The 230,686-nt window shown below is 57.6% G+C and carries 198 protein-coding genes and 6 tRNA genes (1 of these 204 running past the window's edge); 128 read left to right on the top strand and 76 right to left on the bottom strand.

Annotation, left to right across the window (positions count from 1 at the left end; translation table 11 throughout):
* Positions 1 to 489: the final stretch of a cyclic di-GMP phosphodiesterase gene (locus ACJO3M_RS07690; RefSeq protein ID WP_407000934.1), read on the top strand. It extends 828 nt beyond the left edge of the window; only the last 489 of its 1,317 coding nucleotides appear in the window; the start codon falls outside the window, past its left edge; its stop codon occupies positions 487 to 489.
* Positions 490 to 513: 24 nt separating this feature from the next.
* Here the strand turns inward: ACJO3M_RS07690 and ACJO3M_RS07685 are convergent, their stop codons facing one another.
* A complete protein-coding gene (locus ACJO3M_RS07685; protein WP_407000788.1) occupies positions 514 to 1,635 on the bottom strand; it encodes an organic solvent ABC transporter permease in 1,122 nt (373 codons plus the stop codon).
* 273 nt (positions 1,636 to 1,908) lie between these two features.
* Here ACJO3M_RS07685 and ACJO3M_RS07680 point away from each other — a divergent pair, with 273 nt between their 5' ends.
* Genes ACJO3M_RS07680 through queF form a run of 3 tightly spaced genes read left to right on the top strand, consistent with a single transcriptional unit; the run spans position 1,909 to position 4,468 of the window.
* A complete protein-coding gene (locus tag ACJO3M_RS07680; RefSeq protein WP_407000787.1) occupies positions 1,909 to 2,850 on the top strand; it encodes an ABC transporter ATP-binding protein in 942 nt (313 codons plus the stop codon).
* Positions 2,847 to 3,620: an ABC transporter permease gene (locus ACJO3M_RS07675; RefSeq protein ID WP_407000786.1), complete on the top strand. Its 774-nt coding sequence runs from the start codon at positions 2,847 to 2,849 to the stop codon at positions 3,618 to 3,620. The genes ACJO3M_RS07680 and ACJO3M_RS07675 overlap by 4 nt, the downstream gene beginning before the upstream one ends.
* A gap of 29 nt (positions 3,621 to 3,649) precedes the next feature.
* Entirely contained in the window at positions 3,650 to 4,468 is an 819-nt protein-coding gene (gene queF, locus ACJO3M_RS07670; protein ID WP_407000785.1) for an NADPH-dependent 7-cyano-7-deazaguanine reductase QueF, read from the top strand.
* A gap of 20 nt (positions 4,469 to 4,488) precedes the next feature.
* Here queF and ACJO3M_RS07665 read toward each other — a convergent pair whose 3' ends face one another.
* Together ACJO3M_RS07665 and ACJO3M_RS07660 are read right to left on the bottom strand one after the other, a co-directional pair.
* Complete coding sequence (locus tag ACJO3M_RS07665; protein ID WP_407000784.1) at positions 4,489 to 5,922, bottom strand: adenylate/guanylate cyclase domain-containing protein; 1,434 nt, start codon at positions 5,920 to 5,922, stop codon at positions 4,489 to 4,491.
* Position 5,923: 1 nt separating this feature from the next.
* Complete coding sequence (locus ACJO3M_RS07660; protein ID WP_407000783.1) at positions 5,924 to 6,235, bottom strand: Mpo1-like protein; 312 nt, start codon at positions 6,233 to 6,235, stop codon at positions 5,924 to 5,926.
* 295 nt (positions 6,236 to 6,530) lie between these two features.
* Between ACJO3M_RS07660 and flgB the strand changes: the two genes are divergently transcribed.
* The 17 genes from flgB (at position 6,531) to secF (ending at position 23,679) form a co-directional block, all read left to right on the top strand.
* The gene (gene flgB / locus ACJO3M_RS07655; RefSeq protein WP_407000782.1) at positions 6,531 to 6,929 is read left to right on the top strand and encodes a flagellar basal body rod protein FlgB; all 399 of its coding nucleotides are present in this window, start codon (positions 6,531 to 6,533) and stop codon (positions 6,927 to 6,929) included.
* Positions 6,930 to 6,961: 32 nt separating this feature from the next.
* A complete protein-coding gene (gene flgC, locus ACJO3M_RS07650) occupies positions 6,962 to 7,411 on the top strand; it encodes a flagellar basal body rod protein FlgC (RefSeq protein WP_407000781.1) in 450 nt (149 codons plus the stop codon).
* A gap of 18 nt (positions 7,412 to 7,429) precedes the next feature.
* Positions 7,430 to 8,107: a flagellar hook assembly protein FlgD gene (locus ACJO3M_RS07645; RefSeq protein WP_407000779.1), complete on the top strand. Its 678-nt coding sequence runs from the start codon at positions 7,430 to 7,432 to the stop codon at positions 8,105 to 8,107.
* Between the two features lie 27 nt (positions 8,108 to 8,134).
* Positions 8,135 to 10,045: a flagellar hook protein FlgE gene (locus tag ACJO3M_RS07640; RefSeq protein ID WP_407000777.1), complete on the top strand. Its 1,911-nt coding sequence runs from the start codon at positions 8,135 to 8,137 to the stop codon at positions 10,043 to 10,045.
* Between the two features lie 74 nt (positions 10,046 to 10,119).
* The gene (locus ACJO3M_RS07635) at positions 10,120 to 10,872 is read left to right on the top strand and encodes a flagellar basal body rod protein FlgF (RefSeq protein ID WP_407000776.1); all 753 of its coding nucleotides are present in this window, start codon (positions 10,120 to 10,122) and stop codon (positions 10,870 to 10,872) included.
* A gap of 84 nt (positions 10,873 to 10,956) precedes the next feature.
* Positions 10,957 to 11,745 (top strand): flagellar basal-body rod protein FlgG, encoded by a 789-nt coding sequence (flgG, locus tag ACJO3M_RS07630; RefSeq protein ID WP_407000775.1) that lies wholly within the window; start codon positions 10,957 to 10,959, stop codon positions 11,743 to 11,745.
* Between the two features lie 30 nt (positions 11,746 to 11,775).
* Positions 11,776 to 12,477: a flagellar basal body L-ring protein FlgH gene (gene flgH / locus ACJO3M_RS07625; RefSeq protein WP_407000774.1), complete on the top strand. Its 702-nt coding sequence runs from the start codon at positions 11,776 to 11,778 to the stop codon at positions 12,475 to 12,477.
* On the top strand, positions 12,474 to 13,571 hold the full coding sequence (locus tag ACJO3M_RS07620) for a flagellar basal body P-ring protein FlgI (protein ID WP_407000773.1): 1,098 nt from the start codon (positions 12,474 to 12,476) through the stop codon (positions 13,569 to 13,571). Before flgH ends, ACJO3M_RS07620 begins: the two co-directional genes overlap by 4 nt.
* Before the next feature lie 8 nt (positions 13,572 to 13,579).
* Positions 13,580 to 14,602: a flagellar assembly peptidoglycan hydrolase FlgJ gene (flgJ, locus tag ACJO3M_RS07615; protein ID WP_407000772.1), complete on the top strand. Its 1,023-nt coding sequence runs from the start codon at positions 13,580 to 13,582 to the stop codon at positions 14,600 to 14,602.
* 5 nt (positions 14,603 to 14,607) lie between these two features.
* Positions 14,608 to 16,638 (top strand): flagellar hook-associated protein FlgK, encoded by a 2,031-nt coding sequence (gene flgK, locus ACJO3M_RS07610; RefSeq protein WP_407000771.1) that lies wholly within the window; start codon positions 14,608 to 14,610, stop codon positions 16,636 to 16,638.
* A 15-nt stretch (positions 16,639 to 16,653) separates the two neighbouring features.
* The gene (gene flgL / locus ACJO3M_RS07605; protein ID WP_407000770.1) at positions 16,654 to 17,883 is read left to right on the top strand and encodes a flagellar hook-associated protein FlgL; all 1,230 of its coding nucleotides are present in this window, start codon (positions 16,654 to 16,656) and stop codon (positions 17,881 to 17,883) included.
* A 102-nt stretch (positions 17,884 to 17,985) separates the two neighbouring features.
* Positions 17,986 to 18,072: transfer RNA gene (locus ACJO3M_RS07600), tRNA-Leu, on the top strand.
* A gap of 41 nt (positions 18,073 to 18,113) precedes the next feature.
* Positions 18,114 to 19,205: a tRNA preQ1(34) S-adenosylmethionine ribosyltransferase-isomerase QueA gene (gene queA, locus ACJO3M_RS07595; protein ID WP_407000769.1), complete on the top strand. Its 1,092-nt coding sequence runs from the start codon at positions 18,114 to 18,116 to the stop codon at positions 19,203 to 19,205.
* Between the two features lie 14 nt (positions 19,206 to 19,219).
* On the top strand, positions 19,220 to 20,338 hold the full coding sequence (gene tgt / locus ACJO3M_RS07590) for a tRNA guanosine(34) transglycosylase Tgt (protein WP_407000933.1): 1,119 nt from the start codon (positions 19,220 to 19,222) through the stop codon (positions 20,336 to 20,338).
* A gap of 63 nt (positions 20,339 to 20,401) precedes the next feature.
* On the top strand, positions 20,402 to 20,764 hold the full coding sequence (yajC, locus tag ACJO3M_RS07585) for a preprotein translocase subunit YajC (RefSeq protein WP_407000768.1): 363 nt from the start codon (positions 20,402 to 20,404) through the stop codon (positions 20,762 to 20,764).
* A gap of 97 nt (positions 20,765 to 20,861) precedes the next feature.
* Positions 20,862 to 22,733 carry a protein translocase subunit SecD gene (gene secD / locus ACJO3M_RS07580; RefSeq protein WP_407000767.1) on the top strand — a complete coding sequence of 624 codons (1,872 nt, stop codon included), beginning with the start codon at positions 20,862 to 20,864 and terminating at the stop codon, positions 22,731 to 22,733.
* Entirely contained in the window at positions 22,726 to 23,679 is a 954-nt protein-coding gene (secF, locus tag ACJO3M_RS07575) for a protein translocase subunit SecF (RefSeq protein ID WP_407000766.1), read from the top strand. Before secD ends, secF begins: the two co-directional genes overlap by 8 nt.
* 191 nt (positions 23,680 to 23,870) lie before the next feature.
* Here secF and ACJO3M_RS07570 read toward each other — a convergent pair whose 3' ends face one another.
* Positions 23,871 to 24,671 carry an inositol monophosphatase family protein gene (locus ACJO3M_RS07570; protein WP_407000765.1) on the bottom strand — a complete coding sequence of 267 codons (801 nt, stop codon included), beginning with the start codon at positions 24,669 to 24,671 and terminating at the stop codon, positions 23,871 to 23,873.
* A 183-nt stretch (positions 24,672 to 24,854) separates the two neighbouring features.
* Here ACJO3M_RS07570 and trmJ point away from each other — a divergent pair, with 183 nt between their 5' ends.
* From trmJ to der, 13 genes are all read left to right on the top strand, one after another.
* On the top strand, positions 24,855 to 25,721 hold the full coding sequence (gene trmJ, locus ACJO3M_RS07565) for a tRNA (cytosine(32)/uridine(32)-2'-O)-methyltransferase TrmJ (protein ID WP_407000764.1): 867 nt from the start codon (positions 24,855 to 24,857) through the stop codon (positions 25,719 to 25,721).
* Entirely contained in the window at positions 25,714 to 26,496 is a 783-nt protein-coding gene (cysE, locus tag ACJO3M_RS07560) for a serine O-acetyltransferase (protein ID WP_407000763.1), read from the top strand. Before trmJ ends, cysE begins: the two co-directional genes overlap by 8 nt.
* A gap of 77 nt (positions 26,497 to 26,573) precedes the next feature.
* Entirely contained in the window at positions 26,574 to 27,071 is a 498-nt protein-coding gene (gene iscR, locus ACJO3M_RS07555) for a Fe-S cluster assembly transcriptional regulator IscR (RefSeq protein ID WP_407000762.1), read from the top strand.
* Positions 27,072 to 27,094: 23 nt separating this feature from the next.
* Positions 27,095 to 28,243 carry an IscS subfamily cysteine desulfurase gene (locus tag ACJO3M_RS07550; RefSeq protein ID WP_407000761.1) on the top strand — a complete coding sequence of 383 codons (1,149 nt, stop codon included), beginning with the start codon at positions 27,095 to 27,097 and terminating at the stop codon, positions 28,241 to 28,243.
* Between the two features lie 69 nt (positions 28,244 to 28,312).
* Entirely contained in the window at positions 28,313 to 28,741 is a 429-nt protein-coding gene (gene ndk, locus ACJO3M_RS07545; RefSeq protein WP_407000760.1) for a nucleoside-diphosphate kinase, read from the top strand.
* A gap of 63 nt (positions 28,742 to 28,804) precedes the next feature.
* On the top strand, positions 28,805 to 29,917 hold the full coding sequence (rlmN, locus tag ACJO3M_RS07540; protein ID WP_407000759.1) for a dual-specificity RNA methyltransferase RlmN: 1,113 nt from the start codon (positions 28,805 to 28,807) through the stop codon (positions 29,915 to 29,917).
* Positions 29,918 to 30,009: 92 nt separating this feature from the next.
* Positions 30,010 to 30,768, top strand: a complete 759-nt coding sequence (gene pilW, locus ACJO3M_RS07535) for a type IV pilus biogenesis/stability protein PilW (protein WP_407000932.1) — start codon at positions 30,010 to 30,012, stop codon at positions 30,766 to 30,768.
* Positions 30,761 to 31,717 (top strand): RodZ domain-containing protein, encoded by a 957-nt coding sequence (locus tag ACJO3M_RS07530; protein WP_407000758.1) that lies wholly within the window; start codon positions 30,761 to 30,763, stop codon positions 31,715 to 31,717. Before pilW ends, ACJO3M_RS07530 begins: the two co-directional genes overlap by 8 nt.
* A 34-nt stretch (positions 31,718 to 31,751) precedes the next feature.
* Entirely contained in the window at positions 31,752 to 32,870 is a 1,119-nt protein-coding gene (gene ispG, locus ACJO3M_RS07525; RefSeq protein WP_407000757.1) for a flavodoxin-dependent (E)-4-hydroxy-3-methylbut-2-enyl-diphosphate synthase, read from the top strand.
* Positions 32,871 to 32,940: 70 nt separating this feature from the next.
* Positions 32,941 to 34,194: a histidine--tRNA ligase gene (gene hisS / locus ACJO3M_RS07520; protein ID WP_407000931.1), complete on the top strand. Its 1,254-nt coding sequence runs from the start codon at positions 32,941 to 32,943 to the stop codon at positions 34,192 to 34,194.
* 47 nt (positions 34,195 to 34,241) lie between these two features.
* The gene (locus ACJO3M_RS07515) at positions 34,242 to 34,898 is read left to right on the top strand and encodes a YfgM family protein (RefSeq protein ID WP_407000756.1); all 657 of its coding nucleotides are present in this window, start codon (positions 34,242 to 34,244) and stop codon (positions 34,896 to 34,898) included.
* Positions 34,898 to 36,070: an outer membrane protein assembly factor BamB gene (bamB, locus tag ACJO3M_RS07510; protein WP_407000755.1), complete on the top strand. Its 1,173-nt coding sequence runs from the start codon at positions 34,898 to 34,900 to the stop codon at positions 36,068 to 36,070. The genes ACJO3M_RS07515 and bamB overlap by 1 nt, the downstream gene beginning before the upstream one ends.
* A gap of 55 nt (positions 36,071 to 36,125) precedes the next feature.
* Positions 36,126 to 37,547 (top strand): ribosome biogenesis GTPase Der, encoded by a 1,422-nt coding sequence (gene der / locus ACJO3M_RS07505; protein ID WP_407000753.1) that lies wholly within the window; start codon positions 36,126 to 36,128, stop codon positions 37,545 to 37,547.
* Between the two features lie 15 nt (positions 37,548 to 37,562).
* Here der and pta read toward each other — a convergent pair whose 3' ends face one another.
* From pta to ACJO3M_RS07490, 3 genes are read right to left on the bottom strand one after another with little or no spacing between them, the layout of a single operon-like run.
* Positions 37,563 to 39,716, bottom strand: a complete 2,154-nt coding sequence (gene pta / locus ACJO3M_RS07500; protein WP_407000752.1) for a phosphate acetyltransferase — start codon at positions 39,714 to 39,716, stop codon at positions 37,563 to 37,565.
* 39 nt (positions 39,717 to 39,755) lie between these two features.
* Entirely contained in the window at positions 39,756 to 40,940 is a 1,185-nt protein-coding gene (locus ACJO3M_RS07495) for an acetate/propionate family kinase (protein WP_407000750.1), read from the bottom strand.
* A 23-nt stretch (positions 40,941 to 40,963) separates the two neighbouring features.
* A complete protein-coding gene (locus ACJO3M_RS07490; RefSeq protein WP_407000749.1) occupies positions 40,964 to 43,381 on the bottom strand; it encodes a bifunctional diguanylate cyclase/phosphodiesterase in 2,418 nt (805 codons plus the stop codon).
* Between the two features lie 139 nt (positions 43,382 to 43,520).
* Between ACJO3M_RS07490 and ccoM the strand changes: the two genes are divergently transcribed.
* A complete protein-coding gene (gene ccoM / locus ACJO3M_RS07485) occupies positions 43,521 to 43,778 on the top strand; it encodes a cytochrome c oxidase subunit CcoM (protein WP_407000747.1) in 258 nt (85 codons plus the stop codon).
* A 12-nt stretch (positions 43,779 to 43,790) separates the two neighbouring features.
* On the opposite strand, the gene ACJO3M_RS07480 is transcribed toward ccoM, so the two are convergent.
* The 3 genes from ACJO3M_RS07480 to ACJO3M_RS07470 all read right to left on the bottom strand — a co-directional run bounded on the left by ACJO3M_RS07480 (position 43,791) and on the right by ACJO3M_RS07470 (position 45,273).
* A tRNA-Glu gene (locus ACJO3M_RS07480) sits at positions 43,791 to 43,866 on the bottom strand.
* A gap of 94 nt (positions 43,867 to 43,960) precedes the next feature.
* A complete protein-coding gene (locus tag ACJO3M_RS07475) occupies positions 43,961 to 44,863 on the bottom strand; it encodes a TIGR01777 family oxidoreductase (protein WP_407000746.1) in 903 nt (300 codons plus the stop codon).
* A 41-nt stretch (positions 44,864 to 44,904) separates the two neighbouring features.
* Positions 44,905 to 45,273 (bottom strand): sirohydrochlorin chelatase, encoded by a 369-nt coding sequence (locus ACJO3M_RS07470; protein WP_407000745.1) that lies wholly within the window; start codon positions 45,271 to 45,273, stop codon positions 44,905 to 44,907.
* 102 nt (positions 45,274 to 45,375) lie between these two features.
* Here ACJO3M_RS07470 and ACJO3M_RS07465 point away from each other — a divergent pair, with 102 nt between their 5' ends.
* The 7 genes from ACJO3M_RS07465 (at position 45,376) to ACJO3M_RS07435 (ending at position 51,443) form a co-directional block, all read left to right on the top strand.
* Positions 45,376 to 45,978, top strand: a complete 603-nt coding sequence (locus ACJO3M_RS07465; protein ID WP_407000744.1) for a DUF924 family protein — start codon at positions 45,376 to 45,378, stop codon at positions 45,976 to 45,978.
* Positions 45,979 to 46,148: 170 nt separating this feature from the next.
* Positions 46,149 to 46,877 carry a TetR/AcrR family transcriptional regulator gene (locus ACJO3M_RS07460; RefSeq protein WP_407000743.1) on the top strand — a complete coding sequence of 243 codons (729 nt, stop codon included), beginning with the start codon at positions 46,149 to 46,151 and terminating at the stop codon, positions 46,875 to 46,877.
* Between the two features lie 150 nt (positions 46,878 to 47,027).
* Complete coding sequence (locus ACJO3M_RS07455; protein WP_407000742.1) at positions 47,028 to 47,750, top strand: murein L,D-transpeptidase catalytic domain family protein; 723 nt, start codon at positions 47,028 to 47,030, stop codon at positions 47,748 to 47,750.
* 106 nt (positions 47,751 to 47,856) lie between these two features.
* A tRNA-Gly gene (locus tag ACJO3M_RS07450) sits at positions 47,857 to 47,932 on the top strand.
* A gap of 130 nt (positions 47,933 to 48,062) precedes the next feature.
* Complete coding sequence (locus ACJO3M_RS07445; RefSeq protein ID WP_407000741.1) at positions 48,063 to 48,857, top strand: MOSC domain-containing protein; 795 nt, start codon at positions 48,063 to 48,065, stop codon at positions 48,855 to 48,857.
* Positions 48,858 to 48,864: 7 nt separating this feature from the next.
* Positions 48,865 to 50,781, top strand: coding sequence for an ATP-binding cassette domain-containing protein (locus ACJO3M_RS07440; protein WP_407000740.1), 1,917 nt, complete (start codon positions 48,865 to 48,867; stop codon positions 50,779 to 50,781).
* Positions 50,778 to 51,443: a DUF6901 family protein gene (locus tag ACJO3M_RS07435; RefSeq protein ID WP_407000739.1), complete on the top strand. Its 666-nt coding sequence runs from the start codon at positions 50,778 to 50,780 to the stop codon at positions 51,441 to 51,443. Before ACJO3M_RS07440 ends, ACJO3M_RS07435 begins: the two co-directional genes overlap by 4 nt.
* Before the next feature lie 66 nt (positions 51,444 to 51,509).
* Here the strand turns inward: ACJO3M_RS07435 and ACJO3M_RS07430 are convergent, their stop codons facing one another.
* Together ACJO3M_RS07430 and ACJO3M_RS07425 are read right to left on the bottom strand one after the other, a co-directional pair.
* Positions 51,510 to 51,941 carry a universal stress protein gene (locus tag ACJO3M_RS07430; RefSeq protein ID WP_407000738.1) on the bottom strand — a complete coding sequence of 144 codons (432 nt, stop codon included), beginning with the start codon at positions 51,939 to 51,941 and terminating at the stop codon, positions 51,510 to 51,512.
* A 146-nt stretch (positions 51,942 to 52,087) separates the two neighbouring features.
* Positions 52,088 to 52,903 (bottom strand): hypothetical protein, encoded by an 816-nt coding sequence (locus ACJO3M_RS07425; protein WP_407000737.1) that lies wholly within the window; start codon positions 52,901 to 52,903, stop codon positions 52,088 to 52,090.
* A gap of 439 nt (positions 52,904 to 53,342) precedes the next feature.
* Here ACJO3M_RS07425 and fadB point away from each other — a divergent pair, with 439 nt between their 5' ends.
* The 3 genes from fadB to topA all read left to right on the top strand — a co-directional run bounded on the left by fadB (position 53,343) and on the right by topA (position 59,586).
* Positions 53,343 to 55,490: a fatty acid oxidation complex subunit alpha FadB gene (gene fadB / locus ACJO3M_RS07420; protein WP_407000736.1), complete on the top strand. Its 2,148-nt coding sequence runs from the start codon at positions 53,343 to 53,345 to the stop codon at positions 55,488 to 55,490.
* Positions 55,491 to 55,523: 33 nt separating this feature from the next.
* On the top strand, positions 55,524 to 56,699 hold the full coding sequence (fadA, locus tag ACJO3M_RS07415; protein ID WP_407000735.1) for an acetyl-CoA C-acyltransferase FadA: 1,176 nt from the start codon (positions 55,524 to 55,526) through the stop codon (positions 56,697 to 56,699).
* Between the two features lie 247 nt (positions 56,700 to 56,946).
* On the top strand, positions 56,947 to 59,586 hold the full coding sequence (gene topA, locus ACJO3M_RS07410) for a type I DNA topoisomerase (protein WP_407000734.1): 2,640 nt from the start codon (positions 56,947 to 56,949) through the stop codon (positions 59,584 to 59,586).
* 45 nt (positions 59,587 to 59,631) lie between these two features.
* Here topA and ACJO3M_RS07405 read toward each other — a convergent pair whose 3' ends face one another.
* A complete protein-coding gene (locus tag ACJO3M_RS07405) occupies positions 59,632 to 60,507 on the bottom strand; it encodes an NAD(P)-dependent oxidoreductase (protein WP_407000733.1) in 876 nt (291 codons plus the stop codon).
* 115 nt (positions 60,508 to 60,622) lie between these two features.
* A complete protein-coding gene (gene gltA, locus ACJO3M_RS07400) occupies positions 60,623 to 61,897 on the bottom strand; it encodes a citrate synthase (protein WP_407000732.1) in 1,275 nt (424 codons plus the stop codon).
* Between the two features lie 484 nt (positions 61,898 to 62,381).
* Here gltA and sdhC point away from each other — a divergent pair, with 484 nt between their 5' ends.
* The 13 genes from sdhC (at position 62,382) to rluB (ending at position 77,729) form a co-directional block, all read left to right on the top strand.
* The gene (gene sdhC, locus ACJO3M_RS07395; protein ID WP_407000731.1) at positions 62,382 to 62,762 is read left to right on the top strand and encodes a succinate dehydrogenase, cytochrome b556 subunit; all 381 of its coding nucleotides are present in this window, start codon (positions 62,382 to 62,384) and stop codon (positions 62,760 to 62,762) included.
* Positions 62,750 to 63,100, top strand: a complete 351-nt coding sequence (gene sdhD / locus ACJO3M_RS07390) for a succinate dehydrogenase, hydrophobic membrane anchor protein (protein ID WP_406984275.1) — start codon at positions 62,750 to 62,752, stop codon at positions 63,098 to 63,100. The genes sdhC and sdhD overlap by 13 nt, the downstream gene beginning before the upstream one ends.
* A gap of 3 nt (positions 63,101 to 63,103) precedes the next feature.
* Positions 63,104 to 64,876: a succinate dehydrogenase flavoprotein subunit gene (sdhA, locus tag ACJO3M_RS07385; protein ID WP_407000730.1), complete on the top strand. Its 1,773-nt coding sequence runs from the start codon at positions 63,104 to 63,106 to the stop codon at positions 64,874 to 64,876.
* A gap of 14 nt (positions 64,877 to 64,890) precedes the next feature.
* On the top strand, positions 64,891 to 65,595 hold the full coding sequence (locus ACJO3M_RS07380; protein WP_406984277.1) for a succinate dehydrogenase iron-sulfur subunit: 705 nt from the start codon (positions 64,891 to 64,893) through the stop codon (positions 65,593 to 65,595).
* A gap of 311 nt (positions 65,596 to 65,906) precedes the next feature.
* Positions 65,907 to 68,744 (top strand): 2-oxoglutarate dehydrogenase E1 component, encoded by a 2,838-nt coding sequence (locus ACJO3M_RS07375; RefSeq protein WP_407000729.1) that lies wholly within the window; start codon positions 65,907 to 65,909, stop codon positions 68,742 to 68,744.
* Between the two features lie 25 nt (positions 68,745 to 68,769).
* Positions 68,770 to 69,987: a 2-oxoglutarate dehydrogenase complex dihydrolipoyllysine-residue succinyltransferase gene (odhB, locus tag ACJO3M_RS07370; RefSeq protein ID WP_407000728.1), complete on the top strand. Its 1,218-nt coding sequence runs from the start codon at positions 68,770 to 68,772 to the stop codon at positions 69,985 to 69,987.
* A gap of 35 nt (positions 69,988 to 70,022) precedes the next feature.
* On the top strand, positions 70,023 to 71,465 hold the full coding sequence (gene lpdA / locus ACJO3M_RS07365) for a dihydrolipoyl dehydrogenase (RefSeq protein WP_407000727.1): 1,443 nt from the start codon (positions 70,023 to 70,025) through the stop codon (positions 71,463 to 71,465).
* 212 nt (positions 71,466 to 71,677) lie between these two features.
* Entirely contained in the window at positions 71,678 to 72,844 is a 1,167-nt protein-coding gene (sucC, locus tag ACJO3M_RS07360) for an ADP-forming succinate--CoA ligase subunit beta (RefSeq protein ID WP_407000726.1), read from the top strand.
* Positions 72,844 to 73,716, top strand: a complete 873-nt coding sequence (sucD, locus tag ACJO3M_RS07355) for a succinate--CoA ligase subunit alpha (protein ID WP_219478033.1) — start codon at positions 72,844 to 72,846, stop codon at positions 73,714 to 73,716. Before sucC ends, sucD begins: the two co-directional genes overlap by 1 nt.
* Positions 73,717 to 73,903: 187 nt before the next feature.
* Positions 73,904 to 75,118 carry a tryptophan--tRNA ligase gene (locus ACJO3M_RS07350; protein ID WP_407000725.1) on the top strand — a complete coding sequence of 405 codons (1,215 nt, stop codon included), beginning with the start codon at positions 73,904 to 73,906 and terminating at the stop codon, positions 75,116 to 75,118.
* Positions 75,119 to 75,160: 42 nt separating this feature from the next.
* Positions 75,161 to 76,006: a segregation and condensation protein A gene (locus ACJO3M_RS07345; RefSeq protein WP_407000724.1), complete on the top strand. Its 846-nt coding sequence runs from the start codon at positions 75,161 to 75,163 to the stop codon at positions 76,004 to 76,006.
* 17 nt (positions 76,007 to 76,023) lie between these two features.
* On the top strand, positions 76,024 to 76,686 hold the full coding sequence (gene scpB / locus ACJO3M_RS07340) for an SMC-Scp complex subunit ScpB (protein ID WP_407000723.1): 663 nt from the start codon (positions 76,024 to 76,026) through the stop codon (positions 76,684 to 76,686).
* Positions 76,687 to 76,733: 47 nt separating this feature from the next.
* Entirely contained in the window at positions 76,734 to 77,729 is a 996-nt protein-coding gene (rluB, locus tag ACJO3M_RS07335) for a 23S rRNA pseudouridine(2605) synthase RluB (protein ID WP_407000722.1), read from the top strand.
* On the opposite strand, the gene ACJO3M_RS07330 is transcribed toward rluB, so the two are convergent.
* Positions 77,726 to 78,652 carry a GGDEF domain-containing protein gene (locus ACJO3M_RS07330; RefSeq protein WP_407000721.1) on the bottom strand — a complete coding sequence of 309 codons (927 nt, stop codon included), beginning with the start codon at positions 78,650 to 78,652 and terminating at the stop codon, positions 77,726 to 77,728. The two genes, rluB and ACJO3M_RS07330, sit on opposite strands and share 4 nt — an antisense overlap.
* A gap of 272 nt (positions 78,653 to 78,924) precedes the next feature.
* On the opposite strand from ACJO3M_RS07330, the gene ACJO3M_RS07325 reads away from it, so the two are divergent.
* The 5 genes from ACJO3M_RS07325 (at position 78,925) to ACJO3M_RS07305 (ending at position 89,345) form a co-directional block, all read left to right on the top strand.
* Complete coding sequence (locus tag ACJO3M_RS07325) at positions 78,925 to 79,608, top strand: GntR family transcriptional regulator (RefSeq protein WP_407000720.1); 684 nt, start codon at positions 78,925 to 78,927, stop codon at positions 79,606 to 79,608.
* Between the two features lies 1 nt (position 79,609).
* Positions 79,610 to 83,104 (top strand): chromosome segregation protein SMC, encoded by a 3,495-nt coding sequence (gene smc, locus ACJO3M_RS07320; RefSeq protein WP_407000719.1) that lies wholly within the window; start codon positions 79,610 to 79,612, stop codon positions 83,102 to 83,104.
* Between the two features lie 135 nt (positions 83,105 to 83,239).
* Complete coding sequence (gene zipA / locus ACJO3M_RS07315) at positions 83,240 to 84,322, top strand: cell division protein ZipA (protein WP_407000718.1); 1,083 nt, start codon at positions 83,240 to 83,242, stop codon at positions 84,320 to 84,322.
* Between the two features lie 76 nt (positions 84,323 to 84,398).
* Positions 84,399 to 86,426, top strand: a complete 2,028-nt coding sequence (gene ligA, locus ACJO3M_RS07310) for an NAD-dependent DNA ligase LigA (RefSeq protein ID WP_407000717.1) — start codon at positions 84,399 to 84,401, stop codon at positions 86,424 to 86,426.
* Positions 86,427 to 86,597: 171 nt separating this feature from the next.
* Complete coding sequence (locus tag ACJO3M_RS07305) at positions 86,598 to 89,345, top strand: hypothetical protein (protein WP_407000716.1); 2,748 nt, start codon at positions 86,598 to 86,600, stop codon at positions 89,343 to 89,345.
* Here the strand turns inward: ACJO3M_RS07305 and ACJO3M_RS07300 are convergent.
* The 3 genes from ACJO3M_RS07300 to ACJO3M_RS07290 form a co-directional block, all read right to left on the bottom strand.
* Complete coding sequence (locus ACJO3M_RS07300; protein WP_407000715.1) at positions 89,342 to 89,977, bottom strand: CBS domain-containing protein; 636 nt, start codon at positions 89,975 to 89,977, stop codon at positions 89,342 to 89,344. The genes ACJO3M_RS07305 and ACJO3M_RS07300 overlap by 4 nt on opposite strands.
* Before the next feature lie 67 nt (positions 89,978 to 90,044).
* The gene (mnmC, locus tag ACJO3M_RS07295; RefSeq protein ID WP_407000930.1) at positions 90,045 to 91,958 is read right to left on the bottom strand and encodes a bifunctional tRNA (5-methylaminomethyl-2-thiouridine)(34)-methyltransferase MnmC2/FAD-dependent 5-carboxymethylaminomethyl-2-thiouridine(34) oxidoreductase MnmC1; all 1,914 of its coding nucleotides are present in this window, start codon (positions 91,956 to 91,958) and stop codon (positions 90,045 to 90,047) included.
* Entirely contained in the window at positions 91,955 to 92,560 is a 606-nt protein-coding gene (locus ACJO3M_RS07290) for a peptidylprolyl isomerase (RefSeq protein WP_407000928.1), read from the bottom strand. Before ACJO3M_RS07290 ends, mnmC begins: the two co-directional genes overlap by 4 nt.
* Before the next feature lie 241 nt (positions 92,561 to 92,801).
* Between ACJO3M_RS07290 and ACJO3M_RS07285 the strand changes: the two genes are divergently transcribed.
* On the top strand, positions 92,802 to 93,539 hold the full coding sequence (locus ACJO3M_RS07285) for a cyclic di-GMP-binding domain-containing protein, MshE-related (RefSeq protein WP_407000714.1): 738 nt from the start codon (positions 92,802 to 92,804) through the stop codon (positions 93,537 to 93,539).
* A gap of 47 nt (positions 93,540 to 93,586) precedes the next feature.
* Here the strand turns inward: ACJO3M_RS07285 and ACJO3M_RS07280 are convergent, their stop codons facing one another.
* The 3 genes from ACJO3M_RS07280 to flgA form a co-directional block, all read right to left on the bottom strand.
* Entirely contained in the window at positions 93,587 to 94,057 is a 471-nt protein-coding gene (locus tag ACJO3M_RS07280; protein WP_407000713.1) for a flagella synthesis protein FlgN, read from the bottom strand.
* Between the two features lie 7 nt (positions 94,058 to 94,064).
* Positions 94,065 to 94,385 (bottom strand): flagellar biosynthesis anti-sigma factor FlgM, encoded by a 321-nt coding sequence (flgM, locus tag ACJO3M_RS07275; RefSeq protein WP_407000712.1) that lies wholly within the window; start codon positions 94,383 to 94,385, stop codon positions 94,065 to 94,067.
* Positions 94,386 to 94,564: 179 nt separating this feature from the next.
* The gene (flgA, locus tag ACJO3M_RS07270; RefSeq protein ID WP_407000710.1) at positions 94,565 to 95,266 is read right to left on the bottom strand and encodes a flagellar basal body P-ring formation chaperone FlgA; all 702 of its coding nucleotides are present in this window, start codon (positions 95,264 to 95,266) and stop codon (positions 94,565 to 94,567) included.
* A gap of 190 nt (positions 95,267 to 95,456) precedes the next feature.
* Here flgA and ACJO3M_RS07265 point away from each other — a divergent pair, with 190 nt between their 5' ends.
* The 3 genes from ACJO3M_RS07265 to ACJO3M_RS07255 are packed head-to-tail and all read left to right on the top strand — an operon-like array spanning position 95,457 to position 98,458.
* A complete protein-coding gene (locus ACJO3M_RS07265; RefSeq protein ID WP_407000709.1) occupies positions 95,457 to 96,386 on the top strand; it encodes a chemotaxis protein CheV in 930 nt (309 codons plus the stop codon).
* Positions 96,387 to 96,426: 40 nt separating this feature from the next.
* Positions 96,427 to 97,254 carry a CheR family methyltransferase gene (locus ACJO3M_RS07260; RefSeq protein ID WP_407000708.1) on the top strand — a complete coding sequence of 276 codons (828 nt, stop codon included), beginning with the start codon at positions 96,427 to 96,429 and terminating at the stop codon, positions 97,252 to 97,254.
* Positions 97,255 to 97,261: 7 nt separating this feature from the next.
* Positions 97,262 to 98,458 (top strand): MFS transporter, encoded by a 1,197-nt coding sequence (locus tag ACJO3M_RS07255; protein ID WP_407000707.1) that lies wholly within the window; start codon positions 97,262 to 97,264, stop codon positions 98,456 to 98,458.
* Between the two features lie 20 nt (positions 98,459 to 98,478).
* Here ACJO3M_RS07255 and ACJO3M_RS07250 read toward each other — a convergent pair whose 3' ends face one another.
* The 3 genes from ACJO3M_RS07250 to ACJO3M_RS07240 form a co-directional block, all read right to left on the bottom strand.
* Complete coding sequence (locus ACJO3M_RS07250; RefSeq protein WP_407000706.1) at positions 98,479 to 99,324, bottom strand: alpha/beta fold hydrolase; 846 nt, start codon at positions 99,322 to 99,324, stop codon at positions 98,479 to 98,481.
* Complete coding sequence (locus tag ACJO3M_RS07245; RefSeq protein WP_407000705.1) at positions 99,317 to 100,453, bottom strand: helix-turn-helix transcriptional regulator; 1,137 nt, start codon at positions 100,451 to 100,453, stop codon at positions 99,317 to 99,319. The genes ACJO3M_RS07250 and ACJO3M_RS07245 overlap by 8 nt, the downstream gene beginning before the upstream one ends.
* A gap of 114 nt (positions 100,454 to 100,567) precedes the next feature.
* Complete coding sequence (locus tag ACJO3M_RS07240; protein WP_407000704.1) at positions 100,568 to 101,098, bottom strand: hydrolase; 531 nt, start codon at positions 101,096 to 101,098, stop codon at positions 100,568 to 100,570.
* 216 nt (positions 101,099 to 101,314) lie between these two features.
* On the opposite strand from ACJO3M_RS07240, the gene ACJO3M_RS07235 reads away from it, so the two are divergent.
* Positions 101,315 to 101,405 (top strand) — tRNA-Ser (locus ACJO3M_RS07235).
* 218 nt (positions 101,406 to 101,623) lie between these two features.
* Here ACJO3M_RS07235 and ACJO3M_RS07230 read toward each other — a convergent pair.
* Complete coding sequence (locus ACJO3M_RS07230) at positions 101,624 to 101,902, bottom strand: acylphosphatase (RefSeq protein WP_407000703.1); 279 nt, start codon at positions 101,900 to 101,902, stop codon at positions 101,624 to 101,626.
* Between the two features lie 86 nt (positions 101,903 to 101,988).
* Between ACJO3M_RS07230 and ACJO3M_RS07225 the strand changes: the two genes are divergently transcribed.
* Positions 101,989 to 102,750 (top strand): fructosamine kinase family protein, encoded by a 762-nt coding sequence (locus ACJO3M_RS07225; RefSeq protein ID WP_407000702.1) that lies wholly within the window; start codon positions 101,989 to 101,991, stop codon positions 102,748 to 102,750.
* Here ACJO3M_RS07225 and ACJO3M_RS07220 read toward each other — a convergent pair whose 3' ends face one another.
* Entirely contained in the window at positions 102,751 to 103,350 is a 600-nt protein-coding gene (locus tag ACJO3M_RS07220; protein ID WP_407000701.1) for a DUF938 domain-containing protein, read from the bottom strand. It abuts the gene before it with no gap.
* Between the two features lie 51 nt (positions 103,351 to 103,401).
* Positions 103,402 to 104,349, bottom strand: coding sequence for an AEC family transporter (locus tag ACJO3M_RS07215; RefSeq protein WP_407000700.1), 948 nt, complete (start codon positions 104,347 to 104,349; stop codon positions 103,402 to 103,404).
* Between the two features lie 322 nt (positions 104,350 to 104,671).
* On the opposite strand from ACJO3M_RS07215, the gene ACJO3M_RS07210 reads away from it, so the two are divergent.
* From ACJO3M_RS07210 to pgsA, 6 genes are all read left to right on the top strand, one after another.
* A complete protein-coding gene (locus ACJO3M_RS07210) occupies positions 104,672 to 105,079 on the top strand; it encodes a DUF1330 domain-containing protein (RefSeq protein ID WP_407000699.1) in 408 nt (135 codons plus the stop codon).
* A 31-nt stretch (positions 105,080 to 105,110) separates the two neighbouring features.
* Positions 105,111 to 106,055, top strand: coding sequence for a methyl-accepting chemotaxis protein (locus tag ACJO3M_RS07205; protein WP_407000698.1), 945 nt, complete (start codon positions 105,111 to 105,113; stop codon positions 106,053 to 106,055).
* A 63-nt stretch (positions 106,056 to 106,118) separates the two neighbouring features.
* Positions 106,119 to 106,370, top strand: coding sequence for a YheU family protein (locus ACJO3M_RS07200; protein ID WP_407000697.1), 252 nt, complete (start codon positions 106,119 to 106,121; stop codon positions 106,368 to 106,370).
* 103 nt (positions 106,371 to 106,473) lie between these two features.
* Entirely contained in the window at positions 106,474 to 107,136 is a 663-nt protein-coding gene (gene uvrY, locus ACJO3M_RS07195; RefSeq protein ID WP_407000696.1) for a UvrY/SirA/GacA family response regulator transcription factor, read from the top strand.
* Positions 107,120 to 108,958: an excinuclease ABC subunit UvrC gene (gene uvrC / locus ACJO3M_RS07190; protein WP_407000695.1), complete on the top strand. Its 1,839-nt coding sequence runs from the start codon at positions 107,120 to 107,122 to the stop codon at positions 108,956 to 108,958. The genes uvrY and uvrC overlap by 17 nt, the downstream gene beginning before the upstream one ends.
* 7 nt (positions 108,959 to 108,965) lie before the next feature.
* On the top strand, positions 108,966 to 109,520 hold the full coding sequence (gene pgsA, locus ACJO3M_RS07185) for a CDP-diacylglycerol--glycerol-3-phosphate 3-phosphatidyltransferase (RefSeq protein ID WP_407000694.1): 555 nt from the start codon (positions 108,966 to 108,968) through the stop codon (positions 109,518 to 109,520).
* Here the strand turns inward: pgsA and ACJO3M_RS07180 are convergent, their stop codons facing one another.
* From ACJO3M_RS07180 to ACJO3M_RS07165, 4 genes are read right to left on the bottom strand one after another with little or no spacing between them, the layout of a single operon-like run.
* On the bottom strand, positions 109,521 to 110,132 hold the full coding sequence (locus tag ACJO3M_RS07180; protein ID WP_407000693.1) for an ABC-type transport auxiliary lipoprotein family protein: 612 nt from the start codon (positions 110,130 to 110,132) through the stop codon (positions 109,521 to 109,523).
* The gene (locus ACJO3M_RS07175; protein ID WP_407000692.1) at positions 110,129 to 111,067 is read right to left on the bottom strand and encodes an MlaD family protein; all 939 of its coding nucleotides are present in this window, start codon (positions 111,065 to 111,067) and stop codon (positions 110,129 to 110,131) included. Before ACJO3M_RS07175 ends, ACJO3M_RS07180 begins: the two co-directional genes overlap by 4 nt.
* A gap of 3 nt (positions 111,068 to 111,070) precedes the next feature.
* Entirely contained in the window at positions 111,071 to 111,868 is a 798-nt protein-coding gene (locus ACJO3M_RS07170) for an ABC transporter ATP-binding protein (protein WP_407000691.1), read from the bottom strand.
* 23 nt (positions 111,869 to 111,891) lie between these two features.
* Positions 111,892 to 113,046 (bottom strand): MlaE family ABC transporter permease, encoded by a 1,155-nt coding sequence (locus ACJO3M_RS07165; protein ID WP_407000690.1) that lies wholly within the window; start codon positions 113,044 to 113,046, stop codon positions 111,892 to 111,894.
* A 113-nt stretch (positions 113,047 to 113,159) separates the two neighbouring features.
* Between ACJO3M_RS07165 and ACJO3M_RS07160 the strand changes: the two genes are divergently transcribed.
* From ACJO3M_RS07160 to betA, 4 genes are all read left to right on the top strand, one after another.
* Positions 113,160 to 113,235 (top strand) — tRNA-Gly (locus ACJO3M_RS07160).
* A 68-nt stretch (positions 113,236 to 113,303) separates the two neighbouring features.
* Positions 113,304 to 113,377: transfer RNA gene (locus ACJO3M_RS07155), tRNA-Cys, on the top strand.
* A 220-nt stretch (positions 113,378 to 113,597) separates the two neighbouring features.
* Positions 113,598 to 115,661, top strand: coding sequence for a choline BCCT transporter BetT (betT, locus tag ACJO3M_RS07150; protein WP_407000927.1), 2,064 nt, complete (start codon positions 113,598 to 113,600; stop codon positions 115,659 to 115,661).
* A gap of 18 nt (positions 115,662 to 115,679) precedes the next feature.
* Positions 115,680 to 117,380 carry a choline dehydrogenase gene (betA, locus tag ACJO3M_RS07145; RefSeq protein ID WP_407000688.1) on the top strand — a complete coding sequence of 567 codons (1,701 nt, stop codon included), beginning with the start codon at positions 115,680 to 115,682 and terminating at the stop codon, positions 117,378 to 117,380.
* 30 nt (positions 117,381 to 117,410) lie between these two features.
* Here the strand turns inward: betA and ACJO3M_RS07140 are convergent, their stop codons facing one another.
* From ACJO3M_RS07140 to ACJO3M_RS07100, 9 genes are all read right to left on the bottom strand, one after another.
* Complete coding sequence (locus ACJO3M_RS07140) at positions 117,411 to 119,393, bottom strand: PhoX family protein (protein WP_407000926.1); 1,983 nt, start codon at positions 119,391 to 119,393, stop codon at positions 117,411 to 117,413.
* A 2-nt stretch (positions 119,394 to 119,395) separates the two neighbouring features.
* Positions 119,396 to 120,637, bottom strand: a complete 1,242-nt coding sequence (locus tag ACJO3M_RS07135) for a tetratricopeptide repeat protein (protein WP_407000687.1) — start codon at positions 120,635 to 120,637, stop codon at positions 119,396 to 119,398.
* A 1-nt stretch (position 120,638) separates the two neighbouring features.
* The gene (locus ACJO3M_RS07130; RefSeq protein WP_407000686.1) at positions 120,639 to 121,310 is read right to left on the bottom strand and encodes an energy transducer TonB; all 672 of its coding nucleotides are present in this window, start codon (positions 121,308 to 121,310) and stop codon (positions 120,639 to 120,641) included.
* 8 nt (positions 121,311 to 121,318) lie between these two features.
* Positions 121,319 to 121,726, bottom strand: coding sequence for an ExbD/TolR family protein (locus tag ACJO3M_RS07125; protein ID WP_407000685.1), 408 nt, complete (start codon positions 121,724 to 121,726; stop codon positions 121,319 to 121,321).
* Positions 121,719 to 122,297, bottom strand: coding sequence for a MotA/TolQ/ExbB proton channel family protein (locus ACJO3M_RS07120; protein WP_407000684.1), 579 nt, complete (start codon positions 122,295 to 122,297; stop codon positions 121,719 to 121,721). The genes ACJO3M_RS07125 and ACJO3M_RS07120 overlap by 8 nt, the downstream gene beginning before the upstream one ends.
* A complete protein-coding gene (locus ACJO3M_RS07115) occupies positions 122,294 to 123,709 on the bottom strand; it encodes a MotA/TolQ/ExbB proton channel family protein (RefSeq protein WP_407000683.1) in 1,416 nt (471 codons plus the stop codon). The genes ACJO3M_RS07120 and ACJO3M_RS07115 overlap by 4 nt, the downstream gene beginning before the upstream one ends.
* The gene (locus ACJO3M_RS07110) at positions 123,706 to 124,521 is read right to left on the bottom strand and encodes a DUF3450 domain-containing protein (RefSeq protein ID WP_407000682.1); all 816 of its coding nucleotides are present in this window, start codon (positions 124,519 to 124,521) and stop codon (positions 123,706 to 123,708) included. The genes ACJO3M_RS07115 and ACJO3M_RS07110 overlap by 4 nt, the downstream gene beginning before the upstream one ends.
* Before the next feature lie 94 nt (positions 124,522 to 124,615).
* Positions 124,616 to 126,538: a phytase gene (locus ACJO3M_RS07105; protein WP_407000681.1), complete on the bottom strand. Its 1,923-nt coding sequence runs from the start codon at positions 126,536 to 126,538 to the stop codon at positions 124,616 to 124,618.
* Between the two features lie 74 nt (positions 126,539 to 126,612).
* Positions 126,613 to 129,162, bottom strand: a complete 2,550-nt coding sequence (locus tag ACJO3M_RS07100; RefSeq protein ID WP_407000680.1) for a TonB-dependent receptor — start codon at positions 129,160 to 129,162, stop codon at positions 126,613 to 126,615.
* 327 nt (positions 129,163 to 129,489) lie between these two features.
* Here ACJO3M_RS07100 and ACJO3M_RS07095 point away from each other — a divergent pair, with 327 nt between their 5' ends.
* On the top strand, positions 129,490 to 130,413 hold the full coding sequence (locus tag ACJO3M_RS07095) for a GGDEF domain-containing protein (RefSeq protein WP_407000678.1): 924 nt from the start codon (positions 129,490 to 129,492) through the stop codon (positions 130,411 to 130,413).
* Positions 130,410 to 131,456, top strand: coding sequence for an AraC family transcriptional regulator (locus tag ACJO3M_RS07090; protein WP_407000677.1), 1,047 nt, complete (start codon positions 130,410 to 130,412; stop codon positions 131,454 to 131,456). Before ACJO3M_RS07095 ends, ACJO3M_RS07090 begins: the two co-directional genes overlap by 4 nt.
* Positions 131,457 to 131,517: 61 nt before the next feature.
* Here the strand turns inward: ACJO3M_RS07090 and ACJO3M_RS07085 are convergent, their stop codons facing one another.
* The 5 genes from ACJO3M_RS07085 to ACJO3M_RS07065 form a co-directional block, all read right to left on the bottom strand.
* Entirely contained in the window at positions 131,518 to 132,372 is an 855-nt protein-coding gene (locus tag ACJO3M_RS07085; RefSeq protein WP_407000676.1) for a PA4780 family RIO1-like protein kinase, read from the bottom strand.
* 98 nt (positions 132,373 to 132,470) lie between these two features.
* Positions 132,471 to 133,265: an RES family NAD+ phosphorylase gene (locus tag ACJO3M_RS07080; RefSeq protein ID WP_407000675.1), complete on the bottom strand. Its 795-nt coding sequence runs from the start codon at positions 133,263 to 133,265 to the stop codon at positions 132,471 to 132,473.
* A complete protein-coding gene (locus ACJO3M_RS07075; protein ID WP_407000674.1) occupies positions 133,262 to 133,627 on the bottom strand; it encodes an antitoxin Xre/MbcA/ParS toxin-binding domain-containing protein in 366 nt (121 codons plus the stop codon). Before ACJO3M_RS07075 ends, ACJO3M_RS07080 begins: the two co-directional genes overlap by 4 nt.
* A gap of 73 nt (positions 133,628 to 133,700) precedes the next feature.
* Complete coding sequence (locus ACJO3M_RS07070) at positions 133,701 to 134,357, bottom strand: transglutaminase-like cysteine peptidase (RefSeq protein ID WP_407000672.1); 657 nt, start codon at positions 134,355 to 134,357, stop codon at positions 133,701 to 133,703.
* Positions 134,358 to 134,365: 8 nt separating this feature from the next.
* Positions 134,366 to 135,025 carry a type II secretion system protein N gene (locus ACJO3M_RS07065; RefSeq protein WP_407000671.1) on the bottom strand — a complete coding sequence of 220 codons (660 nt, stop codon included), beginning with the start codon at positions 135,023 to 135,025 and terminating at the stop codon, positions 134,366 to 134,368.
* Positions 135,026 to 135,215: 190 nt separating this feature from the next.
* Between ACJO3M_RS07065 and gspE the strand changes: the two genes are divergently transcribed.
* Genes gspE through gorA form a run of 11 tightly spaced genes read left to right on the top strand, consistent with a single transcriptional unit; the run spans position 135,216 to position 145,089 of the window.
* Positions 135,216 to 136,724 (top strand): type II secretion system ATPase GspE, encoded by a 1,509-nt coding sequence (gene gspE / locus ACJO3M_RS07060; RefSeq protein ID WP_407000670.1) that lies wholly within the window; start codon positions 135,216 to 135,218, stop codon positions 136,722 to 136,724.
* 4 nt (positions 136,725 to 136,728) lie between these two features.
* Entirely contained in the window at positions 136,729 to 137,943 is a 1,215-nt protein-coding gene (gspF, locus tag ACJO3M_RS07055) for a type II secretion system inner membrane protein GspF (RefSeq protein ID WP_407000668.1), read from the top strand.
* Positions 137,944 to 138,003: 60 nt separating this feature from the next.
* Positions 138,004 to 138,468 (top strand): type II secretion system major pseudopilin GspG, encoded by a 465-nt coding sequence (gspG, locus tag ACJO3M_RS07050; RefSeq protein WP_407000925.1) that lies wholly within the window; start codon positions 138,004 to 138,006, stop codon positions 138,466 to 138,468.
* Between the two features lie 6 nt (positions 138,469 to 138,474).
* A complete protein-coding gene (gene gspH / locus ACJO3M_RS07045) occupies positions 138,475 to 139,005 on the top strand; it encodes a type II secretion system minor pseudopilin GspH (RefSeq protein ID WP_407000666.1) in 531 nt (176 codons plus the stop codon).
* A complete protein-coding gene (gspI, locus tag ACJO3M_RS07040) occupies positions 139,002 to 139,376 on the top strand; it encodes a type II secretion system minor pseudopilin GspI (RefSeq protein ID WP_407000665.1) in 375 nt (124 codons plus the stop codon). The genes gspH and gspI overlap by 4 nt, the downstream gene beginning before the upstream one ends.
* The gene (gspJ, locus tag ACJO3M_RS07035) at positions 139,376 to 140,131 is read left to right on the top strand and encodes a type II secretion system minor pseudopilin GspJ (protein WP_407000663.1); all 756 of its coding nucleotides are present in this window, start codon (positions 139,376 to 139,378) and stop codon (positions 140,129 to 140,131) included. Before gspI ends, gspJ begins: the two co-directional genes overlap by 1 nt.
* Positions 140,128 to 141,135 (top strand): type II secretion system minor pseudopilin GspK, encoded by a 1,008-nt coding sequence (gene gspK, locus ACJO3M_RS07030; protein ID WP_407000662.1) that lies wholly within the window; start codon positions 140,128 to 140,130, stop codon positions 141,133 to 141,135. The genes gspJ and gspK overlap by 4 nt, the downstream gene beginning before the upstream one ends.
* 2 nt (positions 141,136 to 141,137) lie before the next feature.
* Entirely contained in the window at positions 141,138 to 142,442 is a 1,305-nt protein-coding gene (gspL, locus tag ACJO3M_RS07025) for a type II secretion system protein GspL (RefSeq protein WP_407000660.1), read from the top strand.
* A gap of 4 nt (positions 142,443 to 142,446) precedes the next feature.
* Positions 142,447 to 142,974 (top strand): type II secretion system protein M, encoded by a 528-nt coding sequence (locus ACJO3M_RS07020; protein ID WP_407000658.1) that lies wholly within the window; start codon positions 142,447 to 142,449, stop codon positions 142,972 to 142,974.
* Positions 142,975 to 143,029: 55 nt separating this feature from the next.
* Complete coding sequence (locus ACJO3M_RS07015) at positions 143,030 to 143,695, top strand: GNAT family N-acetyltransferase (RefSeq protein WP_407000657.1); 666 nt, start codon at positions 143,030 to 143,032, stop codon at positions 143,693 to 143,695.
* 32 nt (positions 143,696 to 143,727) lie between these two features.
* Positions 143,728 to 145,089: a glutathione-disulfide reductase gene (gorA, locus tag ACJO3M_RS07010; protein ID WP_407000656.1), complete on the top strand. Its 1,362-nt coding sequence runs from the start codon at positions 143,728 to 143,730 to the stop codon at positions 145,087 to 145,089.
* A 34-nt stretch (positions 145,090 to 145,123) separates the two neighbouring features.
* On the opposite strand, the gene ACJO3M_RS07005 is transcribed toward gorA, so the two are convergent.
* From ACJO3M_RS07005 to ACJO3M_RS06995, 3 genes are read right to left on the bottom strand one after another with little or no spacing between them, the layout of a single operon-like run.
* Complete coding sequence (locus tag ACJO3M_RS07005; protein WP_407000654.1) at positions 145,124 to 147,067, bottom strand: ATP-binding protein; 1,944 nt, start codon at positions 147,065 to 147,067, stop codon at positions 145,124 to 145,126.
* Entirely contained in the window at positions 147,060 to 148,055 is a 996-nt protein-coding gene (locus ACJO3M_RS07000; RefSeq protein WP_407000653.1) for an ABC transporter substrate-binding protein, read from the bottom strand. The genes ACJO3M_RS07005 and ACJO3M_RS07000 overlap by 8 nt, the downstream gene beginning before the upstream one ends.
* Positions 148,056 to 148,068: 13 nt before the next feature.
* A complete protein-coding gene (locus ACJO3M_RS06995; protein WP_407000651.1) occupies positions 148,069 to 150,177 on the bottom strand; it encodes a TonB-dependent receptor plug domain-containing protein in 2,109 nt (702 codons plus the stop codon).
* 209 nt (positions 150,178 to 150,386) lie between these two features.
* Here ACJO3M_RS06995 and ACJO3M_RS06990 point away from each other — a divergent pair, with 209 nt between their 5' ends.
* On the top strand, positions 150,387 to 151,043 hold the full coding sequence (locus ACJO3M_RS06990; RefSeq protein ID WP_407000650.1) for a J domain-containing protein: 657 nt from the start codon (positions 150,387 to 150,389) through the stop codon (positions 151,041 to 151,043).
* Here ACJO3M_RS06990 and ACJO3M_RS06985 read toward each other — a convergent pair.
* The 4 genes from ACJO3M_RS06985 to ACJO3M_RS06970 form a co-directional block, all read right to left on the bottom strand.
* Positions 150,996 to 152,018 carry a bile acid:sodium symporter family protein gene (locus tag ACJO3M_RS06985; RefSeq protein WP_407000649.1) on the bottom strand — a complete coding sequence of 341 codons (1,023 nt, stop codon included), beginning with the start codon at positions 152,016 to 152,018 and terminating at the stop codon, positions 150,996 to 150,998. The genes ACJO3M_RS06990 and ACJO3M_RS06985 overlap by 48 nt on opposite strands.
* Positions 152,015 to 152,695, bottom strand: coding sequence for a FadR/GntR family transcriptional regulator (locus ACJO3M_RS06980; RefSeq protein ID WP_407000648.1), 681 nt, complete (start codon positions 152,693 to 152,695; stop codon positions 152,015 to 152,017). Before ACJO3M_RS06980 ends, ACJO3M_RS06985 begins: the two co-directional genes overlap by 4 nt.
* A gap of 101 nt (positions 152,696 to 152,796) precedes the next feature.
* Positions 152,797 to 154,284 carry a flavin-containing monooxygenase gene (locus tag ACJO3M_RS06975; protein WP_407000647.1) on the bottom strand — a complete coding sequence of 496 codons (1,488 nt, stop codon included), beginning with the start codon at positions 154,282 to 154,284 and terminating at the stop codon, positions 152,797 to 152,799.
* Positions 154,285 to 154,390: 106 nt separating this feature from the next.
* A complete protein-coding gene (locus tag ACJO3M_RS06970) occupies positions 154,391 to 155,359 on the bottom strand; it encodes a beta-ketoacyl-ACP synthase III (RefSeq protein ID WP_407000646.1) in 969 nt (322 codons plus the stop codon).
* Between the two features lie 181 nt (positions 155,360 to 155,540).
* On the opposite strand from ACJO3M_RS06970, the gene ACJO3M_RS06965 reads away from it, so the two are divergent.
* The 3 genes from ACJO3M_RS06965 to ACJO3M_RS06955 all read left to right on the top strand — a co-directional run bounded on the left by ACJO3M_RS06965 (position 155,541) and on the right by ACJO3M_RS06955 (position 156,973).
* Positions 155,541 to 156,323 (top strand): hypothetical protein, encoded by a 783-nt coding sequence (locus ACJO3M_RS06965; RefSeq protein WP_407000645.1) that lies wholly within the window; start codon positions 155,541 to 155,543, stop codon positions 156,321 to 156,323.
* A 93-nt stretch (positions 156,324 to 156,416) separates the two neighbouring features.
* Entirely contained in the window at positions 156,417 to 156,671 is a 255-nt protein-coding gene (locus ACJO3M_RS06960; protein WP_406984407.1) for an HP1242/YdcH family protein, read from the top strand.
* 95 nt (positions 156,672 to 156,766) lie between these two features.
* Positions 156,767 to 156,973: a hypothetical protein gene (locus ACJO3M_RS06955; RefSeq protein WP_407000644.1), complete on the top strand. Its 207-nt coding sequence runs from the start codon at positions 156,767 to 156,769 to the stop codon at positions 156,971 to 156,973.
* A 46-nt stretch (positions 156,974 to 157,019) separates the two neighbouring features.
* Here ACJO3M_RS06955 and ACJO3M_RS06950 read toward each other — a convergent pair whose 3' ends face one another.
* From ACJO3M_RS06950 to ACJO3M_RS06935, 4 genes are all read right to left on the bottom strand, one after another.
* Complete coding sequence (locus ACJO3M_RS06950) at positions 157,020 to 158,234, bottom strand: MFS transporter (RefSeq protein ID WP_407000643.1); 1,215 nt, start codon at positions 158,232 to 158,234, stop codon at positions 157,020 to 157,022.
* Positions 158,235 to 158,420: 186 nt separating this feature from the next.
* The gene (locus ACJO3M_RS06945; protein ID WP_407000642.1) at positions 158,421 to 160,004 is read right to left on the bottom strand and encodes an aldehyde dehydrogenase family protein; all 1,584 of its coding nucleotides are present in this window, start codon (positions 160,002 to 160,004) and stop codon (positions 158,421 to 158,423) included.
* On the bottom strand, positions 159,991 to 161,607 hold the full coding sequence (gene choxAB, locus ACJO3M_RS06940; protein ID WP_407000641.1) for a cholesterol oxidase: 1,617 nt from the start codon (positions 161,605 to 161,607) through the stop codon (positions 159,991 to 159,993). Before choxAB ends, ACJO3M_RS06945 begins: the two co-directional genes overlap by 14 nt.
* Positions 161,608 to 161,884: 277 nt before the next feature.
* Positions 161,885 to 162,892 carry an AraC family transcriptional regulator gene (locus tag ACJO3M_RS06935; protein ID WP_407000640.1) on the bottom strand — a complete coding sequence of 336 codons (1,008 nt, stop codon included), beginning with the start codon at positions 162,890 to 162,892 and terminating at the stop codon, positions 161,885 to 161,887.
* A gap of 105 nt (positions 162,893 to 162,997) precedes the next feature.
* On the opposite strand from ACJO3M_RS06935, the gene ACJO3M_RS06930 reads away from it, so the two are divergent.
* Together ACJO3M_RS06930 and ACJO3M_RS06925 are read left to right on the top strand one after the other, a co-directional pair.
* Positions 162,998 to 164,056, top strand: coding sequence for a 2Fe-2S iron-sulfur cluster-binding protein (locus ACJO3M_RS06930; protein WP_407000639.1), 1,059 nt, complete (start codon positions 162,998 to 163,000; stop codon positions 164,054 to 164,056).
* A gap of 32 nt (positions 164,057 to 164,088) precedes the next feature.
* Entirely contained in the window at positions 164,089 to 165,258 is a 1,170-nt protein-coding gene (locus tag ACJO3M_RS06925; protein WP_407000638.1) for an alkane 1-monooxygenase, read from the top strand.
* A 29-nt stretch (positions 165,259 to 165,287) separates the two neighbouring features.
* Here the strand turns inward: ACJO3M_RS06925 and ACJO3M_RS06920 are convergent, their stop codons facing one another.
* A complete protein-coding gene (locus ACJO3M_RS06920; protein ID WP_407000637.1) occupies positions 165,288 to 166,181 on the bottom strand; it encodes a LysR family transcriptional regulator in 894 nt (297 codons plus the stop codon).
* 196 nt (positions 166,182 to 166,377) lie between these two features.
* Here ACJO3M_RS06920 and ACJO3M_RS06915 point away from each other — a divergent pair, with 196 nt between their 5' ends.
* On the top strand, positions 166,378 to 168,705 hold the full coding sequence (locus tag ACJO3M_RS06915) for an FdhF/YdeP family oxidoreductase (protein WP_407000636.1): 2,328 nt from the start codon (positions 166,378 to 166,380) through the stop codon (positions 168,703 to 168,705).
* Between the two features lie 41 nt (positions 168,706 to 168,746).
* On the opposite strand, the gene fdhD is transcribed toward ACJO3M_RS06915, so the two are convergent.
* On the bottom strand, positions 168,747 to 169,562 hold the full coding sequence (gene fdhD / locus ACJO3M_RS06910) for a formate dehydrogenase accessory sulfurtransferase FdhD (RefSeq protein ID WP_407000635.1): 816 nt from the start codon (positions 169,560 to 169,562) through the stop codon (positions 168,747 to 168,749).
* Positions 169,563 to 169,871: 309 nt separating this feature from the next.
* On the opposite strand from fdhD, the gene ACJO3M_RS06905 reads away from it, so the two are divergent.
* The 5 genes from ACJO3M_RS06905 (at position 169,872) to ACJO3M_RS06885 (ending at position 177,126) form a co-directional block, all read left to right on the top strand.
* Positions 169,872 to 171,083: a M48 family metalloprotease gene (locus tag ACJO3M_RS06905; RefSeq protein WP_407000634.1), complete on the top strand. Its 1,212-nt coding sequence runs from the start codon at positions 169,872 to 169,874 to the stop codon at positions 171,081 to 171,083.
* A 153-nt stretch (positions 171,084 to 171,236) separates the two neighbouring features.
* Entirely contained in the window at positions 171,237 to 171,707 is a 471-nt protein-coding gene (locus tag ACJO3M_RS06900; protein WP_407000633.1) for a MarR family winged helix-turn-helix transcriptional regulator, read from the top strand.
* Between the two features lie 157 nt (positions 171,708 to 171,864).
* Positions 171,865 to 172,701, top strand: a complete 837-nt coding sequence (locus ACJO3M_RS06895) for an alpha/beta fold hydrolase (protein ID WP_407000632.1) — start codon at positions 171,865 to 171,867, stop codon at positions 172,699 to 172,701.
* A gap of 23 nt (positions 172,702 to 172,724) precedes the next feature.
* Complete coding sequence (locus ACJO3M_RS06890; protein ID WP_407000631.1) at positions 172,725 to 175,871, top strand: outer membrane lipoprotein-sorting protein; 3,147 nt, start codon at positions 172,725 to 172,727, stop codon at positions 175,869 to 175,871.
* Position 175,872: 1 nt separating this feature from the next.
* Positions 175,873 to 177,126, top strand: coding sequence for a DUF1302 family protein (locus ACJO3M_RS06885; RefSeq protein WP_407000630.1), 1,254 nt, complete (start codon positions 175,873 to 175,875; stop codon positions 177,124 to 177,126).
* Between the two features lie 70 nt (positions 177,127 to 177,196).
* On the opposite strand, the gene ACJO3M_RS06880 is transcribed toward ACJO3M_RS06885, so the two are convergent.
* The gene (locus ACJO3M_RS06880) at positions 177,197 to 177,436 is read right to left on the bottom strand and encodes a hypothetical protein (RefSeq protein ID WP_407000629.1); all 240 of its coding nucleotides are present in this window, start codon (positions 177,434 to 177,436) and stop codon (positions 177,197 to 177,199) included.
* Positions 177,437 to 177,647: 211 nt separating this feature from the next.
* Between ACJO3M_RS06880 and ACJO3M_RS06875 the strand changes: the two genes are divergently transcribed.
* The 3 genes from ACJO3M_RS06875 (at position 177,648) to ACJO3M_RS06865 (ending at position 180,427) form a co-directional block, all read left to right on the top strand.
* Positions 177,648 to 178,691, top strand: a complete 1,044-nt coding sequence (locus ACJO3M_RS06875; protein ID WP_407000628.1) for an AraC family transcriptional regulator — start codon at positions 177,648 to 177,650, stop codon at positions 178,689 to 178,691.
* Between the two features lie 108 nt (positions 178,692 to 178,799).
* Positions 178,800 to 179,864 carry a class I SAM-dependent methyltransferase gene (locus ACJO3M_RS06870; RefSeq protein ID WP_407000924.1) on the top strand — a complete coding sequence of 355 codons (1,065 nt, stop codon included), beginning with the start codon at positions 178,800 to 178,802 and terminating at the stop codon, positions 179,862 to 179,864.
* Positions 179,865 to 180,094: 230 nt separating this feature from the next.
* The gene (locus tag ACJO3M_RS06865) at positions 180,095 to 180,427 is read left to right on the top strand and encodes a hypothetical protein (protein WP_407000627.1); all 333 of its coding nucleotides are present in this window, start codon (positions 180,095 to 180,097) and stop codon (positions 180,425 to 180,427) included.
* Between the two features lie 12 nt (positions 180,428 to 180,439).
* On the opposite strand, the gene ACJO3M_RS06860 is transcribed toward ACJO3M_RS06865, so the two are convergent.
* From ACJO3M_RS06860 to ACJO3M_RS06850, 3 genes are all read right to left on the bottom strand, one after another.
* The gene (locus tag ACJO3M_RS06860) at positions 180,440 to 181,624 is read right to left on the bottom strand and encodes a low temperature requirement protein A (protein ID WP_407000626.1); all 1,185 of its coding nucleotides are present in this window, start codon (positions 181,622 to 181,624) and stop codon (positions 180,440 to 180,442) included.
* 26 nt (positions 181,625 to 181,650) lie between these two features.
* Positions 181,651 to 181,902 (bottom strand): hypothetical protein, encoded by a 252-nt coding sequence (locus ACJO3M_RS06855; RefSeq protein ID WP_407000625.1) that lies wholly within the window; start codon positions 181,900 to 181,902, stop codon positions 181,651 to 181,653.
* Positions 181,903 to 181,969: 67 nt separating this feature from the next.
* Positions 181,970 to 182,743, bottom strand: a complete 774-nt coding sequence (locus tag ACJO3M_RS06850; RefSeq protein WP_407000624.1) for an SDR family oxidoreductase — start codon at positions 182,741 to 182,743, stop codon at positions 181,970 to 181,972.
* Positions 182,744 to 182,881: 138 nt separating this feature from the next.
* Here ACJO3M_RS06850 and ACJO3M_RS06845 point away from each other — a divergent pair, with 138 nt between their 5' ends.
* Complete coding sequence (locus ACJO3M_RS06845) at positions 182,882 to 183,805, top strand: LysR family transcriptional regulator (RefSeq protein ID WP_407000623.1); 924 nt, start codon at positions 182,882 to 182,884, stop codon at positions 183,803 to 183,805.
* A 43-nt stretch (positions 183,806 to 183,848) separates the two neighbouring features.
* On the opposite strand, the gene purU is transcribed toward ACJO3M_RS06845, so the two are convergent.
* From purU to ACJO3M_RS06800, 9 genes are all read right to left on the bottom strand, one after another.
* Complete coding sequence (gene purU, locus ACJO3M_RS06840; protein ID WP_407000622.1) at positions 183,849 to 184,715, bottom strand: formyltetrahydrofolate deformylase; 867 nt, start codon at positions 184,713 to 184,715, stop codon at positions 183,849 to 183,851.
* An 11-nt stretch (positions 184,716 to 184,726) separates the two neighbouring features.
* On the bottom strand, positions 184,727 to 185,446 hold the full coding sequence (locus ACJO3M_RS06835; RefSeq protein WP_407000621.1) for a sarcosine oxidase subunit gamma: 720 nt from the start codon (positions 185,444 to 185,446) through the stop codon (positions 184,727 to 184,729).
* Positions 185,439 to 188,459, bottom strand: coding sequence for a sarcosine oxidase subunit alpha (locus tag ACJO3M_RS06830; protein WP_407000620.1), 3,021 nt, complete (start codon positions 188,457 to 188,459; stop codon positions 185,439 to 185,441). The genes ACJO3M_RS06835 and ACJO3M_RS06830 overlap by 8 nt, the downstream gene beginning before the upstream one ends.
* An 11-nt stretch (positions 188,460 to 188,470) precedes the next feature.
* Positions 188,471 to 188,773, bottom strand: coding sequence for a sarcosine oxidase subunit delta (locus ACJO3M_RS06825; protein ID WP_407000619.1), 303 nt, complete (start codon positions 188,771 to 188,773; stop codon positions 188,471 to 188,473).
* Between the two features lie 14 nt (positions 188,774 to 188,787).
* Positions 188,788 to 190,041, bottom strand: a complete 1,254-nt coding sequence (locus ACJO3M_RS06820) for a sarcosine oxidase subunit beta family protein (RefSeq protein ID WP_407000618.1) — start codon at positions 190,039 to 190,041, stop codon at positions 188,788 to 188,790.
* Between the two features lie 202 nt (positions 190,042 to 190,243).
* Positions 190,244 to 191,626, bottom strand: a complete 1,383-nt coding sequence (locus ACJO3M_RS06815) for an L-serine ammonia-lyase (RefSeq protein ID WP_407000617.1) — start codon at positions 191,624 to 191,626, stop codon at positions 190,244 to 190,246.
* 14 nt (positions 191,627 to 191,640) lie between these two features.
* Positions 191,641 to 192,903 carry a serine hydroxymethyltransferase gene (glyA, locus tag ACJO3M_RS06810; protein WP_407000616.1) on the bottom strand — a complete coding sequence of 421 codons (1,263 nt, stop codon included), beginning with the start codon at positions 192,901 to 192,903 and terminating at the stop codon, positions 191,641 to 191,643.
* Between the two features lie 161 nt (positions 192,904 to 193,064).
* Positions 193,065 to 194,036, bottom strand: coding sequence for a GlxA family transcriptional regulator (locus ACJO3M_RS06805; RefSeq protein ID WP_407000615.1), 972 nt, complete (start codon positions 194,034 to 194,036; stop codon positions 193,065 to 193,067).
* Positions 194,037 to 194,044: 8 nt separating this feature from the next.
* Positions 194,045 to 194,806: a substrate-binding periplasmic protein gene (locus ACJO3M_RS06800; RefSeq protein ID WP_407000614.1), complete on the bottom strand. Its 762-nt coding sequence runs from the start codon at positions 194,804 to 194,806 to the stop codon at positions 194,045 to 194,047.
* A 426-nt stretch (positions 194,807 to 195,232) separates the two neighbouring features.
* Between ACJO3M_RS06800 and fdhA the strand changes: the two genes are divergently transcribed.
* Complete coding sequence (gene fdhA, locus ACJO3M_RS06795) at positions 195,233 to 196,432, top strand: formaldehyde dehydrogenase, glutathione-independent (RefSeq protein WP_407000613.1); 1,200 nt, start codon at positions 195,233 to 195,235, stop codon at positions 196,430 to 196,432.
* A gap of 89 nt (positions 196,433 to 196,521) precedes the next feature.
* On the opposite strand, the gene gbca is transcribed toward fdhA, so the two are convergent.
* Positions 196,522 to 197,793 (bottom strand): glycine betaine monooxygenase oxygenase subunit, encoded by a 1,272-nt coding sequence (gbca, locus tag ACJO3M_RS06790; RefSeq protein ID WP_504362678.1) that lies wholly within the window; start codon positions 197,791 to 197,793, stop codon positions 196,522 to 196,524.
* A 294-nt stretch (positions 197,794 to 198,087) separates the two neighbouring features.
* On the opposite strand from gbca, the gene gbcB reads away from it, so the two are divergent.
* The 15 genes from gbcB to ACJO3M_RS06715 all read left to right on the top strand — a co-directional run bounded on the left by gbcB (position 198,088) and on the right by ACJO3M_RS06715 (position 220,178).
* On the top strand, positions 198,088 to 199,215 hold the full coding sequence (gene gbcB / locus ACJO3M_RS06785; RefSeq protein WP_407000612.1) for a glycine betaine monooxygenase reductase subunit: 1,128 nt from the start codon (positions 198,088 to 198,090) through the stop codon (positions 199,213 to 199,215).
* Positions 199,216 to 199,513: 298 nt separating this feature from the next.
* Positions 199,514 to 200,659: a choline metabolism transcriptional regulator GbdR gene (gene gbdR / locus ACJO3M_RS06780; protein WP_407000611.1), complete on the top strand. Its 1,146-nt coding sequence runs from the start codon at positions 199,514 to 199,516 to the stop codon at positions 200,657 to 200,659.
* A 190-nt stretch (positions 200,660 to 200,849) separates the two neighbouring features.
* A complete protein-coding gene (locus tag ACJO3M_RS06775) occupies positions 200,850 to 201,827 on the top strand; it encodes a dipeptidase (protein ID WP_407000610.1) in 978 nt (325 codons plus the stop codon).
* A 2-nt stretch (positions 201,828 to 201,829) separates the two neighbouring features.
* Positions 201,830 to 202,381 (top strand): DUF5943 domain-containing protein, encoded by a 552-nt coding sequence (locus ACJO3M_RS06770; RefSeq protein ID WP_407000609.1) that lies wholly within the window; start codon positions 201,830 to 201,832, stop codon positions 202,379 to 202,381.
* Between the two features lie 92 nt (positions 202,382 to 202,473).
* Positions 202,474 to 204,537 (top strand): dimethylglycine demethylation protein DgcA, encoded by a 2,064-nt coding sequence (gene dgcA / locus ACJO3M_RS06765; protein ID WP_407000608.1) that lies wholly within the window; start codon positions 202,474 to 202,476, stop codon positions 204,535 to 204,537.
* Positions 204,538 to 204,564: 27 nt separating this feature from the next.
* Positions 204,565 to 206,505: a (Fe-S)-binding protein gene (locus ACJO3M_RS06760; protein WP_407000607.1), complete on the top strand. Its 1,941-nt coding sequence runs from the start codon at positions 204,565 to 204,567 to the stop codon at positions 206,503 to 206,505.
* Positions 206,505 to 207,797, top strand: coding sequence for an electron transfer flavoprotein subunit alpha (etfA, locus tag ACJO3M_RS06755; RefSeq protein WP_407000606.1), 1,293 nt, complete (start codon positions 206,505 to 206,507; stop codon positions 207,795 to 207,797). The genes ACJO3M_RS06760 and etfA overlap by 1 nt, the downstream gene beginning before the upstream one ends.
* Positions 207,787 to 208,581: an electron transfer flavoprotein subunit beta gene (gene etfB, locus ACJO3M_RS06750; protein ID WP_407000605.1), complete on the top strand. Its 795-nt coding sequence runs from the start codon at positions 207,787 to 207,789 to the stop codon at positions 208,579 to 208,581. The genes etfA and etfB overlap by 11 nt, the downstream gene beginning before the upstream one ends.
* A gap of 249 nt (positions 208,582 to 208,830) precedes the next feature.
* Positions 208,831 to 210,435: a BCCT family transporter gene (locus tag ACJO3M_RS06745; RefSeq protein WP_407000604.1), complete on the top strand. Its 1,605-nt coding sequence runs from the start codon at positions 208,831 to 208,833 to the stop codon at positions 210,433 to 210,435.
* 176 nt (positions 210,436 to 210,611) lie between these two features.
* Complete coding sequence (locus ACJO3M_RS06740; protein ID WP_407000603.1) at positions 210,612 to 211,151, top strand: formate dehydrogenase subunit gamma; 540 nt, start codon at positions 210,612 to 210,614, stop codon at positions 211,149 to 211,151.
* Positions 211,144 to 212,739, top strand: coding sequence for a formate dehydrogenase beta subunit (locus tag ACJO3M_RS06735; RefSeq protein ID WP_407000602.1), 1,596 nt, complete (start codon positions 211,144 to 211,146; stop codon positions 212,737 to 212,739). The genes ACJO3M_RS06740 and ACJO3M_RS06735 overlap by 8 nt, the downstream gene beginning before the upstream one ends.
* A gap of 2 nt (positions 212,740 to 212,741) precedes the next feature.
* Positions 212,742 to 215,594 (top strand): formate dehydrogenase subunit alpha, encoded by a 2,853-nt coding sequence (gene fdhF / locus ACJO3M_RS06730; RefSeq protein ID WP_407000601.1) that lies wholly within the window; start codon positions 212,742 to 212,744, stop codon positions 215,592 to 215,594.
* The gene (locus tag ACJO3M_RS06725) at positions 215,573 to 217,189 is read left to right on the top strand and encodes a Re/Si-specific NAD(P)(+) transhydrogenase subunit alpha (protein WP_504362677.1); all 1,617 of its coding nucleotides are present in this window, start codon (positions 215,573 to 215,575) and stop codon (positions 217,187 to 217,189) included. Before fdhF ends, ACJO3M_RS06725 begins: the two co-directional genes overlap by 22 nt.
* 10 nt (positions 217,190 to 217,199) lie before the next feature.
* Positions 217,200 to 218,600, top strand: a complete 1,401-nt coding sequence (locus tag ACJO3M_RS06720) for an NAD(P)(+) transhydrogenase (Re/Si-specific) subunit beta (RefSeq protein ID WP_407000922.1) — start codon at positions 217,200 to 217,202, stop codon at positions 218,598 to 218,600.
* A 90-nt stretch (positions 218,601 to 218,690) separates the two neighbouring features.
* The gene (locus ACJO3M_RS06715) at positions 218,691 to 220,178 is read left to right on the top strand and encodes an aldehyde dehydrogenase (protein WP_407000599.1); all 1,488 of its coding nucleotides are present in this window, start codon (positions 218,691 to 218,693) and stop codon (positions 220,176 to 220,178) included.
* On the opposite strand, the gene ACJO3M_RS06710 is transcribed toward ACJO3M_RS06715, so the two are convergent.
* Both ACJO3M_RS06710 and ACJO3M_RS06705 read right to left on the bottom strand, forming a co-directional pair.
* Entirely contained in the window at positions 220,179 to 220,994 is an 816-nt protein-coding gene (locus ACJO3M_RS06710) for a LuxR C-terminal-related transcriptional regulator (protein ID WP_407000598.1), read from the bottom strand.
* An 86-nt stretch (positions 220,995 to 221,080) separates the two neighbouring features.
* Positions 221,081 to 222,475 (bottom strand): aspartate aminotransferase family protein, encoded by a 1,395-nt coding sequence (locus ACJO3M_RS06705; RefSeq protein ID WP_407000597.1) that lies wholly within the window; start codon positions 222,473 to 222,475, stop codon positions 221,081 to 221,083.
* 161 nt (positions 222,476 to 222,636) lie between these two features.
* Between ACJO3M_RS06705 and ACJO3M_RS06700 the strand changes: the two genes are divergently transcribed.
* Positions 222,637 to 223,974, top strand: a complete 1,338-nt coding sequence (locus ACJO3M_RS06700; RefSeq protein WP_407000596.1) for a glutamine synthetase family protein — start codon at positions 222,637 to 222,639, stop codon at positions 223,972 to 223,974.
* 53 nt (positions 223,975 to 224,027) lie between these two features.
* Complete coding sequence (locus tag ACJO3M_RS06695) at positions 224,028 to 224,750, top strand: glutamine amidotransferase-related protein (RefSeq protein WP_407000595.1); 723 nt, start codon at positions 224,028 to 224,030, stop codon at positions 224,748 to 224,750.
* A gap of 118 nt (positions 224,751 to 224,868) precedes the next feature.
* Here ACJO3M_RS06695 and ACJO3M_RS06690 read toward each other — a convergent pair whose 3' ends face one another.
* On the bottom strand, positions 224,869 to 226,341 hold the full coding sequence (locus ACJO3M_RS06690) for a Na+/H+ antiporter NhaC family protein (RefSeq protein WP_407000594.1): 1,473 nt from the start codon (positions 226,339 to 226,341) through the stop codon (positions 224,869 to 224,871).
* A 168-nt stretch (positions 226,342 to 226,509) separates the two neighbouring features.
* Entirely contained in the window at positions 226,510 to 227,793 is a 1,284-nt protein-coding gene (locus tag ACJO3M_RS06685; protein WP_407000593.1) for an NAD(P)/FAD-dependent oxidoreductase, read from the bottom strand.
* 348 nt (positions 227,794 to 228,141) lie between these two features.
* Here ACJO3M_RS06685 and ACJO3M_RS06680 point away from each other — a divergent pair, with 348 nt between their 5' ends.
* Together ACJO3M_RS06680 and ACJO3M_RS06675 are read left to right on the top strand one after the other, a co-directional pair.
* A complete protein-coding gene (locus tag ACJO3M_RS06680) occupies positions 228,142 to 229,605 on the top strand; it encodes a malate:quinone oxidoreductase (protein ID WP_407000592.1) in 1,464 nt (487 codons plus the stop codon).
* Positions 229,606 to 229,729: 124 nt separating this feature from the next.
* The gene (locus ACJO3M_RS06675) at positions 229,730 to 230,665 is read left to right on the top strand and encodes a carbon-nitrogen hydrolase family protein (RefSeq protein ID WP_407000591.1); all 936 of its coding nucleotides are present in this window, start codon (positions 229,730 to 229,732) and stop codon (positions 230,663 to 230,665) included.
* The last annotated feature ends 21 nt before the right edge of the window (positions 230,666 to 230,686 follow it).

Genomic DNA, 230,686 nt, shown 5'->3' with positions numbered 1-230,686 from the left:
GAAGGTGTCCGCGGGGATCGCATCCCGTTACTGGCGAAGATCGGTGGCCTTGCCGAGTTTTTTGAAACCCTGATTGGCCCCCGGGAAACCTCCGAACCGATGACGCCGGCCAAGGCGGTGAACCTGCTGTATGACATGCGCAACATCGAGTTTCAGGAAGATCTGGTTGAGAAATTTATCCAGGCGGTCGGAATCTATCCCACCGGAAGCCTGGTTCAGCTTAATAATGGCCAGCGTGGGATTGTGGTGTCCCATTCCGCGGAACGTCGCCTGTGGCCTCGTGTCATGGTGATGACGGACCGGAACCAGCAACCGTTGCAGTCCGCGAAGATCATCGATCTGGCGAGTTTCAACGAGGACAAGGGCCCCGGCGAGACCCTTTCCATTGCCGAGTGCCTGCCCCATGGCACGGAAGGGCTCAATCCGGAGCACTTTGATGTCACCGGTACGGAATCCCGCTGGAACCTGTCGCGACTGGTCGGTTCCTGATCCGATCTGAAGCCCCCGGGTGAGTCAGTCGATGATCACCCTGAGGCTTTTCCTGATCCAGCGATAGCTGTTTGCGGGGCGGAAATTGATGATGATTTCCGATTCGCCTCCGCTGTCTCCCGCGATAAAGTAATCCACCGTTGCCGATTGCCAGCTGAATGAGTGAACCACCACATCCTGGTCACGGGTGCTCATGGCTTCGATGGCTGCCAGATCCGGTTCCCCGTTGATGCGGCGGATTCCCGCTTCCTTGATGTCGGTCTCACTGGCGGGGTGGTTGGCGGTTTCTCTGCCCAGGTAGTAGCGGTTACCGATGACGGTGGTGATGGCATCCAGTTCGCGGGTCAGGTAGTCCTGTGCGGCCTCGGCGTCAAAGTCCTCCAGGCTGCGGACGGATTCAAGAATGCGGTCACGCCTGCTTTTCAGGTCTTCCTGGTACTCCTGGTCGGGGTCCCGCAGGTCTTCATCCTCGGGGCGGGGCATGGCGTTATCAATGTCGGCCTGGGTGGGCGGGGTCTGACAGTGTTCGTCATCCGCCGGGTAGAAGCAGATGGCGGCCAGTAACTGGTTGGCTGGTGACGGGGTGGTGCCCCGTTCGGTGAACTCGCTTTCGCTGACGGTGAAATCAATGGGCGCGGTCAGGTCGGGCAGTGCCCGGTTCAGTTGCCTGACGACCCGGTCGCGTATTTCAATGCCTTCGCCTTCCCCAATGGTTTCATCCCAGTTCAGTGCCAGCAGGAAACGGGTGAGGTTGAGCAGTGTGGTGTCGGTCAGCAACTGTTGCTCGGTGATCTGGTGAGAGCGCAGGCCTTCATCGTCAATGCCCGGGCTGCTGAGTCTCTCGCGGATGTCAGCGAGGAATTCCAGCGGGGTCGTGAATTCGGCGGCGGGCACTTCTTTGGCCAGGGTGAGGTCGCCAACGGCAAAGGTCAGGCGTTCCCCGGGGTAGTAGCGGAACTGGCCGTTGTCATCGGTTGTCTCGCTGCGGCTGGCGCTGGTGTAGTGCAGGCCGCTGATGCCGTTGTAGGTGAGTGAGCCGGTCCGGGTGTCATCACCGCCGCCTCCGCTGTCGCCGCCGAGGCAGCCGGACAATGAGAGCACTGCCATCAGTGGCAGGGATAATCGAAGAAGCTGAACGGATCTCATGGTCTTGCGTACATTCCCTGGTCCTGGGGCCTGCGGTGCAAACGCGACGGGTTTTGCCGGGCCTTTTGTAAATTGTTGTAACCGGCATTATAGGGACGGGCGCGTGGGGATATCGGGAATCCTGTCGCAGTTTGGTGTTTTACCCGGGCGGTGGGTTTCCATGGCGGCGACTTGAAAATTCCGTTGGCGCCACAACTTAAAAGACTTCTGGTTTTACGCATCACACTCTTGGCCGGGCACGCTGACCCGACACGCCACTATTCTGGGTAGTTTATGACCAACGCACTGGAGATCGAGGGGCTGACCAAAACCTACGGTGATGGTTTTCATGCTCTCAAGGGGATCGACATGAACGTCAGGCAGGGGGATTTCTTCGCCCTGCTGGGCCCGAACGGGGCCGGGAAATCGACCACGCTGGGTATCGTGTGCTCCCTGGTGAACAAGACCGGGGGCAAGGTGAGGGTGTTTGGTTACGACATCGATACCCACCTGTCCGATGCCAAGCTGAACCTTGGGGTGGTGCCCCAGGAGTTCAACTTCAATCAGTTCGAAAAGGTGTTCGACATCGTCACTACCCAGGCGGGCTATTACGGCATCCCGCTGAAGCAGGCCAGGGTGTCGGCGGAGAAGTACCTGCGCCAACTGGGGCTCTGGGACAAGAAGGATACCCCGGCGCGGATGCTGTCCGGGGGCATGAAACGCCGGCTGATGATTGCCCGTGCGCTGGTGCACGAGCCCAAGTTACTGATTCTGGACGAGCCGACAGCGGGCGTTGATATCGAACTGCGCCGGTCCATGTGGACCTTCCTGGAGGAAATGAACCGCCAGGGCACCACGATTATCCTGACCACCCATTACCTGGAAGAGGCCGAGGCGCTGTGCCGCAACATTGCGATCATCGATCATGGGCGGATTCTGAAGCACACCAGCAAGCGTGAGCTGCTGCAGCAGTTGCATGTGGAAACCTTCGTGCTGGATACCGAAACCGCATTTGAGGGCGCGCCAGCGCTGGACGGCTTTCCGTGCCGCCTGAGTGATGAGGGCGCGCTGGAAGTGGAGGTCCAGAAGGGCCAGGGCCTGAACCAGGTCTTTGTGCAACTGGAGCAGCGGGGGATCAAGGTGGTCAGCATGCGGACCAAGGCCAACCGCCTGGAGGAGCTGTTCATCCGGATGGTGGAAGAGAACGCCCGGGAAGTCGAGGGAGGTGACGCATGAAAATCCAGGCAATGGTTACGGCATTCAACACCATCGTGATCCGGGAGATTCGCCGTTTCACCAGGATCTGGCCCCAGACCTTGCTGCCACCCGCAGTCACCATGACGCTGTACTTCATCATTTTCGGTAACCTGATTGGTTCCCGGATCGGTGATATGGGTGGCTTTGATTATATGTCCTTCATTGTGCCGGGGCTGATCATGATGGCGGTGATCACCAGTTCCTACGCCAATGTGGTGTCGTCGTTCTTTTCGATGAAGTTCCAGCGCAGCATCGAGGAACTGCTGGTTTCGCCGGTGCCCAACTGGATCATCCTCGCCGGCTATGTCTGCGGCGGCATGGCCCGGGGGCTGGGGATCGGGCTGATCGTGACGCTGCTGTCGCTGGCGTTCACGCGGCTGGAGATCCATAGCCTGCCGATGGTGGTGATTACGGTGTTCCTGACTTCGGCGCTGTTTGCCCTGGGTGGGTTTATCAATGCCATGCTGGCCACCAAGTTTGATGATATTTCCATCGTGCCCACGTTCGTGCTCACGCCGCTGACCTATCTGGGCGGGGTGTTCTATAGCATCAGTATGCTGCCGGATTTCTGGCAGGCTGTGTCCATGGTGAATCCGATTCTGTACATGGTGAATGCTTTCCGGTTTGGTATTCTGGGCGTATCGGATGTGAATCCCTTTGTGGCACTGGGTATGATTCTGGTGTTTATAGCACTGCTGACGGCTATCTCGCTGCGGATGCTCAAGCGTGGCAAAGGCATTCGCCACTAAGTTTCAGGACCGTTTTAACAGGACACACCATGGCCCTTAACGATGCCCCCCTGGGCAAATTCAGTGAATACCCGGACCGCTACAATCCGGATCTGCTTTTCCCTGTGCCGCGGGAGGAAAACCGTCGCCGCATTGGTCTGTCGGATGGCCGCTGGCCGTGGTTCGGGGAGGATCTCTGGCAGGCCTGGGAGGTGTCCTGGTTGCGTGCCGATGGTGTGCCGGCCGTGGCCTGGGCGGAAATCCGTTTTCCGGCTGCTTCGCCCAACATTATCGAATCCAAGTCTCTGAAGCTGTACCTGAACTCCCTGAACCAGGCGGTGTTTTCGTCGCCTGAGCAGGTCGCGGATGTGATCACCCGGGATCTGTCCAGCGGCAGTGGCGCGGCGGTGCAGGTGACCATACGCAGCGTGGATGAGGGCGCCATGGCGGAAGGCCGCCCGCAAGGCTATGAACTGATTGACGGCGGCACGGTTGACGATGTGACCTACGAATACGCGCCGGAATCCCTGTCGGCGTCTGGCGAGGTGGTATCGGAAAGCCTGTGCTCGCATCTGCTGAAAAGCAACTGCCCGGTGACTGGCCAGCCGGACTGGGGCACGGTGATGATCCGTTACACCGGGCCGAAACTGGATCGCAGGGGATTGCTTCGCTACATCGTCAGCTTTCGCCAGAAGCAGGATTTCCATGAGCACTGCGTGGAAACCCTGTTTACCGACATTATGGCGAGGTGCAAACCGGAAGCGTTGATGGTGTGTGCCCGTTATACCCGCAGGGGCGGGTTGGATATCAATCCCTGGCGCAGCACCGATCCGGACGACGGTCCCGGGGCCCGGCTGATTCGCCAGTAAAACTCAGAAGGGGGAGGGGGTCAGCGAATTTCCTCTTCCTGCCGCAAGCGGTCGGCGGCATCTTCCAGGGCGTTCAGAATGGCCTGACGTTCCCTTTCGGTGATCTTGTCGGAATCCAGGTACATGGCAAACCCGCTGTGTTCGTGTTCCAGGAAGCTGCGGTTCGGGCCCATGTCACGGCGGAAGTCCACCACTTCATAAATGGGTACCGGCTTGCCAAAGCCTTTCACCGTAATCTCACCCTTGTCCCGGCACATGATGCGGTCCTTGATCAGTGAGAAGGTTTCATAGGACACCAGTATTTCACCGGGATCGGCCAGGGATTCCAGCCGGCTGGCCAGGTTCACTTCCTTGCCGATGATGGTGTAATCCATGCGGTTTTCCGCGCCGAAGTTCCCGACCGTGGTATAGCCGGTGCTGATGCCCATGCGGATTTCCAGCGGAGTCTTGATACCCTGGCTACGCCACTTCTGGCGCATGATCTTCATGTGCTTGCGCATCTCGATTGCCATGGACACACAAGCAAAGGCGTCTTCCCTCTGACCCCGGCTGGTGGGGTCTCCGAAGAACACCATAATGGAGTCACCAACGAACTTGTCGATGGTGCCGCCGTATTTCAGCGCCACTTCGGACATGCCGTTGAAGTAGTGGTTGAGCAGTTCGGTCAGCGCTTCCGGTTCCATTTCCTCGGACAGCTCGGTAAAGCCCTTGATGTCAGAGAAGAACACGGCGAGTTTCTTGCGCTGGGTTTCCAGGCGCACGTCCCGCTCACCAGTGAAAATTGACTGCCAGACCTGGGGAGACAGGTACTTGGACAACTTGTGGGAGAGGGCGATGGACTGTTCCCGCTGGTTCTGGATCTGGCTCTTGGCCATCATCAGCGCCCGGGCCTGCTGGTGGGAATAGAAAGCCGTAACGCAGATATACAGGCCGGTTGCGAGCAGCGACAGAATGCTGGTCAGCAGGGGCGCCTGAAGACTCTTCGCCGGCCCGAAAATGGCGAGCCCCACCGACAGGGATGCCGCCATGAACACGGAGCCGAACACCCACTGGCGGAAGCCGCCGACAATCAGGCAGCTGAACATCAGCATCATCATGACCGACACGGATGGTATGGCCGTTGCTCCGATAGCACCCACAAAGCCGCCGCCAATCACGCAATCGACCATCAGCATTTTCTGGCGGATACGAGAGGAATGTCTGAGGAAGGTGCGGCGGGTCAGAAGGTGCGCCAGGTGAGGCCAGATCAGCGCCCCGGCGATCATCCAGAGCATCCAGTCGGGAAATGCGCCCTGGAAAACACCCGCGGCGATAATGGCGGCCGCGGCGGTGAACCCAAGGATGCGCCCGTTGTAATCCGGCATCGGCGGAATGGCGATGGGATCAATCTGCGCGTCCACGGCAGTGGACTTGCTGGCGCTGGCATTGCGCAGATCCACGGGGGCGCTCATCATATCAGAAGCGTATCCGTCCGATGAGGATGTCGCGGAACATCACCCAGTCCCCCATCAGGCTGTACAATGGGTATTTGAAGGTCGCCGGGCGGTTTTTCTCGAAGAAGAAATGTCCGACCCAGGCAAATCCGTAACCGATCACGGGCAGCAACAGCAGCCAGACCAGTTTGGCGGTTACAATGGCGTAAAGGGCAACGATGATAACAAGAAGGCTGCCGACAAAATGGAGCCGGCGACAGGTCAAGTCGCTGTGCTCTTCCAGATAGTACGGATAGAACTCAGAAAAATTGCGAAAAGCGCTTTGCTCACTCATGGTTTCGCTACCGGCTCATTTATAGTTTTTCGAAAGTCGGACTACGACGAAAGGTTAACAGTTATACAGAAAAGCCACAATTCAGTTCGGGCCTTTCCGAATCTGTCCACAGGGGAAAGTCATTGCCGCTTCTCCTGCCATCTCTTCCGGCAAGACCTCCGAATTTGCCGCCTGACCCTCTCCAGCCCGCTGTATTCATAGCCTCCCGAAAACTGGCATCGACGTTGCTTTGTCTACTGCAAAGAGGTGAACCGGCAAACCAATGCAGGGCCGGGCACAAGGTTCTGGAGGCAATATGGCAATTTCCTTTGATAAAGCACTGGGTATTCACCAGCACGCCCTGGAAGCCAGGGTTCAGCGTGGTGAGGTATTGGCGAACAACCTCGCGAATGCCGATACCCCAGGCTACAAAGCCAGGGACGTCGATTTCCGCGCGATGATGGAAAAGGCACAGCAGAGTGTCAGCGGATTCAACATGGAGCGGACTCACGACGCCCACATGGATACGACGCCCGGTGGCCAGGACAACGAGCTGCTCTACCGCGTGCCGCACCAGCCTTCCGTGGATGGCAACACGGTGGACACCCAGCAGGAGCAGAGCCGGTTCATGAGAAATGCCATGGACTACCAGGCGAGCTTCCAGTTTCTGGACGGCAAATTCTCGGGGCTGAAGAAAGCCCTTTCAGGTCAGTAATCGGGCGCAGCCACTAGCTGAGGAGCATCAACATGTCCCTGGGTAACATATTTGATATCGCCGGTTCCGGCATGACTGCGCAGTCACTGCGGTTGAACACCACGGCATCCAATATTGCCAACGCGGAAACCGCCAGTTCCAGCACCGAAGGCACGTATAGGGCACGCAAGCCCGTGTTTGCCGCGATCCAGCAGTCCATGCTGAACCCGGACCAGAAAGATCTGGCGTTCGGGAGCGACGAAGGCCCCGGCGCCGGGGTTCGTGTGGACGGCATTGTCGAGAGTGATGCGGAACTGCAGATGCGTTATGAACCAAACCATCCCGCTGCCAACGAAGACGGTTACGTGTTCTATCCCAACGTCAATGTGGTTGAGGAGATGGCCGACATGATGTCCTCATCCCGCAGCTTCCAGATGAACGTGGACATTATGAACACGGCCAAATCCATGATGCAGCGCATTCTTACACTTGGGCAGCAGTAACCGGGCGAGGACCGACCGATGAGCGCAATTAACCCGACGAATGTCTCTGATGTACTGGGCGATTTTCGTCATCAGCAGGGCGGTGCCGGCAACGGTACGAACGAACTCGGCAAGAACGAGTTCATGGAGCTGATGATTGCCCAGCTGAAGAACCAGAATCCGCTTGAACCCCAGGATAATGGCGAATTTATTTCCCAGCTTGCCCAGTTCAGTTCCCTTGAAGAAATGCAGGGCGTGTCCCGGAGTGTGGATGAACTGGGCAGCCAGTTCCGCTCCACCCAGGCGCTGCAGGCGTCGGCGATGGTGGGGCGGACCGTTCTGGCGCCATCGCAAATTGGCATACTTGGTAGCGAAGGCGAGATCACCGGCACCATTCAGGTTCCGGCATCCACCGGCGGGTTGCGTCTGTCCATTGAAAGTCAGAACGGTGAACGGGTACGGCAGATTGACCTGGGCGCCAGTGAGGCCGGCGTTGCTTCCTTCCAGTGGGATGGCACGGACGGCAACGGCAATGCCTTGCCACCCGGCCCCTACCGCATTGTGGCTGAGGGTTCCTACCCCAGCGGAACCGAGCAGCTGGCCACCATGGTCAGCGCCAATGTGGACAGCGTTTCTCTCGGTCAGGGCGGTAAAGTCACACTGAATCTGGCCGGCATGGGCTCCATTGCCCTGTCGGACGTAGAACAAATCAATTGATACCGGTGCGAAACCACGAGGTGAATTATGGCTTTTAATACAGGGCTTAGCGGTTTGAGGGCAGCGTCCGTTGATCTGGACGTCACCGGTAATAACATTGCCAATGCCAGTACCGTTGGCTTCAAAAGCAGCAGCGCACAGTTTGGCGACCTTTATGCCAGCGGTTTCCTGAGTTCCGGCAACAACCCGGTGGGCGATGGTGTGCGGGTGCAGGACGTGAAGCAGTCTTTCGGTCAGGGCAACATCAGCTTTACCGATAACGGACTGGATATGGCGATCAACGGTGATGGCTTCTTTGTCCTGAATAACGGTGGAGAAGTTCGCTATTCCCGTGCCGGTCAGTTTGGCATCGACAAAGACGGATTTATTACCAATAACCAGAACATGCGTGTGCAGGGCTTCACCGCTGATGACGACGGTAATCTGTCCGGCATTCGTGGGGATCTGCAGGTGGAGACCGACAACCTGGCGCCAAGGCGGACCACCAATCTGAGCACTGATCTCAATCTGGATTCCAGGGAAAGTGTGCTGGAAAACCGCATACGTGATCTGGGCGAAGATCTGAACGTGGCAGACCTGGACGGTGATGCTTTCCAGGTCGAGTATTCCGACGGTACCACGTCGCAGCTCATCTCCATTGGTACGGATCAGCCCGCAAATGAGGTGGCTGAACTTCTGGGTTCTCAGAAAGGCGTTAACGCTTCCGCCAGGACAAAGTTTGACCTGTCCGAACAGTTTGATATGACTCAGCTAGCCAGTGATTTGTCTGATCCGGACTTTGAGCTGACCATATCCCTGAACGGAAGCGACAACGTGACTTTCCGTGGCAGTGATGGCATTACCGATCTGGATTCGCTGGCTGCCGCCATCAATGACTCGGAGTTGAACACTCTGCAAGCGCAGGTTTCCGACAGCGGTGATGATATTTCCATTACCGACAGTCGCGGGTTCACTGTCGATATGTCCTACACGACCGGCGCAGCAGGCAATCAGTCATTTGCCGCTCCCGAGCGTGGCAATCTGTTTGTGACCACTGAACGCGAGGTGGCCGGCATACTGACTGATCCCGCCGGAACCGGCACGTTTGAGGCCGCGTATACAGCAGGCGAGACCCGGATCACCAATGAGTTCAATCCGCTGGACCAGCGCACATACAACCACGCTACATCCACCACGATCTACGACAGCCTGGGCAACTCCCACGAATTGACCCAGTTCTTCGTGAAGGAGCCTTCGCCGGGTGATGGAGTTGGTCAAAGTGAATGGTCGATCTACATGCAGATTGACGGTGAAATGGTTGCGGGTACCGATGAGACACCCTATACAGCCAGGTTCAACCAGGATGGTGATCTGCAATCGATCAATGGCGACCCGAATGGTGAAGTGGTTATTGATGACTGGGTGCCGAAAGACGCAAATGGCCTGCCCAATGGTGCGGATGGTCCTCCTGCTCCCGGGGAGGAAGTGGTCACACCGATTCCTGATCCGCCCACCACTTCTGCGTTTGTGGTGGACCTGAGCAATACCACCCAGTATGGCAGTGCCTTTGGGGTAAATGATCAGAATCAGAACGGTTATACCACGGGTCGTTTATCCGGTCTGGATGTGTCCGATCAGGGTGTGCTGTTTGCCCGATACACCAATGGCCAGTCTCAGGCGTTGGGGCAGGTAGCCCTGGCGGCGTTCAATAACACCGATGGACTCTCGCCGGTAGGGGAGACAACCTGGGTGGAAACCTTCGAGTCCGGTCAGCCGATCATCGGCGCCCCGGATACCGGAACCCTGGGCTCCATCAAGGCCAGTTCGGTAGAGGATTCCAACGTGGACCTGTCTGCGGAACTGGTGAACCTGATCATTGCCCAGCGCAATTACCAGGCGAACGCGAAGACCATTGAAACCTCCGATGCGGTCACCCAGACCATCATCAACCTGAGATAATCCGCAAAACGCAATTCTGGCATAACTCCTGCAGGAAGACTGGTGACAGTCAAAATTCCGGCAGGAGTTTTCCCATGGATAAAGCCCTCTATATCGGGATGTCTGGCGCCAAGCAGAACATGCTGGCCCAGCGTGCCCACGCCAATAACCTGGCTAACGTCAGTACCACAGGGTTCAAGAAAGACTTCGCCCAGGCTCGTAGCATGCCGGTGTTCGGTGAGCATCACCCGACCCGCGCCTACGCCATGACCGAGCGGCCGGGGACGGATCTGTCCGCCGGGGCGCTGATGGAAACCGGCCGCAAGCTGGATGTTGCCGTTGAAGGCGACGGCTGGCTAGCGGTTCAGAACCAGCGCGGTGAGGAAGTCTTTACCCGGTCCGGCAGTCTGCAGATTGATGTGAACGGACTGGTTCGCAATGCCAGCGGTGACATGGTTATGGGCAACGGTGGCCCTGTCGCTTTGCCGCCTTTCGATAACGTTCAGATTGGCGCCGACGGCACCGTTTCCATCGTTCCTGTCGGCGGTCCGCCGGATCAGCTGGTGGAAGTGGATCGCCTGAAGCTGGTAAACCCACCGCCCGGCGCGCTGGAGAAGGGTGATGACGGGTATATGCGTCGCAAGCCGGACCAGGCTTTGGATGGTCCTGAGCCGCCGGATGGAAATATGCGCGTGGCCTCCGGATTTCTGGAAAGCTCCAACGTGAATGCCGTTGAGGAAATGATTGCCAACCTGCAGCTGTCGCGGCAGTACGAGATGCAGGTGAAGGTTATGACCACCGCGAATGAAAATTCCGAGGCTTCGGCACGCCTGTTGCAGAACCTCTGATAAACCTTGGGCACAGTCGTCGGATGGACAGGAAAGCGGCAAAACATGGCCGCCTGACAGAGTCCACCGGCAAGGAGAATAAACATGCATCCAGCACTTTGGGTCAGTAAAACCGGGTTAAGCGCGATGGACACCAAGATGTCCACCATTTCCAACAACCTGGCTAACGTTAACACCACCGGTTTCAAGCGGGACCGCGCGGTGTTCCAGGACCTTCTGTATCAGGTGAACCGGCAGCCCGGCGGTATGAGTACCGAAAATTCCGAGCTTCCATCCGGCCTTCAGCTGGGCACCGGTGTGCGTGTTGTCGGCACGACCAAACAGTTTTCCCAGGGCAACCTTGAGGTGACCGAACAGCCGCTGGACATGGCGGTTAACGGTCGCGGTTTCATGCAGATTCTGCTCCCGGACGGGCAGCTCGCCTACACTCGGGACGGCCAGTTCCAGCTCAACTCGGACGGGGATATCGTGAATCCGGATGGCTATACGTTGGAGCCCAACATCAACGTGCCGGAGAACGCGACCAACATCACCATTGGCAAGGACGGCACCGTCACTGCCGTAGTGGATGACCAGGCAGCGCCGATCAACCTGGGGGAAATCACCCTGGTGGACTTCATTAACCCCCAGGGGTTGCAGGCTATTGGTAACAACCTCTACAAGGCCACCAACGCCAGCGGTGACCCCGCTGAAGGCGAGCCTGGCATTGGCGGGCTCGGTACGGTTGAGCAGGGCATGATTGAGTCCTCCAACGTCGAGGTGGTGGAAGAGCTGGTCAGCATGATCACCACTCAGCGTGCCTATGAAATGAATTCCAAGGTGGTGTCGGCCACCGACCAGATGCTGCAGTTTATTACGAACAACATCGGCTGATCCGATCGTGGTTCGTAGAGGGGACAGACAATGAAACGCATCGCGATAACAAGTAGCACAACCTCCATCAGCACTCTGGCGCTGGTGGGCGTGTTGATCGTGTTGCAGGGATGTACCGCCATGAGCCGGCCCAGGGCAGTTCCGGATGATCCGGCGTACGCGCCGGTGCGGGCCGAGGCAATGATGCAGCGCGATCCGGAATCCGGAGCCATTTTCCAGACCCAGCGTAACCACAACCTTTACGGTGATACGGTGGCGCTGAACGTGGGGGATGTCCTGACGGTGAAGCTTGAGGAGTCCACCCGCGCCAGCAAAAACGCGGAAACCAGCATTACCAAGGACCAGGATATTTCCTTGCCGGAACCTGGAATCCTGGGGCTGAACAACCTGAATGTGGCGACCAATATCAATCAGGAGCGGGACTTTGAAGGCCAGGCCGAAGCGGACCAGAGCAATAGCCTGGCGGGTAGTATCACCGTGACGGTCACGGAAGTGCTGCCCAACGGCGTGTTGCATATCCGTGGTGAGAAATGGCTGTCCCTGACCAATGGCGATGAGTACATCCGCCTTACCGGTCTGGTTCGCCCCCAGGATATCGCGCCGGACAACACCGTTGCCTCCAACCGTATTGCCGATGCCCGCTTTGCCTATGGTGGCACGGGGGATTTTGACCAGGCGAATCAAATGGGCTGGCTGTCCCGCTTCTTTAACAGTGAGTGGTGGCCATTATGAGGATGATCCGCTTCTGGATTGTTGTTCTGGCATTGTCTGTGGTGGCGTCACCTGTGCTGGCGGACCGCCTGAAGGATCTGGCCAGGATCAAGGGTGTACGTAACAACCAGCTGGTCGGGTACGGGCTGGTGGTTGGTCTGGATGGCACCGGTGACAAAGCGCCATTCACCAACCAGACGTTCCGCAACATGATGAACCAGTTTGGCATTACCTTGCCGGAAGGGGTTAACCCGAACCTGGCCAATGTGGCAGCGGTGACCGTCAGTGCCACTTTGCCGCCTTTCTCCAAGCCTGGGCAGGAGCTGGATATTACAGTTTCCTCTATCGGTAATGCGGACAGCCTCCGGGGCGGAACCCTGTTGATGGCGCCACTGAAAGGCGCGGATGGCCAGATCTACGCCATGGCCCAGGGCAGTCTCGTGGTAGGTGGTTTTGGCGCTCAGGGGCAGGATGGTTCCCGGATTACGGTGAACGTTCCGTCGGTTGGGCGGATTCCCAATGGCGCCACCATTGAGCGGGAAGTGCTTTCCCCCTTCAGCAAGGGTGACACGATTACTTTTAACCTGCTGCGCGCTGACTTCACAACAGCGCGCCGTGTGGTAGAGGCCATTAACAACACGCTCGGCCCGGACATGGCTTACGCCCACGACGCCACGTCAGTGTCAGTGAAGGCACCGAGGGATGCGGATCAGCGGGTGAGCTTCCTGTCGATTCTGGAGAACATCGAAGTGGATCCGGCTGAGGCTGCCGCCAAGGTGGTCATCAACAGCCGCACCGGCACCATCGTGGTGGGCCAGAACGTCAAGGTCAGTCCGGCAGCGGTCACCCATGGCAATCTCACGGTGACCATTGAAGAGAACCCAGAGGTGGTGCAGCCAAATCCCTTTGCCGGTGGCGAAACCGCCGTCGAGCCCAACACTCAGATTGCTGTCACCGAGGACCCGGCCCGGATGTTCCAGTTCGGCCCGGCGGTGACCCTGAACGAGATCGTCCAGGCGGTGAACCAGGTCGGTGCGGCGCCCGGTGATGTAATGGCGGTTCTTGAAGCACTCAAACAGGCTGGCGCGCTGCGCGCCGAGCTGATTGTGATTTAGGTGGCGTGATGCAGGACTCCAGCATTCAACAGGCCCGGATCTACACCGATTTCAGCGGCCTCAATGAATTGAAATCCCAGGCCAGGACGGACAAGAAAGCCGCCCTGGAAGAGGTTGCTCGTCAGTTCGAGAGCCTGTTTATTGGCGAGATGATGAAGTCCATGCGCAAGGCCGGGGACGTGTTCTCCGAAGGCAATTACCTGAACAGCAACGAGTCCGAGCATTATCGTGACATGTTTGATAACCAGCTCAGCCTGACCCTCGCGGGGCAGCGGGGCGGCACCGGCCTGGCCGAGGCGCTGGTTCGCCAGCTCAGTCGTCAGATTCCGGGCATGAGCGAGGAGGGGCAAAAGCTCTCCGGCCATAAGGCCACGCTTGCGGATTACGATCGCAGCGTTCCGGTTCCCTCCAGGGCATTGCCGGAGCAGGTGAGGGAAGTGAACCGGATCGCACCGGCGGAGCCAGCGGAACAAGCCGCCGCCCCGGCAACCGACGATCTGGCGCCCTTGCCACGGAACTTCGGCAGCCCGGAGGAGTTTGTCCGTGAGTTGCTGCCGCTTGCAGAGCGCGTTGCCAGGGAAAGCGGTATTGACCCGCGCGTCATGATTGCGCAGGCGGCGCTGGAAACCGGGTGGGGCAAACACATGATTGAAGGTGAGGGCGCATCGCCCAGTCACAACCTGTTTGGTATCAAGGCGGACCATCGCTGGCAGGGAGATTCCGTCAACATTGCCACCACGGAATTCCGTGAGGGCGTACCCATGAGCGAGCGGGCGTCGTTCCGTGCATATCCGGATTATGAAGCGAGCTTCCGGGACTATGTCGAGTTTCTGGAATCCAACCCCCGTTACCGGGATGTTCTTGCTTCCGCTGATCAGCCAGAGTTATTCGCCCAGAAGCTGCAGGATGCCGGTTACGCCACCGATCCGGAATACGGCGCCAAGATCCGCCGGATTATGAACGGTGATTCCCTGATGACACTGTCCATGGATAACGCGGATTCCATGGGCAACACAGAGGCTGAGGAGTAACGGTTATGGCGGGACTGATCAATATTGGTCTGACGGGCATCCTTGGCCATCAGGCGGCGCTGAACACCACGGGCAATAACATTACCAACGCCAACACGCCCGGTTACAGTCGCCAGGAAGTGCAGTTCGAGACCCAGCCGGGGCAGCGCACGGGCGCTGGAACCATTGGCAGTGGCGTCAGCATCTCGAATATCCGGCGGCTCGCCAATGAGTACCTGGTTCAGCAGGTTCGCGAAGACACCACCCTCAACGGTGAGCAGCAAGCGTTGAACGCCGAGTTGTCGCGTCTCGATAACCTCCTCGGCGGAGAGACAACCGGGCTCAGCGATACCCTGAACAACTTCTTCGCGAGCCTGCAAAATGCGGCGGAAGATCCCGCCTCACTGCCGCAACGCCAGCTGGTGCTGAGTGAGGCGCAACAGTTGGTTAACCGCTTCCAGGCCCTGAACCAGGAGTTCATCCAGCAGCGGGAGTCGGTAAAGACGCAGATGCAGCAAGGGGTGAAAGACGCCAACACCCTGTTGCAAAGCATTGCCGAGCTGAATCTGGCCATTTCTGAATCTCCCGGGCTGGCCGAGGGCAAGATGCCCAATGAACTCCTGGACAAGCGGGATGAAGCGCTCAGGGAATTATCGGATCTTGTGGGCATCAAGGTGACGCAGGCTGAGGGCAGTCAGGTGAACGTATCCCTGAACAACGGCCTCGCTCTGGTTGTGGGCAGCAACGCTGCCGAGTTCGGCACCCGTGAGAGTGTTGAGGATCCGACATCGCTGGAGTTTACCCTCAGGAACGGCGGAAGAACCCTGGCAGTGGATGAACAGATCAATGGCGGTAAGCTTGGTGGTTTACGACGGTTCGAAGCGGAGGCGCTGAAGCCTGCCTTCGACGAACTCGGGCGCGTTGCCATTGCGCTCTCCGATACCATGAATCATCAGCATGAAATCGGGCTGGATCTGGAAGGCGAGCTGGGAGGGCAGTTCTTTACCGACATTAACAACATTGCGGCCCAGCGCGGCCGGGTGGTTGCCAATGCCAACAACCAGGCCCCCAACGATGCCCAACTGGCGGTGGAGATTACTGATAGCTCAGTACTGGAATCGGGTAGCTGGTCTCTTCAGTTCAGTGGCGATGGCCGCAGCTATGAACTGATTGACAGTGCGACCGGTAAAACGGTGAACCAGGGCCGGTTGCCGGACCCGGCTAATTCCGAGATTTCCATGCCCGGATTCAATATCCGTATTGAGGGCGGCACCTTTAATGCCGGGGATAAGTACCTGATTCAGCCGACCCGGAACGCTGCAGCCAATATCGGCCTGGAAGTGGAGCGGGAAGAGGATCTGGCGTTTGCCAGCCCGGTCCGTGCAGAGTCGGACCTGGGCAACAGCGGGACTGCCCAGATCAACCAGGGCAAAATGCTGGATGTCCGCAACCCGTTTACCAATGCCCTGTTGCCGGGCTTCCGGACCGAGGGCGAGCTGACAAACGGCCCGTTGGAAGTCCAGTTTGATGACGATGGCGCCGGGAACCTGGTGTTCAGCGTGTTCGACAACAACGGCGATGCGATCATTGCCGATAAGCCCTATCAGGACGGGATTTCCAACAAGCTGTTCAGTGAAGACCCCAGTGACGGCGCGGAGTACCAGGGCTTTCAGTTTGAGATTTCAGGGAATCCGGAGGTGGGTGACGTTTTCACCATCGGTTTCAACGAGAACGGCGTGTCCGATAACCGCAATGCCGAGTTCCTGGCGGCACTGGGAACGGCCAATACCATGAACAATGGCACCCAGAACTTTACCGAAGGCTATGCCGGAGTAGTGGAGGCGGTTGGCGTAAAAACCCGTCAGAGCCAGTTGGACAAGGATGCCAGCCAGACTTTGCTGGAACAGTCCACCAATCAGCGGGAATCGGTATCGGGCGTCAACCTTGATGAGGAAGCCGGAAAGCTCATCCAGTATCAGGCAGCCTATAACGCCTCGGCCCAGGTCATGAGTGTGGCTCAGGATTTGTTTACGACACTGTTGCAGAGTTTCCGGTAACAGGGGGGAGGTGACATGATCAGAATTTCATCGCAACAGGTATTTTCGGGGGGCATCAATCGCCTCCAGGAGCTCAACGTTGGCCTGAACAAAACCTCTGAGCAGGTGTCCACCGGCAAGCGTGTTAACCGTCCTTCTGATGACCCCGTGGCCGCTGCGCGCATTCTCAAGCTCAATCAGGAGCTGGCTCGTGTGGAAACCTATCAGCGCAATGCCACGCTGGCGGACAATCGCCTTAAGCAGGAAGAAAACGCCCTCGAGAGCTCCATCGATGTCATCCAGCGAGTGAGGGAGCTGACGGTGCAGGCCGGTAACGGCTCGTTGAGCCAGAACGACCGTCAGTCCATAGCGTCGGAGTTGAAGGAGCGTCTGGGGCAGCTGGCCAACATCACAAACACCAAGGATGCCTCTGGCGAGTATATTTTCAGTGGCTTTCAGGGGGATCAGGAGGCGTTCACAAAGAACGTGTCCGGTGACTGGGTCTATCGTGGTGATGAAGGCCAGCGTGTGCTGGAAATTGATGACGGGGTGACCGTCCCGATCAGCGACCACGGCAAGGGGATCTTTGTCGATGTGGCGGCGGCAGAACCCACCTTCTTTGCTGAGGCTTCGTCCACCAACGAATCCGGGGCGCGGATCAGCTCCGGCATGGTGGCGGATCGCGATGCGTTTGACCTGGTGTATCCGGATGATATTTCCGTCTCGGTTGTTGATGACGGTGCGGGTGGACTGGAAGTACAAGCCTTCAACCGGCGTACCGACGCTCCACTGGCCGTTACGCCTCCGGCGTACGACAATGGCGGAAGCTTTGAGGTTGCCGGGGCCCGGGTAGAGATCTACGATGCCGCCGATGGCGACGAGTTCACCCTGAAAACAGCCCAGAAACAGTCCGTGTTCACTTCCGTTGAAAAGTTGATCTACGGCCTGGAAAACGTCGACAAGTCGGCTCCTGGTGGCCAGGACACCTATGATGACCTGATCGCCAATTCCCTGATCAATCTGGACAATGCCCAGGAAAGCATCATCAAGAAGCAGACCGAGCTGGGTGGGCGAATGAATGCGGTGGAATCCACCCAGTCGTTCCTTGAGGATTCTTCTGTATACAGCAATGAAATCCGCTCCCAGCTCCAGGACGTGGATTACGCGGAAGCGATCAGTAACCTGAGTTTCCAGAGCTTCGTACTGCAGGCCGCCCAGCAGTCGTTTGCCCAGGTTTCACAATTGTCACTGTTCGATCGTCTGTAAAAAAGCCCGCCGGAACCAGGGAGTTACTCAGATAATCCCAAAGTCCGGCACTTGTTATTGCTTTCAGATTCAACCTCAGTATAATCCCCAGCACTCTCCGATGGCGGCGTGGTGAAATTGGTAGACACGACGGATTCAAAATCCGTTGGGGTAAAACCCGTGGCGGTTCGAGTCCGCCCGCCGCTACCACTTACAAGCCGCACTATGCGGTGTCGTGAACAGTCCATCCAATGAACGTCTCCGATTTTCACTTTGATCTGCCGGATGAACTTATCGCCCGGTATCCGCTCAAAGAGCGAAGTGCGTCCCGGTTGCTCAGCCTTGATGGCTTGTCCGGCGAAACCAGGCATCTTCGTTTCACCGATTTGCCAGACTTGCTCCAGCCGGGTGACCTGCTGGTGTTCAACGATACGCGAGTGATTCCCGCACGCCTGTTTGGCCAGAAAGAAACTGGCGGTCAGGTGGAAGTGTTGGTTGAGCGTGTGCTCGGGGAGCGCGAGATCCTGGCTCACGTAAGGGCCTCCAAGGCGCTGAAGGAAGGCCAGAAAGTACTGCTGGAAGACGGTACGGCGTTACGGATGACCGGTCGGGATGAGGCTCTGTTTCATCTGTTCTGTGACAGCGACGAAGCCATTCTGGACGTGCTCGACCGCATTGGGCACATGCCATTGCCTCCCTATGTGGATCGCCCCGATGAGTCCTCGGACCGTGAGCGTTACCAGACCGTGTACGCACGGGAAGCGGGAGCTGTGGCGGCGCCAACGGCCGGCCTGCATTTCGATGAGCCGTTGCTGGCAACACTGAAAGAGCGGGGCGTGGATGTGGCCTGGGTGACCCTTCATGTAGGGGCAGGTACCTTCCAGCCCGTACGGGTGGAGCGAATCGAAGACCATATCATGCACAGCGAAGTGGCCCATGTTCCGGAGGCAACTGTCGATGCGGTGAAACGTACCCGCGCCCGCGGTGGCCGGGTGGTTGCTGTGGGGACCACGTCCGTGCGCTCGCTGGAATCCGCCACCCGTGGCGGTGTACTGCGGCCTTTCCGTGGTGAAACCGATATCTTCATTCATCCTGGTTATCGTTTCCAGGCGGTTGATGCCATGGTTACCAACTTCCATTTGCCGGAGTCCACGCTGATTATGCTGGTCAGCGCGTTTGCCGGGTATAACAATGTGATGTCTGCCTACGCCGACGCGGTACGGGAGAAGTACCGCTTCTTCAGCTATGGCGATGCCATGTTTATAACGGGCCAGGAGCCCAGCCTGGGTATGTTGAAAGGGCATGCCGGGGAAACCAGTCAGGAAAGCGGAGTGAAATCGTGAGCCAGTCCTGCTTCATGTCGTTTGAAAAACTCGGTGAAGACGGCCGTGCCCGCCGGGGCCGACTGACATTCCCGCGCGGAACCGTGGAGACGCCGGCGTTCATGCCGGTGGGAACCTACGGTACCGTCAAGGGAATGTTGCCACGGGATATCAAGGAGATCGGAGCCGAGATTATTCTGGGTAATACCTTTCACCTGATGCACAGGCCAGGTACCGAGGTGGTTAAAGCCCATGGAGATCTCCATGATTTCACCCAGTGGCACGGCCCGATCCTGACCGATTCCGGCGGGTTCCAGGTCTTCAGTCTGGGTGAAATGCGCAAGATTACCGAAGAGGGCGTGACCTTCCGCTCGCCGGTGGATGGTTCACCGGTCAAGCTCAGCCCCGAGATTGCCATGCAGGTTCAGCGTGACCTGGGCTCGGATATCGTCATGATCTTCGACGAGTGCACGCCTTACCCCGCCACGGAAAAAGAGGCGAGGGAGTCCATGGAAATGTCACTGCGCTGGGCTGAGCGGAGCAAACAGGCCCACGAGGGCAATCCGGCGGCGCTGTTTGGCATTGTTCAGGGCGGTATGTACGAATCCCTGCGGGATCGTTCCCTGGACGGGCTGACGGGCATTGGTTTTGACGGCTATGCCATCGGCGGCCTGTCGGTAGGCGAGCCCAAAGAGGATATGATTCGCATCCTGGATTACTTGCCGCCGCGTATGCCGGAGGACAAACCCCGCTATCTGATGGGGGTGGGGCGCCCGGAAGACATTGTTGAGGCTGTTCGTCGCGGTGTGGACATGTTTGACTGTGTCATGCCGACCCGGAACGCCCGTAATGGCTACCTGTTTACCTCCACCGGGATCGTGAAAATCCGTAACGCGAAAAACCGTCACGATACCGGTCCTCTGGACGAGCGGTGTGACTGTTACACCTGCCAGAATTTTTCGAGAAGTTATCTGCATCATCTCGATAAGTGTGGAGAAATGCTCGGATCCCAGCTGAACACAATCCACAACCTGCGGTTCTACCAGAACCTGATGGCTGGATTGCGTGGCGCAATTGAAGCAGGTACATTGTCGGACTTTATCAGCGACTTCTACGCCCGCCGGGGTGAGACTGTTCCGCCGCTGGCGGACTGACGACCCTCATTAAAGCAGGCCGAATTTACTTTGAACAATTATCTGAAACAACGGAGACATTGAATGAAATCGATCAAGCTGCTTATCGCCGCACTCATTGCCGTTATGCCTTCACTGGCGTTGGCACAGGATCCCGGCGCCCAGGGTATGGGAGTTATGGGGCAGGTTATCTTTTTTGCCGGCTTCATCCTGATTTTCTACTTCCTGATCTGGCGTCCGCAGTCCAAGCGTGCGAAAGAGCACAAGGCGCTGATGTCAGGCCTGAACAAGGGTGATGAAGTGGTTACCTCCGGCGGCGTTGCTGGCCGTATCACCAAGGTAACTGATGATTTCCTCGTCGTTGAAGTAGCTGACAACGTTGAAATCAAGGTTCAGAAAGTCGCGGTTGCCGCTGCTTTGCCCAAAGGTACCCTGAAAGACATCTGAACCGGCGCTTCGCCAGACTGAATTAGGGAGCCTCTGAGCACTCCTAAGCCAAGCTGACATTTCAGAGCCGGCCCCTGGGCCGGCTAAAAGGGAACCCATGCTTAACAAGTACCCGCTCTGGAAAAACCTGATTATCCTGATCGCCCTGGTGATCGGTTTTATCTACGCATTACCCAACCTGTTTCCTGATGATCACGCCGTTCAGATTACCGGTGCAAGGAGCAGTACCGAAGTCAATCAGAGCACGCTTGACCGTGCTGTTGATGCACTGGAATCCGAAGGCATTGAGATCAAAGGCAGCGATCTTCAGGATCGCAACGGGTTAATCCGGGTACTCAACGGGGATGACCAGCTCAAGGCGCGTCCGGTGGTACAGAATGCCCTTGGCGATGATTACCTGGTTGCGCTGAACATGGCGCCGTCCACCCCGGACTGGTTGCGCAGCCTGGGGGCTGGCCCGATGAAGCTCGGCCTGGACCTTCGCGGTGGCGTTCACTTCCTGCTGGAAGTGGATATGGAAACCGCGGTTGAGCAGCGCCTTGAAGCCTTGTCTGGACAGATCAAGGGTGATCTCCGGGAAGAGCGTATTCGTTACCGTGGTGGCGACCTTGATGATCGGGAAATCGTCCTGAGCTTCCGTGACGAATCGTCCCGCACTGAAGCATTTGCGCTGATTCGTGATCAGTACAACCAGTTCCTGCTGGACGAACAGACGGAAGGCGGTGAATTCCGGATCGTTCTGTCCCTGTCCGAGCAGGAAGTGAAGTCGATTCAGGACTATGCACTGGAGCAGAACCTGACGACCATCCGTAACCGTGTGAACGAGTTAGGTGTGGCCGAGCCTCTGGTGCAGCGCCAGGGCGCTGATCGCATCATTGTTGAGCTGCCCGGGGTTCAGGATACGGCACAGGCCAAGCGTGTTCTCGGGGCAACCGCCAACCTCGAATTCCGCCTGGAAGCAAGGCCGGATGCGCCGCGCTCAGAAACCGAAACCTTCGGGTTCCGGGATGAACCGCAACGCAGCGCCCGGCTGGAACGGGACATCATCGTCACTGGCGAAAACGTTTCCAATGCACAGCAGGCCTTCGATGAGAATGGTCAGCCCCAGGTCAACATCACCATGGATTCGGTGGGCGGTGACCTGATGAACCGCGCCACCCGCAATGCAATCCAGCGTCGCATGGCGGTACTGTTCATTGAATACCGCACCGAGACCGAACAGAAGGTGGTCGACGGTGAAATCCAGACCGAAGAAAACCGCGTTGTTGAAAGGGGCATCATCAGTCTGGCGACGATCCAGTCCGCCCTGGGCAGCAGTTTCCGGATCACCGGTCTGGATTCCATTCCCGAGGCATCGGAGCTGGCCCTATTACTGCGTGCGGGCTCCCTTGCCGCGCCGATGTATTTTGTCCAGGAACGGACCATCGGCCCCAGCCTTGGTCAGAAGAATATCGATGCCGGCATGATGTCGGTCGCTCTGGGCTTTGCCCTGGTGCTGATCTACATGGCGATCTATTACCGCGGATTTGGCCTGATCGCCAATGTGGCGCTGACGCTGAACCTGATGATGCTGATTGCCTGCATGTCCATCCTCTCGGCCACACTGACCCTGCCGGGTATCGCCGGTATCGTGCTGACGGTTGGCATGGCGGTTGACGCCAATGTGCTGATCTTCGAACGAATACGGGAAGAGCTGAAAACCGGTGTGCCGCCGCAATCCGCGATCAATGCCGGCTACTCGCGGGCGTTTGTCTCGATTGTCGATGCCAACATCACCACGTTGCTGGTGGCCGTTATCCTGTTCGCCATGGGTTCCGGCCCGGTGAAAGGGTTCGCGGTGACTCTGTCCCTGGGCATTCTCACGTCGATGTTCTCGGGGCTTATGGTTAGCCGCAGCATCGTGAATTTCGTATACGGTGGTCGCAAGATTCAGAAGCTGTCGATCGGGGGGAAGCTGGCTAATGTCTGATACACAGAAGCAGCCAATTGATTTCATGGGGATACGGAAGCTTGCCTCCGTATTCTCCATTGCACTGATTATTATCTCCGTCGCTTTGCTGGCCGCCCGCGGACTGAACCTGGGGATGGACTTCACCGGTGGCACGTCGGTGGAGCTGGAATATCAGCAAGCGCCGGTGTTGTCCGATATCCGGGGTGAGTTGGAGCAGGCCGGGTACAGCAACTTTGTGGTGCAGAACTTTGGCTCCGACACCACGGTGCTGATCCGCATGCGGGAATCCGGCAACGATGAGCTGGCACGGCAAGTAATGGAAGCGCTGACCAGCGGTGGCGCCGAGCTGGAGCTGGTGAGTTCCGAGTTCGTGGGCTCCCAGGTTGGTGAGGAACTGAAGGAAGACAGCGGCCTGGGGCTGTTGATTGCCTTGGCTGTGGTGCTGATCTACGTCGGCATGCGCTTCCAATTCAAGTTTGGGATCGCCTCCGTGCTGCCTCTGGCACACGATGTGATCATAGTGCTGGGGGTATTTGCCCTGTTCCAGTGGACGTTTGACCTGTCGGTGCTGGCTGCGTTGCTGGCGGTGATTGGTTACTCGCTGAACGATACCATTGTGGTAGCGGACCGTATCCGGGAAAACTTCCGCAAACTGAGGGAAGGGGATTCCTGGTTTATTATTAACGAGTCCATTCACCAGACCATCAGCCGTACCATCAATACGTCCGGTACCACGTTGGTGGTGTTGCTGGCCCTGTACTTTTTTGGTGGCGAAGCCATCAATAACTTTGCCATCGCGCTGATGATTGGCGTTGTGGTCGGTACCTATTCCTCGATTTACGTGTCTGCCAACATGCTGATGGCGTTGAACGTATCCCGCGAGGATCTGATGGTGCCGGCGAAGGAAGGTCTTGTCAGTGAAGAAGAGGAAGAGCAGCCGCCGGAGTGGCTCAACCGTATGTAACGGCCTGTCGGATTACGGCTTTGCCTAATCCGACCTACGATGGGGGTGGCAGGATCTGGTAGGTTGGATTAGGCCCGAAGGGCCGTAATCCAACAAGAGGCAGCCAGCCAACGCCAAAGGCACCTCCCACAAAAAAGCCGCAGCCCTTACGGGTTGCGGCTTTTTCGTTGAAACTGAAGCTCTGCCGGAGATTAGCGGGGCAGGCGTCCACGAAATGGGTGGAGAACTTTCAGCACTTCCCGGAACAGCTTGGGGTTGGCGACAACCAGTTGGCGGGCGTTGCCGGTGGACGGGTTGCCGGAGAAGTCGCCGGTGAGGGCGCCGGACTCCATGGCGAGGGTGACGCCGATGTCGAGATCCGCCGCTTCAGGCTTGAAGATAATGGCTGCATCCAGGTAACCGGCGGACACGCGTGCAATGTCCAGGGCCACGCACCCGGAAGTGCGGAATATGCCGGATTCCCTGGCGATGACGGAGGCCATTTCACCCCAGAGCAGGGGGTCATCACCTGCGCGCGCCTGGTCCAGCAGGTTGCTGCTAATGGCAGACTGCTGGGTATGTTTGATCTCGCTCGTGCGGACGCGACGGCTGTTCAGTGCGGCGCCGTGGCCCCGGCTGGCAGAGTACTCTTCGCCGGTGATCGGGTTGACCAGCAGCAGGTTTTCCGCCCGGTTGTTCTTCTTCTGGATCAGCGCCAGGGCGAAGTCCGGAATGCCGCGCAGGAAATTGTCACGGCCAAGGAGCGGGAAAATGTGCCAGCTCTTGTCGCTGCCATTGGCGTCGGATTCGCCCATGGGTGCAATGGTGTGGTCTTTATAGGCTTTTTCGAGCTGTTCCGTGAAATTGTCGTAGATGGACGTTTCAACACGGTCCAGTTGGCCCAGGCGGTCGGATTCGTCCTTGCCGTTGGGTTCCTGGCGCTCGAAATGTGCTTTCAGATAGTCAGACCCCTGACGCGCTACGCGCAGGGCCATTTTAATTGCTGGTTGCATCTGAGTGTTCATTATCCGGGTGTGTGAAGGTCGCGTATGATAGCAAAAGAAAGGGCTGCTTGTATGTTTTTTGCCTCAGCAATGTCACGGATCACGCTCTGTTTCGGGATGTTCGGAGAGGCAAGGTCGGGTAGGAATCTGCTATGATTATCGCCCCTAAATCATTGACAGAGACTATGGCCCATGCATAAACCGGCGCTTCCCCTGGAAGGCACTGATACGTTTCAGGACCAGATCCGCATTGTCCTGGTGGAAACTTCCCATTCGGGGAATATCGGGGCAGTGGCGCGTGCCATGAAAAATATGGGGCTGGGTAATCTGTGTCTGGTTAATCCGGCATCGTTTCCCGACGAGACATCTTACGCCCGATCATCCGGCGCATCGGATGTGCTGGATAATGCCATGGTGGTGTCTTCACTGGACGAGGCGATATCCGATTGTGTGCTGGTGATGGGCACCAGTGCCAGGGGACGCAAGGTGCCCTGGCCGGTCATTGCTCCGCCTGACGCGGCGGTCAAGGCTGCGGAGCATACGTCCGCCGGGCCGGTGGCCCTGGTATTTGGTCGCGAGAATCACGGGCTCAGCAACGATGAGTTGCAGCGTTGTCACTACCATATTCATATTCCCTCCAATCCGGAATACAGCTCTCTGAACCTGGCCATGGCCGTTCAGGTTGTCTGCTATGAAATGCGCATGCATTACCTGCGTGGACTTGAAGGAGGCGAGGGCAGCCCATACCTTAAACCCATGACCGCTCCCGGTGACGCGGGCTGGGATGTCCCTCCCGCACCGGTGAATGATGTAGAGGGCTTTTTCGGGCATCTGGAGCAGGTGCTTGTGGATATTGATTTCCATCGCCGGGAAAATCCGCGTCAGTTGATGACCCGTTTGCGCCGCCTGTTCCAGAGAGCAAGAATGGATCAGATGGAAATCAATATCCTCAGGGGGGTTCTGACAGCGGTGCAGAAATCTTCGGCAGCCAAAGAGTCCCCTGAGATGACTTCTGGGGGCGATAAAGCCGCCACTGGGCAGGAAGAAGATCATGTTTGAACGATTAAGGGAAGATATTGCCAGCGTGTTCCACCGCGATCCCGCTGCCAGAAATACTTTCGAGGTGCTGACCAATTATCCGGGCTTGCATGCTTTGCTGTTGCACCGGTTTTGCCATTGGTTATGGAATTTGGGTCTGAAATGGCTGGCTCGCACCATCTCTACCATTGCTCGCTGGCTGACCGGTATTGAAATACACCCGGGAGCGACCATTGGCCGCCGCTTTTTTATCGATCACGGCATGGGCGTGGTAATCGGCGAAACGACCATTATCGGTGACGACGTCACCCTGTATCAGGGTGTGACCCTGGGCGGAACCAGCTGGAATAAGGGCAAGCGTCACCCCACCATTGGTAACGGCGTGGTGGTGGGCGCTGGCGCCAAGATTCTGGGGCCATTCGAAGTCGGGGAAGGGGCCAAGGTAGGTTCCAATTCCGTGGTTACCAAGGCCGTTCCGGCCGGAGCGACCGTGGTCGGCATTCCTGGCCGGGTTATTGTGAAGCGTAAGCCTGCCGAAGAAGATAACGATGTGCGCCGCAAGGAGATGGAAGAGCGCATGGGCTTCGATGCCTATGGCGTGACTGAAGAAATGCCGGACCCCGTGGCGCGGGCAGTGCGCAGTCTGCTGGATCACATGCATGTCGTGGATGACCGTATTGAGAACATGTGCAAGGCGCTTAAGAAGGTGAACAGCGAGTACCAGAATGGTGAGTTGCCGCCACTGCAGGACGAGGATTTTGACTGTGTCCGGGACGACCAGCCCCAGGATAAGTGAATACTTGACTGTTTTGGTAGGTCAATTCATACTCGGCGCTGTGAATTCTGATTCATTCCCTTGTCGGGGCTGAGACTATGAAACTGACCACCAAAGGCCGCTATGCCGTTACGGCGATGCTGGATCTGGCTCTTCATGGGGGTCAGGGGCCGGTCAGTCTTGCGGACATTTCAGCCCGGCAGGAAATCTCCCTCTCCTATCTGGAGCAGCTGTTTTCCCGTCTGCGCAGGCACCAGTTGGTGGTCAGCATCCGTGGTCCGGGTGGCGGCTACCGCCTGAGCCGTGATGCCGCTTCTGTATTCATCGCCGAAGTGGTGGATGCGGTCAATGAATCCCTGGATACCACGCGCTGTGGTAACAAGGGTGACTGCCAGAATGGCGAAAAATGCCTGACTCACCACCTGTGGTCGGATCTGAGTGATCAGATCCATCAGTTTCTCAGTGAGATCAGTCTTGCCGATCTGATGAAAAAGCGGGAAATCCAGATGGTGGCGGACCGACAGGATCGCCGCCAGTCGGATGCTGACTCCCAGACGATCAACACCGAGCGCCTGACTGAACAGACGCCGGCCTGAACCAAGTAACTCTCGATACCATTATGAAAAAGCCCGTCTATCTGGATTACGCGGCGACGACGCCCGTTGATCCCCTTGTTGCTGAAGAAATGGTCAGGTACCTGACCCTGGATGGCGTCTTCGGAAATCCGGCGTCACGCTCACACGCCTATGGCTGGCAGGCAGAAGCGGCAGTCGAGAGCGCGCGCAAGAATGTGGCGGGCCTGATCCACGCCGACCCGAGGGAGATTGTGTGGACTTCCGGGGCGACCGAATCCGACAATTTGGCTATCAAGGGGGCGGTGGCCGGGAAATCCGGCGCCCATGTGATCACCTCGATGATTGAGCACAAGGCCGTCCTCGACACCTGCAAATGGCTTGAGAGTCAGGGGGTGGATGTGACGTGGCTGAAGCCGCAACCGGATGGTCGCATTGCGCCGGACCAGGTGGAGGAAGCCCTCAGGCCCGAGACGGTGCTGGTCAGTCTGATGATGGTGAACAATGAACTTGGCTGCATCACCGATATCGGCGCCATCGGTGGCCTTTTGCGTGAGCGGGGCGTTTTGTTTCACGTGGATGCTGCTCAGGCGGCCGGAAAGATGCCGGTGGATGTAACGGCGACGCCGGTGGATCTTTTGTCGCTGTCCGGTCATAAGGTCTACGGTCCGAAAGGTGTGGGTGCCCTGTACGTCCGCCGTTCGCCGGATGTGAAAATCGAGGCTCAGATTCATGGCGGCGGCCATGAAAGGGGGATGCGTTCCGGTACCTTGCCGACCCATCAGATTGTTGGGATGGGCAGCGCGTTTGCCCGGGCGCAAGAGTTGCTTGATGACGATATGGCCCAGCTGGAAGCGTTGCGTACCCGGTTTCTGGATGGCCTGTCTTCGCTGGATGGGGTGTCATTTAACGGCAGCGCTGAGGCAAGGGTGCCGGGCATTATCAATCTATCGTTCGCCGGCGTTGACGCAGAATCCCTGATGCTGGGCTTGCGGGAACTGGCGGTTTCGTCCGGCTCGGCCTGTGCATCGGCGACCATCGAGCCGTCGTTTGTGCTCCGTGGTATCGGTCTTGGCGATGAGGAGGCCCACCGGGCCCTGCGATTCTCACTCGGACGGTTTACCTCCGAAGAGGAGGTGGACTTTGCGACGTCACAAATCATTGAAGTTGTTGGGCGTCTCCGCTCCGTGCGGTAGGCAGTAGCCTCCGGACTGCGTATAATCCCAACCCTGAATTTTTAACCTGAACCATACTGGAGAAATGACATGGCAAACGAGCGCACGCTCTCGATTATCAAGCCCGACGCAGTTGCAAAGAATGTGATCGGTGAAATCTACACCCGTTTTGAGAAAGCCGGTCTCAACATCGTTGCCGCCAAAATGATGCACCTGACCCAGGAGCAGGCGGAAGGCTTCTACGCCGAGCACAAAGAACGTCCTTTCTTCAACGATCTGGTTGCTTTCATGACTTCCGGTCCGGTTGTGGTTCAGGTTCTGGAAGGCGAAGGCTCCATCCTGAAGAATCGTGACCTGATGGGCGCGACCAACCCGAAAGAAGCTGAAGCCGGCACTATCCGCGCCGATTTCGCGTCTTCTATCGACGCTAATGCCGTACACGGTTCCGACTCTGCCGCTTCCGCAGAGCGTGAGATCGCGTACTTTTTCAATGACAGTGAAATCTGCCCGCGCGGTTGATTTTGCTGCCGAAGCGGGAGACGTTCTCCCGCTTCGGATTGGTTATTTGATCGAGGTTATGAAATGACAGCGGCCGCTGAGAAAACCAACCTGCTGGGGATGCCGAAAGCCAAGATGGAGGCTTTCTTTGAGACCCTGGGAGAGAAGCGTTTCCGCGCCACCCAGGTGTTGCAGTGGATTCACCAGCGTGGCGCTGATGACTTCGATCAAATGACCAATATGAGCAAGGTCCTGCGGGAAAAGCTCAAGGAAGTCGCCGAAATTCGCGGGCCTGAGGTGGTTTACGACGAAACCTCCAAAGACGGTACCCGCAAATGGGTCATGCGCATGGACAACGGCAACAGCGTTGAAACGGTGCTGATTCCCGATGGCGAGCGTGGCACTCTGTGCGTCTCTTCCCAGATTGGTTGCAGCCTGGACTGTACCTTTTGCTCGACTGGCAAGCGTGGCTTCAACCGCAATCTGACGGCTGCCGAAATCATCGGCCAGGTATGGGTGGCCCGGAAAGCATTCATGCCGTTCGAGCCGGGTCCGGATCGCCCCATCACCAACGTGGTGATGATGGGCATGGGGGAGCCTCTGCTGAACTTCGACAACGTTGTTGACGCCATGAACCTGATGATGGAAGACCTGGCTTACGGCATATCAAAGCGTCGGGTGACCGTCAGCACCTCCGGTGTGGTGCCTGCCCTTGATCGTCTTGGCGAAGTTACAGATGTTTCACTGGCCATTTCGCTCCATGCCCCTAATGATGAGCTGCGTAACCAATTGGTGCCATTGAATAAAAAGTACCCGATCGCGGAATTGCTGGCAGCGACAAAGCGGTACTTGGCCCGGTTACCTGACAAGCGCAAAGCCACCATCGAGTACACGGTGATCGAAGGAGTGAATGATCAGCCTGAGCACGCCCGTGAACTTGCGAAGATTCTTCGCGGTCTGCCCTGCAAGATTAACCTCATTCCTTTCAATCCGTTTCCGGAGAGTGACTTCCGTCGCCCGAAAATCTCGGCGACCCGACGCTTTCAGAACATCCTGAACGAGGCGGGCTATATCTCGACCGTGCGTACCACCCGGGGAGATGATATTGACGCTGCGTGCGGGCAGCTTGTGGGGCAGGTTGAAGACCGCACCAAACGCAGTCAGCGGTACATTGCGGTTCAACAGGTCAATCCCTGAGTCCTGCCGGCACTGAAACCAATTAACAATGTGAGGAATTGATAACCGTGGCATTTAGTCCAGTGAACCGTGTCCGAACCCTGTTGACCGTTATGCTGGTGATGTTTTTTGTCTCAGGTTGCGTCACCGTTTCCGATAGCCGCTTTGCCCGGGAGGAAGATCGCGAGAAAGCGGTTCGCAACTATGTTCAGCTTGCCACTGCGTATATTAGCCAGGGCAATCTGGACCGTTCACAGAAACATCTTGAGCGAGCCCTCGAGCTTTCTCCCGATAATGCCGGCGCACTGTCTGCCATGGGGCTGCTGCACAATACCAATGGTGAGTCCAGGCTGGCTGAGGAATCCTTCCGCAAGGCGCTGTCGAGTGACAGCGACTACACCCGTGGGCGCGTTTATTATGGTGCGTTTCTTTACGGTGAGCGGCGTTTCGAGGAAGCTCGGGACCAGTTCCTCACTGCGTCAAAGGATACCAAGTACGATGATCGCGCCTCAGTTTTCTTTAATCTGGGTATGAGTGAGGAGCGTCTGGATAACAACGATGCTGCGATCAATGCTTACAACCGCTCCGTGGAGCTGTCCAGGGGCGATGCGAAATCCCTGCTGGCATTGTCTCGGACCCTGGTCAAGGACGGGAACTACCCGGCTGCGTCCCGTTATTACGACCGCTTGAGCAGGCTTATGCAGCAGAACCCCAGGTATCGGCATTCTCCGGAGAGTCTGATTACCGGTATCCGGATTGCCCGCCATTTTAATGAGCGGAACCGGGCATCCAGTCTTGCTCTTCAGTTGAAAAATAATTTTCCGGAGTCAGTCGAATACCAACAATACAAGGTGCTGATTTCTAATGAGTAATGAAGAAAGCGCTCAACAGCCTGTCGGTGAATCCGCAGGCAGCCTGCTAAGACGGGGCAGGGAAAAGAAAGGGCTGAGTGTATCGGACGTTGCCGACGCGCAACATCTACGCCCCGCCGTTATCCAGGCCATAGAGGATGGCGATTACCAGCAGATTGACAGCGAATTGTTTCTCAAGGGCTATGTCAGGGCCTATGCGAAACAGGTCGGCCTTGAAGCAGACTCAGTGGTTGCCGTTCTTGACAGGGAACTGGAACCTCTGCGCCTGAAAAAGGCAGAAGCCCTGGAAGCCAATCCCCTGGTGGATATTGAGCGCCGCAGGCGGCAGAAGCGGCGATTTGGAAAGATACTTATTCTTTTGGTGGCTGTTCTGGTGGCCGCCTATCTGGTACTGCGCTTTATTGATGATGGCACCAGCGAGACCGAAGCGCCCCCAGAGCAGGAACAGCAACAGGATTCGGAGCAAGACGCGGGTTCGCTTCAGGAACCTGAACCGGAACCCGCTGTCGATGACAGTGAAGCCCGGGTCAGGACTGACGACGAATTGCCTGCAGAGGATACAGCGGCAGCACCGGCGTCGACGGTTGGAGAAACCACCGACGAAGCGTTCGTTACCGCCGATGAGCCAGAAGCCGCCGACACGGAAATTCCGGTTGCGGCGCCTGCATTGACCGAAAGTGCGCGGACAGAGGATGCCTCTGATGCGGGGCGTCTGCAGATTTCGTTTTCCAGCGATTGCTGGATTGAAGTGACCGATTCCGCCGGGGCAAGGCTGGTCAGCTCCCTTCAGCGGGAAGGCGATCGTGTCGACGTCACCGGTCAGATGCCGCTGAATGTGGTCATCGGTGCAGTGGACGCAGTGGCTGACATCAGCTTTCAGGGCGAACCGGTGGATATGTCTGAATACCGGGTTGTGAACAACCGTGCCCAGTTCACCCTGGAAATCTGATCATTCTGAACACACTTATTTTGGTTAGCATGAGATGAAACAGGAATCTCCGATTAAAAGACGGCAATCCCGCCAGATCATGGTGGGTAATGTGCCGGTTGGCGGTGATGCTCCCATTGCGGTTCAGAGCATGACTAACACCAACACTTGTGACGTGGATGCCACCGTCGGGCAGATCCGGGCATTACAGGATGCCGGCGCGGATATTGTCCGGGTTTCCGTGCCCAGCATGGAGGCGGCTGAAGCGTTCGGTCAGATTCGCTCGCGGGTGTCCCTGCCGCTGGTGGCGGATATTCACTTTGATCACAAAATTGCCCTCCGGGTGGCCGAACTCGGGGTTGATTGCCTACGGATAAATCCCGGCAATATCGGTCGTGAGGACCGTGTGAGTGCGGTTATCAGTGCGGCAAAGGACCGGAATATCCCGATTCGTATCGGCGTCAATGCCGGTTCCCTGGAAAAGGAACTGCAGCGCAAGTACGGCGAACCGACGCCGGATGCGCTGGTGGAATCCGCCATGCGTCATATCGACATCCTGGACCGCCACGATTTTCAGGATTTCAAGGTAAGCCTCAAGGCATCCGAAGTGTTCATGACGGTGGCGGCGTATCGCAAGATCGCTTCCCAGATTGAGCAGCCATTGCACCTGGGTATTACGGAAGCCGGCGGCTTCCGCTCCGGCACGGTAAAATCATCCATCGGCCTGGGCATGCTGTTGATGGACGGCATTGGCGATACCATTCGTGTATCCCTGGCAGCGGATCCGGTTCAGGAAATCAAGGTGGGCTTTGATATTCTCAAAAGCCTGCGACTGCGCAGCCGTGGTATTAACTTCATTGCGTGCCCGAGCTGTTCCCGCCAGAATTTCGACGTCATCCAGACCATGAATGATCTGGAAGTGCGGCTGGAGGATGTGAACACTTCCATGGACGTGGCCATCATCGGTTGCATCGTGAATGGACCCGGTGAAGCAAAAGTGGCGGACATCGGATTGACGGGCGGCAGCCCCAAGAACCTGTTCTACATGGATGGCAAGCCAAACCAGAAGCTGGATAACTCGACCCTGACGGAAGACCTTGAGCGGCTGATCCGTGAAGAGGTGGCTCGTCGCAAGGAACAGGAAGACGCAATTATTGCCCGGTCCGGTGAGTAACCGGCGATCGCCCCATTAAATGATTCAGGATTAAGGGTTTAACTTGGCTAAGATTCAGGCAATTCGCGGGATGAACGATATCCTGCCGGATCAGACCCCCGTTTGGCAGTTTGTTGAAGGCAAGGTTCGTGAGGTTCTTTCCGGGTATGGCTACCAGGAAATCCGTATGCCCATTGTTGAGCAGACGGACCTTTTCAAACGGTCCATCGGAGAAGTGACCGACATCGTTGAAAAGGAAATGTACACCTTCGATGATCGCAATGGCGACAGCCTGACCCTTCGCCCCGAGGGCACGGCGGGTTGCGTGCGGGCGGCGGAAGAGCACGGCCTGCTATTCAACCAGACCCGCCGGCTCTGGTACACCGGTCCGATGTTCCGCCATGAGCGCCCCCAGAAAGGCCGTTACCGCCAGTTCCACCAGATTGGCGTGGAATGCTTCGGCATGAGCGGGCCGGATATTGATGCCGAGCTGCTGATACTGACGGCACGCCTGTGGAAGGAGCTGGGACTGGATGCCCACACCCGCCTGGAGATCAATTCCATTGGCACCTCCGAAGCCCGCCGGGCGTATCGTGAGGCACTGGTCGGCTATCTCTCGGGATACCATGACCGGCTCGATGCTGACAGCCAGCGTCGTCTTGAAAGCAATCCGTTGCGGATTCTGGACAGTAAGAGCCAGGAGACCCAACAGATCCTGCAGGATGCCCCGAAGCTTGATGACTATCTCGATGAGGATTCCCTGGAGCACTTCCGTCGCCTGCGTGAACTGCTTGACGCCGCGGGCATCGATTACACCGTAAACCCGCGCCTGGTTCGTGGCCTGGATTACTACGGCAAGACGGTCTTCGAATGGATTACCGATAGCCTGGGCGCCCAGGGTACGGTGTGTGCCGGTGGCCGCTACGATGGCCTGGTTGAGCAACTGGGCGGCAAGCCAACGGTTGCCGTCGGTTTTGCGATGGGGCTGGAGCGTCTGATCCTGCTGCTGGAAACCCTGGAGCTGATCCCGGATTACGTGAATGCCAATGCCGATGTCTATGTGACCGCGATGGGGGATCAGACTGTCCCCGCAGCGCTGGGGTTGTCTGAAACCCTGAGGGCGGCTCTGCCCGGCAGGGTTGTCGTGACCCACTGCGGCGGCGGCAGCTTCAAAAGCCAGATGAAGAAAGCCGACCGTAGCGGCGCACGTTACGCGGTTATTCTCGGTGACAATGAAATTGAAAGCGGTACCGTTGGCCTGAAGCCTCTTCGCTCCGATGAGGAGCAACAGACGCTGGGGCAAAGCGAACTTGCCGATACACTGGATAAATTGCTGGGTGCCTGATTGGCGCACCCGGACAAACTGATAAAAAGCTGACTACAGGAGTCATCATGGCCGAAATGCGTACCGAGGAAGAACAGGTTCAGGCGATCAAGGACTGGTGGAAGAAGAACGGCAGTTCGCTTCTGATCGGTATCGGTGCAGCGCTGGCGATCGTATTCGGCTGGCAGACCTGGCAGAACCATCAGATGCAGCAGCGAACCGAAGCAGCTAACCAGTTTGCCAACCTGCTGAATGCATACAGCGACCAGTCTGATGAGCAAAGTGATGAAACGGTAGCCTTTGTTGCCAATAATCTTCAGGAAGAGTTTTCCGACAGCGCCTACGCTATTTACGGCATGCTCATTCTCGCTCGTCAGCAGTTGATGGACGAAGGGGATGTCGCCGCTGCGATTGAGTCCCTGGAATGGGCCAAGGGGCAGGTGGAAGAAGACAGCGCGCTGTCATTCGTTATTCGCAACCGTCTGGCGCGGGCTCAGTTTTCAGCAGAGCAGTATGACGAAGCGTTGAGCACACTTGACGGCGCCGGCGACAACGAGACCTTTGCCGCGATTTTTTCCGAGCTCCGTGGCGATATCCTGCTGGCCCAGGGCGACCGTGAAGGTGCCCGTGAAGCCTACCTGGCGGCCAGGGAGCAATCCCGGCAGGGCCGCAGTGGCATTCTGGAACTGAAGCTGTCGGATCTTGGCGTACAGGAGGGTGCCTGATGCCCTGGTTGTCTGACGGGCCATCATTCGTTCGTTTTAGCGCTATTGCTCTGATAGCAGCGCTGTTTGTTGGGTGCAGCACCAAAGAGCCCTTTGAGGAACCCGCGCCGGTGCCCGACATTGAAGGCACTGTGGAGTTGGACCGTGTGTGGACCATGCAGGTGGGTGATGGTCATGATGACCAGTTCCTCTACCTGACGCCGCTGAATACCGGTGATCTTCTGTACGCCGCTTCTGCGGATGGCGAGATGTACGCCGTTGAGGCCGAAAACGGCAAGGTTGCCTGGTACAAGGATCTGCAAGAACAGGTGTTTGCCGGCGTTGGTGGTGACCGCGAACAGCTTTACCTGGTGACTCGCGATGCCAGTCTGATGGCTCTCTCCCGGGAAGACGGAGAGGTGCTCTGGGAATCCGCGCTTCCGAATGAGATCCTGGCCACGCCGCAGTCCAATGGTAATATCGTGGTTGTGCAGACCACGGATGGCAAGGTGCTTGCGTTTGATGCCTCTTCCGGGGAGAAGCGCTGGCAGTACGACAGCGTGGTTCCGGTATTGTCCATGCGGGCGGCTGCTCCGCCGCTTGTGGGGGGCGAACTGGTGCTGGCCGGCTTTGCCAATGGCAAACTGATGGCGCTGTCTGCGGATAACGGGCAGCCAATCTGGCAATACGAGGTTGGCCAACCCCAGGGCCGTACCGAACTGGAGCGTCTGGTGGATGTAACCAGCCAACCGCTGATCCTGGAAAATGCTGCTCTGGTTGTTGGCTATCAGGGTAAACTGGCGCTGGTGAACCTGCGCAACGGTGACGAAATCTGGAGTCGGGAGGCATCAAGCCTGCATTCTCCCATGGTCGGTGCCGGCAATATCTACGTGTCTTCGGCAAACGGGGATATCATTGCCTATCGCGGGTCAGACCGTCGCGAACTGTGGACCCAGGACCGGTTGTCCTGGCGCCAGACCACGCAGCCGGTTGTGTACGACGATTACCTGCTTGTTGGCGACTTTGAGGGGTACATCCATATGATGTCCCTGGAAGACGGTTCCCTGCAGGGCCAGCTGGAATTCGACAGTGACGGACTGCGTGTACCGGCACAACGGCTTCGTAACGGTAACCTGCTGGTGTTTGGAAACAGCGGCAAGATGACCGTTTTTGAACTCAAGGAACGTGATTAAGCGCGTCCTTCCCCGGGCCCATAAGGGCCCGGTCAATCTTTTGTAGCGAAACTATATGATCCCTGTAATTGCCCTTGTCGGCCGCCCCAACGTCGGAAAATCGACTCTATTCAACCAGATGACGCGGTCTCGGGATGCACTGGTTGCGGATTTCCCCGGGCTGACCCGTGATCGGAAATACGGTGAGGGCACTTATGAAGACCAGCGCTTCATCGTTATCGATACGGGTGGTCTGACGGGTGATGAGGAAGGCCTTGATGCGGAAATGGCGCGCCAGTCCCTTCAGGCGGTCGAAGAGGCGGACATTGTACTGTTCCTGGTGGATGGCCGTTCCGGCCTGACCAGTGGCGATGAACTGATTGCCAATCAGCTTCGAAAGTCCGGGAAACAGGCTCATCTGGTCGTCAATAAAACCGACGGTCAGGATCCGGACATCGCCACCGCTGATTTCTACAGTCTCGGGTTCGAGTCCACGTTTCTGATCGCCGCGTCCCACAATCGTGGTATTCGATCCTTGCTGGAATGCCTGCTTCCGTCGGAAGATGAGCGCGAAGAGCAGGATCGTGCCGAGCGTTATCCCGGCATTCGTATTGGTGTGGTCGGTCGTCCGAACGTAGGGAAGTCGACCCTGGTCAACCGCATGCTGGGGGAGGACCGTGTCGTGGTGTTCGACATGCCGGGCACCACGCGGGACAGTGTCTATGTACCCTATGAGCGTCAGGGTAGTCAGTACACGCTGATCGACACGGCGGGGGTTCGCCGTCGCAAGAATGTCCGTGAAGTGGTCGAGAAGTTTTCCATCATCAAGACCCTGCAGGCCATTGATGACGCCCATGTGGTGATTCTGGTGATTGATGCCCGGGAAGGTCTGGTGGATCAGGACCTTCATCTGATCGGCTTTGTGCTGGATGCGGGGCGATCACTGGTGATCGCAGTCAACAAATGGGATGGCATGGACCCGGAAGAGCGCGCCCGCGTGAAGGAACAGGTTCGTCGCCGTCTGGATTTCCTGGATTACGCGGATAAGCATTATATCTCGGCGCTGCACGGTTCCGGTGTTGGCGTGATGTACGAGTCCGTGCAGGCCTGCTACGAATCGGCGATGGCCAAGTGGCCCACCAACCGGCTTACCGCCATCCTTCAGGATGCCGTTGCACAGCATCAGCCGCCGATGGTGCAGGGCCGGCGCATCAAATTGCGATACGCACACCAGGGCGGCTCAAACCCGCCGGTCATCGTGGTACACGGTAACCAGACGGATGCGCTTCCTGGCTCCTACAAGCGGTACCTGGAAAATACCTTCCGCAAGGTTCTGAATGTCACCGGCTCTCCGATCCGCTTTGAGTTCCGCTCCAGTGAGAACCCGTTCGCCGGCAAGGTCGATCGGCTGACGCCGCGCCAGCGGGTCAAGAAAGATAATGACCTCAAGGCTGGCCGGCGTCCGAAGAAACAGCGGATGAAGAGCAAGAAGCGATAAACGCTTGCGGGGCGGTCAGACCAGCCCCGCGTTTTCGACCTGCTTCGCCTGAACCGCGGTGATGGCGATGGTAAAGACGATATCCTCCACCAGCGCGCCCCGCGACAGGTCGTTGACCGGCTTTCTCAGGCCCTGGAGCATGGGCCCGATACTTACCACATTTGCACTGCGCTGCACCGCCTTGTAGGTGGTATTGCCAGTATTGAGATCCGGAAAAATAAAGACCGTGGCACGTCCTGCCACTTCGCTGTCCGGCGCCTTGCTTTTACCCACGCTTTCAATGGCGGCGGCATCATATTGCAGAGGGCCGTCGATCAGCAGGTCCGGGCGACGTTCCCGGGCGATACGCGTGGCTTCCCGCACCTTCTCCACATCCTGACCGCTGCCGGACTCGCCGGTGCTGTAACTGATCATCGCTACTACCGGCTCTATGCCGAACGCTTCCGCCGACTGGGCGCTCTGGATGGCGATATCCGCAAGTTCCTCGGCGTTCGGATCGGGGTTGATGGCACAGTCTCCGTAGACCACCACCTGCTGGGGCAGCAGCATGAAGAAGACGGACGACACGACCTTGGCTGCGTCGTGGGTCTTGATCAGCTGAAGGGCAGGGCGCACGGTGTTGGCGGTGGTATGAACCGCGCCTGACACCAGTCCGTCGGCTTCGTCCATGGCCACCATCATGGTGCCGAGCACCACGTTGTCTTCCAGCATGGCTTCGGCCATATCGGGCGCCAGGCCCTTGTGTTTCCGCAGGCTTACCATGGGTTGAATGTAGTCGCCCCGCACTTTGGCGGGATCGATGATCTCCATGTCGTCCGGCAGGTCCAGCCCCTGGGATTTCGCGACGTTCCCGATTTCGGCAGGGTCGCCAATCAGGGCGCAGTGCGCCAGGCCCCGCTGGTGACAGATGATGGCAGCCTGGACCGTACGGGGTTCATTGCCTTCCGGCAGGACAATGCGTTTTGCCGCGGCTCTTGCTCGCTCGGACAGCAGGTAGCGGAAGGCCGGCGGTGAGAGTCGGCTTTGGCGCTGGACTTTCAGGTGTTGCTGAAGCCAGTCGGTATCCACCTGGGTCGCGACGGCTTCCATGGCGTTTTCGACCCGCTCGGGGTCGTCAATCGGAATGGCTCCCGACAGGTTGGCCAGGCGATGGGCGGTTTCATAGGTGTTGGTTTCTGCGCGCAGCACTGGTAGCCCCGTGTCCAGCGCTCTCCGGCACAGGTCGACCACCCGCTCGTCGGGCATCAGGTCACCGGTCAGCATCAGGCCGGCCAGGGGAACACCGTTAAGCGCCGCCACCGCTGTGGCTACAATGATGTCCTCCCGGTCCCCGGGGGTGACCATCAGGGTGCCGGGCCTCAGGGTGTCCACCATGTTTCTGATGGTGCGTGCACAAACCGAGACCTTCTGAACCCTGCGGGCGTGCATGTGACCCTCGTGCAGCACGGTTACCTGCATTTCCCTGGCGATATCCGACACCCGAACGGCCAGCAGTTCCGGTTGCCAGGGAATACTTGCCAGCAGCCGGAAACGGCCCTCGGCGAATACCTTGCAGTCGGTCTGGAAATTGATGTGGGCATTGGATGCCGCGGAGTTGACCCGTGGCGTAAACTCCGACTTTTCGGGTTCGCCCACCTTGTTCAGTACGATGCCAATCACGTCGGGATCGGAAGGGCTGGCAAACAACCGTGATGAGAAATCCAGCTCTTCGTCCAGTTCTTTGGCCGTGGCATTCTTCGGTGTGCTGACCAGTACGACTTCCGATCCGAGGTTTCGCGCCAACTCCACGTTGAGGCGGGCGATGTAGGCTTCGCTGCGGTCCGGCACCAGACCTTCAATGATGACCACATCAACGGTTTTCGCCACTTTCTGGTACTCGCCAACGATGGTTTCCATCAGCAGGTCGGATTTGCCCTTGTTCAGCAATTGCTGCGCTTCCTTCAGGCTCATCGGGGGCGGTGGCTCGAGTGCGCTGCGGGCGCGAACGAAAGCGACGGAGGCGTCCTTGCCATCATTATGCTGGGACTCGCCCTGGTGAACCGACTGGCTGAAAGGCTTGTAGAATCCGACACTGACTCCGACCCGCTCCAGAGCCCTGAGCAGCCCCAGGCAGACGGACGTCAGGCCGGAATCCATAGACGTTGGTGCGATAAACAGGTTTTTGGCCATAGAAGTATCCTTACAGGTGTTGCATGTTCAGCTTTGGCGTTAAGGGTGACTGGCGTCCAGGGCTTCCCGGGCAATGACCAGCTCTTCGTTGGTGGGGATGACCATCACCCTGAATCGACTGTCGGCCTGGTCAATTCGGCCGCCGGTGTGCTTTCCGTGCTGCCGGTTGGATGACAGGTCAAGGGAGAAGCCGGTCAACCGGAGGTGACCGAGGGTCTTTTCCCGGACAAGCGCGCTGTTTTCGCCAATGCCGCCAGTGAACACCAGGGCATCAAGCTGAGTCAGGGATGCCATCATGGCGCCGATATAGCGGGCCAGACGGAAACAGAATACCTCAATGGCAAGGGCTGAAGGCTCGTGACCGTCTTCGGCCTGCTCGCTGAGGGATCTCATGTCGTTGGTTTTCCCGGACAGTCCGAGCAACCCGCTGTCGTTGTTGAGAATCCGGTGTACTTCTTCCGCGTTGATTCCCTTGCCCTTGAGGAAATCGAACAGCCCGGGATCAATATCGCCGCTGCGGGTGCCCATCACCAGGCCTTCCAGGGGCGTAAGGCCCATGCTGGTATCCACGCTGACCCCGTCACGGATGGCCGTTATGCTGCAGCCGTTGCCGAGGTGGGCGGAGATGACAGATATCTGGTCAGGAGCCTTCTCCAACAGGCGGGCCGCCTCGTTCGCCATGAACTGGTGGCTGGTGCCATGGAAACCATAGCGGCGAACGCCCCAATCCTGGTAAAACCGATAGGGTAGCGCATAGAGATAGGCGTGCTTCGGTAGCGTCTGATGGAAGGCGGTGTCAAAGACCGCTACCTGAGGTACCTCCGGGAACAGATCCCTGGTCGCTTCTATGCCGGTGAGATTGACCGGATTGTGCAGCGGTGCGAGGCTGGCGCAGTCCTCAATGGCCTGAAGGACATCGTCGGTTATCAGCGCCGCCTGGCGAAAGGTTTCTCCCCCGTGGACCACCCGATGGCCAATGGCCACCGGCGCGGCGGTGAGCAGGCCCTGATCTCTGAATGCCGTTACCACCGCACGTAGGGCGTCACGGTGGTTGCAGCCGCTTTGTAGCGGGATGTCCATTGACGGCGAAGGCATGCTGGCGAAAGCATCTTCTTTCCCGAGCCTCTCGGCGAGCGCGGAGGCGAGCTTGTTGAAGCTGGTGTCAAACAGGGCCGCTTTCAGGGACGAGCTGCCACAATTGATAACGAGTAGGGTGTCTTCCATGGATGAATCCGTTCAGTTGAATGTCAGGGCTGGACACGATGATTGGTACGTAACCACTTTTCAAATTCTTCCTCTGGCATCGGCCGGCTGTAGAAGTACCCCTGGGAGTAGTCGCATCCTTCCTGTTGCAGGAAGTGGGTCTGTGCTTCGTCTTCAACGCCTTCGGCAATGACTGTCAGGCCCAGGCTGTGGGCCATGTTGATAATGGCTTTGACCAGCGAGGCGTCGTCCTGTTCGGTCATGACATCCTGAACGAACGACTTGTCGATTTTAAGGGTATCGAACGGGTAACTCTTCAGGTAACTCAACGCCGAATAGCCGGTGCCAAAATCGTCCACGGAAAGCCGTATGCCTGCGGTGTCGAGCTGTCTCAGGATATCCGCGGTTTCGATGGTGTTATCGAGAATCAGTCGCTCGGTGATTTCAAGTTCCAGTGTACTGGCTTCCAGGCCGCTGGTCTCCAACGCCTTCATGACGGCGGCGGTGAAGCCCTGGTCCCGGAACTGGCGGGGGGACACGTTCACCGAGACACCCACTTTGGTGCCAGTGATTTCACGCCATTTCATTGCCTGTTGGCAAGCCTCCTGAAGCACCCACTCACCGATGGGGGTGATCAAGCCAGTCTCTTCCGCCAGGGGGATGAAGCGGTCCGGCATGACCATGCCCATACTGGGATTGTTCCAGCGAATCAGCGCCTCGGCGGAGCACAGTGCGCCGGTGTCGGTACGGACAATAGGCTGGAAATAGAGTTCGAATTCGTTCTGCTCCAGCGCCCGGCGCATTCTCGATTCCATTTGCAGCCGTTCATGGGAGACTTCCTTCATTTCCGGTGCAAAGTGGGCATAGGAGCTCTTGCCCATGTGTTTGGCCTGGTACATGGCGGCATCGGCATGCTGCAGCAGGGTTCCGCTGTTGTCGGAGTCGGTCGGGAAGATGGCGATGCCGATGCTGGTGGTGACGAACACTTCCTGATTGTTGAGCAAGTACGGCGGCTTGAAAGTTTTCAGGATTCGTTCGGCGACCTGGGAGGTTGCCTTGGCGCCGGTCAGCCCCGGCAGGATCACCAGGAATTCATCACCACCAAGGCGTGCAACGGTGCTGGTGCCACGAAGACAGCTTGATACCCTGCGTGCCGCTTCGATCAGCAGGTTATCACCGGCATCGTGCCCCAGGGTGTCATTGATGTGCTTGAAGTTGTCCAGGTCGAGGAACATCACGCCGACCAGGGAGTTTTCCCGCCTGGCTTGTGCCAGGGCGAGTTTCAGGCGATCCAGCGCCAGCATCCGGTTTGGCAGTCCGGTGAGAATGTCATAGTTGGCCTGCCGGAGCAGTTGTTGCTCGTACCGTTTGCGAATGCTGATATCTTCGCCGAGGATCAGGTAACCGGTTGCCTGGCCGTCGGAATTCTTGATGGGGGTGACAATCAATTGCTCCCAGAATCGCTCCCCGTTACGGCGTACGCTGTTGACCTCGCCCTGCCAGACACCCACCCGCTGGACTTGCAGGCGAATGGATTGCCACAGGTGCTTGGTTTCACGGTGCTCCATGGCGTTTTCGGACAGTGCGCCCGGGTGTTTGCCAATAATCGCGTTGGCGCTGTAGCCGGTTAGTTGGGTGAACTTCTGGTTGGCGAATTCTATCCGCCATTGGCGGTCGCAGATCAGGACCGAAGACGGGCTCTGTTCAATGGCTTTGGAAAATTTCCGAATTTCCGCCGCATCCCGTTCCTGGCGGGCGACATCGTCATTCAGCCGGTCCCGCATCTGATTGATGGCATCGGTGACCTGGGCCAGCTCATCCTGTCGGTTCAATGGGGAGTCTGGTCGGTCCAGCTTCAGCGGTTTGGCCAGGTTGGTCAGGGAGATCTGCCGGGCATAGTTGGCCATGGTGGATAAGTGGCGGGCCACGAAGTGCTGAAAAATCAAAATGATCAGAATGGATACCAGGAATGTCTTGAAAAACTCGGTGACCAGGATCATGCCCGCTTTTCGCTTCATTTCCTCGTAAACCCGGTCCAGGTCTGCCGTAACGGTCAGTTCGCCGAGCTTGAATATCTCGTCGCCATGGTGAATGAGATCGAAGCTGTGGGATTTGGTCTGTGCGTCACGGGCGACCTGGCCCATTACCAGTTCCGAGTCGGGCTCGATGCGAAGCCGCAGGTGCGCGATGTCGGGAAGGCTGAGTATTCCTTCCATCTGGGTCTGGAGTAGCTTCTGGTCCAGCGCCCACAGGCTTCGGGCAAGGCTGGAGGCGTAACCGGTTTCCACCACACGCATGCGGTTGTCAATCTGGCGAAGGTCTTTGTGGTAATCGGAATAAAGCTGTATGGCGGATGCGATAAGGGTGAAAACGGAACTGAACAGCAGTATCCAGGCAAGTAACCGGAAAGACAGGGGAGATCCCGTTCGGAAGCGTCGCACACGCGTCGACAGTTTTTGCATGTCGTTACTTCAGCCACCCTGACCAGTTATTCGTGAAATGGACAGTTCGTTACCTTCAGGACTATAGCAGCAGTTTCTTTCAAGTGCTTCGCAAATAAAGAAAAAACGGAAGAATTGTGGTTGGGTTCCGGCTTTCGGAATGAATAAAGGGAGTTCGCTGTTTGATGCAGGTCAATACCGCTGCCGGGCGTTCGGCGTAATCTGGGACTGGTTAAATGAAATCGCCGATGGAGGTCGGATTATGTATGTGGACGCGGTAGTGATGGCTGGAATTGTGACCGTCTTTCTGATGGTGCTGTTTTTTGTCGGTGTTGGGATCTTCGTGATGAAGGATTCCAGGGACCATAAGGAAAGGAGGCACGGGGAAGAATCTCACCAGCCTGGGAAGGTGGTGTAGTGTCAGAAAAAATGGCGTCCCCTAGGGGGTTCGAACCCCTGTTGCCGCCGTGAAAGGGCGGAGTCCTAGGCCACTAGACGAAGGGGACGCATCGTTCTTACTGACTTGCCTCGTCGAGGTGGCGCGTATATTAAGTAAGGCTTTATTCGCTGTCAAACAGTTTTTTGAAAAAAATTCGATTGTTAGCGAACGCAGCTTTCCAGTGCCGATGTCAGGTCTGGGTAGGTAAACCGGAAATCCTGCTGTAACAGGCGTTGCGGAACGGCCTGCTGGCCTGTCAGTAAAAGTCGTGACATTTCGCCGAGTGCGATCTTTAACACTGGCGCCGGCGCCGGAAAGATCGCAGGCCTGTTGAGAACGCTGGCCAGGCAGCGTGTGAACTCACGGTTAGTGACCGGGTTTGGACTGACCACATTGTAGGGACCAGTGGCATTCTCGGATTCCAGCATGAAGATCAGCGCTGAAACGACATCGTCGCGGTGAACCCAGGGCATGTACTGGTTGCCACTGCCCAGGCGTCCGCCAAGGCCAAGGCGGAAGGGTAACAGCATGCGCTGGAGGAACCCGCCATCCGGGCCGGCGACAACGCCGGTTCGTGACAGGCACACCCGAATCCCATCACTCTTGAGCTGGTTTGCTTCCGCTTCCCAGTCCCTGCAGAGTCGATGGGTGAATTCGTCGTTGGGGGCTGTGTCTTCAGTGACCCGGGCGGAGTCCTGATTACCGTAGAACCCAACTGCAGATCCCGATACCAGCACCTTTGGCCGGGCACTCCAGGTTCTGATCACCGACACCAGTTGGCGGGTGAGGGCAATACGGCTGTCCCTGAGCTGCTGTTTGCGCTGGTTGTTCCAGCGTTTGTCGGCAATGCCTTCCCCGGCGAGATTAATCACGCCGTCGAATCCCGGGTGGTCCACCAGCAGGTCAAGATCCGACACCGCCTCGACCCGGCCACAGGCTGCAAGGACGTCCGCTTCACTCTGGCGGCTGAGCACTGTCAGGCTGTAGCCTTTGGCAATCAGTTTCGGGCATAGCACCTGGCCGATGAATCCGGTGCCTCCGGTTATTAGAATCCGATGGTTCATTTGAACGTCCCCTCTGGCCAGTCCGTGCTTTCCGGGTGATGCTATTGTGCCAGTTCCTGCTCAACAACGTCGCGAATGGCTGCGCCAAGCAGGGGATTCTCCCCGATGGGCGGTGCAAGGTCGATGGAGATGCCATGAGCTTCCTCAAGCGAGCGGATCATGGCTGGTACATCCTTGCGAAGATGTCTTCCGGCAGCCAGGAACAGCGGCACCACGGTAAAGGTTCGGACGCCCTCTTCGACACCTTGCTCGACGATAAGCTCCAGGGATGGCGTGGCCAGTTCCATATAGGCGATCCGCGAGCCCGCTACCGAGTTGACGGTGGGCGCGGCCAGTTGTTCGAATGTCTCGCACCAACGCTTGTCGCTGCTGCCGTGGGCGAGAAGAATAATACGGTGTCCTTCGGGCATGATCTCTCCTGTTAAGAATGCTGGCCTGCATCTTATGAATTGTAGCAGGATAGGTGATGTTCCGACCCTTTGGCCTGACCATAACTGACGGTGTAGCCCTTTATGTTCGATTGGAAAGACATTCTGGATTTCTGGTTTGGTGAACTTGATGAAGACGGGCTGCCGGACAGCTTTCATCGCAACCGCTGGTTTCGCTCGGACCGCAGGTTTGACCAGGAAATTCGTTACCGCTTTTTATCCCTTGTGCTGTTCGCATCCGAGAGTGGCCTTGTCCACTGGCGTAAGCAGGCGGGCGGTGCGTTGGCGGAGATTGTGTTGCTGGACCAGTTTTCGCGGAACATCTACCGGGGAAACGCCCTGGCATTCGAGCATGACAAGGTGGCCAGAGCACTGACCCGTCAGGCCATGGATCATGGTCAGGACATGATGCTGCCCGCCGTGCAGCGGGCTTTCCTGTACATGCCCCTGCAGCATTCCGAGCGCCTGGAAGACCAGAACCTGTCGGTGGAATGCTATGAGCAGCTGGCGGCCTCCGCCGATGGCATTCTGGGGGATTTCATGGGGAGCTTTGTTGAGGCAGCCCATGATCATCGCGATATTATCTGTAAATTCGGCCGCTTTCCCCACCGCAACGCGGTACTGAAACGCTCATCCACGCCCGAAGAAGTAACCTACCTGGAGCAGGGGCGCCGCTTCGGTCAGTAACCGCAGATACTGTCGTCAATGGGGGCGGAGTGTAAAAGTGCCGATTCCGTCAACGTTTGTCCCGCCTGTTTTCGTCATGATTTACAAAAAGTAACAATGACTCCGGGTGATGCCCGGCCATGCGACCGGTTCCGCGCCGGCCGTCAGGATGACGAAGCAGGATGGCAACCATGGGACGCGTGCAGGCATTGAATCTATGGCATTCAAAGGAGCTTCCCGAGGATCGCTCCTTCCGGGAATCCATTCACTACAGCGGCCGCAAAACCGTCAGGGCCAAAAGCGAAAATCGACGTGTACAGATTCTCGAGGCCACGTTGCGTATCGCCGCCAGGGACGGCCTGCGGGGAATCAAGCATCGCGCTGTTGCACGCGAAGCGAAAGTGCCCCTGGCCGCAACAACCTACTACTTCCGCGACATCAATGAGCTGATCAGCGATTCGTTCATGCTGTTTGCGGAAAAAGCCCGGGAAGACCTCGGCAGATTCTATGACACCATTAACCTGGTGCTGGACAATGTTCCGCCAGACAGTCTCCATCGCGGAGGTAGCGGGCGTCGTGAATTGGCGTCAAGGTTGACCGCTATTACCGCAGCTTACCTTACCGAACAGTTTTCCGATCGTCGTGAGCAGGTGCTGGCCGAGCAGGTGTTCCTGATGGAATCGTTGCGGGATGAGCGGCTTGCGGATCTGGCGCGCAGTTACCGCAGCGCCTGGGTGGCGGGCCTGGAGCAGATTCTTCAAAGGCTGGATTCACCGACTCCGGCAAGGGACGCATCGCTACTGGTTAATGTGGTGCTTGGCCTTGGCTACGATACCCTGTTGAACCGGAGAGTGGCTGAACAGGAAGTGCTTGAGGCGTCGGTGCATAGGGTCGTGTGCCTGATATTGGCGGTCCATTAGCTGATAGTGCTTCTCTGTGGTGTTTTGTATAAATATTGTACATTATGACGGACATCCCGATTTTCCCTGTTAGAATGCCCGACACTTGGGCTCAGGCGCGGGTTTTTACCCGCTTTGCTATTTGTTGAGCTGATCTGACAGGGTTATCGAATGCTGAAAAATCGAAGGGCGGGCCGTTTCGGTCTGGTGCTGGCTACGGTGCTGTTTCTCCCCGCGCAGGGTGCTGCGGCATCTTTTGACAATTCCCTCCTGACACGACTTTCCAGTGTTGCTCCGAAACTGAGTGCGGAGGTTTTGCAGCGGGCATTGCAGGCTTCTTCATGCGCGGTGTCGAACGGTGTTGAAATGCCGGAGCGGCTTGCGGTGATCGATTTCTCACTGCCGTCGAGTGAAGAGCGCCTCTGGATTTTTGATCTGGACAGCGGAGAACTCCTGCTCAAGGATCTGGTTGCCCATGGCAAGAATTCGGGAAGTCTGGAGTCCACGGCTTTCTCCAATATTGAAGGGAGTCACCAGTCCAGTATTGGCCTGTTCAGGGCCAGTGAATCCTATCGCGGAAAGCATGGATACTCCTTGCGGCTGGACGGGCTGGAGCCCGGCATCAATGATCTGGCGCGACAGCGCGCCATCGTGATCCATGGCGCGGACTATGTGAATGACAGCTGGGTCCGTGATTACGGCCGGATCGGGCGTAGCCATGGCTGTCCCGCCGTGGATCAGCAGGTGATTCAGAAGGTAGTGGATAACCTGAAGGGCGGGCAACTGGTATTCAAGTATTACCCGGATCAGAACTGGCTGCAGTCGTCGGGGTATCTGAATTGCGAAAGCGGCCAGATTGCGAGCACTTCAGGGCAGGGGCAGGATAATACCTGATCAGTCCGCGCGGGCAGGGCCAAAAAACTTGCCAAAAAGTGGTTGACGCCCGCGAACGAATCCGTAGAATACGCCTCCGTTGTCGGCATCAAGCCAGCAACCACAAGCGGGAATAGCTCAGTTGGTAGAGCACAACCTTGCCAAGGTTGGGGTCGCGAGTTCGAATCTCGTTTCCCGCTCCAGATTCCGGAAACCCGGCCCTTAAAACGGCCGGGTTTCTTCGTTTTCAGGCACTGCGTTTCAACGTTTCCCGGCTTAACTCGGTTATACTCTTCGCCCAATCTTTCAGTATTTATGGCTGCGGGAGGCATTGTGCGAATCCATTCCCTGTATATCTATCCGGTCAAGTCCCTTGCCGGTATTCCGGTCAGTTCTTTTGATATGGACGACTTCGGCCCAGCGAACGATCGTCGCTGGATGATTGTTGATTCCGAACGGCGATTCGTGACACAGCGTGACTACCCGATGCTGGCGCGGATACATACATCGCTTGAAGGGGATTGTGTTAGGGTGAGCATCCCGGGTGAGGGCGAGTACCTGCTGCAGGCTGGTGAGGACGAGGCCCGGGTGCTGGTGTGGCGCGACTGGGTGAAGGCGGTTTACGGGGCGCCAGAAGTCTCAGATGCGTTAAGCCGTTTCTGTGGCGAGGATTTCCGTTTTGTCTACATGCCGGATGCCTCTTTTCGCAGGGTTGATGCCGGGCGGGTAACCGAGGAGCGAAGAGTAAGCTTCGCCGATGGCTTTCCGTTCCTGATCACCAATCTCGCTTCGCTGGGTGAGCTGAACGGCCGGCTCGACAGACCGGTGGAGATGCGTCGGTTCCGCCCTAATATCGTGGTTGAGGGAGGAGAGCCCTGGAGCGAGGATGCTTGGCGTCAGTTGCTGATCGGCGAGCAGGCATTCAGTGTGGTCAAGCCCTGTTCCCGGTGTGTCATGACGACCGTCGACCCGGATGCCGGCACGAAAGCAGCGGACCTTCAGCCTTTGCGAACCCTCGGGCGATATCGCCGCACCGCCGACGGCGTCATTTTCGGCATGAATGCAATTCACGAGTCGCCTGGCACCATCCGTGTCGGCGACCCGGTCATCAACAGAATTACGGAGTAATAACACGGTGCCATTGTTAACGCTGGACGCCATTTCCCTGGCTTTTGGTATGCAGCCGCTGCTGGATCACGCCTCGCTGAACATCGAAGCGGGGGAGCGGGTGTGTCTGCTTGGCCGCAACGGTGAAGGCAAATCCACGCTGCTGAGGATCGTCAGCGGTGAGATAACCCCCGAAAACGGCGTCGTGCGACTGGATGAAGGGGCGACACTGGCAGTGCTGCCCCAGAATCTGCCCGCCGAGGATAGCCGCACAGCCTACGAAGTGGTTGCCAGCGCGTTTCCGGAGACCGGTGAGCTGCTGGCTCGTTTCCATACCCTTTCGCAGTTGGCGGATGAGGCGAGCCTGGATCAGATGATGAAGGTTCAGGAGCGACTGGAAGCCCTGGACGGGTGGCGCCTGGATCAGAAGGTCAACGCGATTCTTGAGCAGTACAGCATTGACCCTGAGCAGACTCTGAACACCCTCTCCGGGGGCTGGCAGCGGCGGGTGCTGTTGGCGAAAGCGCTGGTGGCCGAACCGGATATCCTGTTGCTGGATGAGCCGACCAACCATCTGGATGTGCCGGCCATCGCCTGGCTTGAGGATGCTCTGACGCAGTTTCGGGGCGCCATCCTGTTCGTCAGCCACGACCGGGCATTCATTCGCAAGATGGCGACCCGGATCGTCGAGCTGGATCGAGGGAAACTGATCAGTTTCGCGGCGACGTATGACAAGTACCTGGAGCTGAAAGAGAAAGCGCTGGAAGATGAGGAGCGGCAAAATGCTCTGTTCGACAAGCGCCTGAAGCAGGAAGAAGCCTGGATCAGGCAGGGGATCAAAGCCCGGCGAACCCGCAACATGGGGCGGGTCAGGGCTCTGAAGGCCATGCGTGAGGAGCACCGTCAGCGTCGCGTTCGTGGCGGCACGGCCAGCTTTGTGGTGGAAGACGCGGCCCGATCAGGCAAGCTGGTTGTGGAAGCGAAGGAGGCCGGATTCCATTACCCGGACGGCAGCCCGGTGATCAACGGCATGGATCTGACAGTGCTCCGTGGCGACAAGATTGGTCTGGTGGGCGAAAACGGTACCGGCAAAACCACCCTGGTGAGGCTCATGCTTGGAGACCTGAAGCCGACGGAGGGCTCAATCCGGCTGGGGACGAATCTGGAAGTGGCGTACTTTGACCAGCTCCGGGGGGAGCTGGATCTGGAGCGCAACGCCCTCGACAATCTTTCGGAAGGGCGGGAATTCATTGAGATCAATGGTCAGAGCAAGCACGTTCTGGGCTACCTGCAGGAGTTCCTGTTCAGTCCTCAGCGGGCCCGATCACCAGTCAGCGTATTTTCCGGCGGAGAGCGGGCCCGTCTGTTACTCGCCAAGCTGTTTAGTAAGCCGGCCAACATCCTGGTGCTCGATGAGCCCACCAACGACCTGGATGTAGAAACCCTGGAGCTGCTCGAGGCCCAGTTGGTGGAGTTCAAGGGTACTGTGCTGGTTATCAGCCACGACCGGGAGTTTCTGGACAACGTGGTCACGGATACCATTTTCCTGGATGGCTCTGGCGCTGTACGGGAATACGTGGGTGGTTACAGTGACTGGCGCCGGCAGGGTGGTTTTTTCCCGGCAGAGCGCAAGAGCGCTCCGGAAAAGCCGGTTAAGCCAACGGAGCCGTCCCGACAAAATGTCACAGATGTGGCGGAATCCACAAAATCAAAACCCGCTAAATTAAGTTACAAGCTTAAGCTTGAGCTTGAGGAATTACCGGGCAAAATTGAATCATTGGAGGCAGATGTTGCAGCACTCCGAAAGCAAATCTCGGATCCGGAATTTTATTCAGGCCCACCGACCGAAGTCTCGGCTACGCTGGCGGAGTTGTCGGACAAGGAAGCCCGGCTGGAACAGGTAATCGAGCGGTGGATGGAGTTGGAAGAACAGGCCAGTCAATGAACGTTAATTATAATTTCAGGTTTCAGGATGGGCGGCAGGTTGAGTTCAAGGTGACCAGCCAGCCTGCGGAGGTCGTTTCACCTTTGCCATCCTGGGCTCGCCTTGAGCATTGCCAATGCTCAAACTGTCCGCTGAAACCGGCGGAGTCCCCCCATTGTCCCGCAGCGACGGAGATCCTTCCGGTCGTCAACGCCTTCCAGGCAGAAGAGGCGTACCAGAAGGTCGAGGTGACGGTCACCGATGAGCGTCGTACCTACTCCAAGTCCACCTCCCTGGAGGAGGCCCTGCGCTCCCTGCTCGGACTGAAGATGGCGACCAGCGGTTGCCCGGTACTGGGAGAGCTCAAAACCATGGCGGTCCACCACCTGCCGTTCGCCAACACCGATGAATTCATCATGAGAAGCGTGTCCCATTACCTGCTTCAGCAATACTTTGCCAAGCGCAACCATCAGGAGCCCGATTGGGAGCTGAAAGGTCTGGTGGAGCGGAACCAGCGGCTACAACTGGTTAACCAGGCGTTGTGGCAAAGGATTCATTCAGTGTGTGAGGGTGACAGCAACCTGAAAGCGCTGTTGAATTTCTTCTCTATGGCCTCAAGTGTCAGCTTCTCCCTCGAGAGCCAGTTGCGTAAGCTGGAGAGCAAAATGGAAGGCGGGGCCTGAGTCCGGCGGATGTGCCGGGCGGCCTGGCGGGAGCCAGCGCCTGCCCGGTAAAGGTAAGGAAGGGGATCAGCGAATCCTGACAGCCAGGACGTCACACTCCGTGCCATGAAGCACACCATTGGCGGTTGAGCCCAGTAACAGCTGAAAACCCTTGCGACCGTGGCTGCCAACAATGACGAGGTCCACATCCTGCTCCTTGGCCAGTCGGTGTATTTCCGACTCCGGTCTGCCTACAGTAATCACCTGGTTGTCGGTCGTTACGCCGTATTGATTGCCATAGGCTGCCAGTTGCTCCCTGGCTGCCTTGTCCAGTTGATCCTGCAATTCCGTCAAATCCATCGGGATATCGCCCCCATAGGCGTAGCCCACGGGTTCCACCACATGTACCAATAACAGTTCGGCGCCATGTGCCTTGCTGATTTCCTGGGCCTTATTGAGGACCTGGGGAGCTTCCTCGGTGAGATCGATGGCGACCAGCATTTTCTGATAGGTTGACATTATATTACTCCTTGACGAACCGAGACTCTTAAAGCCTTGTCATGCATTGAGGATAGTCGAAAAAGTCCTTTCCGGAACTGACAGGCATCAAAAAAAGCAGGGAATGGCGGACCCGGATAGCGGCAAGCACAGGGCCCGATGTGGCGTCAGGCGTTTTGCTGAAGCAGTTCGATGGTGGTATCCAGGCCGCGAAGAATGCCCTTGGAGTAACGATCAATTACGAATGAGACGTTGTTGTCGTTGTAGTTGATGTAGGAGCCGCGAATGAACTGCCATTTCGAGGACACATCGTCCAGGGCGGCTTTCAGTTCGCCCTGACTGTTTCCCTGATTGATTTTCTCCAGCAGGGTATCGAATCTGCGGGCTTGCTCATCAAGGGTCAATTCAGTCGATGACCCCTGGAATGTCTGCGCCACCGTGGAATGGGTCCTGGCTGAGTACTTGGCCATCATCTGCGCGAGAGTGATGGCTGCGGATCGTGCGGCTTCGACGCGGTTATCGGTGGACGTCTGGCTGCTTTCGCTGGAGACCTTATAGAGCTCGGTGGCCATCTTGCTCATGGTCAGGGCCTGGTTGGCCATGTCAGACACCAGTCGCAGATCGGGGTAGCCGGTGTTGCGCACGTCGTTAATGTTGTCGCGCATAAGGCTCTTGAACGTATCGAATTCCTGGTTGAGGTTCTCGACTTCCTCACTGCTTAGCACGCCCGCGTTACTTTCAGCGAGATTGTTCATGGAAGAATTGGCGCTGTTGATACTGCCGACAATCTCGTTGAGGGTGTCGGTATTGCCGTCGGTGCTGAAGCGGTAGTAAGCATCCAGGGCGAGGTAGTTGCTTACCCGGAATGTGTGCAGGTCGGAAAGAAACCCGTCTGCGGTTTCCGCCCGTGCGGTGAAAGAGGTAAGGGCAAGCAGGATAAGAGCTGCAACGAGTGAGCGTACCCGAAGGCGAGCGTCGGTCATCGGATAGTTCTCCGTACGTGTGTTTTATTATTGTGGACTAAAGTCTCGGTCCGAAGGTAAAGTAACTCAGCCAGCCGATCAAGCGGTTTTGCAGCCTGTAACGCGGGTAAATGTAAAGAACTGCCAAATTTGTGTGACGAAGTTCCGGTTTCTTGTTCAGGCCTGGATGTACCGCACAGAAAACAATAAATCCGCATTATCAATTTCCCGGTGCCTTCGCCGATTTTGAAGACTTTTGCACCGATTCTTCCAGAAACAAATTGACAAACGAGCTGTTTTTTTTCATCGTGTGCCCTCACGATTCAAACGACTGTATGAATTTTGGATCGGTTTATCGGGCAGTGACCGAAATCTCGCTGCATCCGCAGGCGCTTGCCAGCTTCTGATGACTTGGCCCGACGCCTGCAAGCAGTTCCAAACACAGACTGGAGATCAGTTGATGATTTACGAAGGTAAAGCCATCACGGTTAAAGAGATCGAAGGCGGGATCGCTCAGTTGAACTTTGACTTGCAGGGCGAGTCTGTCAACAAGTTCAACCGTCTCACCATCGAAGAACTGGGCGCCGCAACTGAAGCACTCAAATCCCAGAAGAACCTGAAGGGTCTGGTCGTAACCAGCTCCAAGGACAGTTTTATTGTCGGTGCTGATATCACCGAATTTACCGAGCTGTTTGCCGGTACAGAAGAAGACCTCATCGCCAACAACCTGAAGGCTAATGAAGTTTTCAACGCTATTGAAGACCTGCCGTTCCCGACGGTTACCGCCATCAACGGTATTGCACTGGGCGGTGGTTTCGAGATGTGTCTGGCGACCGACTACCGTGTTATGGCTCCGAAGGCCAAGGTAGGTCTGCCAGAGGTCAAGCTGGGCATCTTCCCGGGCTTTGGCGGCACCGTACGCCTGTCCCGTCTGGTGGGCGTGGATAACGCCATCGAATGGATCAGCGGTGGCACCGAAAATCGCGCTGATGCCGCTATGAAAGTAGGCGCTGTTGATGCGGTTGTTGAAGCCGACAAGCTGGTAGACGCGGCTGTTGCCATTATCGAGCAGTGCAACGAAGGCAAGCTGGACAACGAAGCGCGTCGCGAAGAGAAGAAGGGCAAGATCAAGCTCAACGCCATGGAAAGCATGATGGCGTTCGAGATTTCCAAGGCGTTCGTGGCTGGCAAGGCTGGCAAGAACTACCCGGCGCCGGTTGAAGCCATCAAGGTGATGCAGAAGCACGCTGGTATGACCCGCGATAAGGCCATCGAAGTGGAAGCCAAAGGCTTCGCCAAGATGGCCAAGACCAACGTTGCGGCTTGTCTGGTTGGGCTGTTCCTGAACGATCAGGCGCTCAAGAAGAAATCCAGTGCCTGGGAGAAAGAAGCCAACGATGTGAAGCTGGCGGCTGTGCTTGGCGCCGGTATCATGGGTGGTGGTGTGGCTTACCAGTCTGCACTGAAGGGCACACCGATCATCATGAAGGACATTGCTCAGGAGGGTATCTCCCTGGGGCTGAAGGAAGCCAAGAAGCTTCTGTCCAAGCGTGTTGATAAGGGCAAGATGGACGCCGGCAAAATGGCCGACGTGCTCAACAGCATTACTCCGACCCTGAACTACGGTGATTTCAAGAACGTAGACCTGGTTGTTGAAGCCGTTGTTGAAAACCCGAAGGTGAAAGACGCAGTGCTGCGTGAGACCGAGGAGATGGTTCGTGACGACGCCATCCTGACCTCCAACACCTCTACGATTTCCATCGACCTTCTGGCCAAGAACCTGAAGCGTCCGGAGAACTTCTGTGGCATGCACTTCTTCAACCCGGTGCATATGATGCCGCTGGTTGAGGTTATCCGTGGCTCGAAGACCAGCGACCGCGCTATCGCGACCACCGTTGCTTACGCCAAGGCGATGGGCAAGACCCCGATTGTGGTCAACGATTGCCCGGGCTTCCTGGTTAACCGTGTACTGTTCCCGTATTTCGGCGGCTTCGCTGGTCTGCTGCGTGACGGCGCGGACTTCCAGAAAGTCGACAAAGTGATGGAAAAGTTCGGCTGGCCGATGGGCCCCGCATACCTGCTGGACGTTGTTGGCATGGACACTGCCAAGCACGCCGACGAGGTGATGGCGGAAGGCTTCCCGGATCGCATGAAGTCTGACTTCAAGTCCGGCGTGGAAGTGATGTTCGAGAACAACCGTTACGGACAGAAGAACGACAAGGGCTTCTACAAGTACGAACTGGACCGCAAGGGCAAGCAGAAGAAGATTGTCGACGAAGACGTCTACAAACTGCTTGAGCCGGTTGTTCAGGGTAAGAACGAGTTCAGCGACGAAGACATCATCGCCCGTATGATGATTCCTCTGTGCCTTGAAACCGTTCGCTGCCTGGAAGATGGCATTGTCGAGGATCCGGCAGATGCTGATATGGGTCTTATCTTCGGTATCGGCTTCCCGCCGTTCCGCGGTGGCGCCCTGCGCTATATCGACGACATGGGTGTAGACAAGTTCGTCGAACTGGCAGACAAGTTTGCAGATCTTGGTCCCCTGTACCATCCGACCGAGAAGCTGCGTGAAATGGCCAAGACTGGCGAAAAGTTCTTTGGCTAACCCTGAACGAGATTTCCGAACGGAGAAAGATCTATGAGCCTTAATCCGAGAGACGTTGTCGTCGTCGATTGCGTGCGGACTCCGATGGGGCGTGCCAAAAACGGCTGCTTCCGTAACGTGCGTGCCGAGACCTTGTCTGCCGCGCTGATCGAAGCACTGTTTGAGCGCAACCCGAAGCTCGACGCAAAAGAAGTTGAAGACGTGATTTGGGGCTGTGTTAACCAGACCAAAGAACAGGGCTTCAACGTGGCGCGTCAGATTTCACTGCTGACCCGCATCCCGCACGAATCCGCGGCACAGACCGTCAACCGTCTGTGCGGGTCCGCCATGAGCGCGATCCACACCGCCGCCCAGGCGATCCAGACCGGCAACGGTGATGTATTCGTGGTTGGTGGTGTTGAGCACATGGGGCACGTACCCATGACCGCCGGTTTTGATCATAACCCGGCTGCTTCCAAGTATTCCGCCAAGGCGTCCAACATGATGGGCCTGACCGCGGAAATGCTGGCGAAGATGCACGGCATTACCCGTGAGCAACAGGATGAGTTTGGCGCGCGTTCTCACCGCCTGGCCCACGAAGCGACTCTGGAAGGCCGCTTCAAGAACGAAATCGTGCCCATTGAAGGTCACGATGAGAACGGCTTCAAGGTACTGATCGAGAACGACGAAACCATTCGTCCCGAGACCACTGCTGAGTCGCTGGGCCAGCTGAAGCCGGCGTTCGATCCGAAGAACGGTACTGTGACTGCGGGTACCTCTTCACAGCTGACCGACGGCGCGGCAGCCATGGTGATGATGTCAGCGGAGCGTGCTGAAGCTCTGGGCCTGAAGCCAATTGCCAGGGTTCGCGGCATGGCGGTTGCCGGCTGTGATCCCGCAATTATGGGTTACGGACCGGTTCCGGCCACCAAGAAGGCTCTGAAGCGTGCAGGCCTGAAAGTCGAGGATATCGACTTCTGGGAACTGAACGAAGCCTTTGCGGGTCAGTCCCTGCCGGTTCTGAAAGACCTGAAGCTGCTAGGCGTGATGGAAGAGAAAGTGAACCTGAACGGCGGCGCGATTGCCCTGGGCCATCCGCTGGGCTGCTCCGGTGCACGTATCTCCACAACCCTGCTGAACGTTATGCAGGCCAAGGGCGGTAAGCTTGGTGTATCCACCATGTGTATCGGCCTGGGTCAGGGCATTGCGACAGTATGGGAGCGTCTCTGATTCGATAGGCCGAATTGGTAGCGCTGTCCTGAAGGCCCGGCAATTGCCGGGCCTTCCTGTTTGTGCTTCCTTTAAAAAAGCAGGGCGGAAACTAAAGAATGGGTTGTCTTGCTTTTCTTGACCCTGTAAAACAATGCACCTATACAATGTGGCGGCTATTGAGTGTTTTCTAGCCGACTGATTTTACAGCGAGTTTACGGTTTGCTGATTTTTTAACCGATTATCGCCAAGGATACAGATCTCCGATATGGGTAAAAGTCTCGTTATTGTCGAGTCGCCAGCGAAAGCGAAGACCATCAACAAATATCTGGGCTCCGACTTCATCGTGAAGTCGAGCGTCGGGCATATTCGTGATCTTCCGGTCAGCGGCAGTGGCTCTCAGTCAGATCCCAAAGAACGTGCGAAACAGGCGGCAGCGACTCGGAAGATGAATCCGGAAGAGAAAGCCGCGCACAAGAAACGCAAGGCCCGCGAGCAGCTGGTTGCCCGTATGGGCGTGGATCCGGATCATGACTGGAGCGCGCGGTACGAGATCCTGCCCGGTAAGGAAAAGGTCGTCAGTGAGCTCAAGCGCCTGGCGAAATCCGCTGATCACATCTATCTGGCTACGGATTTGGACCGTGAAGGGGAGGCGATCGCCTGGCACCTTCAGCAAACCATTGGCGGCGAGTCCGACAAGTACCGCCGTGTTGTCTTCAACGAGATTACCAAACGCGCTATTCAGGCGGCCTTTGAAGATCCGGGCAATCTGGATAATAACCGTGTGAATGCCCAGCAGGCGCGGCGCTTCCTCGACCGGGTGGTGGGTTACATGGTGTCGCCGCTGCTGTGGGCCAAGATTGCCCGGGGTCTGTCGGCAGGTCGTGTCCAGTCTGTGGCGGTGCGCCTGATCGTTGAGCGTGAGCGCGAGATCCGCAAGTTCATTCCTGAGGAATTCTGGCAACTGCACGCGGATCTTGGTGCCAGGCAGGCGAAAGAGCCAGTGCGCTTCGAGGTGACCCGTTACCAGGACAAGCCTTACCGTCCTGAGAACGAGCAGCAAAGCAAAGAGCATGTCGATCGCCTGAAAGGGGGCTCGTTCCGCGTAGCCAAGCGGGAAGACAAGCCGACAAAATCACGGCCGTCGGCACCTTTTATCACGTCCACGCTGCAGCAGGCCGCCAGTAACCGCATGGGCTTCAGCGTCAAGAAAACCATGATGCTGGCGCAGCGGCTCTATGAAGCCGGCTATATCACCTACATGCGGACGGATTCCACCAACCTGAGCCAGGACGCCGTTGGCAGCTGTCGGGACTTTATCAAGAAGCAGTTCGGCGATCGCTACCTGCCGGAGAACCCCAGGGTCTATGGCAGCAAGGAGGGCGCTCAGGAAGCCCACGAGGCGATTCGCCCGACGGAAGTGAGCCGCAGGGCGGCTGACATCAGCGGCCTGGAGAAGGACGCTGAGAAGCTCTATGACCTGATCTGGCGACAGTTCCTTGCGTGTCAGATGGCGGACGCCGAGTTCCTGAGTACCTCAATCGTGGTGGCCAACGGGGATTACGAGCTGCGTACCCGTGGCCGCATCATCAAGTTTGACGGCTTCCTCAAGGCGGCGCCCCAGTCTGCGAAGAAAGACGAGGACGTGGCGCTGCCGGATATCAAGGTTGATGAGTCCCTGGATCTGGCCAAACTCGACCCGAGCCAGCACTTTACCAAGCCTGCGCCCCGCTATACGGAGGCGAGCCTGGTCAAGGAGCTGGAGAAGCAGGGGATTGGTCGTCCATCCACCTACGCTTCCATTATTTCCACCATTCAGGATCGCGGTTACGTCAGGCTGCAGAATCGTCGCTTTTACGCCGAGAAAATGGGCGAGATTGTCACCGAGCGTCTGTCCGAGTCCTTCCCGAACCTGATGGACTTTGATTTCACCGCGAAGATGGAAGACGAGCTGGATGACATCGCCGAAGGTGAGGTGGACTGGAAAAAGGTATTGAACGACTTCTACGGCCGTTTCCGCAAACAACTGGAGACCGCTGAAGGTAGCGAAGAAGGGGGGATGCGCGCCAATACCCCCACAGAGACAGATATCCCGTGCCCGACCTGTAGCCGTCCGATGCAGATTCGCGTTGCCAGCACCGGTGTGTTCCTGGGGTGCTCCGGTTACTCCCTGCCGCCGAAGGAACGCTGCAAGACCACTATCAACCTGGTGTCAGGGGATGAGGTGGTCAGTGCCGATGATGACGTGGAAGGCGAGGGCGAAACCCGCCTGCTGCGCAAAAAGCGCCGTTGTTCCAAGTGCGGAACCGCCATGGACAGCTACCTGGTGGATGAAGGTCGCAAACTGCATGTGTGTGGTAACAACCCTGACTGTTCCGGTTTCGAAGTGGAGAAGGGCACCTTCCGCATCAAGGGCTATGAAGGTCCGACGCTGGACTGTGACAAGTGCGGCTCCGAGATGCAGCTGAAAACCGGCCGTTTCGGCAAGTATTTTGGCTGTACCAACACCGAGTGCAAGAACACCCGCAAACTGCTCAAAAGTGGCGAGCCGGCCCCGCCCAAGATGGATCCGGTGCCGATGCCGGAACTGCAGTGCCAGAAGGTGGACGATACCTACGTACTGCGGGACGGCGCTTCCGGTCTGTTCCTGGCGGCCAGCAAGTTCCCGAAGAACCGGGAAACCCGGCCACCCCTGGTGATGGAGATCAAGCCGCACCGGAAGGAAATCGACCCTAAGTACGATTTCCTGATGGATGCGCCCGAGCGTGATCCGGAAGGCAATCCGACGGTGATCCGCTACAGCCGCAAGAGCAAGGAGCAGTACGTCATGTCCGAGAAAGAGGGCAAGGCGACAGGCTGGTCGGCGTGGTATGTCAACGGGAAGTGGCAGCCGAAGGAGAAGAAGTAGGGGAGAGGTTTACCCCCTCTCCCGCTTGGAGAGAGGGGGTCGCCCCTACCGCAACTTCCGTAAACGCTGAATCAGCGAGGAGGTATCCCAGCGGCGCCCTCCCATATCCTGGACATCCCCATAGAACTGGTCCACCAAGGCCGTTACAGGCAGCTTGGCACCGTTCTGGCGGGCCTCTTCAAGACACATCCCCAGATCCTTGCGCATCCAGTCAACGGCAAAGCCGTAGTCGAACTTGCCGTCGATCATGGTGCCGGAGCGGTTGTCCATCTGCCAGGATTGGGCCGCCCCCTTGGAAATCACATCCACTACCTTGCGTACATCAAGCTCGGCCTGCTCAGCGAAATGCAGGGCCTCAGAAAGGCCTTGTACTAGTCCCGCAATGGCAATCTGGTTGACCATCTTTGTTTTCTGTCCGCTGCCAGCCGGCCCCATCAGGTTAAGGGCCTTGGAATACTGTTCCAGAACGGGCTTTGCCCGTTCGAAGATCTCCGGTTCGCCACCACACATGATGGTTAGCTGACCGTTCTCCGCACCTTGCTGACCGCCGGACACCGGCGCATCGATAAAACCCTGATGCTTTGCTTTCGCTGATTGTGCGAGCTGTTCTGCGATGCCCGCGGATGCGGTGGTGTGGTCCACTAGGATGGCGCCTTCGGGGGCATTTGAAATAATGCCCTCGTTGCCCTCATAGATTGCGTCCAGATCCTTATCCGCCCCCACGCATGTCAGCACGATGTCGGCATTCTGGACGGCTTCGGCAATGGACTGGCAGGCGGTTCCTGAATAGTCCCTTGCCCAGGCTTCAGCCTTGGAAAAGGTCCGGTTCCAGACCCTGACGTTATATCCGGCGTTTGCCAGATGGCCTGCCATGGGGTAGCCCATGACGCCCAGTCCGATAAAGACGGCTGTGGTGGTCATTCATCCTCTCCTGAACGTTGTTCTGTTCCGGTTAACTTATCACAGGCCCCATACCCACACACAAAAAAAGGCCGCTGAGTCAGCGGCCTTTTCGGGGTTCCGGTTTCCCGGGTGATTACTTTTTGTCGTAATCGCGGCTTTCGGGGCCGGTATACAGCTGGCGAGGGCGACCAATGCGGTAATCGCCGGACACCATTTCGTTCCAGTGGGAGAACCAGCCGATGGTGCGTGACATGGCAAAGATCACCGTGAACATGGAGGTCGGGATACCGATAGCCTTCAGGATCAGGCCGGAGTAGAAGTCCACGTTCGGGTACAGCTTGCGCTTGACGAAGTACTCGTCTTCCAGTGCGATCTTTTCCAGGCGCTGGGCGATTTTCAGCAGCGGATCGTTTTCCAGGCCGAGCTCGGTCAGTACTTCGTGAGCTGTTTCTGCCATCACCTTGGCGCGCGGGTCGAAGTTTTTGTAGACCCGGTGGCCGAAGCCCATCAGGCGGAACGGGTCGTCCTTATCCTTGGCCTTGGCGATGAACTTCTCGATGTTTTTCTCGTCACCGATTTCGGCGAGCATATCCAGAACAGCCTCGTTGGCGCCGCCGTGAGCCGGGCCCCAGAGGGCCGCAATGCCGGAAGCGATACAGGCGTACGGGTTGGCACCGGTGGAGCCGGCCAGACGCACGGTAGAGGTTGACGCGTTCTGCTCGTGATCGGCGTGCAGGATGAAGATCTTGTCCATGGCTTTCGCCAGGATCGGGTTCGGCTTGTACTCTTCGCAGGGCACGCCAAACATCATCTGCAGGAAGTTCTCGGAATAGGAGAGGTCGTTGCGCGGGTACATGAACGGCTGGCCGATGCTGTACTTGTAGCACCAGGCGGCGATCGTCGGCATTTTGGCGATCAGGCGGTGCGCAGTGATCTCACGCTGGTGGACGTCAGTGACATCCATCTGGTCGTGATAGAACGCAGACAGGGCACCCACGACGCCACACATGATCGCCATCGGATGCGCATCCCGGCGGAAGCCCTGGAAGAAATTGCGCATCTGGTCGTGCAGCATGGTGTGGTTTTTGATGGTGTCGTGGAATTTCCTGTTTTCTTCTGCGGTCGGCAGTTCGCCGTTCAGCAGGAGGTAGCAGACTTCCAGGTAGTCGGAATTTTCCGCCAGTTGTTCGATGGGGTAGCCGCGGTGAAGCAGAACGCCGTTTGCGCCATCAATGTAGGTAATCTTGGATTCGCAGGCTGCTGTGGATACAAAACCCGGATCGTAGGTAAATACGCCTTCCTGGACCAGACTCCGTACGTCGATAACGTCGGGGCCGACGGTGCCTGAGTAAACCGGTAGCTCAATGGACTTGTCACCCACCGAGAGCGTGGCTTTCCTGTCGGTCATGGTGCTCTCCTATATATCAGCTTTGACAGCTTTTCAGTATTTGGATGCGCTAGAAGGCGCGTATTATCGCAAAACTGGCGGCAAAATATAGGGCGTTGGCTTTTTTTGTCAATGGAAGAGGCTGGAAAAACCATTATTTGACATTCCGTGTAAATGAGGGAATTCACGAATAAGGCTGTTTTCAGAGCAAAATTAATTTTGTCAATAATTCTTGTGGCCGGTGCAAGGCCGCTGATTACAGGCGCTTGGGCGAGTTGCGCGTTTGTAATTAATAGGGGTACTCCTTATAATCCGTAGCCCGGAATCGGGGATAGACTTTGTCTGGGCGCCTTCCAATGTCGGTAGCGTCGGGCGGGCATGGTGTATTCTCCCTCCTGAGCCAATCGTGTGCCGGTTTCGTATCAGCACACCGATCCTTACATACCAACTATCCGCACCGGTCGCTTCGACCGATTGTGGAACCAAGAGAGAGTGTGAGAGCGCTGTGAATAGCAAACGACCAGTTAATCTCGATCTCGGCAAGTTTCATTTTCCGCTGCCAGCCATTACGTCCATATTGCATCGTATCAGCGGCATCATCATTTTTGTTGGTGTTGCGTTCCTGCTTTACGGGCTTCAGCTTTCCCTGTCCGGGGAAGAGGGCTTCAGTCGCGTTAGTGAATTGCTGAACAGCTTCCTTGCAAAGCTGATCATCTGGGGCATTTTGTCTGCTCTGCTTTACCACCTGGTGGCAGGTATCAAACACCTGTTGATGGATATGGGTATTGGTGAAGAACTCGAAAGTGGCCGCCTCGCCGCGAAAATCACCATTGTGGTTTCCGTTATTCTCATTGTTCTGGCTGGAGTTTGGGTATGGGCAGCGTAAATAGCGTAACGAATCTTGGTCGTAGCGGTGTTTTTGATTGGCTGATTCAGCGTGTCACTGCCTATGTTCTGGCACTCTACACACTGTTCCTGCTGGGCTTCATGGTGTTCAGCGACGTGAACTACGAGACCTGGTCGGCATTGTTCGGGCAGACCTGGTTCCGCATCTTCACCCTGCTGGCGCTTCTGTCTCTTGGCGCTCACGCCTGGGTAGGGCTCTGGACGGTCACTACGGATTACATCAAGGCCATGGCACCGCGTTTCCTGGTTCAGGCTGCGTGTGGTCTGGTCATGTTCGTCTATGTGGTCTGGGGCATTCAGATTCTTTGGGGGCTTTAATCAATGGCTAATATCAAGACCATGTCTTACGACGCGATTGTTATCGGTGGTGGCGGTGCCGGTATGCGAGCCGCCCTGCAGCTGACTGAGTCAGGCGTCAACACTGCGTGTATCACAAAAGTATTTCCGACCCGTTCCCACACGGTATCCGCCCAGGGCGGGATCACCTGTGCCATCGCAAGCGCGGATCCCAATGATGACTGGCGCTGGCATATGTACGACACCGTTAAGGGGTCTGATTACATCGGTGACCAGGATGCCATCGAGTATATGTGTTCTGTCGGCCCCCAGGCAGTGTTCGAGCTTGAGCACATGGGCCTGCCTTTCTCCCGGACCGAGCAGGGGCGTATCTACCAGCGTCCGTTCGGTGGTCAGTCCAAGGATTATGGCAAGGGTGGTCAGGCTGCCCGTACCTGTGCCGCTGCCGACCGTACCGGTCATGCTCTGCTGCACACCCTTTATCAGGCCAACCTGAAAGGCGGCACCACGTTCCTTAACGAGTGGTACGCGGTTGATCTGGTCAAGAACAGCAAAGACGAAGTCGTTGGTGTTGTTGCCATTGAAATCGAAACCGGTGAAGTGGCCTACATCAAGTGTAAGGCAACGGTTCTTGCCACTGGCGGTGCCGGTCGTATCTATGCATCCACCACCAACGCCCTGATCAACACCGGCGACGGTATTGGCATGGCGTTGCGCGCTGGCTACCCGGTGCAGGACATGGAAATGTGGCAGTTCCACCCAACGGGCATCCACGGTGCCGGTACGCTGGTGACGGAAGGTTGCCGGGGTGAGGGCGGTTACCTGATCAATGCCGAGGGTGAGCGTTTCATGGAGCGTTACGCCCCGAACGCGAAGGACCTGGCCGGCCGTGATGTTGTCGCCCGCTCCATGGTTATCGAAATCCTCGAAGGCCGTGGTTGTGGTCCCGACAAGGATCACGTGCTGCTGAAGCTGGATCACCTGGGTGAAGAGACCCTGAACCTGCGTCTGCCAGGTATCTGTGAGTTGTCCCGCACCTTCGCCCACGTGGATCCGGTTAAAGAGCCGATTCCGGTTGTTCCGACCTGTCACTACATGATGGGTGGTATTCCGACCAACGTCGGCGGTCAGGCCCTGACCCAGGACGAGAATGGCAAAGACAAGCCGATTCCCGGTCTGTTTGCCTGCGGTGAGGCGGCCTGTGTATCCGTGCATGGCGCCAACCGTCTGGGTGGTAACTCCCTGCTGGATCTGGTGGTCTTTGGTCGTGCGGCGGGTCTGCACATTGAAGAGCAGCTGCGTGGTGGCTTTGAAGTTGATGGCGCCAGCGAGGATGACATCAAGCGCGCCATGGCTCGCCTTGACCGCCTGAACGGTGCCTCCGAGGGTGAGAGTGTTGCCGAGGTTCGCAAGGACCTGCAGAACTGCATGCAGCTGTATTTCGGTGTATTCCGTGACGGTAGCAGTATGGAAGAGGGCCTGAAGAAGCTCGAGGCCATTGGTGAGCGTGTTCGCAAGACCAAGCTGGCTGATACCAGCAACGCGTTTAACACTGCGCGGATTGAAGCGCTGGAGCTGGACAACCTGTACGAAGTTGCCCTGGCGACGGCCATCTCTGCCTTTGAGCGTAAGGAGAGCCGAGGTGCCCATGCCCGCAACGACTTCACCGAGCGTGATGACGAGAACTGGCTGAAGCACTCTGTGTACTTCCCGCTCGAGAAGCGTGTTGGCAAGCGTGACGTGAACTTCGCACCGAAGACCGTCGACACCTTCCAGCCGAAGATCCGGACTTACTAAGGGGGACGCACAAAATGTTGGTAAGCCTTTACCGTTATAACCCGGAAACGGACAACGCGCCCTACATGCAGGACGTGGAGCTGGAGCTTCCGGAAGGCAAGGACCTGATGGTTCTGGATGTCCTGAACCTGCTGAAGGAAAAGGATCCGTCTGTCGCTTATCGTCGTTCCTGTCGCGAGGGTGTTTGCGGCTCTGACGGCATGAACATGAATGGCAAGAATGGTCTGGCGTGCATCACGCCCATGTCCCAGGTGCTGAAGAACAACAAGCTTGTTCTTCGCCCGCTGCCGGGGCTTCCGGTTATCCGGGATCTGGTGGTGGACATGAGTCTGTTCTACAAGCAGTACGAAAAAGTCATGCCGTACCTTGTGAACGACCAGCCGGCACCTGCCATTGAGCGTCTGCAGTCTCCCGAGGATCGGGAGAAGCTGGACGGCCTGTACGAGTGCATTCTCTGTGCCTGCTGCTCCACTGCCTGCCCGTCGTTCTGGTGGAACCCGGACAAGTTTGTTGGTCCGGCTGGTCTGCTGCAGGCCTACCGCTTCCTGGCGGACAGTCGTGATACTGCCCAGGCAGAGCGTCTTGCCAATCTGGATGATCCGTTCAGCGTTTTCCGCTGCCGGGGCATCATGAACTGTGTCAGCGTTTGTCCGAAAGGTCTGAACCCCACAAGGGCAATCGGCCATATCCGGAATCTTCTGCTTCAACGGGCGACTTAAAAGCAGAAAATAAAACAAACGCTATACTGTTCTGATCAGTTAGCATCCGGAAGGCCCTGCAACGGCGCGGGGCCTTCAACCAAAGGCTTATAGTCAAAAGTCTTAACAGGATGCACACTACGGCGAGCCGTGACGGGAACTTATAAGGTTGTCTCGCGGTTTCGCTGAGTACAAAACCACCGGGGAACGGAAAACATCCTTGCTGGGTGTGGTGGCCAAAGTCGATCCCGTAAAAACCCGTATTGACTGAGATTTACCCCTGGCCGACCATACTGAGCTCCCCCGCACCAGCCCAAGGTGAGCTATTCAAAATGCACGAAAGCATAATGGAGCAGTTATGGCAGACTTCCCACTTGCAGGGTGGAAATCTGGCCTATGTTGAACAGCTTTTTGAAACCTACCTGACAGACCCCAATGCCGTTCCCGAAGAGTGGCGTAACTACTTCGACAAGCTACCCAGCGTCGACGGCTACAAAGGCCGTGATATTGTCCACTCTTCCATTCGCGAACAGTTTGAACACATCTCCCGTAATCAGCGTTTCCTTGCCAGCAACGGCGTTCCTGCCAGTGCAACTTCTGACGCTGACAGGAAACAGATCCGTGTTCTGCAGTTGATCAATGCCTTTCGATTCCGTGGTCACCAGGAATCGAAGCTGGATCCGCTTGGCGTATGGCAGCGTCCCACGGTAGAAGATCTTGATCCATCCTTCCACGAACTGTCGGAAGCGGATAATGACCTGGAATTCCAGACCGGGTCACTGAGCTTTGGTTCCGAAACCATGAAGCTCGGCGATATTATCAGCGGCCTTCGCCAGACTTATTGCGAAAGCATCGGTGCCGAGTACATGCACGTAGTCGACACCCGCATCAAGCGTTGGTTTCAACAGCGCATGGAGCCGGTGCGTTCACGGCCACAGTACGAAGCGAAAACCCGTAAACATATTCTTGAGCGCTTGTCAGCCGCGGAAGGCCTGGAAAAATATCTGGGATCCCGTTACCCCGGCGTCAAGCGTTTCGGCCTCGAAGGCGCTGAAAGCCTGATTCCCTGTCTTGACGAGTTGATCCAGCGTGCCGGTTCCTATGGCGCCAAAGAGATTGTTCTCGGGATGGCTCACCGTGGCCGTCTGAATGTCCTGGTGAATACCCTCGGCAAGAACCCGAAAGAACTTTTCGACGAGTTCGAAGGCAAGAAACTGGCTGATTCCGGCTCGGGTGACGTGAAATACCACCAGGGCTTCTCGTCCAACGTGATGACGCCCGGTGGCGAAGTTCACCTGGCGATGGCATTCAACCCGTCCCACCTGGAGATCGTTGCTCCGGTTGTTGAGGGGTCGGTTCGCGCACGCCAGACCCGTCGTGATGACAATGACGGCACCCAGGTTGTGCCGATCATCATGCACGGTGATGCGGCCTTTGCCGGCCAGGGCGTGGTGATGGAAACCTTCCAGATGTCCCAGACCCGGGGCTATGGTATTGGCGGTACGATTCACATCGTCATCAACAACCAGGTCGGCTTCACCACCAGCAAACAGGAAGACGCCCGCTCGACCGAGTACTGTACCGACGTGGCCAAGATGGTCCAGGCGCCGATTCTGCACGTAAACGCGGATGATCCGGAAGCGGTCATGTTCGTTACCCAGATGGCGATGGATTACCGCAACGAGTTCAAGCGTGATGTGGTCATCGATCTGGTCTGCTACCGTCGCCGTGGGCACAACGAGGCGGATGAGCCGGCCGCTACCCAACCGCTCATGTATGAAAAGATTCGCAAGCTGAAGACCACCCGTGGGCTTTATGCCGATTTGCTGATTGCCGATGGCGTGATTTCTGAGGACGAAGCCAAGGAAATAGATCTCGACTACCGGGACGCTCTGGATAAGGGCGACCATGTGGTCAAGTCTCTGGTCAAGGAACCGAACAAAGAGCTCTACGTTGACTGGACGCCCTACCTTGGCCACGAGTGGACAGCCAAGTGTAAGTCCAGCGTTTCGCTCAAGGCTATCCAGTCGCTGGGCAAGAAGCTGACCCAGGTGCCGGAAGGGTTCAGTATTCAGCGTCAGGTTTCCAAGATTGTTTCCGACCGTGAGAAGATGACTGCCGGTGCGTTGCCCATTAACTGGGGCTACGGCGAAGTCATGGCCTATGCCACATTGCTGGAGGAAGGCCATCCGATCCGGATCACCGGTCAGGACGTGGGTCGTGGCACTTTCTCCCACCGCCATGCGGTCCTGCATAACCAGAAAGATGGGTCTACCTATACTGCTCTGGAGCACCTGTCGGAAAATCAGCCGCAATTTGAAATCTACGACTCACTGCTGTCTGAAGAAGCCGTGATGGCGTTCGAATACGGCTATTCCACGACGGCTCCCAGTGGTCTGGTCGTCTGGGAAGCCCAGTTTGGTGATTTTGCCAACGGCGCCCAGGTGGTTATCGACCAGTTCCTCACCAGTGGGGAGCACAAGTGGGGGCGGCTCTGCGGTCTGACGCTGCTGTTGCCGCACGGTTATGAAGGGCAGGGGCCGGAGCACAGTTCCGCGCGTCTGGAGCGCTTCCTGCAGCTGTGTGCAGAGCACAACATTCAGGTATGCGTGCCGACCACACCTTCCCAGGTTTTCCATATGCTTCGCCGTCAGGTGAAGCGTCCGCTACGCAAGCCGCTGGTAGCGATTACTCCGAAGAGTCTGTTGCGTCACAAGGAGGCCACTTCCGATCTGGACGACCTGACCTCCGGAACGTTCCAGACCGTGCTGCAAGAGAAAGAGCCGTCTGATCCGAAGAAGATCACCCGCCTGATTCTGTGCAGCGGCAAGGTTTATTTTGACCTGCTGGAGCGCAAGAAGGCGGACGAGCGGGAAGATGTTGCGATTGTTCGTATCGAGCAGCTGTATCCCTTCCCGGGTGATGACCTGGACGAGGTTCTGGCCCTGTATCCCAAGCTCAAAAACGTGGTTTGGTGTCAGGAAGAGCCGATGAACCAGGGCGCCTGGTACTGCAGTCAGCACCATATGCGTAATGCACTGCACCGCAAGAACCCGAAGCTGTATCTGGAGTATGCCGGTCGTGATGCTTCTGCTGCTCCTGCGTGTGGACACATGTCCGTGCACATTGAAGAGCAGAAGAAACTGGTTAACGACGCGTTTGAAATCTGACGAGCTACCGAACTAAGGATCCGAGATGTCAACTGAGATTAAAGCCCCCGTTTTCCCAGAGTCGGTCGCAGAGGGCACCGTCGCGACCTGGCACAAGCAGCCGGGTGAAGCCTGTTCCCGCGATGAACTGATTGTCGATATCGAAACCGACAAGGTCGTTCTGGAAGTGGTTGCACCGGCTGACGGCGCGATTGAAGAGATTGTCAAAGGCGAAGGCGACACCGTGGAAAGCGGCGAAGTCATCGGTAAGTTCAAGGAAGGCGCCGCTGGTGAATCCAAGCCGGCGGAAAGCAAGAAGGAAGAGGCTCCCAAGGAAGAGTCCAAGAGCCAGGCTGCATCCGGCGATGCCATTCTCAGCCCGGCAGCCCGTAAGCTGGCCGAAGAGAACGACGTCGATCCGAATGCCGTCAAGGGCACCGGTAAAGACGGCCGCGTAACCAAAGAAGATGTCCAGAATCATGTAGATAGCGGCAAGTCTTCAGCGCCTGCTTCAACCGCCAAGCCGGCGGGCGACATGCCCAAGGTTGAACTGGCAAGCGGCGAGCGCGCGGAGAAACGCGTACCGATGACGCGCCTCCGGGCCAGCATCGCCAAGCGCCTGGTCAGTGCGCAGCAGAATGCCGCCATGCTCACCACGTTCAACGAAGTGAACATGGCGCCGATCATGGAGCTGCGCAAGCAGTATCAGGACAGCTTCGTGAAGCGTCATGGCATCAAGCTTGGCTTCATGTCTTTCTTTACCAAGGCTGCTACTGAGGCTTTGAAGCGTTTCCCGGCCGTGAATGCCTCCATTGATGGCAATGACATGGTGTATCACGGTTACCAGGACATCGGTGTGGCTGTTTCCACCGACCGTGGTCTGGTGGTGCCGGTGGTTCGTGACGTTGACGCCCTGGGCCTGGCGGATATCGAAAAGAAAATCGTCGAGTACGGCACCAAGGCCAAGGACGGTAAGCTGGGTATTGAAGAAATGACCGGCGGTACCTTCACCATCACCAACGGCGGCATTTTCGGCTCGCTGATTTCCACGCCGATCCTGAATCCGCCGCAAACTGCGATTCTGGGCATGCACAAAATCCAGGAACGCCCGATGGCGGTCAATGGCAAAGTTGAAATCCAGCCCATGATGTACCTGGCGCTGTCCTATGACCATCGCATGATTGATGGCAAGGAAGCGGTGCAGTTCCTGGTGGCTATCAAGGAAATGCTTGAGGATCCGGCGCGTATTCTGCTGGACGTCTGAGCTGACACTTAACGAATTGGAAAACGGGATCAAATATGTCTGATAAGTACGACGTCATTGTCATTGGTGCAGGCCCTGGTGGTTACGTAGCTGCTATCAAAGCCGCCCAGCTCGGTCTGAAGACTGCGTGTGTGGAATCCTGGACCTCTGAAGACGGCAAAGCGCAAGTGCTTGGTGGCACCTGCCTGAACGTGGGCTGTATTCCTTCCAAGGCCCTGCTGGAGATTTCCCACAAGTTTGAGGAAGCCAGCCACGATTACGAAACCCAGGGCATCATCGCCAAGGATGTCAAAATCGACATCGCGAAGATGATGGAGCGCAAGAGCGGTATCGTGAAGCAGCTGACCGGCGGGATCGCCGGTCTGTTCAAGGCTAACGGCGTAACCTCTATTCATGGTCACGGCAAGTTGCTGGCCAATCGTCAGGTTGAAGTTACCGACAAGGATGGCAAGGCCACCACTTACGAGGCGGACAACGTCATCCTGGCGACCGGTTCCAAGCCGATTGAGATTCCACCGGCACCGTTTGACGGTGATTACATTGTGGATTCCGAAGGTGCACTGGAGTTTACCGAAGTGCCCAAGCGTCTTGGCGTTATTGGTGCCGGCGTTATCGGCCTTGAGCTGGGCAGTGTGTGGTCCCGTCTGGGATCGGAAGTGACGGTGATCGAAGCCCAGGATACGTTCCTGCCGGTGGTTGATCAGCAGGTTGCCAAGGACGCGCAGAAGCAGTTCAAGAAACAGGGACTGGATATTGTCATGGGCGCGCGTATGACCGGTGCTGAAGTCAAGCGCAAGCTGGTTAACGTGACCTATGAAGATTCGAACGGCAAGCAAGAGAAGAAATTCGACAAGCTGATCGTGGCTGTAGGCCGTCGTCCTTACACCGACAATCTTCTGGCCGAGGATTCCGGCGTACAGATGGATGAGCGCGGTTTCATCTTTGTGGACGATAACTGCAAGACCGAAGCGCCGGGTGTCTGGGCGATTGGTGATGTGGTTCGCGGTCCGATGCTGGCACACAAAGCATCCGAAGAGGGTGTCATGGTTGCCGAGCGAATTGCTGGCCATAAACCGCAGGTCAACTACGAGTGCATTCCAAACGTCATCTATACAGCGCCGGAAGTGGCCTGGGTTGGCAAGTCCGAGGAAGAGCTGAAGGCAGAAGGCGAGGCTTATAAGGTGGGTACTTTCCCATTTGCGGCCAACGGTCGAGCCATGGCAGCCAACGCAGCGTCCGGTCTGGTGAAGATCATTGCCGATGAAAAGACCGACCGCATCCTCGGTTTCCACGTGGTTGGACCGCAGGCATCCGAGATCGTGGCGCAGGGCGTGATTGCCATGGAGTTCGGCTCCAGTGCAGAAGATCTGGCCCTGACCTGTTTTGCGCACCCGACTCTGTCCGAGTCAGTGCATGAGGCAGCCCTGGCTGTCGATGGCGGCGCGATTCACATCGCCAACCGTCGCAAAAAGAAGTAACGCAGAGCAGGGAACAGGGGCGCCAAAGAGGGCGCCCCGCTGCCATAAAACGGCAGGTTTCCGACTGCGTCAGTGGTGTGCTGAGGTGATCCCCGGCACGCCTAACCGAATTCGCACCAGATTGTTGTCGGATTTATGGCCTAAATCCGACAGGATCCGGCGGGTTCAACTCCGTACGTGGTTATCCTCCATCAAAAAGCGGGACATTAACTATGAATTTGCATGAATATCAGGGCAAGCAGCTGTTCGCTGAATATGGCCTGCCAGTATCCAAGGGCATTGCCTGCGATACTCCGAAAGAAGCAGTGGACGCAGCCGGTGAAATCGGCGGAGACGCATGGGTCGTCAAGGCACAGGTTCACGCTGGTGGCCGTGGTAAGGCCGGCGGTGTAAAGCTGGTCAAGAGCAAAGACGAGATTCGCGAGTTCGCTGAGCATTGGCTGGGCAAGAACCTGGTGACCTACCAGACCGACGAAAACGGTCAGCCGGTCAGCAAGATTCTGGTTGAATCCCTCACTGATATCGATCAGGAACTGTATCTGGGCGCCGTGGTAGACCGTGGTACCCGTCGGATCGTGTTCATGGCCTCCACCGAAGGTGGTGTTGAGATCGAGCAGGTTGCCGAAGAAACTCCGGAAAAAATCCTGAAAGCGGAAGTTGATCCGCTGGTCGGTGCACAGCCTTACCAGGGCCGCGAGCTGGCTTTCAAACTGGGCCTGGAAGGCAAGCAGATCGGTCAGTTCACCAAGATTTTCCTGGGCCTGGCCAAACTGTTTGAAGACCGTGACCTGGCGCTGCTGGAAATCAACCCGCTGGTGATCACTCCGGCTGGTGACCTGCACTGCCTGGACGCCAAGATCGGCGTTGATGGCAACGCGCTGTACCGTCAGAAGAAAATCCATGAGATGCACGATCCCTCCCAGGAAGATTCCCGGGAAGCGGAAGCGGCCAAGTGGGAACTCAACTACGTCGCGCTGGAAGGCAACATCGGCTGCATGGTTAACGGCGCTGGTCTGGCCATGGGTACCATGGACATCATCAAGCTGTCCGGTGGCCAGCCTGCCAACTTCCTGGACGTAGGCGGCGGCGCGACCAAAGAGCGCGTTTCCGAGGCGTTCAAGATCATCCTGTCCGATGACAATGTACAGGCGGTTCTGGTTAACATCTTCGGTGGTATCGTTCGCTGCGACATGATCGCAGAGGGCATCATCGGTGCGGTTAAGGAAGTGGGCGTTAAGGTTCCCGTGGTCGTTCGTCTTGAAGGCAACAACGCCGAAGTCGGCACCAAGGTACTCGCTGAGAGTGGCCTGAACATCATTGCCGCCACCAGTCTGGCGGATGCCGCAGAGCAAGTCGTTAAAGCCGCAGGGGGTAAATAATGAGCATCCTGATCAACAAAGACACCAAGGTTATCTGCCAGGGCTTTACCGGCGCACAGGGTACCTTCCACTCTGAGCAGGCGATTGAGTACGGCACCAAGATGGTTGGTGGCGTAAGCCCGGGTAAGGGCGGCACGGAACACCTTGGCCTGCCGGTGTTCAACACTGTACGTGAAGCGGTCGAGAAAACCGGTGCGGAAGCGACGGTGATCTACGTACCCGCTCCGTTCTGTAAGGACGCCATCATTGAAGCCGCAGATGCTGGTATTCAGCTGATTGTGTGCATCACCGAGGGTATCCCGACCATCGACATGCTCTACGCCAAAGAGTACGTGGATCGCAAGGGTGTACGCATGATCGGTCCGAACTGTCCGGGCGTGATTACGCCGGGCGAGTGCAAGATCGGCATCATGCCAGGTCATATCCACAAGCCGGGCAAGGTGGGTATTGTATCCCGTTCAGGTACCCTGACTTACGAAGCGGTCAAGCAGACCACTGACTTCGGCTACGGTCAGTCCACCTGTATCGGTATCGGTGGTGACCCGATTCCGGGCTCCAACTTCATCGATATCCTGAAGTTGCTGCAGGAAGATCCGCAGACCGAAGCCATCGTTATGATTGGTGAAATCGGCGGTACCGCTGAAGAAGAAGCGGCGGCGTTCATCAAGGAAAACGTCACCAAGCCGGTGGTTTCCTACATCGCCGGTGTGACTGCGCCTCCTGGTAAGCGTATGGGCCATGCCGGTGCGATTATCTCCGGCGGCAAGGGCACCGCAGACGAGAAGTTTGCCGCCCTGAATGACGCCGGTGTCAAAACCGTGCGCAGCCTGGCCGAAATCGGCAAGGCACTGAAGGAAGCAACTGGCTGGTAAATCTTTACCGCCAGTTATAAAAGCCCCCGGGTCTGCCGCAAGGCGCCGGGGGCTTTTTCGTTCTGTGATGATGGCCTGGCGCCGGTTTTTCAAAGGCTTCTTAACGCCGGCGTCACATAAGACTATAATGCCCGGTCAGCCTGCACTAAGATGGGCTGGTCTAAAACCACCAGAAGGAGTTCATGCTTTGAGTTCTGTAGATTCCCAGCAACGGGTTTTGTCCGGGATGCGTCCGACCGGCAAACTTCACCTTGGCCACTACCATGGTGTTCTGAAAAACTGGGTGAAACTCCAGCATGAGTATGAGTGCTTCTTCTTTGTCGCTGACTGGCATGCGTTAACCACCGACTACGAAGACACCTCGGGCGTCGAGCAGAGCGTCTGGGACATGGTCATCGACTGGCTGGCAGCGGGTGTGAACCCCGGCTCTTCCACCATGTTTATTCAGTCCCGGGTGCCGGAGCACGCTGAGCTGCATCTGCTGCTGTCCATGATTACTCCGCTGGGGTGGCTGGAGCGCATCCCCACCTATAAGGACCAGCAGGAAAAGCTGCGGGAGAAGGACCTGGCCACCTACGGTTTCCTGGGTTACCCGCTGCTGCAAAGTGCGGATATCCTGATGTACCGTGCCGGCAAGGTTCCGGTCGGAGCCGATCAGGTATCCCATGTGGAGATTACCCGGGAAATCGCCCGTCGCTTCAATCACATCTATGGTCGTGAGCCCGGTTTTGAAGAACAGGCCGAGGGCGCCATCGTGAAGATGGGCAAGAAAAACGCCAAACTGTATCGCAATCTGAAGAAGCGGTATCAGGAAGAGGGCGATCTGGAAGCCCTGGAGACCGCCAGGGCGTTGCTGAAAGAGCAGCAGAATATATCCCTCGGCGACCGTGAGCGTCTGTACGGTTACATCGAGGGCGGCGGCAAGGTGATTCTGCCGGAGCCCCAGCCACTGTTGACTCCGGAATCGAAAATGCCGGGGCTGGACGGACAGAAGATGTCCAAGTCGTACAACAACTACATCGGTTTGCGGGAAGATCAGGACTCGGTCGCCCAGAAGATTCGCACCATGCAAACCGATCCCCAGCGCGTACGCCGGACCGATCCGGGCGAACCGGAGAAGTGCCCGGTGTGGGGGATGCATAAGATCTATTCCGATGCGGAAACCCAGGAATGGGTGCAGACCGGTTGCCGCAGCGCCGGGATTGGCTGCCTGGACTGCAAGAAGCCCCTGATCGACGCCATCATTGAGGAGCAGCGTCCGCTTCATGAGCGTGCCCGTGAGTATGAAGGGAATCCCGACCTTGTACACTCGATTATCGAGGAAGGGTGCGAGCAGGCCCGGGATGCTGCCAGGGGCACCCTGGAAGAGGTTCGCAGCGCCATGGGCCTGAACTACCGTTAACGACGGAGTGCACGCCATCATCTGCCGGATACCGGAGAAAGTATGACCGATGACACTGTGAGCACATCGCAGCCCGAGGCGGGAGATGACACTGCATCACCCGCTCCCGAGCAGGCGCCTCTGGCTCTGGTGTCCGGAAAGCCGGTGGTGGACCTGCCGCGGGATCTTTACATTCCTCCCGATGCGCTGGCGGTGTTCCTGGAGGCCTTCGAGGGTCCCCTGGATCTGTTGCTGTACCTGATCCGCCGCCAGAACATGGATATCCTGAATATCGATGTCAGCGAAATCACCCGCCAGTACATGGACTACATTGGCGCCGTCGAGGCCATGCGGTTTGAGCTGGCTGCGGAATATCTGGTGATGGCAGCGACTCTGGCGGAGATCAAATCCCGCATGTTGCTGCCCAGGCAGGAAAGTGACGACGAGGAAGAGGTTGACCCCCGTGCTGAACTGATCCGGCGACTGCAGCAATACGAGCGTTTCAAGCAGGCTGCGGAAGACATTGATGAACTGCCACGGATGGAGCGGGATACCTTTGCCGGTTCCGCAGCCTTGCCGAAGCTGCCTTCCAGCCAGCCACATCCTGATGTGGACCTGAAGGAGCTGTTGTTTGCCCTGCAGGGCGTCCTCAAGCGGGCGGATCTGTTCACCAGTCACCATGTTGAGCGTGAAAAACTGTCCACGCGAGAGCGTATGTCTGCGATCCTCTCGGTGCTGCAGGATGATCGTTTTGTGAACTTTGAAAGCCTGTTTACGCCCGAAGAGGGACGATTGGGGGTGGTGGTGTCATTCCTCGCGACCCTGGAGTTAGTGAAGGAACAGCTGATAGAGGTTGTCCAGGGGGAAGTCCTTGGTCCCATTCATGTCAGGGCCAGAGCGGCCAGTTAAGTAAAAGCACGGGTGTCATGAGCGAAGAGAACCTGAAGAAAATCCAGGCGATTATCGAGGCCGCGCTGTTGGCAGCGGGAAGACCGCTGTCATTTGACCAGTTGAGGGAACTGTTCCCGGAGGATGAGCGGCCTGCCCGGCAGGTTATGGAGCATGTTCTGGTGTTGCTGGAGAGCGCCTGCGAAGGTCGTGGGTTTGAGTTGAAAAAGGTGGCCAGCGGCTATCGGTTTCAGGTGCGCGAAGAATTTGCTCCCTGGGTCGGGCGGTTGTTTGAAGAAAAGCCGCAGCGTTACTCGCGGGCCTTGTTGGAAACTCTGGCGTTGATTGCGTATCGCCAGCCGATTACCCGGGGTGAAATCGAAGATATTCGCGGGGTGACCGTCAGCAGTAATATCGTGCGAACCCTGCTGGAGCGCGAGTGGGTCAGGGTGGTCGGTCATCGGGATGTGCCCGGCAGGCCCGCCATGTACGCGACGACGCGCCAATTCCTGGACTACTTCAACCTGCAGGGGCTGGACCAGTTGCCGCCCTTGTCGGAAGTGCGGGACCTGGAAGAGATCGGACGGGAAATTGAAAAAAACATACAGGCGGAGATCAAGTTCGAATCTTCGGCCGATGAAGGGGAAGATGGCTCCGATCAGCCGGACCAGGACGCCCCGTCAAGTCAGACACTTCACTGATGCCCGTCGGGATACCGGGGCATCAGCCCATATGAAAGGATGAATTCATGGCGTCAGAGCGCCCGGGTAAGCCAGGAGGAAAGTCCTCCGCTACCAGTAAAACATCGCCGACCACTGCCGGTGGTCCGGAGAGAATCCAGAAATTGCTGTCCCGTGCGGGGGTTGGTTCCCGGCGTGAGGTTGAGAGCTGGGTGGAGGCTGGCCGTTTAACGGTGAATGGCGAGCTTCCTGAGCCCGGACAGAAGGTGACCCTCAGTGACCGTATCGAGCTGGATGGCAAGCGTCTTGATCTGGCATCGGGGTCTGAAGTGGTGCGCCGAGTGCTGATTTATAACAAGCCGGAGGGCGAAGTCACCACCCGCCGTGATCCGGAAGGCCGGCCCACGGTATTTGACAGTCTGCCGCGGCTGAAAGATCACCGATGGATTTCCATTGGTCGCCTGGACATCAACACCACGGGGCTGGTGCTGTTCACCACGGATGGCGAGCTGGCAAACCGGCTCATGCATCCGTCCAGCGAAATCGACCGGGAGTATGCCGTCCGGGTATTTGGCGAAGTGGATGACGCGATGTTGCAGCGGCTGATGGACGGCGTGTTGCTGGAAGACGGCATGGCGAAGTTCTCGGATATCTCCCCGGCCGGCGGCAGCGGTATCAACCGGTGGTTCCATGTCACCCTGCTGGAGGGGCGTAACCGGGAAGTCCGTCGCCTGTGGGAATCCCAGGGTGTCCGGGTGAGCCGGTTGAAGCGTGTTCGCTACGGCCCGATATTCCTGCCGAGCCGGTTGAGCGTTGGAAAGTGGGAAGAGCTCGACCAAAAGGCCGTTGATACGCTGAGCCGCTCAGTCGGGCTGGATTCGGTGGCCATTCCTGCCAAGACGCCCAACGAACAGGCGGCGCTTGAGCGCAAGCGTAACAAGCAGCCGGGCCGCCCCGCCGCCCGCAAAGCCGGCAGCCGGAAATGGGATGTCAGCTCGAAAAACCCGGCAGCTCAGGGCAGGAAACCGCCCCGTAAGTCGGTGCGCAGCATCAAGAAGAGTTAGCCGATACAGGCGAAGACCCGGGTGCAATTGCGACCCTGGTCTTTCGCCCGATACAGCGCTTCATCGGCGCGGGCCAGCCACTGGTCCGCCACTTCGCCCACCAGGTGCATGGCGACGCCACAGCTTGCGGTGACCGAAACGTTAATGTCACCACAGTTGACGACGATGGTCGTAATATTCTCACGGATCCGGTCTGCCACATCGCGCGCTTCCTGGTCAGTGGTGTGGGGTAGCAGGATTGCGAACTCTTCACCACCGAACCGGTACACCGAATCGGAACTCCGCACCGCTTTTTCCAGCTCACGAGCGGCCAGTTTCAGAAGGTGGTCTCCCACCACATGGCCATGGTTGTCATTCACCGCCTTGAAATGATCCAGGTCGCAAAGAATCAGTGAGTATATGTCGCCGTGGCGGTCCGAAAGCTGACGTGCCCGCTGCATAGCCTCATCCATGGCGCGTTTGTTGGGGACGCCGGTCAGTGAATCCGTTAGCGCGGCCTGCTCGATGGCGATAAATTGGCAGGCATTCCTGATCGGGCAGATGGCTGCACCCAATACCAACTCAATCCCTTCAAGTTCCTGTTCCGTGAACTTCTGTCGGCGCCGTAGAGAGAGCGTGCCATAGAACTCGCCTTCCAGGTTGAGGCGATAGTCGCAACGGTGGGGGCCGCCCACTCCGGATGCGTAGACAAAATCCGTTCCGCCGATCTGATGCCGATACTGCAGCGCATCAAAAGGTATAACCGCGCCAATCTCCTCTGCCAGGATTGCCATCTGGTTGTCGAGGGAGAGAGTGGTGGACAGCCTTCTGGTCAGACGCGTCAGGATGTCGGGTGATTCGTTCCATTCCTGATGGGCCTGTCGCAGGGCTGCGAGTTTTTGGGGCTGCGGTCCATTCTTGGCAATAGAAGGGATGTGTTTCACGGAAGAGTCGCCATGTGTCAGAATTCTTTACTCTATAAGCACAAAGCGTGCCGAGTGAATAATTAATATATTAAACAGTCGGATATCGGGCATATGCTATCGTAATTGTCGACCACGCTACAGAATGATGACAAAGCGTCAGAATGTCGGCAGTTCCTTGCCGCTAAAGGGTATGGTCGAAATGTCAGACAAGGGGATGGGGTCAGCCAATCCCTGTGGTAAACTTTTGCGCTTATTATCGTGCCGTCTGCAGCAAGTGAGCGACTAACTTTATGAGGTTTCAGGCCCCCGAAAGTCTATCCGAGCAAATCGCCCAGCATCTGGGACAGCGCATCATGACCGGTGAGCTCAAACCTGGCGAGCGAATCCAGGAGCTCAAGGTCGCGGGTGATTTGAACGTCAGTCGCGGCTCCGTCCGCGAGGCGCTGCTGATTCTCCAGCGCCGCCACCTGATCGAGATTTTCCCCCGCCGGGGGGCGATGGTATCAAGACTGACGCCGGAGCTTGTGAACAGCCTTTACGATATCTATATCGATCTCCTGTGTATGCTGGGTCGTAAAGTCATGGAGCGCTGGTCGTCCCAGGAGCTGGCGGGTATTGTCGGCCAGGCCCGGGAGCTTCAGGCGGTTACCGATGCTTTGAATTCGTCCGGAAGCGATGCCGCCGAGCAGGTAATCGAGGCCGGCTTCGGCGTCATGCGCTATGCCTACACCCTGGTGGATAATCCGTTTCTCGAGGAAACCCTGGAAAACTTCCGGCCTGCCATCAGCCGTACCTACTTTGTTGCCCTGGAGAACTTTCGTGAGGAACTGACGGAAACCGGTCGCTTCTTTACCGAAGTTGCCGATGCTTCTGCCAGCGGCGATGCTGCCAGGGTTGAGGCGGCGATCATCAGGTTTGGTGAGCATCAGCGTAAACAGGTGTTAAGAATACTCAGGGAGGAGGCAAGCGCCTGATATGCGCCTGAAGTCCATCAAACTGTCCGGTTTCAAATCCTTCGTTGATCCGACCACGGTGCCCTTTCCCTCCAATATGACGGCGGTGGTCGGTCCTAACGGATGCGGGAAGTCCAATATAATTGATGCGGTGCGCTGGGTTATGGGGGAAAGTTCCGCCAAATATCTGCGTGGCGAGTCCATGACCGACGTTATCTTCAATGGGTCCAGCGCCCGCAAACCGGTTGGGCAGGCGTCGATTGAGCTGGTGTTTGATAACAGCGACGGCTCTGCGCCCGGAGAGTTTGTCAAATTCAATGAGATTTCCGTTCGCCGGCGGGTGTCCCGCGAAGGCCAATCTGAATACTTCCTCAACGGCTCGAAGTGCCGTCGTCGCGATATCACCGATCTGTTCCTGGGCACCGGCCTGGGTCCGCGAAGCTATGCCATCATCGAGCAGGGCATGATCTCCCGCCTGATTGAGGCAAAACCCGAAGAGCTGCGGATCTATATCGAAGAAGCGGCAGGCATTTCCAAGTACAAGGAACGGCGCCGTGAAACCGAGAATCGCATTCGTCGCACCCAGGAAAACCTTGAGCGCCTGACCGATTTGCGGGAAGAACTCGGTCGCCAGCTGCAACACCTGGAGCGTCAGGCTGCTGCTGCGGAAAAGTACAAGGCCTACAAGCAGGAAGAACGCCAGAAGAAGGCTGAACTGACGGTCCTGCGCTGGAAGTCCCTGGACAATGACCTGCAGACCTGGCGTTCGAAAATCCGTGATACTGAACTGGAGCTTGAGAAATACCTGACCGATCGGGTGAGCCTGGAAACATCCCTGGAGTCCCTGCGGGACAGCCATCAGGAGCGTACCGAGCACTTTAACCGGGCGCAGGCGCGGTTCTATGAAGCGGGTGCCGATATTGCCCGGATTGAGCAAAGCCTTGAGCACCAGCGGGAACGGGGCCGTCAGATTGCCACCGAACTGGATCAGGCCATGGCAAACCAGCGAGAGCTGGCCAGGGAGCTGGAACAGGACGAAGAGAAGCTGTCCGGTATCCAGGAAGAGCTGGACATGATCGAGCCGGAACAGGAAGCGCTGTCGATCCGCGCCGAGGAGTCCGGGGAAAAACTGCAGCAGGCGGAAGACGCCATGAGCGAATGGCAGCAGAGCTGGGAAGAGTTCAGTTCCCGTTCCGCGGATGCCCGACGCCAGGCTGAGCTGGCCCAGTCCAGAATACGGTCCCTGGAAGATGCGATTACCCAGTTGAAGACCCGCCAGCAGAGGCTGGCAGACGAACAGGAGCTGCTTGAAGGCCAGTTGGATCGCGCAGAGCTGGAGGATTTGCTGGAGCAGCAGGAAACGCTGGAGCTTCAGCGTGAAGAAGCGGCAGAACGAATCACAGCGGTTCAGGACGAATTGTACGAGGCTCGCCAGCAACAGAAGGACGCCGAACAGAAGGCGTCCGATTATCGCCAGAAGGTGCAAAGTCTCCGGGCGTCCCTGGAATCCCAGCAGGCACTGCTGGATGAGCAGATGGGTGCTCAGGACGATGCACTGCAATCCTGGTTACGGGAGTTTGGCCTGGAGTCAGCCCCCCGGATTGCCCAGCAGCTGACGATCGATAATGGCTGGGAGTTTGCCGTAGAGCAGGTGATCAGCCGCTTCAGCCAGGGGGTGAGCGTTGCCGGCATGGAATCGCTTCATCACGCACTGTCTGGCGCTCCCAGGGGGTTGGCTCTGGTTACTGACGGTGCTCAGGATGTAGCTGGTGTGGGCGGCTTGGCTTCGAGGGTTTCCGGCGCATCGGGAATTGGCGGATTGCTGGCGGGCATAGACACCGCCGAGTCCCTGGACGACGCGCTAGCCCGTCAGGATGCCCTGAACAATGGTGACAGTGTGATCACCCGGGAAGGTGTCTGGGTGTCCCGGGACTGGATTCTGATGCCGGACTCCGACGCCGGGCAGGTCGGGGTTATCGAGCGCCAGAAAAAAGTCAGTCAGTTGGCGGAAGAGCTCGACGAAGCTGAGGCATTGCTGCAGGAGGCCAACGAACAACTGGACGATCTGCAGGAGAAATCCGAACGGGCGGAAGCCAACCGGGATGAGGCCCAGGGGCGCCTCAGTGACGCCGAGCGCGAGCTTGGCGGGTTGTCCTCGAAAATCAGCGGCCTGAAAGCCCGGGCGGAACAGATCGATGACCGTCTTCAGCGTATCCGGGATGATGCTGAAGACGTGGCGCTCAGCCTTGAGGAACAACAGGAGCAGTTGCAGGAAGCGCGGGAAGAGTGGCAGGAGGCGCTGGCGTCCACGGAAGACAGTGACGAGGAAAAAGAGCAGCTGCTCGAACGGCGGGATTCGCTTCGGGAGAACCTGGATCATCTGCGCCAGGAAGCCCGGCACGACCGCGATCACGCCCACCAACTGCAATTGCAGTTACAGTCCCTGAACAGCCAGCGGGACGGGTTGCGCCAGACCATTGACCGGATGCAGATGCAGAAGGAGCGGTTGGAAGAGCGCCTGGAAATCCTTCGAGAGTCCCGCGAAAGTGCCGAAGAGCCGATTGAAGATCTCCAGATGCAGCTCGAGGGGCTGCTGGACAGGCGCCTCGCCGAGGAAGAGAAACTCGGTGTCGCCAGGGATGCCCTGGAGGAAATTGACCGGGAAGTCCGGGAGAAAGAGCAGGGCAGAAGTCGCACCGAACATGAAGTGCAGGATATTCGCGCCCGGCTTGAGAAGCTGAAAATGGAATCCCAGGCACTGGAGATTCGTTCCGGCAACCACATTGAACAGCTCCAGGAGCTCGATGTGAAGTTGCAGGACATTCTCGAACAACTTCCGGAAGAGGCCACGGAACAGGCGTGGGCCGATGAGCTGGAAAAAATCGGCAACCGGATCCAGCGGCTGGGCGCCATTAACCTGGCGGCGATTGAGGAATACCAGGTCCAGAGCGAGCGCAAAACCTACCTGGACAGTCAGCATGAAGATCTGATGGAAGCGCTTGAAACCCTGGACAATGCGATCCGGCGGATTGACCGGGAGACCCGCCAGCGTTTCAAGGAAACCTTTGACCAGGTCAATGGCGGACTGCAGGCGTTGTTCCCCAAAGTGTTCGGTGGCGGTAACGCCTACCTCGAGCTGACCGGGGAAGACCTGCTGGAAACCGGGGTGACCATCATGGCGCGCCCGCCGGGTAAGAAGAACAGTACCATTCACCTGTTATCCGGTGGTGAAAAGGCACTGACAGCCATTGCGCTGGTATTTTCCATTTTCCAGCTCAATCCGGCTCCGTTCTGTATGCTGGACGAGGTCGACGCGCCGCTGGACGACGCCAACGTTGGCCGTTATGCCAACATGGTGAAGGAGATGTCAAAGCAGGTTCAGTTCATCTACATTACCCATAACAAGATCGCCATGGAAATGGCGGACCAGTTGATGGGGGTTACCATGCATGAGCCCGGGTGTTCACGACTGGTATCGGTGGATGTGGATGAGGCGGCCGCCCTGGCGGAAGCGTAGGGCCCCGGGGTCAAGGGGCCTGGAATACCGCCAAAGATGACAAAACGGCCATCTGGCCCACCTGTGCGTTGTATTCATTACAGGCTTTTCTTAGAGTAGCAACGATATCCGATCTGCAAACAGGACAGCATCACTATGTCACTAAGGGAATGGTTAATTGCCATAGGTACCCTGGTTATCATCGGCATTGTCATCGACGGCCTCCGTCGAATGCGCCGGGCTCGCAAGGAATCCATCGCGATTTCATCCGGTATGGGCGCCAATGACCTGGATGAGTCACCACTGGACGACGAATACAACCCGGAGTTGCCCAATGGTGGCGCCCGCACGATATCCAGGGATACCCTGGAAGAGCGAGGCTATCTGAAGCGCGAGCGCTCCAGTCGCTTCGGCAATCCGGTGCAAAAGCCGACGCGCCCGATAGTCAGCGATGCAGAGAAAAAGGCCTTGGCTGAAGAGCAACAACCCGATGTTGCACAACCGGACGCAGGAGTAAGCGACGAGGCCTTCCAGGCTGATGATCGTGACGATTACGAAACCGCTGATACCGGTTGGGGCGCAAGAGACGATGACCCGGAACCGGATGAAGACATTGTCGACGAGCCCTGGCAGGAAGCGCGTCCGGAAACGGTTCCCGAGCCGAAAAGTGAACCTGCGGCCCGTAAGCCGGACACCGCAACGACACCACCCCCGGTGGTGACCAGCGAAGTGCAGGAGGACACCGCCCGGCGTGACCAGACGCCAAAACGGTCCGGGCAGCCGCTGGCCGGCGCAAACCGCCCGGAGGCGCGGGAGGTTGTGGTGATTAACGTTCTGGCGCGCAAGGGCGAGGATTTCAAAGGCAGCGTCCTGAAGGAGCTGTTTGAAGCCTGTGGCCTGGAATACGGTGACATGGACATCTACCATCGCCACGAGGAATCGGATACTACCAGCCCGGTGCAGTTCAGTGTGGCAAGCGCGGTGGAGCCGGGCACCTTCCGCCCTCAGGACATGCCTGCCATGTCGACCCCCGGTATCAGCTTTTTTATGAGCATGCCTGGCCCGTCCAACGCGTTGCAGGCCTTTGAATTTATGCTCGAAACTGCCCAGTGCGTGGTCCGCAACATGGGCGGGGAGCTGAAAGATGAGCGGCGCAGCGTAATGACACCACAGACCATCGAACACTGTCGCCAGCGGATACGAGAGTTTGAACGTAAACAGCGGTCGCCACGCCACTGAGCGTTGCAGCGATCGTCAAGAGTAAAATACCCGGTAAAATCCGGGTATTTTTTTGTAGCGCCAAGGGATAACAGGTATGAGTACAGCGACACCCGAGACGGCAAACCGGGTACAGGAACTGCGGCAAACCATAGACGAGCACAATTATCGCTATTACGTGCTTGACGATCCGCAGGTACCGGATGCCGAGTATGATCGCCTGTTCCGAGAGCTGCAGGATCTGGAGGCGAACCACCCCGAGCTGGTTACGGATGACTCTCCCACGCGGCGTGTCGGCGCCAATGCGGAAACCAGCTTTGAAGAGGTGGTGCATCGGGTCCCCATGCTGTCGCTCGACAATGCGTTCAACGATGAGGAACTGCGGGACTTTGACCGCCGGGTGAAAGACCGCCTGAAAACCGATGAAAACATCGAATACGTTTGTGAACCCAAGCTGGATGGTCTGGCGGTCAGCCTGCATTACGAACAGGGGGGGCTTACCCGGGCAGCCACCCGGGGCGATGGCTACGCCGGCGAGGATATCACCGCCAATATCCGCACCATCCCTTCCGTTCCCCTGAGGCTCCGGGGTAGAGACGTGCCGGAGATGGTGGAGGTGAGGGGCGAGGTGTATATGCCCAAAGCCGGTTTCGAGAAGCTGAACCAGACCCTGGCGAATCAGGGTGAGAAGACATTTGTGAATCCTCGCAACGCGGCAGCCGGCAGTCTCAGGCAGAAAAAACCGTCAGTCACCGCACGTCGGCCACTGGAGCTCTGCGCCTACAGTGTTGCCGTTGCCGATGATTCCATTCTGCCCGGTACCCACTGGGACTGCCTGCAGCAGGTTCGTGAATGGGGGTTCCGGATCAACCCGGAAATGCGTAAGGCGACCGGCGCGGACGAATGTCTCGCCGCCTACGAGACGCTGATGGAGAAGCGCGCTGAGCTTCCGTACGAAATCGACGGGATCGTATTCAAGGTTAACAGCCTGGAACAGCAGCAGGCCCTGGGTTTTGTATCGCGCGCGCCGCGCTGGGCGATCGCCCACAAGTTTCCGGCCCAGGAAGAGCTCACCGTCATCGAGGACGTGGAATTCCAGGTCGGCCGCACCGGCGCGGTCACACCGGTGGCGCGGCTCAAGCCGGTGTTTGTGGGCGGTGTGACGGTCAGTAACGCCACCCTGCACAACATGGATGAGATTCGTCGTCTGGATGTCCGTATCGGCGATACCGTGTTTATCCGCCGTGCCGGTGATGTGATCCCCCAGGTGGTCAAAGTGGTGCTGGAAAAGCGGCCTGGTGATGCCCGCGAGGTTGAGCTGCCCGACACCTGTCCGGTTTGCGATTCGGACGTTATCCAGATTGAAGGCGAGGCGGTGGCGCGGTGCTCCGGTGGCCTGTACTGCCCGGCGCAGCGAAAGGAAGCGATCCGGCACTATGCCTCCCGCAAGGCGCTCGACATCGAGGGGCTGGGGGATAAATGGATCGATATCCTGGTGGACAAGGGCCTGGTGGAGACCGTGGCGGATATTTACGGTTTGACCAAAGACAATCTAACCGGTCTGGAGCGCATGGGCGACAAGTCCGCAACGAACCTTCTGGCGGCAATTGATAAGTCCCGGAATCCGGTGCTTTGGCGGTTTGTCTACGCCCTGGGAATCCGCGAGGTAGGTGAGGCAACTGCCAAGTCCCTGGCCAGTCACTTTGGGTCCCTGGAGGCGATTGGCGAAGCGGATGAAGACGCGCTTCAGCAGGTGCAGGATGTTGGGCCCATCGTGGCCGGCCATATCCGCAGTTTCTTCGACCAGCCCCACAATCAGGAAACCATTGCTGCCCTGAGAAACGCAGGCGTTCAGTGGCAGACGGAAGAAATCACTGCTGAGCCAAAGCCGTTGCTTGGAGAAACCTGGGTATTGACGGGAACGCTGACGGAAATGACTCGGGACGAGGCAAAAGAACGCCTGGAAAAGCTGGGTGCCAAGGTTGCCGGCAGTGTTTCCAAAAAAACATCGTGTGTCGTCGCCGGAGAGGCCGCCGGTTCCAAGCTGACCAAAGCCGAGTCCCTTGGGGTCAAGGTACTGGATGAAGACGGTTTCCGCTCTCTCCTGGAGTCCCACGGCGTATAGCCAATCAGGCCGGGGTTTCACGGCAGGGATCCCGGCCTGCGAATCTGAGAACTCGCGCAGATCCCCCCGGATATAAATTGATTACCATGGTGTTGTTCTGTAACGGTGTGTAACGCAGGCCGCTGTCCTGCGTGCGCGCCCATAATAACAACGCTTCAAAATGGATTTTCCATGCGCGCCGACTTGCTACCACGCATTGCCTTTCTGGCCAGATGCCATGGCCTGCTGATTGTTCTGGCCCTGATTTCCACCGGATGCAAGACCGACAAAGGTTCCGATGATCCGACCGTTCTCGGCGTACCGCCGGGGGAAGCCTACCTTGGCGTGGAGTATTACTACAATTTCGGGGCCTATGGCGGCGAGCGGTTACTGGATTTTTCCCTGACCAACGCACCGTCCTGGCTGGCGTTGGAAGACACCAGCAACAAGGCGCGCCCGGGTATTATTGTACGGGGGGTTCCGGGGCTCAGTGGCGGTAACCGGGGTGACGCCGATCTGGGCAAGATCGAGAATATCAACCTGATTACCACCGATGGTGAGCGCGCGGGTGTCCAGCCGTTCGATATCGAGGTCAAGCGCAACCCGCTATCACTCGACGCCGATACCTTTACCGAAGGTCAGTCAGCGCAAACGCCTGAAGCCGGAGAAACCCGCTGCGAGGCGCCGGAGCTCGATGAGACGGGCTCACACCGTTACCACATCAACCTGTACGACGATGAGGGTGCGGTGACCGGTACCGAGCTCCGTACAACCGATACCAACCCGGTGCTGGTCCGGGTGTTACTGGAACAGCCATCGGTGACGCGGGTAGCGGTAGCCTTCGAATTGTCTTCGGATTTCGACCCGAATTCCTGCGACGAGGGTTTTGATCCGGAGCACCAGCGCTGCGAGGAGGGCGACGCCAACCGCGATGATGCCATTATCGGCAAGGATATCGTGGCCCTGGGCAGTGACAGCGAGGGCGAATTACCGGTTCCGGACTACCTGGATTATCAGCAGGATGAAAACGGTGTCTATTCGAAGGGCGTGGTGACCCTGGAGCCGGGAATTACCGAATGCTATATCCGCCTGGAGGTGGTTGACGATACGGTGCCTGAGCCCTCGGAGTCCCTGCAGATTGCCCTCACGGAAGTACGAAACGGCCTGGCGGCCCTTGGGCCATCTGACAGCGGCGTACGGACCACCCTGGTGGTTGATGACAACGAACCCCGGGTACGCCTTGAAACGGTCAGTGGTCGTCAGCGCGATGCGCTCACGGTGGGGACGAAACGGCAGTTCGAGGCCGTCCTCAGTGGCGAAAGGGAAGGGAGCATTCGCGCCCGGCTGGGAGAGAGTGAGGATTCCGTTGCCAAGGCCGGTGACTATTACATCCAGGTCCTTAACGATGCGGGTGAGTGGGAAGATAACGACATAATCGAATTCCCAGCGGAGACAGACCGGGTTCGCTTCCGCGTGAGAATTCCCGATGCCGATGAGTACAGCAATATCGGGATGGACGACCGTTTCCTGTTACTCGGAGTTGATCAGACGTACCAGGCGGGCCGCGAGGGGTTTGCGGGGTTCGCGGAAGACGGGGAGTTGCGCATCAACATCAACGAGTTATCGGCCCCGCTGGTCCTCAACGAGACGGATGACTTTGTGCCAACCGATATTGCCCTTGGGCACGAGGGCAGGTTGTACGTAACCGGGTACAACGACGCTGCTAATGATCAGGTTCTGGTCCGCATATTTGATCAGAAGGGGGAACTGCTGCAGGAGGTGACAGTTAGCGATGGCGCGACAGAGCTGAACGAGCCGCAACCGGTGATCCACTATACCCGGCGCCAGGTGACCCAGGGCAGTACCCGGGTGGATCGTTTTGAAATTGTTGTTGCCTACGCCGCCGAAGCCGATATGCCCGGGCAGCCTGCCCACGGTGGACTGGATGTGGTCACCAGTCTGTACTGGTTTGATTCGGCTGCCGCAGAGGGCAGCGAGTATTCACCGGTCTGGACACTTCGTACCGGCACATCGGCGGACGACATCCCTCGCTGGGTTGGTATCAACGACGACAGCGGGTTTGTGGCGGTTGCCGGGGAAACCAACGGTCGCTGGGCTGGCGAATCCCGGGCCGGCGGAATCGACAGCTTTCTGCAGCGAATAGACACCGACACGGATGGTGACGATCTGGTACCCAAGTTGGCCTGGACGCGGCAGGTGGGCTCTGGCCAGGATGAGACCGTGGTGGCCGGCAGTGCGGTTAGTGCCAGTCCATACCTGTTCGGGGCTTCGAGTGGCGCTGTCGCGGGCCAGAGCAGCGCCGGCGCCACAGATGCGTTCTTTTATAACGCGTCCGCCGCGGACAGCAATATCACGGTATACCAGCGTGGAACCGATGGTGGGGAAGTGTTGACGGATGGGCTCTATGGTCTCAGCAATATATGGTTGTTGGGAAACAGCAACCGGCGCTACTCCATCGATGAATCGGGCGATGATGACAATGTCCTGCTCGGTGAGCCCGTGGCCGGAAATAACGGTTTCGTTCTTGGGTATTCCGTATCGGGCCATGTGAATTATGCATTCTCCTATGCAGATCCTTCGCGGACCGGTAAGGACAACCTGTTGACGCTGCAGGCGTTCGATAATGACCTTGTTGTTGCCGGGGCGACAACGGGGGCCTTTGCCGAAGACGCGGTGGACGGCGGCATTCAGCAACCGGTTATTGCGCGTATTTCACCGGGCGAGACGGTGACCAGCGAAGAGGATAATCCGGATGCCTGGGATCTCTGGAGAGTGCAGCCGAAAATTGATGGTGCCCGCATCGAAGCGCTGGCCAATTACCGTGATGACGAGATTGTTACCCTGCTGCGTGAGAGCGTCGGAGGGAGCATTGAATGGAAGATCGTACTGTTCTCAGCGGAGGGCAAGCGGCTGAACTAAACGTTACCCTGCTGACGACCTGCGGCGGCGTACAGCTTCAGATAATCGGTACTGGTGACGATGCCGGCGGGCGCTCCCTGTTTGTCGATGACCAGCGCGGCATTCAGTTGATGGGCCAGCATCAGCCTTGCCAACTGGTGGGCGTCGGTTTCCGGCGATGCCGTCAGGAATGCCGGCAACTCGATATGTGCCAGGCTATAACTCATGGCGTTAGCCTGGTTCTCGTGCAACCAGGCGAGAAGCCAGCGCAGGTCGATCAGCCCGGCGACATTGTCCCCTGCGGTGACCACCAGGTGGTGTACGCCATGGTCATCCATGGTGGTCAGGGCTTCCGACAAGGTTGCGGTGGCCGGCAGTGAGTGGATAACCGGTGTACAGATGGTCGATACTGGAAGGTAACTGCGTTGTTCCCTGGGCTCGTCATAGGCCGCGGAGCCATATTCTTCCATCGCCCGGTGATGGGCAGGAGAATGGCTGGCCCGCTGAAATTCCGCATCCGTCACTTCGCTGTGGCCAGTGTTAATGGCGTGGGATTCCGTCATTTCCGTCACGTCACCCACGCGGCGTCCCCGAAAGATTTCCGGTAGGCGAGTTCCGACAGGTCTGCCGGGTTCACTGACAAATATGGCCATGGGTATCTCCGGGGTTTGAGTGCCCTTTCATTGGTTATCGGCCGTGTTGCGGAAACCTTCAGTCCGATCACCCACTGGATCTGGAAATTTTCATCCTATAACACCTGTGCGGGTCCACCCGTTTTGATAGCGAACGGGGCAGGCATGGCGGTTGCCCCGTGAGCTTATCCGCAAGGAATTCCGCGAGCAACGGGGCATAGGTGAGGCCCTTGCTGCCGAGCCCGGTGAATACGAACAGGCCATCAAGGGTACTGCCTTCCAGATTGGCCAGCTCGCCCGCAGCCGGTTGATAGTCATGGGTCGTGCACCGGAACCCGACCCGTCCCTGAAGCCGGGCTATCTTTGACTCTGCCGGCGGCTTGTCTGGCCAAAGGTCGGGAAGCATGGCCGTCAGTTCGTTGAGATTTTCCTGATGGCTGTCCAGGCTTTGCTGTGGTGACAGGTCATGAAGGTCAAAGGTGGCGCCGGTCACGCAGAGTCCGTTGCGGGCAGGGTTGATGTACCTGGGGCCGCAAATCACAGCACTTGGTGCGCGGACGCTGTCTTCGGGCAAGTGGCTGACCTGGCCGCGTATTGCTTTAAACCGGAATGCGCCCGTGCCACCCGCCATGGGGATCAGTTCCGGTGTCTGGTGACCGGCGCAGAGGACGACCTTGTCGGCGCTGATGTCGGTTCCAGCACCCGGGATCAGCCACCGATCTTCCAACTGCGTAAGGCGGCGGACATCCATGGAATAATGGCGGCGGATGTTGGGATGATCCGTCAGTGTCCGGCAGAGGGATGCTGGTTCCAGCCAGCCACTGTGGGGAAACCACAGCCCGCCTGTGCCAACGGGTATACCGGTCAGCTTGCCGGCGGTTGCCGAATCCACCGGTGTCACTATGTCCGACGGGTAGTGGTTACGATTCAGGAATCGCTCCTGGCGCTGTTGCTCCTGATCACTCCAGGCTGTTTGCAGCAGCCCGGTAGGGTGCCAGCCGTTGCCCGTTAACGGTGTGTAATAGCGTTGGCTGAACAGCAGGGAGGTCAATGCCAGTTGGGTCTGGGCGTTGAATTCCACGCCCAGCTTGACGTAAAGAGCGCCCTGCAGGTTGCCGGATGCGGCTGCGCCAGCATCACCGGCTTTGTCTATCAGGGTGACTTCAACCCCTCTCTCGGCGAGGTTTCTGGCTAACAGGCTGCCTGCGATACCGGCGCCGATAACCGCGACGGAGCCCGGTTTGCCGGCTTCTGGATTCGGGGTGGCAGACGCAGGAAGCGGGATTTCACCCGCAATCATATCCCGTTTACCGCCGAACCCGGCGGTTTTGATCATCGCAAAGCCGGTGTCCGTGAGCGCACGCCGGATTCGGCCAACGGCGGTGAAGGTGGCCAGAGTGGTACCCGGTTTGCTGTGTTGGCGGACCTGACTGATGGCATCGTCCAGCCACATACCCGGATTCAGAGAGGGGGCGAAGCCGTCCAGGAACCATGCATCGGCGGTGAATTCCAGTTCCCGCCAGGCATCCAGAACATCCCCGAAATACAGCGTCAGACGAACCCGCCCCCCATCCAGCAATATTCGGTGGACTCCCGCCACCAGTGGTGGGTATTGATCGACCAACTGGTTACTGAGGTCAGTCAGTTCCGGCCATAACTTCATTGCCCGGACCAGGTCGTCCCGGGTCAGAGGATAACGTTCCGCAGACACAAAGTGGAGGGTGGCGTGCTGGCTGGCGGGACTGTTCCGCCAGGCCTGCCAGGTCGCCAGGAAGTTCAGGCCGGTACCAAAGCCGGATTCCGCGACAACAAACGAGGCGTGTTTCCCGACCCGGGCAAAGCGTTCCGGTAATCGATTGTGCCCGATAAAAATATATCGGGTCTCATCCAGCCCGTTGTCCCGGTTGAAATAGAGATCACCGAACAGCCGGGATTCCGGAACGCCGTCATGCCACAGGATATCGGCCGGCTCCATGGCCGGCGCTGTTACTTCTGCCATCAGTTCCCGGAAGCGTTGCCGCTATTGATAATGGTGATGTTGTTGATGGTCACCGGTTCCCGGGGGACATCCGCCATGCCGCCGGAGTGACCGGTTGGCGTGCTGGCGATCGCATCCACGACACCCATGCCTTCGGTTACTTTTCCAAAGACTGCATATCCCCATTTTTTGGGGTTGTCCGATGCGTTCAGGTATGGGTTGTCTACAACATTGATAAAGAACTGGGAGGTCGCTGAGTGGGGCTGGCCGGTACGCGCCATGGCAATGGTTCCCCTCAGGTTTTTCAGGGTGGGGCTGCCTTCGTTGGGGATCGGGCTGCGGGTGTCCTTGCGAACAAGGTCGCGATCAAAACCACCGCCCTGAATCATGAATCCGGGAATCACCCGGTGAAAGATCGTGTCCCGGTAATAGCCGCTTTCCACATATTCAAGGAAGTTTGCCACGGTTTCCGGAGCCACATCCGGACGAAGCATGATCTCGATAACGCCTTCGCTGGTCTCCATGCGGACCTGGGGCAACGGGTTATCCGCGGAGCGGGGTTCTTCCGCCAAGAGCTGAGTGCTGAACGAAAGTGACGCCATCAGGATCAGCAAGAAACGGGTCACAAAAAGCGGGGAAGCGGCCTTGGATTGCGATTGGTTCTGGGTCACCTTGTTCACTCCGTGGAAAGTGCTGGCCATCGGGCAGCGGTAGCTTTGAGTAGTCGGATGTTAGCAGATATTCCTTCGGGAACGGATAATCTCCATGCACGATGCGTGGTGATCGTCTAACCTGTCTTAAGATTGTTAAACAACAAAATAGCGCCGGGCCGGGATGTACGGTGAGTGCAATCAAGGGAGGGGCCAAGTGAAGATCCGTCAGGGATTTGAAGAGAGATCAAGGCTGGGGCGATTGCTCATCAACCGGGGGTATTTATCTCCGGTACAGCTGGAAGAGGGATTGCGCCTTCAGGAGGAAACCGGTCAACGCCTTGGGGAGGTGCTGGTACAGGCCGGGTGGATCACCGAGCGGGAGCTCTACAGGGTTCTTAAACACCAATCACGGTACCGCAACGCTGCAGCGTTAATCACCATGGTGGCATTGCCGCTGCAGCCGCTGGTCAGTTTTGCGGCCAGTAGTGGCGCAGACTCTCCGCAGGCAGCTTCGCCGGATTCCGGAGAGATGTATCGGAGCAAGGGGTTGTCACCGTTGAGTGATGACGATCTGGCGAGGGTGGTCGGGCAGGGGGATAGCGCGTTGGCGCAACGTATTGCTGCCGCCACCGCCATGGTGCCGGGGGGCGGTGAAGGCAGCCAGGAGCCGGATGTGGTGGAAGGTATCAAGCTGACGGCCCATATTTTTGTTCCAATCCTGAACTTCCTGGACTCCGACCTGACCATTAAAGGGGTTCACTATCGCGACGACGAACCCCGACATCAGCTCGGGACTGATGGATCGCTCACCCTGGCTTTCCCGGAGCGGATAGAGGAGATCCGCATGGATAACATCCGGGTCAGTGGCGGGCGAACGCCGGCGCTGGGCAATGTCAGCATCCACGATATCCGTTTCGATCCGGCTTCGCGGATGACCATCTATACCCGGTAAGGCCTGCAGGCACTCTGCAGGCATTCCGGAGAGTGCGTTGGCCGGGATCAGGCGCTGGCCAGGATGGTTCTCTGGGAAGCGCCGGTCTGTTCGCCATGGGCGCCGTAAAGCTTTTGCTGGCTGCTGGCGCCACGGAAGATGTCTGTCAGGCGCGACAGGCGCTTCTGCATGTGGCTGATGACGCGACCGTTGTTCTGGTTGATCTCCTGGCAGAACGTCAGGCGCTCATTGGCCTGCGACCACAGCGACGCAAGATCGGATAATCCGGCGCTGCGGATAAAACGGGATGGCGCTCCGCTTTCCGGGCGATAGCCCATGGCAACGAGGGTATGAATTTTTTGCCTGGCACGGCCGCGGATCTGGTCGAGCAGGGTGTTTTTCTCGGTCGTTATTGCTTGCAGTGCCTGCATGTCCGAGGAAGAGAGGCAGGACTTTTCCTGCTCCAGAATATCCGCCAGTGCATCCAGTTGACGGATATCCTGAGAGAGAAGGTCTTTCAGTTCATCGATTGCGGCCATGATTTACTCACCCGAATATGCTTTTATCCATCTCAAGCATTTTCTGGGCCAGTTTCTCGGCGTCAACCTTGTATGAACCATCGGCCAGCGCCGCACGGATCTGCTCAATGCGGTCATCATCCATTTCCGGATAATCACCCAGCTTCTGTTCCAGCTGTTTCAGGTTCTTGGCCTGATTGCTCAGATTTACGTTCTCACCGCGGGCACCCTGGCTCTTGGCCTGCTCGGGTGCCTGGGGCTGGGCATTCTGGGTGGAGCCAGACTTGTCGGCCGTGGTTCTCTGGGTGTTGACCTGGCCGGGACCAATTCCATTAAAGTCAACTGACATATCGGTACCTGCTTACCTTATTGACTGTACGGGGGACAGCATTCGCGAATTTTATACCTGCGTATCGGCCGTCAGGCCGGAAGCTTTAGCGAATTTTTAGCTCCAGAAGATTACACTTCTGTCATTCGCAGAGCGTGGAGCGGCAAGACTCTGCCGCCTGCGGAAAAAGCGCGCCGCACCTACATAGGAATTTCAACCTGGCCCGGGGCGGTCACCAATGCTTTCACGGTGCGGGACGATGACAGATTCTCTACCAGTACCTGGTCGCCCACGCCCGCGTCGGCCATGGCCTTGCCGCGAGAATTGACCGAGAAATTTCCACTTCTGGCGGTGATGATAACATGATCGCCTCTGGTCACCGCTGCCGGAGCTGAGAGCAGGTCTGGCGTCATCAGTGTGCCGGCGTTGACGCCGCGTCGCATCTCCATGCCCACCAGCTGGTCAACGTTGGTAATCACACCCTTGCGGGTGGCATTAACCACGACTGAGTCCGTTTCGATCATGTTCGCCATGACCCGCTCTCCCCTGGCCAGTGGGCGCGCGGCCACAAGGCCTTCTCCGGTAATGGACACGGACGCGTTGAGAAACATGCGCCACGGCCGTTCGCCGCGACACGAGATCTGTAACGTCGGTTGCGTGGTTTTCCAGGGATCACCGCTGAAACTGACGTTCAGGGGGGCGTTACAGGTGGCCAGGGCCAGTCGGCTGTCCAGTCGGCCGGTTTTGTGTATGACCTCGAAACCGTTGTCCGCCTGTTGTTTCGAAAACTCGTCAAGGAACGAAGCCGCAGCGCTCCTGATCTGCTCGGCGGTGGTGTTTGCGGCCTGCACCAGCACCGGGACAGACGTTAACAGTGTGACGACAAAAATGGTGATGCGCATACGCTGCGGTTTGTCCTATGCTGTCAATTGTCAGTGGAAGATCCCGAAAAGCTTAAGGGTTCGGGGAATCGGCCGTTAACTTCACATAGTGAGTCAAAATTCCGGCGAAAAGCTGGTTTCATCCGCTCTTGAGAGCAGAAAAAGCAAAATGCATGCCGGCATGTCCGCGGGCAGACCTGGGGGAAAAGTAATGGCAGGGGTACTCGACAGTGTAAATCAGCGTACGCAGCTGGTGGGGCAGAACCGCCTGGAGCTCCTGTTGTTCCGTCTTCGCGGCAGGCAGATGTATGGCATCAACGTTTTCAAGGTAAAGGAAGTCCTGCAGTGCCCCAAGCTGTCGTCGATTCCCAAAAGTCGTAGCGTGGTTCGGGGGGTCGCCCATATCCGCGGTGAAACCATCCCCGTCATTGATCTGGCCATGGCCATCGGCCATCCCGGAGTTCCCCGCGAGGAGCTGGCGAACAGCTTCGTCATCATCACCGAGTACAACCGCAAGACCCAGGGGTTTATGGTTACCGGTGTTGACCAGATCGTGAACATGAACTGGGAAGATATCCTGCCGCCGCCCAAGGGTGCCGGCAACGATGTGTACCTGACGTCGGTCACAAAAATGGACGACAAACTGGTTGAAATCATCGATGTAGAAAAGATTCTTGCAGAAGTTTCTCCGCTCAGGGACGATGTTAACCAGGATTTGGTGGCCCGCAGCGCCGGGCGTGTTCAGGCACACCTGCCTGTGCTGGTCGTTGATGACTCCAGTGTCGCGAGACGGCAGATAGAGCGATGCCTGACCGCCATCGGCATGGAGGTTGTTACACGGGACGATGGAAAGCAGGCTTTTGATTACCTGAAAAAAATCACTGAAGATGGTTCCAGGGCCAGCGATCATTTGTCCCTCGTGATTTCCGACGTCGAAATGCCAGAGATGGATGGTTACACTCTGGTGACCCGATGCAAAAACGATCCGGCGTTACGGGATATGTTTATTATGCTCCATACCTCACTGAGCGGTGTGTTCAATACCGCAATGGTGCAGAAGGTTGGCGCTGACGAGTTTATGGCAAAGTTCAGTGCAGATGAGCTGGCCGAGAAGGTTATGGAAATAATTGATCGTGCCTAGGGCCGGCGATCCTTGCAGATTCACCTGACGCAGAGATTCAATGAAAGCGGACATTACGCCACAGGAATACGAAGCTTTTAAGACGTTCCTGCAGGATGCCTGTGGCATTCTGCTGGGTGAGAACAAACAATACCTCGTAAAAAGCCGTCTGCGCCGCATTCTCGAAGAAAACCAGCTTACTACCCTCGGGGATCTGCTGGGGCAGCTGAAGCGTCCGGGCCGCAGCAATCTCAGGGAGTTGGTCATTGACGCGATGACCACCAATGAAACCCTGTGGTTCCGCGACAACCACCCGTTCCGGATTCTTCAGGAAAAGCTGCTGCCTGAGTTTGCTGAACGCAAATCCATGCAGCCTTTGAGGATCTGGTCGGCTGCCTGTTCCACGGGGCAGGAACCATACTCGGTGGCCATGATCATCGAGGAGTTCCGGCGTCAGCGCCCGGGTAAACTCCGGGATGTGAAGCTGACTGCAACGGATATATCCAAAAGCGTTCTGGAAGTCGCCCGCAAAGGTGAGTACGAAATGATCGCGATTGGGCGCGGGCTGTCCCCGGAGCGCCAGAAGCAGTTCTTCGCGCCATCGTTGAACGGCGGCTGGCAGATACGTCCCCAGATCAAGAGCATGGTGGAGTTCAAGGAACTGAACCTGCTGGAGCGGTATATGCTGGGCAAGTTTGATATTGTCATGTGCCGCAATGTGTTGATATATTTTTCTGCGGAACTCAAAAAGGACATCCTGACGCGCATTCACGCCACCCTGAACCCCGGTGGTTACCTTATTCTGGGCGCGTCGGAATCACTCAATGGATTGCCCCACCTGTACGAAATGGTGCAGTGCCACCCGGGGATTATTTACAGGAAGAAATAACCCGCCCATGCCTCTCAACGTCTGGATACTGGTTGCCGCCCAGGCACTGGCCATGTGTACGGCCCCCTTCATTGTCTTCATCGGCAGCATCCATGGCCGGATCCTGGCGCCGTCCCCCGAGTGGGCCACTCTGCCGGTAGGGCTGGTGGTAGTCGGCACTGTGCTGGCGATCAAGCCTGCAACCTGGTTGATGGAGCGCCTGGGTCGAAAGCCGGTCATGCTTCTTGGTGCATTGATGGGGGTGCTGTCCGGTCTGACGGGCGGGGCCTCGGCCTGGCTTTCCAGTTTTCCGCTGCTGTGTCTGGCAGCCATTGTCGGCGGGACAGGGCTGGCGGTAGTTCATCAGTACCGCTTCGCCGCGATGGAATCCGTCAAGCCGGAGTTGGCAGGCTCCGCCGCGGCGCGGGTGTTGCTTGGTGGCCTGATTGCCGCGTGGCTGGGACCTGAAATTGCTCTCCTCGGCAGTGCGGGCCAGGGGGATCACCCGTTCCTCGAAGGCTGGCTGGGGCTGGGCGTCGTCCAGTTACTGGCGATGGGGGTGTTGGCGCTGGGCTATCGCGCAAAAAGTGAACTGGTCAGGGAAGCTCCGGCCGGGGGCGGTCGACCCCTGAAAGACATCCTGCGTGCCCCCGTGGTGTGGACCGCCATCAGCGGAGCAGCCATTGGTTATGCCGTGATGAGCTTTATCATGACAGCTACTCCGCTAAGCATGACCGAGATGGCCGGCCACGAACTTCCGGACGCCAAACGGGTGATCCAGATTCATATTGTTGCCATGTACCTGCCGTCGCTGATCAGCGGCTGGCTGACCCGGGTGGTCGGCATTCCCCTGATGATGGCCGGCGGGTTGATAGCCTACCTGGCCTGTATACTGCTGGCGTTCAGTGGCATCACTTTCCATCATTACCTGTTTGCGCTGATTCTGTTGGGTGTGGGCTGGAATTTCCTGTTCGTTGGTGGCACCACCCTGTTGCCCAAGGGGTACAGGGATGAGGAGCGTTTCCGGGTTCAGGGGCTGAACGATATGATGGTGTTCAGCTCCCAGGCTGTCGCGGCACTCAGCGCCGGGGCTGTGCTGACGGCGCTAGGCTGGACCGGCTTGCTGCTGGCGTCGATTCCATTGCTGATACTGCACGCGGTATTGATGACTTCCTGGCTTCTCCATTCCCGGACACCAGCGGTCTCTGAATCGTCAGCGGACTGATAACAGCTGGCTTTGATGCATTATTGGGTAAGTAGCCGCAAGGTTTCCGGCGCTGTCAGCGCGGTATAGTGGCCAGCTGTGTCGAGCAGGCTGAGTTCGCAGTTGGGAAGGTGGCTTGCCAGGCAGCGGGCATGCTCGGGAAACACCAGGTTGTCGTGTAGTCCATGAACCACATGGACCTTCTGGTTGATTTGTCCGGCCTTGAATGGCCAGTCTCCGGCCATCAGGGCTATGTCCCGTGCAAATGACAGCGCTGCGATCCGGGGCCCCTGAGCCGTTGCCGCTTTGATTTCATCCAGATAGGCGGACCGCAAAGGCTCCTGTGAGAGCAGGGCGGTGTCGTTGGCCGACATGGCCTGGTGCATGGCGTTACACAGGGATTCGGCGCTCGTCAGAAGCGGCTCGAGCTGGGCTGGAAGCGTTTCCGGGTTATCCCGCCCGAGGCGCCACGTGCCTGCCGACAGCTCCCCGCCGTGGGCAAAGGGATCCTCCATCAGCGGGATGGCCGGCATCCCGACAACCACCAGGTTATCTATTCGGGAAGCCGCACTCAGGGCACAGGCGAGAGCGAATATCCCACCTCCGGAAAATCCCAGTACCGAGAAGCGCTCCAGTTTCAGATGGTCCGCCAGAGCCAGTAGGTCGCTGGTGTGGTCGGCCAAGCCATAGTGCCCGATGGGGGTGGAGTCACCGTATCCTGGTCTGTCAGGGCTGATCAGGCGAAGCCCCAAAGCGCTGGCCTCTGTTGCCAGCCCGGCGGGCGCCACGCGTGATCCGGGAATGCCGTGGAGAAAGAATACCGGTTTGCCGTCACGGGGGCCGTGGTCAGACCATGACAGCCATCGACCGCTGTCTCTTTCAAGCATGGTGGTGTTCCGGCGCCAGGGAAGCCGCTCCCAGAAGCAGGCAGCGAACCATGTCGGCCTGGCGGGTCACCTGCATTTTCTGCATGACGGACTTGAGCTGTGTTCTCGCAGTATGTACCGAAATGCCCAGGCAGGCGCTGGCTTCCTTGATGTCATGCCCTCTGACCAGCTCCCCGGCCAGTCGGATTTCCGCGGGCGTCAGGCGGTAGATTGACATCAGGTGGTTGGTGTTCAGTGTCACGGGACGATCCGGGTTCAGGAGGAAGGCCAGTACTGTCTCTCCACCGTATGCAGTGGTGCCAAAACTCGATGGTCCTTGGCGGTAGTTAACCAGCACCAGTGACGCCCCCCTGGGGGAAACTGAAATGCTGTGGGTGTTGCAGGTCCCATCCTGGAGCAGGCGGACAGCGGCGCGTAACTGGTTATGCATACTCTCGTTGCTGAATGCGAGTTTGCCACCATGAAGTCCCAGCCCAAAGGCCCGGGTTCTCGCGCATTCTTCTGCAACGTTATTAAGCCACTGACAACGCAAGTGGTGATCCAGGATCCAGACGCCAAAGGGCAAGCGGTCGAGCGCGGCGTGTGCCTGCTGGAGAGCTGATTCAAACTGGCCAATCAGACGCGTCAGGTCCGCCGCTCTTTTCAGGTGTGGTGAGAAAAACTCAAGGGTTTGCTGTTCGTCCGGGCTGAAAGCGCCGGCCCGCCGGCAGCGATGAACGCCGATGTGCATGGCGCATTGCTGCCCCCGGTCGAATTGCGCGCCCATGGCGTAGAAATTGCCGTTGGGCCGGAAAATCGTCTGGTAGTGGGAGCTTTGCTCGAACTCCCGATCCGCAATAATCTGGTGGCTCACCTGAATCTTGCCAAGGGGGCCTTCAGACAGCGGAATGCGGAACGGGTCATGAAAGAACGCCCCTTCATGATAGGTTGCGTTAGCCGTGTCATCGAAACCCACGGTATAAGAGCGGTGAACCACGGGGTCATGAATGTCCGTTACCCGTAATGACGCAGTCCCGGTATGGAACAGTCTGGCGAGCTTTCCGAGGAAGACCGGCCAGCCGTCCGGATTCATGGCGCCGCCGTAAAGATCGTTCAGCATTGCCGGTGCAGCTGTTTTGATACTGCCCAAAACCTGCGACTCCTGATACCAGTGCATGCAATTGCGACAGGTTCATTTAAGCACACTTCTCCGGGGCCAGCGAATGGCTTCTTCGACAATATTGCATGCGCGATGGGTCAGGTGCTATTTGATCAGTCCCTGAATGTCGCGAAAACGCGGGTGCTTGCAGTGCCGTAGCCATTCAAAAGCCACCATCTCGACTGTGACAATCCTGGCGCCGCTCTGGTGCAGGCGATCCAGGGCCACGTCCCGGTCAAGCTCATTGCGTGACCCGGTGGCATCCGCCACCACCCAGACCTTGTAACCGGCATCCACCAGGCTCAGCGCGGTCTGCATCATGCAGACGTGGGTTTCACAGCCACCGATGACGATTTGTTGGCGTCCTTCAGGCAATTCATCAATCAATCCATCGGGGCAGGCATCGAAATGGTACTTCCCGATGACCTGATCGCACAGCTCACGGATGTCTGGCATGTTATGACCGAGCTTTTCCGGCAGCTGCTCGGTTGCCACTACCGGAACCTCCAGCAGTCCGGCCATGGTTGCCAGTTTGAGGCATTGGTCAATGACAGCCCCGCCATCGGCGATGGCCGGCATCAGCTTCTCCTGCAGATCAATCAGGATCAGGATGGATTGGTCGGCTTTCATCAGCATTGTTGTTCTCCTTATATTGGCTGGTTATTCTGACGCCCATCTGGCTATTTCCATACAGTAACGATAGCCCCGAAAACGCTCAATCGTTAACCGATGTCGCTTGGCAGTGTAATTTTTTCCACGATTTTCCCAAAGAGAGTTGCCAAACGCCTGAAAATTCATTAGAGTTTGCGCCCTCAAATCAGTGACGACATTACTGATTTGGAACAGTTTATTGGAGAGGTGGCCGAGTGGCTGAAGGCGCACGCCTGGAAAGTGTGTAAACGTTAATAGCGTTTCGAGGGTTCGAATCCCTCCCTCTCCGCCAATACAAAACCCCAGCATCGCTGGGGTTTTTTATTGGCCGATTGGCAGGGTAAGAAGAGCCCTCGCGGGTTCGACCGAAGCCTGCAAAGCAGGCTGAGGAACGTCGGAGCAAAGCGACGACGGCCCCGAAGGGGTGAGGGCCGAAGGCCCGAATAATCCCTCCCTCTCCGCCAATACAAAACCCCAGCAGAAATGCTGGGGTTTTTTTATTGCAGAACTTCAGTCTTTTATCCTGAACTCCCGAAATTCATCGGATACAGGCACTTCGCGAACCTCCACTCCCGCGACTCTGGCAGCTGGCGGCCCTTCCTCGCACCAATCCTTCAGCGCCTGAAGGTCCTCCTGCAAGCCCTCCGCCACAATTTCCACCCGACCGTCGGGGAGGTTTTTTGCGTAACCCGTGAGGTTCAGTCGCCTGGCAACATCCTCCGTGGAAGCGCGGTAACACACCCCTTGCACCTTACCCGAAACCAGTATTACCCAGCGTGTTCGCATCATGGTCTTTCCCGTGTTATGTGGCATGGTACGCTAATTATCAATGTACAAGCCCTGGCCAGGAAAGCTCAAGCGCGGAAATGAGGGAAATGGCGACTTACCGTAAACACAATCACTCCGGGTATCCGAATGCGCTGATCCGTGAAGCAGAGGGGCTGGCATTGCTGCGGTCGGAACTGCTGAATGCCAACCAGGCTGAGACGATTTGCGTGCCAGAGGTGTATTACGTCGACGAATCGGTGCTGGAGATGGAAGCCATCGCTGCAGGATCTTCCTCGGATGATGCTCTGGCAAAACTGGGGGAGGGGCTTGCGACCCTGCATCGGGTGGTGCAGCCGTTCTATGGTCTTGAGGCTGACAACTACATTGGCCTGTCTCCACAGGTGAATGGCAGGTTCAGGAATTGGGGGTATTTCTTTGTAAACAACCGGCTTGGCTGCCAGGTGGCGCTGATCCGCAATGCGGGAGTGCGTCGTGAATTCCAGGCTATTCTGGACAGAAGCGCGAGTGCGCTGGAGAGCTGGCTGGACGCCCGTTGCGAACAGCCCAGTCTGTTACACGGTGACCTGTGGGGTGGTAATGCGCTGTTTGAAGGCCACACACCCTGGCTGATCGACCCGGCGGTGTACTTTGGGGACCGGGAAGCAGATGTGGCGATGACAGAAATGTTTGGCGGGTTTGGCGCGGCATTCTACGCCGCATACGACTCCGTATGGCTCCGTAGCACGGATTACCCGCTGAAGAAGGAGATCTACAATCTCTATCATTACCTGAACCACTACAACCTTTTGGGTGGCAGTTACCTGGATGGGTGCCGTCGGGGCTTTGACCTCCTGACTGACATGCGCTAATCAGCGTTTGCGCCAGACCAGCAAACGGTTGTTGGCGGGCATCTCGAAATCGCTTTCCAGAAACAGGTCATTGTCGCCAGCCATTGCTTCCATGTCTTCAATGTGACGAATCCCCATACGGGCATTGCGGGCCCTGAGATACTGGTCGAATTGTCGGTTGCTGTCACTGGTGTAGGTCCCGTTATAGTTGAACGGGCCGTACAGGCAGAAAGCGCCGTTTTCCGGCAACCGTTGGCCCAGGCCTGAGAACATGGCCTGGACTTCCTCCCAGGCCATGATGTGGGCGGTATTGGCGGAAAACGCGCCATGGATCTCAGGTACTGGCCAGTCCACTTCACCAACGTCCAGCGCCACCGGCGCCAGGATGTTGCCGAGCCGGCAGTCCTCAAGCCAGGGCTGGCAAAGCTGGTAGTTGTCCGGATGGTCACTGGGCTGCCAGGTCAGGTGCGGTAAATGACCGGCAAAGTGCACCGCATGCTGCCCGGTTCCCGTGCCCACCTCAAGGATAGTGGCGGGCGTGTGGAAGATCAGGGTCAGCTTCTCCAGAATAAAGGGTTTGTTGTTTTCACACGCCTGTGAATAGGGCTTTTCCTGCTGCATAAATCGCCTCTGGGTTGTGTGGTGAGAATGGCACTGGTTCACGTTGTCGCGTCATATGACGCCCTGGCTTCGCAACAGGAAAACTCCGACCGTTACGGTTACGCTCGCCATCAGGGTGGTTAGCGCAATGATATTGGCGGCCAGTCGGTCATTGCCGCCCAGCGCCTTGACCATAACAAAACTGGCGGCTGCGGTGGGACTGGCGAAGAACAGAAACATCAGTCCGAGTTCGGCATCCCGAAAACCCGACAGCCAGGCGGCGCCGGTGCACAGGGCAGGAAGGGCCACCATCTTCATAACACTGGAACTGATGGCAGTGCGGCTGTCACTGCGAATAGCGCTGAGGGAGACGGTTGCGCCTATGCAAAGCAGGGCAAGCGGTAAAGTGAGAGATGCGAAGTAGTCGCCGCTGGTCATGACCCAGGTCGGGAAAGACACCTTCCACCAGGCGAACGGGATGGCCAGGAAGACCGAGATAATCAATGGATTGCGGACAATATCGCTGAGAATTCGACGCCAGCTGGCGGACTTGCCCGGTTGATAGGCCAGCAGGACGATTACCGATAAGGCGTTGTAGGAGATAATCACCAGCCCGAGCAATATACCTCCGGCGGACAGCCCGTAGTCGCCGTAGAGGCTTGCTGCCAGCGCAAGGCCCACAATGCCGCAGTTGCCGCGAAACGCTCCCTGCACATACACGCCGCGGTCTTCCCCGGGCACCCGCCAGACAGCCCAGCCCCATGCCAGGGCGAAACTCGCCAGGGTTGCTGCCAGGAAGAATATCAGCAGGTGGACATTCAGCGCCGTTTCCAGATCCGCCCGGACAATGCTGAGGAACACCAGGGTTGGCAGGGTCGCCTTGAACACCAGCGCGGAAGCGGTATTAACGAAATCATCGTTGATCCATCCAATGCGCTTCAGGCCCAGGCCGATAAAGACCATGGCGAATACCGGCAGGGTGGTTTCCAGGGTTTGATAGAAAATATCGAGAAGTGTCATAGCGTTACTGTGGACGGATGTGGGTGGGGATGAAGAGGGTAATCACTGGCACAGGATCCTGTTTCGAGCCGAAAAAGGGAATTGCACAAAGGGCTTAGGGGAGCAGGTTGGCTTGTATAATACGCTCAGGGTCGGTATCGACCAAGTTTTGGTCAGGGACTTGTCTTGACGCCAGGGCTCGGGCTGAAGCATGGGAGGTTGGTCCAGGTTGAATGAAATGTAATTGAAAGGTCTTGGTGACCTGGGGGCATGCTGCGCTATAGTTACGGGCACATATCCAAAATATAACGAACGTTCAGAGCCTGATAGACCAAGGAAACCCATGGAAACCGTTAATCCGACTCCCGAACAGCTTCAGAAAGTTCTGGCGAATACCCCCAAAGATCATCCGGTCGTTATGCTTAACCTGTTACGGTTTCGTGATCGCGCCCAGTATAAGGATGAGGCTTCGGACCGGTCCGGGCGTGAAGCCTACTCACTCTACATGCAGGAAGCGGCAGCCTGTGTGCGGGCCGTCGGTGCGGAGGTGATCTGGTCCGGGCGGAGCGTCGGTTCCCTGATTGCGCCCCCCGACGAGTCCTGGGATCAGGTTCTGCTGGTTCGGTACCCATCCGTGGATGCATTCATGGCGATGATCGAGAGCCCTGAGTACAAGGGTGTCGTAAAGCATCGGACAGCCGCACTGGAAGATTCACGGCTGGTGGCCAATCTCGAAGGGAGTGCGGGCTAGTTCCATCAGCCACTCTGACTGCTGAATCATAATGCAGGTCACTTTGCCCGCCGCAATGGAGGGCAATGGCGCTCTGTTCCTCTGCAATAAAAGTGTCGCGCTGGGTGGTCTGGTCAGTCGCTTCAACGGTTTTATCGGCGACATCCGGGAGGCTTCCCGTACCCTGGACCATCGCTCGGCATCCCTGGATACCCAGGCGGAGGAGGTCCAGAAGTCTTCCGACCGCACCCGCACCCAGATAAGGGACGTCAGCCAGTCCATGGCAGTCATCGCCGATCAGGCGACCGCCATAGAGGCGGCCTCGGCCAATGCCGCTGATACTGTGCGCGAGGCTTCATCCGCCAACGATGAAGTGCACAGCGGTCTACGCAACAGCGAGCGGGGCGCCGAACACGCCAACGAAGTCATTGGTCGTGTCTCGGCTGCCATTCAGGCCCTTGGCGGCTCTACCTCCAGGATCGAACAGGTTATCGGGGTGATTGCCGATATCGCCGAACAGACCAACCTGCTGGCACTCAATGCAGCCATTGAGGCTGCCAGGGCGGGAGAGCACGGCCGGGGCTTTGCGGTGGTGGCTGATGAAGTCCGGACACTGTCCCGGCGCACAGCGGATTCGACAGCGGAAATCCGTCAATGGGTCCATGATCTGGTCCAGGGGGTTGGCAATGTCGATGGGCTACTCGAGGAGATGAGCGAAGCCGGGGCGAGCAATCGCAACAACCTCAACGCTCTGAAAGATCACCTGATCGAGCTTGGCGCACGTTTTGAGGCGCTGCAAACCCGGACAGGGGAAATCAACGCTGCAGTCAGCCATCAGCGGGGTGAAATCGAACGGGTTGGCAGGCGCTCTGCCGCACTGGACGACAGTGCTGGTGCGCTGAGCAGTAGTGTGGACATTACCCGGGAAATCAGTGAGGCGCTCCGTCAGGAGTCGCTGTCAATGCGACAATTAATTGCAAGGTTTCGCATAACTTAACAGTAACACCACTTCACCGATACCTCCCCAGGCCTTATGATAAGTCACTGAAACGGAGGAATGATGATCGACGACGCCAGCCAGCAACCTGAGGCCGACCCCAGGCAGGAAAAGTTCGTGGTTGATACGGAGCTGCTCTCCGATGATCAGGTAGACGGGCTAGTGGATGAATATTGCACCCGTTATCACGGCCTGAATGAAACCGAAAACCCAATGGCTGAGCGAGACCGGGTAAAAGCGGCCGTGAAGCGGGGGGATCTGGTGGTGTGGTTTGATCCGGTTGAGAATACTGCCGGATTGGGTGTTCCCGCTTGAACGCTCATTCATGTTTCGTCGATCCGCGAGAACACCTACCCCGGGGTTCTTATAAACGGTACAATCCCGCTGTTTTTACCAGAAGCCGTGTGCGAGGTGAGTTTTGATCAGGGTATTGGTTGTTGATGACCATGAGCTGGTGCGTTCCGGGATTACCCGGATGCTGGCGGATAACCCCGATATTGACGTCATCGGCCAGGCCTCCTCCGGTGAGGACGCCATTGAATGTGTGCGCAAGCAAACGCCGGACATTGTCCTGATGGACATTCGCATGCCCGGTATTGGCGGCCTCGAGGCTACTCGCCGGATTCTGCGCATTGACGATACCATTCGGGTCATTGTGGTAACGGCCTGCGCCGACGACCCCTATCCCACCCGGGTGATGCAGAGTGGCGCATCGGCCTATATCACCAAGGGCGCTGATATCAAGGAAATGGTACGTGCGATCCGGATGGCCCATTCCGGCCAGCGCTACATCAGTCCCGAGATTGCCCAGAAAATGGCGCTCAAGCAGCTGGGGGGCGACCCCAACGGCGAAGATGGCGATCTGTCATTGTTTGACCGCTTGTCGGAACGGGAAATGCAAATCGCCATGATGGTGGTGGATTGCCAGAAAGTTCAGGACATTTCCGACAAGCTTTGCCTCAGCCCCAAAACCGTCAACAGTTACCGTTACCGGATATTCGAGAAGCTGGAAATTTCCAGTGACGTTGAGCTCGCTTTGATGGCGGTACGGCTCGGGTTGCTCGATGCCGACAAGGTCTGAATTCGACTCCAGAAATTTTCTGAAACAGCTTACTGAGCGTCCTGGCGTATATCGCATGTACGATGAGGGCGGCTCGGTCCTGTATGTGGGCAAGGCGCGCAATCTCCGGAAGCGGGTGGGGAGCTACTTCCGCAAGTCTGGCCTGGCGCCGAAAACCGAAGCGCTGGTGGCGAAAATTGCATCCATTGAGGTCACCATTACCGGTAGCGAGACCGAAGCGCTGCTGCTGGAACAGAACCTCATCAAATCCCTTCGGCCGCCTTACAATATTCTGCTTCGGGATGATAAGTCTTACCCGTACATTTACCTGTCTTCCCATGACGACTATCCGTCACTGACGTTTCGGCGGGGGCGTACGAAAAAAGGCGGCGGCACCTGGTTCGGGCCGTTTCCCAGTTCCGGCGCGGTCAAGGAAAGCCTTAATATCCTGCAAAAGGTTTTTCGCATAAGATCTTGTAGTGAAAGCTATTTCAGGAATCGAACTCGTCCCTGCCTTCAATACCAGATCAACCGCTGCACAGCTCCCTGTGTGGAATATATCTCTCCGGAGGATTACCGGGAGGACATCCGTCACGCCACCATGTTTCTGGAAGGGAAAAATCCCGCCATCATCCATGATCTTATGGCAGCGATGGAGAAGGCCTCTCAGAACCTGGAATTCGAGAAGGCAGCAGCCTATCGTGATCAGATTAACCACCTTCGCCATGTCCAGGAACAGCAATCCGTTGACGGCGAGGGGGGCGATGCGGACGTGGTTGCGATTTCCCAGGATGCAGGCGTTGTCTGCATTGTGGTGATTATTGTCCGGGGTGGCCGGGTTCTCGGCACCAAGGACTACTTCCCCCGTTACTCGATAGAACAGTCGGAAGGCGAACTGTTGAGCGCGTTCCTGGGGCAGTACTATTTCGGTGGCAGCACCCGCAGGGAGATTCCCCAGGATATCCTGGTGCCGGTGGAGGTCGAGGGGGAATCGTTGCTGGCGCAGGCATTAACCGAGACTGCAGGCAGGGATACCCGGATCCGTCGCAACGTTCGTGGCGAACGGCGTAAATGGCTGGAGTTGGCCATGACCAATGCCCGCCAGACGCTGCTGAGCCATCTGGCCAGCAAGGAAACCGTCTATCGGCGATTACTGGCATTGCGGGACATGCTGGAACTGGCTGAAACGCCGTCACGAATGGAGTGTTTCGACATCAGCCACAGCCATGGCGAAAACACGGTCGCATCTTGCGTGGTTTTCGACGAAAATGGGCCGCTTAAGAGTGACTACCGGTTGTATAACATTGAAGGCGTGACCGCCGGGGACGACTACGCCGCCATGCGCCAGGTCCTGACCCGCCGCTACAGGCGAATGGTTTCAGGTGATGGCAAACGCCCTGATCTGGTGTTTATTGATGGCGGTAAGGGGCAGTTGAATATTGCCCGGGAAGTCTTTGATGAACTGGGGATTTCCGATATTCCACTGATTGGTGTGGCCAAGGGTGTCACCCGCCGGGCCGGGATGGAGCAGTTGATTGATGCCATGACCGGTGATGTCTTTCGGGTGCCGGCGGATTCACCCGCGCTGCATCTGATTCAGCACATCCGGGATGAGTCCCATCGCTTTGCGATTACCGGCCACCGTGCCCGTCGGGACAAGAAGCGCCGGCAATCGACGCTGGAAGGTATCGAGGGCGTGGGACCCAAGCGCCGGCGGGATCTCATTCGCTACTTCGGTGGCATACAGGAACTTCGTAAAGCCAGCGTCGATGAGATGGCCAAGGTACAGGGCATCAGTAAATCACTGGCGGAAACCATCTACGCAGCATTGCACGACGAGTAAGGACAGCATGAATTTACCAAACGTACTGACGCTATCCCGCATTGTGATGATCCCGGTCTTTGTGGTGATTTTTTACCTGCCGGTGCAATGGAGCTATCTGGTTAGCGCGGCTATTTTCGCCCTGGCTGGCGCCACCGACTGGCTCGATGGTTACCTGGCCAGAAAGCTCGACCAAAGCACCCCCTTCGGGGCGTTCCTGGATCCGGTGGCTGACAAACTGATGGTGGCGGTTGCCCTGACGGTGCTGATTGAGGAGCATGCCAGCCTGATCCTGACGATTCCCGCTACCGTGATTATCGGCCGCGAAATCGTCATATCCGCACTGCGGGAGTGGATGGCCGAGATAGGCAGCCGGGCCAGTGTCGCCGTGTCCTACATCGGCAAGATAAAAACCACGGCACAGATGGTGTCTATCATTACGCTGCTGGCGTTTCCTCCGGGCGAGCTCTGGTCGTGGATCGGGGTAGGGCTGCTTTACGTAGCCGCTGGCCTGACGTTCTGGTCAATGATCCTGTACCTGCAGGCGGCATGGCCGGATCTGTTCCCCAGGCAGGAGTCCTGATCAGGCTTCCAGGCAGTCGCTGAGCCAGTCGCGTAGCTGCTGGCCCAGTTTTTCGCCCCCACGGCCAAAGGCCTCGACTACCTGATCTATCCCCGGACCTGTCGCGTCCGCGGTTACCCTGAAGTTGCCAGTGCAGATGGTCTGCCTTGTGCGGTTGTTCATCAATTGGGCATACAGTGAAACGAGCACCTGAACGCCGTTTTCACCTGTTTCACTGTGAAAACCATACAGGTCACTGACCAGGGTGACGTCGCTGCCAGTTGGGCTGGTTTCATTCACTACGCCCTGAAGTTGTCCTTCCTGGCGGAATGTTCCTATCATCAGTTCCCGTAACAGAACCGGCGCTGTGTCACGCCAGCGTACACCGCCGTATATCTGGTATTCGTGGGGCGCGGGCTTGGTCAGAATCCGTGAACTGTCAAAGGGTTCGGTGGCCTGGGGCGTGTCAATTCTCAGGGTTATATCGAACTCGGTGCTACCATCGCTTTGGGCGGCAGCCGGTGTCGGGATATCCATGACCCGCGGCGCTTCGTAATCCGGGAATACCGTGCATCCGGCGAGTATGGCTGTCATTGCCAGGGCGGTGAAGGTTTGCGCATGGCGAACAGTCATTGCGGCGCCTCCTGAATGTTTTCCCGGTTCCAGATGGTGCTGGAAGGATCATCTTCAAGGCGCCGGGTGAAATGATTGAGGTTGCGGAGCGTGCTTCTCAGCTCGCGGAGAGCGGGCGAGAGCTCACCCAGGCCCTGCAGGCCTTCATCCAGTGCGCCTTCATTGCTGGCGGTTAGCTGTTCAATGCGGGTTGCCGTGGTCTGGATCGAGGCAATGGCGCTGTTGAGAGATTCGAGGGTGTTCTTGCCCTCGCTCTGTAATAACCGGTCGGCGTTGTTGGCAAATGCGGATACTCGCGCTGAAGCTTCGGCGGCCCGCACGCTGGCGTCGTTCATCCGTTCGAGCAATTGTTCCAGTTCTGTCCGGCGGTCCATCAGCCCGTCCGTGGCTACCCGGGCGTTGCGGAGGATACGGGTCAGGTTCTCGCTGTTCTCTTCCGAAAATAAAGTATTGGCGTTGGTCAGGAGGCGTTCGGCTTTACTTAACAGAGCCTCGCCGTTATCCAGCAGGGAGGTGAACACCGAGGGTTCTGCCATGATCAGCGGCGGATCACTGCGACTGCCTTCCAGTACCGGGCTATCGGTCGTGCCGCCCTGGAAACGCACACTCATGCTGCCGGTGATATTGGCGAGCACCAGTCCGACGCGGGTGTTTTCGCGGATTTTCACGTTCTCGTCCACACGAATGAGCACCCTCACATGGCTGGGGTTTTCAGAATCCAGGGACAGGTCCACCACTTCGCCAACTTCGACACCGCTGTACTGTACCGGGTTACCCCTGGACAGGCCACTGACGGGATGATCAAAGCCGATTTCGTACCAGGCCCACTCCCGGTCGGTCGCGGACTTTCCCAGCCAGAGTGCAAATATCAGGGCTGCTGCGGCAATGATGACCGTAAACAGTCCGATAATAATATGGTGAGCTTTTGGCTCCATACTCTACTGCTCCTGCATCCCGGCTGTTGCTGAATGTGCGGCGGCGCGGCCACGGGGGCCGTGGAAATAGTCGTGCACCCATTCGTCATCGGTTGCTTCCACCACCTCAAGGCTATCGGCTACCAGCACTTTTTTCCGTGACAATACGGCAACCCGGTCACAGGTGCTGTATAGCGTGTCCAGGTCGTGGGTAACCATGAATACCGTCAGGCCCAGAGCATCCCTCAGGGTTTTGATGAGCCCGTCGAACGCAGCGGCGCCAATGGGGTCAAGCCCGGCGGTGGGCTCATCCAGAAACAGGATTTCCGGGTCCAGCGCGAGGGCTCTGGCAAGGGCCGCGCGCTTGACCATGCCGCCGGACAATTCCGCCGGATACTGCAGGGCCGCCTCTGGCGGCAACCCCGCGAGGGCGAGCTTCATCTGTGCCAGGTGTTCCGCCATGGGGCGGGTGAGACCGGCGTGTTCCATCAACGGGACGGCAATGTTTTCCCGAAGATTGAGTGAGGTGAACAACGCTCCGCCCTGAAACAGAATGCCAAACCGCTGTTCGATCCGGGCCCGCTCCCTGTCCGGTAAGCTGTGCAGATCCTGGCCAAATACCCGGATCTCACCGCTGGTGGGGCGATGCAGGCCAACGATGCTGCGAAGCAGTACGGATTTACCCGTTCCTGAGCCGCCAACGACACCAAGAATTTCCCCGCGCCGGATATCCAGATCGAGGCCATCGTGGACCACATGGGAGTCAAACCGGTTTTCCAGGCCCCGGACTTCGACCAGAGTGTTCTCGCGGCTGTTGCCCATTGCTGAGTTTTCCTGCCTCATGCTCACCATCCCATTTCCATGAAGAATAGCGCAGCGATGGAATCCAGCAGAATCACCATGAAAATGGACTGCACCACGCTGGATGTGGTGTGCTCGCCCACCGATTGTGCGCTGCCACTGACCTTGAAGCCTTCCAGGCAGCCAATAACGGCGATCAGGAAGGCGAAGACCGGCGCCTTGCCGAGGCCAACAAGAAAGTGTTTGAGAGCAATGTCCTGCTCGACGATGGCGAGGAACTGGGTCGGGGAGATGTCCAGCACGAGGGCGCACACCGCTGCTCCGCCGGCCATCCCCGATAGCATACCGACGAAGGTCAGCAACGGCAGGCTGATCATCATGGCCAGGACCCTGGGCAGCACCAGCAATTCTACGGGGCTGAGTCCCAGGGTGCGGATGGCATCCAGTTCCTCGTTGACCTTCATGGCGCCGAGGTGGGCGGTAAAGGAACTGGCGGTTCTACCGGCGAGGAGGATGGCGGCCAACAGTACGCCGAACTCCCGCAGGAACGAGAAAGCCACCAGGTTAACCGTATAGATGGTCGCACCGAACGCTTCCAGCACCGTGGCGCCCAGGAACGCCACCACTGCCCCCACCAGGAATGTCAGCAGGGCAACAATGGGGAGTGCGTTCAGCCCTGTGTCCTGAATTGCCGCCACAAACGCGGTAACCCGCCAGCGTCGCGGGCGGGGAAGGTTGTAAGCAAGCGCCGCCAGAGTCTCGCCAATAAAGGCGAGCAGTAACCGGAGCAGGTCGTACAGCTCTTCAACGCGCTGCCCGAGGGTGGATAGCATAGCCACCACCGGGTTGTAGGCGGGAGGTTGCGGCTCGTTTCTGTCGCCCATCGCCCTGGCGACTGCCCGGAGCAGGGCGCGCCTTTCGTCCGCAAGCCCGGGGGTGCTGTCCGCAAGGCCGGCGAGTGCCTTTGCGCCCAGCAGTTCCGCCAGCAGGGCGGCGCCGGCGGTATCAACCCGGCCAAGGTTGGCGAGATTTCCGCTACAACCTTCAACTGACCCGGATGTTTGGAGTCGGGCAACTAAATTCTTCAGTTCAGGATAATGGCCAAGTACCCAGTCCCCCTGAATCGTCAGTTGGCTACCATCCGTCAGGATCTCGCCGGGAACAGGGCTGGCGGTCCGGGATGAGGGTGGTGGCGTCATAGTGCTCCCCGATGTTGTTCAATTATTGTTCATAAAAACCAGGTAAAACAAAAAGTTGAAAAAAGTGGTTGACGCAATCGGTCGAATCCGTAGAATACGCCCTCGTTGACCAAGCGGGAATAGCTCAGTTGGTAGAGCACAACCTTGCCAAGGTTGGGGTCGCGAGTTCGAATCTCGTTTCCCGCTCCAATTTAACACAGTCTCTCACAGCCCACCTGAGAGCATGAAAGTCCTTAAAACTCCTCGGACTTTTCCCCGGCGCGGTGGCAGAGTGGTTATGCAGCGGACTGCAACTCCGTGTACGCCGGTTCGATTCCGACCCGCGCCTCCAATTTTTTCCTTGTTTAAACCACACCGGTCTCGGTGAATTCTGGTTATCGCACGAGTGCAATGCTCTCGTTGCCTTGACGCCCTCCGTTTGTCTTTCTATACCAAGTAATATCAATGACCGCCATTTCCTGCCAGTACCGGCCTTAGAGTTTCGTGAGCGGTAGTGGCGTCGATTCTGGCAGTGACCCTGCCTGAATCGTTTCTCCACGGAGGCACGTATGATGGACGAGGCTGAAGAGAGTAGCGGGGCTGATCGGCAAGATCGCCTGAATCCCATCGTGTTCTATGGTTCAGCGGCGGCCATTGTGGTGTTCGCGGTGTGGACCATTCTGTTTACCGAGTCGTCGAGCACCGTTATCTATAGTGTGCTGGCCTGGATATCCGATAGCTTCGGCTGGTTCTATTTTATCTCTGTTGTGGCCTATCTGGTGTTTGTTATTGCCATTGGCTGCTCACGGTTCGGAAAGTTAAGGCTGGGCCCGGCCCATTCCAAACCGGATTTTAACGTGCTGACCTGGGCGGCCATGCTGTTCTCGGCCGGTATCGGGATTGATTTGCTGTTTTTCTGCATCGCGGAGCCGGTTACTCAGTACCTTGCGCCTCCGGCCGGAGATCCGGAGACGGTGGCGGCTGCCAGGCACGCCATGGAAATCACCTTCCTGCATTGGGGGCTGTCTGGCTGGGGCGTGTACACCCTGGTGGGCATGGCGCTCGCTTTTTTCAGTTACCGGCACGGCCTGCCGCTTACCATTCGCTCAACCCTGTATCCGATATTTGGCAAACGCATCAAAGGCCCGATTGGCCACACCGTTGATGCGGCCGCGGTGCTGGGTACGGTGTTCGGTGTTGCCACCAGTCTCGGAATCGGGATCATTCAGCTGAACTTCGGTCTCAACTACATGTTTGGCGTAGCAGAGAGCACGCTGACCCAAACTGTATTGGCTATTTTGATTGTTATTTTCTCGGCGATTTCGGCGTTTACCGGCGTGGACAAAGGTATCCGCCGTCTTTCCGAGTTCAACATGGCACTGGCGCTGCTGCTGATGCTGTTCATTTTGTTCAGCGGCAAGACGATTTTTCTCCTGAACGCCCTGGTCATGAATGTGGGGGACTATCTCTCCAGCTTCATCACAATGTCGTTCAATACCTATGCCTTTGATCCCCCTATAGACTGGTTGAACGCCTGGACGGTGTTTTTCTGGGCCTGGTGGATTGCCTGGGGGCCATTCGTCGGTCTTTTTCTGGCGAGGATTTCACGGGGCAGAACCATCCGGCAGTTTGTGGCGGGCACACTGATCCTGCCACTGGCCTTCATGATGGCCTGGATGTCCATCATGGGAAACAGCGCCATCGACCTCGTAATGAATGACAGCGGCGTGGTGGGGTTCGGCCAGGAGGCGATGGAACACCCCGGTTCATCCATCTATCTTTTCCTGGAAAGTTTTCCCTGGGTGGGTCTGACCACCATCGTGGTGACCATTCTGGCGATTGTGTTCTTTGTGACCTCCGGCGACTCCGGCTCGCTGGTATTGTCCAATCTTACGTCAATTCTCCGTGACCCCAACCACGATGCGCCGGGCTGGATGCGGGTGCTTTGGGCCGCCATTATCGGGGTGTTGACGGTGGCGTTGCTGATGGCTGGCGGGCTCAGCGCGCTGCAAAGTACGGTGGTGATCATGGGCTTGCCGTTTGCCTTCGTGCTGTTTCTGATGATGCTCGGACTGTTCAAGGCGCTACAGCTTGAGGGATTGAAGGAGGACAGCCATCGCGGCAGCATGGCCGGGCACCTGTCGGGGCGGACTGACCCCGGAAAGAACGCGGCCCTGAACTGGCAGCAGCGCCTGACTCGCAGTGTGAGTTTCCCGACTCTGAATCAATCCCGTCGCTTCCTGGAAGACGTGGCAAAATCGGCGATGGAAGAGATCAAGCAGGTCCTTTCACAGCAAGGATTCGCTGTGGATATTGAGGAAGGAGGGCAGGGCAATGAGCACATCGTCCTGCGCGTTAACCTGGGCGGCGAACAGGATTTCAGCTACGGCATCTGGCCCGCCAGATGCAAGATGCCAGCATTTTCGATCCGCGCAACCCGATCCGATACTCATTATTACCGCCTGGAGGTTCACCTCACAGAAGGCGGTCAGGGTTATGACCTCTACGGGTACTCCCGCGAGCAGGTAATTGCGGACATTCTTGATCAGTATGAGCGTCACCTGTACTTCCTGCACACGCAACGCGAAATGCCGGGCGGCGATACCATCATGCCTGCGGGGAATGATGAAAACTGATTGGTGGGGAATGTTGCCATGGATAACTCGAAATCAGAGGACGTATTTGACTACGTCATAGTCGGGGCCGGCTCAGCGGGATCGGTGTTGGCGGATCGTCTGAGTGCAGATGGACAGTATCGGGTACTGGTACTGGAGTACGGCGGCAAAGACAACTCGGTATTCATCCAGATGCCAACGGCGTTTTCGATTCCGTTGAACAAGCCCAAGTTTGACTGGGAGCTGTATACCGAGGCGGAACCCGGGCTGAATGGCCGGAAAATTCACCAGGCCCGGGGCAAGGTCATTGGGGGATCCTCATCCATCAACGGCATGGCCTATGTGCGGGGGTGTGCCGGAGATTACGAGGAGTGGGTTGAACAAGGCGCGGAAGGCTGGAGTTATGAAGAGGTGTTGCCGTATTTCCGGCGCGCCGAAGACTGCATTTACGGTTCCGATGACTACCGCGATACCGGAGGGCCACTCGGGGTCTGTAACGGCAATAATATGAAAAACCCGCTGTACCGCGCGTTTATTCAGGCCGGACGACAGGCCGGGTATGGCGAGACCAAGGATTACAACGGATATCGCCAGGAGGGGTTCTGCAGGATGGACATGACAGTACGCGATGGCAGGCGCTGTTCCACGGCCAATGCGTACCTCAAGCCCGCCCTGACACGGCAGAATCTTGAGCTCCGGATGCATGCGCTGACCACCAGGATATTACTTGAGGGCAAGCGCGCGACGGGTGTTGAATACCGCCACGGCGGCCAGTTGATCACTGTGCAGGCGCGTCGTGAGGTGATCCTCAGCGCCAGTGCCTTCAACTCACCGAAACTGCTGATGTTGTCGGGCATAGGGCCCGCCGACCATTTGCGGGAAATGGGCATTGAGCCGGTCCACGATCTGCCGGGCGTGGGCCAGAACCTTCATGACCACCTGGAAGTCTGGATTCAACAGGCCTGTACACAGAAGATCACGCTTAACAGCTGGCTGAATCCATTCGGGCAGGCCCTGATTGGCGCACGCTGGTTGTTCTTCAAAAGCGGTCTGGGCGCGACTAACCATTTTGAATCCAACGGCTACATCCGCAGTCGGGCCGGTCTCAAGTACCCCGACCTGCAGTTCCATTTTCTGGCTGGCGCCATTGCTTATGACGGCTCCAGTTCGGCCGAAGGGCATGGTTTCCAGGCGCACCTGGGGGCGAACAAACCGAAAAGCCGTGGTTGGGTCAGGTTGGCGTCCAGTGACCCCCAGGTGCCCCCGCGGATGTGCTTCAACTATCTGCAGGAGGAAGAAGACAGGCAGGCGTACAGGGCTGGCATACGGCTGACCCGGGAAATCTTTGCGCAACCGGCGTTTGATCCGTATCGAGGCGAGGAACTGATGCCTGGTGACCAGGTGCAGACCGATTCCGAGATCGATGCCTGGGTCGCGGACAACGCCGAAACCGCCTATCACCCCTGCGGCAGTTGCCGGATGGGCTCGGATCCGATGGCGGTGGTCGACTCCGAATGCCGGGTTCATGGCATTGAAGCCCTGCGAGTGGTGGATTCGTCGATCATGCCGACGGTGACCAACGGCAACATCAACGCACCGACCATCATGATCGGCGAGAAAGCGGCGGATCACATTCTTGAACGCCCGCCGCTGGCACCGTCGACTGCCCCGGTATTCTCTCCGGATGACTGGGGGGAACATCAAAGAGAGGGGGCTCCCGAGCGGACGACCCGGGAGTAATTGGGCAGGCGCAACCTTTAACGCAACAGATCAAGTACCAATAACGCCCCCGTCTGTTTTGGTTATCAACACTGTGGTTGAACGGGCGCGGGTTTTTCCGTCCGAAGCGGGGTAGCTCAGCTCCGGATGCTGGATATTGACCCACATGGTCTTGCCGTCGGGCGTTGCGGTTACCCCCGTCACCTCGCAACCCCTTGGACCGACGAGAAAGCGGTTTACCTGTCTGGTTTCCGGATCGGCGCAGAGCATCTGGTTCGTACCCATGTGGGCGTTCCGGGGCTCGTCGTCACCGTAGTCTGTCTGAATCCAGAGGCGACCCTGATGATCGAACCAGAGGCCGTCAGGGGAGGAGAACACGTCGCCCTTGATGGTTCCGGTCAGGTGCTCCGGCGATCCGGCTGAAGGTTGATCGCCAGCCAGCAGGAACATCTCCCAGGTAAACTCTGTCGCATCCACTCGGTTATCGTTTTCACGCCATCGCAGAATCTGACCGTGGAGATTGGTTTCGCGGGGGTTGGCTGCATCCACCGGTTGGTCGGGCTTGTTGCCTCTGTGTTTGTTGTTGGTCAGGGTGACGTATACGTCGCGGGAAACCGGGTGAACCGCTACCCACTCAGGCCTGTCCATGGGCGTTGCACCGACAATGTCGGCGGCTGACCTGGCATTGACCAGAACATCCGCCTGGTTGTGGAATCCGTTACGTGGGGTCAGCCCCAAATGACCGAATTCCAGGGCGCGCCACTCACCTTTACCGTCCTGGTGGAAAACGGCCACATACAGGGTGCCTTCATCCAACAGGTTTGCATTGGCGGTGCCGTTAACAGGGCGGTAGCGATCTTTGGGCACGAATTTGTAGATATACTCGCCCCGGGTGTCGTCGCCGGAGTAGATGGCTACACGGCCATCCGCGTCGTGGGTTACTGTCGCGCATTCCCGCACCAATCGACCGAGAGCGGTGCGCTTCTTCGGGGTAGAGTCCGGGTTGAACGGATCGAACTCGACCACCCACCCGAACCGGTTCGGCTCGTTGACATGGCCATGGTGTGGTTGGCTGTCATCGGGGGTGGCGTTGAACCGGGGATCGACCGAATCCCAGGCGTAGTTCTTGCTGTTGAGGGCCTGGGAAATACCATAGCGGTGATGTTCGCGGCGGCTGGTAAAATCTTCGGGGTTTCGGTTTACGAAATAGTTCTTCCAGTTTTCCTCGCATATCAGGTAGGTACCCCACGGGGTCTGCCCCATGGAACAGTTATTGATGGTGCCCAGTACCTTCTGGCCGGTGGCATCATCCACGGTTCTGAGGAGGTTCGATCCGGCGACCGGGCCCGTCAGATCCATTGGTGATTGAGCGGTAATGCGCCGACCATAGCGGGAGTCCCTGACGAGCTGCCATTCGTTTTCCTGCTTTTTCACCTCGATCACACTGACGCCATGGGCCATCTGCTCCTTGCGGACTTCTGCCTCCGGCCGCTGGATGGAGCCATCTTCCAATTCCCGGCTGCTGAATCCGTTCGGGTGCAGGGTGGGGTTCACGTACTCATGGTTGATAACCAGCAGTCCATGACTGTCGGGGGCGTCCGGGAATGGAAAATAGGCCATGCCATCGTGGTTCTGGCCGGCCTGCAGCGCCTGTTCCTGCCAGCTATCGGACGCGTCAGATTGCCAGGCCTTGGCACCACGGACCACGGGGTCACCCCAGGAAAAGAAGGCGCGTGCATCATAGCCTTCCGGCACCACCACCGAGTCAAAATCGGGGCTGGTCTGAGCAGGCACCGGGCGAAAGCGAATATTGCCGCTGGCCACACCTGAAAAGCCCTTCGATGGGGTATTTCCGGCCATTACATGGGCCGGGGGCAGAAAGACAGACGCAACTGCGGTGGCCAGGCTGCCCCGTAGAAAACGGCGGCGGTCCAGACGAACCCGGCTGTCCAGATCCGGGTTGCCGGAGCGGTTGTCCGGGGTGTCGTCCAGACGCTCCATGTCTTGGTGGAAGCCGTGGTCGTTTCGGGTAATGGTCATCTCTTATCCTCTTTTAAAGAACGGGTGGATGAATGGCTGGCAAGGGCAGTGGCATCGGTTGCCGTGAGCTGGTTCATATAGTCGAGCCACTGACCGGCTCGTTCCTGAGTGCTGGAGTGTCTGGTGGCCCGGGTCAACGCATCTTTGGCTTTTGGGTGATTGCCGCTGCGCATCTCGGCTATGCCCAGAAGGAGCAGGGTTTCCGGATTATCCGACCCGCTCTTGGCGACGGCTTTCTGAAGCCAGCGTGCTGCACGGTTCCATTTCTGGCTTTGCAACAGCAGACGACCAGCCATCAATTCACTTTCGCCATTGCGGGTCTGGCTGGATAAATCCTCAAGAATCGCCAGCGCCTGATCAGGCTCATGGGCCTGTATCCAGGCCTGGGCCAGTTCGAATCTGTTTTTGTCAGAGGCGGGCATCACACGCAGATTGATGGCCTCCTGAAGCCGTAGGGCCGCTTTACGGGGCTGGCCCTGGTGCAGGTGCAGGCTGATCAGGGCGCGCCATTCCGCTTCGGATTCCAGGCGTTGGTCGCTGTACAGGCTTTCCATGAGGGCGAGCTGGTGCTTGTAGTTCTCTTGAAGGCCGTACAGGCTTGCCAGGGCCTTGAGGTACTGCGTTTTCGGGAAGCGTTCGGCAAGGGTTTCCAGTACGCCAATCGCGCTGCCATGGTCATCCAGTTGCTGATAGCAGGCGCGTAGCAGATTAAGAACCTGCTCGGAAGCGTCGGTGTCACCCAGGCCTTCAAGCGATGTTGCCGCTTCCCGATAGCGTTCAAGCTGGTAAAGGCTGTGGGCCTGCAACATGGCGAGCTGGGAGTCATTCCTCACATCCCTCGGGGCCATTTCGCTCAGGACATTCAGCGCCTGCTGCCAGTCCCCATTCTGGTAATGCAGTTGGGCAAGGTTGCGCCGGGCACTCTGGTGTAGTCCCTCCGGTACTTCTTCAAGGCCCATGATTCTTTGATAGTGGCGAATGGCCGCCGGGTAATCGTGTTGTTGAATTGCCAGATAGCCGCGAAGGTTGAGTACCTGGGAGCGTTCATAGGTAGTCAGATTGTTCTGCTGGCCCATTTCGCCCAATTGCTTGCTGGCGGGCGCGTATTGGCCGTCCTGAATCTGGGCTTTGACGGTCTCCAATGCGTTGTAGACCGATTCCCGCATGGCATTGCCATACGATGCCGGTGACAACCCGAGAACAACGGTAAATACGAGGGAGTACAGGGGCGTTTTCACGTTACTGTTCCTCTATACGGAATTTGAAGACGTTGCGGACTCCGGAAACCGCCACCGGTTGACCATCCGCCGTCCGCGGCTGGTAACGAAACCGGGCGGCGGCTTGCAGAGAAGGCTTTTCGAACAGGTAGCTATCGCAGGCGGATTCGATCACCCGGATATCCGCCACGGTTCCATCTTTCCTGACCGTGTATTCCACCGTGCAATTGCCTTCCACGCCTCTCATCAGCGCTCGCTCCGGATACCGGGGGGCAATTTTCGCCAGGGGCTGAAATTCGCCCTGTTGCCGTGCGCCGAGGTTGAAGCCGCCGGCATCAAGTGCCAGCCCACCGATGGCGGGCACGGCCGGCGTGGGCAACGGCGAGGGCGCGGGCGCATCCGTGGCAACCGCCGGTACGTCCGGGGTTTTGGGCGTTGGCTTCGGCTTTGGTGGCGGCTCCGGTTTCTGCCGTTGCTCCTTTACCGGGGGCTCGGGCGGAATTCGCACGAAATCCAGTGACACCCGCTCGCTTGTACCGGTGTCACCAACGTTTTCCATCAGGACCAGCTGCCTTATGCCCGTGACGAGGGTGGCGGCAAGCAACAGACCGATTGCCGACGCCATCAACCAGAAAGCCGGGTGCCGTCGGGGTTTCAGGGCTTTCGCTATCATGGGTGAGTGCAGGGTATTCATGGCAGCCATCACCGCTTTGTCGCCAGGGCTATATCCACGACGCCGGCCCGGCGGGTGGCATCCATCGCGGCCACAAGTGTCCGGGTCGAGGCCTCCGCATCGGCTTGTATGACCACCGCCCCCCTGGGGTTTTCGGAATGCAACCGGGCCACGATGCCGGTAATGGAGTCCGTGCCCACTTGTCGACCGTCTATCCAGACCGCGTCGGAGTCATCAATGGCGATCAGAATGGCGGCATTGTCCCGGGATTCGGCTGTCGTGGCCTCGGGCCGCTCCACTTCAATGCCGGATTCACGCACGAATGACGCGGTTACCAGAAAGAAAATCAGCAGAATGAACACCACATCCAGCATGGGTGTGACGTCAATCGTGCTCTCGTCTGCCGGCTCGTTATCATTCCAGGCAAATCTACGCATGGGCTACTACCTCCTGATATGCGTTGTCGGGGCTGCGAACTGCCGGAGATTCGCTGAGAAGGTGCGTCGCCTGCCGTTCGGCGCGCTGGGTCAGTCTGGTCAGAAGCAAGGTGGCCAACAGCCCGGTGAGGCTGACGACCATGCCGGCCAATGTGGGCAATGTGGCGCGGGACACGCCGTCAGCCATGGCTCTGGCATTGCCGGTCCCCGTGAAAGCCAGCACATCAAAGACCGTGAGCATGCCGGTGACTGTGCCCAGCAGGCCGAGCAGAGGGCATATGGCAACCAATACCCGGATCGCGGGCTGATTCCGTTCAAGTCGCTGGCGGGTGATGGAAACCAGTCTCTCCCGCAGTTTCTGTTCTACCCAGACGGATGCCGGGGTTAGCTGTTGCCACACTTGCGCCAATTGCGTCCGGAAGCGCGGAAACGCAATGAACAGATAGATAGTGCGTTCGGCCAGCAACGCCCAGAGCAGGGCGCTGGTCAGGGCAATCAGCCACATGACCGGGCCACCCTGATCGAGAAAAGCGGCCATATCCATGAACAGGGTTTCCAGCGTTGCACTCATGATGTGGCAAGCTCTGGTTGAGTCGCTGGAACTGGCTCCCGATCGATTCGAGGCGCTTTATCAGCAGCCCGGAAGTTTTCTGCAATAATCCCTGCCGCCTGTTCTTCAAGTACTTGCCAGATACTTCTGGCGCGAGCACTGACCAGGGTGTGCATCAGCAGAACCGGTATCGCCGTTGCCAGGCCAAGAACCGTGGTGACCAGCGCCTGGGAAATACCTCCGGCCATCATTTTCGGGTCACCATTTCCGAACAGGGTGATGGACTGGAAGGTAAGGATCATCCCGACGACGGTGCCTAACAGGCCCAGCAGGGGAGCAACGGTGGCAATAATCTTCATAAGCGCCAGGCCCCGGTGAATGGCTGGCCGCTCACGCAAAAGCGCCTCGCCCATCGCGACTTCCAGGGACTCCGGGTCTGTGCGTCGCATCTCCCGTGCGGCATTCAGAATTCGACCCAGGGGATTGCTGCCCGGTGTTCCGGGATTACGGGCCTGCCGGTTCACCCTGCCGCTCATGAGTCCCAGAATGACAAGGCGCTCCAGGGCCAGTAACAGGCCAATAGCACCCAGCGCCAGAATGACATAACCAACAACGCCGCCCTGGCGTATGCGCTCTGATAAGTCCGGAACCTGAAGGAGCATATCCAGCAATTGGCCGCGGGTCGGGTCCAGCGAGACGGTTACTGGCTGAGAGGCATCTTCCGGGTTCTCCGGTACCTGGTATTGGCGGCCAGGCTGTTGCGCCAGCTCGGTCAACGTCGTGCTGGCGGGAAGATACTGCAGGTACTGGCCTTCGCTGACGACGTTGAAAGTGCCAAACCGGGTGACCTGTTTTGCTTCCGTGGCCCCGGAAAGTGAGGTGACCTCCGCATCGAAACTCCGGGCCTGGCCGGATGCCGCCAGCTCCTGGTGCAATTCAAGCCAGAACCGGCGAATGTCCTTCACGTCCGGAAGGCCAGAGTTGGTTTCCAGTGAACTGATAAAACCCGCCAGAAAAGCATCCCTTTCCGGAAACTGGAGATGGGTTGGGGAATCTTTCAGGGTGGCCCGGATCTGGCCGGCGGAATTGGCGAGCACCCCGAACAGTTCCTGCAGGTCACCGAGCGCTTCATCCCGGGTCTGCCTCAGTTCAGTCAGGCTTTCCTGATTGTCCTCGAACCGTTGTTCAAGGTGTTTGCTCTGTTCACGGGCATCCGCTACTTTCTGCTTCAGGGCGGCAAGCCGAGCTGCCTGTTCATCCCTTTGCTGGACGAACCGTTCAATGCGCGCCTGCTGTTCCGAGCGATCTTCGGTGGCGGCAGCCCTGACTTGCTGTAACAACTGGTCCAGAGACAGGGGGCGCTCCTGCGCCTGTGTATTGCAAGCCAGGAAGGAGATTCCGACAAGGATGCAGGTCAGAAAGGAAGACTTCATGGTTTCAGACCTCCGTTGTCAAAGTCGCTACTGGCGGTAAAAACCGGCACGGTGAGCAGATCGGGCGCTGCCTGTTTACGAGCAATTTTGTTGGCCTGGTCAAAGGCGCGATTCCATTCATTCGCCGCCAGCCGCTGCCATTCCCCGGCGTCCGGATTCCAGATGCCCAGCTCCTTCCGGTCCAGTGAGCGGTAAAGCAGCGTGAGGCGGCCAATACGCAACATATCCACTTCCCGGCTGTTGTCACCGGTAGCCAGTTGTTCCCGCCAGGATTCGATGTTCCGGCCATAATCCAGCTCAGTCTGGTAGGTCTCCAGTACTCGTCGGAGGGTGACGGCCAGGGAGTCGGCGGGGTCTTCGAGACTGTCCTGCAGTGCAGCCACTGCGCGTCTGCGATCTTCAACCAGGAACGGTTTGTCCAGGGAGACAAAGTCTTCCAGGCTTGAAATCATATCGGTCACTATGGGGAGCAGCCGTTGCTCAAGTCCGCGTGAGTTATCAACGTTCTGCTCCAGGGTGTTGATATCCTTTTCCTGGTTGGCAACCTGTGTTGAAACGAGTTTGTTGTAGGCCGACAGTTGCTTGGCTTCCATCAGCAACTGCTGGTATTCAGCAACCAATTGCCGACTCTCTTTGTCCAGTCCGGCAACGGTTCGCTCCGCTTTGCTGGTTTGCTCAACCCGATCAACTGCCTGTCGGTTCAGATCGTCCAGGTCGGCAGATTCAACGGTAGCGGTAAACAGTGTGAGTGACGCAGCGAGGCTCGCTGCCAGACCGATACCGGTCTGTTGCTTGCGATGGGGATAATGCACAAGAACGTTCCTCGGTTACTTTTAGAGTGTGGCCAGACTATGGCTATTTTGTGACACTTCAGGGACACCCTTCGGGTGCCCCTTTCCGTGAGGCTCAGCGTTCCAGGTTCAGGGCTTCGCGGATGTACCGCCAGGGTACGGATTTGAAGTTCTGGGCCTGGGCGGGCAGAACGTTGCGACCGTCCTGGACCACCAGCATTCCCTCACTCCAGATGCCTCCAAGATCCGCCGAAGTTGCCGCGATGCCGTCTGTTTCGGAGGCGCCGTCAATGGCCTTCCTGTGGTTGATGCCAATCCTGAATTTGCCACGGAACTCGTAGGGCGCTTCAGCGTTGTAAACCACATAGGTGTTGTCGCCCTGGCTGGAGACCACCAGGTAGTCCCGGGTCTCGCCGCGATAGAACGTCAGGCCCTCGATGTCGTCCGTCAGGTGGTCACCGATGCTGTCCACCATCGACAGTTTGCTGTCTGAGTCCGGCTCGGCATCCAGTGCCCAGACTGCGTTATCCTCTTCACCAACAAACAGCTGCTGCCTCTGATCGTCAGCCACACATCCCTCGGGCTGGGAGTCCACCCGGAATTCACGCACAAGCTCGCCGCCCCAGCGCTCATCGGTCAGATCCAACCGGAATTGATGAAACCGACCGTCTTTATCATTGGCGATGGCGTAGGTGCCGGTATCAGACTGGTACATGCACAGGCCGTAGATTTCGGGCAGGTCTGTCGGCACCTCTGTGACGGGAATGACGGAAGCCCGGTCACGGTCAATGGCAAACAGGCTGAGGCTGTTTCGGGTGCGATTGGTGGCAACGGCAATGTCCACTGTTTTGCCCTGGTAAGGCACGCCATACCGAATGTCGACATTGTTGACACGGCCGACTTCAAGACTCTGGCGTTCTTCGCCATCCAGGCCGTAGACCAACAAGCCATTGCGCTTATCAGTACCCAGGATCAGGCTCCTTTCCGGATGCTCAGGGTTCACCCAGATCTCTGGATCGTCAGCCGCATCGCCAATCGTCGCAACCGGTGCCGTCTGCATTTCGGGCTTGACCTTCGGATAGCTGGCAGCAACCGGGGGCGGCGTAACGGCGAATGGCAGGTTTGCCAGCTTGAGCTGTTCGCTGTTTTCATCAAACAGAACCGCGTCAATCTGTTGGTTCCTGAGGATCGCGGTCATTGTGTCCGCAGCTGTGCTATCGCCAAGATTGACGGTGCTTTGGTGCTCATAGCCTTCATCTGTGGCCTGGATCAGATGAAGGGCAGGGTGGTCCAGTTCAAAGGCAATCAATCCGCCCGGTACCGTAGCCAAACCTTTCGGTCCATTGCCCAGCTCACCAAAAGGCCCTGCCATCGCAACCGGGCTGCGGGCCAGTTCCGCTTCAGGGCTGGCGTCATAGGCCCATATACCCACGCCTTCCTCTGCGATGAAGAGGGTGTCTGTTCTGTCATCGGTTGCGCAGGTTTCGCCGCCCGCGGGTATGGGCAGGTCCCGAACCGACGCGACCTGGAAGTCGCCTTCCCCGGATTGGGTGATCAGGTATTGGTGTGCAAAGTATTTTTCGCTCAGGGCAAATAAATAGAGATCTTCGTTGTCTTCATCGTGGAAAAGGCATAGGCCCTCAAGGGGAAAGCCGCGCGGCGTTAACGCGGTGCGGCTCTCGATGGCGTTACCATCCTCGGACAGGGTAAACAGCAGGGGTTCCGCCGTTTCCGGGTTATAGCTGGCGAACAGTTCCAGTTTTTTTCCGTTGAGGCGTACGGTCCTTGAATCCAGAAATTCCGCCTTGGTCTGCCACTGGTCGACCATGCTGCCATCACTGGCGAACAAGGCGATCCCATCCCGTTCGCTGGTGCTTAGCCAGTGGCTATTGGCCCCGGCAGGGCGAGCCCATTCGCCAGCGATTGGCAAAGTGGCAAGTTCCGATGTCTCCACGGGGGATTTAACGGAGGAAGTGCAACCTGCAAGGGTGGTTGCAGCAATAACGGCTGAAAGTAGATTTTTGCGTGTTACAAACATTACGTTTATCCGGTTTAGCTGTGTGGTTCGATTGCAGCCCCGGGCGGGATGACCGGGGCAGAGTCCTTGATGCTTCAGAAGCTGGTCATGGTGAGAGAGAGGCGATAGGTGCGGCCGTATTCCTCATACTGCGCGTTGAACCGTTCTCCCCCTTTGCCGGTGTAGGCGTAATAGGGGCGGTCAGTGAGGTTCACTGCATCGAACTGCACCATGAGGTTGTCCATCAGGTAATAGCTTGCCGTCAGATCCAGCTGGAAATGGTCACCCTCGTAAAGATCGTGGCGTTCGTCGGCGACATCGGGAATTTCTATGAGGTAATCAGACTTATAGTTACCGGCAAGGCGAATGCTGGCGCGGTCTGTCTCGTAACCAAGAGTCAGGTTGCCGGTGGTGTCGGATTGGCCTGGCAAGCGAACATCGCGGCGTACAGGGGTACCGTCATCGAAGGAGGTCACCGTGGCATCGGAACGGGTCCAGGTGCCATTGGCGCCAACGATCAGACCGTTCCATGGCGAGGGCAATGTGCTGAACTTATGGGAGTAAGCCAGTTCAAAGCCCCGAACTTCGGCGGTATCCCCATTCTCAAAGGTTTTCGCCTCTGAGAAGTCGGCCCATTCACCCGTTCCGGCGATATCGGTGGAGTAGATGAAATTGTCGATACGCTTGTAGAAGGCATAGGCGGATATGGCGCTGGTCGGGCCCATGTAGTGCTCGATGCCAACATCGAAGTTGTCTGATTCCAGAGGGTCGAGATCCGGGTTCCCGAATTCTGCCTCATCATCCTCAATAACGAACGCGGGAGACAACTGCCCGAAAGTGGGGCGTGCCAGCGACTGGGTCAGCGAAGCGCGCAGCTGAGTGCGGTCAGTAAGCTCATAACGAGCATGAAGAGATCCCAGCAGGTTGCTGTAATCATTGTCGACTCTGTTTGCCTGAAATGCGCCATCCTCGAGCTTGGAGCCCCGGGCTTCCAGATCCGTGTCCTCGTAGCGGAAACCACCAAGAAGACGCAGGCCACGGATATCAATCCTGCCCATCAGATAGGCCGCGTTGATGTCTTCATCAATCTGGTAATCGTTGATGCGCGACTCTTCCTCGTCGAAGTAGTCCTCCCTGCCAAGGTCGGAGACAAGATCCCGGATGGCGTCAGCGTTCAGGTCACTTCCGATGCGCCCCGGATTGTAGTCCAGCTCGCCGCCTGCATAGTTGCCCATTCCCAGGCGATCGCCGCTGATGCCTGCATCTTCAAAATCTTCATAAACCCACACGTCTTCGTCGGTTTCTTTTGTGCGCTGGCTGGCCTTGGCGCCGAATTTGATCAGGCCCGGATGGGCCCCAAACATCAAATCCCGGGTGATATCGAAGCGAATGTTTTTTTCTTCATCCGTTGCTTCGCTGTCTGTCATTTCCACTTCATCCAGGGTGAAAGAAGACGACTGATACAGCGATCCAGGGCCGAAGACGTCGGGTTTTCGAGTACCACGGAAGCCCACGCCCTCGAATGGATCGGCGGCGACGAAAACGGCGCCGCCGAGACCGTCATCTTCTTTCTCAGACGCTTCGCTGGCACTGACGCTGTACTCAACGAGCCAGTCCCGCAACCTGTGTTCGCCCCCCAGGGACGCCGACAGGATTTCCTGGACCTCCTCCCGGGCCTTCAACTCACGTTCGACTTCTGCTGCTCCCGAAGCGCCTGCTGCCAGGGGATCTTCAAACTCAAAGATGTTGGCCACGCGCTGCTCATCATCCGAGTAACGGCTGTACATCGTTCTCAGGTAAAACAGGTTGTCCGGGTTCAGTTCGAGATCCAGGTTCACCGCGGCGCCCAGGCGTTCCCGGGTGATCAGATAGTCCCTTTGTTCGATTTCCTCCAGCACAGCCGGATCTTCATCAAAGTCCCAGGCACCGCCGGTTTCAACGTTGTCAGAGCCGAATTTCCGTTCTTCCCAGCTTACAGCGCCAGCAACACCCAGGCGGGCGCCATCAGAGCCGATATCCAGCGTCGTTCCACCCGATAAAGCGCCGGCTGGGCTGGTTTCATCCACCAGTTCGTTATGGCTCATTTCGACTTTTGCCTTGCCGAACGGTTCGTTCTTGTCCAAAGCGGAAATGCTCTTCGCGTCAATGTTTCCGCCGATACCGTTAGCGTCCATGTCTGGCGTGGGCGCCTTGGTGACGACCAGGGAAGAAACAAGACCGGAAGGCAGCACATCCAGTGCGACGGCCCGGCGGTCACCTTCGGGTGCCGGCAACTGAGCACCGTTGATGCTGACACTATTGAGGTCAGGGCCCAGGCCACGAATGCGGACAAAGCGGCCTTCCCCCTGATCCCGCTCTATCGAGATACCCGGCAGTCTTTGCAAGGATTCGGATACGTTGGCATCGGGAAGCGAGTTGATAGCATCGGACGTCACGATGGTTTGGAGGTTGTCAGACATTCGCTGTTGATTCAGGGAAGTGCGCAGGCGAGCGGCCTGGCCAACGACGGTCACGGTTTCCGCCGATGTGTCTGCGGGCGTCTCACTTTGACCAAAGGCGGCCGGGGCCGCCGCGGTGCCCATGCATGCGACGGCGATAGCCGCAGCCAGTCGCGAACGTTTCAATCCAGTCGGTGCAGATGTCATTCGAGCGAATCCTTATGTTTGTTTCCAGGAGCTGGCAGCGACATTAGGATTCGAATGTGTCGAAGCGGTTACACTTTTTTTAATGCCCCGTTTATTCAGGCACTTACGAACGGTTTAAGGCACTTGGTGAGCCGAAACGACCACGTGGTCTGCGAGCCTGGAACGGCTGTGCATCGGCGGTTTGCCCGGTAAAGGGCCTCAGCCCAACCTTTTTCGCCAGCAATGACATCTGAAACCCTGAGCCAATTTGACCCCCATTCCCCGTCACATAAGTGCAACCATGCTGTGCTATAGCTGCCACCGAACTTGAAACCAGTGGATAGCAAAATGACTCTGACTACCCTCAAACCACACCGTGGGAAACTGCTGATGCTGGCGGTTATTGCGAATGCATCACTTGTTGCAAGTCTGATCCTCGGAGATGTGAAAGCACGGTCGGAAATCGATTGGCTCGATGTGTTCGGCGAGGGCGGTGGCGCCGCCATGGTGTTGACCTGGTTGATTCTTATTCTTCGCAGCAGGCCGGCAGGGCGGGTCAGTAACATTCTTTCCGCAGGTTTTGGACTTGTATTTATCGCACTCTGGCAAGACAACCTGGACGAGTTCGTACAATTTCCTGATGCGCAATGGTGGGACACCTGGCTGGAGTCGGTAACTCTGCCTATCGGCATGGCCCTTGTAACCTGGGGGATGTTCCACTGGCATCGGGAACAGTTGGTGATTACAGAACAGCTGCGTGGGCGTGAGCTCACCATCAGAGAGCATACGCAGGTGGATTCCGTTACCCAGTTAGCCAAATCAGAGTACCTGGACGGTCAGATTGAAATGGAACTCCAGCGTTTGGACGAGAGAATCATTCCTCCGTCTCTGTTGATGGTTGATGTCGATGGCTTCGATGCCGTGAACCGTGAGTACGGCACGAGCGAGGGAGACCGCTTGCTGAAGGTTATCGGTGAGCTACTCATAATGAATGTGCGCCGCAACGATCTGGTTTGCCGGTTCGCCGGTGACCGTTTCGCTGTATTGCTTCCGGGGACTGGCCTGCCTTTGGCCAGACTTATGGCGGAGGAGATTTCCAATGCGGTGCGTCACCTGGCACACAAAACCGCATTGCAGGGCAACACCGTCAATGTATCGGTGAGCGTCGGGGTTGCCCACGCCAGGTCGGCCAGTGCCGCCGAATTACTGGAGCGTGCGAACTATGCTCTTGCTTTGGCCAAGGCTGAACCTCGCCGGGGACATGCCGCATGAGCAACAAAGCAGACCGTCCAGAGTTTTACACCGCAGAGGAACAGGTGTTGCCCGCGCATCATCAGGCGGCATTGCTGGTTGAGCTGGCTTTAACCCGCAACATGCGGGAAGACCGGTTGCTCAAACACACCGGATTGTTCCCCAGCGACATTCGCAAGGCGAACCACAAGTTATCGGCGGCGACCTTTCGGCGCCTGATCCTGAATGTCGCAAGTCAGGGCGATGGTTCTGAGTTGAATCTGTTGTGGGGCAGCCAGCTGTTTCCCGGTCATTACGGCCCTCAGAGTACGCTCCTGGCCCACTCCGGGAACCTCATGGAGTTTCTGCAGACGCTGATCAGATTCCGGTTTCACCTGTGCCCTTTTATGACACCTCATCTGGTCAGAGATGAGCGATGGTCCTATTTGTACTGGACGGATGCTGGCGGTGCAGGAAGGGCAAGGCCGTTTCTCGTGGCTGCCCTGATTTCAGGTGTGCGGAGTGCGACCAACTGGTTATCGGGCGAGACGCTGCCCTGGCAGGTTTGCCTCAAACAGCCTAAACCAGTAGACACATCGGACTATCTGGTTGCCTTTGGGGAGTCCGTTCGATTTGAGGCAGGCATCGATTTGATGCGAATCGAGAGCCACTGGCTGTTCAAGCCCTGGGACGGGACATCAGAAATGGTTCGGGCTTCTGCTCTTGCCGAATCAGAGCAAGTGCTGGGTAAGGCCGATCGAAGACACGGATTGCCGGAACTGGTTTACCGCGTGATGCGACGTCACCCAGACGTCTTTGGCAGCCTGGATGCTATCAGTGAATACCTGGGAATGAGTTCCGCGACCCTCAAGCGCCGGCTAAAGGAATGTGATGCCACCTACCAGGCCATACATGACGAGGTACGGCTTCATCTCAGCCTGTACCAGTTTTATATCAAGGGGTGGAGCCAGGAGGACGTGGCCAGTTACCTGAATTGTTCCGATGACGCCAATTTCCGAAGGATGTTCAAGCGATGGACCGGACTGACTCCAACTGAATACCGAAAACACTTTCAGTTTCAGTGAGGGGGGATAGGTATCAAGAACCTTTCAGAATTATTGTCGGCTATGAACCAGCCCGAGCGGTTCAATCGTCATCTTCTATTAAGGTTCTTTCCTGCCGCTCCATCTCTTCCAGTCTCGCGGCATCGATCACCGCTAACAGGTCATCGACATCCGCACTGTGGGTATCGTGCTCGAAGCAGCCGGTGAGCTTGCTGTCAGCGCTTAGTTCGCCGCTCTCATAGAGCGCCCATATCTCCAGGCCGTAATCCGTTGCCAGCAGGTCTGGTGCGTATTTGCCAAAGTGGCGGCGCATGTTGTCGACATCCCGCAGCAGCATGCGCTGGGCACTGTTATTGCCTGCGGCGTTGACGGCCTGGGGCAGGTCAATGATCACCGGGCCCTGGGCATCCACAAGCACATTGAACTCGGACAGGTCACCATGGATAAGGCCTGCGGCAAGCATACGGACGATCTCCGCCAGGACCTGGCCGTGGTAAAGTCGTGCCAGATCGGGGGTAAGCGTAACGTCATCGAGTCGTGGTGCGGCTTTGCCGTCTTCATCGGCAATCATTTCCATCAACAGCACGCCATCCACAAATCCCAGAGGCTGGGGCACCCGCACGCCGGCCGCTTCCAGCCGGTACAAGGCATCGACCTCAGCATTGAGCCAGGCGTCCTCCTGCTCTTTCTGGCCATAGCGTGTTTTCTTGCTCATGGCTCTGGCACGTCGGCTGTTCCGTACTTTCCGGCCTTCCTGGTATTCCACGGCTTGCTTGAAGCTGCGCTTCTGAGCTTCCTTGAACACTTTGGCACAGCGCAGATCGTCACCGCAGCGCACCACATAAACCTGTGCTTCCTTGCCGCTCATCAGTTGGTACATCACTTCGTCCACCATGCCGTCGTCGACAAGGGGCTGTAATCTCTTCGGTACTTTCATAAAGCCTTTCTGCTTAACCGTAAGTTGATCTGGCACAAGGCGTCATATATACCACGTTTGGCTAGCCGATACTGTTGCAAAGAGAGGGGGGCGGGTTCTCAACTCGCCGGGCACGGTAACCTGCCACCCACCAGAAATGTTTCCCGGCTGAACGCTGAGGCCGTTTTCTTTCCATCCTCGTTGGTCAGGCTCATGGTCACGGTGCTCGGGTCTGCCATCATGATCAGGCGATAGCGACTTCTCGGCTTCCTGTCTTTCAGCGCCCGCGGGGAAAACAGGGCGGCGTTTACCCCTTCCATGCCATTTGATTGAGAATAGGGTAATCGATAGAGATCAGCTTGCCGGGCTCGTGCTGAAAGGAACTGAAACCCTTCAATTCCGGATTCCCTCATTGCCGTCCCCAGTTGTTGGCAAGCGTCATAACGGGCGGGATGGGTGAGATCTTCGTGGAGATCTGCCCAGGCGTTATCCTGCAAGCGAATTCCGCGACTGGTGCGCATTCTCGTGGCGAACAGGGTGTGCAGGGTTTTCAGCGGCCTGGGGTAGGGCGACACCATGTCGTTGATAAAAACAAAGCGGTAGAACGCTGCTTCCGCCAGTGCTGTATTGACCGTCATGGCACCGTAGAAAAGGCTTTTTTCAAAGGGGCGGCCAAAGCGGGAGCCATATTTCAGGGGCGGATAGCGGAAGGGCGTGGCCAGCAGGTAGTGAAGGTTTTCAGTGCCTTCGGGCCGAGGCGGCTTGCTGCGATCAAGCAGCGCTTCAAGCCGCATCTGCTCCTCGATGTTATCCACCAGTTCGGTGGTGGCAATTTCCTCCTGGGATTCCACGACCCGGTAGATGGTGCCCTGAACCACCGTGGCATCAGATTCGATGCGATCCCGAAGGTTCAAATCTTGCCCCGCATGGCGTCAAGATAGTAAAGCACACGTACCAGTCCTTCGGCGCTACGAATCATGTCCCTGGGAACATCGGAGAAATAACGGTTCTCCGTATTGAGCCAGTGCTGCATGGCGGCCTCATCACCGCCCACCAGCGCGTAAACACTGCGATACACGCGGACGAACAGCAAGGCGAGTTCACCGGCTTTGCTGGATGGGTCGACCCCGTCCCGGGCCAGGCCGGTGCGATTGCGCCCCACGATTTCAGCCAGATCCGCCTGCGTCAGTCCCATGGCTTTGCCGGCATTAACCAGAGCCTTGCCCAGCAGCGCGCGGTCACTGGTTTGCTGTTTGATGTCGGAAACGGTGGTCATGTGCGGTCTCCGTTAATGATGTCTGTTTTTCACATTATAGTCGATATGAGTGAAAAAATGCACAAGCAAAAGGTTACCGGAGAGCTTCAATCAACCGCTTGTTCACATCCTGCCAATGATCCAGCTTGCCGGCTTCGCCAATGCGTTTTTGTCTGCCTCCGGATCGGTTAAGCCACAAACCCTCACCGTTGAAACTGTAGACCGGTTCCAGGTCATTTCTGCGGGAGGCGGGTCTGATCTCATTGATCAGGTTATCCAGAATCAGGGGATCGGCGTCCGGTTCCGGATACCAGGCGAGGACCATATGAGCCTGGTTCAGTTCCAGTGCCTTGACATAGACGATCCTGAGCTCCTCATCGGGAACGCCCATGGATTTGAGAGTCAGGTATTTGGCGATCGAGAAATCCTCGCAGTCACCGCCATTGGTGGTCAGCAGTTCCACCGGAGTTGCCCAGTAGTCTTCCTCCCCCCAATGCTCCATATCGGTAATAAAGCGGGCCCGGTTAAAGAATGAATTCACCAGAGCCAGCTGCCGCTCCCTCGGGGCATTTTTAGCCACTTGATGCAGGTTCTGCCAGCTTTCCAGCCGGCCGCGGGCTTCCTGCCCGAACTCTTCCTGAACGTAGCTTAGCAGGCGGTCGCCAAGCTCAAAGGCAGCCACTGCGGTGACCAGCAATAATACGGGAAGCAGGAAACTGCGGCGGCGAAACGTCCGGGCTGCCGTTTCCATGGTCGGACTCAGTTGTTGTTGTTCCGCAGGCGTTCGCGGAGTTGTTCGAGTCGCCGACGAATTTCCTCTCTGCGCTGTTCATCGGCGGCGGGGGAGGATGTGTTGCTCGCCGGTGAAGCGCTGGGGGCTGCTTCCTGCGTCTGTGGTTCGGCAGTGCCGGACCCGTCAGCGGCGAACTCCAGTCCGGTGCGGTCTTCAGATTCGGGAAAGTACAGGTTCTCCAGTTTTCCGCTACGCTCAATAATGACCCGGTTGGCGTGAACCGCGCGTAGTTTGGCATTGCCGGGCAGCTCGTCACCGACCAGGTAAGCTTCCGTCTGGCTTTTATCGTCTTCGATCAGGGCGCTGCCGGGGAATTCTCCGTCCGCTGCCAGCACCCCGCGCAAAAATAGCCGCAGGTTGGTTTCAGGCAGGTTTTCGGTATCAATTTGCTGGTCGCCCGCAGATTCCCCGGCGGTGCCGAACAGGTCAAGAGAGGCCAGTTCCACCTCGGGGGTGGTCTGGTTCCCGGAATCGGCTTTCCTGTCGGCGGCCGCCCTCTGTTGCTGGCTGTCGCGCTGGGATTCCTGTTGCCAGAAGCGGTAGGCCTGCCAGGACGTCAGGGCGATCATCGCGACGACGACGGCAGCGGCCAGAAGCATGGGTAACCGGGTGTTGTTCAAAGGCATTGGATGTCCCGACAGTGAATTTACGACCCTGGAAAAAGATCACAGGTTATCAGACTGCAAAGGTTAAATGGCAGTATAGTGTATAGAGTTATTCAGCGGGTCCATATCCTATGGTAGCCTTTCTGAATTAATTGAATAAAAAGGGTTTCCGGATAATTTATCCGCGCCTGGCAACAAAACGAGGACGACCTTGAATACAGACCACGAACTTCAGCCGCAGGATGCTCCGGTGGGCCGTCTTCCTTTCGCGTTCGCCAAACGCAACGGCGTGATACTGACCCGAGAGGAAGATGGTGAGCCAGTCATTCTTGTGCGTCCCGGAGCCAGCCATTCCGCCCTGGCCGAGGCCAACCGTATCAGTGGTGGCCGCGCCCGGTTCTCCACCATTGATCCCGATCGCTTTGATGCAGCCCTGAATGCGGCCTACCAGAACGACTCCGCCGAGGCCATGCAGATGGTGGAAGGCATCGGCGATGATATGGATCTCGCTTCCCTGGCGGACTCCGTGCCGGAGACGGAAGACCTGCTGGAGCAGGAGGACGACGCACCGATCATCCGTCTGATTAACGCCATCCTGACCGAAGCGGTCAAGACCAACGCCTCGGACGTGCACATCGAAACCTATGAAAAGCGCCTGGTGGTCCGTTTCCGTGTGGATGGCGTGCTGCGGGAAGTGGTTCAGCCGAAACGCGCACTGGCGCCTTTGCTGGTTTCCCGTATCAAGGTCATGGCAAAGCTGGATATCGCCGAGAAGCGCGTGCCCCAGGATGGCCGGATTGCGTTGCGGGTTGCCGGGCGAGAGGTGGATATCCGGGTATCCACCATGCCGTCCTCCAGCGGTGAGCGCGTGGTGCTTCGTCTGCTGGACAAGCAGGCAGGCAATATCCGCCTGGAATCCCTCGGCATGGCCGGGCGGGATCTCAAGGTCCTTCGCCGGCTGATTTACCGCCCTTACGGGATCTTGCTGGTGACCGGTCCCACCGGTTCTGGTAAATCCACAACCTTGTATGCGTCGCTACAGGAGATCAACGACCGCAGCCGCAATATCCTGACGGTCGAGGACCCCATTGAGTACAACCTGCCGGGCATCGGCCAGACCCAGGTCAACACCAAGGTCGATATGACCTTCGCCCGGGGGCTGCGGGCGATTCTGCGCCAGGACCCGGATGTGGTCATGATCGGTGAGATCCGCGATCTGGAAACCGCTGAGATTGCCGTTCAGGCGAGTCTCACCGGCCACCTGGTGCTCTCCACGCTGCACACCAATACTGCTGTGGGCGCCATTACCCGCCTGATGGATATGGGCATCGAGCCGTTCCTGATCTCCTCCAGCCTGGTGGGTATCGTGGCCCAGCGTCTGGTCAGGGTGCTTTGCAAAGAGTGTTGTGAACCCTATACGCCGAGCGAAGAGCATTGCGAATTTCTGCAACAGGATCCGGCTAACCCTCCAACCATCTACCGTGCAAAGGGGTGTGATCACTGCAATCAATTGGGCTATCGCGGCCGAATCGGTATTTACGAAGTGGTTGAGATCACCGACGAAATCAGCGCTCTCATCCACAAACGGGCAGGGGAGCTGGATCTGGAGCACGAGGCCCGTTTGTCCGGCCCCAGTATCCACGCAGACGGTGTTCTCAAGATTCTTGAAGGCGTCACAACCGTTGAAGAGGTCCTTCGCGTGACCCACCGGAGCCAGTAACCCCATGCCCGCATTTGATTACAAGGCCCTCGACGCCCGCGGTAAACAGAAACAGGGCGTACTGGAAGCGGATGCTCCGCGGGCGGTCAGGCAACAACTCAGGGAACGGGGGCTGACACCGCTGGAAGTGGCGCCGTCCACCGAAAAACAGGCCCACGGCCAGAACCCTCTGAGCAACCGCGGCAGCCTCGCGGCTGCTGATCTGGCGCTGGTGACCCGACAGCTGTCAACACTGATCCAGTCCGGTATCCCGGTGGAACAGGCCCTGTCCGCAGCTGCCCAGCAGTCCTCCAAACCCCGCATCCGCAGCATGCTGATCGCCATTCGCGCTAAGGTGATGGAAGGCTATAGCCTGGCGGACAGTCTGGGTGAGTTTCCCCGGGCCTTTCCCCGGTTGTACCGTTCCACGGTTTCTGCCGGGGAACACGCGGGCCACCTCGACCTGGTGCTGAACCGGTTGGCGGATTACACGGAAGCCCGGCAGGAGGCCCGCCAGAAAATCCAACTGGCGGCGATCTACCCGATTATCCTGAGCGTGGTTGCCATCGCCATTGTTGTTTTTCTGCTGACCTATGTGGTTCCCGATATCATCGAAGTTTTCGTGAAGCAGGGCCAGGATTTGCCGGCCCTGACGGTGGCGATGTTGTCGGTGTCGGAATTTCTCGGAAACTTCGGTGTCTACCTTCTGATACTTATCATCGTTGGCATTGTCGGGTTCCGGCTATCGCTGCGTAAGCCTGCGTTCAGGCTGAAGTTCCACCGCTGGTTGCTGAGCATGCCGCTGTTTTCCGGCATGGTGCGGGGGGTGAATACCGCTCGCTATGCCAGTACGCTCAGTATCCTGACCACCAGTGGCGTGCCACTGGTGGATGCCATGCGTATCGCCGGGGAGGTGTTGTCCAACGATTACCTGCGCCAGGAGCTGCGTGATGCGGCCCGCAAAGTCAGTGAAGGCGGTTCCCTTCACCGCTCGCTGGATCAGACGGGGTATTTCCCGCCAATGATGCTTCACATGATCGCCAGCGGTGAAGCGAGTGGTGAGCTGGACAGCATGCTGGAACGGACCGCGAAAATGCAGGAAAACACCCTGCAATCAAAAATTGCAGCGATTGTCGGTCTGTTTGAACCAATGATGCTGTTATTCATGGGCGTGGTGGTGCTGATCATTGTATTGGCCATCATGCTGCCGATTCTCAATATGAGCAATCTGGTCGGCTGATCCCGACATCGTTATCCCCAGAAAATGGAAAGAGAGCCCTTGCAAATGACGAGTAAAACTATGAAGCCTGACGTTACCCGGAATCCGTGCGACATCCGCCGAAAACATGGCGGCTTTACCCTGATCGAGATCATGGTGGTTATGGTCATCCTCGGTCTGCTGGTCGCGATTGTGGCCCCCAACATTATGGGGCGCAGTGACCAGGCCAAGGTGACTGTCGCGGAAACCCAGCTGAGCAACATCGCGAACGCGCTGGATCTGTATCGCCTGGACAACAGCCATTACCCCTCAACCCAGCAGGGCCTGGAAGCGCTGGTCAGCAAGCCCAGCGGCAGCCCGGAACCGAGGAACTGGAATCCGGACGGGTACCTGAAGAATGTGCCGGAAGATCCCTGGGGTTCTGAGTACCAGTATGTGAGCCCGGGCACCGAAGGCCCGTATGACCTTTATTCCTATGGTTCCGACGGCCAGGAAGGTGGTGATGGCGATGCCGCTGACATCAGTGTCTGGAAAACCGGGGATTAAGCAATAATGATAAAGCGGGCATCGGCCTCGGGCTTTACGCTGATTGAGATTCTGGTTGTTCTGATTGTTGTCGGGTTGCTTGCTGCCTTGGCAGTGCTGAACCTGGGCGGCGGGTCTCAACAGCGGGAGATGGAAAATCATGTCCGTGAGATGTTTTTGCTGATGCAAACCGCCTCGGAACAGGCTGTGCTGAATAACAAGGAATTGGGGCTCCTTCTTGAGGAAGGCAGCTACCGGTTCGTGACCCTCAACGAACAAGCCAACGAATGGACGCAGCCGGGTGAGCGGATGTTCCGCCAACGTAGCTTTCCCGACTGGCTTTTGGTGACTGAGTTTATCGAAAGTGACACCCCCAGACTTGCCTCTGAGGAAGACAAGTTGAGGCCGGATATTGTGTTTTTCTCCAGTGGAGAAACCACGCCGTTTGAAGTGGAATTCACCATTGGCAGTGACAGCTCCTACATGCACGTACTCGCCTCCGATGGGATCTCTCCCCTGGAGTGGCGTCGTCCGGGCGGTGATGAGGAGGAGCAGTGAGCAACCAGCGTGGCTTTACACTGATTGAAGTGCTGGTGGCGCTCCTGGTCTTCGGGTTGATAGCCACTGCTGCCGCCGAGGTGGGCAGTCAGTACATTGCCAGTTATGAGCGTATCCGGGATAAAACCATGGCGGGCTGGATTGCCGATAACCGTATCAGCGAACTCCGGCTCAGAGAGGGTATGCCCGGAATTGCCGAGAATTCCGATGACCTGGATTATGGCCCTTTCCGCTGGCAGGTAACCACCGCTGTCCTTGGTACGGAAGAACCCACCATGCGGCGTGTCGAGGTCACTGTTGCCCGTATCAGGGAAGACGGCAGTGATCCGGTGCCGGTCCACACGTTGTCCGCCTTCATTGGAGAGAATTGATGTCACAGAAGGGCTTCACCCTGATGGAGGTGTTGATCGCTGTGACGATTACAGCGGTGATCGGTCTGGGCGTGTGGCAGGTGCTCAGTGGCGTGGTGCAATCCCGGGACCGGGTGAACGATGTAGCCGATGAGTTTGACCAGTTGCAGCGCACCATGTTGCTTCTGGAACGGGATCTGACCCAGGTCATTAATAGGCCAGTGCGTGACATGTACGGCGATTACCAGCCAGCGCTGACCAGCCGTGAAGACGATTTTTCCCTGATCCTGACCCGGCAGGGGTGGCGTAATCCACTGGGAACCCGGCGGAGTTCCCTGCAGCGGGTCGGCTGGGAATATACCGGCGAGGAGTTGCGTCGCAGGTACTGGATCACCCTGGATCAGGGCCAGGAAGAAAACAGCCAGGATGTGTTGCTGCTGTCCGATGTGACTTCGTTTGAGGTCCGCTTTCTGGATGATCAGCGCAACTGGGCGGATGGCTGGCCCACTGAAGAAGCCATGGCAAGCCTCAGTCCGGGAGCAAGGCCCGACATACCGCTGCCGCTGGGCCTTGAAATCACCCTGGAGCACGAGCGCTTCGGCGAACTGGTTCGCACCTTCGCTTTTCCGGATTTTGACACCAGCGAGGCCCAGGGCATGGTGAATACGGTTAACGCGGGTGGCACTCAAACGGATTCGGGTACCGATGAGCAGGAAGATGAGGAAAATCAGAGCCAGGATCAGAATGGCCCATCCGCCCTGGGGAATCCCCAATGACCGCGCAAAGAGGTCTTTCCCTGCGTCGTGAGCGTGGTGTCGCCCTGATCATGGTGTTGTTGGCGATGGCTCTGGTGGTGATGCTCGCCACGGGCATGACCCAGCAACAAAGCGTTCGGGTTTTTCGGGCCGGTCATTACCTGGCGCAACAGCAGGGGCAAAGCGTTGCCCTCGGCACGGAAGCCTTTGCCCGGCAAATCCTGGTCCGGGATTTTGAGGAGGACAAGGAAGAAAACCTGATGGTCGACAGCCTGGACGAATTCTGGGCTGCCAATGCCGCCATTCTGCCTCTGGATGACAATGGCGTGGCCGAAGTTCAGATTGATGGTCTCGGCGGTCGTATCAACCTGAACGATCTGGTATCCGCTAACGGCCAGGTGGATCCGCTTACCCGCGATCGTCTTGCCCGACTGCTGGCAGCTCTGGGTATATCGGAAATTTCGGTTGATGTCCTGATAGACTGGATTGATCCGGATGACCAGACGGTCAGTGCCTACGGTGCGGAAGATGGACAGTACCTGATGGCGGATCCCGCCTTCCGCTCGGCGAACCAGCCATTCGTCAGCGTAACCGAACTCCGGCTCATTGAGGGGATGACCGAAGAAATCTACCGTTCTTTAAGGCGTCATGTGACGGCATTGCCGGTGACGGGCCTGGGGATTAACGTAAACACCGCAACCGCTCCGGTGCTGCGTTCACTGCACGCGGAACTGACACAGGCCCAGGCAGAGTCTATTCTTGAAAAACGGGAGGAAGAGCGGTTTGAAAATATTCAGGATTTCCTGGCCTTGCCGGAATTTGCGGGTCTTGGGCTGAAAGCCAACGGCCTGGGGCTACAAACCCGTTTTTTTGAGGTCGTTTCGCGAATTACCTATGATGATCGCGTTGCGAATCTGGTGAGCACCGTTTTCCGCAGTCCGGAAGGTGAGGTACAGACGGTTCACCGGGATACCGGGCAAAAGAACCGGATTACCAAAGAGCCTTATACTATTTCAGAAGGATAGACATGTCTTACCGCCTTTATGTCAGGCCCCTGCCACCCATTGCCGACCCTGAGCAGACACCGGATGCGCAGCTGTACAACTGGGTTCTTCATGATGCCAGTGGCGACACCCAGGCTCATGGGCGAGGGGATACCCGGGACCATATCGAGCAAACCCTTAGTCAGAATGCTCTGGACAATGTCCTTTTGATTGGCCTGGTGCCAGGTGATGAGGCGTTGTTTTGCGTGGCGGATATACCGGCCAAACAAACGCGTTTTATCCAGCAGGCATTGCCGTACGCCGTGGAGGAGCAGATTGCCCAGGACATAGATACCGTTCACCTGGCCCTGGGCAGCCGAACGGACAGTGGCTTCAGGGTGGCGGCCATTGACCGCAACCGCATGTCGGACTGGGTGGATCTTTTCAGTGGCTGGGAACACGCCCGGCTGGATGCAGTTTACCCCGACGCAGCACTGTTGCCAGAAACCAGGGGTGGCTGGTCCATCTGCCTGGATGGTGAGAATGCGATGCTGATCAGCGATCACGGTGAATGGCTGAGCATCCAGTCACGCAACCTGGGGATGTTTGGTCATACCCTGGCAGCTCCGCCATCGGAAGACGTTGTCGCGGAGATGCCGGTGACCATCTTTGGCACCGAGCAGGAGCTGGAACAGCAGCAGTCCGCGATCAGTGAACTGCGGGGCGCCGGCCGGCTTGCCATCAAGCTGGAAACCATTGATCTCATGCCCCTGGAGCTCCTGGCTCACGCCCATCACCATCACCTGTCCCACCCGATCAACCTGTGCCAGGGCGGTTATGGCGTCAACGGTGGTCAGGCCAGTCCGTTGCGGGCCTGGAAGCCCCTGATTGCAGTAGCCTGCGTCTGGTTCGTCATTCAGCTGGGCGTGGAGCTGGGCCTGGGCTTCTACCACCAGCAAGAGGCCGATGAGACCCGGGAACAGGCTATGGCGATCTACCGCGATGCTTTTCCGGGAGACCGCCGTACCCATGCAGGCAATGTTCGCCGGGTGATTGAGGGACAGCTTCGCACAATTGGTTCAGGCGGGCCGGACGCGGATTTCATAACGCTGATGAAATACACCGGGGATCAGTACACCAAAGTGCCGCAGAATCAATCGCTGACTTTCAATTCCATTAACTACAGTCGCTCAAGGGGAGAGCTTGTGGTGGATATCCGCGCTGACAGTTATGACCGGATGAGCGCCTTACGCAGCGGGCTGGCGAAACAGGGGCTGGAAGCGCAGATTGGCTCGGTGGTTAATGAATCCAGTGGCGCCCGCGGGCGCCTGACGGTCTCGGGGGGCTGAAGGTATGCTGACGAAACTGAAAGACCAGCCAGCGGTTGGCAAGCTGATTGCCCAGTATGACCAGCTCCCCCGCCGTGATCAGCAGGCGTTGGCGGTTCTGGCTGTTGCGGTGTTGCTCGGGGTGCTGTATTTCCTGATTTGGCGACCGGTGACAGGTTTTCATGATCAGGCCGTGAGTTCGCGGGAAAACGCAGGAGAGTTGCTGGCCTGGATGGAGGAAAACCAGGAAGATATCGAACGGCTGGCGGCGAGTGAAGGCGGCGATGCGCCGGCAGCGAACGCTCCGGAGAATGGCCGTGCACTCATGGCACTGGTCACTCGCAGTGCCGGAGAGTCGGGTTTATCACTGCAACGGTTCGAGCCCAGTGGCGATAGCGCCATTCGTGTATGGCTTGAAGACGTTCCGTTTGCCGAAGTGGCTGCCTGGCTGGAGGATCTTAACAACAATCATGGCGTGGTGATCGATCAGGCCGCCATGGACCGGAAAAATGATCCGGGGATCGTATCCGTGCGGCTTACCCTTACGATCTGAAGATGGTGCTGAAGTGCTAACCGTATAAACGGGTGAGTAAACAGGAGTAAACCTGATGAGTGACGGCAAAGACAACAATAACAAACCAGAGCCAGTGATTGTCCGCCTTGATGAGGGCGCACGAAACGAGGCGAGGTCCATTCTCTTCCATTCGTACCTTCGTGAGCCGACGTTCCAGTACCTGTTCGATCACCGTCGGCCGGGGTATGAACAAAGGGTGAGGGCGACCATTCGGGAACTGATCGATCTCTATTTCGATCTCGATCAGGAGGCCGTCGGTGTTATGGTCGATGATACCCTGGTCGCCGTGGCCTTCATCGGCGAACCGGAGTTGCGTCTTAACCTGGCCGAACAGATCAGCTGGCGCATACGCATGGTACTGACCGCAGGCTTCGCCTGTACCCGTCGTTACCTGGATTACCACGAGAAAATCAAGGCGATGCTGCCCCAGCCTCTGGCGCACCAGCTGCCATTGATGGGCGTTAACCCCCAGTACCAGAATCGCGGTTATGGCCGGCTTCTGCTATCCGCCGTTGAGCGCTTGTGTGCGGATAATCCACGGGGCAGCGGTCTGGTACTGGATACCGGCAATAGCCGCTATCTGCCATTTTACGAGTCCGAAGGTTTTCACAGCCTCGGAAAAATCCGACTGGGGGATTTTGAGGACCATGTGCTGTTCCGGGAAGTGAGCCCTGAGGAAAAACAGGCGGTTCCCGGATGATGTTTTTGACCTAATGATGTTCAGGAGACGCTGTGTCTGACAACCAGGATTTCGATCTGATAGTAATTGGCGCCGGTTCCGGCGGCGTACGGCTCGCGAGAATGTCTGCCCAGAGGGGCGCCCGGGTCGCGATTGTCGAGTCCCGGTACCTTGGCGGTACCTGCGTTAACGTCGGGTGCGTGCCCAAAAAGCTGTTCGTTTACGGTGCCCATGTCAGCGAGGATCTTGAGGACGCAGCCGGGTATGGCTGGAAGGTACCCCTTGACCAGGTCAGCTTCGACTGGCCAACACTGGTGGCCAACAAGAACGCCGAGATTGAGCGGTTGAACGGTATTTATGGTCGTATGCTGGAGAATGCCGGTGTCACCATTATTGAGGGCACGGCATCCCTGGCTGACGCCAACACCGTTGTTGTCGGCAACCAGCGTTACACCACAAAGCACATCACGGTAGCAACCGGGAGTTGGCCGGTGATTCCGGATATTCCCGGCAAAGAGAGCATTCTGACCTCCAATGAAATGTTCTACCTGCCCCAGTTGCCACGGCAAGCCGTGGTGTGGGGCGGCGGTTACATCGCCGTGGAATTTGCCGGTATCCTGGCCGGGCTTGGCGTAGAGACCACGCTGCTGTACCGGGGAGAACTGTTCCTGCGGGGATTTGACCACGATGTGCGCGAGTTTGTTGCCAACGAAATGCGCAGGAAAGGTGTAGACCTGCGGTTCGGGGTGACCATCGAAGCCGTGGAAAGCGACGGCACCCATTATGACGTTACCCTGAATGACGGAACCCACATGACCACCGGCCTGGTGATGGCGGCAACCGGTCGTCGCGCGCTGGTTGAGGGGCTGGGCCTGGAGGCGCTGGGCGTCCGGCTGAGCGGATCTGGCCATGTTGAGGTGGATGATCACTTCCAGACGGCGGTGCCGTCCATTACCGCACTGGGCGATGTCATAGGTACCCCTCAGCTAACCCCGGTTGCCCTTGCCCAGGGTATGGTGCTGTCACGTCGCCTGTTTGGTGACGGGCAGGGCGAGATGGATTACAACTGCATTCCGACCGCAGTCTTCTGCCAACCGAATATCGGGACGGTGGGGCTTACGGAAGAGGAAGCGAAGGAGGCAGGGCACACGGTGCGAATTTACCGCTCCGAGTTCCGACCGATGAAACACACCCTCAGCGGTCGCGAGGAGCGCTGCCTGATGAAACTGGTGGTGGACGCCGGGACTGACAAGGTTCTGGGCGCTCACATGGTAGGGCCGGATGCCGGTGAAATCACCCAGGGGCTCGCCGTGGCAATAAAAGCCGGGGCGACCAAAGCCCAGTTCGACAGTACCCTCGGCATTCATCCCACATCCGCGGAAGAATTTGTCACCATGCGTGAACCGGTCGCCTGACCAGACGCGCATTATGCTGATGTCCAGCCGCCGGTTATAGCTTTATCCAGCGGCTGAGTACATTCCTCAGACTTTCCTTTCGAACGGGTTTGGCCAGGTAGTCGTTCATGCCCGCGTTTTGGCAATTCGCTTCCGTTCCGGGCAGGGCATCCGCGGTCAGGGCAATGATAGGCGTGCCGCCCTGACCGTTACTCTGCTCCCATTCCCGGATGCACCGTGTGGTTTCATAGCCGTCCATGATGGGCATCTGGCAATCCATCAGGATTACGTCATAACCGTGGTGATTGGTCTGGATCAGCTCCAGCGCTTCCCTGCCGTTGTTGGCGGCGTCAGTTTCGAAACCAAGGCGGGAAAGCAGGGCCGTGGCAACCCTCTGGTTTACAGGGTTGTCTTCAACTACCAAAGCCCTCGAAGAAGGATCGTGTGCCGGTGGTAGGTCCTGCTCGGGAGATCGGGGTAGCGGAGCCTTGTTCGCCAGCTCAAAGGGCACTTCAAACTGGAATGAGGAGCCTTTGCCCAGATCGGTTTCCACCTGCACGTGCCCGCCCATCAGTTCGACCAGCCTCTGTACCAGCGATAACCCCATCCCGGTGCCGCCGTGCCCGCGATTGTCGCCGCTGTCGAGTTGCTCAAAGGAGTTGAAAATATCATTCAGGCGATCGGCGGGAATACCCGATCCGGAATCGCTGACGGCGCAACTGAGCACCACGCAATTGTCTTCCAGAGAGAGCCAGCCCGCCTGAACGGTAATGTAGCCGGCGTTGGTGAACTTGATGGCATTGTCAATCAGTCCGGCCAGGATCTGTCTTATGCGGGGGGCGTCACCAACAACAAATGGCTTGTCTGGCCAGTCGCCATAGTAAGTAAGAGTCAGCGCAAGCCCCTGCTGTTCCGCCAGCAGTTTGTAGCTGGCGACACAGTTGGTGAGCAACTGACGAAGATCGAACTCCCGGTTTTCCAGTTGCAGCATGTCCCGGTCGATTCGTGAATAATCCAATATGTCGCCAATCACCGTCAGCAGGTCTTCTGTTGACTGCCGGGCGGTCAGCAAATAGTCCTTCTGTCGCGGGGAGAGGGGCTCCTCGGCTACCAGCTCAATCATGCCGAGCACGCCGTTTAGTGGCGTGCGCAGCTCATGGCTCATGGCCGCCAGGAATTCGGATTTCGCCTGATTGGCCGACTCTGCCTTGGTACGGGCGCTTTCCGAGGCAGCCAGGGTGTGGGCCCTGGATTCCTGCAGGGAGTTCAAGTGCCTAGCCAGAGCATTAAGATTCTCTTCCAACTCCAGGATTTCTCTCGTTTTATGATTTTTGCTTACCGGCGCCTGACTGTAATCCAGCTCAATAAGCCGTTTAACACGGCTGGAGAGTCCGCGAATCGGTGCCAGTATGCCAGACAGTGTCTGGTTCACGATCAGCATGGTGAACAACAAAAGCGCTATGCCAACGGCAACGGACGTCCAGAGAATGTCGCTTCGCCGCGCCGCCAGTTGTTCCTTGCTGACGCCCACCTGGACGGTTCCCACCCGCAGGGCGCCATTGCCAAACCCGTAATCGGGCTCAAACCACTCGGTTTGCCGGCTACCTCCCAGATCCAGTGGTTGTTGAAGGATTTCGGCCTCGAATATGTCGAATGTGTCACTGGCGTTAATGGTGTCATCGTCGGTGCTGGTTACAAAGCCGACCTCGTTACCCATGACATCGGACACGCGTATCCATTGCGCACGGCTACGCCGCAGAGACTGTGTCAGGATCTGTTGCAAGGCCACGGTATTGCCGGAAACCACCGCGTACTCAACCGCGGGCGCCAGGCTGTCAGCGAGCATCTGACTGCTGTCCGCCAGATCCCGGCGCGCGTCATCAAGGCGGGCAGAGGTAAAGAACGCCATGAGCACGACGAACATGACAATGGCGGGGGCCGCCCCAAGGAGCATCAGCTTTCTGACCAGGGGAGCTGGTTTGCCCGTTGATTTACTCATCGTCGCCCTCCGTCAATGAGGCGAGTCTGGCCTTGATGGCCATGACAAGTTCCTGCCCGGGAGGAAGGGGGATGTTCAGCGAGCGTGCGACCTGCTGGTTAACTTCCAGTCTGAACGATTCCGGGTGTACCGCTGGCGGAAAGTGGCCTGTTTCCTGGTAATCACTGACAATTTTCGCAGCCAGTTCAGCCACCCGTGTCAGCGGAGCATAGGTGGAGGCCAGGGCGCCGGCCTTAACGTAAGCCTGGCTGGGGCCGATGACAATGCGATTACGCCGGTAGGTCGTCAGTAAAATATGCTTGATGGTTCGCGGGTTGTAGATGGTGTTATCGGTTGCGGCGAGAAGAAAATCGCCGTAATCCAGTGCACGGATGAGGGTGGGGATCAGGTTGTCTGTATTGTTGACGACGAAGATCTGTCCTTCCATACCAAAGTCCGGTAGCTGGCTGACAACCTGCTCATACAGCGCCGCACTGTCAGGAGTGGCCAGCATTGATACCCGGGTGGCATGGGGCAGGATGACTTTGCCTGTGACCGCCTGGCGAATCAACGGGGGCGCATACAGAATCGCACCCAGGTGGGCTTCGGTGTCTACAGAGTACCCCTGTACGAAGTGTTGATCCACGAGCAGCGCCAGAATGGGAACATTGCGGCTTTCCTGATGGACGAAACTGAACGCCTCGGGGCCGAGGGTAATAACGATGCTGTTGTCGTCCTGGGAGGTTTGGCCGGGCTTGAAGGGCCTGAGGCTGAAGCGGTCGCCCAGCGCGTCGCTCAGCAGGCCGGTCAGGTGTTTTGTGAGCGCGGCGTTGGTATCCGCACCGGCAACGTAAATAGCGGTAGCCGGTCCAGGCTCGCTCACTGCGGGGCGCCATGCCAGCAGCACAAGAAACACAAGGCAAATAGTCACCCTGACAGGCATCCTGCCTGAGTAGCGGGCGTTGATTGACTGGTTGTCGAGTTTCATACCTTCCCGGGTTAAGTGCATTCCATTGTCTTTATCAGAATCGGATACCAGCTTCGACAAAAAACTGGTTGTGGTTCTGAATAATGTTATCCGGACTCAGGTCCGTTTCCCTGTTCAGATAGTGTTGCACGGTAAAGGCCAGTTCGTAACTGTAGTTAGAGGCGAATATTCTGCGCGCAAGCCTGAAATCCGCACGTTCGAATTGAGATCTCCGGAATTCGTCCGCCCAGTAGAATGTGGCAGACGACGTAAGATCGAAAGGTAACTGCTGTATCCAGGCAAGGCTCCCTGAGTGGCGAACGGACAGTCGACCGAGAAGCTCAACGACATACTCCTGATCTCTGGAGTCAAGTGCGTCGGGGGCGCCGGTATAACGGCCATCCTGATCAAGGTAAGCATAAGTGGCTCGAAGTTTGGTGCCGGCGTAGTCAAGCGACGATTCGACCTCGAAGCCTTCCTGGTCCAGATCGACATTGTTGGCGATGAACCACTCCTCCTCATTGATGATGCCGCTGATCATGTCCGTCAGGTGATCATTGAAATAGCGAACCTCCAGGGACAACAAGGCCTGGTTTACAAAGAACTGACCAAAATAGCTTATTTCCCGGGAAATTATGCGCTCTTCTTCAAGTTCTTCACCAAAAGTTGAGGTTTGCGGATTAACCAGATCTTCGACCTCGAATCGTGTACCTTCCAGAAAATCGTAGGGTGGGCGTATGTTTCTCGGTTGGTATCCCCAGTCAGGATGTTGCTCAAAGGCATCCGGGGTGCGAACGGCTTCCGAATACACGAACCTCAGTGCCTGGTTATTGGTAATAAGGAAATTGGCTGCGACCCGTGGCGATAAATAGTCGTCATCGGTAGTTGTAGTGCTCTCCCAGTTGCCGCCAGCATTGAAGGTGACCCACTTGGCTGGCGTGTATTCCAGGTTGGCAAATACCCGGGACTGATAATTGTTGCCCCGGCCATTGAAGAAAGTCTCGGAGCGATAGGTGTCTTTACGATACCCCAGCCCTGATACCAACTTGAAATCGGGGTTGAGATACAGGGTGTCCTGAATCTCGAACTCAAGCCGCGACTCTTCGATATCTTCATTCAGGTCAGCAACGAAGGGCGCCGGGTTGTCTCCCGGCATGCAATCGCCGGGTTCGAAATCAAATTCGGGCGCATCTCCGGCAAGGATACCGTCGATCACCGGGCCGGAAATACACACAGGCCAACGTTGACGACGCTGATAATTCTGGTAACTGGTTTGAAAATGGAAGAAGTGGTTTTCCGAGGTATGTACGTTCAAGCGTGTCTGCAGGTAGTAATCGTCAACGATGATGTCAGGGTGATCCGTGGCTCCCAGTTTGCCATTCTTTCGCAGGTCTTCTTCGTTGATACCATCAACAACTCCGCCGCGCAGCTCCAGGTTGGTACTGTCCGAGGTACGGACGACGCCATCGTAGCTGAAGGTGTTTATATCGTGCCCGTCATTGAACGGATAGAACTGATCATCGTCTTCCTGTTTGTCGAAACCGTCGGATTTGCGTTTTTCATAGGCCAGTCGCCAGCTGTAGGGGTCACTGGCGCCGCCAACGGAGCCGAAAGTCCTGAGATGGCCGCGGGAGCCGGAAACGGCCCCGAGCTGAACACCCGCCGTATCGTCAGGCGAGCGGGTAATGATGTTGATGGTGCCCAGGAAAGCGTTAATGCCATCAGCCGCCGCGTTGGGTCCGCGGCTGACTTCAATCCGTTCTATAAGTTCCAGAGGCACGGGCATGGTATGCCAGTCGGTATCAGAGAGGCTGGCGCGGTATGAGGTGCGGCCATCCACCTGAACCTGAAGCCGGCGCTGTTCGTAGTGCACCGTACCGTGGTAGCTGGTCACCGGGTTGTTGCTGCCCACTTCGGCAACCGTCATGCCGGGTACCAGCCGGAATACCTCAACGAGGTTCATCACTCCGAGATCTCTGATGAGATCTCCTTCGATAATCGTGGTTGTGCCCGGAACCCGGGATTTTGGCTGACGGAGCCGGGTAGTCGTCAGCACCTCCGGCAGGGGAGGTTCGATGGATGACAGGTCGGAGAAGTCCGTTGTAGGCTCCGGGGTATCCGCGTGGGCCGGGGTGGAAACCAGCAGCGAGCTTGCCAAAACCATGGTCAGACAGGATAGGGGAACGACGGATTTGTGCAGGCCGGATGACGTTTTGGCAACAGAGTTCGTAACAGGCATGGCAGTCGTTTTATAATCGAGTGATTAAGGGATGGACGGTGTCTTGCTTGAATGCCTTTTGTGTATCGTAGGTGACAGCACTGCATTTGTCTCTCAAAATTGTAATGAATCTCTGATATGAGCGTTACGCGTCTATGACATGTTGGGAAATCCTCGGTATTGAGCCGACCCGCGATCCTCGGCAAATTGAAGCCGCCTTTGAAAGGCAGAGCAAATTTGCCACTGGCGAAGAAGCCGAGCGCCTGAAGCAGGCGTATCAGGAAGCGATGGGCCGGGAGCCCGCGCCACAAGTTGAGCGGTCACAGCCTGAAGAATCCGCTCCAGCAGCTGAGCCGGTTGCCGCCGTTCCCGATGAGCAGCCGTTGAACGCCAATGAGCAGCAAGTGGTTCGCGAAGTGGTGATTCAGGTGAACGCGCTGTTGAACGACTCGGGGCGCAGCAAGGACCCACAGATCTGGAAGGCGATCCTTGGCGAGCCTCCTGCGGATTATCCCCGGGTAAGGCGCGAGATAGGCCGATCCCTGGAACAGAACGTGCGGCCAATGGCTGAAAATGGCACTTTTCCGGCTCCCGTTGCCAGGTTCCTGGGCGAGTGGTTCGACTGGAACAGTCTGACCGAGGTGGTCAGGGAAAACCGGGAAGACGAGGAGGCCGCCCGGGATGCGCAGGAGCAGGAAGCGGAGGAAGATTTGCCGCCCCAAATGGTCAATTTCTGGCCGGCGGTGATTGGCTGGATTGTCGGTTTAGCCGTTCTGGCGACGCTCTTCGGTGGCATGGGAGGCGGCGGCTGAAGCTGCCTCGATTTTTTCCCGGTACTTCTGGGCCAGAATGGCCCCGATAATTACCTGAATCTGGTTGTAGCACATAATCGGCAGCACGATCATGCCGAATCCGGGGTGACCCGAGAAAAGCACCTTGGCCATGGGTAGCCCGGAGGCCAGGCTCTTCTTCGAGCCGCAGAATACCACCGCCGCTTCATCTTCCAGGCTGAATCCGAAGCGTCTTACCAGCAAACGCGCCATCACCATAAAGAACCCGAGCAGGGCAAAGCACAACACGATGGTCAGTACGATTGCCGATACCGGCAGGTTCTGCCACAGACCGCTTTCCACTGAGTGGGAGAATGCGGAGTATACGATTATCCAGATAACGCACTGATCGTACCGCGACATCAGGCCTTCGTTGCGGGCCAGGAATCCCCCCAGCAGCGGCCGCAGGGCGTGGCCGGCTGCAAACGGCAATAACAGCTGAAACACAATGTCTTTCAGGGCTTCGGCCACCGAGAAGTTTCCGCCTCCGGACGTGCTGACCAGCAGTAACAGCAAGAAGGGCGTCAGCATCATCCCGAACACATTGGATGCTGCCGCGCTGCAAATGGCCGCCGGCACGTTCCCCCTCGCCATGGCAGTGTATGCAATGGAAGACGACACCGCCGAGGGCAGGACACCCAAATAAAGGAAACCCAGGCCCAGGTCTTCCGGCATCCACTGCGGGGCAAAATCGCTGATGCAGTTGATCGGTAGCACGGCCAGTGGAAAGAACACGAAGGTGAGGGAAGTGATCAGTATGTGCAGCCGCCAGTGAGTCGCCCCTGCGACGATCTGTTCGCGAGACAGGGCGGCCCCGTGAAGGAAGAACAGTAAGGCGACGGCCAGCGTGCCAACGGTTGCGAGCAGGTCCGCAGCGCCGCCTGTAACCGGTAGGAAGGAAGCCAGAACAATGGCGCCCAGCAACAGCAGGGTGAAAGGATCAACCCTCAACTTCATGACCGACTTTCCCGCAAGGTATCCAGGCTGGGCTTAAGAAGCGCTTTTGCCAGGGTTTCCGCCTTTTCCTCGTCCTGGCGCCGGATGGCTGCCAATAGCAACTCATGATCTTCCTGGGAGGGTTCAGGCAGGTCTGGCTCTGTTTCCGTGCTTTCAATGGTGCGGGAGACAGCGTGGGCGAAGTAGTCGTACAGCTCTGTCAGCGCGGGATTGTGGGACGCGGCTACCAGGGCATGGTGAAACGCCTCGTCGTGACGGATGCGAGCCGCCAGGTTCTCCCCGGCCTTTGCCCGGGCATCCAGTGCTTTGGTCATTGCCACCAGATCGGATTCCGTGCGCCGCCGGGCCGCAAGCCGGGATGCTTCCGTTTCCAGCATGATTCTCACTTCCAACTGATCCCCCAGCTGGGCCCGGGCGATACGGCGCAGGGTTTCTCCGGCGTCCTTGGTGGACCGCACGTAGGTACCGTCCCCCTGGCGAGTTTCAAGCATGCCCACGTGTACCAGCACGCGCACCGCTTCCCGAACTGTGTTGCGGCTTACCCCGAGCGCTTCAGACAGGCTCGCTTCCACGGGAAGGCGGGTTCCGATTGGCCACTGTCCCTGCTCAATGGCGGCCCGGAGGCTTTCGATGGCTGTTTCGACCAGGGAGCCTTTTTTGATGGGTACAAGAGGCATGTCTATGATCCGTTGAAGTGATGAACCAATCATCCTATGAATATGCAGAAACGTCAACTCCCGCCGGCCAGGGCGGGAGTCTGTTGGGTGTGGTGGCTTACTTAATGGGCTTCGGCGGGATACAGAAACTGATAATCCGTGGTGTCCACCCGGCGTGTCGCCAGCCGGTAGTTGAAGGTGAAGCCAGGCCAGTTAATGGTATTGCGGCCGTTTTCATCCAGATACCAGGAGGTGCAGCCGGAATTCCAGACGCTGTCTTCCAGCCCGGTCTGGACGGAGTCTGAAAATGCTTTCTGGCGCTCGGGCAATACATCCATGGCCGACCCCGGGTACTTCTCCAGAGTGTTGAGGCAGCTCATGACGTAGCGCACCTGGGACTCCAGCATATACACAATGGAGTTATGGGCCAGGTTCGTATTGGGGCCGTAGAGCACAAAGAGGTTCGGGAATCCGGTGACGGAAATACCTTTGTAGGCTTCGACACCGTTTGCCCAGGCTTCATTAAGGGTGGTGTTGTCACGACCGGTGATGGTCATCGGCGCCAGGAATTCCGATGCTGCGAAGCCGGTGCCCAGGATAATCGCATCGACGTCATGATGTTTGCCGTCAGACGTCACCACGCCCGACTCGTCAATGTGGTCTATCGACGTGGTCACCAGATCCAGATGGGGCTGGTTAATGGCCGGATACCAGTCATTGGAGATCAGAATCCGCTTACAGCCGATCTTGTAATCGGGAATGATGTGCTTGAGCTTGTCCGGGTCGGTAACGTGTTTTCTGGCTTCCTTTCTGGCCTGGCGGGCAAAGAGTTCCAGCAGACCGCTGAAGCGGGTGAAGGCCAGCGCGCGGCTCTCGTTTTTCCAGTAGATCATGTAGCGATAGAGGCGATCCCATGCGGGGACGGATTTGAACAAAGCCTGCTCCCAGGCTTTGAACGGCCGGTCGGCCTTGGGCAATACCCACGCAGCGGAACGCTGGAACAGGCTGAGTGATTTCACCTGCTTGATGATTTCCGGCACAAACTGGATGGCGCTTGCCCCGGTGCCAATGACGGCAACCCGTTTGTCGGTCAGATCATAGTCATGATCCCAGCGTGCGGAGTGGAAAAGCGTTCCCTTGAAGCGGTCCATTCCCTCGATATTCGGATAGGCAGGCTGGTTCAGCTGTCCTGTGGCCGACACGACCACGTCAGCGATGCGCTGCTGGCCATCCTGGGTGGTTACGGTCCAGGTGTTACTGGCTTCATCAAAGTCGGCGCGCGTGACTTCCTGGTGAAACTGGATATGGCTGGTAAGCCCGTACTTGTCCACGCAGCTTTCCATGTAGCCCAGCAGTTCCTTCTGGAGCCCGAACTTGCGAGACCAGTCGTGCTTTGGCTCAAAGGAATAGGAATAGAAGTGTGACTGCACGTCACAGGCGGCGCCCGGGTAGGTGTTATCACGCCAGGTTCCGCCGACGTTGCCGGCTTTCTCCAGCATGGTGAAGCTTTCAAACCCTGCCTGTTTTAACTGGATGGCCATGCACAGACCACCGAAGCCGGTTCCGATGATTATTACGGAGGGCTTCTTTGCACTTGCCTTGTTCGTCATCGCCTGAATCCTGTTTGTTATTGGCACTACACTTTTAATAACGAGTATATAGCGCCAACAGGGCTTCAGGGATGGCTAATGTGTGCAAACCGGGTGGTCAGAACGATCAATAACGGAGCAGGGCCGATCCCCAGGTGAAACCACCACCGAAGGCTTCCAGTAAGACGACTTCGTTCTTTTTGATGCGACCATCACGAACGGCCACGTCCAGGGCGAGGGGGATAGAGGCAGCGGACGTGTTACCGTGCTTGTTCACGGTCACCACGACCTGGTCCATGGACATATTCAGCTTCCTGGCCGTGGCGGCGATGATGCGCAGGTTTGCCTGATGGGGCACAAGCCAGTCAATATCCGACTTCTGCATCTGGTTCGCTTCCAGGGTCTCATCGACAATCTTGCCAAGAGTATTAACCGCGATCTTGAAGACTTCATTGCCTTTCATATGCACATGGCCTTTACCGGCCCGGACCTGGTCAAAGCCGTCGCCAATGCCGTAGGGTACATGCAGCAGTTCTTCATACTGGCCGTCGGCGTGGATGTGGGTGGACAGAATGCCGGTTTCCTCACTGGCCTCCAGGACCACCGCGCCAGCGCCATCACCGAAGAGCACGCAGGTGCCTCGGTCTTCCCAGTCCAGAATTCGGGAGAACAGCTCCGCTCCCACCACCAGGGCCTTTTTGCTGCTACCGGTCTTGATGAACTTGTCGGCCACGGAAAGGGCGTAGACAAACCCGCTGCACACCGCCTGGATGTCGAAGGCAGGGCAGCCATGAATATCAAGGCGGGCCTGGAGGATGCACGCGGAGCTGGGGAAAATCTTGTCGGGTGTTGAGGTGGCAAAAACGATCAGGTCGATGTCATCAGGCTGCAGTCCGGCAGCTTCGATCGCGAGTCGTGACGCTTTTTCAGCGAGATCAACGGTGGTTTCGCCCTCTACCGCAATATGTCGCTGTTCAATGCCGGTACGCTCACGAATCCATTGGTCGCTGGTGTCGACAATTTTTTCCATATCTTTGTTTGTCATGACATTCTCGGGCAGAAACGAGCCCGTGCCGACAATTCGCGCGTACGTCATGTGTAATCTTCCTCGGGATAGACAGATCAATGCTCAGGTTCTTTTAATCATCCTATACCCTATTGATGGGCCCCAGCTATTAGCGGTTTGTCAAAGGCGAAGGCTGCCATACACAAAGCTGGTACTCGGCCCATAATAAGCTATACCTTAAAGGAGGAATCCCTGATGAGAAGGAGTGTTGATGACAGACCTTCCACTCGGCATGAAGTATTATCTGCTAATCCTTACCTCCAGCCTGATTGAAGACCTCAATGATTACGGCGTCAGATGGGTAGCGAATGAATCCGGAGTTGCCATTCGTGATGTTGAGAAGGCGTTCTTCAGCGCCCGTGCAATCGGGAACCGCCTGCCTGACGAGCCGGAACAAGCGGATCCCCGTCTATGGCCGGATGTCATGAAATCCATTCATACCATTCGCCGGGTACTGGATATGGTCGAGAAAACCACATTTGATGCGGTTATCGCCGAAGCCATGGAGAGTACGTCAGAGGTGGCCCGGGCAGATATCAGGCACGTTTTTGAGCAGAAGCGGGCGGCAGGGGAGATCGACTTCCGACTCCACGGCATTCTCAACACCCAACCGGAAGCCGATGAGCCCGACCCCGCCGTTCAGGAATCCTTCATGCTGAAGAGGGCGCGACGCTATCAGAGCTTCATGATGTTTGACGGCGCAAGCCTGAACCAGGAGGAGAAAGTGATACTGGAGGATGCCAGGATACTGGCGCGCCATATTATGGATGGCGACAGGAATAACCGGAGGATTGATGCCCTGTTGGTGATGGGGGCCGTACTGATTGAGACCGCCAGTGTGCGGCTGAAGCCCAGTATTCCCGTGTTGATACGGGAGAGCTTCGACCGCATGGCCACCAAGGCGGCGATGGCTCTGGGGGCAATTGTATACCGGGACGAATACCAGAGCTTCAAGGCCTCACTGGGGCTGGGGCGTCTGGCATCGGATCTGTAGGACGACGGATTTGAACCTCCTGAGGTTGTTCACAAATCCGGAGTAAGAATGGCATCCTGAATAAACACGCTGCGAGATAAAGGAGACGAGGTAATGGGCATTTCCAGCCATGAGCTTCACGACGAATTTCCCCAGTACGGAGAACTGATCGACGAACTGAACAGGAACGACCCCAGATTCCAGGAAGAATTCAAAAGGTATGCGGAGCTGGACCAGGAAATCGAGGGGTTGGAACGTAGGGATGCCCCCATCGGCGATGACAAGCTGCACCGGATGAAGCAGCAGCGCCTTCAACTGAAGGACGACCTCTATCAGACGCTCGTGAAGAAATCCAACGGACAGGGATAGGTATAATCAGCTAGTCCCTCCAGCCTGGAAGCCACGCGCCGTAGTGGTTTCCAAGTATAGGGTCGGTAAGGCTTTTTTTATAACATAGGTAACTAATGAAAGCCGGTTACGGCTTGCCCTTTGTCGTTACTTATGAATGGATGATTGATATGAAAAAAGCTGCCTCATTGTACAAAGGGTGGAGAATGAAGCGTGATTTCCTCCACCTCGTTCATACCACTGACCCCCGCCTGCTGTTGGACGTTGGAATCTCACCAGATGTTGTTGAACAACGTCGGAAAACGCCATTCTGGAAGTACTGAACGACCGGTGCCCGGCGACGCACCCAGCACCGGGTCTGTTCTGAATCTACATCGCCGATTGCCGCTCCAGGGAATCCGGCTCCGCTTCACCTGATTGTTGGCGCCACGCCATCAGGAAAATGGCCAGCCCCGCTACCGCCGTTGCGGCGCCCACGTAACCAGTGGATTGCCAGCCCAGGCCGGCGCTTATGGCCAGTCCACCCAGCCAAGGTCCCAGTGCGTTAGCGACATTGAACGCCGCATGATGGGAAGCAGCAGCCAGGGTCTGGGCACCACCGGCCACATCCATCAGGTGAGTTTGCAGGGCAGGCCCCAGGGCCACCATCAAAGCGACCAGGAAGCAGACAATCAGCAGGGTCCAGATGGATTCCGTCGCGTAGGGGTACAGCAACAGCATGCCGGTACTCCACAGCAGCATCCAGCCAACGGCTTGAAACCGCAGACGGTCAAATAACCAGCCACCAAGGATGTTACCCACGAACCCGCCGAGGCCGAAGACTGCCAGTGCAACCGGTATCCAGAACGCATCCACGTCCGTTACGTGCAACAGTGTCGGTGCCAGGTAACTGAACACGCAGAACATGCCTGCAAAGCCGATGGATCCGATGGCCAGCGGATACCAGATTTTCGCCCGATTGAAGGCCTTGATCTCGGACAGCGGGCTTTGTTTTTCTTCCTGGCGGTCCAGGGGCAGGAAAACGATAATCATCAACGCAGTCAGTGTGGCTATCGCTCCAACGAAGCCGAAGGCGTAGCGCCAGTCCAGGTGTTGGCCGAGCGCCGTGGCGAGCGGGTTTCCCAGCAGCAAGGCCAGTGTCAGCCCCATCATCACCTGACTAACAGCTTTGGCACGCTGGTTGGCCGGAACCAGAGAGGCAGCCACCAATGCCGCAACTCCGAAATAGGCGCCGTGTGGCAATCCCGCGATGAACCGGAAAATCAGCAATGAGCTATAACCGCTCGCCAGGGCGCTTGCCAGGTTGCCCAGGGCATAGAAGCCCATGAGCGCGATCAGCAGGTGTCGACGATAGAACCGTGCGCCAATGATGGCCAGCACAGGGGCGCCAACCACAACACCGAGGGCATAAGCACTGATAAGATGCCCGACCTGTGGTTCCGTAACCCCAAGATCCTGCGCCACACTGGGCATCAGCCCCATAATGGCGAACTCTCCGGTACCGATCCCGAACCCGCCCATCGCAAGGGAAAACACGATCAACATGATTTTTGCGGGGGAATACCCGGGTTCTGAAGAATGCATGGACAACAGGCCTTTGTTTCCGTATTGGGTGGAAAATAAGGATGCTATTGTCGGCGATGGTGAGCGAGCTAAGTATAAGAGATTGTTCCGATACCATAGGAACAATCGTGTTTTGATGGGACTCATCTTCCAGGGGACGGATCAGGGCAAGGTCGTGATCCGTCCCGTTACTCACGGGGTGAGCCGTCAGAAGTACATTTTACGGATCATCGCTGGCATTACGCGCAAACTTGCCCGTACAAAGTCGACTGGCGAACGGGGCGCCACCAGGTGCAATGCGCTGTGAATAGCGTTGTGACTGGCCTCATCCTGCGGGTACCACCACAGGTTGCGTTTGGCTTTCAGCCAGTCCCAGTTCACCACTTTGGGGCGGGTCATCTCCAGTAGCCCCTCCGGGCCGTGGGTACGACCAATGCCGGACTCCCGGGGGCCGCCCCAGGGCAGGTCGGACATGCCGTGCGTGTAGAGATGATCGTTAATGGCGACCACGCCACCGTTAATACGATCCGCCAGTTTCTTGCCCCGGCTGGTGTTGCGTGTCCAGATGGAAGCGGTCAGGGCCATGGTGCAGTCATTGGCCAGGGTCACCGCTTCATCCTCGGTCTTGAATGACATAACAGGTATCACCGGGCCAAAGGTTTCTTCACGCATCAGGGCCATGTCGTGATGCACATCCGTCACCAGGGTGGCGGGATGGAATTCGCCTTGCTGATCGCTGACAGCCCGGGACTGGGCCACGATCTTCGCTCCGTCCTTGACTGCTTCGGCGAGCTGTCCTTCGACGAACTGGCGTTGTTTGGCGGTGGTCATAGAACCAATGTCCACGGAGTACTGGTCATCTGGAACACCGTGGCGTAACGCCTGTGTTTTCTCCGCCATCAGCTCCACAAACCGGTGATACACCGACTCATGAACATAGACCCGCTCAACTCCACCACAGGATTGTCCGGCGTTTTGATAGCCAGCCCAGGCGGCGCCATTGGCAGCCCGCTCCAGGTCTGCATCGTCCAGGACAATCATCGGGTCCTTTCCGCCGAGTTCCAGCGAGACCGGGGTCAGCGTGGCGGCGGCCTGGGCCATGATCTGTTTGCCTGTGGGCACGGAGCCTGTGAAAAACAGCTTGTCGATGCCATTATCAAACATCGCGCTGGACACCTGCCCGCCGGAACCGACGATATGGTGGAACAGGCCATCCGGCAGCTCAGCGGCGGCCACGATATCCTCGATGGCCTTACCAACCAGCGGTGTGGCGGCGGCTACTTTCAGGACGATGGCGTTCCCGGCCATCAGGCCCATGACCACTTCGCCGAAAGGAATGGACAACGGGTAGTTCCAGGGGCTGACGATGCCCACCACACCCAGCGGTTCGTGACGGATTTCCGAGCGCTTGCCAATCCATAGCAGGCTGGAGGGGCCGCGGTATTCGGGCTTCAGAACACCGGCCGCGTTCTTGCCATACCAGTCACAGGCCATCAGGCAGGGCAATACCTCGGTCGCCAGGGCGTCCATACGGGTCTTGCCGTTGCTTTCACTGACGATGCGGGCCAGTTCGTCGGCATTGTCACGGATATAGTCCCGCATTTTCTTCATATGCTGGCGACGTTCGGCAAAGGAACGCTCTGCCCATACGGCCTGGGCCGCCCTGGCCTGATCGAAGATCGCGGGAATCCGACCGGGCAGCGTGTGGGGGAGGGTGCCCAGCGTCTCGCCGTTTGCGGGGTTGGTGGCCGTGATTTCACGGTTGGGGATGTCTTGTTTAACCGTTTCCATTTCTGGAATCCTCCTTTGGGGGGATAAAGCTCATGGCACGTTCAGCCAGTGCAGTGATTGTCAGGCTCGGATTAACGCCCAGGTTGGCGCCTAGCATCGAACCGTCAACGACATAGAGATTCTGGTAGTTGAACACACGGTTTTGCGCGTCAATGACGCCGTGCTCAGGGCTGTCGGCCATGGCACAACCACCCATGCAGTGTGCAGTGAATGGCACGTTAAAGAAAATTTCCGTAGCCGTAGTGAACGGGATGCCATTGAAATGCGCGGCCATCTTCTTCGTAAACTCGTTGGCTTGCGGGATGTTGGTCGGAATCCGGTCGCCTTCGCTGCACAGCAGCTTGCTGAAAGGCCAGTACCAGCGGCGCTTCAGGCGCATCGACAGAGAGGCATCCACGGTCTGCATGACCAGGAAGATCATTGACTGTCGCGCCCAGCCAAAGGGGTTGGCGGCCCGGAAAAAGGTCACCGGATGGCGCAGCAGCGCCCATAGCCAGTGCAGGATACGCATAGGCCCTTCGCCACCGACCATCAGCGCGGTCAGGGTGCTGTTCAGGTCGTGCCCGTTACCGTAACGGGTGGCTTCAATGTGGGTGTGTTTATCGATGTGGATGCCCGAACCAATGGCCACGCCGGGACTCATGTCGACCTCCTTGCCAGGGAAGCGTATACCAAGCACGGATTCCGCGTTGGTCCGGACCCGATTGCCCAGGTCATCGGAAATATTCGGCAGCGAGCCGTTCTGTTTGAGCTTGAACAGCAGCTCCTGGGTGCCCAGGGAGGAGGCCGCGAAAACGACGCGATCGGCACGGAACGTCCGGCGCTGTTTGTTGAATCGGGCGGTTGAGCACTCCGTGGTTACTTCATAGCCGTCACGGCCATCGTCATGGCCATTCAGAGGCTGCACGTCTACGACGCGGGTTTCCTCGAAAACCTTAGCGCCGTTCTTCTCGGCGAAGTACAGGTAATTCTTGTCCAGGGTGTTCTTGGCGTTATAGCGACAACCGGTCATACAACCACCGCAACCGGTACAGGTAGCGCGCTCGGGACCTTCGCCGCCAAAGTAGGGATCAGGATGGGTTTCGCCGCCGGATTCACCCTTGGGAGGGAAGAACGTGGCCACTCGTGTGGGCTTGAACGTATCGCCAACGCCTTCGAGCTCAGCCATCTCTTTCAGCAGATTGTCGGCAGGGCCAAACAATTCGTTCTCGGTAACGCCCAGCATGCGCTCCGCCTCGGAAAAGTGGGCCGGCATCTCCTCGGTCCAGTTTGACAGGCCAGCCCAGGTGCCTTCGCCCCAGATGGAGTCCGGTGGCACCAGCAAGGTATTGGCGTAGGTGATCGAGCCACCACCAACGGCGTTGCCGCAGATCACCATCACATGACGGAAAGGGCGCAGGTTAAAGAAGCCTTTCAGGCCAAGGCGGGGCCGCCAGTAAAAACGGCGGGCGTTCCAGTTGGATTCGGGAAAATCCTCGGCGCGCCAGCGCTTACCCATTTCCATAACGGCCACCGAATAGCCCTTTTCCGCCAGCCGGTGTGCCGAAACGCTCCCCCCGAAACCGGAGCCAATGATCAGGTAGTCAAAATCATAGTTACTCATAGCATTCCTGTTCTTGCCACGTAACCGCCAGGAGTGAATAACCTGGCACGCGCCCCTTGTTGTTCTTTTGTTGACTCATGGTCCTGAAATCCGCGGACCGAGTCGGCCTTTACGTATGGTACCGGCGCGCTGAGGCTGGAGCCGGGTTATTTAATGACACATTGGGGTTATTAAATGACAACCGAGCGATCATCCCCGTATTGGAGGCGTTAGCTGTACATCATCATCCGTAAATCCACTGCACCGGTCATTGGCACCAAAGACGGACGCTATGGCGCTATGAGGAGAGTGGTACCTTATACATAGACGGGGGCACAGACTCCCAGCGCTTGAACGCCTTCCGGAAATTGGCGATATCCGAGTAGCCCAGCGCGTAGGAGATTTCCTGCACGGTCATCTGTCCGGTTTCCAGGTAACGGGTTGCGAGCTGGTGGCGGACATCCTCAAGAATGTCCCTGTACGATGTGCCTTCCTCGATCAGGCGGCGGTGGAGGGTTCTTGGTGTGACATGGAACCGCCTCGCGGTCATTTCCAGCGAGGGGAAGCCATGGGTACTCTGCAACATGATCCGGCGCACGCGCACAGCCCAGGTTTGTTCCGAGGATAGTTTCTCCAGTTCCTGCTGACAGACTTTCAACCCTTCCTGAAAGCTGACGGTATTCGCGAGTTTCAGAGGTTGGTCAATGGTTGCCAGGGGCAGGGAAAAGCCGGCTGAGTCCTGGTTGTAGGCGACCGGACAGCGAAACATCGCTGCCGCCAGCTTTTCATCACCATCAAAGGGAAAGGTGACCTCGCGGATGTCGCAGGTCCCCATGGTCGTGAAGTCCAGAATGTTCCGAATCGCCAGGACAATGGCCTCGGTCACCGGTCGGCGAATGTCCTCCAGCGGCCGGTTCTCGTAGAAGCTCACCCATAACCGGTCGCCCTGTTGGACCGACTCCATTGTCACCAGATCGGTCCTCAGCACGAGATAACGTTCCAGTAACTCCACCACCTGCCGGGTCGAGCCACTGCTCAGCGCTGCGTAGCCAAGAATGCCGTGGGTATTGATCAGCAGCCGTTCCCCGATCAGTAATCCCAGCGCCTTGTCATTGCAGAATCGGCCAGCGTCCAACAGGAGTTGCCGGAACGTTGCCCAGGGCATGGTGATCAGGGATTCTTCCGACTCATCAGGATTAATTCCCAGATGCCGCAGCCAGCCCTCTGTCGGGACACCAAGATCCTCGACGATATTGATGATCTGGAGGATGTAGTGATTGGGCAGGGTGATTTTCGAGTTCGACATTTGATGATTGTCAATTTATCACCCATGGATGTCAATAAATGACCCCGCTAATTTCGATGAGGGACACTAGCATGTAACCCGTGAGAACAAAAACGGGGGCAGATCATGTTTTCTTTATTCAGGAAGAGTGCACCGAAAGAACACTGCGCAGAGATTAACGGGGAAGCCGTCCAGGTATTTCAGAAAGAAACGATCCTGCACGCCGCACTGAGGGAGGACATCGATTTCCCGCACAGTTGTCGTGTCGGGGGCTGCGCGTCCTGCAAATGCCGCCTGGTCAAAGGGACCGTGAAAGAGCTGACGGACATTGGCTATATCCTCAGTGACGACGAACTCGATCAGGGGTATATCCTGGCTTGCCAGAGTGTCCCGACGAGTGACGTCACCATTGCGGTGGACCTGACGGCACAAAAGCAGCGCAAGACGGTTCCTGGACGGGTGGTCCTGCAGGAGCGGTTAACCCACGATATTACGCACCTCAAGCTACAGCTCGATCAGACACTGAATTACAAAGCCGGCCAGTACGCCGATCTGTCCATGGATTCGTTACCGGGACTGGCCAGGAGCTATTCCTTTGCCACGCCCTCTCAGATGGACGCGACGCTTTCCTTCTTCGTGCGCAAAGTGCCCGGCGGCCTGTTCTCAACGGAAGTGAATGATCAGGACTTGCTGGGCCACACCGTTATGGTGGATGGCCCGGCAGGGGAGTTCTGGTTACGTCCATCAGATGCCCCATTGATTCTGATCGCTGGTGGCAGCGGTCTCGCGCCGATCCTGGCGCTGCTGAAAGATGCTGTGGAAGGGCAGAGCCACCGGCCGGTGACCTTGTTGTTCGGCGCCAGGTCTCAACAGGATCTGTACCGGTTGGATGACATTCGGGATCTCGCGCTCAAATGGTCAGCCGCCTTCAGGTTCATCCCTGTTTTATCCCGGGAAGACGAACGTTCGGATTGGACCGGCGCCCGCGGACGGGTGACCGACGTCATCCCTGCGCTTTCATTGCAAGGATCGGAAGCCTATCTGTGTGGGCCGCCAGGCATGATCGATGCCGCCGAAGCCAAGCTTATTGAAGGTGGCGTCAAGCGGACAAGCATTTATGCGGATCGATTTACAACCACGCGGGATGCCCTTCTGAAATCTGCCGATCCGGTTCTGGCTGTCTGATCAAATAATCATAAATTTTAGGGAGTTGAAAGATGATGTTATTCCACTATCTGAAGTTCTTTTTCTTTCACGGCATCGGCCTCCTGTCTTTCGTGTCTCTGGTGGCTGGAGGCCATTGGATCAGCCTGGGACTGTTGGCGGTCTTGGTGATCTACATTGCCGGTGACGCCCTTTGTGGTGATGACACCACCACACCGGAATTCAGACACCCCACAATATTGACCGTACAGCTGTGGATGGCGCTGCCGTTGTTGTGTCTGATCGTTTTCGCTTCCGTCTGGAGCTTCAGTGCAACGGATATCGCCGGGTTTGGCGCCCTGATCACGGAACTGACGGGCTACGATGCGATCGCGGCCCGCGATGCCACGCCCTTTATTCACCACATCTCCGGTGTCGTACTGACCGGACTGATGATTGGAATCATCGGCACCATTACCGGCCACGAGCTGACCCACAGAACCTGGGACCCGGTATCCATGTTGATTGGACGCTGGTTGCTGGCATTCAGTTTCGACACAGTGTTTTCCATTGAGCACGTCTACGGGCACCACCGCTACGTGTCGACCACCGAAGACCCGGCGACGGCCCCACGCGGACGAAACGTTTATCACCACGTCCTGGCATCCACCCTGAAAGGCAACGTCAGCGCCTGGAATATCGAGCAACGCCGGCTCAGGCGTAAAGGTTACTCCGCAATGTCCTGGCGTAATGCCGTGATCCGGGGGCATCTGATGAGTGTGCTGCTGGTGGCTATTGCCTTTGCCATGGGAGGCGTTGGCGCCATGGTGTATTTCATAGCCTGCGCACTCTGGGGGAAGACCTTGCTCGAGATCGTTAACTACATGGAGCATTACGGCATGGTCCGTCATCCCGAAACGCCGGTGCAACCAAGGCATTCCTGGAATACCAACAAACGCATCAGTTCCTGGACCATGTTTAACCTGACCCGCCATTCTCATCATCACGCCCAGGGCGAGGTGCCTTATCAGAACCTGAAGCCGTTCCCCGACTCACCGATGATGATTAGTGGTTACCTCACCACCATTGTGGTCGCGATGATCCCGCCGCTCTGGCACAAGCTCATGACGCCAAAGGTCCTGGAGTGGGATGAGAAATACGCATCTTCGGAGGAGCGCATCCTTGCAACGCAGGCCAATGCCAGAAGTGGGGTTCCTGCGCTTATGAAGCATGCAAGCCAGTAAGTCCGTAACAAAGTTAGCCCCCTGTGGTTTCAGGCGTTCGCAGGGGCGAAAATTGACCGCGCTTCTTCAAAGCACTTTTCTGCCAGCGCCGACCGTGGCTCGGTTCGGCGCATCAATATGCCCATGGGCGCCGCCGTGTGTGCACCGGAAATTGGCATCATACGCAGGTTATCGTTCAGCGCTTCCATACCGACTTGAAGCGGCATGATGGCACAACAGATACCGGCACTGACCGCCTGTATCAGTTGAAAGGTGGAGTCGCTTTCCAGTTTGGGATGTGGATCGAGCCCGCGGCTTCTGAAGCTTAAAGCGATGGATTGCCGATAGTGCATTCCCCTTGTCAGCATCCCGAGGGGAATGTCATTGAGGGATTCCCACGTCAACTCCGCCTGATCAAACTGGAAATAACGTGCATCGTGCAGCAATCCCATGCTGGTAGAGGTCAGTTCGATTGCTTCGAAGTGATCGGTGTTGATGTGGTCGAGATAACACAAACCCAGATCGAGCTGATTACGACTTAATCCATCGATGATCTGCTCCGAACTCATTGATAGCAACTCAAAGTGCAGCTCCGGGTATTGCTGAATCAGCGGTTTCACCAGGTCCATGGGATTAAGGCTGGCAAGGGGAACCATTCCAAGCCTCAGTTTCCCTACCAGTTGCCCGCTGCAGTTCGCCGCTTCCGCCTGCAGTCCGTCATGGGCGGCCAACATGGCCCGGGCCCAGGCTAGCACCCGTTCACCGGCTTCAGTAAACCCTTCGAAACGTTGGCCACGGGCGACAAGAACGAGGTTCAATTCATCTTCCAGGGCGCGCAGCCGCATTGACAGAGTAGGCTGGGTAACGTGACAAAGCTCTGCCGCCTTCCCGAAGTGGCGGGTTTTATCCAGAGCAATAAGAAACTTGAGCTGTTTGATATCCATGGGCACCTGACGATAGTTTGGGGGCCGCCAATTCAGCCAGCATTTCCCCGTTTGCACTGATTCTTGCCCATCCCCCGTGAATGAGCAAATGCTGACAATAGAGGGCCCTTATCACTCATTCATTTATTTCGATTAGATACTGAGATTAAAAAGAAATATAAAAGAATAACCTTTGGCGGAAAACTCAGGAGCCCGGATGAGCGATAACGAGCACATAAAAAGTTACGACGGCCCGGCTGCCGGCTGGGGGGCGCTGAAAAGCGTGACCAGGAGCTGGTTGGGGAGTGAGAATGCCGTCAGGAACATCCGGGCAATGCTAAAAACCAACCAGAATACCGGATTTGACTGCCCTGGTTGTGCCTGGGGGGAGTCTCCGGAAAGTGGGTTGGTGAAGTTCTGCGAAAATGGCGCCAAAGCCGTGAACTGGGAGGCTTCAGGTCGTTCCGTCGATCCCGCTTTCTTTGCCAGACACAGTGTATCGGATCTGGCTCGCCACACGGATTACTGGCTTGAGTATCAGGGGCGGCTGACGCATCCCATGCGTTACGATGCGACGACCGATCATTATGTCGAAACAACATGGGACGAAGCGTTCACCCTGATCGCCCGACACCTGCAAAGCCTGGAGTCGCCCGATCAGGCAGAGCTCTATACCTCCGGCCGGGCAAGCAATGAGGCGGCTTTTCTATACCAGTTGTTTGTTCGTGCATTTGGCACCAATAACTTCCCTGACTGCTCAAACATGTGCCACGAGGCCAGTGGTGTGGGCATGACAGAGAGCATCGGGGTAGGTAAGGGCACCGTCGTCTTTGAGGATTTCGAGCAGGCTGATGCCATCTTCGTGATTGGCCAGAATCCCGGTACCAACCACCCCCGTATGTTGGAACCGCTTCGTGAAGCGGTTGAGCGTGGTGCGCAGGTTGTTTGTCTCAATCCACTAAAGGAACGTGGCCTGGAGCGATTCCAGCACCCGCAACACCCGTTTGAAATGCTGAGTAACGGCTCGGAACCGACCAGTACGGCTTATTTCCGGCCCGCGCTGGGGGGCGATATGGCTGTCATGCGGGGTATCGCCAAGTTCCTGCTTACTTGGGAGCATGAAGCAAAAGACCAGGGCCAGCCGCCCGTGTTCGACCATGAGTTCATAAGCGAGCACACATCTGGGCTTGATGAGTATCTGTCGGTAGTCGATGCGACGAGCTGGGAACACATCGTGGAGCAATCCGGATTTAGCCTTGATGACCTGGAGCTTGCCGCACAAATGTATCGGCGTGCCGAGCGCGTCATTATGTGCTGGGCGATGGGTATCACGCAGCATCGCCATTCCGTAGCGACGGTGAAGGAAATTATCAACCTTCAGCTGCTAACGGGAAACATAGGCAAGCCAGGTGCTGGCCTGTGCCCGGTGCGGGGCCATAGTAATGTTCAGGGCGACCGCACCATGGGTATTGATGAGCAGCCTCCAGAGTGGCTACTTGACTCGCTGGAGCGGCGTTTCCGGTTTAACGTGCCACGACTGCATGGCCACAACACCGTGCTCGCGATCAAGGCCATGGAGGAGAAACGGGCAAAGGTATTCATAGCGTTGGGAGGGAACTTTGCACAGGCGACACCCGACAGCCCACGCACCCACGATGCGCTGCGTAACTGTGACCTGACCGTTAACATCGCCACCAAACTGAATCGGTCTCACCTGGTCACAGGTCGGGATTCGCTGATACTGCCGTGTCTGGGGCGCACCGAGATCGACCTGCAGGCGGAGGGCCCTCAAGGCGTCACCGTCGAGGACACTTTCAGTATGGTTCACATCTCCTACGGCCAGCTCAAACCGCGATCCCCACACCTCCGGTCGGAACCCGCCATCATCGCGGGTATGGCCCGTGCGACCCTTGGAAACCACCCCATTGACTGGGAACACACGGTCGCGGATTACAGCCGTATACGGGATCTGATTGCGGACACGATTCCAGGCTTTGAACGCTTCAACGATAAGTTAAAACACCCAGGTGGTTTCCATCTGGCGAACCCCGCAGCCCAACGGCTATGGGAAACCGGTAGCGGGAAAGCCCGGTTTACCCCCAGCGTTCTGCCCGGGGAACTGGTCAATAAAGGTGTGCTGCAACAGGGAGAAAAGCCAGACCTGATTCTCCAGACGATGCGTTCACATGATCAGTACAACACAACCTTGTATGGATTGGACGATCGCTATCGAGGGGTATTCGGACTGCGTGACGTCATTTTCGTGAATGCGGACGATATACGTCGGCTTGGGTTTGAGCCCGGTGACAAGGTGGATTTGGTATCGCTCTGGGATGACGGGCGGAAGCGCCGCGTGTCTGATTTCCTGCTGGTTGCCTATGACACGCCACCAGGGCAGGCCGCTGCCTATTACCCGGAAACCAACCCGCTGGTGCCACTGGATAGCTATGGTGATCGCACTTTTACTCCCACTTCAAAATTCATTGCGATCAAGTTGGAGAGGGCTGCGCCGAGCAACCTGATCCCGACGTCAGCTGTTTGCTGACAGACCTTTCGTTCCAGACTCACCCTGGTCCCGGTTCTCCGTCAGCCTGGGGCAGGGCTGTATACTCTTGGCGCGCTGTGATGGGGAACATGGATCAGATTCAGACCGTATCGACGGGCCCATTGAACGGTCAGGGCGGTGGGTGCGGATAAGCTTACGAGCGTTCCGATCTGCGCCCGCACGGCTTTGTGAATGAGCTCCAGGCTACAGCGACTGGTCACGACCACAAAACCGTCACGGGGATTCTGGCCAGCATTGATCATCGCTCCGATGAGCTTGTCCAGGGCGTTGTGGCGGCCAATGTCTTCGCGACAGAGTCGGACATGTCCTTTCGTATCGATATATAGCGCGGCGTGCAGCGCGCCGCTGTGTCGGCCCACCTGTTGTGCCACCGAGATTCGATTGCGAAGATCTCCGAAAAGGTCGGCGTTTGGGATAGGCGTATGCGTAAGCCCGGTAAGTTGCGGCAGTGCCTGGTCAATGGCGTCCGTGCCACAGATTCCGCAGCCACTGGTTCCGGCCAATTGCCTGCGGGAACGCTTCAACGCCCAGAACGCGCGGCTGGATATGGCCACTTCAGCGCGATGAGAGTCACCGGACTCCGTTACCTGGATATCGTAAATCTCATCCAGGGAGTGAACGACATCGCTGGTGAGACTGAAGCCCCGGATAAAATCCTCGAAGTTGCCCGGCGACACCATCATCACGGCCTGACTGATACCGTTGTAGCTGATGGCCAGAGCCGTCTCGCGGGGGAGCGCTGATGCACCGTTCATTTCGGTGTGATCAAGCTCAATATACTCAAACTGTTCGGGCGTAGAGGGCTCAGCGTTGATGTTGATAGTCGCGTTTGTCACTTGATCTGATGTCCCTTTATTCGCGCTTTGAAAAAAAATCGACCCATCAATAATATTGAAATGCCGGGAGCCCATCCAATCATCTGTATTTACTGAATGATAAGCGAACTTGATCAAGCTTCAAGACATCCCGATAGACTCGCTCATACTCTGTTCCTATACTTCCGAAGTCTACTGCATGGAAGCACCTCAATGACCCCGGCTCCAAGGACACCTTGTGTTCGTTGCCCCGTGCTTTCTTCCGGTCGTGCATTCGTGGAGCCTGGATGTGGCTCTGTCACCCTGTAGTCATCTAATTGAGGGACTAGGATGGATCTGGTTTATAAAAATGAAAAACCATTGCTGATCATTGCGGCGGTGTTTTCCGCCATATTCTGGCTGGCGCTGATTGTGGGTACCCTGGGCATCGCCTTGTTGTATCTGCTCCTCGGTTATCTGTTTTTTCTGTTTGCCCATTCGGCATTTATTTCCCACCTGAAAGGGTCTGGCGTGCGGATCAGTCAGGATCAGTATCCCGATCTGTATGAGCGCCTGGTTCGGAGCTGTGAAAAGGTCGGGGTCAAGGAGATCCCGGAGGCCTACCTGCTGCGCACGGACTTCTTTAACGCCCTGGCCACAAAATTTCTGGGCCGGCATTTCGTCGTGTTGTTCACGGATGTTATAGATGCCCTTGAAGATCAACCAGATGCGATCGATTTCTATATTGGGCATGAACTTGGGCATATTCACCGCAAGCACTTGTCGTGGCGTACTTTTGTAATGCCGGGCTCGCTGTTGCCTATTGTAGGCCCGGCATTGCGTCGTGCGGAGGAATACACCTGTGACCGGTACGGAGTTGCCTGTTGCCAGTCCGAAGGCGATATCAAGGCTGCGATTGCCGCGATCGCGGCAGGTGATACGCGCTGGAAAACAATTAACGTCGATGCCTATATCAATCAGGTGGCCACCACCAACGGGTTCTGGATGTCGTTCAACGAGCTGACTGGTGACTACCCCTGGCTGACCAAGCGCATGGCGACCGCGGTTGCCGTGTCGCAAGGCCGGCAGATAAAACACCCGCGCCGCCACGGATTTGCCTGGTTTCTCTCGATGTTTGTGCCGCGGGTGGGCGGGGGAGCCGGTGGTGCGGCCTCTCTGATTGTGACGATAGCGATCATCGGTGTGCTCGCCGCTGTTGCCATCCCGGCCTATCAGGAGTTTCAGGATCGGGCGCGCTATTCCTCAGCGTATTCAGCAGCCCAACCCGTTCAGGAGCAGGTCACCGCCTATGGCTATGAGAACCAGGCGTGGCCGACCACCATGAACGAGTTGGGGTATGCGCAGCCAACCCTATCGGATCCTGATCTGGGATATGAGATAGATATCTATGAAAACGGCCTGATTGGTATCGAAGTGGGGACGGATGCCAGTGGAGAGTCGCAGTACATAATACTGGAACCCGAAGTTGTCGAAGGCGAAATCAGTTGGGTTTGTTTTGGGCAGAATGTGGAAGCCAAGCTGCTTCCGTCGGCGTGTAGCTGATAAAAACGGCGGGGCTGGTGACCCGCCTGGCTGATTCGTTAACCTACTGAGCCAGGCGGGCCACTAGACAACACAGGTGTTAGTCACGACAATATAGTGTATATGCAGCATTGGCCGTTTTAAATGACGCAAACCGAGGGGCAAGGGGTAGGTATGAGCTCAACAGGCGAACAGGCAATCGATACACCTGATCCAATGGCCATCGCACAACAGTGTGCGGCTTTACACTCCAGGGTGTTTTCACGTCTGGTTACCCGCCATTACAACGCCTTTCTTCGTCCGACCGGATTGATGGTCACCCAGTTTACGATCATGAATGCGATTACGCTTTTCACGCCAGACTCGATACACCATCTGGCTGAGACCCTGGGCATGGAACGCACGTCTCTACAGCGGACGGTGGACAAGATGATTGATAAAGGCTTATTGCAGACCCGCTCAAGCGGACACAATCGCTCTCTGGAACTGAGCCTGACACAAGAGGGAAAACGGGTTTATAAAGAAGCCTCCGTGAAGTGGAATGAAGCGCATCAGGCATTTGTCGACATGGCGGGAACGGAAGAGTGGTCCAGTGTTGTCGAAAAGCTGCAGGGCTTCAGCGCCTCCCTGAAATCAAACCTTTGATCTTTACCGGCAGTCTGCATTGACTGCCTGCCAACGACGAAAGAGATCCCGCGACAAATAGGATAGGGGTGGAAAAGTGCTTGCGATTCGGTTTCAGGTTGCATAGTGTATATGCACTATAGTTAGAAATCGGTCGCGTGAAGCTGAGGTGAAAGCGATGAGTATGGCGGAGAAAATGTTCAGGGTAGGGTTTGGCGGATTTAGTCGCCTGGTTCCGACCCAGGCATCCAATGTTGCACGTAAGTTAATGATGAGTCCCCGCAAAGGTACCCCGAAGAGCTGGGAACTCGACATGCCCGAGCCAGACCGGGAACTGGCGCTGGGTAATGAAACACACTTGTCGATATGGCAGGGCGGCCCGTTAAAGGTGCTGTTTGTTCATGGGTGGGAAGGGCGTGTATCACAATTCGCCCCGCTGCTGGGCCGGTTAGACCGGTCACTGTTTACGTTCTATGCCGTACATCCGCCCGGCCATGGGATGTCCGCGGCTCCGGAATCTCACCCAGGCAAGTTTATCGAGGCAGTCCGGGCCGCATTGGCCTTCATTGGTGAGCCTGTACATGCAGCCATTGGGCATTCGATGGGGGCCGGGGTGCTTTGCTACGTGCAGGCACATGATCGTTCAATAGAGCGCTTGGTCCTAATCTCGGGTCCCGCTCATTTCCACGGTATCCTGACTCGATTCTCGGCATTTCTCGGGCTGGGTGCATTAGCCGGAAAACGCTTTCTGGCATCGGTTGAATCCCATGTCGGGATAGCAATCAGTGACCTTGATATGACAGGTCTGGCTGAACATATCACCCAACCTGTCATGATCGTTCATGACCTGGAAGACAAGGAAATTCCGTTTTCCGAGGCGTTGCAGTTACATCAGCGTTTTCCGTCATGCCATTTATTGGAAACCAGGGAATTGGGACATCGCCGCATATTGCAAGGCGATGAGGTGGTGGAGCGCATCGATGGCTTCCTTTGTGGTTTTATTGGCGATCTATAGTGTATATACATCAGGAGAAGGCGATGAGTAAGACATCGGCACGTGCTGAAGCTTTTTTTCTTACCGTTATCCGTTGGCGATGGATTGTTTTGACCATTGCCTTAGCGATCCTGGCAGGCCTTGGCAGCCAGCTCGGGAAATTGACGAAGAATACACAGGCTGACGCCTTCATCAGCCCTGACGAGCCAGCGCTCGTTTATCGGGAAAAAGTCGAAGATATTTTCAACCTTCGGGATCCCATCGTCATTGCGGTTATGAATGACGGGGAGTCGGGGATCTTCAATCCCCAAAGCCTTGATCTCGTGAACTGGCTGACGGAGCGAGTTGAGCAGGTGCCGAATGTGGATCCTGACCGGATTACCAGCCTGTCCACCGAGTCCAATATTCGTGGTACCGAGGATGGCATGGAGGTCGACGACTTTTATGGCGAAGGCCCGGTGGACGAACAACGTGCGGATTGGATCAAGGCCGCAGTCAGTGACTTCCCGCTCTTTCAGGGAAGCCTGGTGGCGCGGGATGGAACCGCCACGCTCCTTATTGTTGAGCTACTGGATGAAACCAAAGCGGAAGCCACCTATGACGAAATCATGGCTTTGGTGGAAGATGCACCGACCGGGGCGAATGACGAAATTCATGTGGCCGGTGAGGGAGCCGTGGCCGGGTATCTTTCCAATTATATCGACCAGGATGCAAAACGGCTGAACCCACTTGCCGGCCTGATCATTACCCTGATTCTGATTGTTGCATTCCTGACACCCAGGGCCGCGCTTGTTCCCAACTTCGTGGTGGCAGGCACTGTGGTTGTGGGCCTGGGAGCGATGGCTGTTTCCGGTGTGTCTTTTTTCGTCATCACCAATGGCCTGATCGTGTGCATGATCGGGATCGCCGTAGCGGACTCCATCCACATTTTCTCAGAATACTACGACACCATGGTCAGCCACCCGTCACTGGATCACCATCGCGTGATTGCCCATGCCGTGGCGCGGGTCTGGCGCCCGGTCACGTTGACGACGCTAACAACCGCCGCAGGCTTTCTGGCGCTCTATCCCACCAATGATATGCCACCACTTCAGTACTTTGGGGTGTTTGGCGCGCTCTCTGTGATAGCCGCGTGGCTGTTGAGCCTGTTGGTGACACCTTGCCTGTTGAGCCTTCTAAAGTTGAAGCCAAGCCGTCGCATCAAGGTTGCCCATAACATGGCACCGCCAAGTCTTCTGTCCAGAACGCTTTCCGTACTGGGAACGAAAAAGCCACGGGTCACCCTGGCGGTCGCTGTCCTGATCGGTGCGATCGGCGTGGTTGGAAGCAGCAAGGTCGTTATCAATGAGGAACGCATCGAAAATTTCCAGGCGTCCGAGCCTTTGTATCAAGCCGACAAAGCCATTAACGCCAGCATGGATGGAAGCTATTACCTGGACGTAGTAATTGAGACCTCTGATGCCAACGGACTGTACGAGCCAGAGGTGTTGAACCGCATCCGGAACCTGCAGCGCTTCCTTGAGCAGCAGCCGGAGATCCATGGTTCGACATCCATAGTCGACTACATCCAGCAGATGCACAAAGCAGTCAATGAAGGGGATGACCAGTACTACAGTATCCCCAATGACCCGAATCTGACTGCCCAGTTGTTCCTGCTGTATACAGCTTCCGCCTCTCCCACCGATTTCGAGGACAAAATTGATCCTGAACGCCGAATTGCCCTGGTGCGGGCGAACCTCTCCACAGGGTCCTATCTCACGTCCAGGGAGCTGATTCCCAGACTGGAATCCTACCTTGAACGGCATTTCTCGGAACCTGGCATCAGCGCCAACGTTAGCGGGCGTGTCAACGTGGACTACCACTGGATACAAGGCATTGCCGCCAGTCACTTCAACAGTGTGATGGCGGCCTTTATTGCCGTGCTCGTTATGGCGGCCTTGCTCTTCCGGTCACTGGTTGGCGGTGTCATGGCTGCCACGCCGGTGGGGCTGGCCATCCTGACTGTTTATGCCGTGATGGGCGTAACGAATATCTGGCTGGGCGTTGGCACTTCCATGTTTGCAGCTATCGCCATTGGTCTGAGCGTCGATTTCGCCATTTACACACTCGATCGCCTGAAGGAGGTATTGAGCACGCAATCCGATACAACGGTGCAGCAACGAATCCAGTCAGTGTTCCAGCTTTCCGGACGTGCACTTTGGTACAACTTCCTGGCGGTAGGGCTTGGTTTTGGCGTATTGATGACCAGCCAGGTACCGCCTCTGGTTAACTTCGGGCTGTTAGTCGCCATGTCCGTTGGCATCGCGTTCATTTCCAGCCTGGTGCTGCTGCCCGCCATTGCCCTGGTCTTCAAACCCGCCTTCCTGTTTGGGCAAAAACAAAGCAAGTGGCGAGGCGCTGCACTTGCATTGGTGCTTATTGCACTGGCGTTTGGTGCCCAGTTGGCGTCCGCACAAGAGGCACCAAGCGGTGACAGTGTTATTCAACAGCTGAATGCCCGGGACGAAGGCGATTCCGTCTACCGGGAAATGCGAATCGAGTTAACCGACCGCCGCGGCAATACCCGGGTCGAGGAAACGGTGGCGTTTCGGAGATATTTCGGTGATACCAAGAAGACCGTCATTTTCTATACCAGCCCTGTTAACGTCAAAGGGACTGCCTTTCTGACATGGGACTATGCCGATAATGCCCGGGATGACGACCAATGGCTTTACCTTCCTGCGTTGCGGAAGGTTCGGAGGATTTCGGCATCGGACAGGGGGGACTATTTCCTTGGTACTGACTTCACTTACGAAGAAATCAAGAAAGAGAGCAAGATCTCTGCGGAAGACTATCACTTTACCCTGGTGGGTGAAGAGGAGGTGGATGGCCGTCATACCTGGGTGATCGAAGCCAGGCCCGCTTCTTCGGAAGTCGCTTCGGTTCTTGGTTACAGCAAGGTGCTGTTACGAATCGATCCCGAAGTCTGGATGCCACGATTGTCAGATTACTGGGATGTTGCCGGCAACCATTTGAAAACCATTCATACCAGGAAAATTGTCAATATAGATGGCATATGGTCTGTCGAAGAGATCGAGGCAAAGAATCACAAAACCGGCCACCAAACGCGGATACTGTTCAGCAATACTGACTATGACGCCGCTGTACCTCCCCGACTGTTCGAGCAGAACGCATTGAAACGAGGGTACTGATATGAGGCGCCAGATTTTTGCGTTCATGGTCATGACCCTGATGTCACAGGCGCTATGGGCGGTAGACGTCGGCTTTAGCGGGATTAGCCAGTGGAATTCAGGCTACGAAGTAAACACCGGCGAATGGCAGACAAACCAGTTGGCGATAAAACCCGAGATAACGGCTCGATTTGACGGCGGTACCAAAGTGACCGCCAAACTTCTTGCGCGCTGGGATCTTGAGGACAAGCTTGAGCCGGGTAGGCCGGCACAGCCTTTCAGATCAGGTATTAATCGTCGCATCTTCCCTGACAACCACACGGATCTCGAATTGCGGGAGTTGTTCGTGGATGACTACCTGGGCAACACCTTTGTCCGCATTGGTAAACAGCAGATCGTTTGGGGTCAGGCCGATGGCCTGCGCGTGCTGGACGTTATTAATCCACTGAATCACCGTGAGTTTATCCTTCCTGAGATGGAAGACCGACGCATCCCCCTCTGGAGCGCCCAGGTTGAAATACCCGTGGACTCATGGAGCCTGCAGTTGGTGTGGGTACCAGACAGTACCGTCACCGAGGCACCGGAACCGGGAGCCGCCTTTGCATTGCTGGATGACCCCTTCAATGGGGCAGGCACACTAACGGTTGACCGACCAGAGGCATTCAGCGAGAGCGATTACGGTGCACGCCTTGGGCGATACTGGAATGGGTGGGATCTCACTCTCAACTATCTGTACCACACCATCGACGACCCGATCATTACCATTGATCCTTCGGAACAGGCGATTCTGGCCAGCTACAACCGCTCCCACCTGTTTGGAATAACGGCCGCCAATGCCTTTGGGGATTACACCTTCAGGCTGGAAGCCGGATATGAATCAGAACGAAAATACGCTTCATCTGTGCATGGCCTCCAGTCTACCGGTGAACTCAGTTATGTTCTGGGCCTGGACTACAGCGGGTTGACGGACACACTGTTAAGCGGACAGTTTTTCCAGTCGGTTCGCGATAAAGGTCTTGATGTCCCGCGCACGGAAGAAAGCGCCACATTGCTGCTGCGACGCGATTTCATGAACCAGGTTGTCCAGTTGGAATCGCTTCTGATCTATAGCTTCGAAAATCGAGACGCCCTGTGGCAGTTAAGTGCGGATTATCAGCTTACAACGAATGTGCAACTTAACGCAGGCGTAGACCTATTCAGTGGTGACAGGGAGGGGCAGTTGGGTCGATTCCGGGATCGGAGCCGTCTGAATGTGGGGATTGAGTTGGGATTTTAATCGCTAAAAGCAGAGGTGGGAGATTAACCTCCCACCTCATTCGTTAAGATACGACACAGGGCGCTCAGGGTTATTCAGGGAACATTGACAGAGCCTCTTTCAGGACCTTGACTGACTCATCGTGTTTGCCTTGCTCGTGCAGGGTCTGGCCCTGATCACGGAGCGCCTTGATGTTATCGACGGTTTCCCGGTCGAGCTCTTGTGCAGACTCTAGTTGTGAATCCACCTTGGCAACGAGACCGGGACACTGCGAAGCTGCCACGGTGCCGGCCAGGAACAGACCAAATAGTAGTGCAGCGATATAACGCATAGTGTTTCCTCCTTTCGTACGCCTTTATTAAGCATATACAGCGACTCTCTGTTTGGCCAATTACAGAATAGATGACGTTCCTCGTTCCAGATGCGTCGTTCGATCTTCTGGTTATTCAGCGGCTTTCTGGCTTTAATAAGAGGATTAAGCAGAACAGTATCCGGGTTGCGGTAGCAACCCGGACTATCTTTCATCTACCGGTGCAGCCGCCATGAATGAAGATACGCTCTCCGGCCTGTTGCGCTGTATCCGTTTGCGCGGAGCATTATTTTTCCACGTCGAATGTGTCGGCGCCTGGGTCACCGAGGCACCGGCCGCTCATCTGATCGCCCATGCCGTGATGCCGGCTTCCGAACACATGATGGAATATCACGTGGTGTTAAAGGGATCTTGTTGGGCCGGTATAACGGGCGAGGCACCGTTTGAAATGAATGAAGGGGATGTGATCCTCTTTCCTCACGGCGATCCTCATGTGATGTCCAGTATCCCGGGACTGCGAGCGGAACCGGATCTCGAATATCTGGTTGCTACGCTGAAACAGTGTTCGGGATTGCCGTTCATGCTCTGCCAGGAGGACGACTTTCGGGCTCGGCCTGCAACAGCGGCAGAACGAGGGCCGGATAGTACCTCTGGCGCAGTGCTGCTCTGTGGTTTTCTGGGTTGCGACAAGGGGCCATTCAACCCGTTGCTGACCGCATTGCCAAGAGTGATGCACGCTCGTGCCAACGAGTTGACTGACGGTCACTGGGCCGGACAGCTTGCCAGACTGGTTGAAGCCGAGTCGCGCTCAAAAAGACCAGGTGGTGAAGCGATCCTTGAGCGTATGAGCGAAATGATGTTTGTGGACCTGATCCGTTTTTACCTCAGCAAAATGCCGGAAAGCCAGACCGGATGGCTGGCGGGGTTGCGTGATCGTCATGTTGGCCGGGTTCTGGGGTTGATGCACCGGTCCCCGGCTGACGCCTGGACGCTGGAAAAGCTTTCCGGCCATGCCGGCCTTTCCCGATCCGCGCTACAGGACCGCTTCGTGGAACTGGTCGGACAGCCCCCCATGCAATACCTCAGAAGCTGGCGGATGCAGGTCGCTTCCAACCTGCTGGTCGAAACCAACGCGAAAATAGTCACCATCGCTGGTGAAGTGGGTTACGAATCCGAAGAGGCGTTTAGCCGATCATTCAAACGCGCCGTAGGCCTATCGCCCGCCGCCTGGCGTCGTGAGCGGTCGGTGCCGAAGATCCGGTATTTCAGTCAATAACACTGGACGAATGATCATTCAGCCAGAATACCGATGCTCCCATCATAAGCATGTCCACAGGGACAACTTCAAACCTCTACCTGACATGGAAGAAATCTGATGGAAGCAATGCAAGCCTTTGATGAAGATAAACTGAATGCCTTTGTGGGGCAGGTGCTTGGTGATCTGGGCGGTGCCTACAGCGCCGCATTGGTCAAGATCGGCGACCGGCTGGGACTGTATCGCGAGTTACAGACCCGGGGACCTGCAACCTCGTTGGAACTCGCCGAGCGGACCGGCTATTCCGAGCGTTATCTGCGCGAATGGCTGGCGCATCACGCAGCCTCGAATTATCTCGAATACGATCGATCAACCAGACGGTTCCGGTTGCCTCCGGAACAAGCCATGGTCTTCGCTGACGAGGACAGCCCGGTTTACATGATCGGGGGCTTCGAAAATGCCTTCACCACCTTCGAGAATGAGCCCAGGGTGAGTGAAGGGTTTCGTACCGGTGAGGGGGTAGCCTGGGGTGATCAGGCCCACTGTATGTTCTGTGCGGTCGCCAAGTTCTTCCGCCCGGGCTATGTCCATAATCTTGTTCAACATTGGCTTCCTGCGCTGGATGGAGTGGTCGAAAAACTGGAGCGCGGTGCACGGGTCGCGGACCTCGGCTGCGGTCATGGCCATTCCACGTTATTGATGGCGGCAGCGTTCCCGAATTCCACGTTTATTGGCTACGACTTTCACGGTGGATCTATCGATTCCGCGAATGCACATCGTGATGAACATGGTCTGGCCCCGGATCGTGTCCGCTTTGAGCAAGCCACGGCCACAGACTTCGACGGCGGTGATTTTGATCTCGTGACCTGTTTTGATGCGTTGCATGATATGGGGGATCCGATCGGAACTGCATCCCATGTGCGGAATCAGCTTAAGTCGGATGGCACCTGGATGGTGGTGGAGCCCATGGCGGCGGATGAGCTGAGCGATAACTTTAACCCGGTAGGGCGGCTGTTCTACGCGGCCTCAACGAGTATCTGTGTACCCACGGCACTGGCACAGAGGACCGGCTTTGCGCTCGGGGCCCAGGCGGGAGAGCGCAAACTCACAGCTGTTATTAAAGACGGCGGTTTCAGCAGGGTACGAAGGGCAGCGGAAACTCCGTTCAATATTGTCCTGGAGGTGCGTCCCTGAGTTTTCGAGTCGGTTAGATATCAACGCCTCTTTGCCCAAAATCGGAGGATCGTAATCGGGCAAAGAGGCTCAGTTCTACTCCTTTGGTATTGGTGCCAAAAGAGGATCAGTCCCATCCGTTTTGAATAGTTCATAAACAACGCAGACGCGTTAAGTTAAAAGCGTAAAGGAATCGTATGTATTTACAGGTAAGGAGTTCAGAGCAGCAACGTTAAGCTCCAGAAGGTGGCATGATGTTAGTCCAACAACGTCCATCATTTTTGGTAAAAGAGAATCAGCAATACGCCGGAACCGGCGGTTTGAGCGAAAATAACGCCCATGCCCGTTTTGTTCCAGCCTTTAAAGACTCTTATACCGGCCAGGTAGAAATATCCCGATATCGCGACGGTCGTCCTGCACCCTTCCATTTGGTTGATGGATTGCCCGAGGAATGGATAACCAATAGGGACCTGGCGAGCAATGTTGTTGAACTCAAAGCCACTGTCATTTCCGGATTCGTTCGGTTAGGGCGTTTCTTTACACGCCAGGAAGCCTCGGATTTTGTGGATCAGCTGACTTCTTGAGGTTTTGAATGGTCAGTCATCTTGCTCACATCTCAGCTGCATAAATGTCGCAAGCACCAGCAGGATCAGCAGAATCCCTCCTCCCGTCATCAATCCTGGCAGATGCAATACACTCGCGAGGTAACCGAGCGCGATCAGCAGGACTGTCGCAATGCCGTAGGCCTTGGGGATTTTCTGAGCCATCACCCTGAAAAAGAGCATGCCCCCAATCAAGAACAGGGTCGGACCTGCAATGGCAATGACGATGGCCGGTAAATGCATGGCCGCAATCGGATGTGCGACGATTTCTTCGATGGCAACAGCCATGGTAATGGCGCCGCACACCATGATCCCGTGAGCGTAGGCCAGACCAGACCGGGCAAGGCGTGTGTGGTCGGATGCACTGGAGAAGCTGCGCTCGCCCGTTTCCGTCGCATATACGAAATACAGCCACCACAATGACACGATCATCGAAAAACCAAGGACACCGGCCACTACGGTGGCCGGTGTCAGCGTCTGCCCTGAGAGTAATCCGCCCAGCAACAGGATCGACTCGCCAAGGGCAATAATAAACACCTGTTGATTTCGCTCCAGGAGGTGAAGGCCGCGCAAGGGCCAGGTTCCCATAGGCGTTGCCCCCAGCCTTGGCACCCAGAAGCCAACGTAAGGCGCGGCATAATCCACCAGCACGGCGATGACCCAAAGAACCAGGCGGCATTCCGGAAAGATCACTCCGGCAATCCAGAATACCGAGGAGAGGGCGCTCCACAGCCCGAGTTGCGCATAGTTACGACCCATGCGCGTTCCACGAAACACCAACGCCATATAGGCTGCCCGCAACAACGCCATCACAACGTATGCGCCGACGAACAGGCCGGCTCTGGCGGTAAAAGCAGAGGGCATGGCGATCGCCATCACCAGCGCGCAGGCCATTAGCGCAATCATCAGGATGCGCCCGCTCAGATGGTCGGGGTTGACCCAGTTGGTTGCCCATGCGGTGTAATTCCAGGACCACCAGACCGCAGCAAACAGGGTGAAGGCTTCCAGTGCGCCAATAGCTGTCTGGTGGGCGAGAAGATAATGGGATAGCTGGATGATGGAAAATACATAGACGAGGTCGAAGAACAACTCCATGTTGGTTACACGGGGTGTTTCTTCACCTTCAAGTTTTCTCAATGCCTCGGTTGGCACAATCCGATGAAGGAAAGATGGTGTCATATCAGTTCCTGAACCGGGCAACGCCCCTAGAACTTCCTCGCCAGAATAACCGCCGTGGCTGCGGGCAGGCCGAATACGACGATGAAGATGGGTAGCTCCTCCATAAAGGAGTAGCCCGCGTGATAAATGCCAACGCCCATATTGAGCGCTGCCAACACAAACCAGACCACCAGGTAGAGCGGCAGTGCTGCGCTGAACGTTCGGTCCATGGTTCTGGCACCAAATACCGTGAGTGCCAGTAATACGAAACCACCAAGAATGACAAGAAAGGTGTGCATTGTGCGAGCTCTCCACAGTCACAAATGAATGCGGAGGCGGTGGCTCCGCCTCCGTTCGCCTGTAGGCTTACTTGGTAGTGTAGCCGCCATTGACCAGAATGGTTTGACCGGTCATCCACCAACCTTCTGACACCATAAACCGGACATACGGGACGATATCCTCGATTTCCGTCAGTCCGGACTTGGAGAAAGGCGAAAGGGCGGCCGCCGTTTTGTGGAAGGCTACTGCCTCATCACTTTCTGCCGGGTAGAAGAACGGCGTATCCATCGGGCCGGGGCCAATGGCCGTAACCGAAATGCCGCGTTCACCGAATTCCTTGGAAGCGGCGCGGGTGAAGTGTTCCACCGGGGCTTTCAGGCCGGCATAAGCGGAGTAGAAGGGCGTGTACGCACCCAGAAGGGAAGTCACGATGGTGCAGATCTTTCCATTGTCGTTGAGTGACTTGCCCGCCTCCTTGAGGAAAAAGAACGCCGATTTTGCGTTTATGGCGCTCATGGTGTCGTATTCCTGTTCGCTGATTTCCACCATGGGCTTCTTCAGAACCATGCCGACGGTATTGATGGCAATATCCGGCTTGCCCAGTGCCGCCTCGGTATCTGCAAACAGTTTTTCGACATTGGCTGCTTTGGTGAGATCCTGCTGGAAAATCGCGGCTTCCGCCCCCGAGGCCCGGATTTGCGATGCAACTTCCTCGGCGGCAGGTTGGGTTGAGTCACTGTTGTAGTGGATGGCGATGGCCTTTGCTCCCTGGGCGGCGAGGTCCTTTGCCAGGAGCCCCCCGAGGTTTTTGGCGCCACCTGCAATCAGAACCACTTTGCCTTGAATACTGTTTCTGGACATGACCGTTCTCCCTTTCTGTGTTGCGTTCGAGAGGCGGGGCTTCCCGCCGAGTTCGCAATCAGGCTAGTCTGTATGTGGATCTGAATAAATAAGGCATTCAGAACATCAGATGTCGGGAAAATCGAACAATGGAGCCACATGGACAGAATTCGCCAGGTACAGATTTTCATTCAGGTGATGGAGAGCGGGAATTTCACGCGAGCGGCTCATGCGTTAAACATCCCCCGATCGACCGTTTCCACTACCATCCAGGCCCTTGAGGATCGGTTGGGGGCCCAGCTTCTGCAGCGTACCACCCGGCAGGTGGCCCCGACTCAGGACGGGCTGCAGTTCCTTGAGGCAGCCCGTTCGCTGGTTGAGACCTATGAGGAAGCCGAGTCGATGTTTCGCCATGAGCCGCAGCAGGCAGAAGGGCGGTTACACGTGGATATCCCGAGCCGGATTGGGCGTCGAATTGTGATTCCGGCCCTTCCTGAATTCCTGGAGCAGAATCCTCTGGTACAGCTTGAGTTCAGCATGAATGACCGGATCATCAATATGCTGACTGAAGGTGTGGATTGCGTTATTCGAGTGGGACACCTGCCGGACTCGGAACTGGTTTGCCGGAAACTTGGGGATCTTGAAGTTATCAACTGCGCCAGTCCGGCGTATTTGGCGCAGTACGGGATGCCAGAGTCGTTGGACGATCTCGCGGAACACGTACTCGTAAATTATTCAGCCAACCTGCCAGCGTTGGCTGCGGAATGGGAATACCTCGACGGAGAGCGGGAACGGATCGTGAAAATGCAAAGCAAGATCACAGTGGATAACGCGGAGGCTTATATCGCCAGCGCAAAAGCCGGCATGGGCATTATCCAGATCCCGAGGTTTGACGTTGAACAGGCTATTGAAGAGGGAACACTCGTCCAGGTACTGGACGCCTACAAAGCGCCTTCGCTGCCAATCTCTTTGTTGTATCCGAGTCGACGCAACGTTCCGTTACGGGTTCGGGTGTTCCAGAAATGGGTAACGGACCTGCTTTCAGTCCATGGGGTATGGACCGGTTGTGAAGAATGGGGCTGAAGTACTTCAGCCCCATTCTTCTGTTCTGCATTACCACACGCTTTCAGTCCGGAAACACAACGGTCCGGTTGCCGTGCAGGAATACCCGCTTTTCAATGTGATAGCGTATCGCCTTGGCCAGAGTCTGGCTTTCAACGTCCTGGCCTTTTGCCACCAGATCTTCCGGATAATGGCTGTGATCCACCGCCTGCACGCCCTGGGTAATGATGGGGCCTTCATCCAGGTCATCGTTTACGTAATGCGCCGTCGCACCCACCAGCTTGACGCCCTTGGCCCAGGCCTGGTGGTAGGGTTTGGCACCCTTGAAGCCCGGCAGCAATGAATGATGGATATTGATCGCCCAGCCGTCGAGCCGTGCGGCCATCTCCGACGACAGCACCTGCATGTAGCGAGCCAGAACAACCAACTCGCACTGATGCTCGTTAATCAATTCCCAGACCCTGGCCTCCTGCTCAGGCTTGGTGTCCGGGGTGACTGGCAGGTGGAAATACGGAATACCGTGCCAATCCGCCAGTGATTGGAGGTCCGGATGATTGGAAATGATCAGGGGAATGTCGATCGCCAGTTCGCCTGTGCGGTAGCGGTAAAGCAGATCGTTCAGGCAATGGTCGTATTTCGAGACCATGATGGCGACACGGGTCTGGTGTTCCGGCGCTGTCAACTGCCACTGCATGTCGAACTTTGCTGCACGGGGTTCCAGGATCTCGCGGAATTGCTGCAGAGAGGCTTCGCCTCCCAGCGGTCGGAACTCCACCCGAATGCTGAAACTTTCCGTGGCCTTGTCGTCGAATGAGTTCAACGCCACGATGTAGTTCTCACTTTCGACCAGACTGCGGGTGACGGCATCGACCGTACCCAGACGGCTCGGACATTGAGCCGTCAGGATCCAGAGTTTCTCTTTAATGGCCATTGACTATACCCTCAGATTTCAACCGGGCTCGCCTGGGTCCGGCCAGAACGGCTTGTGGAGGCGCCTTGCGCTGGTTGGCTCAGGCTAAGGCGGTATTCCTGGCTGGCGTCAACCAGCCAGCGCCAGACATAGTCCGCGAAACTGCGGCGTACCACCAGTTCCCACTCGTCCTCGCCGACCCGGCGAAGCGTTGCCTGGGACTTTGCCAGCACCGTGGTCACGACTTTGCCGACCGGGAAGTTGTGGTCGTGCACGTCATAAGGGCAGCTCTTCATCAGTACCGAGCGGGCCCTGGAACCGGCCAACCGCACCAGCGTCTGGCCGCCGCCGACGTTAATCACCGCATAGTGGCCGTTAAGCTGCTCGCGCAGTGTCATCTCCATGGCCAATGCCTGATCGCCCGGTCCCGTCAGCAACCATTCGTCCGGTGCGATCCAGCTCAGGGCCCAGTCGCTGTTTTGGTTGCTCTGCAACACCTCAGGTAGCGCCAGTCCGGTGGCCGCCTCGACGCCCTTGGCGAAGTCGGCGTTATTGGCGTCTCCCCGCAGGGCCAGGTGAGTCTTCAGGGCGGATTCCCACAGATACACCCCCGGGTTCTCCGGTGTTGTCCTGGACGCGGTTTGCGCCTGGTGTGCCAGCGGGCTACGCGCTGGAATCCCGGTCTCTGGCAACTGCTCCATGATGGCTACCTGGGTCGACACAGGGACCGCCTTGTTGATTGCTTCAGACATTTTGACGCTCCCCCTTCGGATCCAAAAAGATAGTGCTACAGATTTCTGCTTCGACAACCCGGCCGTCGACCAATGGGTAGTGGACGGTTTCCCCCATTCGCTTGTGGCCGTTCTTGATCACGCCCATGGCAATTGAGCGACCAAGATTGGCGCTGTAATAGCTGGAGGTAACGTGCCCCAGCATCGGTACCGGTTTCGGATGGTTCGGGTTGTCCACGGCCTGGGCGCCTTCGGGCAATACAATGCTCGGGTCTTTGGTTTTCAGACCGACCAGTTGCTTGCGGTTTTCCCGTACGCAGTCTTCCCGCTTCATGCCACGCTTGCCAATGAAGCTGAACGGCTTGTCCTCCTTCACGGCCCAGCTCATGCCGAGGTCGTAGGGGTGAACGGATCCGTCGGTGTCCTGACCGGCGATGATGAAGCCTTTCTCGGCACGCAGGATATGCATGGTCTCGGTTCCGTAGGGTGTCAGGTCGTACTTGGCGCCGTGCTCGAACAGCTTCTCCCATACATACAGGCCGTAGTTCGCCTGCACGTTGATTTCATAGGAGAGTTCGCCGGTGAAGGAAATCCGGAACACCCGGGCCGGTACGCCCGCCACTGTACCCTGACGCCAGTCCATGAACTTGAAACTGTCTTTGTCCAGGTCGATATCATCGGTCAGTTCGGACAACAGTTTGCGGGCGTTCGGTCCGGCAATGGTCATGGTGGCCCAGTGGTCGGTCACGGTGTTCATGTAGACCTCCAGTTCCGGCCACTCGGTCTGGTGGTAGAACTCCAGCCACTCCAGCACACCGGCGGCGCCGCCGGTGGTGGTGGTCATCAGGAAGTGATCCTCGGCCAGGCAGGAGGTAACCCCGTCGTCGAAGACCATGCCGTCTTCTTTACACATCAGGCCATAGCGGCATTTGCCGACCGCCAGTTTGGCCCAGGCATTGGTGTAGATACGGCCAATGAACTCGCGGGCATCCTTACCCTGAATGTCGATCTTACCCAGAGTCGAGGCGTCCAGAATGCCCACACTGTTGCGTGTTGCCAGGCATTCCCGATCAAGGGCCTGCTGCATGGTTTCGTTCGGTTTGGGGAAGTACCAGGGGCGCTTCCATTGGCCAACGTCTTCGAACAGGGCACCGTGCTCGACGTGCCATTCGTGCATGGCGGAGTACCGCTTGGGCTCGAACAGGTCGTTACAGTGGCGTCCGGCAATCGCGCCGAAGGTGACCGGCGTATAGTTCGGCCGGAAGATGGTGGTACCCGTTTCCGGAATCGACTGGTTCAGGGATTTTGCGGCGACGGCCATGCCATTAATGTTACCGAGCTTGCCCTGATCGGTACCGAAGCCCATCGCCGTGTATCGCTTCACGTGCTCGATGGATTCAAAACCTTCGCGGGTCGCCAGCTCGATACCGGCGGCGGTCACATCGGTCTGGAAATCGACAAACTGTTTTGGTGCCCGACTGTTAGGCTTGTGGTGCGGAATGCAGAACAGTGCCATGGGGCGGGTTTCAGGTCGGGTCCGGACCGACGGCACAGCGGCAGGCTCCGCCTCAAAGCCGGCATTGGCGGCAGCCTCGGCGCCAATCCGGGCTCCGTCGGTAAGGCAGCCGGAAAGGGAAAAGCAACCGGTCACGGCACCGGCCGTAAGTTGCTTCTGAACGGTCTTGCCCGGCACGAAGCCTATGACCTCGTCATCCCAGACTGGGCGGCTGCCGGTGTGGCAGGACAGATGAACCGCAGGGCTCCAGCCACCGGAACTGGCCAGGGTGTCGCAGTTCAGTACCTGGTCTTTACCCGTGAGCCGGGTGCCGTCAGCATTCAGGCCGGCGACCACCGCGCCTGTCACACGCATCTTACCCTGAGCGTCAATGACGGCGTGGCCTTTGAGTATCCTGATGCCACGTCGGTTGGCCTCGTCCTGCCAGGCGCCGTCGGCATTGGCGCGGGTGTCGACAATGGCGACGACTTCCCGCCCTGCGTCCTGCCAGTCGAAGGCCGTACGATAGGCGTTGTCGTTGGTGGTCATCAGTACCAGCCGGTGGCCGGGTGCCACGGCGTAGCGGTTGATATAGGTCGACACTGCTGAAGCCAGCATGCATCCGGGCAGGTCATTGTTGCCGTACACCAACGGCCGCTCATGGGCGCCCGTGGCCAGCACCACCCACTTGGCACGCACCCGGTGCAGGCGTTGACGAGACTGGTTCGCCGGCGCGCGGTCGCCCAGGTGATCGGTACGGCGCTCGTGAATGGTCAGGAAGTTGTGGTCGTGGTAGCCGTTGACGGTGGAGCGGGGCAGCAGCAGAACGTTGTCATACCCCGACAGTTCCTTCAGGGTATCCCGTACCCAGTCGCCGGCAGGTTTGCCATCCAGGGTGTCGCGGCCGTCGAGCAAAGAGCCCCCCATCTCGGCCTGTTCGTCAGCGAGGATCACACGTGCTCCGGAGCGGGCGGCTGACAGGGCGGCCGACAGTCCGGCGGGCCCGGCCCCGACGATCAGTACATCGGTATGCTGATTCAGGTGGTCGTATGTGTCGACGTCCGGATCACGCGGGGAACGGCCAAGTCCGGCAGCCTTGCGGATGTATTTTTCATAGGTTTCCCAGGCAGCCTGGGGGAACATGAAGGTCTTGTAGTAGAAGCCGGGGGGCAGCATGCGACCGAGGATAGAGCCGAAAACGCCCAGGAAATCGAACTGCAGGTTTGGCCAGCCACTGGTGGGTTGACTGACCAGACCATTAAACAGTTCCTGCTGCGTGGCGCGGACGTTCGGTACCTGGGTGGCTTCGGTGGCCCCGAGCTGGAATACCGCATTGGGTTCCTCGGCACCGGCGGCGACGATGCCGCGGGGGCGACTGTACTTGAAACTGCGGCCGATCACATCGACCCCATTGGCGAGTAACGCCGAGGCCAGTGTGTCACCGGAAAAGCCTTTGTAGCGGCGGCCGTTGAATTCGAAGGTCAGGTTCTTGCTGCGGTCGATTCGGCCGCCATGTTCGAGACGGTTAGGTTGTGTCATGTCGTCGCCTCTCAGGACTGCTGCTTGTCGGTGAATTGGGTAACGCGCGGTGCGTCGCCCATCTTGTAGGTTTCCAGGATTTCGTAGCTCTGGGTGTCGCGCGTGGCGTTGAAAAACTTGCGACAGCCGATGGCATGAACCCAGATCTCGTGGTGCAGGCCGCGCGGATTATCGCGGAAGTAGATGTAATCTCCCCACTCCTCGTCACTGCAGGCGTCCGGATCGGCCGGGCGCGACAGATGGGCCTGGCCCTTGGGGTGGAATTCCTCTTCTTCCCGGTGTTCGCCACAATAGGGGCAATAAATGTAAAACATGGGATTGTCCTCCGTCAGTGGGCGACGCCAGCAGCGCCGTGTTCATCGATCAGGGCGCCGTTGTGGAAACGGAACATGGAGAATGGCTTGGCCAGTTCGTTGGCTTCGCCCTTCGCCAGGGTGGCAGCGAAAACGTGACCGGAACCCGGGGTCGCCTTGAAGCCACCGGTGCCCCATCCACAGTTGAAGAAGAGATTCTCAACCGGAGTATCGGAGATGATCGGGCAGGCATCCGGGCAGGTATCGACGATGCCACCCCACTGTCGGTTCATCCGGACCCGGCTGAACATCGGGAACATTTCTACGATGGCCTGCAGGGTGTGCTCGACGGTCGAGTAAGAGCCACGCTGGCCATAACCGTTATAACCGTCGATACCGGCTCCGATCACCAGGTCGCCTTTGTCGGACTGGGAGATGTAGCCATGGACCTGGTTGGACATGACCACGGTATCCAGGATTGGCCTGATCGGTTCGGATACCAGCGCCTGTAGCGGGTGGGATTCGATCGGCAAATTGAAACCGGCCATCTTGGCCAGTACGCCGGAGTTACCGGCTACAACGCAGCCGATACGATCGCCGTAAATGGTCCCGTGCTGTTTGGTGCTCACGCCGATGGCAGCGCCATCTTCGGTGATGATGTCGTCCACTTCGCACTGCTGGATCAGGTCTACGCCCATGGCATCGGCGGCGCGGGCATAGCCCCAGGCCACTGCGTCATGACGGGCCACGCCGGCACGGGGTTGCCAGGAAGCACCGAGGATCGGATAGCGGGCGTTGGCGGAGCAGTTCAGTATCGGCACGATTTCCTGCACGCCCTGGGTGTCCAGCGCCTCGCTGTCGATGCCGTTCAGGCGGTTGGCGTTCACCCGGCGCTGGATGTCGCGCATATCCTGCAGGGTGTGACCCAGGTTCAGTACACCGCGCTGTGAGAACATGACGTTGTAGTTCAGGTCCTGGGACATGCCCTCCCACAGTTTCATGGCATGCTCGTACAGCAGCGCTGCTTCGTCCCACAGGTAGTTGGAGCGCACGATGGTGGTGTTCCGCGCCGTATTACCACCGCCCAGATAACCCTTTTCGACGACGGCCACGTTGGTGATGTTGTGGACTTTGGCCAGATAGTAGGCCGTCGCCAGACCATGGCCACCGCCGCCAACTATGATGACATCGTATTTCTTTTTCGGCTTGGGATTGCGCCACACCCGTTGCCAGTTTTCATGGTGGGTCAGGGAATGTTTCAGCAGTCCGAATCCGGAATATTTCTGCATTGTTAGGTCCTCTTCGGTGGCAACCGTCTCTCTGGGTAAGCTGCTGGTCACGCCTTTGGAATCGGCGCTCGTTTTCAAGACGTGTCCCGGTAATTAATACGGGACGGATTGAATGGATGGTATGCGTACCAACGTCCCGTCACGTGCTCGCTCACGACATTCGGGTGAAGATTTGCGACAGTGGGTGGGAGCGGAGAAGTCGTCAGCATTCAATGACATTGACCGCCAGGCCGCCACGGGATGTCTCCTTGTATTTATCAAGCATATCCCGCCCGGTATCCCGCATGGTCCGGATGACCTTGTCCAGCGATACAAAGTGTTCGCCGTCGCCCCTCAGCGCCATCACGGCGGCGTTGATCGCCTTGACCGCCCCGACCGCATTACGCTCAATACAGGGCACCTGAACCAGCCCGCCAATGGGGTCGCAGGTGAGCCCAAGGTGGTGCTCCATGCCGATCTCCGCCGCGTTCTCGACCTGTTCCGGCGTACCGCCCGTTACGGCGGCCAGGCCCGCTGCCGCCATTGCACAGGCGGAGCCGACTTCACCCTGGCAGCCTACTTCCGCACCGGAAATCGAGGCGTTTTCCTTGAACAGGATACCGATGGCCGCCGCCGTCAACAGGAAGCGGATGACACCGTCCTCGCTGGCATTGGGACACCAGTTCCAGTAGTAATGCAGCACCGCCGGTATGATGCCGGCAGCGCCATTGGTGGGGGCGGTCACCATGCGGCCACCGGCCGCGTTCTCCTCGTTCACCGCCAGCGCATAAAGGTTGACCCAGTCCATGGCGCTCAGGGAGGGTGTGATCAGGTCCATGCGGTCAACTTCCATCAACGACGCGTAGAGCTTCGCCGCTCGCCGTTTAACCTTGAGCCCGCCGGGCAGGATGCCTTCGTTGGTCGTGCCGTTCTGCACGCACTCCTGCATTACTTGCCAGATGTGCAGGATACCTTCCCGAATCTCGGTTTCGCTGCGCCACACCTGTTCGTTGGCCATCATCAGGTCGGAGATGGCCAGCCCGTGTTCCTTGCACTGGCGCAGCAGGTCGTTACCGCTTTTGAACGGGTAGGGCAGAGGCGTCTTGTCTTCCACAATCCGGTCCGCACCGGCGGCTTTTTCATCAACCACGAAGCCGCCGCCTACCGAATAGTAGGTGCGCTGGCGCACCACCTCGCCCTTCCCATCCAGGGCAGTAAACATCATGCCGTTCGGATGGTAGGGCAGGGTTTCCTTGCGGTGGTAGGTGAGGTCGGTTGCTTCATCGAAGGCAATGGGATGCTCTCTGAGCAAACGTAACTCTCCCTGGCTGCGAATTTCCTCCATTCGGGGGGACAGAATGGCGGGGTCGACGGTGTCCGGGCTGTGGCCCTCAAGCCCGAGCAGCACTGCCGGGCCGGTGCCATGACCTTTGCCAGTCGCACCCAGTGAGCCGTACAGCTGAATGTCGACGCGGGTGACGTCGGTGAGCCCCCCGGCTTTTTTCAGACCCCGGACAAACCGACGAGCCGCCTGCATCGGACCCACGGTATGGGAGCTCGATGGGCCGATGCCGATTTTCAACATATCAAAAAGACTGATGGCCACAGGTATCTTTCTCCTTAACCGTAAGCCGGAAAATCCCGACACAACTGATGGACCTTCTCCCGGACTACCGCGATAACCGGAGCGGCATCGCCATCCTGCAAGGCGTCAAGAATATCGGCGATCCATCCGGCCAATTGGAAGGACTCAGGCTCCTTCAGGCCGCGAGTGGTAATAACCGGTGACCCGATGCGCAGCCCGGAAGTAACAAACGGCGATTGCGGGTCGTTGGGTACGGCGTTTTTGTTCACGGTGATGTGCGCTTCACCCAGCGCCGCATCGGCTTCCTTTCCTGTCAGTCCCTGCTTGACCAGGCTGAGCAGGAACAGGTGGTTTTCGGTACCACCGGATACCACATCGTAACCGCGCTCGATCAATACCCCGGCCATGGTCTGGGCATTGCGCACAACTTGTTGTTGATAGTCCTGGAATTCGGGTTCGGCGGCTTCCTTGAAGGCCACTGCCTTGGCGGCAATGACGTGCATCAGCGGGCCACCCTGACCGGCCGGGAAAACAGCGGAGTTGAATTTCTTGTCCAGTTCCGGCTGGCCCTGTGACAGGATCAGGCCGCCACGGGGACCGCGCAGGGTTTTGTGGGTGGTGGTGGTAACCACGTGAGCGTGAGGCAGCGGGTTGGGGTAGACACCGGCGGCGACCAGACCGGCAACATGCGCCATGTCCACCATCAGATATGCACCGACCGCGTCGGCGATCTCGCGGAAACGCGCCCAATCGACAGTACGGGAATAGGCTGAGAAGCCAGCGACAATCATGCCTGGCTTGTGCTCCTTCGCCAGCGCCTCCACCTGGTCATAGTCGATCTCACCGGTGGCCTCGTCCAGGCCGTACTGCACGGCATTGTAGAGCTTGCCGGAGAAACTGACATGGGCGCCATGTGTCAGGTGGCCGCCGTGGGCCAGGCTCATACCGAGGACGGTGTCGCCGGGGTTCAGCAGCGCCATGTAGACGGCGGCGTTAGCCTGGGAACCGGAGTGGGGCTGGACATTGGCGTAGTCGGCACCAAACAGGGCCTTGGCACGGTCGATGGCCAACTGCTCCACTTTATCGACGTGTTCGCAACCACCGTAATAACGTTTGGCTGGGTAACCTTCGGCGTACTTGTTGGTCAGGCAAGACCCCTGGGCTTCCATCACCACGGGGCTGGTGTAGTTCTCGGAAGCAATCAGTTCCAGGTGGTCTTCCTGGCGCGCCGCCTCGTCCTGCATGGCCGCCCAGAGAGTGTCGTCGTATGAAGAAAGCGTTTTTGTTTTGCTGAACATGGCTGAGATTCCCGGTAGTGAAAACGGACCTGATGGATCAGGCGTGGGTTATTGAGTGGGATAGTAGGACCGATGGCGAATGTTGATCTGCTCGGGCACGACATTGGATCGAGAATTTGCGACAGAAGCCTGGTGCACGCCACGATCTCTGCCTGGAAACATTATTGCCGGGTGTGCCGTGCCTCGGATGGCGTTATTCCGTAGTAGTCCTTGAAACAGTTACTGAAGTGACTGCTACTGACAAAGCCGCTTGCCAGGGAAATGTTCAGGATGCTCCGGTTCGTTTGCATGAGCAGGCGCCGGGCATGAACCAGCCGGAGCTCCAGGTAGTAGCGTGAAGGCGAAGTATCCAGGTGGTTCTGGAACAGGCGCTCCACCTGTCGCCGGGAAATATTGGCGCATTCCGCCAGCTCCAGAAGGGAGAGTGGTTCTTCGATGTTGGCCCGCATCAGCGCCAGCAGGGTTTGCAATGCTTCCGGAAAGGTAGGGTCGTCTCCCATGTTCAGTGGCATTGGGCCTACCTGCTCGGCAACCTGATCACAGCTCAGGATTTCGCGTACCGCCCGCACGATGTGTGGGTTTTGCAGCAGTTCGCCAATCAACTTCAGCATCATCTCCAACGCACTGACCGGGCCGGCGCAGGTGGCGTGGTGGCCCTCGATCTCGTAAGCATTGGTGGACACCTTCGCGCTCGGGAAGTTTTCGCGTACATAGGCATGGTTGTCCGGATGCAGGGCACAGGCATGGTGTTCCATCAGGCCTGCCTGAACCAGGGACACACCACCATTCCATAATCCGCCCAAACGAATGCCTTTTTGATCGGCTGTCCTCAGTGTGTTGAGCAGGTACGGTTCCGGGCCCAGCTGGCTGCGATAGCCGCCACAGACAATCAACATATCGACCTGCCCGGGTTTGACCATCAAGGAACCCAGAGTGGTTCCGGTGGACACCTCGATGCCAAGGTCGCTGAGCACGGTTCGGCTTCCGATGCCGATAGTGAAGTGTTCGAACACCGGTTCTGGCGTGATGAGATTGGTCGTAACCAGAGTATCAACGGCGGCGGTAAAGGTAACCATGGAAAAGTGTTCGCGCAGAATAAAACCGATACGCAATGGTGTCTTTACTCGGGGCACCCCGCGACTCATTGGTATTGCCTCAGAAACCGGTTCGCATGAATGTCTCGAATGGATTGCAGCACGCCACGCAGTTCCAGTTTGGCGAGGGCGAGATTGATTCGGTCCACCAGCTCCTGGGCGCCCTGGGCCTGTTTGGGAATCAGGATGTGCATTTTCTGGCGCGAGAACACGAAGCTGAGTCGACGCACGGCGTTCGGGGATTCAAAGACCGTATCGATGGCTTTCCTGGCGGAGAAAATGTCCACGGGAATGACGTCCACCGTACCGGCTTTCAATAATTTGAAACAGTCGGTCAGGGTCTCGGGTTGTTCCAGGGTGGTACCGGGTTGCTGCAGTAAATTGGTCAGGTCGTGCATGAAGTAACCCTGCGGGCGGCAGAAACGATGTCCGGCGAGCCCTTCCAGCTCCGTCGTCCGGACTTTGCCGGCGGTCAAGACGAACGGCACGATGTAATTGGACATCAGGGGTTCCGTGTAGAGGAACCGCCGGGCTCTGTCTTCATTGAAGTACCAGGGAAACGTTGCCTGGTAACGTCCTTCTTCGGTGTCGGAAAGCAGGGCGTTCCAGGTAGGCTGGAACACGACTTCATGCTCCAGACCGGCTTCCGGCATGACGCGATTCACGATTTCAACAATCATGCCACGGCCCTTCAATTCTTCTCCGGTAAAGGGCGCAAGGTTGCCTGAGGTGACTAGCCGAAAGGGGTCCGCAGAAGCGGTACTGAGCAGTGTGAATAGCAGCAAACAAGAGGTAAGGAGCGTCTTCATATCGGTACCCGTATTCAGTCGAAGCTGACAAAAGGTCCTTTAGAGGCAGTCCGTTACCATTCGCGATGAACCTGTCTTCATGAAAAAAAAAGGACGGGGTATCCACTTGGGTCCGTAAAGCTTAACCCCGTCAATATGGGCAAGGCCGTGATTCTCGATGGTAAAAACAAAGCTGATGGATCAGGCGCTGATCATTGAGAAGGCATAGTAGGCCCGATGGAGGATGTTGATCTGCTCGGTCACGACATGGGAGGAATGATTTGCGACAGGGCGTTTGGGGAGCAGGGGATGCGAGTCCTCTTTTTAGCGTTGTCCGTGTCCTGTGCAAGAAAGAATCTGTCGTATACAGGCATGTGCCCGGCGGCCGGGTGTTTAAAGTAGGGAGGGCACTTCCACCACAACAGATTGACAATTAAGGAAGACACTATGACAAGCAATGCATCCAACCGCGGGGTGGTGTACCAGGGCCCCGGCCAGGTCTCCATCGAATCCATCGCCTTTCCCAAACTTACCCTTGGCAACCGGCGTTGCGACCATGGCGTAATTCTGAAAGTACTGACCACCAACATCTGTGGCTCCGACCAGCACATGGTGCGCGGCCGCACCACCGCGCCTGCGGGACTGGTACTTGGCCATGAAATTACCGGCCAGATTATCGAATGCGGCCGGGACGTTGAATTCCTCGAAGTGGGCGACATTGTTTCCGTACCCTTCAACATCGCCTGCGGTCGCTGCCGCAACTGTAAGGAAGGCAAGACCGGCATCTGCCTGAACGTTAACCCCGCCCGTCCCGGCGCTGCCTACGGCTACGTGGACATGGGTGGCTGGGTCGGCGGCCAGACCGAGTACGTCATGGTGCCGTACGCCGACTTCAACCTGCTCAAGTTTCCCGACCCGAACCAGGCCATGGAAAAGATCAAGGACCTCACTCTGCTGTCTGACATCTTCCCCACCGGCTTCCACGGCTGTGTCACCGCTGGCGTCGGCCCCGGTTCCACCGTCTACATCGCCGGTGCAGGTCCGGTTGGCCTCGCTGCTGCCGTCAGTGCTCAGCTGCTTGGTGCCGCCTGTGTCATCGTCGGTGACATGATCCAGGAACGTCTCGACCAGGCGCGCAGCTTTGGCTGCGAAGCCATCGACCTGAAGCAGGATGCTGAACTGCCCGAATTGCTCGAGCAAATCCTCGGCGAGCCGGAAGTTGACTGCTTCGTCGACTGTGTCGGTTTCGAAGCCCATGCCTGCGGCCACCATCACCATCACGAGCAACCGGCCACGGTACTGAACTCCGCGATGCAGGTTACCCGGGCCGGTGGCGAGATCGGTATCCCCGGTCTTTATGTTACTGAAGACCCCGGCGCCGCTGAAGAATCCGCTAAACAGGGTGCACTGAGCATGCGCTTTGGACTCGGTTGGGCCAAGTCCCACTCCTTCCACACCGGCCAGTGCCCGGTCATGAAGTACCACCGCCAACTCATGCAGGCCATCCTGTTTGAGCGTGTCGATATTGCCAGCGCAGTAAATGTGCAAATGATCAGCCTCGATGACGCCCCCAGGGGGTACGCCGACTTTGACGGCGGCGCGGCCAAGAAGTTTGTGATCGATCCGCACGCATCAGTGGCTGCCTGACGTCAACTTTCCGTTAACCTGACGAAGAGGGGGCCGTGTGAACGGCCCCCTCTTTTATTTCAGGCTGACTATGGCAGCTGTTCCAGGAGCTACAAACTGTCGTGAGTCAGGTTTTTAAGGATTGTTTCCCCATACCAGTCCAGGAAGTTGATCACGCCAAATTCGTAAGTCTCCGAATAGGGGCCGGGCTGATACGCCAGTGAATTAATACCCTTCTGGTTTTGCTCAGCCAGTTCCCTGTCCTGTTTGTTGGTCTGGTCCCACACATAACGCATGCGCTCCACGTCGTAGTCGTCGCCTTCCACCGCATCCTTATGCACCAGCCACTTGGTCGTTACCAGCGTCTTCTGCGCGGAAATCGGCTGCACCTGAAACACGATAACGTGATCGCTTTGCATGTGATTCCATGAATTCGGCAGGTGCAGAATCCGCATAGAACCCAGGCTCTGGTTTTGAATGCGTCCCAGGTTTTTCTTGCAGGCCGGTTTACCGTCCATGGTCATCACCGCCGTGCCTTCCTTTAACGGCATCCGCACGATCCGGTTTTGCAATCCGAACTCCACATGTTTGTGCGGAATGCCTTCACGATCCCATTCCGCCGCCTGACGTTCGTAGTGCTCCTTGAATTCCGGTGTGGCTCTGGGGTCCGTGGTGTCGTCCCATTCCAGTAAGGTTCTGAGCAATTCCGGATGGGAGCCCGAGCAGTGATAACACTCCCGGTTGTTTTCAACCACCAGCTTCCAGTTTGCGTTTTCCTCCAGAGTCGACTCTGCCGCCACCTTGGTATTTTCCATGTCGTAAGGTTCCATATAGGCATCCAGGGCGGCCAGATAGGCATCAATCTCGGGCGGCTCGCCCTCGGCCAGGCAGACATAGATAAAACCGCCAGCCGTTTTGCAGTGCGCCGGTTTCAAGCCGAATTCGTTTTTATCGAAACCATCGCCCATTTCCGTCCCGGCAAAAATCAGGTTGCCCTTCAAATCATAGGTCCACTGATGATAGGGGCAGGTCAGGTTCGCCACCTTGCCTTTTTTGGCAGTACACACACGCGAGCCCCTATGGCGGCACACATTATGGAATGCGCGTACTTGTCCATCGCGGTCACGCACTACCAGCACCGGGTTTTGCCCGATCTCCACCGTTATGTAGGCACCCGGTGTTGGCACTTCGCAGGTCATGCCGACAAACAACCATTCCTTCATGAAGACTTCTTCCATATCCACCCGGAAGAGGAAAGGGTCGTTATACAGCGCCCGGGGCAGGGACAGGTTTCGGGGGCGCTCAGTCAGCGTCCGGCTCATATCCCGTCGGGCTTCCCCTATGTGGTTGTATTGTAGGTTGAGTAGGTCGTATTCGGTCATCGGAGCATTTCCTATTAAAAGGGTGTACCTCAGCGTGTGGCGTTACCCGCAAATGATGCGGGTGCGGGTTTTCGGTAACCCATTTTCGCAGGGGTGTCAGGCGCCGGTTATCCGTTAACGACATTCGCGGTTTTCAATTCGACTTGGCGGGCAGGGGAGATGAGTACGGGCTCGGCGGCTGGAGAAGTTGATCAAGACTTTGTCGTAAATGGGTAACTCGTGGCTTTGGTTTTTCACCAGAATGAATCGTCACAGTTCCACCGGTGCATCATCACCCACGATGGAGATTAAATAATGACCAGCGTTACCGAAGTCACCGAACCCTCGTCCCATTTCAATCCGCTCAACACCCGGGTTTGGGCCAACGGCCGCCACCTGGTCCGATGTGTTCGCATTATCCAGGAGACCTGGGACGTCAAAACCTTCTGCTTCAACGCCGAACAGTCCATCATGTTCTTCTTCAAGCCGGGCCAGTTCGTCACCCTGGAGCTGGAAATCGATGGCGAGCAGGTCATGCGTTCCTACACTATCTCAAGTTCACCCTCCGTCCCCTACAGTTTCTCGATCACCGTCAAACGCGTACCCGGCGGTCATGTCTCCAATTGGCTGCACGACAACCTCAGTGAGCATGACGAGCTTGCCGTGCATGGCCCGGTCGGCAACTTCAATTGCATGGACTATCCCTCCGAGAAGGTCCTGCTGCTCTCAGGCGGTGTAGGTATTACGCCACTGATGTCCATGGCGCGCTGGTACTTCGACACCAATGCGGATGTCGATATGGCCTTCATTCACAGCGCCCGCGCGCCCAAGGACATCATCTTCCAGCGCGAACTGGAACACATGTGTTCGCGAGTCCCCAACTTTAACCTCAGTGTTATTTGCGAACGGACCGAAATTGGCCACGCCTGGAATGGCTACCGGGGCTACCTGGACCATACCAAGCTCGAAATGATCGCACCGGATTACCAGAGCCGTCGCATCTTCTGCTGCGGCCCGACCCCCTACATGCGTGCCATCAAGAACCTTCTCATTGAAAACGGCTTCGATATGTCGAGGTACCATGAGGAATCTTTCGGCGCCACTCCGGCCGACGTCACCGAGGATGTGCTGGAGCAAGCGGAAATCGCCGTCAAACAGGCGGAGGACATCAAGGACGCGGATACCTATACCGTCGATTTCACCACCTCCGGCATGAGCGTCCAGATCCTGCCCGGTGAAACCGTCCACGCTGCTGCCAGTCGTCTGGGGCTCAATATACCCAAGGCCTGCGGGGTCGGTATTTGTGGTACCTGCAAGGTGCTGAAAACTCGCGGCGAGGTTGATGTCCAGCACAATGGCGGCATCACCGAGGAAGACCTGACGGAGGGTTACATTCTCTCTTGCTGCAGCACCCCGTTGTCCGATCTCAGCATCGACGGTTGATTTGGGCGGCGTTACACTGAATTTGCCTGATCTGGCGCCCTGGCCCCCGGTTACCTGCGGGCCAGGGTACCCATGTCGCAATTGAGCTCAAATTAGTACGCAATGCGACGTTTTTAGACTGTTCACCGTTCACCGCGGGGCATACTATTAGCACCTGACATTAATCAATTATGACGGGAAGGGAAGGCGTTGGCTTTTCCCAATAAAAACAAAATCCTGACAGTGGTCGCTCGACCCGGACGTATTTCGGGGCCCGCTGATCAACTGGACTTGCAATACAAGAGAGAGGGGTAAGTCCATGAAAGAGAACATTGTTTCTCAGCCTCACCTGATTGAAACACAGCCCTACCGGGTTGGTTTTTTGTTGATCGATAATTTTACCCTGGCTGCCTTGGCGTCAACCATAGAGCCATTGCGCATGGCCAACCAGCTCACCAGCACCGAACTTTACACCTGGCAGCTATTGTCCCGCGATGGCGAAACGGTTAAGGCCAGTGACGGTTTGAGGATATCTCCAGACGGCTCGATTGCCGACAAGAAGGTATTCGATATTGTCATCGTGGTGGGCGGTGTTGATATCACCCGGAGCTATACCTCCAGGGAAGTGAGCTGGCTCCAGCAGCAGGCGCAGAAAAAGGTCCTGCTCGGCGCCGTATGTACCGGTGCCTACGTACTGGCCAGCGGAGGCCTGCTCGACGGCTACCATTGCAGCGCCCACTGGGAATGCCTGGCGTCCCTCCAGGAGCGGTTTCCACGGGTGAACTGTACCCACCAACTCTACACCCTGGACCGGGATCGCATGACCTGCACCGGAGGCCATGTGCCAATGGACATGATGCTCAGCATGATCGCCCGCCAGCACGGCAAGGCATTAACCAATGCGATTTGCGACATGTTCGTCTGCGACCGTGTCCGCCCGGACAACGAATTGCAGCGCACCCCGTTGCGCCGTCTGCTGACCACGGCCCAGCCCAAGCTGGCAGAAGTCACTGAGTTGATGGAAGCCAACATAGAGGAACCCATTGAACTCGAGGAACTTGCCAGCTTCGTTGGCATTTCCCGGCGTCAACTGGAACGGCTGTTTCTTAGGCACCTGAACTGTACTCCCTCGCGCTACTATTTGAAGCTCCGGCTGGATCGGGCGCGTCAGTTGCTGAAACAGACCACCTGTTCCATCATCGAAGTCGCCTCTATGTGTGGTTTTGTATCCGCCCCGCACTTCAGTCGCTGTTATCGCAAGTACATCGGCATCTCTCCCAAGGAGGAACGGGCCGAGGTGTGGTCACTGAAGCAACCGGAGCCGCCAGATGCCGGTGAGGTCGCCACCATACCTACCTCCTCTTATGTTGCCCTGCAGCTGGCTCAGGCAGAGCCATCCTGTGGCGCGGTTAACTTCATGTCGGTTTCGGTGCCGTGTGTTCAGAAGCTTGCCGCCTCGGGTTAACTCGGGTAAACGGATAAAATAAGGGGCTTCGGCCCCTTTTTTTCGTTTTGGCTCTGGCCCGGTGTTCCCCCTCCTCATCCTCGGTGCGCTGCCGATTTTGGTGTTTGCCCTGTCGCTTCCAGTGAACTCGGTTGAACGCCCCATGGATACACTCCCTCTATGCTCAACCAATCAACTGTCGGGGTGTCACATGAACGAAACCGAATTGCACCAGGATTCCATCGTCATCGATGGCCTTGTCATCGCCAAATGGGGCCGTGAACTCTTCGAGGACATGCGCAAGGGTGGGCTGACCGCCGCCAATTGCACCGTTTCCGTCTGGGAGGATTTCCAGGCCACGGTCGACAATATCGTCCTGGTTAACGAACTGATCGAAGACAACAGCGACCTGGTGATGAAAGTGCGGACCACCGACGACATCCGCAAGGCCAAGGAGCTGGGCAAGACCGGCATCATCATGGGCTTCCAGAACGCCCACGCCTTCGAAGACCAGCTCGGTTACATCCAGATCTTCAAGGACCTGGGCGTCGGCGTTGTCCAGATGTGCTACAACACCCAGAACCTCATCGGCACCGGCTGCTATGAGCGGGATGGTGGCCTGTCCGGTTTCGGCCGCGAAGTCGTCGCGGAGATGAACCGCGTCGGCATCATGTGCGACCTTTCCCACGTTGGCAGCAAGACCTCCGAGGAAGTCATCCTCGAATCCCGGAAGCCGGTCTGCTACTCCCACTGCCTGCCATCCGGCCTGAAAGAGCATCCGCGCAACAAATCCGACGAGGAGCTCCGGTTCATCGCCGAGCATGGTGGTTTTGTCGGAGTGACCATGTTCACACCCTTCCTCAAGAAGGGCGTCGACGCCACCATCGATGACTACGTCGAAGCGATTGCCTACATCGTCGACATCGTCGGCGAAGATCAGGTCGGCATCGGCACTGATTTCACCCAGGGGCAGGACAAGGCCTTCTTCGACATGCTCACCCACGACAAGGGGTATGCCCGAGAGCTCACCCGGTTTGGCAAGATCGTCAACCCCGAGGGTATCCGCACCATCGGTGAATTCCCGAACCTGACCGCCGCCTTGCTCCGCAACGGCTTCTCCGAAGAGCTCACCCGCAAGCTCATGGGTGAGAACTGGCTGCGCATCCTTGGCGAGGTATGGGGGGAATGACCATGACTACACACGCACCGGAAATGCCCATCGAAGTCGACAGCGAAACCGGCATCTGGACCACCGACGCACTGCCCATGCTGTATGTGCCGCGGCACTTCTTCATCAACAATCACCAGGCCATCGAAGCGGAGATCGGTCCTGAACGATACGCCGACATTCTCTACAAGGCTGGTTACAAGTCCGCCTGGCATTGGTGTGAAAAAGAAGCGGCGCTGCACGGCCTCAAAGGTAGTGAGGTGTTTGATCACTACATGAAGCGGCTCTCCCAACGTGGCTGGGGTCTGTTCACTGTTGAACATCTCGACATCGCCAGTGGTCAGGCGCGAGTCCGGCTTGATCACTCCGCCTTCGTCTACCACTACGGCAAAGCCGAACGCAAGATCGACTACATGTTCACCGGCTGGTTCGCCGGCGCCATGGACCAGATCGCCAATGACCTCGGATACGACGTTCGCACCCAGGCGGTGCAAACGCAAAGCGCCGCGGAGGAGGGCGTCGATTACGGCGTCTTCGAAGTGACACCGACACCGGACTTCAATACAGCCAACTAAAACAGAAAATTCAGTACGGAGGTAAACAGGGCTTTGCCTGGTTGATGGTGCAAGCCCTAGGAACCTGCGTACAGAATAAAGAGAGAGCCACCATGTCCCAATTCGAAGCACTCTTTCGACCATTACAGATCAACCAGTTGACCATCCGTAACCGGGTCGTCAGCACCGCCCACGCCGAGGTCTACGCCACCGAGGGCGGTATGACCACCGACCGCTACGTCAAATACTACGAAGAGAAGGCCAAGGGCGGCTGCGGTCTGTGTATCTGCGGCGGCTCCAGCGTCGTCTCCATCGACAGCCCGCAAAGCTGGTGGAGCTCGGTCAACCTGTCCACTGACCGCATCATTCCCCACTTCCAGAACCTAGCGGATGCCGTGCACAAACACGGCGGCAAGATCATGATCCAGATCTCCCACATGGGGCGCCGCTCCCGCTGGGACGGCGAAAACTGGCCCAACCTGATGTCGCCCTCCGGCGTCCGTGAACCCGTGCATCGTGCTACCTGCAAGACCATTGAGGAAGAGGAAATCCAGCGCATTATCGGTGACTTCGCCCAGGCTGCCCGGCGCGCCAAAGAAGGCGGCCTCGACGGCGTCGAACTCTCCGCCGTGCACCAGCACATGATCGACCAGTTCTGGTCGCCGCGCGTCAACAAGCGCACCGACCAATGGGGCGGCACCTTTGAAAACCGCATGCGCTTCGGCATGGAAGTGTTGAAGGCTGTGCGCGAGGAAGTTGGTCGTGACTTCGTTGTCGGCATTCGCATCTGTGGCGACGAATTCCACCCGGACGGTCTGAACCACGACGACATGAAGCAGATCGCAAAATACTACAATGACACCGGACTGCTGGATTTCTTCGGCGTCGTCGGTTCCGGTTGTGATACACACAATACCCTGGCCAACGTCATTCCCAACATGTCCTACCCGCCGGAGCCGTTCCTGCACCTGGCCGCCGGCATCAAGGAAGTAGTCGACGTGCCTGTGATCCACGCCCAGAACATCAAGGATCCGAACCAGGCCGAGCGCATTCTGGAAGCCGGTTACGTCGACTTCGTCGGCATGACCCGCGCCCACATCGCCGATCCGCACATCATTGCCAAGATCAAGATGAACCAGGTGGACCAGATCCGCCAGTGCGTCGGTGCCAACTACTGCATTGACCGCCAATACCAGGGCCTGGACGTGCTCTGCATCCAGAATGCCGCCACTTCCCGCGAGCATCTGGGCATGCCACACATCATCGAAAAGACCGAGGGTCCGATCCGCAAGGTGCTGGTCATCGGCGGTGGCCCAGGCGGCATGGAAGCGGCGCGGGTCGCGGCCGAACGCGGCCACGAGGTCACGCTGATCGAAAAAGCCGGTGAACTCGGTGGCCAGATCACCCTTGCCGCGAAGGCACCGCAACGGGACCAGATCGCTGGCATTACCCGCTGGTATGCCCTGGAACTGGATCGCCTTGGCGTCGACCTGCGCTTCAACACCGAAGCCGATGCCTCAGTTGTACGGGATTTTCAGCCGGACGTCTGCATCCTTGCGACCGGTGGGGTTCCGTTCATGGAGCAGATCCCGGAATGGGGGTTCGAGGACGGCCTGGTGGTGTCCTCCTGGGACATCCTCAGCGGCAGGGTTGAGCCGGGCGAGAACGTCCTGGTCTACGACACCATCTGCGAATTCTCCGGTATGTCCGCGGCGGACTATCTGGCTTCCAAGGGGGCACAGGTCGAACTGGTCACCGACGACATCAAGCCCGGTGTCGGTATCGGTGGCACCACCTTCCCGACCTACTACCGCAGTCTGTATGAGCGGGAAGTGATCATGAGTTCCGACATGATGCTGGAAAAAGTCTACGCCGAGGGCGACAAGAAAATCGCGGTGCTGGAGAACGAGTACACCGGGCAGAAAGAGGAGAGGGTGGTCGATCAGGTTGTGATCGAGAACGGTACCCGACCGAACGAAGCCCTGTATTACGAGCTAAAGGACGGCTCGATCAACAAGGGACAGATTGATGTGGAAACCCTGTTTGCCTGTGACGCCCAGCCGGTTTTGAAGGAAGCCGATAAGGGCATGATCCTGTGGCGATTGGGGGATTGCGTGTCCCAGCGGAATACGCACGCGGCGATCTATGACGCACTGCGTTTGTGCAAGGATCTGTAACCCAAGTTCAATGCGATGAGGTACACCATGCTCCTTGACTGGCTGCTCCCAGCTCTCGTGGTCACGGCACTCGCCTTGCTGGTTATCGGCGCCATACGCCGTGTCCTGCTCTGGCGTGCGGGACAACCCGAACCGGTAAGTATCATCGCCGGGCTCATGGCCATGCCGCGCCGCTACCTGGTCGATCTACACCATGTGGTCGAGCGCGACAAAGTCATGTCCAACACCCACGTCGCTACGGCGGGCGGGTTCGTGTTGTCCATGCTGTTGATCATACCGGTGCACGTGCTCGGGCTGGAAAGCCGTTGGCTCAGCATTCCGTTGCTGATCGCCACGGCCCTCATGTTCACCGGCGCCATCTTCGTCTACCGGCGCCGCCGCAATCCACCGGCCCGTCTTTCCAGGGGGCCCTGGATGCGATTGCCGAAAAGCCTGCTGATGTTTTCGGCATCTTTTTTCCTACTCACCTTGCTGACGTCCGGTTTCCTGCCGGAGAGTTTCGGGAGTTGGGTGCTCGTGGCCGTACTGCTGGTGGGCGTAACTCTGGGCCTGTCCGAAATGCTCTTCGGCATGGGCTGGGGCGGGCCGATGAAGCATGCGTTTGCCGGTGCACTGCACCTGGCATTCCACCGTCGCCCGGAACGCTTCGGCGGCGGTCGTTCCACTGGTCTGAAACCGGTCAATCTGGATGGCAAACTGGGTGTGGCGGAACCCAGGGATTTCAAATGGAATCAGCTGCTGGGTTTCGACGCTTGCGTGCAATGTGGCCGCTGTGAAGCGGTTTGCCCGGCCTTTGCCGCCGGCCAGCCGTTGAACCCGAAGAAACTGATCCAGGATATGGTCGTGGGCCTGGCCGGGGGAACCGATGCCAACTACGCCGGCAGCCCCTATCCCGGCACAGAAGTCGGCAAGGCGGAAGGCAACCCGCACCAGCCCATAGTGGATGGCTTGGTCAGCGCCGACACCCTTTGGTCCTGCACCACCTGCCGCGCCTGTGTCGAAGAGTGTCCGATGATGATCGAGCATGTTGATGCCATCGTCGATATGCGTCGTCACCTGACCCTGGAACGGGGTGAAACCCCGAACAAGGGCGCCGAAGTGCTGGACAACCTGATCGCCACCGACAATCCCGGCGGCTACGAACCCGGCAGCCGGATGAACTGGGCGGCGGACCTTGATCTGCCGCTGATGGCCGATAAGCAAGACGCTGAGGTGTTGTTCTGGGTGAGCGACGGATGCTTCGATATGCGCAGCCAGCGTATCCTGCGCGCCTTCGTCAAGATCCTGAAGGCCGCGAATGTCGACTTCGCCGTGCTTGGCAACGAGGAACGGGATTCCGGTGACGTCGCCCGCCGTCTCGGCGATGACGCCACTTTCCAGTCCCTGGCCAGGCACAACATTGCCACGCTTGGTAAGTACCGCTTCCAGCGCATCGTCACCACGGACCCCCACGCCTTCCACGTGCTGAAAAACGAGTACGGCGACTTTGGTGGCCACTACGAGGTATTGCACCACAGCACGTTCATCAACGAGCTGGTTGAACAGGGCCGGCTCACGTTGGACCGTTTCAAGGGCGGTACCGTCACCTATCACGATCCCTGTTACCTGGGACGCTACAACGGTGAGTACGAATCCCCGCGCGCCTTGCTCGGTGCCCTGGGCATCCAGGTCAGCGAGATGGAACGCTCCGGCTACCGTTCACGCTGCTGCGGGGGCGGGGGTGGGGCGCCCATCACCGACATTCCGGGGGAGCACCGCATCGCCGACATGCGTGTCGATGACGCCCGCAAGGTGGAGGCCGAGACCATCGCCGTCGCCTGTCAGCAATGCACCTCCATGCTTGAGGGCGTGGTTGAGCCGCGCCCCGAGATTCGTGACCTGGCCGAGCTGGTGGCCGATGGCCTGATCATTGAAACAGCCGAATCGACCGCTCCGGCAGCCCAACCCATTGCCGAGGAGGTGCACTGATGACGGATATCCCAAGGCGCGACCCGCGCACCGAATGGATACTGCGCAATCGTCTGCACCCTCAGTATGATGAGATGATCGCCGTTAATAGCGGTCCGGTGCGCGGCCCCACCGGCCTGTTACGTAAGAATCCCCACGCCGTTGGCTTTATCGGACCCAATGGTATCAAACGCATCGACCGCAGCGCCGGTCTGACCGGCGGCGCGGGCGGTCTGTCGTCACGTGCCAAAGGCCGCTCGGCCCAGGCGGAAGTCGAGTTGCCGTTGCATCGCGTTGAACAACCCGATTTCTATGTGGCCGTGGTTGTCGACCTGGCGGGCGGCCGCCTGAGCGGTCATGACAAGGATATCCTTGGTCAGGCCCATCAGTTGGTGAAAGCCACGGAAGGCGAGGGTGCTGTTGTGGCCGTAGCTCTGGGCGAGGCCCGGGAGGCGGCGTTTGACACCGCAGGCGCTGACCGCCTTGTTCATGTGACCGAGGTTCACGGCCAGTCGCTGACCGGTTACTGCCCCGAACAGAAACTGGCCGTGCTGGAGGCGGTTGAATCCGAGCTCGCACCACGTTATTGGCTGTTCCCGGATTCTGTCCACGGCGGCGCCGATCTTGGCTCCCGCCTAGCCGCTCGCCTGGGCGATCGTCCGGCCGTGCACGCCTGGCAAGTGGATGCCGAACACAGCGTCTGTCGTGGCGGCAGCCAGTTGACGGATTGGCACCGACCCACGGCCCGAGTCAGCCTGCTGGCGGAGGAATGCGCACTGCCAATCGATGAGACCCGGCACGAAGCCAAACCGATCGAACTGCCATCGATTCGCAAGGTAACACCGCACATCGAAGACCTCGGTCAGGTCGAGGTTGACCCGAGTAAGATCGCCCTTGGGGAAGCCGAATTCATTCTCTCCGCCGGTAACGGGGTACGTGACTGGCAACAGTTCCATGCAGTAGCCACTGCCATTGGCGCCACCGAAGGCGCCAGCCGGGTCGCCGTGGACGATGGTAATATGCCGCGTTTCCGACAGGTTGGCGCCACTGGCACCTGGGTGACAGCGCGGGTTTATGTCGCGGTGGGTATTTCCGGCGCCATCCAGCACATGCAGGGTATCGGCCGGTGCGACAAAGTGGTGGCCATCAACCTCGATGATGGCTGCGATATGATCAAACGGGCCGACCTGAGTGTGATTGGTGACAGCCAGGGCATCCTCGCTGAATTGCTGCGGTTGGCTGAAGGCCGGCAAAGTGGAACGGAAGCCGCATCCCCCGCCGAATCCACTGAGGAGGAACGTCATGTTGCCTGACTCTTTATCCAACCCCGACCTCAAGGTCGCCTCGCTTATTTCCGTTGGCCAACATGCCAAGTCCGGCCGCGCGCGGCGGGCCAGCCAGGATGCCCGTGCCGTTGAACTCGGTCTGAAGATGGCAGGCGCCGCTTCCCGACTCATCCACGTCGGTGGTGGTGATGAAACCGGCCTCCGCCAGTACCTTGGCATGGGCTTGCCGGAAATAACCCTGCTCAAGGCTGACGGTAGGGCGGATGCCGTCCCCATTTTGGTGCGCTATCTCAAGGAACAGCCCGCGGACATCGTCCTCACCGGCATTCACGCCGAGCAGGGCGAGGCCTCCGGCATGGTCCCTTACCTGGTGGCGGAACACCTTGGCTGGCCCATCGTTCCCCGTATCGCCGACATCCAGAAGGTGGAGGAAGGCTTTGCCGAAGTGCTGCAAGCCCTGCCACGTGGTCAGCGCCGTCTGCTGCGCGTTCCGCTGCCGTTCATTGCGACCGTCGACAATGCTGCTCCCGAGGCGCGGCAATATGCTTTCGGCCCGGCCCGTCGCGGACTGATGGATGACGTAGCGGTTAACGCACCGGTTGATGAAGCCCGGTTGGAGTGGCAAGAGAATCCCGCCAAACCCAGACCCAAGCGCCTCAACGTTGTCAAAGCCAAGTCCGCCGCTGACCGGTTCAAGGCGGCCACGGCAAAACCCCAGGGGCAGGGCGGCAAGGTCATCCGTGACGGCACGGACCGGGAGAAGGCGGAGGCGATCATGGAGCTGCTAATTGCTGAGGGAGTGGTGAGGTGATTTCCCGAGGCGGCAGGGATATCGCGACCTTGCCGCTTTAAGACACGCAACCCCCTTTCCATGTCGCAGTTGGAGTTCTGGCCTGATCTGCAATGCCATACCATAATCCTCGCCCGGGACAGATCGGAGCGGCTGGCAGCATGGTAGTCATGCTCAGGTAAACCCGACGTGCAGGCCTTATTCGATATGGCCTCGGGCTCTCGAAAAACAACAACCCGATAATAACGAATTACTCTGGAGAGCCCCCTTATGACTAGACGTGCGCAGCCCGCAGTCGACGCTGATCGTCTTTACGACGACGTCGATTACCAGATCGGGCAAGACAATATCCAAGTCGCCGGGTTTGACGTCCACAACCCGGTGTTTGGTATCAGCGCCATACTCATCCTTGTTTTTGTTGCAGGTACCCTGTTCGCGACCGAAGCGGCCAACGGTATGCTGTTGGGCGCCCGCGGCTGGGTGATTGAGCACTTTGACTGGCTGTTCATGGCCGGTGGCAACCTGTTTGTGGTTTTCTGCCTGGCGTTGATTCTCCTGCCAGTCAGCAAGGTCCGCATTGGCGGTGACCATGCCAAACCGGAATTTTCCACATTGTCCTGGTTTTCCATGTTGTTTGCGGCGGGCATGGGCATTGGCCTGATGTTCTGGAGCGTCGCCGAACCCGTTGCCTATTTTACCGACTGGTACGGTACCCCGCTTGGTGTGGCCGCCAATACTGCCGAAGGTAAATCCATGGCTCTGGGCACCACCATGTTCCATTGGGGCCTTCATCCCTGGGCCATGTACGGCATAGTCGGCCTTTCGCTGGCATTTTTTGCCTATAACAAAGGCTTGCCATTAACGATTCGATCCGCCTTTTTCCCGATTCTCGGGAACCGTATCTGGGGGCCAATTGGTCATGTAATTGATATTGTTGCCGTGTTGGCGACCATCTTTGGTCTGGCCACGTCCCTTGGCCTTGGCGCGCAACAGGCCGCCAGTGGTCTGGCTTACCTCGGAATCGTGGAGAACGGCATCGGTACGCAGATCGGATTGATCGCATTCATCACCGCCATTGCCATTTTTTCAGTGGTTCGTGGTCTGGATGGCGGCGTAAAGCTGCTCAGCAACATCAACATGGTCATTGCGTTCATTCTGCTGCTTTTCGTCATCGTCGTCGGTTCCATCAGCGGCTTCTTCGCCAACCTGTTTGACCTGTTCTGGTCCTATGGGAAAAACATTCTGCCCCTCAGTAATTGGGTAGGCCGGGAAGATGAAACCTGGTTCCATGGCTGGACCGTATTCTATTGGGCCTGGTGGATTTCCTGGTCGCCTTTCGTTGGTATGTTTATCGCCCGTGTGTCCAAGGGCCGCACCGTGCGTGAATTCATGCTCGCGGTATTGATTATCCCGACTCTTGTTTGTGGGATCTGGGTAACTGCGTTCGGCGGCAACGCGCTGGACCAGATCCAGGCTCAAGTGGGAGCGTTGAGCGGTGGGCTTACCGAAGTACCGCTCGCCATGTTCCAGATGATGGAAAATATGCCGTTGGCCTCTTTGATTTCCTTCCTCGCCATTGTTCTGGTGCTGGTGTTTTTTGTTACCTCCTCGGACTCGGGATCGCTGGTGATCGATGGTATTACCGCCGGTGGCAAACAGGATGCCCCCGTTGCCCAGCGTGTGTTCTGGGCGACCATGGAAGGCGTAATTGCCGCCACCCTGTTGTTTGGCGGTGGCGCACAGGCACTGAACGCACTTCAGGCGGGTGCGGTTACCGCCGGCTTGCCGTTCGCCGTCATCCTGATTCTGATGTGCGTAAGTTTGTACAAGGGGTTGAACGGGGAGGCGAAAACACAGCTTAAATACAGCGTGTAACCCTCAGGGCGGAAGAGCGATATCCAATCAGCTCTTCCGCCCACCCCCTTCTGGCCCGGATACCTGCTTCAGCCACCCATGCGCTCCCACGCTTGAATGTGTCGCAGGCGAGCAACCCGGCGCTTTCTCCACGATTACAATGACCCATCAAGTGCAGAATTTTCCGGGTGACCAAAATGAATATAATCGCAACCACCGACGTTCAGCACAAAGTGCGCCACATCATTGCCGGCCTGAAACACAAACCGGGTGCCCTTATGCCCATCCTGCATGCCATCCAGGGCGAACTCGGCTACATCCCCGGCGACGTTGTGCCAACCATCGCCGAAGGCCTGCAGATGACCCGCGCAGAAGTTCACGGCGTCATCAGCTTTTATCATGATTTTCGCGCCGCCGCCCCCGGCAAGCACACTATCCAGATCTGCCGGGCCGAAGCCTGCCAGGCTCGCGATTGCCGAACACTGGAACGCCATGCCCAGCAGACACTCGGCGTCGACTACCACCAAACCACCCTGGATGGCGAGATCACCCTTGAGGCCGCCTACTGCCTTGGAAACTGCGCCACCGGACCCTCGATCCGCATCGGCGACGACATTCACGGCCGTGTCACACCGGCCCGTTTCGACGCCCTGATCGACCAGCTACAGACCGTACCGCTCACTATCCAGGCGGCGCAGGCAGGGGCAAACAAAAAGGAAGACAGCAACCATGGTTAAAGTCTTTGTGCCACGAGACACCACCGCCTTATCACTCGGTGCGAGCCAGGTCGCGGATACGCTGAAACAGGCCTGCCGTGAACAGAACGCTGACATCGACCTGATTCGTAATGGCTCACGAGGCCTTTTCTGGCTGGAACCCCTGGTTGAAGTCGAGACCGGGCAGGGCCGTGTTGCCTACGGCCCCGTGACTCCAGAAGACATCCCGGCGCTGCTCGACCAGGGCATGCTCGAAGGCAAGCCAGGTCACCCTTTGTATCTGGGTCTGACCGAAGAGATCCCGTACCTGAAGAGTCAGCAGCGCCTGACCTTCAGTCGCGCCGGCATCATCGACCCCACGTCGCTGGATGATTACATTCACCTGGGCGGCTACGTCGGCCTGCGTAAAGCCCTGGCCAGGATTCCCCAGGAGATTGTCGACGAAGTGAAAGCCTCCGGTCTGCGCGGTCGGGGTGGGGCGGCCTTCCCGGCTGGCATCAAATGGCAGACGGTGCTTGATGCGGACGCCCGCACCGGTAGCAGCCCCTATTCCGAACGCAAGTTTATCGTCTGCAACGCGGACGAGGGTGACTCCGGCACCTTTGCCGACCGACTGGTGATGGAAGCCGATCCCTTCATGCTGATCGAAGGCATGACCATCGCCGGCCTCGCCGTCGGCGCGGACACCGGCTACATCTACCTGCGCTCCGAATACCCGGTTGCCCATAAGATTCTGAACGAAGCCATCGCCAGGGCTGAGGAAGCCGGTTATCTGGGCGGCAACGTGTTGAGCTCTGGCAAGGCATTTCACCTGGAAGTTCGCCTCGGCGCCGGCGCCTACATCTGCGGCGAAGAAACCTCTCTGCTCGACAGCCTGGAAGGCAAGCGCGGCCAAGTGCGAGTCAAACCCCCGTTGCCCGCGTTGAAAGGCGCCTTTGGCCAGCCGACCGTGGTCAACAACGTGCTCACACTGGCTGCCGTACCCTTTATTCTGGCCGAAGGCGGCCAGGCTTACGCTGACTACGGCATGGGCCGTTCCCGGGGCACTCTGCCGTTCCAGCTGACCGGCAACATCGAACGCGGTGGCGTGGTGGAGCTGGCGTTCGGCGTCACCCTGCGTGAACTGCTGGAAGACTACGGTGGTGGTACAGCCTCTGGCAGGCCGATGCGCGCTGTGCAGGTCGGTGGCCCGCTGGGTGCCTACATGCCCGAAAGCCAGTGGGACACGCCACTCGATTACGAAGCCTTCAGCGACGTTGGCGCCGTGGTCGGCCACGGCGGCATCGTGGTGTTTGATGACACCGTGGACATGCTCGACCAGGCCCGCTTCGCCATGGAATTCTGCGCCGTGGAATCCTGCGGTAAATGCACACCCTGCCGCATAGGTTCCACTCGGGGCGTGGAGGTCATCGACCGCATCCGCGCCAACCAGGAGCGGGATTACCACCTGAATTTGCTGGAAGACCTTTGCGACACCCTGGAAGACGGCTCCCTCTGCGCCATGGGCGGCATGACGCCTAACCCGGTGCGCAGCGCCCTGCAGTACTTCCCGGACGACTTTCACCAAGACCGCACCACCGCGTCCCGCACGCCGGCGGGGGAGGCCTGATCATGTTGCATATCTACGATCCGAACACCCGCTCTGACCGTGATCTGGGCACGCCGCCCCCGGTCGAGACCGGCCACACCGTATCACTGACCATTGACGGCCAGGCGGTGACCGTGCCCGAGGGCTCCTCCGTGCTGCGCGCCGCTGCCATCGCCGGCATCCAGATTCCCAAGCTGTGCGCCTCCGATAACCTCGAGGCCTTCGGCTCCTGCCGCCTGTGCGCAGTGGAGATCGAAGGCCGCCGTGGCCTGCCGGCCTCCTGCACTACGCCGGTGGCCGAGGGCATGAGCGTTATCACCCAGAACGAGCGCGTCGCCAAGCTGCGCCGCAACGTGATGGAGCTGTACATTTCCGACCACCCACTGGACTGCCTGACCTGTCCCGCTAACGGCGACTGTGAGCTGCAGGACATGGCCGGTGCCGTCGGCCTGCGCGAGGTGCGCTACGGTTACGAGGGCAAGAACCACCTCGAGGCCGAGAAAGACACCAGCAACCCCTATTTCACCTTTGATACCAGTAAATGCATCGTGTGCTCGCGTTGCGTGCGGGCCTGCGAGGAAGTGCAGGGCACCTTTGCGCTGACCATCGACGGCCGGGGCTTCGATTCCAAGGTCGCGGCGGGCCAGGGCGAAGACTTCATGGATTCCGAGTGCGTCTCCTGCGGCGCCTGTGTCCAGGCCTGCCCAACGGCGACACTGATGGAAAACTCGGTGATTGATCAGGGCCAGCCAGAACATTCGGTGGTGACCACCTGCGCCTATTGCGGCGTCGGCTGCTCATTCAAGGCCGAGATGAAAGGCAACACCGTGCTGCGCATGGTGCCGTTCAAGGATGGCCACGCCAACCACGGGCATTCCTGTGTCAAAGGCCGCTTCGCCTTCGGTTATGCCACCCATCCGGAACGGCTGACCAAGCCGATGATCCGCAACCACACCGACGAACCCTGGCGCGAAGTCAGTTGGGAGGAGGCGATCCAGTTCGCGGCCGAGCGCATCAGGGCCATCCAGGCCAAATACGGCCGCGACAGCGTCGGTGGTATTACATCTTCCCGCTGCACCAACGAGGAAGCCTACCTGGTGCAGAAACTGGTGCGTACCGCGTTCGGCAATAACAACACCGACACCTGTGCCCGCGTCTGCCATTCCCCGACCGGCTACGGTCTGAAGCAGACGCTAGGTGAAAGCGCCGGCACCCAGACCTTCGATTCGGTGATGAAATCCGACGTTATCGTCGTTATCGGCGCAAACCCGACCGATGCCCATCCGGTGTTCGGCTCGCAACTGCGCCGCCGTCTACGCCAGGGCGCCAGGCTGATCGTCGCCGACCCGCGTTCCATTGACCTGCTGAACACACCGCACGGCGGCGAGGCGCTGCATCTGCCGTTGCGTCCCGGCACCAACGTCGCCCTGATCAACGCCCTGGCCCATGTTGTCATCACCGAAGGACTGGAAGACCGCATGTTCATCGCCAGCCGTTGCGACGGAAGCGAGTACGCCACCTGGAACGACTTTATCCGTGACGAACGCCATTCACCGGAAGCGACGGAAGACATCACCTGCGTTCCGGCCGCTAAAGTCCGCGAAGCGGCCCGGCTGTATGCCCAGGCGGGTAATGGCGCTATTTATTATGGCCTGGGTGTGACCGAACACAGCCAGGGCTCCACCATGGTGATGGGCATCGCCAACCTCGCACTGGCCACCGGCAACATCGGCCGCGAAGGCGTGGGCGTTAACCCGCTGCGTGGTCAGAACAACGTCCAGGGTTCGTGCGACATGGGGAGCTTCCCCCATGAACTGCCGGGCTACCAGCACGTCTCCCGGGAGGGCCCGCGTAAGGCCTTCGAAGACGCCTGGGGCGTTACGATCAACAGCGAACCCGGCCTGCGCATCCCCAACATGTTCGATGCCGCCATCGACGGCAGCTTCAAGGGGCTGTACGTGCAGGGCGAGGACATCGCCCAGTCCGATCCCAATACCCACCATGTGGAACAGGCGCTTGGTTCGCTGGAATGCCTGATCGTGCAGGACCTCTTCCTGAACGAGACCGCCAAGTTCGCCCACGTGCTGCTGCCCGGCTCCTCGTTCCTGGAAAAGGACGGCACGTTCACCAACGCCGAACGACGCATCAACCGCGTGCGCAAGGTGATACCGCCGCTGGCCGGCAAGGGCGACTGGGAGGTCACCCAGGACCTGGCGAACGCACTGGGCTATGCCATGCACTACGACCATCCCGAGCAGATCATGGCCGAAATTGCCAGCCTGACACCCAGTTTCCAGGGCGTGACTTACCAGAAACTGGATGAGCTCGGCAGCATCCAATGGCCGTGTAACGATGATAATCCGATTGGCACTCCGATCATGCACGAGCAGGACTTTCCAATTGGCAAGGGCCGGTTCATGGTCACCGACTACGTGCCCACAACAGAGCGTGCCAACCGCCGTTTCCCCCTGCTGTTGACCACGGGCCGTATCCTCAGCCAATACAACGTCGGTGCCCAGACAAGACGCACCGACAACCAGGCCTGGCATGAGCAGGATTGGCTGGAGTTGCACCCCCACGACGCCGAAGAGCGCGGTATCAATGACGGAGACTGGGTCGGCCTTACCAGCCGCTCAGGTAATACCGTGCTGCAGGCCAAAATCAGTACCCGCATGCAACCGGGTGTGGTCTATACCACCTTCCACCACCCCGTGAGCGGTGCGAACGTCATCACCACCGACAATTCGGACTGGGCCACCAACTGTCCTGAATACAAGGTCACTGCCGTACAGTGCGAAAAGGTTGCCCAACCTTCGGCGTGGCAACAGCGCCACCTGGAACAACATAAAAAACAATGGGACTTCTACCAAGGGTAGTCCGCAGTGGAGAGCACACGATGCGAATAGGCGTTACTAGAGAGATCGACGAAGGGGAAAAACGCGTGGCGTTGACCCCGGAAGTCGCGATACAGCTGCAAGAGCTGGGCTTCAGCCTCGCTATCGAAACAGGGGCCGGCTTACAGGCCAGTTTCGATGACGACCAGTACCGTGAAGCCGGTGTTGAGATTATCGAGGACCCGAAAGAACTGTGGCATTCGTCCGACATTGTCATGAAAGTACGTCCGCCCAGCCAACACCCGGAACTGGGCTTTTATGGTGTTGAGCTGCTGGGCAAGGGCCAGACCCTGATCAGCTTCCTCTATCCGGCGCAAAACCCCGAACTGCTGGAGGAACTGTCCAACCGTGGCGTCACCGCCCTGGCCATGGACTCGGTGCCGCGTATTTCCCGTGCCCAGAAGATGGACGCGCTGAGCTCCATGGCTAACATCGCGGGTTACCGCGCGGTGGTTGAGGCGTCCCAGCACTTTGGCCGTTTCTTCACCGGACAGATTACCGCCGCCGGCAGGATTCCTCCGGCCAAGGTGCTGGTGATCGGCGCCGGGGTGGCGGGGCTCGCCGCCATCGGTGCGGCCAAGAGCATGGGTGCCGTGGTGCGGGCCTTCGACACCCGCCCCGAGGTGAAGGAGCAGGTAGAGAGCATGGACGCGGAGTTCCTGATGCTCAGTTTTGAAGGCGAGGGCGATGGCGAGGACGGCAGCGGCCAGGGTGGCTACGCCAAGACCATGAGCCCCGAGTTCATCGAAGCCGAGATGGCACTGTTCGCGGAGCAGGCCAAGGACGTTGATATCATCATCACCACCGCCCTGATTCCGGGCAAGCCGGCGCCGGAATTGATCACCGAGGGCATGGTCGCCAGCATGAAACCGGGCAGCGTTATCGTCGACCTGGCGGCCGAAACCGGTGGCAACTGCAAGCTGACCGAGACCGACCAGGTGGTGGTCAGGCACGGCGTTACCCTGATCGGCTACACCAACCTGCCGAGCCGCCTGGCGTCGCAGGCCAGCCAGCTCTACGCCACCAACCTGCGCCACCTGCTGAGCGACCTGTGCCCGGAGAAGAACGGCGAGATTGTCGTCAACATGGAAGACGAGGTGATTCGCGGCGCCACCGTGGTGAAAGAAGGCGAGGTCACCTGGCCGCCGCCCGCACCGCGCCTGTCGGCGGCGCCAAAGACCGACATGGGCGACAAGGCCCGGGTCGAGGTTGAAAAGGCGGAGCCCCGGCCGAAACACCCGCTGGCCTTCCTGGCACCCCTGGCATTCGCAGGGCTCGGGCTGCTGGGCCTGGGTTCGGTGGCGCCGCCGGAGTTCATGGGGCATCTCACGGTTTTCGTGCTGTCCTGCTTCGTTGGTTACATGGTGATCTGGGGGGTGTCGCACTCACTGCATACGCCACTGATGAGCGTCACCAACGCCATCAGTAGCATCATCGTTATCGGTGCTCTGATGCAGATATCCAGCGAGCAACCCCTGGTGCTGATACTGGCCGTGTTGGCGGTGTTCATCACCAGCATTAATATCGTCGGCGGTTTCGCCGTCACCCAGCGCATGCTGCGGATGTTCAGGAAATAGGGTGGGTATGATGATCACAGGTGTAATCACGGCTTCTTACATAGGGGCGAGCGCACTCTTTATTCTCGCACTGGGCGGCCTCAGCCATCAGGAATCCGCACGGCGCGGAAATCTCTATGGCATGCTGGGCATGGGCCTGGCGTTGGTAGTGACGATTTTCGGTATCGTCACCAACAACTACTTCTTCCTGCTGCCAGGCATGATCGCCGGTGGCGCTATCGGTTGGTATCTGGCGAAAAAGGTCGAGATGACCCAGATGCCGGAGCTGGTTGCGATCCTTCACAGCCTGGTGGGGCTGGCCGCGGTTTTCGTGGGTTACGCCAACGCCCTGGGGCACAGTGAGCTCAGCGGTGTCGAGAAGACCATCCACGACATCGAAACCTACATCGGCATCCTGATCGGCGCGGTCACCTTCACCGGTTCCGTCGCCGCCTACCTCAAGCTGAGCGCCAGGATCAGCGGCAAGCCCTTGCAGCTACCGGCGCGGCACCTGTTCAACGCCAGCCTGGGTGTGGCGGCGGTGGTATTCGGCGTGCTCTTCGTGGAACAGTCCGCCGCCGGCGGTGGCCTGCTCTGGCTGGTGCTGATGACCGTTGTCGCACTGGTGTTCGGCCTGCACATGGTTCTTGCCATCGGCGGCGCCGACATGCCGGTGGTGGTGTCGATGCTCAACAGTTACTCCGGCTGGGCCGCGGCCGCAATGGGATTCATGCTGGGCAACGATCTGTTGATCGTGGTCGGTGCGCTGGTCGGCAGTAGCGGTGCCATCCTCAGCTACATCATGTGTAAGGCGATGAACCGAAAGTTCGTCAGCGTCATCCTCGGTGGCTTCGGCGGTGGTTCGAGCATAAGCGCCGAAGCAGGCCCGGCTGGTGAGGCCGGCAACGTGAATCCGATTGAGGCGGAGGGGGTAGCGCACCTGCTGGAGAGCGCCAAAGAAGTGATGATCCTGCCGGGTTACGGCATGGCGGTCGCCCAGGCACAGCACACGGTCTTCGAAATCAGCAATAAGCTGCGGGAGATGGGTGTCAACGTGCGCTTCGGCATTCATCCGGTGGCAGGCCGCATGCCGGGTCACATGAACGTGCTGCTGGCCGAGGCGAGGGTGCCCTACGACATCGTCTATGAGATGGACGAAATCAACAAGGACTTCCCCAACGTGGATGTTTCGGTGGTGATCGGCGCCAACGACATCGTCAATCCGGCGGCCCAGGAAGTGCCGGACAGCCCCATCGCCGGCATGCCGGTCCTCGAACCCTGGAACGGCAAGACCACCATCGTGCTCAAACGAGGCATGGCCACCGGCTACGCCGGCGTCGACAACCCGCTGTTCTATAAGGACAACACTCGTATGCTTTTTGGCGACGCCAAGGAAAGTGTCGATGCGGTACTGAAATTCCTCGGGCGCTGAAGGAGGCATATACCTACTGAGGTATATGGAGCGCCGGTGGCCCGGCCGGGTAGGCTTGTTTGCAAAGTCAATCAATGTCGGGAGAAGCCCATGAAAACCAGTGCGGAATGGAAAGCCCTGAGTGAGTCTGTGAGTTTGCACGGGCGGGCATTTATCGCCGGTCAGTTCCGGAATGCCGTGTCCGGTGAGACCTTTCCGGCCATCAACCCGGCGACCGAACAGACACTCACGGATGTCGCCAGCTGCGATCAAGCCGATGTCGACCTGGCCGTGTCCGCTGCCCGCGAGGCTTTTGTTTCCGGCGCCTGGTCGGATCTGGCTCCGGGCGACCGTAAGCGCATTCTGCTGCGTCTGGCGGACCTGGTTGAGAAACACGGTGATGAACTGGCAGTGCTGGACAGCCTGGACATGGGCAAGCCCATCAGTGAGATGATGAGCATCGACGTGCCGGATTCCATTGACTGCCTGCGCTGGACGGCCGAATCCATCGACAAGCTTTACGGCGAGATTGCACCGACGGGCAACGACACCCTCGGCCTGATCCGCCATGAGCCTGCGGGCGTCGTCGCAGCGATCACCCCCTGGAATTATCCGCTGATGATGGCCACCTGGAAGATTGCCCCGGCACTGGCGGCGGGCAATTCAGTCATCCTCAAGCCTTCCGAGAAAAGTGCGCTGAGCGTGCTGCGACTGGCGGAGCTGGCGAAAGAGGCGGGCATTCCCGATGGCGTGTTCAATGTGCTGCCCGGCTTCGGTCACACCGCGGGCAAGGCGCTGGCGCTCCATAACGACGTCAATGTACTCGCCTTTACCGGCTCCAGCCGCGTCGGCGGACTGCTGATGGAATATGCCGGCCAATCCAATCTCAAGCGGGTGTGGATTGAGGCGGGTGGCAAATCGCCGATGCTGGTGTTTGAGGATTGCGAGGACATTGAGAAGGCGGCGTCGACGGCAGCCGCAGCGATATTCTCCAATCAGGGCGAAGTCTGTATCGCCTGTTCCCGGCTCTATGTCCAGTCGTCCATCCGCGAGCGTTTCACGGAAGCCTTGCTGGAGGCGGCGAAGGCCTATCAGCCCCGGGATCCACTTGATCCGGACACCCGCATGGGTGCGCTTGTCGACAAGACCCAGTTGGAGACCGTGGCCCGCTATATTCAGTTGGCGATCGACGAGGGTGGCCAGGTGCTGACCGGCGGTGTTCCGGAAGCGGTGCCGGGGCAGGGCTACTTCGTCGGGCCCACCATCATTGGCGATGCCCACAACGGCATGCGCTTCGTGCAGGAAGAAATTTTCGGCCCGGTGTTGGCCCTGGGTGAGTTCAGCGACGAAGCCGAGGCCATCCACCTGGCCAACGACAACCGTTATGGCCTGGGCGCATCGGTCTGGACGGGCAATTTGTCCCGGGCCCATCGCGTCAGCCGGAAAATTCAGAGCGGTATGGTCTGGGTCAACGGCTGGGGCGGCGGTGACAGCACAATGCCGTTCGGCGGGGTGAAAGCCTCCGGTTATGGCCGGGACAAGTCCCTGCATGCGCTTGAGAAATACACGGACCTGAAAACCGTGTGGATCAGTCTCTGATCAGTGCTCAAGGCTCGTGGGGTTATCTTCCAGGTGGGTCAGGTGGTTGATGAATTGTGTGAAGATTTCCGCCTGAGTGGAGGTGTTCAGCCGCGTATGGATGTTCTTGCGGTGCACCTTCACGGTCCCCACGCTGATCTTCAGGCTATCGGCAATCGCCTGGGACGAAAAACCACGCAGGATCAGATCGGTGATTTCCCGCTCTCGCTGGGTGAGTACGCCGCTGGCAAACGAACGCAGGGCGCGCTTCATGGGGCCGTCGGAACGACCGTATTGCAGGAATTCACCGGACTGGGCCTGCCAGAACTGGCGCACCAACGCGCTGATGACCGGGTAGAATTCCTGCAGGGCATTTAACTCAGTGCGGGAAATGCTCTCCAGCGATGCCTTGCGCCCGAGGGTGATGGCGCAGGTCACTTTGTCATCGAGACGGATCAGCAGGTTGATCTCGTCCACCAGGCCGAAGTTCTGGTAACAGGTCTGGTAGTACTCTGTGCTCCTGAACGAATCCGGCATAATCTCGGCCAGACGTACAATGCCGTGCGATGCTCCGTTCTTGATGGCATGGAACAGCGGGTCAAGTACATAAGAGTGGCTCAGGTACTGGCGCAGGGTGTCGCTTTGTTCCTCTGGTGCGGAGGGATGGACCAGGATCGGTCGCAGGGACTTCTTATAGGTCAGTAGAAGGATCGTATCGAAGAAACACAGCGTCGACAGGAAAGCCTCCAGCATGGTCGGGAAGCTGCGCAGGCGCTGATGCTCAATGAGGACCGCCAGGTTCTTCTGCCAGCTCTCGTTCGCCTGTATCTGATTCACGCGATCTCTCATCACACACCTTAATTGTCTTTCTTTCAAGGCTAAGCCAATTAGTGGACCGAAGCCAGTCCGATCCACAGCAAGGCTCATGCCGCAGAAATGCCGCCCACCCGGGCGTAGGTGCGATCCAGCGCGACACGTAGGCGATCCACCATCTCATCCACCTCTGCATGGCTGATAACCAGCGGCGGCGAGAGCACGATCCGGTTGCCACAGGCCCGTGCAATCAGCCCGCTGGCGGTGCACTCGTCCCGGCACAGGGTGCCAACGTCTTCGTCAAAGAACGTGCGGGCGTTGCGGTCCTTCACCAGGGCCAGGCCCGCAATCAGGCCGGTGCCCTCGATATGGCCGCAAAGCGGGTGTTCGCCCAGGGTGTCCCGCAGACGGGCCTGGAAATAGGGGCCAATGTCGGAGGCGACCGATTCGATAATCCCTTCTTCCTTCAACAGCCGGATATTCTCCAGAGCGACGGCCGCTGCCACGGGATGACCGGAATAGGTGAAACCGTGACTGAAGTCGTCGCCCGACTCGACCAGGGTGTCAGCAATCCGGTCGCCAACTGCAACCGCGGAGATGGGCAGATACCCGGATGAAAGGCCCTTGGCCATCGACATGATGTCCGGCTGGAAATCGTAAGTCTGGCTGCCAAACCATTGTCCAGTTCGACCAAAACCACAGATCACTTCATCCGCCACCAGCAGCACGTCATACTTGCGGCAGATACGCTGAATCTCCGGCCAGTAAGTGCTTGGTGGAACGATCACGCCACCGGCGCCCTGGATAGGCTCACCAACAAAGGCAGCGACATTATCGGGGCCAACTTCCAATAGTTTCTCTTCCAGTTCGCGGGCGCGGATCAGACCGAACTCATCTTCGGAGAGACCATTGGCCTCGCCATACCAATAGGGCTGCCGGATGCGGTGGATGCCCGGTAACAGGGGGGCGCACTGGCCGTGCATATGGGGCATGCCGCCCAGACTGGCGCCGCCAAGGGTACTGCCATGGTAGGCATTTTCCCGTGCGATCAGCAGCTTGCGGTAGGGCTTGCCTTTGAGCGTCCAGTAATGGCGCACCATACGGATGATTGTGTCGATCGCCTCTGAGCCGGAATTGGCGAAAAAGACCCGGTTAAGATCGCCGGGTGTGATGTCAGCGATGGCCTGGGCGAGCCTGGTTACGGGTGTATGGGTGCTCTGGAAAAATGTGTTGTAGTAGGGCAGCACCTGCATCTGTTCGTGGGCAGCATTGATCAGCTCTTGCCGTCCGTAGCCCAGGTTCACGCACCACAGGCCAGCCATACCGTCGATCAGTTTGTTGCCGTCCGAATCCCAGACATGGACGCCCTCACCACGGGTGATCACCCGTGCACCCTTGCGGTTGAGTGCCTGGGTGTCTGTGAATGGATGAAGGTGGTGACGGGCATCGGTGTCGCGCACAGCGTTTTGCGTTTCAGTGTTCGGAATTCTTGTTGTGTATGACATGACAATTCCCATGAAAGTGTAGGCGCCTGGATTAACGTCCACATCTACCATAGGAAAACTCGTGTTTTCGGAGATATACCCCCCGGGTGATAGATACACCCATACTCCCAGTGGGATATCGTGGCATTCTGTCTTCCTAAAAGCATTCAAGAGTAACGCGTATGACTATTAACAAGAACCGCGACCTGGACTTCTTCATCACGGACCTGAACGGGAATTTACGCGGAAAGCGATTGCCTTCCAGCGGCCTGAAAAAGGCACGGAAAGAAGGCCTCAAATTGCCACGCTCGGTGGTCGGCTTTGATTTCTGGGGCGCCGACGTGCTGGAAAACGGGCTGGTGTTTGAAACCGGCGATAGTGATGGCGTCTGTATGCCCGTCTCTGACGACCCGACACCGGTGCCCTGGTCCGAAGTACCCCGTGACCAGATGCTGGCGATGATGTTCAATCCGGACGGCACGCCCTTCGAGGCTGATCCTCGCCAGGTTCTCAAACGCATCGTGGACCGCTTTGCCGAGCAGGGATTAACGCCGGTGATGGCGACGGAGCTCGAGTTCTACCTTATGGATGCCGAGTCCGAAAGCACGCAACGCCCGATCCCACCGGCATTGGCCGACGGCAAGGGGCGCCGGCTGTCCAACACGGAAGGTTACGCCGTCGAGGAAATGGACGGGTTTGAGGCCTTCTTTACCGATATCCGTGCAGCGTGTCAGACCCAGGGCATCGGGGCCGACACCATAATCGCCGAGATGGGCCCCGGCCAGTTCGAGGTCAACCTCAATCATGTGGCCGACCCACTGAATGCGGCTGACCAGGCGATCCTGTTCAAGCGCCTGGTGCGCGGCGTTTCACGGCGTCACGGCTATGCGGCGACGTTTATGGCCAAACCCTATGCTGAGGAAAGCGGTAACGGCTTCCATGTGCATTTCAGCCTGCTTGATCAGGACGGTAACAACGTCTTTGATAACGGCACCGAGGAGGGCAGCGATCTTCTCAGGCATGCCATTGCCGGCCTGATGAAGCTGATGCCCGAGAGCATGCTGGTTTTCGCGCCTCACCTGAACTCCTACCGCCGTTTCATGCCGGGCGCCTATGCACCGACCTTCGCCAGCTGGGGCTACGAAAACCGAACGGTTGCCCTGCGTGTACCGGAAAGTCCAAACATTGCGCGGCGGATCGAACACCGGGTCTCCGGTGCCGACGCCAACCCGTATCTCGTACTGGCCTCGGTCCTCACCGGCGCATTCTATGGCATGGAGAACAAGCTGGAGCCGAACGCACCGGTCGAAGGCGACGCCTACGCCGAGGAGAACCCGGAATACCCGCTGCCGTGCGAATGGCAGGAAGCGACCAATCGCTTCGACCAGAGCGAGATCCTGCGGGAGTACCTGGGTGACGAGTTCGTCCGGGTCTACGCCGAAGCCAAGCGCCAGGAGCGTCAGCGCCTCAATGAGCAGATCTCCGACATTGAATACGAAGCCTACCTGGGCCTGCTCTGATTTAATAAACGACAGATAACGCCTGCGGTAAAGCCGCAGGCGAGGAGTACCTGATGAGTCTGAAAATCGGCATACTCGCCACCGGCATTACGCCGGACGATTTGATTGATACCTACGGGTCCTACGCGGACATGTTCATGAACCTGTTCGGGCAGGCCGGCTACGATTTCAAATACGAGACCTTCGATGTCCGGGACGATGTCTTTCCGGATTCGGCCGAATCCTGCGATTCCTGGATCATTACCGGCTCCAAGTCCAATGTTTACGAGAACACGCCGTGGATGGCCCGCCTGAAGGACCTGATCCTCGAGATCTACAGCACCGGTCGCCCGATGGTCGGCATCTGCTTCGGACACCAGATTATCGCCGAGGCCTTTGGTGCCGACGTGAACAAATACCCGGAAGGCTGGGGCGTTGGCCTGCACACCTATCAGCTGGAAAAGACTGTACCGGAACTGGACGACCTGCAAGGGCAGTTCACCCTGAACGCCATGCATCAGGACCAGGTGCTGACCAAGCCGAAGCAGGCCGAAGTGGTCGCCTTTTCGTCATTCTGCCCCTTTGCCGCACTCCAGTATGATAACCGCATCCTGACCCTGCAGGCCCACCCCGAATTCAACGTGGATTTCGAATCCCGGTTGGTACTGTCGCGCCGTGACAATCCGATTCCGCCGGCAGCGGCAGATGAGGCGCTGGTAGGCCTCAACGACGAGTCCGCCGACACGGATTCCTTGCAGGTGGCACGATGGATGGCCTCGTTTCTCCAGCAGGGGTGAACCGGTAAGGTTCTAGTCCCGTCCCATATCGACCGGCGCCAGGCGCCGGTCTTTTTTTGCAGACACAAAAAAGCCGGGCGAGGCATAAGCGCCTGGCCCGGCTGGCAGCATCGCTGCCTCAGGCGATGGTGTACCCCATCACGATGAAGGACACGAAGGCCATGACCGCACCTATCGTGGCGTAGGGGATCTGGGTCAGGGCGTGCTGCATCGGTGTACAGCCGGAGCCCGTGGATGACAGCACCGTAGAGTCACTGAAGAAGCAGGCATGGCTACCAAACGCAGACGCGGAGAGCAGGGCGCCCACAGTCAGTGGCATGGACATATCCATGGCCTGGGCCATCGGGATTACGATGGGCAGCGATACCACAAACACACCCCAGCTTGACCCGGTGGAGAACACCACCGCGGCCATGGTGGCAAACACCATCGCTGGCAGCAGCTCCGGAGAGAGATACGGGGTGATGGTGTCGATGATATAGGTGGTCATGCCCAGTTCATCGTTGATGGCCTTGACCATGAAGCCGGCACACACCACGGCGATCGGATGCAGCATAACCTTGAAGCCATCCAGCATGGAGTCGGTCAGTTCGCCGAAGCTCATCAGCCGCTGGCAGAAGTACAGGATCATCGTGAAGATGGAAGCCACCAGCGCGCCCAGCAGCAGGTCGATCTCGTAGTAGATGCTGGCGGTAATCAGGACTGCCATCGGCAGCAGGAAGTTCATCAGCCCCACCGTCGTGGAAGTACGACGAACGTTGCTGGTATCGAAACCCTGGTCCTCTAATCCGTCCGGGATCGGCTGGCCATTACGGGCCCGTTCCTCGGCCTTTTTCATCGGGCCGAGATCCTTCAGTACACCCATGGCCACGAGGAAAACCACAATCAGTGCGGCCCAGCCGTATGCCATGTAGGGAATCGAATCAATGTACAGCGACATGCCCTGGCCGTCAGGAACGGCGCCGTTTTCTTCCAGCAGAGCGCCAAAATAGACCGCCCAGGTGGAAATCGGAACCAGAATACAGACCGGAGCGGCGGTGGAGTCCACCAGGAACGCCAGTTTTTCACGGGAGATCTTGAAGCGATCCGTCAGGGTCTTCATGGACGCGGATACAGCCAGCGAGTTCAAGTAGTCATCAATAAAGACCGCCAGGCCCAGGAAAGAGGTGGTCAGCATGGTGCCGCGCTTGGTCTTTATACGCCTGGCCAGCACCTCGCCAAAACTCAGCACACTGCCGCCGCGCTCCAGCATATTGATCAGGCCGCCCATCATGCCGCAGACCAGTACAATCCAGGCGATGGTCTCGTTCTGGACCACGTTCATGGACAGATCACCCAGGCTGGTGAAAAGGTTGGTCGGGTCGATCAGGAGGGAACCGGCAACAATACCGGCGAAGATGGATTCAAGGGGGCGCTTGGTTTTAACAGCGACCAGAACGATAAGAAGGGAAGGCAGCAAGCTCAGTACACCGTACGAATCGCCCTCCACCTGCCAGGTCGACATATAGGCGAAGGCCGCGAGTATCGCGCCGTAGCCCAATATCGAATACAGGGGCCCCCAGCCGGGACGGTCCTTCAGACCATCGTTCATTGGCATGATCCCGCTATCAGTACTTATTGTGTTGTCAGTCATCATATTACCCGTCTCTTGTTTTTCATTGGAACCGCGGTGAGAGCAGTCACCGCGGAATTCGGGGGCATTTTGATCTCACCGGGCCAGCAGACAGGCGGCCCGGCCGATGTTAGTCAACGTGAGAAATCAAAAGCCGAGCTGGTCGCGCAGGTTGTAGTACCAGGCCCCCATGGCGGTCAGCGGAATCCGCATGGCCCGTCCGCCGGGGAAGGAGTACTGGGGCAGGCCGGCGAAGATGTCGAATCGTTCTGCCTGGCCCTGGATAGCGTCACTGATCACCTTGCCCGCCAAATGGGTACAGGTGATGCCATGGCCGCTATAGCCTTGCGCGTAATAGATATTCCCGCCAATGCGGCCAAACTGGGGCAGACGCATCAGTGTGAGAAGGAAATTGCCCGTCCAGGCGTAGTCGATCTTTGCTCCCTTCAGCTCCGGGAAGGTCTTGAGCATCTTGGGCACGATCAGGGATTCGACCTTTTCTGGCTCGCGGGCGCCGTAGGTGACGCCACCGCCATAGATCATCCGGCCGTCACCGGACAGGCGGAAGTAGTCGAGGAGGTAGTTGCAATCCTCAACACAATTGTCTTTGGGCAGCAGGCGCTGGCGCACATTCTCGGCCAGCGGCTCAGTGGTAATGATCTGCGTGCCGCAGGGTATGGCCTTGGATTCCAGCTTGGGCAGCAGGCCATTGAGATAGGCGTTACCGGCAACCAACACATAGTCGGCCTCAACGCAGCCTTCCTCAGTGTGGACGACCGGTTTATCGCCTTCACGAATCCGCAGGGCCGCGGAGTTCTCATAGATGACGCCGCCCAGGGATTCAACGGCCGCTGCTTCACCCAGTACCAAGTTGAGCGGATGGAAATGCCCGCCGCTGTGGTCGATCAGACCGCCGGTGTAGCGTTCGCTGCCGACGTGTTGCTGGATGGCGTTCTCATCCAGTAGCTCGAGCTGGTCATGGCCGTGGGCTTCCCAAAGCTTTTTCTTTTCGACCAGTCCCTCGAATTGCTTGCTGTTGCAGGATGCGAAAATGCCGCCTTCTTTCAGGTCGCACTGGATGTCGTACTGCTTGACGAAGCGCCGCAGGATACGACCGCCCTCGAAGGCCATCTGGCCCATCTCGGCACCGACTTTCTTGCCGTAGTTCCGTTCGATGAAGTCGATATCGCGGCTGTAGCTGTTGACGATCTGGCCGCCATTGCGGCCGGATGCGCCGAATCCAATGCGGCTGCCTTCCAGGACAACCACCTTGAACCCTTTTTCGGCGAGGTGGAGCGCTGTCGACATGCCAGTGAAGCCGGCGCCAATGACGCAGACATCAGCCCTTACGTGCCCTTGCAGGGTGGGGCGTACGGCCTTGTCATTCGCCGACGCAGCGTAGTAGGAATTGGTATGAGACGTTGTTGGCACGGTGTTACTCCCGAAACATCATTGTGTCTTGACCGGCCCTCCCGAAGGTTGGCCGATTGAGTCTTGTCTTGGGATACAACGTTACGGAGAAGTGACAATCCCGTGATATACCCCCCTGGGTATATTTTGGGAGGGTAATCATTGCAGGGTTGATCGACTGTGGTGCATGGAATGGGTTTGGGGGAGGGCGGGGAGATTGCGCTTCTGGCGATGATCCGCTCGGGAGCCTATATTGGCTTGGTGGCAAGGCTTGCGATAGGTTTTCAGTGTATGCCGGAAGCATGGTATTTTCGGGCTACAAGATCTTGTTGATTAAAATCAGAAAATCCAGACTGGCGAGTAGACTTTATGAACGTAGTGATCATCGGCGCGGGGATTATGGGAACCACTTTTGCCACCCTGGCAAAAGAGATGGCACCGGATTTGGACATCACCATCCTGGAGAGACTGGACAGCGCCGGGGCAGGAAACTCATGGGCATTCAACAACGCCGGCACGGGACATGAAGCGAACTGTGAGCTTAACTATACCCCCGTGGATGAAGAGGTCATTTCGGTCGAGAAAGCGCTGAAGATCCACGCCCAGTTCAACGTGGCCAAGCAGTTCTGGGCTTACCTGATCGAAAAGGGCGCCATCAAGGACCCTAAAACGTTTATCAACCAGACCAAGCACTGCACCATTGTTTCTGAATCCGCCATTGAAGAACTGCAATTGCGATTCAAGGAAATGTCGGCTCATCATTTTTTCGAGCACATGCGTTACTCGGAAGACTTCGACGAAATAAAAAGCTGGATTCCCTACACCATGGAGGGACGCCCTCGCCATGAAAAAATGGCGGCTACCGCTATTGAAACCGGCACGGATGTTAACTTTGGCGCTTTAACGGAGCAGATGGCGGCGCATGCAGTGCGTGAGCTGGGTGTGAAAATTGAGTACGGCACCCATGTAAAACGTGTACACAGGAGCCCCACAGGGCGGTGGGTTATCGAAGCTGAAAGCAACGGGACCAGGGTTCAGCATAGGGCGGATGTGCTCTTTGTAGGCGCCGGTGGGGGCGCTTTTCCACTTTTGAAAAGAAGCCACTTACCGTTTCGGAGCCGATTTGCCGGCTTTCCTGTGGGCGGGCGGTTTTTGCAGGCACCGATCAGCGAAGAGCAGGCCGGGAATTACAGGGCCAAAACCTATGGCAAAGCCAAAGTTGGCGCACCTCCCATGTCCGTACCGCACCTGGATTTACGGGTAGTGGATGGCAAGCACTATTTACTTTTCGGTCCTTTCGCATCGTTTAAACCGGTGCTCGAGAGAGGCCGTGGATTTTTTGATTACCTTACCTCCATTCGTCTGCATGATATCCCGGGCTTGCTGAATGTGGCCCTTGAGCATTTCCCCCTGGTTAAATACCTGGTTTCAGAGACCTTCAAAGGCGAAAAGAGCATGTTTGAAGAGCTTGAGAGCTTTGCTCCGGGCTTGAGCAAGAAGTTCGACTGGAGACCGGTTCAAGCCGGCCAGCGAGTGCAAATCATCAAGGACGGGGATTTGCAGATGGGCACGGAAATCCTTGTCTCCAAAGACAAGACTTACGGGACATTGCTGGGGGCATCGCCTGGCGCGTCGGTTTCGCCCGAGGTTATGTTGCGCTGCCTGGAGCAGTTGTTACCGGCTGTCGTTTCCAGCGAAGAAGCCAAAGAAAAGAAGAAAAAGATGTTCCCTGAGGACGACATGGATGCATTGATCAATAATCCCGATCGTTACCGGGAAATTCGTGACTCAGTCAACAAACAGTTGGGGATAAACCAGTCCAGGGCGCAGTGAGGTCGGCTATTCACCTGATCAGGGGCGGATTGCAGAAACCCTATACTGGCCTTCGCGCCCCCTACACATGTGGACTATTCTGAAGCAGTGATACCAATGAAAAATGGCCTGCCCTGGAATAGTCATGACAAAAATCGCGATCATTCAGGAACCCCCCGTCTACCTCGACCTTGAAAAAACGATGTCTCGTGGGGTTGAGCTGATTGCGGACGCCGCGCGTGAGGGGGCTCAGATGGTGGTTTTCCCCGAGGCGTGGTTTCCCGGGTACCCCACCTTTGTCTGGCGTCTGCCACCCGGCGCGGGGATGGGCAAAACGGACGAATTGTTCGCCCACCTGCAAGCCAATTCGATCGACCTGAGCCGGGGCGGCATGACTCCCTTGCAGGAAGCCGCGAAGGAAAACGAGGTCGTCATCGTCGCCGGCTATCAGGAACTCGATGGCGCGGTCAGCGGCAGCACCTTGTTCAACAGCTGCATCATCATCGATGCCGACGGCACAATTGCCAACAACCACCGCAAGCTGATGCCGACCAATCCAGAGCGCATGGTCTGGGGGTTCGGCGACGGATCGGGTCTCAATGTTGTCGACACCGCGGTTGGGCGCATCGGCGCATTACTGTGCTGGGAAAACTACATGCCGCTGGCGCGTTTCACACTGTATGCCCAGAACCTCGACATCTACGTTGCGCCCACATGGGACAGCGGCGAGACCTGGCTGGCCACCATGCAACATATCGCCCGCGAAGGTGGCTGCTGGGTGATTGGCTGCGCAACCGCGCTCGAAGTCTCGGATATCCCCACCGACATTCCTCATTATGACGAGCTGTTCCCGAAAAAGGACGAATGGGTGAATCCCGGCGATGCAGTAATCTACAAGCCCTTTGGAAGCATTCATGCAGGGCCGATGCATAAGGAAAAAGGCATGCTGCTTGCCGAAATAGACGTCAGCGCCGCCCGATCCTCACGCCGAAAATTCGACGCCAGTGGTCACTACGCGCGCCCCGATGTGTTCTCACTGAGCGTGAACAGGACAAAGCAGCCGCCGGTGACATTCGACTGATTGATTGCAGTCAAAGATAGA

It is taken from the genome of Marinobacter alkalisoli, assembly GCF_045449795.1.
Lineage (GTDB): Bacteria > Pseudomonadota > Gammaproteobacteria > Pseudomonadales > Oleiphilaceae > Marinobacter.
The sequence above is the reverse complement of the archived record's forward strand: the minus strand, read 5'-3'. Positions and strand labels throughout refer to the sequence as shown.

Bases quoted from the DNA above. Each gene is read 5' to 3' on its own strand.
- ACJO3M_RS07685 (WP_407000788.1), bottom strand. From the start codon at position 1,635: ATGAGATCCGTTCAGCTTCTTCGATTATCCCTGCCACTGATGGCAGTG.
- ACJO3M_RS07680 (WP_407000787.1), top strand. From the start codon at position 1,909: ATGACCAACGCACTGGAGATCGAGGGGCTGACCAAAACCTACGGTGAT.
- ACJO3M_RS07675 (WP_407000786.1), top strand. From the start codon at position 2,847: ATGAAAATCCAGGCAATGGTTACGGCATTCAACACCATCGTGATCCGG.
- queF (WP_407000785.1), top strand. From the start codon at position 3,650: ATGGCCCTTAACGATGCCCCCCTGGGCAAATTCAGTGAATACCCGGAC.
- ACJO3M_RS07665 (WP_407000784.1), bottom strand. From the start codon at position 5,922: ATGATGAGCGCCCCCGTGGATCTGCGCAATGCCAGCGCCAGCAAGTCC.
- ACJO3M_RS07660 (WP_407000783.1), bottom strand. From the start codon at position 6,235: ATGAGTGAGCAAAGCGCTTTTCGCAATTTTTCTGAGTTCTATCCGTAC.
- flgB (WP_407000782.1), top strand. From the start codon at position 6,531: ATGGCAATTTCCTTTGATAAAGCACTGGGTATTCACCAGCACGCCCTG.
- flgC (WP_407000781.1), top strand. From the start codon at position 6,962: ATGTCCCTGGGTAACATATTTGATATCGCCGGTTCCGGCATGACTGCG.
- ACJO3M_RS07645 (WP_407000779.1), top strand. From the start codon at position 7,430: ATGAGCGCAATTAACCCGACGAATGTCTCTGATGTACTGGGCGATTTT.
- ACJO3M_RS07640 (WP_407000777.1), top strand. From the start codon at position 8,135: ATGGCTTTTAATACAGGGCTTAGCGGTTTGAGGGCAGCGTCCGTTGAT.
- ACJO3M_RS07635 (WP_407000776.1), top strand. From the start codon at position 10,120: ATGGATAAAGCCCTCTATATCGGGATGTCTGGCGCCAAGCAGAACATG.
- flgG (WP_407000775.1), top strand. From the start codon at position 10,957: ATGCATCCAGCACTTTGGGTCAGTAAAACCGGGTTAAGCGCGATGGAC.
- flgH (WP_407000774.1), top strand. From the start codon at position 11,776: ATGAAACGCATCGCGATAACAAGTAGCACAACCTCCATCAGCACTCTG.
- ACJO3M_RS07620 (WP_407000773.1), top strand. From the start codon at position 12,474: ATGAGGATGATCCGCTTCTGGATTGTTGTTCTGGCATTGTCTGTGGTG.
- flgJ (WP_407000772.1), top strand. From the start codon at position 13,580: ATGCAGGACTCCAGCATTCAACAGGCCCGGATCTACACCGATTTCAGC.
- flgK (WP_407000771.1), top strand. From the start codon at position 14,608: ATGGCGGGACTGATCAATATTGGTCTGACGGGCATCCTTGGCCATCAG.
- flgL (WP_407000770.1), top strand. From the start codon at position 16,654: ATGATCAGAATTTCATCGCAACAGGTATTTTCGGGGGGCATCAATCGC.
- queA (WP_407000769.1), top strand. From the start codon at position 18,114: ATGAACGTCTCCGATTTTCACTTTGATCTGCCGGATGAACTTATCGCC.
- tgt (WP_407000933.1), top strand. From the start codon at position 19,220: ATGTCGTTTGAAAAACTCGGTGAAGACGGCCGTGCCCGCCGGGGCCGA.
- yajC (WP_407000768.1), top strand. From the start codon at position 20,402: ATGAAATCGATCAAGCTGCTTATCGCCGCACTCATTGCCGTTATGCCT.
- secD (WP_407000767.1), top strand. From the start codon at position 20,862: ATGCTTAACAAGTACCCGCTCTGGAAAAACCTGATTATCCTGATCGCC.
- secF (WP_407000766.1), top strand. From the start codon at position 22,726: ATGTCTGATACACAGAAGCAGCCAATTGATTTCATGGGGATACGGAAG.
- ACJO3M_RS07570 (WP_407000765.1), bottom strand. From the start codon at position 24,671: ATGCAACCAGCAATTAAAATGGCCCTGCGCGTAGCGCGTCAGGGGTCT.
- trmJ (WP_407000764.1), top strand. From the start codon at position 24,855: ATGCATAAACCGGCGCTTCCCCTGGAAGGCACTGATACGTTTCAGGAC.
- cysE (WP_407000763.1), top strand. From the start codon at position 25,714: ATGTTTGAACGATTAAGGGAAGATATTGCCAGCGTGTTCCACCGCGAT.
- iscR (WP_407000762.1), top strand. From the start codon at position 26,574: ATGAAACTGACCACCAAAGGCCGCTATGCCGTTACGGCGATGCTGGAT.
- ACJO3M_RS07550 (WP_407000761.1), top strand. From the start codon at position 27,095: ATGAAAAAGCCCGTCTATCTGGATTACGCGGCGACGACGCCCGTTGAT.
- ndk (WP_407000760.1), top strand. From the start codon at position 28,313: ATGGCAAACGAGCGCACGCTCTCGATTATCAAGCCCGACGCAGTTGCA.
- rlmN (WP_407000759.1), top strand. From the start codon at position 28,805: ATGACAGCGGCCGCTGAGAAAACCAACCTGCTGGGGATGCCGAAAGCC.
- pilW (WP_407000932.1), top strand. From the start codon at position 30,010: ATGCTGGTGATGTTTTTTGTCTCAGGTTGCGTCACCGTTTCCGATAGC.
- ACJO3M_RS07530 (WP_407000758.1), top strand. From the start codon at position 30,761: ATGAGTAATGAAGAAAGCGCTCAACAGCCTGTCGGTGAATCCGCAGGC.
- ispG (WP_407000757.1), top strand. From the start codon at position 31,752: ATGAAACAGGAATCTCCGATTAAAAGACGGCAATCCCGCCAGATCATG.
- hisS (WP_407000931.1), top strand. From the start codon at position 32,941: ATGAACGATATCCTGCCGGATCAGACCCCCGTTTGGCAGTTTGTTGAA.
- ACJO3M_RS07515 (WP_407000756.1), top strand. From the start codon at position 34,242: ATGGCCGAAATGCGTACCGAGGAAGAACAGGTTCAGGCGATCAAGGAC.
- bamB (WP_407000755.1), top strand. From the start codon at position 34,898: ATGCCCTGGTTGTCTGACGGGCCATCATTCGTTCGTTTTAGCGCTATT.
- der (WP_407000753.1), top strand. From the start codon at position 36,126: ATGATCCCTGTAATTGCCCTTGTCGGCCGCCCCAACGTCGGAAAATCG.
- pta (WP_407000752.1), bottom strand. From the start codon at position 39,716: ATGGCCAAAAACCTGTTTATCGCACCAACGTCTATGGATTCCGGCCTG.
- ACJO3M_RS07495 (WP_407000750.1), bottom strand. From the start codon at position 40,940: ATGGAAGACACCCTACTCGTTATCAATTGTGGCAGCTCGTCCCTGAAA.
- ACJO3M_RS07490 (WP_407000749.1), bottom strand. From the start codon at position 43,381: ATGCAAAAACTGTCGACGCGTGTGCGACGCTTCCGAACGGGATCTCCC.
- ccoM (WP_407000747.1), top strand. From the start codon at position 43,521: ATGAATAAAGGGAGTTCGCTGTTTGATGCAGGTCAATACCGCTGCCGG.
- ACJO3M_RS07475 (WP_407000746.1), bottom strand. From the start codon at position 44,863: ATGAACCATCGGATTCTAATAACCGGAGGCACCGGATTCATCGGCCAG.
- ACJO3M_RS07470 (WP_407000745.1), bottom strand. From the start codon at position 45,273: ATGCCCGAAGGACACCGTATTATTCTTCTCGCCCACGGCAGCAGCGAC.
- ACJO3M_RS07465 (WP_407000744.1), top strand. From the start codon at position 45,376: ATGTTCGATTGGAAAGACATTCTGGATTTCTGGTTTGGTGAACTTGAT.
- ACJO3M_RS07460 (WP_407000743.1), top strand. From the start codon at position 46,149: ATGGGACGCGTGCAGGCATTGAATCTATGGCATTCAAAGGAGCTTCCC.
- ACJO3M_RS07455 (WP_407000742.1), top strand. From the start codon at position 47,028: ATGCTGAAAAATCGAAGGGCGGGCCGTTTCGGTCTGGTGCTGGCTACG.
- ACJO3M_RS07435 (WP_407000739.1), top strand. From the start codon at position 50,778: ATGAACGTTAATTATAATTTCAGGTTTCAGGATGGGCGGCAGGTTGAG.
- ACJO3M_RS07430 (WP_407000738.1), bottom strand. From the start codon at position 51,941: ATGTCAACCTATCAGAAAATGCTGGTCGCCATCGATCTCACCGAGGAA.
- ACJO3M_RS07425 (WP_407000737.1), bottom strand. From the start codon at position 52,903: ATGACCGACGCTCGCCTTCGGGTACGCTCACTCGTTGCAGCTCTTATC.
- fadB (WP_407000736.1), top strand. From the start codon at position 53,343: ATGATTTACGAAGGTAAAGCCATCACGGTTAAAGAGATCGAAGGCGGG.
- fadA (WP_407000735.1), top strand. From the start codon at position 55,524: ATGAGCCTTAATCCGAGAGACGTTGTCGTCGTCGATTGCGTGCGGACT.
- topA (WP_407000734.1), top strand. From the start codon at position 56,947: ATGGGTAAAAGTCTCGTTATTGTCGAGTCGCCAGCGAAAGCGAAGACC.
- ACJO3M_RS07405 (WP_407000733.1), bottom strand. From the start codon at position 60,507: ATGACCACCACAGCCGTCTTTATCGGACTGGGCGTCATGGGCTACCCC.
- gltA (WP_407000732.1), bottom strand. From the start codon at position 61,897: ATGACCGACAGGAAAGCCACGCTCTCGGTGGGTGACAAGTCCATTGAG.
- sdhD (WP_406984275.1), top strand. From the start codon at position 62,750: ATGGGCAGCGTAAATAGCGTAACGAATCTTGGTCGTAGCGGTGTTTTT.
- sdhA (WP_407000730.1), top strand. From the start codon at position 63,104: ATGGCTAATATCAAGACCATGTCTTACGACGCGATTGTTATCGGTGGT.
- ACJO3M_RS07380 (WP_406984277.1), top strand. From the start codon at position 64,891: ATGTTGGTAAGCCTTTACCGTTATAACCCGGAAACGGACAACGCGCCC.
- ACJO3M_RS07375 (WP_407000729.1), top strand. From the start codon at position 65,907: ATGCACGAAAGCATAATGGAGCAGTTATGGCAGACTTCCCACTTGCAG.
- odhB (WP_407000728.1), top strand. From the start codon at position 68,770: ATGTCAACTGAGATTAAAGCCCCCGTTTTCCCAGAGTCGGTCGCAGAG.
- lpdA (WP_407000727.1), top strand. From the start codon at position 70,023: ATGTCTGATAAGTACGACGTCATTGTCATTGGTGCAGGCCCTGGTGGT.
- sucC (WP_407000726.1), top strand. From the start codon at position 71,678: ATGAATTTGCATGAATATCAGGGCAAGCAGCTGTTCGCTGAATATGGC.
- sucD (WP_219478033.1), top strand. From the start codon at position 72,844: ATGAGCATCCTGATCAACAAAGACACCAAGGTTATCTGCCAGGGCTTT.
- ACJO3M_RS07345 (WP_407000724.1), top strand. From the start codon at position 75,161: ATGACCGATGACACTGTGAGCACATCGCAGCCCGAGGCGGGAGATGAC.
- scpB (WP_407000723.1), top strand. From the start codon at position 76,024: ATGAGCGAAGAGAACCTGAAGAAAATCCAGGCGATTATCGAGGCCGCG.
- rluB (WP_407000722.1), top strand. From the start codon at position 76,734: ATGGCGTCAGAGCGCCCGGGTAAGCCAGGAGGAAAGTCCTCCGCTACC.
- ACJO3M_RS07325 (WP_407000720.1), top strand. From the start codon at position 78,925: ATGAGGTTTCAGGCCCCCGAAAGTCTATCCGAGCAAATCGCCCAGCAT.
- smc (WP_407000719.1), top strand. From the start codon at position 79,610: ATGCGCCTGAAGTCCATCAAACTGTCCGGTTTCAAATCCTTCGTTGAT.
- zipA (WP_407000718.1), top strand. From the start codon at position 83,240: ATGTCACTAAGGGAATGGTTAATTGCCATAGGTACCCTGGTTATCATC.
- ligA (WP_407000717.1), top strand. From the start codon at position 84,399: ATGAGTACAGCGACACCCGAGACGGCAAACCGGGTACAGGAACTGCGG.
- ACJO3M_RS07305 (WP_407000716.1), top strand. From the start codon at position 86,598: ATGCGCGCCGACTTGCTACCACGCATTGCCTTTCTGGCCAGATGCCAT.
- ACJO3M_RS07300 (WP_407000715.1), bottom strand. From the start codon at position 89,977: ATGGCCATATTTGTCAGTGAACCCGGCAGACCTGTCGGAACTCGCCTA.
- ACJO3M_RS07280 (WP_407000713.1), bottom strand. From the start codon at position 94,057: ATGGCCGCAATCGATGAACTGAAAGACCTTCTCTCTCAGGATATCCGT.
- flgM (WP_407000712.1), bottom strand. From the start codon at position 94,385: ATGTCAGTTGACTTTAATGGAATTGGTCCCGGCCAGGTCAACACCCAG.
- flgA (WP_407000710.1), bottom strand. From the start codon at position 95,266: ATGCGCATCACCATTTTTGTCGTCACACTGTTAACGTCTGTCCCGGTG.
- ACJO3M_RS07265 (WP_407000709.1), top strand. From the start codon at position 95,457: ATGGCAGGGGTACTCGACAGTGTAAATCAGCGTACGCAGCTGGTGGGG.
- ACJO3M_RS07260 (WP_407000708.1), top strand. From the start codon at position 96,427: ATGAAAGCGGACATTACGCCACAGGAATACGAAGCTTTTAAGACGTTC.
- ACJO3M_RS07255 (WP_407000707.1), top strand. From the start codon at position 97,262: ATGCCTCTCAACGTCTGGATACTGGTTGCCGCCCAGGCACTGGCCATG.
- ACJO3M_RS07250 (WP_407000706.1), bottom strand. From the start codon at position 99,324: ATGCTTGAAAGAGACAGCGGTCGATGGCTGTCATGGTCTGACCACGGC.
- ACJO3M_RS07240 (WP_407000704.1), bottom strand. From the start codon at position 101,098: ATGCTGATGAAAGCCGACCAATCCATCCTGATCCTGATTGATCTGCAG.
- ACJO3M_RS07230 (WP_407000703.1), bottom strand. From the start codon at position 101,902: ATGATGCGAACACGCTGGGTAATACTGGTTTCGGGTAAGGTGCAAGGG.
- ACJO3M_RS07225 (WP_407000702.1), top strand. From the start codon at position 101,989: ATGGCGACTTACCGTAAACACAATCACTCCGGGTATCCGAATGCGCTG.
- ACJO3M_RS07220 (WP_407000701.1), bottom strand. From the start codon at position 103,350: ATGCAGCAGGAAAAGCCCTATTCACAGGCGTGTGAAAACAACAAACCC.
- ACJO3M_RS07215 (WP_407000700.1), bottom strand. From the start codon at position 104,349: ATGACACTTCTCGATATTTTCTATCAAACCCTGGAAACCACCCTGCCG.
- ACJO3M_RS07210 (WP_407000699.1), top strand. From the start codon at position 104,672: ATGGAAACCGTTAATCCGACTCCCGAACAGCTTCAGAAAGTTCTGGCG.
- ACJO3M_RS07205 (WP_407000698.1), top strand. From the start codon at position 105,111: ATGCAGGTCACTTTGCCCGCCGCAATGGAGGGCAATGGCGCTCTGTTC.
- ACJO3M_RS07200 (WP_407000697.1), top strand. From the start codon at position 106,119: ATGATCGACGACGCCAGCCAGCAACCTGAGGCCGACCCCAGGCAGGAA.
- uvrC (WP_407000695.1), top strand. From the start codon at position 107,120: ATGCCGACAAGGTCTGAATTCGACTCCAGAAATTTTCTGAAACAGCTT.
- pgsA (WP_407000694.1), top strand. From the start codon at position 108,966: ATGAATTTACCAAACGTACTGACGCTATCCCGCATTGTGATGATCCCG.
- ACJO3M_RS07180 (WP_407000693.1), bottom strand. From the start codon at position 110,132: ATGACTGTTCGCCATGCGCAAACCTTCACCGCCCTGGCAATGACAGCC.
- ACJO3M_RS07175 (WP_407000692.1), bottom strand. From the start codon at position 111,067: ATGGAGCCAAAAGCTCACCATATTATTATCGGACTGTTTACGGTCATC.
- ACJO3M_RS07170 (WP_407000691.1), bottom strand. From the start codon at position 111,868: ATGGGCAACAGCCGCGAGAACACTCTGGTCGAAGTCCGGGGCCTGGAA.
- ACJO3M_RS07165 (WP_407000690.1), bottom strand. From the start codon at position 113,046: ATGACGCCACCACCCTCATCCCGGACCGCCAGCCCTGTTCCCGGCGAG.
- betT (WP_407000927.1), top strand. From the start codon at position 113,598: ATGGACGAGGCTGAAGAGAGTAGCGGGGCTGATCGGCAAGATCGCCTG.
- betA (WP_407000688.1), top strand. From the start codon at position 115,680: ATGGATAACTCGAAATCAGAGGACGTATTTGACTACGTCATAGTCGGG.
- ACJO3M_RS07130 (WP_407000686.1), bottom strand. From the start codon at position 121,310: ATGAATACCCTGCACTCACCCATGATAGCGAAAGCCCTGAAACCCCGA.
- ACJO3M_RS07125 (WP_407000685.1), bottom strand. From the start codon at position 121,726: ATGCGTAGATTTGCCTGGAATGATAACGAGCCGGCAGACGAGAGCACG.
- ACJO3M_RS07120 (WP_407000684.1), bottom strand. From the start codon at position 122,297: ATGAGTGCAACGCTGGAAACCCTGTTCATGGATATGGCCGCTTTTCTC.
- ACJO3M_RS07115 (WP_407000683.1), bottom strand. From the start codon at position 123,709: ATGAAGTCTTCCTTTCTGACCTGCATCCTTGTCGGAATCTCCTTCCTG.
- ACJO3M_RS07105 (WP_407000681.1), bottom strand. From the start codon at position 126,538: ATGTTTGTAACACGCAAAAATCTACTTTCAGCCGTTATTGCTGCAACC.
- ACJO3M_RS07100 (WP_407000680.1), bottom strand. From the start codon at position 129,162: ATGACATCTGCACCGACTGGATTGAAACGTTCGCGACTGGCTGCGGCT.
- ACJO3M_RS07095 (WP_407000678.1), top strand. From the start codon at position 129,490: ATGACTCTGACTACCCTCAAACCACACCGTGGGAAACTGCTGATGCTG.
- ACJO3M_RS07090 (WP_407000677.1), top strand. From the start codon at position 130,410: ATGAGCAACAAAGCAGACCGTCCAGAGTTTTACACCGCAGAGGAACAG.
- ACJO3M_RS07085 (WP_407000676.1), bottom strand. From the start codon at position 132,372: ATGAAAGTACCGAAGAGATTACAGCCCCTTGTCGACGACGGCATGGTG.
- ACJO3M_RS07075 (WP_407000674.1), bottom strand. From the start codon at position 133,627: ATGACCACCGTTTCCGACATCAAACAGCAAACCAGTGACCGCGCGCTG.
- ACJO3M_RS07070 (WP_407000672.1), bottom strand. From the start codon at position 134,357: ATGGAAACGGCAGCCCGGACGTTTCGCCGCCGCAGTTTCCTGCTTCCC.
- ACJO3M_RS07065 (WP_407000671.1), bottom strand. From the start codon at position 135,025: ATGCCTTTGAACAACACCCGGTTACCCATGCTTCTGGCCGCTGCCGTC.
- gspF (WP_407000668.1), top strand. From the start codon at position 136,729: ATGCCCGCATTTGATTACAAGGCCCTCGACGCCCGCGGTAAACAGAAA.
- gspG (WP_407000925.1), top strand. From the start codon at position 138,004: ATGAAGCCTGACGTTACCCGGAATCCGTGCGACATCCGCCGAAAACAT.
- gspH (WP_407000666.1), top strand. From the start codon at position 138,475: ATGATAAAGCGGGCATCGGCCTCGGGCTTTACGCTGATTGAGATTCTG.
- gspJ (WP_407000663.1), top strand. From the start codon at position 139,376: ATGTCACAGAAGGGCTTCACCCTGATGGAGGTGTTGATCGCTGTGACG.
- gspK (WP_407000662.1), top strand. From the start codon at position 140,128: ATGACCGCGCAAAGAGGTCTTTCCCTGCGTCGTGAGCGTGGTGTCGCC.
- gspL (WP_407000660.1), top strand. From the start codon at position 141,138: ATGTCTTACCGCCTTTATGTCAGGCCCCTGCCACCCATTGCCGACCCT.
- ACJO3M_RS07020 (WP_407000658.1), top strand. From the start codon at position 142,447: ATGCTGACGAAACTGAAAGACCAGCCAGCGGTTGGCAAGCTGATTGCC.
- ACJO3M_RS07015 (WP_407000657.1), top strand. From the start codon at position 143,030: ATGAGTGACGGCAAAGACAACAATAACAAACCAGAGCCAGTGATTGTC.
- ACJO3M_RS07005 (WP_407000654.1), bottom strand. From the start codon at position 147,067: ATGAGTAAATCAACGGGCAAACCAGCTCCCCTGGTCAGAAAGCTGATG.
- ACJO3M_RS07000 (WP_407000653.1), bottom strand. From the start codon at position 148,055: ATGCACTTAACCCGGGAAGGTATGAAACTCGACAACCAGTCAATCAAC.
- ACJO3M_RS06995 (WP_407000651.1), bottom strand. From the start codon at position 150,177: ATGGTTTTGGCAAGCTCGCTGCTGGTTTCCACCCCGGCCCACGCGGAT.
- ACJO3M_RS06990 (WP_407000650.1), top strand. From the start codon at position 150,387: ATGACATGTTGGGAAATCCTCGGTATTGAGCCGACCCGCGATCCTCGG.
- ACJO3M_RS06985 (WP_407000649.1), bottom strand. From the start codon at position 152,018: ATGAAGTTGAGGGTTGATCCTTTCACCCTGCTGTTGCTGGGCGCCATT.
- ACJO3M_RS06980 (WP_407000648.1), bottom strand. From the start codon at position 152,695: ATGCCTCTTGTACCCATCAAAAAAGGCTCCCTGGTCGAAACAGCCATC.
- ACJO3M_RS06975 (WP_407000647.1), bottom strand. From the start codon at position 154,284: ATGACGAACAAGGCAAGTGCAAAGAAGCCCTCCGTAATAATCATCGGA.
- ACJO3M_RS06970 (WP_407000646.1), bottom strand. From the start codon at position 155,359: ATGACGTACGCGCGAATTGTCGGCACGGGCTCGTTTCTGCCCGAGAAT.
- ACJO3M_RS06965 (WP_407000645.1), top strand. From the start codon at position 155,541: ATGACAGACCTTCCACTCGGCATGAAGTATTATCTGCTAATCCTTACC.
- ACJO3M_RS06960 (WP_406984407.1), top strand. From the start codon at position 156,417: ATGGGCATTTCCAGCCATGAGCTTCACGACGAATTTCCCCAGTACGGA.
- ACJO3M_RS06955 (WP_407000644.1), top strand. From the start codon at position 156,767: ATGAAAGCCGGTTACGGCTTGCCCTTTGTCGTTACTTATGAATGGATG.
- ACJO3M_RS06950 (WP_407000643.1), bottom strand. From the start codon at position 158,234: ATGCATTCTTCAGAACCCGGGTATTCCCCCGCAAAAATCATGTTGATC.
- ACJO3M_RS06945 (WP_407000642.1), bottom strand. From the start codon at position 160,004: ATGGAAACGGTTAAACAAGACATCCCCAACCGTGAAATCACGGCCACC.
- choxAB (WP_407000641.1), bottom strand. From the start codon at position 161,607: ATGAGTAACTATGATTTTGACTACCTGATCATTGGCTCCGGTTTCGGG.
- ACJO3M_RS06935 (WP_407000640.1), bottom strand. From the start codon at position 162,892: ATGTCGAACTCGAAAATCACCCTGCCCAATCACTACATCCTCCAGATC.
- ACJO3M_RS06930 (WP_407000639.1), top strand. From the start codon at position 162,998: ATGTTTTCTTTATTCAGGAAGAGTGCACCGAAAGAACACTGCGCAGAG.
- ACJO3M_RS06925 (WP_407000638.1), top strand. From the start codon at position 164,089: ATGATGTTATTCCACTATCTGAAGTTCTTTTTCTTTCACGGCATCGGC.
- ACJO3M_RS06920 (WP_407000637.1), bottom strand. From the start codon at position 166,181: ATGGATATCAAACAGCTCAAGTTTCTTATTGCTCTGGATAAAACCCGC.
- ACJO3M_RS06915 (WP_407000636.1), top strand. From the start codon at position 166,378: ATGAGCGATAACGAGCACATAAAAAGTTACGACGGCCCGGCTGCCGGC.
- ACJO3M_RS06905 (WP_407000634.1), top strand. From the start codon at position 169,872: ATGGATCTGGTTTATAAAAATGAAAAACCATTGCTGATCATTGCGGCG.
- ACJO3M_RS06900 (WP_407000633.1), top strand. From the start codon at position 171,237: ATGAGCTCAACAGGCGAACAGGCAATCGATACACCTGATCCAATGGCC.
- ACJO3M_RS06895 (WP_407000632.1), top strand. From the start codon at position 171,865: ATGAGTATGGCGGAGAAAATGTTCAGGGTAGGGTTTGGCGGATTTAGT.
- ACJO3M_RS06890 (WP_407000631.1), top strand. From the start codon at position 172,725: ATGAGTAAGACATCGGCACGTGCTGAAGCTTTTTTTCTTACCGTTATC.
- ACJO3M_RS06885 (WP_407000630.1), top strand. From the start codon at position 175,873: ATGAGGCGCCAGATTTTTGCGTTCATGGTCATGACCCTGATGTCACAG.
- ACJO3M_RS06880 (WP_407000629.1), bottom strand. From the start codon at position 177,436: ATGCGTTATATCGCTGCACTACTATTTGGTCTGTTCCTGGCCGGCACC.
- ACJO3M_RS06875 (WP_407000628.1), top strand. From the start codon at position 177,648: ATGAATGAAGATACGCTCTCCGGCCTGTTGCGCTGTATCCGTTTGCGC.
- ACJO3M_RS06870 (WP_407000924.1), top strand. From the start codon at position 178,800: ATGCAAGCCTTTGATGAAGATAAACTGAATGCCTTTGTGGGGCAGGTG.
- ACJO3M_RS06865 (WP_407000627.1), top strand. From the start codon at position 180,095: ATGATGTTAGTCCAACAACGTCCATCATTTTTGGTAAAAGAGAATCAG.
- ACJO3M_RS06860 (WP_407000626.1), bottom strand. From the start codon at position 181,624: ATGACACCATCTTTCCTTCATCGGATTGTGCCAACCGAGGCATTGAGA.
- ACJO3M_RS06855 (WP_407000625.1), bottom strand. From the start codon at position 181,902: ATGCACACCTTTCTTGTCATTCTTGGTGGTTTCGTATTACTGGCACTC.
- ACJO3M_RS06850 (WP_407000624.1), bottom strand. From the start codon at position 182,743: ATGTCCAGAAACAGTATTCAAGGCAAAGTGGTTCTGATTGCAGGTGGC.
- ACJO3M_RS06845 (WP_407000623.1), top strand. From the start codon at position 182,882: ATGGACAGAATTCGCCAGGTACAGATTTTCATTCAGGTGATGGAGAGC.
- purU (WP_407000622.1), bottom strand. From the start codon at position 184,715: ATGGCCATTAAAGAGAAACTCTGGATCCTGACGGCTCAATGTCCGAGC.
- ACJO3M_RS06835 (WP_407000621.1), bottom strand. From the start codon at position 185,446: ATGTCTGAAGCAATCAACAAGGCGGTCCCTGTGTCGACCCAGGTAGCC.
- ACJO3M_RS06830 (WP_407000620.1), bottom strand. From the start codon at position 188,459: ATGACACAACCTAACCGTCTCGAACATGGCGGCCGAATCGACCGCAGC.
- ACJO3M_RS06825 (WP_407000619.1), bottom strand. From the start codon at position 188,773: ATGTTTTACATTTATTGCCCCTATTGTGGCGAACACCGGGAAGAAGAG.
- ACJO3M_RS06820 (WP_407000618.1), bottom strand. From the start codon at position 190,041: ATGCAGAAATATTCCGGATTCGGACTGCTGAAACATTCCCTGACCCAC.
- glyA (WP_407000616.1), bottom strand. From the start codon at position 192,903: ATGTTCAGCAAAACAAAAACGCTTTCTTCATACGACGACACTCTCTGG.
- ACJO3M_RS06800 (WP_407000614.1), bottom strand. From the start codon at position 194,806: ATGAAGACGCTCCTTACCTCTTGTTTGCTGCTATTCACACTGCTCAGT.
- fdhA (WP_407000613.1), top strand. From the start codon at position 195,233: ATGACAAGCAATGCATCCAACCGCGGGGTGGTGTACCAGGGCCCCGGC.
- gbca (WP_504362678.1), bottom strand. From the start codon at position 197,793: ATGACCGAATACGACCTACTCAACCTACAATACAACCACATAGGGGAA.
- gbcB (WP_407000612.1), top strand. From the start codon at position 198,088: ATGACCAGCGTTACCGAAGTCACCGAACCCTCGTCCCATTTCAATCCG.
- gbdR (WP_407000611.1), top strand. From the start codon at position 199,514: ATGAAAGAGAACATTGTTTCTCAGCCTCACCTGATTGAAACACAGCCC.
- ACJO3M_RS06775 (WP_407000610.1), top strand. From the start codon at position 200,850: ATGAACGAAACCGAATTGCACCAGGATTCCATCGTCATCGATGGCCTT.
- ACJO3M_RS06770 (WP_407000609.1), top strand. From the start codon at position 201,830: ATGACTACACACGCACCGGAAATGCCCATCGAAGTCGACAGCGAAACC.
- dgcA (WP_407000608.1), top strand. From the start codon at position 202,474: ATGTCCCAATTCGAAGCACTCTTTCGACCATTACAGATCAACCAGTTG.
- ACJO3M_RS06760 (WP_407000607.1), top strand. From the start codon at position 204,565: ATGCTCCTTGACTGGCTGCTCCCAGCTCTCGTGGTCACGGCACTCGCC.
- etfA (WP_407000606.1), top strand. From the start codon at position 206,505: ATGACGGATATCCCAAGGCGCGACCCGCGCACCGAATGGATACTGCGC.
- etfB (WP_407000605.1), top strand. From the start codon at position 207,787: ATGTTGCCTGACTCTTTATCCAACCCCGACCTCAAGGTCGCCTCGCTT.
- ACJO3M_RS06745 (WP_407000604.1), top strand. From the start codon at position 208,831: ATGACTAGACGTGCGCAGCCCGCAGTCGACGCTGATCGTCTTTACGAC.
- ACJO3M_RS06740 (WP_407000603.1), top strand. From the start codon at position 210,612: ATGAATATAATCGCAACCACCGACGTTCAGCACAAAGTGCGCCACATC.
- ACJO3M_RS06735 (WP_407000602.1), top strand. From the start codon at position 211,144: ATGGTTAAAGTCTTTGTGCCACGAGACACCACCGCCTTATCACTCGGT.
- fdhF (WP_407000601.1), top strand. From the start codon at position 212,742: ATGTTGCATATCTACGATCCGAACACCCGCTCTGACCGTGATCTGGGC.
- ACJO3M_RS06725 (WP_504362677.1), top strand. From the start codon at position 215,573: ATGGGACTTCTACCAAGGGTAGTCCGCAGTGGAGAGCACACGATGCGA.
- ACJO3M_RS06720 (WP_407000922.1), top strand. From the start codon at position 217,200: ATGATCACAGGTGTAATCACGGCTTCTTACATAGGGGCGAGCGCACTC.
- ACJO3M_RS06715 (WP_407000599.1), top strand. From the start codon at position 218,691: ATGAAAACCAGTGCGGAATGGAAAGCCCTGAGTGAGTCTGTGAGTTTG.
- ACJO3M_RS06705 (WP_407000597.1), bottom strand. From the start codon at position 222,475: ATGTCATACACAACAAGAATTCCGAACACTGAAACGCAAAACGCTGTG.
- ACJO3M_RS06700 (WP_407000596.1), top strand. From the start codon at position 222,637: ATGACTATTAACAAGAACCGCGACCTGGACTTCTTCATCACGGACCTG.
- ACJO3M_RS06695 (WP_407000595.1), top strand. From the start codon at position 224,028: ATGAGTCTGAAAATCGGCATACTCGCCACCGGCATTACGCCGGACGAT.
- ACJO3M_RS06690 (WP_407000594.1), bottom strand. From the start codon at position 226,341: ATGAACGATGGTCTGAAGGACCGTCCCGGCTGGGGGCCCCTGTATTCG.
- ACJO3M_RS06680 (WP_407000592.1), top strand. From the start codon at position 228,142: ATGAACGTAGTGATCATCGGCGCGGGGATTATGGGAACCACTTTTGCC.
- ACJO3M_RS06675 (WP_407000591.1), top strand. From the start codon at position 229,730: ATGACAAAAATCGCGATCATTCAGGAACCCCCCGTCTACCTCGACCTT.